At 38.3% G+C, this 215486-nt stretch carries 176 protein-coding genes and 1 tRNA gene; 129 read left to right on the top strand and 48 right to left on the bottom strand.

The annotated features are described in order from the left end of the window. Window positions 1-312 precede the first annotated feature (312 nt). On the top strand, window positions 313-1722 hold the full coding sequence (locus I6F66_RS06560; RefSeq protein ID WP_197175830.1) for an ATP-binding cassette domain-containing protein: 1410 nt from the start codon (window positions 313-315) through the stop codon (window positions 1720-1722). Between the two features lie 47 nt (window positions 1723-1769). Here the strand turns inward: I6F66_RS06560 and I6F66_RS06555 are convergent, their stop codons facing one another. The 6 genes from I6F66_RS06555 to I6F66_RS06530 all read right to left on the bottom strand — a co-directional run bounded on the left by I6F66_RS06555 (window position 1770) and on the right by I6F66_RS06530 (window position 8829). Beyond that, entirely contained in the window at window positions 1770-2648 is an 879-nt protein-coding gene (locus I6F66_RS06555; protein ID WP_197175826.1) for a TraB/GumN family protein, read from the bottom strand. A gap of 50 nt (window positions 2649-2698) precedes the next feature. After that, entirely contained in the window at window positions 2699-4135 is a 1437-nt protein-coding gene (locus I6F66_RS06550; protein ID WP_165741078.1) for a HAMP domain-containing sensor histidine kinase, read from the bottom strand. Then, on the bottom strand, window positions 4116-4790 hold the full coding sequence (locus I6F66_RS06545) for a response regulator transcription factor (protein ID WP_007377292.1): 675 nt from the start codon (window positions 4788-4790) through the stop codon (window positions 4116-4118). The genes I6F66_RS06550 and I6F66_RS06545 overlap by 20 nt, the downstream gene beginning before the upstream one ends. Window positions 4791-4853: 63 nt before the next feature. Further along, window positions 4854-6800, bottom strand: coding sequence for an LTA synthase family protein (locus tag I6F66_RS06540; protein ID WP_197140519.1), 1947 nt, complete (start codon window positions 6798-6800; stop codon window positions 4854-4856). Beyond that, complete coding sequence (locus tag I6F66_RS06535; protein ID WP_024605310.1) at window positions 6791-7162, bottom strand: diacylglycerol kinase; 372 nt, start codon at window positions 7160-7162, stop codon at window positions 6791-6793. The genes I6F66_RS06540 and I6F66_RS06535 overlap by 10 nt, the downstream gene beginning before the upstream one ends. Then, the gene (locus tag I6F66_RS06530; protein WP_197208946.1) at window positions 7159-8829 is read right to left on the bottom strand and encodes a phosphoethanolamine transferase; all 1671 of its coding nucleotides are present in this window, start codon (window positions 8827-8829) and stop codon (window positions 7159-7161) included. Before I6F66_RS06530 ends, I6F66_RS06535 begins: the two co-directional genes overlap by 4 nt. A 553-nt stretch (window positions 8830-9382) precedes the next feature. Here I6F66_RS06530 and ilvG point away from each other — a divergent pair. The 8 genes from ilvG to I6F66_RS06490 all read left to right on the top strand — a co-directional run bounded on the left by ilvG (window position 9383) and on the right by I6F66_RS06490 (window position 18501). Then, entirely contained in the window at window positions 9383-11032 is a 1650-nt protein-coding gene (gene ilvG, locus I6F66_RS06525) for an acetolactate synthase 2 catalytic subunit (protein ID WP_165728086.1), read from the top strand. Continuing rightward, complete coding sequence (ilvM, locus tag I6F66_RS06520; protein WP_165728087.1) at window positions 11029-11274, top strand: acetolactate synthase 2 small subunit; 246 nt, start codon at window positions 11029-11031, stop codon at window positions 11272-11274. Before ilvG ends, ilvM begins: the two co-directional genes overlap by 4 nt. Window positions 11275-11377: 103 nt before the next feature. Next, window positions 11378-13234 (top strand): dihydroxy-acid dehydratase, encoded by a 1857-nt coding sequence (gene ilvD, locus I6F66_RS06515; protein WP_010553830.1) that lies wholly within the window; start codon window positions 11378-11380, stop codon window positions 13232-13234. A 2-nt stretch (window positions 13235-13236) separates the two neighbouring features. Continuing rightward, a complete protein-coding gene (ilvA, locus tag I6F66_RS06510) occupies window positions 13237-14790 on the top strand; it encodes a threonine ammonia-lyase, biosynthetic (RefSeq protein ID WP_165740391.1) in 1554 nt (517 codons plus the stop codon). Between the two features lie 97 nt (window positions 14791-14887). Then, window positions 14888-15922, top strand: coding sequence for an ABC transporter substrate-binding protein (locus I6F66_RS06505; RefSeq protein ID WP_024594413.1), 1035 nt, complete (start codon window positions 14888-14890; stop codon window positions 15920-15922). Between the two features lie 61 nt (window positions 15923-15983). Beyond that, window positions 15984-17159, top strand: a complete 1176-nt coding sequence (locus I6F66_RS06500; RefSeq protein WP_197208945.1) for a methyltransferase — start codon at window positions 15984-15986, stop codon at window positions 17157-17159. A 30-nt stretch (window positions 17160-17189) separates the two neighbouring features. Beyond that, entirely contained in the window at window positions 17190-17852 is a 663-nt protein-coding gene (can, locus tag I6F66_RS06495; protein ID WP_007582103.1) for a carbonate dehydratase, read from the top strand. A 4-nt stretch (window positions 17853-17856) separates the two neighbouring features. Then, window positions 17857-18501: an NAD(P)H-binding protein gene (locus I6F66_RS06490; protein ID WP_121954626.1), complete on the top strand. Its 645-nt coding sequence runs from the start codon at window positions 17857-17859 to the stop codon at window positions 18499-18501. 217 nt (window positions 18502-18718) lie between these two features. Here the strand turns inward: I6F66_RS06490 and I6F66_RS06485 are convergent, their stop codons facing one another. Further along, a complete protein-coding gene (locus I6F66_RS06485; RefSeq protein ID WP_007582099.1) occupies window positions 18719-18982 on the bottom strand; it encodes an accessory factor UbiK family protein in 264 nt (87 codons plus the stop codon). A 162-nt stretch (window positions 18983-19144) separates the two neighbouring features. Here I6F66_RS06485 and rep point away from each other — a divergent pair, with 162 nt between their 5' ends. Continuing rightward, window positions 19145-21163: a DNA helicase Rep gene (gene rep, locus I6F66_RS06480; RefSeq protein ID WP_024589913.1), complete on the top strand. Its 2019-nt coding sequence runs from the start codon at window positions 19145-19147 to the stop codon at window positions 21161-21163. A gap of 15 nt (window positions 21164-21178) precedes the next feature. Here the strand turns inward: rep and I6F66_RS06475 are convergent, their stop codons facing one another. The 3 genes from I6F66_RS06475 to elbB form a co-directional block, all read right to left on the bottom strand. Beyond that, on the bottom strand, window positions 21179-23743 hold the full coding sequence (locus I6F66_RS06475; RefSeq protein WP_197208944.1) for a diguanylate cyclase: 2565 nt from the start codon (window positions 23741-23743) through the stop codon (window positions 21179-21181). Between the two features lie 164 nt (window positions 23744-23907). Next, the gene (locus I6F66_RS06470) at window positions 23908-24303 is read right to left on the bottom strand and encodes a cytochrome c5 family protein (protein ID WP_007582093.1); all 396 of its coding nucleotides are present in this window, start codon (window positions 24301-24303) and stop codon (window positions 23908-23910) included. Between the two features lie 226 nt (window positions 24304-24529). Continuing rightward, window positions 24530-25177 (bottom strand): isoprenoid biosynthesis glyoxalase ElbB, encoded by a 648-nt coding sequence (gene elbB, locus I6F66_RS06465; RefSeq protein ID WP_007582090.1) that lies wholly within the window; start codon window positions 25175-25177, stop codon window positions 24530-24532. A gap of 524 nt (window positions 25178-25701) precedes the next feature. Here elbB and polA point away from each other — a divergent pair. The 3 genes from polA to I6F66_RS06450 all read left to right on the top strand — a co-directional run bounded on the left by polA (window position 25702) and on the right by I6F66_RS06450 (window position 30030). Then, on the top strand, window positions 25702-28437 hold the full coding sequence (polA, locus tag I6F66_RS06460) for a DNA polymerase I (RefSeq protein WP_165728094.1): 2736 nt from the start codon (window positions 25702-25704) through the stop codon (window positions 28435-28437). Between the two features lie 490 nt (window positions 28438-28927). Beyond that, window positions 28928-29515, top strand: coding sequence for a YceI family protein (locus tag I6F66_RS06455; RefSeq protein WP_007582084.1), 588 nt, complete (start codon window positions 28928-28930; stop codon window positions 29513-29515). Then, the gene (locus I6F66_RS06450) at window positions 29512-30030 is read left to right on the top strand and encodes a DUF1285 domain-containing protein (protein WP_165728095.1); all 519 of its coding nucleotides are present in this window, start codon (window positions 29512-29514) and stop codon (window positions 30028-30030) included. Before I6F66_RS06455 ends, I6F66_RS06450 begins: the two co-directional genes overlap by 4 nt. A 9-nt stretch (window positions 30031-30039) precedes the next feature. Here I6F66_RS06450 and yihA read toward each other — a convergent pair whose 3' ends face one another. Beyond that, window positions 30040-30708 (bottom strand): ribosome biogenesis GTP-binding protein YihA/YsxC, encoded by a 669-nt coding sequence (gene yihA / locus I6F66_RS06445; RefSeq protein ID WP_007377272.1) that lies wholly within the window; start codon window positions 30706-30708, stop codon window positions 30040-30042. Between the two features lie 281 nt (window positions 30709-30989). Here yihA and I6F66_RS06440 point away from each other — a divergent pair, with 281 nt between their 5' ends. The 3 genes from I6F66_RS06440 to I6F66_RS06430 all read left to right on the top strand — a co-directional run bounded on the left by I6F66_RS06440 (window position 30990) and on the right by I6F66_RS06430 (window position 33499). After that, the gene (locus tag I6F66_RS06440; protein WP_007582080.1) at window positions 30990-31622 is read left to right on the top strand and encodes a cytochrome c; all 633 of its coding nucleotides are present in this window, start codon (window positions 30990-30992) and stop codon (window positions 31620-31622) included. A 752-nt stretch (window positions 31623-32374) separates the two neighbouring features. Then, complete coding sequence (gene yihI, locus I6F66_RS06435) at window positions 32375-32971, top strand: Der GTPase-activating protein YihI (protein WP_007582074.1); 597 nt, start codon at window positions 32375-32377, stop codon at window positions 32969-32971. Window positions 32972-32983: 12 nt separating this feature from the next. After that, complete coding sequence (locus I6F66_RS06430) at window positions 32984-33499, top strand: DUF2489 domain-containing protein (protein ID WP_197140513.1); 516 nt, start codon at window positions 32984-32986, stop codon at window positions 33497-33499. A gap of 94 nt (window positions 33500-33593) precedes the next feature. Here the strand turns inward: I6F66_RS06430 and hemN are convergent, their stop codons facing one another. Both hemN and yjgA read right to left on the bottom strand, forming a co-directional pair. Next, on the bottom strand, window positions 33594-34967 hold the full coding sequence (gene hemN, locus I6F66_RS06425) for an oxygen-independent coproporphyrinogen III oxidase (protein ID WP_165728096.1): 1374 nt from the start codon (window positions 34965-34967) through the stop codon (window positions 33594-33596). A gap of 124 nt (window positions 34968-35091) precedes the next feature. After that, the gene (gene yjgA / locus I6F66_RS06420; RefSeq protein WP_007582068.1) at window positions 35092-35625 is read right to left on the bottom strand and encodes a ribosome biogenesis factor YjgA; all 534 of its coding nucleotides are present in this window, start codon (window positions 35623-35625) and stop codon (window positions 35092-35094) included. Window positions 35626-35769: 144 nt separating this feature from the next. Between yjgA and pmbA the strand changes: the two genes are divergently transcribed. From pmbA to I6F66_RS06405, 3 genes are all read left to right on the top strand, one after another. Continuing rightward, the gene (gene pmbA / locus I6F66_RS06415) at window positions 35770-37119 is read left to right on the top strand and encodes a metalloprotease PmbA (RefSeq protein ID WP_007582066.1); all 1350 of its coding nucleotides are present in this window, start codon (window positions 35770-35772) and stop codon (window positions 37117-37119) included. A 72-nt stretch (window positions 37120-37191) separates the two neighbouring features. Continuing rightward, window positions 37192-37677: a DUF721 domain-containing protein gene (locus I6F66_RS06410; protein WP_024589904.1), complete on the top strand. Its 486-nt coding sequence runs from the start codon at window positions 37192-37194 to the stop codon at window positions 37675-37677. Window positions 37678-38092: 415 nt separating this feature from the next. After that, window positions 38093-40168, top strand: a complete 2076-nt coding sequence (locus I6F66_RS06405; protein WP_010553817.1) for a M13 family metallopeptidase — start codon at window positions 38093-38095, stop codon at window positions 40166-40168. Between the two features lie 288 nt (window positions 40169-40456). On the opposite strand, the gene I6F66_RS06400 is transcribed toward I6F66_RS06405, so the two are convergent. The 4 genes from I6F66_RS06400 to I6F66_RS06385 form a co-directional block, all read right to left on the bottom strand. Further along, window positions 40457-41524: a phosphotransferase enzyme family protein gene (locus tag I6F66_RS06400; RefSeq protein ID WP_165728098.1), complete on the bottom strand. Its 1068-nt coding sequence runs from the start codon at window positions 41522-41524 to the stop codon at window positions 40457-40459. 13 nt (window positions 41525-41537) lie between these two features. Continuing rightward, entirely contained in the window at window positions 41538-41936 is a 399-nt protein-coding gene (mutT, locus tag I6F66_RS06395) for an 8-oxo-dGTP diphosphatase MutT (RefSeq protein ID WP_007582062.1), read from the bottom strand. A 68-nt stretch (window positions 41937-42004) separates the two neighbouring features. Next, complete coding sequence (secA, locus tag I6F66_RS06390) at window positions 42005-44719, bottom strand: preprotein translocase subunit SecA (RefSeq protein ID WP_197208943.1); 2715 nt, start codon at window positions 44717-44719, stop codon at window positions 42005-42007. Window positions 44720-45091: 372 nt separating this feature from the next. After that, on the bottom strand, window positions 45092-47119 hold the full coding sequence (locus tag I6F66_RS06385; RefSeq protein WP_197208942.1) for a methyl-accepting chemotaxis protein: 2028 nt from the start codon (window positions 47117-47119) through the stop codon (window positions 45092-45094). Window positions 47120-47236: 117 nt separating this feature from the next. Between I6F66_RS06385 and I6F66_RS06380 the strand changes: the two genes are divergently transcribed. Next, window positions 47237-48007, top strand: a complete 771-nt coding sequence (locus tag I6F66_RS06380) for an NADP-binding protein (RefSeq protein WP_197208949.1) — start codon at window positions 47237-47239, stop codon at window positions 48005-48007. Here I6F66_RS06380 and hutH read toward each other — a convergent pair. The 3 genes from hutH to hutC all read right to left on the bottom strand — a co-directional run bounded on the left by hutH (window position 48004) and on the right by hutC (window position 51997). Next, entirely contained in the window at window positions 48004-49539 is a 1536-nt protein-coding gene (gene hutH, locus I6F66_RS06375; protein ID WP_197208941.1) for a histidine ammonia-lyase, read from the bottom strand. The two genes, I6F66_RS06380 and hutH, sit on opposite strands and share 4 nt — an antisense overlap. Window positions 49540-49541: 2 nt before the next feature. Further along, window positions 49542-51215, bottom strand: coding sequence for a urocanate hydratase (hutU, locus tag I6F66_RS06370; RefSeq protein WP_197208940.1), 1674 nt, complete (start codon window positions 51213-51215; stop codon window positions 49542-49544). 74 nt (window positions 51216-51289) lie between these two features. Then, the gene (gene hutC / locus I6F66_RS06365; RefSeq protein WP_007582045.1) at window positions 51290-51997 is read right to left on the bottom strand and encodes a histidine utilization repressor; all 708 of its coding nucleotides are present in this window, start codon (window positions 51995-51997) and stop codon (window positions 51290-51292) included. Window positions 51998-52116: 119 nt separating this feature from the next. Here hutC and hutI point away from each other — a divergent pair, with 119 nt between their 5' ends. Both hutI and I6F66_RS06355 read left to right on the top strand, forming a co-directional pair. Further along, window positions 52117-53364, top strand: coding sequence for an imidazolonepropionase (gene hutI, locus I6F66_RS06360; protein WP_197119287.1), 1248 nt, complete (start codon window positions 52117-52119; stop codon window positions 53362-53364). Between the two features lie 120 nt (window positions 53365-53484). Further along, window positions 53485-55149 carry a GGDEF domain-containing phosphodiesterase gene (locus I6F66_RS06355; protein ID WP_197161174.1) on the top strand — a complete coding sequence of 555 codons (1665 nt, stop codon included), beginning with the start codon at window positions 53485-53487 and terminating at the stop codon, window positions 55147-55149. Here the strand turns inward: I6F66_RS06355 and I6F66_RS06350 are convergent. Then, window positions 55146-56195 (bottom strand): formimidoylglutamase, encoded by a 1050-nt coding sequence (locus tag I6F66_RS06350; RefSeq protein WP_165728105.1) that lies wholly within the window; start codon window positions 56193-56195, stop codon window positions 55146-55148. The genes I6F66_RS06355 and I6F66_RS06350 overlap by 4 nt on opposite strands. A gap of 1 nt (window position 56196) precedes the next feature. Beyond that, the gene (rraA, locus tag I6F66_RS06345; RefSeq protein WP_002959955.1) at window positions 56197-56694 is read right to left on the bottom strand and encodes a ribonuclease E activity regulator RraA; all 498 of its coding nucleotides are present in this window, start codon (window positions 56692-56694) and stop codon (window positions 56197-56199) included. Between the two features lie 205 nt (window positions 56695-56899). Between rraA and I6F66_RS06340 the strand changes: the two genes are divergently transcribed. The 3 genes from I6F66_RS06340 to I6F66_RS06330 all read left to right on the top strand — a co-directional run bounded on the left by I6F66_RS06340 (window position 56900) and on the right by I6F66_RS06330 (window position 60457). After that, complete coding sequence (locus tag I6F66_RS06340) at window positions 56900-57439, top strand: phosphatase PAP2 family protein (protein ID WP_033026551.1); 540 nt, start codon at window positions 56900-56902, stop codon at window positions 57437-57439. Continuing rightward, complete coding sequence (locus I6F66_RS06335) at window positions 57436-58467, top strand: MJ1255/VC2487 family glycosyltransferase (protein ID WP_165739483.1); 1032 nt, start codon at window positions 57436-57438, stop codon at window positions 58465-58467. Before I6F66_RS06340 ends, I6F66_RS06335 begins: the two co-directional genes overlap by 4 nt. Before the next feature lie 109 nt (window positions 58468-58576). After that, a complete protein-coding gene (locus I6F66_RS06330) occupies window positions 58577-60457 on the top strand; it encodes a methyl-accepting chemotaxis protein (RefSeq protein WP_197208939.1) in 1881 nt (626 codons plus the stop codon). Between the two features lie 86 nt (window positions 60458-60543). On the opposite strand, the gene I6F66_RS06325 is transcribed toward I6F66_RS06330, so the two are convergent. From I6F66_RS06325 to priA, 5 genes are all read right to left on the bottom strand, one after another. Then, complete coding sequence (locus I6F66_RS06325) at window positions 60544-60918, bottom strand: gamma-butyrobetaine hydroxylase-like domain-containing protein (RefSeq protein ID WP_010553804.1); 375 nt, start codon at window positions 60916-60918, stop codon at window positions 60544-60546. Window positions 60919-60980: 62 nt separating this feature from the next. Then, window positions 60981-62309, bottom strand: coding sequence for an HslU--HslV peptidase ATPase subunit (gene hslU / locus I6F66_RS06320; RefSeq protein WP_024594430.1), 1329 nt, complete (start codon window positions 62307-62309; stop codon window positions 60981-60983). An 11-nt stretch (window positions 62310-62320) separates the two neighbouring features. After that, window positions 62321-62839 carry an ATP-dependent protease subunit HslV gene (gene hslV / locus I6F66_RS06315; protein ID WP_002958366.1) on the bottom strand — a complete coding sequence of 173 codons (519 nt, stop codon included), beginning with the start codon at window positions 62837-62839 and terminating at the stop codon, window positions 62321-62323. A gap of 79 nt (window positions 62840-62918) precedes the next feature. After that, the gene (locus I6F66_RS06310) at window positions 62919-63446 is read right to left on the bottom strand and encodes an SPOR domain-containing protein (RefSeq protein ID WP_007582031.1); all 528 of its coding nucleotides are present in this window, start codon (window positions 63444-63446) and stop codon (window positions 62919-62921) included. Between the two features lie 20 nt (window positions 63447-63466). After that, the gene (gene priA, locus I6F66_RS06305) at window positions 63467-65653 is read right to left on the bottom strand and encodes a primosomal protein N' (RefSeq protein WP_007582030.1); all 2187 of its coding nucleotides are present in this window, start codon (window positions 65651-65653) and stop codon (window positions 63467-63469) included. 230 nt (window positions 65654-65883) lie between these two features. On the opposite strand from priA, the gene rpmE reads away from it, so the two are divergent. Continuing rightward, on the top strand, window positions 65884-66099 hold the full coding sequence (gene rpmE, locus I6F66_RS06300; protein ID WP_007582029.1) for a 50S ribosomal protein L31: 216 nt from the start codon (window positions 65884-65886) through the stop codon (window positions 66097-66099). A gap of 688 nt (window positions 66100-66787) precedes the next feature. After that, the gene (locus I6F66_RS06295; protein ID WP_007582028.1) at window positions 66788-68029 is read left to right on the top strand and encodes a malic enzyme-like NAD(P)-binding protein; all 1242 of its coding nucleotides are present in this window, start codon (window positions 66788-66790) and stop codon (window positions 68027-68029) included. An 82-nt stretch (window positions 68030-68111) separates the two neighbouring features. Here the strand turns inward: I6F66_RS06295 and metJ are convergent, their stop codons facing one another. Next, complete coding sequence (metJ, locus tag I6F66_RS06290; RefSeq protein WP_007586263.1) at window positions 68112-68432, bottom strand: met regulon transcriptional regulator MetJ; 321 nt, start codon at window positions 68430-68432, stop codon at window positions 68112-68114. A 289-nt stretch (window positions 68433-68721) separates the two neighbouring features. Between metJ and metB the strand changes: the two genes are divergently transcribed. Continuing rightward, on the top strand, window positions 68722-69969 hold the full coding sequence (gene metB / locus I6F66_RS06285; RefSeq protein WP_121954134.1) for a cystathionine gamma-synthase: 1248 nt from the start codon (window positions 68722-68724) through the stop codon (window positions 69967-69969). 170 nt (window positions 69970-70139) lie between these two features. Further along, window positions 70140-72485 carry a bifunctional aspartate kinase/homoserine dehydrogenase II gene (gene metL / locus I6F66_RS06280; protein WP_197208938.1) on the top strand — a complete coding sequence of 782 codons (2346 nt, stop codon included), beginning with the start codon at window positions 70140-70142 and terminating at the stop codon, window positions 72483-72485. Window positions 72486-72549: 64 nt separating this feature from the next. On the opposite strand, the gene I6F66_RS06275 is transcribed toward metL, so the two are convergent. Beyond that, window positions 72550-75042: a penicillin-binding protein 1A gene (locus tag I6F66_RS06275; protein ID WP_197119283.1), complete on the bottom strand. Its 2493-nt coding sequence runs from the start codon at window positions 75040-75042 to the stop codon at window positions 72550-72552. Window positions 75043-75172: 130 nt separating this feature from the next. Here I6F66_RS06275 and I6F66_RS06270 point away from each other — a divergent pair, with 130 nt between their 5' ends. The 9 genes from I6F66_RS06270 to I6F66_RS06230 all read left to right on the top strand — a co-directional run bounded on the left by I6F66_RS06270 (window position 75173) and on the right by I6F66_RS06230 (window position 84091). Beyond that, the gene (locus I6F66_RS06270) at window positions 75173-76252 is read left to right on the top strand and encodes a pilus assembly protein PilM (RefSeq protein ID WP_024589891.1); all 1080 of its coding nucleotides are present in this window, start codon (window positions 75173-75175) and stop codon (window positions 76250-76252) included. Further along, window positions 76240-76812, top strand: a complete 573-nt coding sequence (locus I6F66_RS06265) for a PilN domain-containing protein (protein WP_007586268.1) — start codon at window positions 76240-76242, stop codon at window positions 76810-76812. The genes I6F66_RS06270 and I6F66_RS06265 overlap by 13 nt, the downstream gene beginning before the upstream one ends. After that, the gene (locus tag I6F66_RS06260; protein WP_007586270.1) at window positions 76802-77407 is read left to right on the top strand and encodes a type 4a pilus biogenesis protein PilO; all 606 of its coding nucleotides are present in this window, start codon (window positions 76802-76804) and stop codon (window positions 77405-77407) included. The genes I6F66_RS06265 and I6F66_RS06260 overlap by 11 nt, the downstream gene beginning before the upstream one ends. Then, window positions 77404-77943, top strand: a complete 540-nt coding sequence (locus I6F66_RS06255; protein ID WP_007586272.1) for a pilus assembly protein PilP — start codon at window positions 77404-77406, stop codon at window positions 77941-77943. The genes I6F66_RS06260 and I6F66_RS06255 overlap by 4 nt, the downstream gene beginning before the upstream one ends. Further along, complete coding sequence (locus tag I6F66_RS06250) at window positions 77930-80035, top strand: type IV pilus secretin PilQ (protein ID WP_165740601.1); 2106 nt, start codon at window positions 77930-77932, stop codon at window positions 80033-80035. The genes I6F66_RS06255 and I6F66_RS06250 overlap by 14 nt, the downstream gene beginning before the upstream one ends. A 184-nt stretch (window positions 80036-80219) precedes the next feature. Beyond that, window positions 80220-80738, top strand: coding sequence for a shikimate kinase AroK (gene aroK / locus I6F66_RS06245; RefSeq protein WP_004589350.1), 519 nt, complete (start codon window positions 80220-80222; stop codon window positions 80736-80738). A gap of 27 nt (window positions 80739-80765) precedes the next feature. After that, entirely contained in the window at window positions 80766-81836 is a 1071-nt protein-coding gene (gene aroB / locus I6F66_RS06240) for a 3-dehydroquinate synthase (RefSeq protein ID WP_010553793.1), read from the top strand. Continuing rightward, the gene (locus I6F66_RS06235; protein ID WP_169061033.1) at window positions 81837-83180 is read left to right on the top strand and encodes an AAA family ATPase; all 1344 of its coding nucleotides are present in this window, start codon (window positions 81837-81839) and stop codon (window positions 83178-83180) included. 53 nt (window positions 83181-83233) lie between these two features. After that, complete coding sequence (locus I6F66_RS06230; RefSeq protein WP_197181230.1) at window positions 83234-84091, top strand: Dam family site-specific DNA-(adenine-N6)-methyltransferase; 858 nt, start codon at window positions 83234-83236, stop codon at window positions 84089-84091. Here the strand turns inward: I6F66_RS06230 and I6F66_RS06225 are convergent. Both I6F66_RS06225 and I6F66_RS06220 read right to left on the bottom strand, forming a co-directional pair. After that, window positions 84048-84233 carry a DUF2970 domain-containing protein gene (locus tag I6F66_RS06225; protein ID WP_197175818.1) on the bottom strand — a complete coding sequence of 62 codons (186 nt, stop codon included), beginning with the start codon at window positions 84231-84233 and terminating at the stop codon, window positions 84048-84050. The two genes, I6F66_RS06230 and I6F66_RS06225, sit on opposite strands and share 44 nt — an antisense overlap. Before the next feature lie 3 nt (window positions 84234-84236). Next, a complete protein-coding gene (locus tag I6F66_RS06220; protein ID WP_197175817.1) occupies window positions 84237-84533 on the bottom strand; it encodes a hypothetical protein in 297 nt (98 codons plus the stop codon). Window positions 84534-84694: 161 nt separating this feature from the next. On the opposite strand from I6F66_RS06220, the gene rpe reads away from it, so the two are divergent. From rpe to trpS, 3 genes are read left to right on the top strand one after another with little or no spacing between them, the layout of a single operon-like run. Next, entirely contained in the window at window positions 84695-85378 is a 684-nt protein-coding gene (rpe, locus tag I6F66_RS06215; RefSeq protein ID WP_197175816.1) for a ribulose-phosphate 3-epimerase, read from the top strand. Next, the gene (locus I6F66_RS06210; RefSeq protein ID WP_197175815.1) at window positions 85378-86043 is read left to right on the top strand and encodes a phosphoglycolate phosphatase; all 666 of its coding nucleotides are present in this window, start codon (window positions 85378-85380) and stop codon (window positions 86041-86043) included. The genes rpe and I6F66_RS06210 overlap by 1 nt, the downstream gene beginning before the upstream one ends. Window positions 86044-86075: 32 nt before the next feature. Further along, the gene (gene trpS / locus I6F66_RS06205; protein WP_197175814.1) at window positions 86076-87080 is read left to right on the top strand and encodes a tryptophan--tRNA ligase; all 1005 of its coding nucleotides are present in this window, start codon (window positions 86076-86078) and stop codon (window positions 87078-87080) included. 128 nt (window positions 87081-87208) lie between these two features. On the opposite strand, the gene I6F66_RS06200 is transcribed toward trpS, so the two are convergent. Together I6F66_RS06200 and I6F66_RS06195 are read right to left on the bottom strand one after the other, a co-directional pair. After that, window positions 87209-88129, bottom strand: a complete 921-nt coding sequence (locus tag I6F66_RS06200; protein WP_197208937.1) for a TraB/GumN family protein — start codon at window positions 88127-88129, stop codon at window positions 87209-87211. A gap of 35 nt (window positions 88130-88164) precedes the next feature. After that, the gene (locus tag I6F66_RS06195; protein ID WP_197208936.1) at window positions 88165-88530 is read right to left on the bottom strand and encodes a hypothetical protein; all 366 of its coding nucleotides are present in this window, start codon (window positions 88528-88530) and stop codon (window positions 88165-88167) included. Window positions 88531-88818: 288 nt separating this feature from the next. Here I6F66_RS06195 and I6F66_RS06190 point away from each other — a divergent pair, with 288 nt between their 5' ends. Beyond that, window positions 88819-90960 carry a transcriptional regulator gene (locus I6F66_RS06190; RefSeq protein WP_197175803.1) on the top strand — a complete coding sequence of 714 codons (2142 nt, stop codon included), beginning with the start codon at window positions 88819-88821 and terminating at the stop codon, window positions 90958-90960. A 186-nt stretch (window positions 90961-91146) separates the two neighbouring features. Here the strand turns inward: I6F66_RS06190 and uvrA are convergent, their stop codons facing one another. Further along, window positions 91147-93972 (bottom strand): excinuclease ABC subunit UvrA, encoded by a 2826-nt coding sequence (uvrA, locus tag I6F66_RS06185; RefSeq protein WP_197175800.1) that lies wholly within the window; start codon window positions 93970-93972, stop codon window positions 91147-91149. Window positions 93973-94134: 162 nt separating this feature from the next. Here uvrA and I6F66_RS06180 point away from each other — a divergent pair, with 162 nt between their 5' ends. The 6 genes from I6F66_RS06180 to I6F66_RS06155 all read left to right on the top strand — a co-directional run bounded on the left by I6F66_RS06180 (window position 94135) and on the right by I6F66_RS06155 (window position 103035). Beyond that, entirely contained in the window at window positions 94135-95502 is a 1368-nt protein-coding gene (locus tag I6F66_RS06180) for an MFS transporter (RefSeq protein ID WP_010553785.1), read from the top strand. A 20-nt stretch (window positions 95503-95522) separates the two neighbouring features. Continuing rightward, window positions 95523-96245 (top strand): single-stranded DNA-binding protein, encoded by a 723-nt coding sequence (ssb, locus tag I6F66_RS06175; RefSeq protein ID WP_007586300.1) that lies wholly within the window; start codon window positions 95523-95525, stop codon window positions 96243-96245. 147 nt (window positions 96246-96392) lie between these two features. Then, entirely contained in the window at window positions 96393-99182 is a 2790-nt protein-coding gene (locus tag I6F66_RS22540) for a response regulator (protein ID WP_231611839.1), read from the top strand. A gap of 181 nt (window positions 99183-99363) precedes the next feature. Next, a complete protein-coding gene (gene arsH, locus I6F66_RS06165) occupies window positions 99364-100080 on the top strand; it encodes an arsenical resistance protein ArsH (RefSeq protein WP_165728120.1) in 717 nt (238 codons plus the stop codon). A 9-nt stretch (window positions 100081-100089) separates the two neighbouring features. Continuing rightward, window positions 100090-101106, top strand: a complete 1017-nt coding sequence (gene arsB, locus I6F66_RS06160) for an ACR3 family arsenite efflux transporter (protein ID WP_197208935.1) — start codon at window positions 100090-100092, stop codon at window positions 101104-101106. A gap of 246 nt (window positions 101107-101352) precedes the next feature. Then, on the top strand, window positions 101353-103035 hold the full coding sequence (locus tag I6F66_RS06155) for an EAL domain-containing protein (protein WP_231611838.1): 1683 nt from the start codon (window positions 101353-101355) through the stop codon (window positions 103033-103035). Here I6F66_RS06155 and I6F66_RS06150 read toward each other — a convergent pair. Then, window positions 103032-103940 (bottom strand): 1-aminocyclopropane-1-carboxylate deaminase/D-cysteine desulfhydrase, encoded by a 909-nt coding sequence (locus tag I6F66_RS06150; RefSeq protein ID WP_197119281.1) that lies wholly within the window; start codon window positions 103938-103940, stop codon window positions 103032-103034. The genes I6F66_RS06155 and I6F66_RS06150 overlap by 4 nt on opposite strands. 76 nt (window positions 103941-104016) lie before the next feature. Here I6F66_RS06150 and I6F66_RS06145 point away from each other — a divergent pair, with 76 nt between their 5' ends. The 25 genes from I6F66_RS06145 to tldD all read left to right on the top strand — a co-directional run bounded on the left by I6F66_RS06145 (window position 104017) and on the right by tldD (window position 133198). Further along, the gene (locus tag I6F66_RS06145; protein WP_007586312.1) at window positions 104017-104940 is read left to right on the top strand and encodes a hypothetical protein; all 924 of its coding nucleotides are present in this window, start codon (window positions 104017-104019) and stop codon (window positions 104938-104940) included. Continuing rightward, window positions 104937-105536 carry a PilN domain-containing protein gene (locus tag I6F66_RS06140; protein ID WP_225305713.1) on the top strand — a complete coding sequence of 200 codons (600 nt, stop codon included), beginning with the start codon at window positions 104937-104939 and terminating at the stop codon, window positions 105534-105536. Before I6F66_RS06145 ends, I6F66_RS06140 begins: the two co-directional genes overlap by 4 nt. Next, window positions 105533-106228: an agglutinin biogenesis protein MshJ gene (locus I6F66_RS06135; RefSeq protein ID WP_197208934.1), complete on the top strand. Its 696-nt coding sequence runs from the start codon at window positions 105533-105535 to the stop codon at window positions 106226-106228. The genes I6F66_RS06140 and I6F66_RS06135 overlap by 4 nt, the downstream gene beginning before the upstream one ends. After that, complete coding sequence (locus I6F66_RS06130) at window positions 106206-106529, top strand: hypothetical protein (protein ID WP_007586318.1); 324 nt, start codon at window positions 106206-106208, stop codon at window positions 106527-106529. Before I6F66_RS06135 ends, I6F66_RS06130 begins: the two co-directional genes overlap by 23 nt. Next, entirely contained in the window at window positions 106507-108171 is a 1665-nt protein-coding gene (gene mshL, locus I6F66_RS06125; protein WP_101217852.1) for a pilus (MSHA type) biogenesis protein MshL, read from the top strand. The genes I6F66_RS06130 and mshL overlap by 23 nt, the downstream gene beginning before the upstream one ends. Window positions 108172-108173: 2 nt before the next feature. Further along, window positions 108174-109076 (top strand): ExeA family protein, encoded by a 903-nt coding sequence (locus tag I6F66_RS06120; protein ID WP_007586321.1) that lies wholly within the window; start codon window positions 108174-108176, stop codon window positions 109074-109076. After that, window positions 109073-110215 carry a tetratricopeptide repeat protein gene (locus I6F66_RS06115; protein ID WP_197208933.1) on the top strand — a complete coding sequence of 381 codons (1143 nt, stop codon included), beginning with the start codon at window positions 109073-109075 and terminating at the stop codon, window positions 110213-110215. The genes I6F66_RS06120 and I6F66_RS06115 overlap by 4 nt, the downstream gene beginning before the upstream one ends. Beyond that, on the top strand, window positions 110212-111939 hold the full coding sequence (locus tag I6F66_RS06110; protein WP_024594461.1) for a GspE/PulE family protein: 1728 nt from the start codon (window positions 110212-110214) through the stop codon (window positions 111937-111939). The genes I6F66_RS06115 and I6F66_RS06110 overlap by 4 nt, the downstream gene beginning before the upstream one ends. Continuing rightward, window positions 111926-113146, top strand: a complete 1221-nt coding sequence (locus I6F66_RS06105; protein WP_010553774.1) for a type II secretion system F family protein — start codon at window positions 111926-111928, stop codon at window positions 113144-113146. Before I6F66_RS06110 ends, I6F66_RS06105 begins: the two co-directional genes overlap by 14 nt. Before the next feature lies 1 nt (window position 113147). Further along, the gene (locus tag I6F66_RS06100) at window positions 113148-113732 is read left to right on the top strand and encodes a Tfp pilus assembly protein FimT/FimU (protein ID WP_165728125.1); all 585 of its coding nucleotides are present in this window, start codon (window positions 113148-113150) and stop codon (window positions 113730-113732) included. Between the two features lie 22 nt (window positions 113733-113754). Next, window positions 113755-114282, top strand: coding sequence for a prepilin-type N-terminal cleavage/methylation domain-containing protein (locus I6F66_RS06095; protein WP_010553772.1), 528 nt, complete (start codon window positions 113755-113757; stop codon window positions 114280-114282). A gap of 10 nt (window positions 114283-114292) precedes the next feature. Continuing rightward, window positions 114293-114784 (top strand): type II secretion system protein, encoded by a 492-nt coding sequence (locus I6F66_RS06090; RefSeq protein ID WP_197119278.1) that lies wholly within the window; start codon window positions 114293-114295, stop codon window positions 114782-114784. After that, window positions 114771-115307: a type II secretion system protein gene (locus I6F66_RS06085; protein ID WP_165728127.1), complete on the top strand. Its 537-nt coding sequence runs from the start codon at window positions 114771-114773 to the stop codon at window positions 115305-115307. Before I6F66_RS06090 ends, I6F66_RS06085 begins: the two co-directional genes overlap by 14 nt. Next, the gene (locus tag I6F66_RS06080) at window positions 115307-116146 is read left to right on the top strand and encodes a type II secretion system protein J (protein ID WP_197208932.1); all 840 of its coding nucleotides are present in this window, start codon (window positions 115307-115309) and stop codon (window positions 116144-116146) included. The genes I6F66_RS06085 and I6F66_RS06080 overlap by 1 nt, the downstream gene beginning before the upstream one ends. Continuing rightward, entirely contained in the window at window positions 116136-116627 is a 492-nt protein-coding gene (locus I6F66_RS06075) for an agglutinin biogenesis protein MshP (protein ID WP_165728129.1), read from the top strand. The genes I6F66_RS06080 and I6F66_RS06075 overlap by 11 nt, the downstream gene beginning before the upstream one ends. Then, window positions 116624-120364, top strand: coding sequence for an H-type lectin domain-containing protein (locus tag I6F66_RS06070; protein WP_197208931.1), 3741 nt, complete (start codon window positions 116624-116626; stop codon window positions 120362-120364). Before I6F66_RS06075 ends, I6F66_RS06070 begins: the two co-directional genes overlap by 4 nt. Before the next feature lie 121 nt (window positions 120365-120485). Beyond that, window positions 120486-122534 (top strand): formylglycine-generating enzyme family protein, encoded by a 2049-nt coding sequence (locus I6F66_RS06065; protein WP_007586336.1) that lies wholly within the window; start codon window positions 120486-120488, stop codon window positions 122532-122534. A 134-nt stretch (window positions 122535-122668) separates the two neighbouring features. Further along, window positions 122669-123712, top strand: a complete 1044-nt coding sequence (locus I6F66_RS06060; RefSeq protein ID WP_007586338.1) for a rod shape-determining protein — start codon at window positions 122669-122671, stop codon at window positions 123710-123712. Further along, window positions 123712-124554, top strand: coding sequence for a rod shape-determining protein MreC (gene mreC / locus I6F66_RS06055; RefSeq protein ID WP_197175766.1), 843 nt, complete (start codon window positions 123712-123714; stop codon window positions 124552-124554). The genes I6F66_RS06060 and mreC overlap by 1 nt, the downstream gene beginning before the upstream one ends. Beyond that, the gene (gene mreD / locus I6F66_RS06050) at window positions 124547-125026 is read left to right on the top strand and encodes a rod shape-determining protein MreD (RefSeq protein ID WP_007586341.1); all 480 of its coding nucleotides are present in this window, start codon (window positions 124547-124549) and stop codon (window positions 125024-125026) included. The genes mreC and mreD overlap by 8 nt, the downstream gene beginning before the upstream one ends. After that, window positions 125026-125595, top strand: coding sequence for a nucleoside triphosphate pyrophosphatase (locus I6F66_RS06045; protein WP_197175764.1), 570 nt, complete (start codon window positions 125026-125028; stop codon window positions 125593-125595). Before mreD ends, I6F66_RS06045 begins: the two co-directional genes overlap by 1 nt. A 1-nt stretch (window position 125596) precedes the next feature. Further along, entirely contained in the window at window positions 125597-127069 is a 1473-nt protein-coding gene (gene rng, locus I6F66_RS06040; RefSeq protein ID WP_197208930.1) for a ribonuclease G, read from the top strand. Then, the gene (locus I6F66_RS06035; protein ID WP_197208929.1) at window positions 127069-130926 is read left to right on the top strand and encodes a YhdP family protein; all 3858 of its coding nucleotides are present in this window, start codon (window positions 127069-127071) and stop codon (window positions 130924-130926) included. Before rng ends, I6F66_RS06035 begins: the two co-directional genes overlap by 1 nt. Continuing rightward, window positions 130923-131762, top strand: a complete 840-nt coding sequence (locus I6F66_RS06030; protein WP_197208928.1) for a carbon-nitrogen hydrolase family protein — start codon at window positions 130923-130925, stop codon at window positions 131760-131762. The genes I6F66_RS06035 and I6F66_RS06030 overlap by 4 nt, the downstream gene beginning before the upstream one ends. Beyond that, window positions 131759-133198: a metalloprotease TldD gene (gene tldD, locus I6F66_RS06025; protein WP_197208927.1), complete on the top strand. Its 1440-nt coding sequence runs from the start codon at window positions 131759-131761 to the stop codon at window positions 133196-133198. Before I6F66_RS06030 ends, tldD begins: the two co-directional genes overlap by 4 nt. A 244-nt stretch (window positions 133199-133442) precedes the next feature. Here the strand turns inward: tldD and I6F66_RS06020 are convergent, their stop codons facing one another. The 3 genes from I6F66_RS06020 to gorA form a co-directional block, all read right to left on the bottom strand. Continuing rightward, window positions 133443-134279 (bottom strand): mechanosensitive ion channel family protein, encoded by an 837-nt coding sequence (locus I6F66_RS06020; RefSeq protein ID WP_197175756.1) that lies wholly within the window; start codon window positions 134277-134279, stop codon window positions 133443-133445. Between the two features lie 107 nt (window positions 134280-134386). Then, entirely contained in the window at window positions 134387-135019 is a 633-nt protein-coding gene (locus I6F66_RS06015) for a hypothetical protein (RefSeq protein WP_197175754.1), read from the bottom strand. 264 nt (window positions 135020-135283) lie between these two features. Further along, window positions 135284-136645, bottom strand: a complete 1362-nt coding sequence (gene gorA / locus I6F66_RS06010) for a glutathione-disulfide reductase (RefSeq protein ID WP_024589851.1) — start codon at window positions 136643-136645, stop codon at window positions 135284-135286. Between the two features lie 78 nt (window positions 136646-136723). On the opposite strand from gorA, the gene I6F66_RS06005 reads away from it, so the two are divergent. From I6F66_RS06005 to I6F66_RS05945, 13 genes are all read left to right on the top strand, one after another. Continuing rightward, on the top strand, window positions 136724-137398 hold the full coding sequence (locus I6F66_RS06005; protein ID WP_024607404.1) for a DUF2461 domain-containing protein: 675 nt from the start codon (window positions 136724-136726) through the stop codon (window positions 137396-137398). 86 nt (window positions 137399-137484) lie between these two features. Further along, the gene (prlC, locus tag I6F66_RS06000) at window positions 137485-139524 is read left to right on the top strand and encodes an oligopeptidase A (protein WP_197175752.1); all 2040 of its coding nucleotides are present in this window, start codon (window positions 137485-137487) and stop codon (window positions 139522-139524) included. Between the two features lie 139 nt (window positions 139525-139663). Continuing rightward, on the top strand, window positions 139664-140842 hold the full coding sequence (locus I6F66_RS05995; protein ID WP_197208926.1) for a response regulator transcription factor: 1179 nt from the start codon (window positions 139664-139666) through the stop codon (window positions 140840-140842). Between the two features lie 57 nt (window positions 140843-140899). Beyond that, complete coding sequence (locus I6F66_RS05990; protein WP_010554084.1) at window positions 140900-141655, top strand: class I SAM-dependent methyltransferase; 756 nt, start codon at window positions 140900-140902, stop codon at window positions 141653-141655. A gap of 157 nt (window positions 141656-141812) precedes the next feature. Continuing rightward, on the top strand, window positions 141813-142538 hold the full coding sequence (gene trmJ, locus I6F66_RS05985) for a tRNA (cytosine(32)/uridine(32)-2'-O)-methyltransferase TrmJ (protein WP_024589846.1): 726 nt from the start codon (window positions 141813-141815) through the stop codon (window positions 142536-142538). Between the two features lie 236 nt (window positions 142539-142774). Next, window positions 142775-143266 (top strand): Fe-S cluster assembly transcriptional regulator IscR, encoded by a 492-nt coding sequence (gene iscR / locus I6F66_RS05980; RefSeq protein ID WP_007586371.1) that lies wholly within the window; start codon window positions 142775-142777, stop codon window positions 143264-143266. 24 nt (window positions 143267-143290) lie between these two features. Beyond that, complete coding sequence (locus tag I6F66_RS05975; RefSeq protein ID WP_002958425.1) at window positions 143291-144508, top strand: IscS subfamily cysteine desulfurase; 1218 nt, start codon at window positions 143291-143293, stop codon at window positions 144506-144508. Between the two features lie 41 nt (window positions 144509-144549). Continuing rightward, window positions 144550-144933, top strand: coding sequence for a Fe-S cluster assembly scaffold IscU (gene iscU / locus I6F66_RS05970; protein ID WP_007377675.1), 384 nt, complete (start codon window positions 144550-144552; stop codon window positions 144931-144933). A gap of 12 nt (window positions 144934-144945) precedes the next feature. Continuing rightward, window positions 144946-145269: an iron-sulfur cluster assembly protein IscA gene (iscA, locus tag I6F66_RS05965; RefSeq protein WP_007377674.1), complete on the top strand. Its 324-nt coding sequence runs from the start codon at window positions 144946-144948 to the stop codon at window positions 145267-145269. A gap of 82 nt (window positions 145270-145351) precedes the next feature. Further along, complete coding sequence (gene hscB, locus I6F66_RS05960; protein ID WP_007586374.1) at window positions 145352-145879, top strand: co-chaperone HscB; 528 nt, start codon at window positions 145352-145354, stop codon at window positions 145877-145879. A 41-nt stretch (window positions 145880-145920) separates the two neighbouring features. Continuing rightward, on the top strand, window positions 145921-147783 hold the full coding sequence (gene hscA, locus I6F66_RS05955) for a Fe-S protein assembly chaperone HscA (RefSeq protein ID WP_165741392.1): 1863 nt from the start codon (window positions 145921-145923) through the stop codon (window positions 147781-147783). Between the two features lie 11 nt (window positions 147784-147794). Then, entirely contained in the window at window positions 147795-148133 is a 339-nt protein-coding gene (fdx, locus tag I6F66_RS05950; protein ID WP_165735300.1) for an ISC system 2Fe-2S type ferredoxin, read from the top strand. A gap of 247 nt (window positions 148134-148380) precedes the next feature. Further along, a complete protein-coding gene (locus tag I6F66_RS05945) occupies window positions 148381-149808 on the top strand; it encodes an NAD-dependent succinate-semialdehyde dehydrogenase (RefSeq protein ID WP_197140439.1) in 1428 nt (475 codons plus the stop codon). A 289-nt stretch (window positions 149809-150097) separates the two neighbouring features. Here the strand turns inward: I6F66_RS05945 and I6F66_RS05940 are convergent, their stop codons facing one another. The 7 genes from I6F66_RS05940 to I6F66_RS05910 form a co-directional block, all read right to left on the bottom strand. Further along, the gene (locus I6F66_RS05940) at window positions 150098-151759 is read right to left on the bottom strand and encodes an HD domain-containing phosphohydrolase (protein ID WP_007586383.1); all 1662 of its coding nucleotides are present in this window, start codon (window positions 151757-151759) and stop codon (window positions 150098-150100) included. Continuing rightward, window positions 151731-153842, bottom strand: coding sequence for an adenylate/guanylate cyclase domain-containing protein (locus tag I6F66_RS22800; RefSeq protein WP_331458714.1), 2112 nt, complete (start codon window positions 153840-153842; stop codon window positions 151731-151733). Before I6F66_RS22800 ends, I6F66_RS05940 begins: the two co-directional genes overlap by 29 nt. Window positions 153843-153970: 128 nt before the next feature. Continuing rightward, window positions 153971-154804, bottom strand: coding sequence for an MBL fold metallo-hydrolase (locus I6F66_RS05930; RefSeq protein ID WP_197208925.1), 834 nt, complete (start codon window positions 154802-154804; stop codon window positions 153971-153973). Between the two features lie 9 nt (window positions 154805-154813). Continuing rightward, complete coding sequence (locus tag I6F66_RS05925; RefSeq protein ID WP_197208924.1) at window positions 154814-161506, bottom strand: Ig-like domain-containing protein; 6693 nt, start codon at window positions 161504-161506, stop codon at window positions 154814-154816. 39 nt (window positions 161507-161545) lie between these two features. Then, window positions 161546-162667, bottom strand: a complete 1122-nt coding sequence (locus I6F66_RS05920) for a FecR domain-containing protein (RefSeq protein WP_165728148.1) — start codon at window positions 162665-162667, stop codon at window positions 161546-161548. A gap of 12 nt (window positions 162668-162679) precedes the next feature. Then, a complete protein-coding gene (locus I6F66_RS05915) occupies window positions 162680-164005 on the bottom strand; it encodes a surface lipoprotein assembly modifier (RefSeq protein ID WP_024593751.1) in 1326 nt (441 codons plus the stop codon). A 320-nt stretch (window positions 164006-164325) separates the two neighbouring features. Next, window positions 164326-164401 (bottom strand) — tRNA-His (locus I6F66_RS05910). Window positions 164402-164686: 285 nt separating this feature from the next. Here I6F66_RS05910 and I6F66_RS05905 point away from each other — a divergent pair. The 20 genes from I6F66_RS05905 to I6F66_RS05810 all read left to right on the top strand — a co-directional run bounded on the left by I6F66_RS05905 (window position 164687) and on the right by I6F66_RS05810 (window position 186694). Further along, window positions 164687-165505, top strand: a complete 819-nt coding sequence (locus I6F66_RS05905; RefSeq protein WP_007582322.1) for a mechanosensitive ion channel family protein — start codon at window positions 164687-164689, stop codon at window positions 165503-165505. 184 nt (window positions 165506-165689) lie between these two features. Further along, complete coding sequence (locus I6F66_RS05900; protein ID WP_197208923.1) at window positions 165690-166472, top strand: YdiY family protein; 783 nt, start codon at window positions 165690-165692, stop codon at window positions 166470-166472. A gap of 122 nt (window positions 166473-166594) precedes the next feature. Then, on the top strand, window positions 166595-169273 hold the full coding sequence (locus I6F66_RS05895) for an SLBB domain-containing protein (protein ID WP_197208922.1): 2679 nt from the start codon (window positions 166595-166597) through the stop codon (window positions 169271-169273). A 271-nt stretch (window positions 169274-169544) separates the two neighbouring features. Then, a complete protein-coding gene (locus tag I6F66_RS05890) occupies window positions 169545-170504 on the top strand; it encodes a Wzz/FepE/Etk N-terminal domain-containing protein (RefSeq protein WP_197175740.1) in 960 nt (319 codons plus the stop codon). A 41-nt stretch (window positions 170505-170545) separates the two neighbouring features. Further along, entirely contained in the window at window positions 170546-171649 is a 1104-nt protein-coding gene (gene rfbB, locus I6F66_RS05885; RefSeq protein WP_197208921.1) for a dTDP-glucose 4,6-dehydratase, read from the top strand. Between the two features lies 1 nt (window position 171650). Further along, on the top strand, window positions 171651-172532 hold the full coding sequence (gene rfbA, locus I6F66_RS05880) for a glucose-1-phosphate thymidylyltransferase RfbA (protein ID WP_197208920.1): 882 nt from the start codon (window positions 171651-171653) through the stop codon (window positions 172530-172532). Then, window positions 172529-172936 carry an FdtA/QdtA family cupin domain-containing protein gene (locus tag I6F66_RS05875; RefSeq protein ID WP_197208919.1) on the top strand — a complete coding sequence of 136 codons (408 nt, stop codon included), beginning with the start codon at window positions 172529-172531 and terminating at the stop codon, window positions 172934-172936. The genes rfbA (I6F66_RS05880) and I6F66_RS05875 overlap by 4 nt, the downstream gene beginning before the upstream one ends. Continuing rightward, complete coding sequence (locus tag I6F66_RS05870; protein ID WP_197208918.1) at window positions 172926-173375, top strand: acyltransferase; 450 nt, start codon at window positions 172926-172928, stop codon at window positions 173373-173375. The genes I6F66_RS05875 and I6F66_RS05870 overlap by 11 nt, the downstream gene beginning before the upstream one ends. Beyond that, entirely contained in the window at window positions 173372-174472 is a 1101-nt protein-coding gene (locus tag I6F66_RS05865) for a DegT/DnrJ/EryC1/StrS family aminotransferase (RefSeq protein ID WP_197208917.1), read from the top strand. Before I6F66_RS05870 ends, I6F66_RS05865 begins: the two co-directional genes overlap by 4 nt. Next, window positions 174469-175713, top strand: coding sequence for an O-antigen translocase (locus I6F66_RS05860; protein WP_197208916.1), 1245 nt, complete (start codon window positions 174469-174471; stop codon window positions 175711-175713). The genes I6F66_RS05865 and I6F66_RS05860 overlap by 4 nt, the downstream gene beginning before the upstream one ends. After that, window positions 175710-176786, top strand: coding sequence for a hypothetical protein (locus I6F66_RS05855; RefSeq protein WP_197208915.1), 1077 nt, complete (start codon window positions 175710-175712; stop codon window positions 176784-176786). Before I6F66_RS05860 ends, I6F66_RS05855 begins: the two co-directional genes overlap by 4 nt. A 70-nt stretch (window positions 176787-176856) precedes the next feature. Continuing rightward, window positions 176857-177753, top strand: coding sequence for an ATP-grasp fold amidoligase family protein (locus I6F66_RS05850; RefSeq protein ID WP_197208914.1), 897 nt, complete (start codon window positions 176857-176859; stop codon window positions 177751-177753). After that, window positions 177722-178870, top strand: coding sequence for a glycosyltransferase (locus I6F66_RS05845; RefSeq protein ID WP_305137815.1), 1149 nt, complete (start codon window positions 177722-177724; stop codon window positions 178868-178870). The genes I6F66_RS05850 and I6F66_RS05845 overlap by 32 nt, the downstream gene beginning before the upstream one ends. Continuing rightward, complete coding sequence (locus I6F66_RS05840; protein WP_197175717.1) at window positions 178860-179867, top strand: EpsG family protein; 1008 nt, start codon at window positions 178860-178862, stop codon at window positions 179865-179867. The genes I6F66_RS05845 and I6F66_RS05840 overlap by 11 nt, the downstream gene beginning before the upstream one ends. A 22-nt stretch (window positions 179868-179889) precedes the next feature. Beyond that, entirely contained in the window at window positions 179890-181011 is a 1122-nt protein-coding gene (locus I6F66_RS05835; RefSeq protein ID WP_197208913.1) for a glycosyltransferase, read from the top strand. Between the two features lie 5 nt (window positions 181012-181016). Further along, the gene (locus tag I6F66_RS05830) at window positions 181017-182156 is read left to right on the top strand and encodes a glycosyltransferase family 4 protein (protein ID WP_024593737.1); all 1140 of its coding nucleotides are present in this window, start codon (window positions 181017-181019) and stop codon (window positions 182154-182156) included. After that, the gene (locus I6F66_RS05825; protein ID WP_197208912.1) at window positions 182153-182749 is read left to right on the top strand and encodes a sugar transferase; all 597 of its coding nucleotides are present in this window, start codon (window positions 182153-182155) and stop codon (window positions 182747-182749) included. Before I6F66_RS05830 ends, I6F66_RS05825 begins: the two co-directional genes overlap by 4 nt. Next, window positions 182742-183383 carry an acetyltransferase gene (locus I6F66_RS05820; protein WP_197208911.1) on the top strand — a complete coding sequence of 214 codons (642 nt, stop codon included), beginning with the start codon at window positions 182742-182744 and terminating at the stop codon, window positions 183381-183383. The genes I6F66_RS05825 and I6F66_RS05820 overlap by 8 nt, the downstream gene beginning before the upstream one ends. A 27-nt stretch (window positions 183384-183410) precedes the next feature. Next, a complete protein-coding gene (locus tag I6F66_RS05815) occupies window positions 183411-184589 on the top strand; it encodes a DegT/DnrJ/EryC1/StrS aminotransferase family protein (RefSeq protein WP_197208910.1) in 1179 nt (392 codons plus the stop codon). Between the two features lie 170 nt (window positions 184590-184759). Continuing rightward, entirely contained in the window at window positions 184760-186694 is a 1935-nt protein-coding gene (locus I6F66_RS05810; RefSeq protein ID WP_197208909.1) for a nucleoside-diphosphate sugar epimerase/dehydratase, read from the top strand. A gap of 787 nt (window positions 186695-187481) precedes the next feature. Here the strand turns inward: I6F66_RS05810 and I6F66_RS05805 are convergent. Continuing rightward, window positions 187482-187934: a transposase gene (locus I6F66_RS05805; protein WP_024593732.1), complete on the bottom strand. Its 453-nt coding sequence runs from the start codon at window positions 187932-187934 to the stop codon at window positions 187482-187484. 625 nt (window positions 187935-188559) lie between these two features. Here I6F66_RS05805 and I6F66_RS05800 point away from each other — a divergent pair. Continuing rightward, window positions 188560-188736: a hypothetical protein gene (locus tag I6F66_RS05800; protein WP_197208908.1), complete on the top strand. Its 177-nt coding sequence runs from the start codon at window positions 188560-188562 to the stop codon at window positions 188734-188736. Window positions 188737-188758: 22 nt separating this feature from the next. Here the strand turns inward: I6F66_RS05800 and I6F66_RS05795 are convergent, their stop codons facing one another. After that, on the bottom strand, window positions 188759-190129 hold the full coding sequence (locus I6F66_RS05795; protein ID WP_197208907.1) for an MBL fold metallo-hydrolase RNA specificity domain-containing protein: 1371 nt from the start codon (window positions 190127-190129) through the stop codon (window positions 188759-188761). Between the two features lie 415 nt (window positions 190130-190544). Between I6F66_RS05795 and rfaH the strand changes: the two genes are divergently transcribed. The 22 genes from rfaH (at window position 190545) to I6F66_RS05685 (ending at window position 213469) form a co-directional block, all read left to right on the top strand. After that, complete coding sequence (gene rfaH / locus I6F66_RS05790) at window positions 190545-191030, top strand: transcription/translation regulatory transformer protein RfaH (RefSeq protein WP_197208948.1); 486 nt, start codon at window positions 190545-190547, stop codon at window positions 191028-191030. 1189 nt (window positions 191031-192219) lie between these two features. Next, window positions 192220-193332: a polysaccharide export protein gene (locus tag I6F66_RS05785; protein ID WP_197208906.1), complete on the top strand. Its 1113-nt coding sequence runs from the start codon at window positions 192220-192222 to the stop codon at window positions 193330-193332. 14 nt (window positions 193333-193346) lie between these two features. Beyond that, complete coding sequence (locus tag I6F66_RS05780) at window positions 193347-193781, top strand: low molecular weight protein-tyrosine-phosphatase (RefSeq protein ID WP_007582278.1); 435 nt, start codon at window positions 193347-193349, stop codon at window positions 193779-193781. A 15-nt stretch (window positions 193782-193796) separates the two neighbouring features. After that, entirely contained in the window at window positions 193797-196046 is a 2250-nt protein-coding gene (locus tag I6F66_RS05775; protein ID WP_197208905.1) for a polysaccharide biosynthesis tyrosine autokinase, read from the top strand. A gap of 20 nt (window positions 196047-196066) precedes the next feature. Further along, window positions 196067-197077, top strand: coding sequence for an exopolysaccharide biosynthesis polyprenyl glycosylphosphotransferase (locus I6F66_RS05770; RefSeq protein WP_197208947.1), 1011 nt, complete (start codon window positions 196067-196069; stop codon window positions 197075-197077). 28 nt (window positions 197078-197105) lie between these two features. After that, window positions 197106-198194, top strand: coding sequence for a dTDP-glucose 4,6-dehydratase (rfbB, locus tag I6F66_RS05765; protein WP_197208904.1), 1089 nt, complete (start codon window positions 197106-197108; stop codon window positions 198192-198194). A gap of 1 nt (window position 198195) precedes the next feature. Beyond that, complete coding sequence (gene rfbA / locus I6F66_RS05760) at window positions 198196-199071, top strand: glucose-1-phosphate thymidylyltransferase RfbA (RefSeq protein ID WP_197208903.1); 876 nt, start codon at window positions 198196-198198, stop codon at window positions 199069-199071. 2 nt (window positions 199072-199073) lie between these two features. Further along, window positions 199074-199469 (top strand): FdtA/QdtA family cupin domain-containing protein, encoded by a 396-nt coding sequence (locus I6F66_RS05755; RefSeq protein WP_197208902.1) that lies wholly within the window; start codon window positions 199074-199076, stop codon window positions 199467-199469. Between the two features lie 5 nt (window positions 199470-199474). Then, window positions 199475-199936 carry an acyltransferase gene (locus tag I6F66_RS05750; RefSeq protein ID WP_197208901.1) on the top strand — a complete coding sequence of 154 codons (462 nt, stop codon included), beginning with the start codon at window positions 199475-199477 and terminating at the stop codon, window positions 199934-199936. A 1-nt stretch (window position 199937) separates the two neighbouring features. Next, window positions 199938-201041 carry a DegT/DnrJ/EryC1/StrS aminotransferase family protein gene (locus tag I6F66_RS05745; protein WP_197208900.1) on the top strand — a complete coding sequence of 368 codons (1104 nt, stop codon included), beginning with the start codon at window positions 199938-199940 and terminating at the stop codon, window positions 201039-201041. Next, complete coding sequence (locus tag I6F66_RS05740; RefSeq protein WP_197208899.1) at window positions 201038-201607, top strand: DapH/DapD/GlmU-related protein; 570 nt, start codon at window positions 201038-201040, stop codon at window positions 201605-201607. The genes I6F66_RS05745 and I6F66_RS05740 overlap by 4 nt, the downstream gene beginning before the upstream one ends. Beyond that, the gene (locus I6F66_RS05735; protein WP_197208898.1) at window positions 201604-202848 is read left to right on the top strand and encodes an O-antigen translocase; all 1245 of its coding nucleotides are present in this window, start codon (window positions 201604-201606) and stop codon (window positions 202846-202848) included. The genes I6F66_RS05740 and I6F66_RS05735 overlap by 4 nt, the downstream gene beginning before the upstream one ends. Window positions 202849-202850: 2 nt before the next feature. Then, on the top strand, window positions 202851-203651 hold the full coding sequence (locus tag I6F66_RS05730; RefSeq protein ID WP_197208897.1) for a glycosyltransferase: 801 nt from the start codon (window positions 202851-202853) through the stop codon (window positions 203649-203651). A gap of 214 nt (window positions 203652-203865) precedes the next feature. Continuing rightward, complete coding sequence (locus I6F66_RS05725) at window positions 203866-204945, top strand: polysaccharide pyruvyl transferase family protein (RefSeq protein ID WP_197208896.1); 1080 nt, start codon at window positions 203866-203868, stop codon at window positions 204943-204945. After that, the gene (locus I6F66_RS05720) at window positions 204932-206029 is read left to right on the top strand and encodes a glycosyltransferase family 4 protein (protein WP_197208895.1); all 1098 of its coding nucleotides are present in this window, start codon (window positions 204932-204934) and stop codon (window positions 206027-206029) included. Before I6F66_RS05725 ends, I6F66_RS05720 begins: the two co-directional genes overlap by 14 nt. 433 nt (window positions 206030-206462) lie before the next feature. After that, entirely contained in the window at window positions 206463-207296 is an 834-nt protein-coding gene (locus I6F66_RS05715) for a hypothetical protein (RefSeq protein ID WP_197208894.1), read from the top strand. Next, window positions 207289-208380 carry a glycosyltransferase gene (locus I6F66_RS05710; RefSeq protein ID WP_197208893.1) on the top strand — a complete coding sequence of 364 codons (1092 nt, stop codon included), beginning with the start codon at window positions 207289-207291 and terminating at the stop codon, window positions 208378-208380. The genes I6F66_RS05715 and I6F66_RS05710 overlap by 8 nt, the downstream gene beginning before the upstream one ends. Before the next feature lie 86 nt (window positions 208381-208466). Then, window positions 208467-209729: a glycosyl transferase gene (locus tag I6F66_RS05705; RefSeq protein ID WP_197208892.1), complete on the top strand. Its 1263-nt coding sequence runs from the start codon at window positions 208467-208469 to the stop codon at window positions 209727-209729. Beyond that, entirely contained in the window at window positions 209726-210547 is an 822-nt protein-coding gene (locus I6F66_RS05700; RefSeq protein ID WP_197208891.1) for a glycosyltransferase, read from the top strand. The genes I6F66_RS05705 and I6F66_RS05700 overlap by 4 nt, the downstream gene beginning before the upstream one ends. A 142-nt stretch (window positions 210548-210689) precedes the next feature. After that, window positions 210690-211856 (top strand): nucleotide sugar dehydrogenase, encoded by a 1167-nt coding sequence (locus tag I6F66_RS05695; protein WP_197208890.1) that lies wholly within the window; start codon window positions 210690-210692, stop codon window positions 211854-211856. 204 nt (window positions 211857-212060) lie between these two features. Beyond that, window positions 212061-212408: a four helix bundle protein gene (locus tag I6F66_RS05690; RefSeq protein WP_197159570.1), complete on the top strand. Its 348-nt coding sequence runs from the start codon at window positions 212061-212063 to the stop codon at window positions 212406-212408. Between the two features lie 56 nt (window positions 212409-212464). Continuing rightward, the gene (locus tag I6F66_RS05685; protein ID WP_197208889.1) at window positions 212465-213469 is read left to right on the top strand and encodes an NAD-dependent epimerase; all 1005 of its coding nucleotides are present in this window, start codon (window positions 212465-212467) and stop codon (window positions 213467-213469) included. Between the two features lie 200 nt (window positions 213470-213669). Here the strand turns inward: I6F66_RS05685 and I6F66_RS05680 are convergent, their stop codons facing one another. Further along, window positions 213670-215112 (bottom strand): capsule assembly Wzi family protein, encoded by a 1443-nt coding sequence (locus tag I6F66_RS05680; RefSeq protein ID WP_197208888.1) that lies wholly within the window; start codon window positions 215110-215112, stop codon window positions 213670-213672. Window positions 215113-215486 lie beyond the last annotated feature (374 nt).

Below are 215486 nucleotides of genomic sequence, written 5' to 3'. Positions count from 1 at the left end.
TAGGCGATAACGCAGCATAAATACCAAACATGCGCTGCCCATTGGGTTCTTTCTAGGGACGATTAACTCTTTGTTGCCTACATGGATGTAGGTAAGGGGCGTGAGCAGGACGCGGAAGCTTTACTCGGTTTTTACTTAGCCCACTAGGTTACAAACCTCGCGCCGCGATTTAATCGCCCCTAGATTGAACAAATTTCAATCCACAAAGATCAACACGCCCTAGTGAAATAAATTAATTTTGCAGATAACAAGCTTGCTAAGCTCTTTTAATATGCGTTAACTTGCTGTTTTAAGGTTTATTAGGAAAAGTTAGTGCAGTCAATTACGCTTGAGCAATTTAATGGTTACTTACAAGGGCAAGGCAAAAGTCGTTACGACATATGCAACCTAGATTGGCAAGTGAATCTAGGAGAACATTGGCTGCTTCTAGGTGCTAATGGAGCCGGTAAATCTGCACTGACAGCTGCGTTAGTTGGTGAAGCTAAGTGCGAAAGTGGTAAGCGTATAAGTAGTATTAATAAGCTTATGCTCGTGTCTTCAGATTCGCATAAACAGTTACTAGCTCAAGAATTAGAGCATGAAAAGCACTCCCTCGTTAAAGACCTTATTTTTACAGGGCATAGTAATAATGATGAGTTATTAGCGCAGCTAATAGAATTATTTAAATTTAGCTCATTACTAAATAGGCATTTTAGAGACCTTTCAACGGGTGAAACTCGTAAACTCCTACTTATAAAAGCACTCAGCTCCCATAGTGAGTTAGTCGTACTTGACGAGCCATTTGATGGACTCGACGTACAATCTTGCCAGCAACTTAATAAAATACTCATAGAGCTTAGCCACACGATTACTTTTGTTTTTGTGCTAAACCGCTTAGACGAAATGCCTTCATTCATTACTCACTATGGTTATGTAAACCAAGGCTGCTTGTTACATACTTTAGCAAAGCCAAGTAGTGAGCAATTAAGTGACTTACTAAAACTACTTCATTTAGAGCATACTTCATTGGATGTGCCATCTCCTGATACCGAACAAGAGCAAAAGACATTCACTGGTAATACCTTAGTTAAATTGAGTAATGCTAAAGTTAGTTATAGTGACGTAAGCATATTCAAAAATCTCAATTGGACTATAAAAAAGCATCAGCATTGGCAGCTTACTGGAGCGAACGGTTCAGGTAAAACATGCCTATTAAATTTAATAACAGGTGATAACCCACAGTGTTATAACAATGACATTGAAGTGTTCGGTTTTAAACGTGGGACAGGGGAGAGTATTTGGGATATAAAACAGCATATTGGTTTTATATCTAACGCGCTACATATGGATTATCGCGTAAGTATATCGGCTTTAAATACTGTTATATCTGGTTTTTATGACAGCATAGGTTTATATCAAAAGCCGAGCGACGCACAAGTTAATATTGCTCAACAGTGGCTGGCATTTATTGGTTTAAGTGACAAGCAAAACACCTCATTCACCCAGCTTTCGTACGGCGATCAACGTATGCTTTTAATTGTACGAGCTATGGTAAAGCATCCAACGTTACTTATTTTAGATGAACCTTGCTTAGGATTAGATGAAGCAAACAGGCAACGTGTACTGCTACTAATAGAGAAAATTTGTGCTGCTAATACAAGTACTGTGATTTATGTAAATCATCATGCGGCAGACAAAATTAAAGGAATAGAGAATTACTTAAAAATGGAAGACTTTAATTAAAAGCTCAGAGAAAGGTTGAGCGAAAATTCACTCAACCCATTTTTATTTTAAAGACGAGTAACGCTAAAGCCTTTATCTCGTAGCTGTTTAAGTAACCCGTGTTTTTCAGGTAAATGCAGAGCGCCTACGGCAATAAATAGTTGCTCGTTTGCTAAACGCGGTGTGAGTTGTTTAACCCAATTATTATTGCGGTTAGTTAGCATTACTTGCTCGCTAATTTCACCATAATTACTGTCATCAAAACTCATGTTGTAGTAATCGGTTAGTGTATCCATATCCCCGTTTTTCCAGGCATTAACTAATTTGATAAAGTAAGTATTAATATCGCTGAGTTGCTCAAAGGTTTCTTCAATCATTTCATTGCTTAATAGCGCCATGCCATCAAACATTTGCAGTTGTTGCTCTAGAGTTTCAAGCTCACCAATTTTTATTTTATGCTCTTTAGCATAACTAAGCACTTGCTTGTCTATGCCGGTTTTATCTGAATATCCTGCATTTTGAAATTCAATTTGCATCATAGTCACCATAACAGCCCAAGGCTTTAAGCCATTAAACATAGCAATATCAATCGACTTTTTAGCAAAGTAATTTTTTAGCTTGGTATAATTTTGCTTTGAAAGCTCAGTTTGTAATGTTTTACCGTCACTTAGCATCATAAATGGCATTGAGCGCTGTTGCATTTCAAGTGGTGTAAGTTTGCTTATATCAACTTCAACAATGACTTCTTTGCTTGCGCTAATTGCATCGGTTACATTTTTAGGTAAGCCTTTCATGCTGGCATCACCAACGTGTACAGTGCCAAATAAGTAAGAGCTGACGCCATTTTTTTCTATTTTATATAAGGCGGGAGCTGCATAGCTGTTAAGGCTAAATGTTATAAGCAATGCCACAATAAAAAAGTGGCTAATACGGGTAAGAGCATTCATGGTTTGTCCTTAAAATCTCGAAGGTTAGTAGTGTAAATACTAACCTAAATTTACTTCAGAGGTAACGTTAATATAAACGTTAACGTATTGCTTTCGGTATTACTGGCCGTGATAGTAAAGCCATTTAAGTTACATAAGCTCTGTACAATTGATAATCCTAAACCATGGCGCTGGTTATTAGTTCTAGATGAATCTAGCTGATAGAGCGGGTCAAAAATAGCAGTGAGCTGTTCACTACTTAGTGGTTTATTTACTTTGTTACTAACAGAGATGGTCATGTTTGTGCTGTTATTTACGGCAGTTAATTTAATTGGTGCCTCAGGGAGTCCATAAAATAGTGCGTTATCGATTAAGTTACATAAAATGGTATTTAAACTAAATTCGTCAGCATTAAGTGTAAACTCGTCAGTTATCTCATTATTTAAACGCGCTTTAATAGTTGGGTGCTTAAAGGTCAGCTCATCAACAATTTGATTTACTAGGTTATTTAGAATGATATTTTGTGCATTTAATTGCATTGCACTGCTACTTGAGCGCTGCAACAGTAATAGGTTGCTAACAATCGTTTTCATACGCTGTGAAATATTAAGCACATCACTGGTATAGGTGTCGCTAATGCGTCTATCGTCAGGGTAGCGAATAGCCACTTCTGAGAGGCTTATTAGTTCAGCTATTGGGGTTTTAAGCTCGTGTGCAATGTCGCTTGTTAGGCGTTTTTCATTACTATAGAGTTGCTGATTAACGGTAATAAACTTATTTAGCTCGTTACGTATAGGTTCTATTTCTTCTACTTTAAAGTCGCTTTCTATTGTTTGCGCAACACCGGTAATATCGAGTAACTTAATTTGGTCGTTTAAGTTGTGTAGCGGGTGCAGACCTTTATTTACAATACGTGTCACTAAATAGCGCACACCAAACACACCAAGTACACAGGTTAAAATAAAGACCACATCAATAATAATCAGTACTTTATTAAGTTCGGCTGTCGGCGCTGCAATCGCAAGAGTCATGGTATTAAAAACAGCAGAGTGAGTGGGGTTTCTATCGTCTTTTTGGGCTACAAAGTGACTTATAAGTGCGCGGCCATCACGCCCGTTAGGAAGCTCGTAATCTATAATTTTAGATTCGTTTATCGGCATTTCTAAAAAAGGTAGGTTAGCATTTTCATAAAGCTCTAATGAGTCCGAGCGCTCAAACACATCACGGCCATGCCATAATTGGTAAAACTCCGTGGCATCGGCTGCTTCATACTCCGACATAAACTCACCAGCAAAATCAAATTCAACTACGTTGTTGTCATCCTCAACTAAGGTTTTTAAGTAGTTAGCTTTGTTAGTTAGAGACTGATTGAACTGATCTTCCACCCAAGTATCAACACTTAGATCAACGGTTAAAAATATGGTGAATAAAATAACAGAGATCACAGCGCTAATATTATTAACGAGTTTACGTTTTATTGAGTGATTTTTATTTTGTTGTTGCGACATAACCAAATCCACGTTTATTTTTTATCGGGAGCTCGCCATCAAACTGTCTTACTTTTTTACGTATGGTTGAGATGTGTGCTTCAAGCGCATTTTTAGAGAGCATATCAAACTGCCCTACCACCGCTTCACTTATAAGCTCAAGCCCCAATACTCGCTCTGGGGCGTTAAATAAGCATTCTATTATTTTGTATTCATTACGCGTGAGCTCAATGGCATGTTGCTTGTAATGAAGCGTTTTAAGTGACAGATCTAATACGCAATCACCTACGGTAAGGGTATTTTGTTGGTTTTGCAGTGAACCACGACGAAGTAATGCAAGGACGCGAGCATGGAGTTCTTCAAACGAAAATGGCTTAGTTAAATAATCGTCAGCGCCTTTCATAAGGCCGTTAATTTTATCTTGAGGCTCACTTCGTGCCGATAAAATTAGCACACGGCTTTGGCTATTACTGCTGCGCAGTGCTTGTAAAATACTCATGCCATCAACGCTCGGTAGCATTAAATCAAGCACGAGGAGGTCGTAGTTTCCACTCAGTGCCATACTCAACCCTTCTGAGCCATCACCAGTTTCATCTACGGTAAAACCAAGGTTGCTAAGGCCAACTTGCAAGCTGCGTCTTAGTGCTTCAGAGTCTTCAATAACGAGGATTTTCATGTTTACTCGGTTTATAAAAATAGCCTTGTTACTTTAACAAGGCTTTATTATCAAGTCACTTGGTTAATGATACCAACCATTTGTGTAGGCTAAATTACCCAAGTTCGCGTGGGCTAGGGCTTTTTTAACTAGTTGCTCATCGTTTTCACATGGCACAAGCTGGTTATTGCTATACGTATAGGTGGTTGCTGATTTTTGTGGTTGTAACACCACCACTTTATTATCGTGCATGTAGGCAAAGTTTTTGTCGTATTGCATCATTGCGCGTTGTTTGTTGTCGCTAATTGGCTTTGATAAATCATGACCTATCATAGGGTGCTTACCACTTGCGCCAATTAAAGACAGTAGAGTCACAGGAATATCGAGCTGGCTGGCTAGTTGGCTATCTCGTTTATGGGTAATATTTTTACCAAAAATAACGGCCGGAATTTTAAAGTGATCAACCGGTACTAAACTCGCCCCAGATACACGCGAGTCGTGATCAGCAATAACTATAAATACAGTGTCGTCCCAGTAGCTCGATTTTTTAGCTTTTTCGATAAACGTGCCTAGTGCGTAATCGGCATACTTTGCTGCATTATTACGGGTTTGTTTTTGTTTATCGTACAGCGTTATTTTATCGTCAGGAAAGTCATACGGGCTATGATTAGAGCTTGAGAATATAAGGCTAAAAAAGGGTTTGTTTTGATTTTTAAGCTTAGTAAGTTCTATGTCGGCCTGGTCGTACAAGTCTTCGTCTGATGCGCCCCACGAGCCATTAAAATCTATTTTATTAAAGTTATTTGTATCTACGATACTTTTAAAACCGTTGCCTAAAAAGAAGCTGCGCATGTTATCAAAATGGCTTTCGCCACCATAAATAAACTGCGTGTTGTAATTTTGCTTCGCTAAAAAATCAGCAATGGTAAAAAAGTCACGTTGTGATTTATCAAGCTTAACAACCGCACGCGAAGGTGTGGGTGTAAACCCTGTAATTACCGCCTCAATCCCACGCACTGAACGTGTACCCGTGGCGTATAAATTATCAAACCCCCAGCCTTGTTTATAAAGGGCGTCTATATTAGGTGTAAGCGGTAAACCGCCAAGCGTGCCTACATAACGAGCACCTAAACTTTCTTGTAAAATAATGACTAAATTTTTGGGTTTACCTATATTACTTGCTTCATGAAACGTTTTTGTAGGGGCGGTTACATCATTAAATGCGGCTTGCGTGTTTTGCATGTTACTACGCACAATGCTAAGCAATTCATCGGTAGGCATTTTGCCATAATAGTCTTGGCTTGATTGCTCGTTAGAGAGTTGCTTAACTGCAAATGCGACGCTATAAAGTGAGTTAAGGGTTAAGTCGTTAAGTAAGTGATCAGTAGAGAACGAGACCATGGCGGGGTTAAGTGGTCTGTGCCCTAATGAGTTACGCGCGCCCAAAATAGTTAAGCATACTAAAACGAGCGCTAAAATTGATTGGTTTAAGCCTGTTAGTGATGACGTACTTTGCCATTGATTGCCAAATACTTTACCTGCAAATTTACAGCTTAAAATAAGTGCTATAACAGCAATAAATACTTCTAACTTATAGCCTGAAAAAATCATTTTTGAGACTTCTTTAGGGTAAATTAAATATTCTATAAATAAGCGGTTTGGGCGTAAATCGTATTCGTTTATAAATGTAGGCGTAATCACTTCAAAAAAAACGAGTAAAGCAGACATCCCCACTAAATAAATTTTAATGAGGCCGCGTACTTTAATTTGCCAACCTACGCTTTGCGTCAGTAAACTAAGTAGTAATGCGGGCATAATAATGTAGCTTAGAGTGGCTATATCTACTCTTAACCCACCTATAAATATAGATAACCACGCATGCGATCCAAATACACGCTCCCCTTGCCATACACTTAATCCAAAGCGAGCAAGTGTTAAAAAGCTAAGTGCCAAAACAGTAAATACAACAAAAATCCATACAGGGCCAAGTGCATTTTGTATTTTAGGTATAAAAGTTAGCTTTATGCCCATAACACAGCCCACCAAATAAGAGCGGCAATTAGCATAGCTATAAACACGCTTGCAGAGGCAATATCTTTAGCTAGCCCCGAAAGCTCATGGTATTCACTGCCAATTCTATCAACTACAACCTCAACTGCCGTATTTACCAGCTCAGCAAACAATACAAAAAGCAGGCTGGCTATCAGTAATAACTTGTCGCTTAGTGCAATTTCTTGTAGCCACACAAACACACCGAGTAACGAAAACAGTGCTAACTCTTGTTGAAACGCCGCTTCAAATCGACTCATCCATTTTAAGCCGTTAAAAGAATGGCTTAAGGTAAAAATAAGGCGCATTAAGCCTTGGCGTTTTATAACGGTTTTATTGCTCATAATTGTATTTCGCTTGGTGTTGTTTGGCAGCTAGCAAGTAAATCAAGCGATGCCTGATATGTTTTGCTCTTAATGCCAATTAAATTTAAAAGGGTGTGAAAAATATTGTTGTGTGAGCGCGCAGCGCGGGTGTCTAAATTAGCTAAACAGGTATTAGTAATGCGCTGGTTATGCTCATCAGCCCACATATAAAGGGGGACATGTGTTTGTGTACTTGGGGCAAAGCTATACGGAAAACCATGCAAATAAGCACCGGCTTCGCCAAGTGATTCACCATGGTCAGAGACATATAAAAACTGCTTATCTATGTTGTTTGGCAGTGCTTTTAATTGCTCAATTACTTGGGCGTTAACAAAGTCGCTGTACGCAATTGTGTTGTCGTAGGTATTAACTAATTCATCGAGTGAGCAGTTTTGAATGTCGCTTCTATCGCACGTAGGCGTAAATTGCTTAAACTTATCTGGGTAGCGTTTAAAGTAAGTTGGCCCGTGTGAGCCCATCATATGTAGGACAAGAACGGTGTTAGCTTGGCTTAAATTAGCGAGTTTGCGTTTAAGTGGAGCAAGGAGTGCTTCATCAAAACAATATTTCCCATCGCAAAGCGCTGATGGGGTGGTTGGGATATCAATGTTAACAACACGAGGGCATACGTTTTTACAGCCGCTGTTATTATCAACCCACAATACATCGCTGCCAGCTTGTTGTGCTAAGTCAATCAGGTTTTGTTGGTTGTCGGCTGCTAATCGATCAAAGTTATCTTGTGTTTGCAGTGAAAACATACACGGCACAGACACAGCAGTAGCGGTGCCACAAGACGCCACATTATTAAAATACGTCACATTGTACTTTTGTGTGTAAGAATTTGTGTTGCGCTTATAACCTTGATAAGCAAAGTTTTCTGCTCGTGCGGTTTCGCCAACAACCATAACGGTTACGCTGGTGGTGTTAGGCGCAATAAGAGTGGGTGTTGCATCTATATTTTTAAATTCTATATTGGTATACAGCAGCTGATCGCGCATATATTTATAACCGCTAGAGAGGTATTGAAACGGAATAATTTCTTTTTTCAAAATGCGGTTGTTACGACCAGTGGCTGCGTAATCGGCGTAAAAGTTAGCGACCACTAAAGCAATTAGCGTTAAGCAGGCAATAATAAGTTTTATGCGGCTAATCGCTTCTTGATGAGGGCGAGTAAAGTGTATTTTTACTTTGCTTAATATAAAAACAGGTAGCGCACAAAACAACAGTAAAAAGGCTATGAGTTGCGGATTTAAATAGCTCAGCGCTTCGCTTGAATCGGTTTCGAACGTGTTTTGAATCATTGAATAGTCAAACACGACACCGTAATTTAATGAGCCGTAAAGCACGGCGCTCGAAATTATCAGTAAAAGATAGTTAACTGGTTTTAATAACCATCTAACCGACACTATCGAAAAGAAAATAATTAAAAGGCATAACAAAAGTAGCGGGACTGAAAGTAAAAATAGCCATGAAAAAGATGCAAGAGAGGTTATGGCGCTAAACGAACCTTGAATAAAAGGAATGTTTATAACTAAACAGTAATAACAGGCAATCATCACTACAAAGGCATTTGCACTACAGTGAATGTAAAACCGTTTACTACGATTTGGCTTTTTTTGTGCTGGTGTTTGACTAATTACGTTCATATTTAGGCTCGTTTAAAATAACAACGCCATGCTATGCAACAACACTTAAGAGTCGCTTAAGAGAACCTACGCATTACCTGAAGGTGATAAATAATTTTATTTATAAAAATATTCTTAAAAATTAATCAAACCTTAAATAAGGGATATAAGAATAGTGAATTTCTGAGAATAAAATTAGAGCATAAAAAAACCACTACTAGCTTGTATAATGAATTTTAAAACCTGATAAATTGCCTTTTAGTCTTTTTGTTAGATTAACTTTGGTGTTGACTTAAAGGGCCTAGCGCGGTACTAATATAAAAAGAGAGCGAAGGAATAACCTTCGCGATAATTGAACAAAATTTGGTATTAATTACATGCTTACAAACGCACTTAACCTAGTCCTGATTATTATCGTGGTGATTATTCCCGCGAGGGCTTCGTAGTGCTTTAAAAACTTAAGCATTAAAAAAGCCCTCCGCACTTAACCGTTCGGAGGGCTTTTTAGTTTTAAGGGCAAAGTTTTTAGCGTAAAAATGTAATTGGGTTGTCACTGAGGAATGAGGGTTTATTAATGACAGGCGCAGAACTAACAATCGACTTATTGGCCAAACACGGCGTAAATGAAGTATTTGGCTACCCAGGCGGAGCTATTATGCCAATTTACGATGCGCTGTATGGCGCGCCAGTCAAACACTACCTTACTCGTCATGAGCAAGGTGCAGGGTTTGCAGCTGTTGGTTATGCTCGCAGCACGCGTAAATTAGGTGTGTGTTTTGCAACATCGGGCCCAGGTGCAACTAACTTAATAACTGCCCTTGCTGATGCGATGATGGACTCAGTACCATTATTGGCGATCACCGGCCAAGTGCCTACTGCAGCTATTGGTTCAGATGCGTTTCAAGAAATAGATGTACTAGGTATGTCGCTTTCGTGTACTAAGCACAGCTACATGGTAGAACGAGCGGAAGACTTAGCAGAGATATTACAAGAAGCTATTCATTTAGCGCAAAGCGGCCGACCAGGTCCTGTACTTGTCGATATCCCAAAAGATATTCAAATGGCGCAAGTACCTTTTAAGCCTTGGCTTGCAGCTGATGAATACTTACCACAATTAGATTTAAATCAAGTTGCTATTGCTAATCAATTACTTAGTGAAGCAAAGCAGCCTGTAGCGTACGTAGGCGGTGGTGTACAAGCCGCTGACGCGCAAGACGAGTTAATGCAGTTTTTAAATAAAACGCAAATGCCGGCTGTATCAACACTTAAAGCATTGGGCAGTGTACTACCTGATTACGAACACTACTTAGGTATGTTAGGTATGCATGGTACTCAAGCGGCTAATATTGCTGTGCAAGAATGTGATGTGCTTGTATGTATAGGGGCGCGCTTTGATGACCGCGTAACGGGTAACTTAGCTAAATTTGCAGCTAAAGCTAAAGTAATTCATTTAGATATAGATGCCGCTGAAGTAGGTAAGCGAAAACCTGCTAAAGCTTCATTAATTGCTGATTTAAAAACCTCTTTACCAGCACTTGAGTGTTTTGTAACACCTAAAGCTTGGTGTGACACAAATAAAGAAATGAATATTAAGCACGCGTGGCGTTACGACTACCCAGGTGAGAAGGTTTATGCACCTTATTTACTTAGTCAGCTTAGTGAGCGTATGCCAAAAACTGGCGTTGTGTGCTGTGATGTTGGCCAGCACCAAATGTGGGTCGCGCAGCATATGAAATTTAGCCACCCGAGTAATCATTTAAGTAGTGGTGGCGCAGGCACAATGGGCTTTGGTTTACCGGCCGCTATTGGCGCACAAGTAGCACGCCCTGATGACTTTGTAATTACCGTATCAGGCGACGGCTCAATCATGATGAATATTCAAGAGCTTGCCACGATTCGCCGTAACAATTTACCAGTAAAAATATTAATTTTAGATAACCAGCGCTTGGGTATGGTTCGCCAATGGCAGGAACTGTTTTTTGAAGGACGTTACTCTGAAACTAACCTTTCGGACAACCCAGACTTTGTGCAACTAGCTGCTGTATTTGGTATTCCAGGGCAAACAATTACCCACGCTAACCAAGTTGATGATGCTATTACAGCATTAGTTAACAGCAAAGGCCCGTACATAGTACATGCTTGTATTGATGATAAAGAAAATGTTTGGCCACTTGTACCACCTGGGGCTGCTAACGACGAAATGATGACGGAGAAAGCAAAATGAAACACAGCCTAACTATTGCATTAAAAAGCCAAAGTATAGCGGTAGAACGCTTTTTACGAGTGGTGCGTCATCGTGGTTTTAACCTAACGCATTTTCAGCTCAATATAGATGATGGCTTATACAACGTAGCCATGACGGTAGATAGTGATAAACCTATTCATCTATTAACCAGCCAGCTAAACAAGCTGGTGGATGTAAAAGAAGTCACTTTACAAAATTTACAGCACCAACAGGCTGTATAATTACGAATTACAAAATAATTTACGAGTAACTGAGTCACTCGGTTATTCACCAATTTTAGAATGAGGAATGCCCGCTTATATTGCGGCAAAAACTGAGGTAACTATGGCTAAATTAAGAAGTGCAACAACAACTGAAGGACGTAAACGTGCAGGCGCAAGAGCATTATGGCGCGCAACAGGTATGACAGACTCTGATTTTGGTAAACCGATTATTGCCGTAGTTAACTCGTTTACACAATTTGTACCAGGGCATGTACACCTTAATCAGCTTAGTGAGCTTATGGGTGAGACAATAACCCAAGCCGGTGGCGTTCCAAAAGAATTTAATACCATTGCTATTGATGATGGCATTGCGATGGGACACGGCGGTATGCTTTATTCATTGCCTTCACGCGATTTAATTGCTGACTCGGTTGAATACATGGTAAATGGACACTGCGCCGATGCGATGATCTGTATTTCAAACTGCGACAAAATCACCCCAGGGATGATGCTGGCAGCGCTACGTTTAAATATACCGGTGATATTTGTATCGGGCGGTCCAATGGAGGCGGGTAAAACTAAACTTGCTAACATCGACATTAAACTTGATTTAGTTGATGCCATGGTTAAAGGCGCAGATGAATCGGTAAGTGATGCAGATTCAGAGCAAGTAGAGCGCTCTGCGTGTCCTACATGTGGTTCGTGCTCAGGCATGTTTACTGCAAACTCAATGAACTGTTTGTTAGAGGCTATAGGTTTGGCACTGCCGGGTAACGGTACCACGCTTGCTACCCATAAAGACCGTAAACAACTGTATGTTGAAGCAGGGGCTCGTATTGTTGATTTATGTCGTGAGTATTATCAAAAAGATAATCAAGATGTATTGCCACGCGCAATTGCCAATAAAACAGCCTTTATGAATGCAATGGTTGTTGATATTGCAATGGGCGGCTCGTCAAATACCGTATTACATTTACTCGCAGCAGCGCAAGAGGCCGGCGTTGATTTTGATATGTCGCACATTGATGCGCTTTCTCGTAAAACACCGTTTTTATGTAAAGTTGCACCGGCAACACCAGAGTACCATATTGAAGATGTCCACCGTGCAGGTGGCATGATGGCTGTTGTACGCGAGCTTGGTAAAGCGGGCTTAGTTGACATGTCGGTTAATCATGTAGCTGGGTCAACAATGGCTGAGCTTGTTAAAAAATGGGATGCAACCGACCCAACTAACGAAGTTGCGCGCAAATTTTACCGTGCGGGTCCTGCGGGCATTCGTACTACTAAAGCAATGAGCCAAGAGTGTCGTTGGGATGAAGGCGATAATGACCGCGTGAATGGGTGTATTCGAAGCGTTGAACATGCTTTTCGCCAAGACGGTGGTTTAGCTGTGCTTTCGGGTAATCTAGCGGTTGATGGCTGTGTTGTAAAAAGTGCTGGCGTAGTTGATGAAATGCTACATTTTGAAGGCACCGCCATTGTATACGAATCACAAGATGATTCAGTAGAAGGGATTTTAAATAACGAAGTAAAAGCCGGCGATGTTGTTGTTATTCGTTACGAAGGCCCTAGAGGCGGCCCAGGTATGCAAGAAATGCTATACCCAACAAGCTACTTAAAATCGAAAGGCTTAGCTGAAAAATGCGCACTTATTACTGATGGTCGCTTTTCGGGTGGTACTTCGGGTTTATCAATTGGCCATGTATCGCCAGAAGCGGCGAGTGGTGGTGCAATCGCTTATGTTGAAAATGGCGACAAAATCATTATTGATATCGCAACACGTGAAATCACATTAGCGCTAAGCGATGAAGAACTTGAGGCACGTAAACAAAAGCAATTAGCACGCGGAAAAATGGCGTACAAGCCAGTTGATCGTGAGCGCTATGTCTCGTCTGCTTTAAAGGCTTATGCATTACTTGCAACAAGTGCTGATAAAGGCGCTGTGCGCGACTTAGCTAAATTGGAGGCGCTTAGTTAATTATGGTCTCTCAAGAGCTCGATTATTTTCGCGCTATTATTCAAGCAAACATGGAGCCTTTGGCTAAAGTTACTGAGGTTAGCGAAATGGCTGAACTCAGTAAAAAGCTAGGTAACCATGTTTGGTTAAAGCGTGAAGACCAACAGCCCGTGTATTCATTTAAGTTACGCGGTGCGTATAACAAATTAAATAAATTACCTAAAGGCTCAGTGGTTATTACTGCTTCTGCGGGTAATCATGCTCAAGGGGTTGCATTAAGTGCATCTCACCTTGGGCATCAAGCAACTATTGTAATGCCAGTAACAACGCCTGAAATAAAAGTCAGCGCAGTGCGCGCACTTGGCGGTGAAGTTGTATTACATGGCCATCATTTTGATGCAGCAAAAGCCTATGCGCTTGAGCTTACAGATCAGCGTAACGGTATATTTGTCCCGCCATTTGACGATCCGGATGTCATTGTTGGTCAAGGCACTGTAGCACGCGAGTTAATGCAGCAATTAAACGAGCTTGATGCTGTGTTTATTCCTGTTGGCGGCGGCGGTTTACTTGCTGGTATGGCGGTTTACATTAAATCGTTGCGTCCAGATATAAAAGTAATTGGCGTAGAAGCCGACGAAAGTGCGTGTTTACAAGCAGCACTTGAAGCTGGTAAGCCAGTAGAGCTTGATCGCGTTGGTAGTTTTGCCGATGGCGTAGCGGTTAAAATTATTGGCACTGAAACATTTCGTTTAGCGCAAAAGTTTTGCGATGAAGTCGTAACCGTTACTAGCGATGAAATATGTGCAGCCATGCAGGATATTTTTGTATCTACGCGTGCAATTGCAGAGCCATCAGGTGCACTTGCAACGGCTGGGCTTAAAAAGTGGAGTCAGCAGTCGGGGTTAAAAGGACTACATTTAGCGGCTGTGCTTTCGGGTGCTAATTTAAACTTTGATCGCCTGCGTTATGTTGCAGAGCGCACTGCGCTGGGTGAAAAAAACGAAGCGCTATTAGCCGTTACTATTAAAGAAGAAAAAGGCAGTTTTAAACAGTTTTGTGCTTCTTTAGGTGGCCGTGCTATTACTGAATTTAACTACCGTTATGCAGGGCCTGGTGAAGCACAAATATTTGTGGGCATTGCTCTGCGCCAAGGCGAGCAAGAGCTTAATGAGTTAAAGCAAGACTTAACAAATAACGATTATCAATTTTGCGATTTGTCGGATAACGAACTCGCTAAATTACATGTGCGTTATATGGTTGGCGGAAAAGCACCAGAGCAATTACATGAACGTTTATTGCGTTTTGAATTTCCTGAGTATCCGGGTGCGCTTGCACGCTTTTTAGATACTTTAGGCAGCAATTGGAACATTACCTTGTTTCATTATCGTAATCACGGTGGTTCGATGGGGAATGTACTGGCAGGTTTTGCAATTGAGCCGAGTCAGTATGAGATGTTTAACGAGCATTTGAATCGCTTAGGTTACAGTGTACAAGATGAAACACAAAACCCGTGTTTTACCCAATTTTTAACATCAAAACCGCAAGCAGAAAAAGCCGAAAAACTCGCCTCAGTATAATCCTTCTTTAAAGGCTGGCACCTAACTAGGGTGCTTGCTTTATTACACGTTTTACATATAGTTACAGGTAATCGTCATACTTTTTGAGGACACCTATTTGCTATTTAAAGGATTAATCATTGGATTGTGCTTTTTTTGCAGCCATATCGCGGCGCAAGAATCAGTCACATTACAGCTAAAATGGACACATCAGTTTCAGTTTGCTGGCTACTATATGGCTAAGCAAAAAGGCTTTTATAATGAAGCGGGCCTTGATGTAACTATTAAACAAGCTAATCCAATGAAACCTGATACCTTTGGTCCTGTGGCCAGTGGCGAAGCACAATTTGGTGTAGGGCATTCTGGTATTTTACAGCAACGTATTAATGGTCAGCCTTTTGTTGCAATGGCAGCCTTATTGCAGTTTTCACCTTATTGCTGGATGGTAAAAGACACGTCTGATATTTTTCACCCTCGTGACTTTGTTAATAAACGTATCACTGCTGTGAGCAAAAATGACGGCACCGAGCTACTTATTATGCTTAAACGCAGTGGCGTTGATGTAGATAAACTCAAAGTTTACAATGGCGAAAATTTTAACCAGGCTTGGATTGAAAACAAGCTAGATGCTATGCAAGTTTATGTTACTACAGAGCCTTATTATATGACTCAACAAGGCGTAGCTCATCGGCTTGTTTGCCCACAGCGTTATGGTATGGATGTATATAGCGACATTTTATTTACCAGCGAAAACATGCTTAAGCAAAATCCACAAACGGTCGAAAAATTCTACCAAGCGAGCCTAAAAGGTTGGCGCTATGCAATGATGAATATGGATGAAGCCATTGCAGTCACCCAGCAAAACTATGCACCGAGTAAGAGCTTTCATCAGCTCGCCTTTGAGGCTGAAGTACTAAAAAGTTATATAACCCCACCCACTACCAGTTTAGGGCATATGTCGATAGCAAAGTGGCGTTTAATTGCTGACTTATATGGCATACAGCAAAACGAATTTGACGAAGTGAAATCTCACTTTATTTATAAATACCAAGAGCCAGAAAAGATGCAATTATCATGGATGCTTATAGCAGCTATTTTGGTGAGTATTATTTCAATACCTTTGTATTTACGGCTGATTTTTAGCCAAAAATAACTGCTTAATGAGAGCTCACTGAGCTGATATAATTAATTGTCTTTTTATTTTTTAAGCTGTTATGACTTTAGCCGAGCAATTTTTTGCACTTGATTCACTTTTGATGCGCCATCGTCAGTATTGGCAGTGCACCGCATTTGATTTTGACACTATTCCTTGGCCAGAGCTGCAAGGCATACTTAACGAACTAACTGATGATCAGTTAACCGTTCTTGATAACGATCAAAATCAGCTATACCAATTTTTTAGCCAACACATAAACCAACTTGATGAACTTGCTAAGCTATGTGACTTACCTAGCTCTGCACACTCACGAGTTGATTATCCGTTTTGGATAAGTAACGGCATTAAAGGTCGTAAGTTTGATCAGTTACAAGATTTTGTATCTGCACTACCTACTACTAAGCAACCGGTTTTAGAGTGGTGTGCGGGTAAAGGACACTTAGGGCGAATGCTTGCTTTTAATGGCGCAAGTGATGTGCATAGTATTGAACTGCAACAAAGCTTATGCGAGCAAGGACAAAAAAGTGCACAGCAACAAGGCTTGGCAATGCACTTTAGCCAAGCTAATGTATTAAAAGAGGATATCACTCAATTTTTTAATGCTGATATGCATGCCGTAGCGCTACACGCATGTGGTGGTTTGCACCAAGCATTTATGCGCCAAGCAAGTTTAGCGAAAGTACAACAAATTAGCTTTTCACCTTGTTGCTATCATTTATTTACGGCTAATGAGTACCGTGCAATGAGTGAGGTTGCAAATAAAAGTGAGCTTAACCTAACGCATCGCGATTTAAAGCTCGCATTACAAGAAACCGTTACAGCGCCTTCTCGTCTGGAAAAAGTACGTAAAACAGAACTAGAATGGCGACTTGGTTTTGATGCACTTAGAAAATCGATTACTGGCGAGCAATATTATTTAAGCGTACCTTCGGTTAACAAAGCTATATTCTCAGATTCGTTTAAATCATTTTGCGCATGGGCTGCGGACAAAAAGGCAATAAACCTACCTCAAGATACTGATTATAATAAATATTTAGATGTTGGGGTTGCTCGAAAAAAAATAACTGACCGCGTTGAACTGGTTCGACATGTGTTCAGAAGGGCAATTGAAGTTTGGCTTGTGCTCGATCGTGCTTTATATTTGCAACAGCAAGGCTATCAAGTAAGCGTTAAAACGTTTTGTGAAAAGCAGTTAACGCCTCGTAATATTTTGATTCTTGCTAATATCCATTAAATTTCCGTCCTCGACTTAATAAGAGATGCAATGAGAAAGTTAAAAAATTTATTCGATAACAATAAACGTTGGGCTGCACGTACAAGCGAAGCTGATCCTGAGTTTTTTAAAATTTTATCTATGCAACAAAATCCAGAGTATTTATGGATTGGTTGTTCAGACTCTCGTGTACCTGCTAATCAAATAGTTGATTTATTACCAGGCGAATTATTTGTGCATCGTAACGTTGCAAACGTGGTTGTACACACTGACCATAACTGTTTGTCGGTTATGCAGTACGCTGTAGAGGTTTTAAAAGTAAAACATATCATGGTAGTAGGTCACTATGGCTGTGGTGGCGTACAAGCCGTTTTAAACAATGCAAAATTTGGCTTTATTGATAATTGGCTACGCCATGTAGGGGATGTAAAAGAAAAGCATCTTGAACAACTTGATGCAATGCCAGAAAGCGAACGTTTAAGCCGCCTTATTGAGCTAAATGTAATTGAGCAAGTGCGTAATGTATGTCGTACTAACATTGTGCAAGATGCGTGGGAGCGCGGCCAAGAGCTAAGCGTTCATGGTTGGGTTTATGGTTTAGAAAACGGTCATCTTCATGATTTAGAATCTGTAGTAACGTGCGCGAGTGAAGAAACGCAAAGCTACAAAAAAGCAGTGCAGCACGTACTTAATAAAGTGGGCGAAAATAAATAAATTTATGACTAAAACGGCGATATTAATAGGTGCTACAGGTTTGGTCGGTAATGAGTTGCTACATAAGCTACTTAAGAGCGATCGTTATACCAAAGTGGTTACGTTAAGTCGTCGGGCTTTGCCTATTACACACGCAAAGCTAGTTAATCACGTTATTGATTTTGAAAAATTAACTCAATACGTTGAGCTTTTTAAAGGTGACGTATTGTTTTCGTGTTTGGGCACAACCCGTAAACAGGCGGGCTCTACACAAGCTCAGCGTAAAGTAGATTTTGATTATCAGTTTATAGCGGCGCAGTTAGCGGCATGTAATGGTGTTACGCATTACTGCTTAGTGTCATCAAGCGGGGCGAACACGCACAGTAATAGTGCTTATTTGAAAATGAAGGGTGAGCTTGAGCAACATATTAAAGCACTCCCTTTTGATAAAATAAGTATTTTACAACCGTCTTTATTATTAGGTGATCGTGAGCAATTTAGAGTGGCAGAAAAGATAGGTAGTATTATTTTTCCTGTTATTACACGGCTCCCGTTTTTAAAGCGTTACAAACCAATAACAGGTGAGCAAGTTGCGCAAAAAATGCTGAGTGTGAGTTTAGCGCAGCAGGCTAAGTTATTTTATTATGTGCTAGATGAGCTATTTGAATAAACTTGGTAAAACGCAAAAGGCAGCCTAAGCTGCCTTTTTTGTACATTAAATTAATACCAATTTTATTAAAAAAATGCTCATTCTAGCGTATTAAATAACTCACTAACTACGTTAAAAATTATTTATATAGAACAACTATGTACCATAACTTTAGCCTTGTTATTGAGCTATTTTCTTATCGCTATAATAGAACACTAATTTAATGCAATTGGTATAATTATTCAGCGTCAGTTTTAGTGCTAAGTTGTTGCTCAAGCAATGCAACTTTAGCTTCAAGTTCGGTTAGTTTTTCGCGAGTACGAATAAGTACTTGGCTTTGCACATCAAATTCTTCACGGCTCACAAAATCCATCTCAGCAAGCTTGTTTTGTAAAACTTGCTTTGTTTTACCTTCGAGTGTCTCTGCTAGGTTTTTTACACCTTGTGGCATATTGCTAGTAATTTGCTTAGCAATTTCTTCAAGTTTTGCTGGGTTGATCATATTTGTCCCTTCGATGCGGCCTAAAATAATAATAACTAATATTACCTTATACCCACGGTATTTAACACATGATCATCTTTACCTTAATTAATTAAGGCAATTGCTATGCTCGCAGTAATGGTTACGTTAAAATTGCGCGTCTTTTAAATTTCTTTGGTCGTTATGAAACTCAATCCTAAACAAGATGAAGCCGTAAAATATATTAGTGGTCCATGCTTAGTACTCGCAGGCGCAGGCTCTGGTAAAACCCGTGTTATTACGAATAAAATCGCTTATTTAGTGAAAAAATGTGAGTACAAAGCGCGAAATATAGCCGCTGTTACTTTTACCAATAAAGCAGCCAAAGAAATGCGTGAACGAGTACTGCAAACGCTCGGAAAGCAAGACGCTAAAGGTTTATGGGTATCAACGTTTCATACACTCGGTTTAGAAATAATAAAAAAAGAGTTAAGCACATTAGGGTTTAAACCCGGCTTTTCGTTATTTGATGATCAAGATACCAATCAGCTTCTAAGTGAGCTCACCGAAGATGAGCTAAAAAAAGACAAGGACTTACTCAAACTACTTAAAATGGAAATTGGTAGTTGGAAAAACGAATTAGTACTGCCAGAGCAAGCAATACGCGAAGCGCGTGATGCGCAAAAGGCATTGTTTGCACAGCTGTATGCTCGTTATCAAAATCAACTGCGTGCTTATAACGCACTGGATTTTGATGATTTAATTATGATCCCTACTTTGTTACTTACTAATAACGCCACATCTCGTGAGCGCTGGCAGCAACGCTTTAAATACTTGCTGGTGGATGAGTATCAAGATACCAATACAAGCCAATATCAACTTGTTAAATTGCTAGTAGGCGAGCGTGCCCGTTTTACTGTGGTAGGTGATGACGATCAATCAATTTACTCATGGCGTGGTGCTCGCCCGCAAAACTTAGTGTTATTAGGTAAAGACTACCCAGGGCTTAGACTTATAAAGCTTGAACAAAACTATCGAAGTGCAGGGCGAATACTAAAAGCGGCTAACATTTTAATTGCGAATAACCCACATGACATAGAGAAAAAGTTATTTAGTGAACTAGGTTATGGTGAGCCGATTAAAGTAATAGGGTGCCGCGATGAAGAGCATGAATCTGAGCGTGTGGTTGCTGAAATAATTTCACATAAGTTTATGAAGCGTACCAGCTATAAAGATTACGCGATTTTATATCGTGGTAATCATCAAGCACGTGGCTTTGAAAAATCATTAATGAGTAACCGTATCCCTTATAAAATTAGTGGCGGGATGTCATTTTTTGCTCGTTCAGAAATTAAAGATATTATGGCGTATTTACGTTTGCTAGTTAATCAAGATGATGACAATGCATTTTTACGTATCGTAAATACACCACGACGCGAAATAGGCACGGTCACACTTGAAAAGCTTGGTACGCTTGCTAACGAAAAGCACATGAGCTTATTTGCTACCTGTTTTGATAACGATTTAGGCTACAGACTAAAAGGGCGTGGTTTTAATGCGCTTGCTGGGTTTGCACGCTGGGTTGTTGAGCTATCCGATAACGCAGTACGCGGTGATACGCTCGAAGCTGTTAAAGACTTAGTGCGTAATATTAATTACGAGGCATATTTGTACGAGTCGTCACCGAGTGCAAAAGCCGCTGAAATGCGTATGAAAAACGTATCTGAGCTGTATCGCTGGATCACCGATATGTTGACCGGTGATGCCGACAACGAGCCAATGACATTGGCTGAGGTTGTTAGCAAGCTAACCCTTCGCGACATGCTTGAGCGTAACGAAGAAGAAGATGAAACCGATGCAGTGCACTTATCAACACTTCATGCATCAAAGGGCTTAGAGTATCCATATGTATTTATGGTAGGCATGGAGGAGGGCTTACTTCCGCATCAGGTAAGTATTGATGAAGATAACGTAGATGAAGAACGCCGCTTAGCTTATGTCGGTATTACTCGTGCGCAGCAGGAGTTAACACTTACTTATGCAAAAATACGTCGTCAATTTGGTGAAACCTCACAAACTGAGTTAAGCCGATTTGTACAAGAGTTACCGCAGGACGATCTCGCGTTTGAAAATAAAAAGGCGCCAAACACGCAAGCAGAGCGAATGGAAAAAGGCCAAGCAAGAGTCGCTAACCTTCGTGCAATGTTTAAAAAGCCTGAGTAATACCTCAGGCTAATTTTATAAAGACTGGGTTGCTTGTATTTCAGGTAACTCAGAACACACTAGAGCGTGTTGTTTTCCCACAAAAAATGCCAAACCGTGCTTGTCTAGTAAAGCTCTAAAATTAAGTATTGATGGGCCTTTAGCAATTACTTTCATTGCTTTGAGCTTCGTAATTGCTAGCACCCCTTGTAGCTGAAAATCGTAACTTTCTTGTTGTAAAACACGTTTACTAAAGGTCGAGCTAAGTAGCAGATAGTCAAAATTAATATCGGTTAGTAAATTAAGTTCGCATCGATCTTTAGCAAAATTGTTTAAACCAATTGAATAACCAAGTTGTGATAGCTTTTTGAGGTTTTCTATTTGTGTTGCGCTTGCGTGACGAATTTCTTGCTCATCAAATAGCAAACAGAGCTGGCTATGTCCTTGTTGTTTATTTAGCGTATCTGTAAATAAAACAAATTCGTGCTCCTCGAGTAGTAAACCAGAGCAAGGAACCAGCGCCATAGTTACATCTGCGGTAATTGCTTGTGCATAAGCGCGTTGTAATAACTGTAACTCTATCTCAAGGTGCTGTTCTTTATCTGATGCAAACTTTTTCAAAATATCAAAGCTAGTAAAGCCAAGTATTGGGTGTTCACCAAATGCTTCAAATAAAGATTCAGACTGATGTTGTTCATCAAGCGTAATTATTTCTGAGCTTCTAAAGCTCATAGGTAATATATCAAGGTGATGTTGTGCTTTTAGTGCCTGCGCAGGTATTGATTGTGTTAGTAGCGGATGAAATAGCTCGTAGCGATTTTTTCCGGAGTTTTTAGCGTGGTACATTGCGGCATCGGCATCACGAATAATTTCATCCGTATGCGTATAGCTTTTCTTTGAGTAGGTTATTCCTATACTAGCACCACTTTGAAGTGATTCGCCTTTAAGGAAAAAAGGCTTTTTCATTAAATCGATAATACGATTAGCGACATCTTCTGCTTGTTGAGGCTCAGTTAAGTGCGTTAATAAAATAACAAACTCATCGCCACCTAAGCGTGCTAGTAAATCATGTTCGCGTATACACTGGGCAAATAACTCACTAACGTTAATTAAAAACTGATCGCCAGCATGGTGACCAAGTTGGTCGTTAATGTCTTTAAACTTATCTAAATCAATAAATAAAACAGCAAAATTATGTTCAGGAAAGCGCTGATAATGTTGTAGTGTTTTTTCAAGCTGAGTTAAAAAGAGGCTGCGATTAGGTAAGCTAGTAAGAGAGTCGTGATGTGCGTCGTGATAAAGCTGCTGCTCTATTTTTTTACGCTCATCTATTTGCATTTGTAAGTGCAGATTTGTTTGACGCAGTTCTTTGGTTTTTTCGTTTACTCTAAATTCGAGTTCTTGATGGCTTTTTGCAATCGCTTGATTGGTGAGCTTTGTTTGTAAAACCGCTGCAATTTGATGAGATACAAAGGTAATTAACTCGCAATCATCCCGGCTGAAAATATGTTTGTTATCGTAAGCTTGGCAAACAATAAGGCCGATAACACCTTGAGCTGTTTTAAGTGGAGCGCCTAACCAACTAGTGGCCATTTGCTCTTTTTGTACAGGCTTAGCTCTTTGTACTACACCGCTTTCTATTAATTCTTTTGCTCTACACGGGTGTATAAGTTGCGTTTCTTCAGTGCTTATTACCAGTTCACTATAACCTTTAGCAAAGCGTCTTGGTTGTGTGTTTTCTTTAAATTCATCTACACAATAAGGGAAGCTTATCCAGCCAGACTCTTTATCGTAAAGTGCAATATATAAGTTTTCTGCGTAGGTAATTGTTTTTATTATTTCATGTATCTTAAAGTAAGCATCATCAAGGTTTTTAGCTTGCGTTGCTATTTCAGATATTTTAAATAGAATTTGTTGGCGTTGAAGTGCGCGTTTGCGTTGTTCTATTTCAAGGTTTAACGCGTCGTTACTTTGAGTGAGTGCTCGGGTACGAATTTTAACTTCTGACTCAAGGAGCTCTCGTTTTTTTACACGCTCTATTGCAGTTGCTAAATAAAGCGACATAAACTCAAGTAATTGTATTTGTTGTGAGCTATAGCCTTGTTTTGTATCGTAACTTTGCGCTGCTAAAACACCGATAATATTATGTTCTTGGTAAACCGGTACACCTACCCAATGCTCTGCTGGAGTGCCTAATGCTTTAAATAAGCCTTCTGCTGCGGCATTTTGCATTTGCTGCTTGGTAAAACATGTGGTTTTACCCTGTTTAAATACATAACCAGTGGCACCTTCATCAAAGCTATTTGATTGGTTAAGGGCGACGGCAATACCATCTTTTTCATCTGAAAAGTAAGAAAGTTCTAGCGATTGACTGTATTGATTTAATAGCACCACATAAAAACTTTTACTCGGCACATATTTTTGTAAAATGTCGTGGATAGCGGGATAAAGTAGGGTTAGCTCGGCAACAGTACTTGCTTGCTCTGATAATTGTATAAGCGCATTTTGTAAGTGATGTGATTGTTTGTATTTATTGAGTAATGTTTTTAGACGTTTATTTTGATACGCCAATTTACTCGATACTGAGAGTTTATCTTCCAATGATCTAACCGGCTATTTTTATTGTATAGTTATTAGCCTTATACTTTCACTTTTAGCGCTTATCGTCAAGTTGATATTCGTACTATCATACTGGCTAGAAACACTATTTTAGGTATTAAAAAAGGCTTACCGAAGTAAACCTTTTTTGTGTATTTCAGCTGTATTTACTTAGATGTCATGAAGTCGATAGCAGCGCTTATCTCATCATCAGAACAATCCATACAGGTGCCTTTTGGAGGCATCGCATTAAAGCCATTTAGTGCATGCTCAAGTAAAGTGTCTTTACCTTTAGCTATACGTGGAGCCCAATCGTCAGGCGATTTAGGCGCGCCTAGTGCACCAGTACCGTGACATGCAAAACATGCACCTTGATACACTTGCTCACCAGAACGAGGGCCTGTAGGCGCCGCTGCTACAGCAGCTTTATCGCCTTCAAGGTATACAGCACCAACCGGCGCGAGACGTGCTTTAATTGCATCTTCAGTCATAGAGTTATCATATGGCTGTGCGTATGCAGTGGTTGCTAGCATTAATAATGCTGCAGCTGTTAATTTTTTCATTTTGCCTTGCTCACTTCGATTTGAACGTGATCAATCACGATTAAAGATGACGGAAATTAAACCGATTATAACTCTCTGAGCCAATTTATAAAATGCTAAGAGGCGTTTTTATTAATAAAACTGACTACTTTTTGCGTTAACGCAATAAAATTTAATTATTTACTGTTTTTTGTTAAGCAATTTAATAAGCGCAAACAGTCATACAATTAACTTTTAGATCCTAATATCAATTTATTGATAATACGCTACTAACTAGTTTTTCGATCCCTGCATCGGCTTCAATAATCGATTGCGCAAGCATATAAGCTGGGGTTGTAACTAGCTTATTTGGCTGATCAATAACAACATCATCTACTGCACAATTTATATGTTTAGCGCCTAATGTGCTTAGCGCTTGTGCTGTCTCTGCATCGTTACCAATCGTAAGTACAGCGTTATCGTAAATAAATGGGATCAAAGCGGGTGCAATACACATATAACCAGCAGGCTTATTTTCTTTTGCAAATGATTTACAAGCATTAAGTACGTCTTCATTAATATTTGCTTTTGCGCCTTTAATTGCAAAGTCACATAAGTTTTTTGCAGCGCCAAAACCGCCAGGTACAATTAATGCGTCAAACTGAGTTACGTCTAATTCAAGCAGCGATTTAATGTCACCCCGTGCAATACGAGCCGCTTCTGTTAATACATTACGTTTATCAGGCATTACTTCGCCCGTTAAATGGTTAATGGTATGAAGTTGTTCAATATCCGGTGCAAAACACTGATACGTTGCGCCATTTTTGGCTATATGTAATAAAGTTAAAATTGCTTCATTAATTTCACTACCATCGTACACACCAGACCCTGCTAATATTACCGCTACGTTTTTCATGCTTTTGTGCCCCTAAAGTCTTTTTTATAAGTCGATCGGATGAAGTCTAACATGCTCAAAATTTCTCGCGAAAATAAATTTTTAGTACAAAAATCATTCTCTATGCAAGTTGTATTGCGGTTTATGCCATTTGCGATCACTTTGCCTTTAAAAAAATTATAAAGGATCGCTATGATCTTCGATCCATTGTGCTAGAATACTCCTCCGGTTATTTAAATGGACGCGAATAATCAAAGTGAATAACAACACAAGCAGTCGTTAGAAAACCTTTTTCCACATTGGTTTAAAATAATAAAAAAAGAACCTCGTATTATCTTTTTTAAATTAAAACATACAGTTAAAGTATTTTCTAAGCATTTTATAATGCTTTGGAAGAATAGCTCGTGGCTGTTATCTACACACTTATCCACAGCTTGCTATAGTTTTAATAACACGATAAGCAGTAATTCACTGTCGTTTTATTTACTACCTTATGGCATGCTTATAATTACCTTAATTTTTTGCATTTAGGATCCAAATTCACCATGGCTCAGATCCCCGAAAACCCACTTATTTTAGTTGATGGCTCGTCATATTTATTTCGTGCTTATCATTCTCCGCCGCATTTAACTAATTCTAAAGGTGAAGCTACGGGCGCTATTTATGGCGTGATCAATATGCTTAAAAGCTTGATCAGACAATACGATCCATCACATATGGTGGTTATATTTGATGCTAAAGGTAAAACGTTCCGTAACGATATGTATAGCGAGTATAAGGCAAATCGTCCGCCTATGCCGGATGACTTACGCACTCAAATAGCACCGATACACAGTATTATTAAAGCGATGGGCTTTCCGCTAATTAGTATTGAAGGCGTTGAAGCTGATGATGTTATTGGTACATTTGCACGTATAGCATCAGAGCAAAAACGACATGTACTCGTCTCTACTGGCGATAAAGACATGGCACAGCTTGTTAATGAACACGTTACGCTAATAAACACGATGACTGACAGTATTTCAGATCCCGTTACCGTGGTTGAAAAGTTTGGTGTAGGCCCTGAACTTATTATTGATTACTTAGCATTAATGGGTGATAAGGTCGATAATATTCCGGGTGTTGAAGGCTGTGGTCCTAAAACGGCAGTTAAATGGTTAGAAAAATATGGTTCTCTTCAAGGTGTAATGGATCACGCCAGTGAGATTAAAGGTAAAATAGGCGAAAAGTTAGCAATTGCTCTTGATCATCTGCCTTTAAGCTACGAACTTGCGACAATTAAGTGTGATGTTGAAGTTGAATCTGATCTTGATACATTCAAACTTCAAGAGCCTAACAAAGACGAATTAATTGCATTATATGGTGAGTGCGAATTCCGTCGTTGGTTAGCTGAATTACTTGATAATCCTAAAGATGCTGAAACACATTTAGCTGTACCTACCGAAGCTACTGAATTACCAAAAGTAGAAGATGCTCATTACGAAACTATTTTAACGCAAGTGCAATTTGATACGCTAATAGAGCAATTAAATAGTGCTGAGTTATTTGCATTTGATACTGAAACAACCAGCCTTGATTACATGAAAGCGCAATTGGTGGGTATGAGCTTTGCCGTAAAAGCGGGTGAAGCTGTGTATTTACCGGTAGCGCATGACTACCCAGGTGCGCCTGAGCAATTAAGCCTTGAATTTGTAATGCAAAAGCTAGGTCCAATTTTGGCAGATGAAAACAAAGCTAAAGTAGGGCAAAACCTTAAATATGACAAAAGTGTATTAGCGAATGCAGGTTTTGCGCTAAATGGTATTAAGTTTGACACCATGCTTGAGTCGTATGTATTTAATAGTGTAGGCACGCGTCACGATATGGACTCGCTAGCACTTAAATACCTAGGTCATAAAAATATTAGCTTTGAAGATATTGCTGGCAAAGGTAAAAAGCAACTTACCTTTAACCAAATTGAACTTGAAAAAGCAGCGCCTTACGCCGCAGAAGATGCCGATATTACTTTGCGTTTACACGAAGTGCTTTGGCCAAAAATAGCAGCTGATGAAAAGCTAAAATCGGTATTTGAAGATATAGAAATGCCACTTATTAGTGTGATTTCTGATATTGAACGCACCGGTGTTGCGATAGATAGCAATATGCTTGGAGCGCATAGTCAACGTTTAGGTGAGCGTTTAATTGAGCTTGAAAAAGAAGCGTTTGAAATAGCAGGCGAACCATTTAACTTAAGTTCTCCAAAACAGCTACAAGTACTGTTGTTTGAAAAGCTTGGGCTGCCTATTATTAAAAAAACGCCTAAAGGTGCACCTTCTACCGCAGAAGAAGTACTGCAAGAACTTGCTCATGATTATCCGCTACCTAAAGTAATTATAGAGCATCGTGGTTTATCAAAGCTTAAATCAACGTATACCGATAAATTACCATTAATGGTGAATGAGAAAACCCAGCGTGTACATACGTCTTATCATCAGGCAATTACAGCTACGGGGCGCTTGAGTTCAACTGATCCTAATTTACAAAATATTCCTATTCGTTCAGAAGAAGGACGTCGTATTCGTGAAGCGTTTATAGCCGCAGATGGTTATAAAATTGTTGCTGCCGATTATAGTCAAATTGAGCTACGTATTATGGCGCATCTTTCACAAGACAAAGGTCTATTAAATGCATTTGCTAACGGCTTAGATGTACATAGTGCAACTGCCGCTGAAGTATTTGGTGTAGAGCTTGATGATGTAACTACCGATATGCGCCGTAAGGCGAAAGCAGTAAACTTTGGCTTAATTTACGGTATGTCGGCATTTGGTTTAGCACGTCAACTAGATGTGCCACGCCACGAAGCGCAGCATTACATAGATAAATACTTTGAGCGTTTTCCAGGTGTATTAGAGTACATGGAAACAACACGCGAAAAAGCAGCTGAAAATGGCTACGTTGAAACAATATTTGGTCGTCGCCTACATTTACCAGAAATAAACGCACGTAATGGGGCGCGTAGAAAAGGAGCCGAACGTGCTGCTATAAACGCACCAATGCAAGGTACTGCCGCCGATATTATTAAAAAGGCAATGCTGAGCGTTAACCGCTGGGTACACGAACAAGCGCCAAATACAATTAAGCTGCTTATGCAAGTGCACGATGAATTAGTATTTGAAATCAAAACAGACTGCGCACCACAGTACACAAAACACATCTGTGAACTGATGTCGCAAGCTGCTGCGCTAGATGTACCACTTATAGTTGAAGCTGATGAAGGTGACAACTGGGAACAAGCTCATTAATGCAATTTGAGCATTTTAATTAAAGCGCCTTTTGGCGCTTTTTTTATGTTTAATAAAAATGGCGAATAACAGCGATTCAATCAGGTATATGCAAGCTTTAGTTAAAATAAGGTTAATTTAAGCAACTATTTGTATTAAATAGTTATATGTTCGTCAATTCGAGCTGTTTTACAGGAATATGATTGTATTTTAATGCGTGCTTTTGTTAAAGTCCCGCCTGTCCTATCCTGTAGGACATCCTGTTGATGATGCATCTGAAAGGGTGCAACAAATTGATAGCTTCTCCCCAGTTTGCTATACCGGCCTACCAACTTGTTTGGTGGGCCGTTTTTTGTTTTACGCCTGAAAATCCTATCTAATTAATTCTTTATTGCGCTATACCAATTGTATTATTCATTCGTCATTTCGAGGTGGTTTGGGTACATCGCAGGTGATACCATCGAAGTGATATTATTTTTATTCTTTTCATTTTATTACTAAGGAGTGCGTTATGTTTAAAGCATTAGCTATTGCAGGTTTTTCTTTATCAAGTTTAGTTATTTCTAATGTTGCTCAGGCCAATTGGCAGCTAGTGAATGATAAAAGCCAACTAAGCTTTGTTTCAATTAAAAAAGATTCGATTGCTGAAGCTCACCATTTTACTAACCTTGAAGGTATGCTTTCTGATAAAGGCGAGTTTAGCGTTAATGTTGATTTAACATCAGCTGAAACTCTAATTCCTATTCGTAATGAGCGTTTAACGACATTTTTATTCGAAGCGGCTAAATTTCCAAATGCTGTTTTAACTGCAAATTTAACTAAAGAACTGAGCAATATTAAAAAGCCTGGTCAATATGTATTAAAGGGTATTAAAGCTGAGCTTGATTTTCACGGTAATAAAAAGCCATTGGCAATTGATGTACTCGTTAACAGCACGCAAAGTGGTGATTTAACGGTATCATCATTAACACCTATTATTATTAATAGTGATGATTTTGGTGTAACCGAAGGCGTTAAAAAGCTGCAAGAGCTAGCGGGCTTACCTTCAATTGCAACAGCAGTGCCTGTTACATTCGCAATTACACTTAAAAAACAGTGATTTCTTTAAGTGAGCTTAGCAAGCAATTAAGCGAGCCAAGCAAACCTTTTGATAGTTGGCAGCCTAATCATTGTGGTGAACTGCCAATTGTCATTAATCATAAGGGGAAATGGTTTTACGATGGCAGCGAAATAACACGCCCAGCCATGGTGAAGCTGTTTGCTTCTGTTCTATGTAAAGAAGGTGAGCAATTTTATTTAAAAACACCTGTCGAAAAAATAACAATAACGGTTGATGATGCGCCGTTTATTATTGTTGATTGGCGTTTTGAAAATACAGTGCAAGGGCAGGTGTTGTGTTGTATTGATAATTTAGCTAGGCACTGGTTGGTGAGCGCTCAGCAGCCTTTAGTTATAAAAGACTATAAAGGGTCAAAAGTACCTTATCTAAAGCTACCTTATGGCTGTAGTGCGCGTGTTGCGCGAAGCGTATATTATCAGTGGGCTGAAAAAGCCGAGTCTGATAAACTCGGCTATTTTATTAAATCTGCAGGAAAGCAGTTTTATTTATCGTAACGCCAGCGTTTAAGCCTCTGGGTTAGTTTCGTCTGTGATTGTTTCATCGGTAGGTGGTACAGCAATAACAGGACCTAAAAACCATTCATCTAGTTTTTTAGCTACTTCTGGTAAACCCGTGCCTTTTAATGATGAAAATGCATGAACTGTAATATCCCCATCAAGCGTGCTTAATTCACGACGAACTTGCAGTACTTGTGATTTACGAGGGCCTTGCTTTAATTTATCGGCTTTAGTTAATAGTGCCAATACTGGAATTTCACTACCAATAGCCCAATTAATTAAATCGCGGTCTAAATCTTTTAATGGATGACGAATATCCATTAAAATAACAATACCTTTTAGGCTTTGACGCTTTTGTAGGTATTCGCCTAGCGATTTTTGCCATTTCTTTTTCATTTCGATTGGTACTTTAGCAAAACCATAGCCTGGTAAATCGATAAGGCGCATATCGTCAACATCAGCTAAATCGAATGTATTGATTAGCTGAGTACGTCCAGGTGTTTTACTTGTACGTGCTAGCTTCTGATCGGTTAATGCATTTAATGCACTCGACTTACCTGCGTTGGAGCGACCGGCAAACGCAACTTCAATTCCCGTATCAGCAGGTAATTTAGTAATGTCGGGAGCGCTTGTTACGAAAGACGCAGTATTATATTTGATACGAGATTTGAGCACAGGCTCTCCTAAAACTTAAATAAATAACGTTGAGTAAACCAAATTCACTCAGGGCGCGTATTTTATACTATAAAGGATGTATTAAAAAGCGTATTTAACCACCTAAAAACAGCACCTATGGTACATTTAAAACATGTTAAAGCTTAATCTAAGTCAAAACCCTGTAAATTATAAGCTTAATATGTGTAGAAAACGTGCCAGAGAATTTATTATCGTGTAGAATATATGTATTACAACATCACGATTGTAGATGATACAGGGTCGGAAACAGAGAATTCACCATGAAAAAAATAGCACTATCTTTAACAATATTGCTTGGTGCGTTGTCAGCAAGCAACGCAACAGCATTTGATGGCGATGTAAACGCAGGTAAAGAAAAATCAGCAACGTGTGCGGCTTGTCACGGCCCAGACGGTAATGCGCCGGTTAATATTTACCCTAAAATTGCAGGTCAACATCCAGATTATATCCTTAAGCAACTTCAGGATTTAAAATTAGGTATGACGTCAGGCGGCAAAGAAGGGCGTATGGATCCAGTAATGAGCGCTATGGCTATGCCACTTAGCGAGCAAGACATGAAAGATCTAGCTGCTTATTTTTCTTCAATGAACATGACTGAAGGTGCTACACCTAAAGATGTTGTTGAAGTTGGCGAGATGCTTTTTAAAGCAGGCGATGCAGAACGTGGAATTCCATCATGTGCAGCATGTCATGGCCCACGTGGTAATGGCTCGTCACTTGCTAAGTTTCCAAAAATTTCTTTTCAGCATCCAGGATATATCAAGGCTCAACTTGAAAAATTCCGTGATGGTACTCGTCATAATGACTTAAATGGCATGATGGGCGATATTGCAAAAAAATTAACAGATAAAGACATCGAAGTACTTTCTCAGTATTTAGGTGGCTTACACTAAAGTCGTATTTATTTAGCAGTTAATAATAAATAAACTACAATGTGTTAAAAAAAGCAGCCTAGGCTGCTTTTTTTGTGTCAAAAATTAACGATATCGTCCGTTTTAATGTAAGACATTGACCATGTCTGGTTGTAAGAAAAGTCTTCTTTTTATTTTTGATTATTGATTAACTTATTGTAATTTATGTTTATTTTTATATCTCAATGTAATAAAGATAATAAAAGTTATATAAACCAGTTGTAACAAAATCATTAACGAGTAAATTAACCACTGTCGCAAAACAACAATAACAAAACGGAAATAACTATCAAGGAAAGTAACGCGGCATGACTACATAGCATAAGATTAGTGCTACTAAAGGAAATAATAAAAAAGTGTCAGGATGACCGAAAATAATAAAAAACTCATGGAAGTTTAATAATAAAAACAAAATGGAATGTAACAAGGAACGTAAAAATAATAACAATACGGACTGATAATAATAAAAATAATAAAGACTAAAAAAAGTCGAAGGGAGAAGTGTCCAGATAATGGCGCTCAGATTAGCAGGCGGTAGAGATGTTTTCTCTACCGCCTTTTTATTTGTCCTGTTACAATACCCACCGTTTAAAATTAGCGATTAATTAGCTAAGGCGCTTTTAAATGAGAGACCCAACCTCTAAGCGCAAACTGAATTCTTCTGGCTAGGCCAGCACTGCGATGCCCATTAATTTGCGCTTCGCTCAAAACCTCTTAAGTGAGATGATCAAGATATGAGTAGAACTAAAAAGTCACGCAAAAGCCCAGCAAACGGACCTGTTCGTTTAAGCCAAGATAAGCTTAAAGAAATGCGCGCATTAAAAGAGCAGCGAGTTAAAAAAACCAAAGGTGCTAAGCCAGGTTCTCGTAACGCGCCAGATTTACTAGATAGCGAAAGCCATAATGCTGGTCACGCGCCGAAAGATAAGCGTGTAGGCAGTAAAAAGCCGGTACCATTAATTGCAACTGCGCCTGAGCCTAAAGTTGAAATGAAACGCAACTTAAAGCCAACTATTGAGCTGAAAAAGGTAATCGAGCCTGAATTTACACCTGAACAAGAGCTAGAAGCACTTGAGAATGACGAGCGTTTACTTAAACTAGTAGAGCGTCATGAAGAAGGTGAAATGCTAACTGGTAAAGATGCTAAGTACTTTAATAGCCGTATTGCTCGCCATCAGGCGTTATGTGAAATTCTTGGTATTGAAGACGAGGATGAAGACGAATTTGAAGATGACCTTGAAGATGATATTGAAAGCAAAGGCAATTCTGATTTCGATCAATACTTATCTGACGATTTAGCCAACGAATGGTTAGATGAAGACGACAAATAGTAAGGATAAATAATGAGTACCGCGGTAATTTTAGCCTTACTTTTAGGCGCTGCTATAATAGTTGGTCTGGCATTTTATGCGGGTCAGTTGCTGTATAAGTTAAATGCGCAAAAAAAGTTAATTGCTAAAACGCAGGCTGAACAAAAGCAAAAGCTTGAGAAGTCGCGTTTAAAGCGAAATGCCAAACTAGCCGATAGTATTCATTTAATTGCGCGTGCAATGAATGAAGAGCAGTGTGAGTTTTCTGAAGGCTGTTTACGTATTTGGGTACTTATGTCTCAATATGGCTTTGAGAGCGAGCGTGATTTAACGACACAATATCCTGGCATTTATAAAATGTACCGGGTAGTTAAAGAAATGCCGACACACGATGCACGTAAAAAATATGCTAAAAAAGAAATTTTTAAGCTAGATAAAGCTCGCTGGCAAGCTGAAGAAACACTTAAAGATGAAGTTAAAGCCGATTGCGCTAAAATTATCATCGAGTTTAAAGCCGCTCCTGGCAGCGATAAAGTGGTTTTTAACTAGCTTTAGTTTTTCGAGTACTCAAAAAAAGCAGACCTTGGTCTGCTTTTTTTATGCGTAAAAATTTTCATACTAATTGCATTAAATTAGTGATCTGCTAAATCACTCGCGAAAAACGCGTCGCATTTATTTGTTTTTGTAAATGAGCGTCAAAGCACATGCAAATAATACGAATGAATAAGTTGCCGCGTGGCGTTACGCTAATTTTATTATCATTTATAGTGACTAGTTCATCTTTTATAAGTGGCGTAAGCGCAATTAACGCATCCTCAAAGTAGTCATTAAATATAAGCGCATGCTTTTCGCTAAAGTCTTGTATATCTAATTCAAACTGGCAAATGAGCTGCTTAATTGCATCAGCACGAATTACATCATCATGCGTTAAGTGCATACCTTTATTAAGAGCACAGCCGATTTGTGTTTCGATGCTGTGGTAATAATGTTTTAATTCTTTTTGATTTTGTAAAATGGCACTGTCAATTTGCGAAATTGATGACACGCCTAAGCCTAATAAATCACAATTTCCATGGGTTGTATAACCTTGAAAATTACGATGTAACTTGCCTTCATTTTGCGCAATAGCTAGTTCGTTATCGGTTTTTGCAAAGTGGTCCATACCAATAAATTGATAGCCTGCTTGCGTCATCTGCTCCAGCGTGTTTTTAAACATAGTGAGTTTATTATGTGCACTGGGTAAATCTGCATCTTTAATCTTACGCTGTGCGGCAAAGCGCTCTGGTAAATGCGCGTAGTTAAACACCGATACTCGGTCAGGGCTTAACTCAATAAGTTGCTCTATAGTTTGCTTAAAGCTCTCTGGCGTTTGCAGAGGAAGCCCGTAAATCATATCTGCATTAATAGATTGAAATCCCAGCTCGCGAGCTTGTGTAATTAATTGCTTGACCGTATCTGCATTTTGCGGGCGATTAACAGCAAGTTGCACGTCGTCGTTAAAGTCTTGAATCCCAAATGAGACACGGTTAAAGCCAAGCATCCTTAAATCAACGAGCATATTATCGGCAAGTGAGCGTGGGTCTATTTCAATGCCGCGCTCTGTTGTGCTTGTAAAATTAAAGTGCTGCTCTAAAAGCTTAATTAGACGAGTCATTTGTTTTGCGGTTAAAAAGGTGGGAGTACCGCCACCTAAATGTAATTGCTCAACCGTGTAGCTTTTAAATAAAGGCGCTTGGGCAGTAATTTCTTTTGCTAAAAAGTCGAGATACGTATCTGCCTTAGATTGATGGCGGGTAATTATTTTATTACAGCCACAGTAGTAGCAAAGCTGACTACAAAACGGGATATGAATATATAGAGAAAGTGAACGGCTCGTTGATGATTCTACAGCGCTAAGTAGGTCTTGTTGTTGATATCCATCACGCAGTGATAGAGCTGTGGGATACGAGGTATAACGCGGGCCAGACACATTATATTTGTTTATTAGGGTTTGATCCCATTGTGGAAGTTTAATCATCACGCGCACCTAAGTATTTATTTAGGGGGTGATTATAAAAAAGTACGCAGTGAGGCGGTTTGATCTATAACAAAAAAGGTGCCGAAGCACCTTTTTTAATAAAATATCAATTAATGCGGTCTAATTAATACGTAACAGTATGGGCATCTTTGAGATATTGAAATAACTCTTTATAACCTTTACCCGGCTTTTCAGCTTTCGCTTCTTTTGCCGCATTACGAACCAATTGACGCATTTGCTGACGATCAAGAGACGGAAACTGTTCAATAGTCTCATTGATAAGGTCATCACCTTGTTCAATTAGGTCTGAACGTAATTGCTCAATTTTTTTGACCAATACTTCAGCTTGGTTATTTTTATTAAGCATTACATCGATAATCGCTCTAATAGCGTCAATGTTTTCTACAGTACGCAACGTTTTAGCGATGTAGTTTAAGTGACGGCGGTACGCGTCACTTTTATTACTTATTTTATCAGCAACAACCATTGCCGCTTTTAAATCGTCATTTAATGGCAGGCGTTCGCGCTGTTTTTTACCCATTTTGGCAATTTCAGTACCTAACTGATGAAACTCTTGCGCTTCGCGCTTAAGCTCCGTTCTTGATACATATTCAATTTCTTCTTCAATTTCAGCAGGCTTGCCTTTTTTCTTTGCCATGGGGTGCTCTTAAATAAAAATAACTTTTGCCATTATACATGAATATGATACTTAGGAATATTAGCTGATGTGATGCATTGAGTGTGTTAGCATTTAAATATAAGAAATGCGTGCATTATGCCTCTAAGGCTCAGGACTTAATTTATGAAAAGCCAACAAAACGATCCAATTTATTCTCAAATATCGCAAGTTAAAGATGCGGTAGCAGAAGTACTCGAACATGCCAAAAAATTAGGCGCAACAGCTGCAGAAGCGGCTATGTCTAGCACGTCTGGTTTATCGGTTAGTACACGAATGGGTGAAGTAGAAACCATTGAGTTTAACCAAGACGGCGGCTTAGGCATTAGTGTATATGTTGGTAATAATAAAGGCTCAGCATCGACAGCTGATTTAAATCCAAAAACATTGCGCATGGTAGTCGAAAAAGCGATTGATATAGCCAAATTTACATCGGATGACCCATTTAACGGCGTTGCTGATAAAGAATTGCTTGAATTTAATCCTAAAGATTTAGATTTATACCATCCTTGGGATGTAAGCCCTGAAGAAGGTATTGAGCTTTGTCATGCTGCTGAGCAAGCTGCATTAAACGCAGATGAGCGCATTGTTAACTCTGATGGTGCGAGTTTTTCATCTCACCAAGGATTACGTGTTTATGGTAACAGCCATGGTTTGATAACTGGCTTTCCACGCACTCGTCATAGCATTAGTACTATGGTAATTGGTCAAGATGGCGAGCAGATGCAACGCGACTCTGCTTATACTGTTGCCCGCGACCAAGCGGGTTTAAATGACGCAGCGGCAGTTGGGCTTGAAGCAGCAGCTGAAACATTGGCTAAATTAAATAGCCAAAAGTTAGGCACAATGAAAGTGCCTGTTATTTTTAGAGCCGATATTGCAAATTCATTATTTGGTCACTTAGTGTCGGCAATTGGTGGTGGTGCGCTTTATCGTAAATCAAGTTTTTTACTTGATAGCTTAGGCACACAAGTATTTAGTAATTGTGTGAATATTGCCGAGCGCCCACATATTTTAAAAGGGTTGGCGTCGTCACCGTTTGATAGCGAAGGCGTTAAAACATTCGATAGGGAAATTATTCAAGGCGGCGAGCTACAAACTTATTTATTAGCAAGTTATGCCGCGCGTAAAATGAATATGACCCCAACAGGGCATGCTGGCGGTATACATAACTGGCTTGTTGAGCAAACTCATAACGATTTAACTGCACTATTAAAAACGATGGGCACCGGCTTATTAGTTACAGAGCTAATGGGGCAGGGCGTAAATACCGTAACGGGTGATTACTCTCGTGGTGCTGCTGGTTTTTGGGTTGAAAATGGTGAAATCCAATATCCTGTAAGCGAAATTACCATTGCTGGTAATTTAAAAGATATGTTTAAAGGCATATCTGCTATTGGTGGTGACATCGAACGCCGTGGTGGTATTCAAACTGGCTCAGTATTAATAGAGCAAATGCAAATAGCCGGCGCGTAGTATTAATACGCAGTGTATACTTAGACCTAGAGTATTATCTCTGGGTCTAAGTGAGCTTTTACGAGGTGTAAAATGGCTAAAGATAGATATGCACCAAAACCGCTAACCGATATTATGGCGGGGTTAAATAATCGTTTATCAGCTTATGCAGGCAAAAGCCAAGCACTTGATACACAGCAAACCCTATTAAAAGATTTTTTGGGTCCTAAGTTGGGTGATAAATGCCGAGTCAGTAATTACCGAGACGGCACGCTAATGATAGAGGCTGTATCTGCACCTATCGCGCTTAGACTTAATTATTTGAAAATGGATATGCTTTCACATTTTAGAGCTGCCGGAATGGCAGAGCTCGGGCAAATAAAAATAACTGCAAATCCTCAAGCAACTCAGAGATTAAGCACAGCGAATAAGTCGGGCAGTCCTGCAGTTACCAACTCACGTAAAATGAGTGAGCAAACAGCGGATTACTTAAACGCGATAGCATCTTCTGCACCCCCTTCTTTAAAAGAAAAACTAGAGCGTTTAGCGCTTCACGGAAAAAATAAAAGTAAGTCTTAACTACCCACCATCTTGTTATTGGTGGGGCTAATTTGGCAGCTCACCGCATTCAAAATACTTTGTTACATATTCCATTTTATTGTTGGCTTAATGAGGTTTATGATGCTGCGTGGGCTTTATATTGATCGAAAGCTCTTTGATACCCATTCCATTAAGTAAAAGCGTGTAGGCAGTGCTATTTTTACTCCTGCTATATTCAAGAATTTAATGGAGTTGGTATGTGATACCAACCTGCATAAGTCTTTGATCAATTTAACGAATTAAATTGCACTATAACGTCGTTAAAAATTTTTTATTTAGAGCAACTAGATACAAAAACTTTTGCCTGGTTCTAGCGTAATTTTCTTAACGTTAAATAGACCCCATATATAAGCAGATTGGTATGATTCAATTCTAACTAACAAACGGAATAATTATGAATAAAGTAACAATGGCTGCTGCAAGTATCGCACTTGCGCTTGGCTTGGTAGGTTGTGGTGAAAAACAACAAGAAACAAAAGTAACCGACACTCCAGTAGTAACAGCACCCGCTGAAAAACCACTAGAGCTTGGTATTGAATTAGCTAATATGGATAGTTCAGTACGCGCACAAGACGATTTTTACTACCATGTAAATGGTCAGTGGTTAGCTAAAACTGAAATACCAGGTGATAAATCTAACTACGGTTCTTTTTCGCAGTTATATGATGAGTCGCAAAAAGCGATGAAAATAGCCCTTGAAAGTGCAGCTGCAAACAAAGCCGCTAAAAAAGGCAGTGATGAGTATAAAATTGGTGCATTTTATAAAAGCTATATGAATAAAGATGCGCGTAATGAGCTAGGTATTACGCCATTACAACCGTCATTAGATACAATTGATAGCGTTAAATCTAAAGCTGATTTAGTGGGTTTAATGGCTAAAATTCAAAAACAAGGCGGTACTTTACCGTTTGGTTGGTTTGTAAATAACGATGCTAAAAACTCAAGTGAGTATGCATTGTATTTATCTCAGTCGGGTCTTGGTTTACCAGATCGTGACTATTACTTAAAAGATGACGAAAAATTCACTAAAATTCGCGCTTCTTACGAGCAATACATCACTGATGTTTTAGCTAAGTCAGGCGTTAAAAATGCAGCAGAAGCTGCTAAGAGCGTACTTGCATTTGAAAAAACACTAGCTGATGCTCAATGGAGCCGTGTGCAAAGCCGTGATGCAACTAAATCTTATAACAAGATGACAGTAGCAGATGCAAGCAAGTTGATGGGTGACCTTGATTTAGCTGCATTCTTTAAAGATGCAGGCGTGAGTGCAAGTGACATTATTGTACGTCAACCAAGCTACTTAGAAGCACTTGCTACTATTTACAAAGACACTGATTTAGCGACGTGGAAAAACTACTTAAAATTTCATTTTGTAAGTGGTTATGCAGAGCTACTTAGTGAAGATTTAGTTAACCTTAACTTTGACTTTTACAGCACAACACTTCGTGGCGTAGAAGAACAAGCACCTCTTTGGAAGCAAGCGGTTGATGCATCTAACAGTGTACTTGGTGAAATATTAGGTAAGGTATACGTTAAAGATAACTTCCCGCCAGAAGCAAAAGCACGCATGGAAGAATTAGTTGATAACGTAATTAAAGGTTACGGTGTTGCTATTGAAAATCTTGAGTGGATGAGCCCTGAAACAAAGCTTGCAGCGAAAGAAAAACTAGACAAATTTACACCTAAAATTGGTTACCCAGACACGTGGAAAGATTACTCAGAGCTGGATATTAACTCAGATGAGCTAGTAGGTAACTACATTCGTTATAGCGAATGGGCATACGCAGACATGATTGCTAAATTGGGTAAACCAGTTGATCGCTCTGAGTGGCACATGACTCCGCAAACAGTAAATGCGTATTACAATCCAGTAAACAACGAAATTGTATTTCCAGCAGCTATTTTACAACCGCCATTCTTTAATTTAGAAGCGGATGATGCTGTAAACTACGGCGCAATTGGTGCAGTAATTGGGCATGAGCTTGGTCATGGTTTTGACGACCAAGGTGCTAAATACGACGGTGATGGCAACTTACGTAACTGGTGGAGTGAGACTGACCTTAAGCAATTTGAAGAGCGTACAGCGGCTTTAGTTGCACAGTATAACGAATATAAACCGTTTGAAGATGCAAGTGTTAATGGCGAGCTAACGCTTGGCGAAAACATTGGTGACTTAGGTGGCTTAACGGTTGCGCATAAAGCGTATATGCTGTCTTTAGGTGATAAAAAATCACCAGTGATTGATGGTTACACAGGCGATCAACGCTTCTTTATGGGTTGGTCACAAATTTGGCGTCGTAACTATCGCGATGAAGAGTTACGTAATCGTTTATTAACAGACCCTCATTCACCAAGTCACTACCGTGTAATCGGTATCTTGTCGAATATGCCTGAGTTTTACGAAGCGTTTGACGTAAAAGAAGGTGATAAAATGTATATCAAACCAGAAGATCGCGTAAAAATTTGGTAATTTACTAAATAGACTGATTTAAAGTTAATAAAAAACCAGTAAGTTTTTAGCTTACTGGTTTTTTTGTATCTTGAATTTGTAAATAACCTGAACTATGGATAATAAATCTACCTCAAGCAGCTATTTTCAGCGCTAACTGCGTTGAATTTACTTGCAATAGGCCAGCTATTGACGCGTAAATTCGCCTTGTTTTCACTAAAAATCTCTGACTAGAGAAAATAAATTTAAATATCACCATGATTCAATACGTTAATAAATCTCTTAACCAGAGTTCAGGTTAAATAAGCTTTAGCTCATTAAGTATTGGTGCATCCATTTTTTGTTACTGAGTATGTTTTTATAAAGCGCGAGTTGGTTTTGTGCTCGCTCTAAATTATGCTCTGCATGAGCCACTTTAAAGTACACATCGTTATTTAGGTAATCAGTTAAAAAGCGCACACTTAACATGAGCGGCATTATTTTAGCGCCTAGCAGCAGGCTTTCTTGTTCTTTTGTACTCATGCTACTTTTTAATGGCGTTACATAGCCTTTAACAATGGCTGAAAATATATCTTTTCGAATAATAACGTTGTGTAAGTTTGTTGAATCCTCGGCTTCGGGGGAGCAGAAAGTGCGTACCATGTCGCCAAAATCATAAAGCCTAAATCCCGCCATGCAGGTATCTAAATCAATCACTGCTTTTGCTTTGTGAGTTGCACTACAAAACAGCATATTATTTATTTTTGTATCGTTATGACACACTCTAAGTGGTATCTGCTTAGCTATACTACTAAGCTCGGTAATTAAATGCTGCTGCGATAAGCAATATTCTATTTCGTCAGCGCAGTGCTTTACTCTATTTACAGAGTTATTTGTGATTGCGGTATTTAATTGCTCAAAGCGCATCGCTAAGTTATGAAAATCAGGGATTACAATATGTAGTTGTTGTGCATCAAAATCTTGTAATGCATGGGCGAATACGCCAAAGGCGTAAGCCGCTTGCTCGCTCTGTTGCGCATTTTTAACAACGTCTTCGCTGTAACTGTCACTAATATAGCTAAGGACGCGATAATGCGCGCTATCAATTTCTATTAAGTGTTCGTTGTTTTGTATGGCTATATGCTTAACTGTTTCAAGGGGGTAGTTGCTTTGTAGTTGTTTGGTATTTAAATGCTGCTCAATTAGTTTTGCATTACTTACTAACTGAGCAGGGTATTTAAATACCTCAGTATTAAGTTTTTGCACAATAAACTGTTTATCAATACACGTAAGTAGCCATGTACTATTTATATGGCCGCTACCAATCACACTAACTTGAGTTAACTCAGGATTTAATGCTAATTGTTCGCTTAGCTTATTTTGTATTGAGATGTTCATTGTGCTCACTTAATTATGCGTATCGGGCTACTATTTTCTCGATAATTTCAGCATTAGCTTCAGGAAAATCATAATTTTCTAATTCACTAATTGCTACCCATTCACTAGGTTGTCCTTCAGCGCCATGTGCTTCACCGCTAAAGTTACTCACTACGTGCACATCTAATTTAACGCACTTATCGCCGTAGTCATGTTCAATCACCATAAGTTGGCTAGAGCTGTGAATTGTTAATCCAACTTCTTCAATAAGCTCGCGTTTAAGTGCAACAAAAACACTTTCACCTGCTTCTACTTTGCCACCAGGAAATTCCCATAAACCGCCTTGATGTTGTTCATCTGCGCGTTTACAAATGAATATAGCGTTATTTTTCTTAATAACACCAACAGCTACATGTACAATTTCTATAGTCATTACTTTAAAACTCCATAAAAAAAAGCGACGCTAGCGCCGCTTTTTAATAAGCTAATAACAATACTGGGCTATTTTAATTTACCGCAACATTGTTTGAATTTTTGACCTGATTTACAAGGACAAGGGTCATTACGACCTACTTTTGGTTCTGTACGAGCCATTACAGTAGCTGTTTCTGGTGCTGGCGCTTCGCCACCTACTTGCTCAGCTTCTTCATGTTGGTATTCGCGAGGAGCATTTTCACTTTTACGGTGTTGCTCTTCTACTTTTTCAACATCTTCTTCTGCGCGTACTTGTACTTTACTTAGGATGCTTACAACATCTACTTTCAAGTTTTCAAGCATTTCAGAAAACAGCTCAAACGATTCACGCTTATACTCTTGCTTAGGATTCTTTTGCGCGTAACCACGTAAATGAATACCTTGACGTAAGTGATCCATAGCAGCAAGGTGATCTTTCCAATGCTGATCAAGACTTTGTAGCATAATCGCTTTTTCGAATTGACGTAAAACAGAATCGCCAACTTGCTCTTCTTTTTGCTTGTATGACTGCTCAACCGCATGCTCAATACGCTCACGAAGTTTTTCTTCGTATAGTTTATTGTCATCTGCTAACCACTGAGTGATTGGCAACTCAAGTAAGAAGTCTTGTTTTAAACGCTCTTCAAGGCCAGGAATATCCCACATTTCAGCAAGGCTTTGTGGTGCAATGTATTGATCAATTACACTAGCAAGAACATCACCACGAATTGCTGTGATAGTCTCTGAAATATCGCCTTCTTCAAGTAGCTCATTACGTTGAGAGTAAACAACGCGACGTTGATCGTTTGCTACATCATCGTACTCAAGCAATTGCTTACGAACATCAAAGTTACGTGCTTCTACTTTACGCTGTGCATTTTCAATCGCACGGTTTACCCATGGATGTTCAATTGCTTCACCGCGTTGCATACCTAGTTTACGCATCATATTAGTCATGCGTTCACCAGCGAAGATACGCATTAGTGCATCGTCCATCGATAGGTAGAAACGACTAGAACCGGCGTCACCTTGACGACCAGAACGACCACGTAATTGGTTATCTATACGACGAGATTCGTGACGTTCAGTACCAATGATATGTAAACCGCCAGCATCAATTACCGCATCATGGCGAATTTTCCAAGCAGCTTTAATTTCAGCAATTTGCTCAGCAGTTGGGTTTTCAAGTTTTTCAACTTCACTGTTCCAGTTACCACCTAACACGATATCGGTACCACGACCGGCCATGTTGGTTGCAATTGTTACCGTACCTGGTAGGCCAGCATCTGAAACGATATCAGCTTCTTGCGCATGAAATTTGGCATTAAGCACGTTGTGCTTAATTTTTTCTTTGCGTAAATACTGTGATAAATACTCAGAGCTTTCGATTGAAATAGTACCTACAAGCACGGGTTGTCCGCGGTCCTGACAGTCTTTAATATCAATTAAAATAGCTTCGTATTTTTCTTCTTGCGTTAGGTAAACTAAGTCGGCGCGATCATCACGAACCATCGGCTTATTAGTTGGCATAACAACCGTATCTAGGCCGTAGATAGATTGAAACTCAAAAGCTTCAGTATCGGCAGTACCTGTCATACCAGCTAGCGTTTCGTATAAACGGAAGTAGTTTTGGAATGTAATAGACGCTAATGTTTGGTTTTCGTTTTGAATATTTACACCTTCTTTAGCTTCAACAGCTTGGTGTAAACCTTCTGACCAACGACGACCTTCCATTGAACGACCAGTATGCTCATCGATAATGATTACTTCGTTTTCTTTTACAACGTAATCAACATCTTTTTGGTATAGCTTGTGAGCACGAAGAGCAGCATAAACATGGCTTAGTAGCGTAATGCTAGCTGCTGAATAAAGCGAATCGCCTTCTTCAATTAAGCCGCGCTCAGTAAGTAGCTCTTCTACTTTAATTTGACCACGTTCTGTTAAATGAACTTGCTTAGACTTTTCATCAATAGTGTAATCGCCGTCGCCTTCAATACCTTCTTCGTCTTCTTTTTCTTGAAGCTCAAGTAAAGGAACGATGGTGTTTATTTCAGTGTATAGCTCAGAGCTATCCTCAGCTGGGCCTGAAATAATAAGCGGAGTACGCGCTTCATCAATTAAGATTGAATCCACTTCATCGACTACAGCATAAAATAATGGACGTTGTACACGCTCATCAATGCTAAAGGCCATGTTGTCACGAAGGTAGTCAAAACCAAATTCGTTATTAGTACCGTATGTAATGTCAGCAGTATAAGCTAGCTTCTTCTGCTGTGGCATCATACCAGGTACGTTACAGCCTACAGTAAGGCCTAAAAATTCAAATAACGCACGGTTGGTTTCAGCATCACGCTTAGCAAGGTAGTCATTCACGGTAATTACGTGGACGCCTTTACCTGTTAAGCCGTTTAAGTAAGCGGGTAGGGTAGCTGTTAGTGTTTTACCTTCACCGGTACGCATTTCTGCAATGCGACCTTGATGTAAAACCATACCACCTAATAACTGCACGTCGAAATGACGCATGCCATTTACACGCTTTGACGCTTCACGTACCACAGCAAAAGCTTCAGGTAGAATGTCGTCAAGGCTTTGTCCGTTATCGTAACGTTCTCTAAACTCAGCTGTTTTAGCTCTTAAATCTTCATCAGAAAGCGCTTCAAGTTGCGCTTCTAGCGCGTTTACTAGCGCGACCGTCTTTCTTAAGTTTTTAATAGTGCGGTCATTGCGACTACCAAAAAGCTTGGTAAATAAATTAGATATCATGATAAAACCGTTACAATGTATTCTTTGTTAGCCGAGTATCGGCTAACCCATTTTTAACAATTGGTAATTAATATGTGCTTTTAAGTAACACTTAGAACATATTAATTAGCAATTTTGTATTAAACCGTTCAAAAAGAACTGTTTAATACGTGCGCTACTATACCAGACTCTGGCAAACAACAAACTATCTCAATAAAAAGATCTGTGTATAAAATCGAAAAATTTGATCTGGTTCGTAAAAATAACTTTGTATTACTCAATTACAGTAAAAATAGCAGCGAACTGTAAAGATATGGTGCTAAATAAATTAAAAACAAGGGTTATAGTTGTGCTTAAGTTTTGCACTTAAACACAGCTATAAAATGAGTATTTTTATAATTTAAATTGATTAACCGTTTTGTTAAGCGCCGCCGCTAAATCACTTAAATCACGAGCTTCGTCAGCGAGCGTATGCGCATGATCAGCGGTGCTGTTCACTAGGTTATTAATTGCCGAAAGGCTCGTATTAATATCTTCAGCAACAACTGTTTGCTCCTCAGTTGAGGTGGCTATTTGATGGCTTTGGTCTTGTACTTTAGTAACCGATTGCGCAATGTTGTGCAAAGAGCTAAGTACTTCTTTAGTTTGAAGCACTGAACCCTCGGTTTGGTCTTGCCCTTGTTGCATCATAACCGAGGCTTGCTGGGCTATTTGCTGCAAGCGCGAAATCATATTGCGAATATCGTCTGTTGATTCTTGTGTGCGACTTGCTAGTGAGCGTACTTCATCCGCAACAACGGCAAAGCCTCGACCGTGTTCGCCAGCTCGTGCTGCCTCTATAGCGGCATTAAGTGCAAGTAAATTGGTTTGATCGGCAATTGAGTTAATTACATCGACTAATGCACCAATGTTATTACTTTCCTGTTCAAGGCCTGCAACCACTTTAGATGCTTCACCAATATGTAGCGCAAGTTCAGTCATTACTTTTTGTGCTTGTGTAGAGCGGCTAGCACCTTCTGCAGTGATTGCTTGTACTTCTTCAGCTGCGTTATTTGTATGTTGTGCATTACGTGATATTTCAAGCACAGTAGTCGCCATTTCAGTTACCGCGGCGCTGACGCTATCAACTTGCTGCTTCTCTTGCTGAATTTCAGAATTAGTTTGCTCAGAAACATGTCTTAGCTGAGCTGCTGCATTACTTAGCTGTTCTGCTTGCGCTGCGGTTTCTAGCATCATGGCGCGTAATTTGTCAATAAAAGTGTTCATATGATTGGCCAGCTGTCCCACTTCATCTTGGCTATCAATATCAATTTTTTGAGTAAGATCGCCTTCGCCCGATGCTATATCACGCATAATGTGTGTAAGCGTTGTAATGGGTTTTGAAATCATATGGGTAGCCCATAAAATCATGGCTAATATAATAATTAAGATAATAATTACTGCAGTTGTTGTTGCGGTTACTGCGGCATTTACTGGCGCTTCAATCATACTAGTTGGAATAAGTAAGCCTACATACCAATCTATATAAGGCTGCTCTAACTGCAGACGATGGTAAACCACATAAAACTGCTCGCCTTTAAAAGTAACCATTTGGCTGCCTTTAAGGTTATTTCGCATTTGTGTGTTTAACTCTTTAAAGCCTGCGGTATCTGTAAATTGTTGTTCAAGCGCATCGAGTCCTTCTTTACCGTTTGCACCTTCATCTGTAATTGAAAGTTTGTGTCCAGTGGCTTTTGAAAAGTGAACTACTTTTTGATTTCCATCGAGTAAAAATCCATAACCTTGGCCGTTAAAGCGAATATTTTCGACCATGTCGTTAATTTTGTTTAGTTGTAAATCAACACCGCCCATACCAATGAGTTTACGCTGTGCGTTATAAACAGGTTGTTGTACTACTGCAGATGCTACGCCTGTGGTTAAATCAACAGAGATTGGACCTACATAAAGTTTGTTAACTTGCATGGCTTCTTGCCACCAACCACGCTTGTAGGCGTAATAAGGCTGGCCGTTGTAGTGACTTGTACGTTCATTTTCTTTAAAGTATTCACCGGTGGTTGCTGAGGCAAAAAAGGCCGATAAAATGTTTTCGTCGTTTGAGCTTAAACGCACAAAATCTTGGTTTACTTCGTTGTAACCAGGCGCACTTTCAAGTGCTTGATCGCGAGTATCCCAATTTTCAAAAAAGTTGATTAAATGCGGGTTATTAACAAAGGTTGATACCATTTTACCGTACATTGCAAAGTAGCTTTGCATTGAAAGTTGCTCGGTCTGTAGATAACTTTGCGCTTCGTTCTCTATATTTTCTCGGGAGAGATTGGCAATATGTTTAACAAAAAATGTTGATGCGATAATTAGTAAAACGGTAATTGTTCCACCAATCAATAATAATATTTTCTTCCGTAATGATAAATTATTTAGCATGAGTGCACGTATTTTTATTATTTATGAAATTATATCTAATCATATATTACTGAAAATCTCTATAAAGTTAGATAAAAAGCACTAATTATGCGTTTAAAATGAAGGGTTATGCAAAAAATGGAAATTAAAGCTAATAAATTAGTAGTATTAGGTGCAGGTTGGTTAGGGCATGCTTTATGCGTAAGTGCGCAAAAAGCTGATTGGCAAGTACAAGGAACGCATAGAACAGATATACACGAGTTTGATTTTGAGCGTCAGTTTACACTTGAAGATGGGCAATTAAGACATCAAGTTGATTTACAAAATGCTTATTGGGTATGTGCTATTCCACCACGTAGCAGGGACAGTGAAAGTAATTATCCTGAAACACTCACCGCAGCGCTTAAGCTCTCAAAGGAGTTAAACGCAAAGGGCTTTTTATTATGCTCATCAACCGGGGTATACGATCAAGAGCCTGGTGTATATAGCGAAAGTTGCGATATTTCATGCACAAACGAGCGCCAAATAAAGCTCTATGAGGCAGAAGAGCAAGTACTTGAGCAAGACGGGAAAGTGCTGCGTTTAGCTGGATTACTAGGGCCTAATAGAGAACCGGGTCGTTTTGTGGCAGGCAAAGAGCTTAATACATCAAGTGAGCAAGTAGTAAATATGGTGCATCAACAAGATGTAATTAATGCTGTTTTTGCGGTGATAGAGCACTGGCAAGTAGGGCAAAGTATTTATAATGTAGTTAACCCTGCGCATCCAACAAAAGCTGAATATTACGCATTAAAGTGTGCAGAACATGGTGGTGATTTACCACGCTTTACCAGTAATGATAAAGCTGAGCGCAAAGTTATTGGCTCAGCTATTGAGGCGTTAGGTTTTACTTACCAGTATGGTATTTAATATGCTGAAGGTAGGGGACTGCACTTAATAAAGTCGCATAACTTACCCTCACTTAGTAATGTATTGGCAGCTTCTATATCAGGTGCAAAGTAGCGGTCTTTATCGTAATAACTAACATGTTCGCGTAATAATGCTTTGGCGCTTTGCACTTTATTTGATGGTTCAAGCGGCTTTCTAAATTCTAGCCCTTGAACCGACGCTAACCATTCAATAGCTAAAACACCTTGGGTATTATTGGCCATTTCACCCAAACGCCTTGCTGCAAAGGTTGCCATAGAGACATGATCTTCTTGATTTGCCGATGTTGGCAAGCTATCGACTGACGCCGGGTGTGCTAATGATTTGTTTTCTGACGCAAGCGCAGCAGCGGTAACTTGAGCAATCATAAATCCTGAGTTTACGCCGCCATTTTCAACTAAAAATGGCGGTAGTTTAGACAGGTTTGAATCGATAAGTAATGCAATTCGCCTCTCTGCTAATGCACCAATTTCGGCAATAGCAATAGCGAGGTTGTCAGCTGCCATTGCCACTGGCTCTGCATGAAAATTTCCGCCCGATATTATGTCGCCTACATCAGCAAACACTAATGGATTATCGGTTACACCGTTTGACTCGCATAGCAATACTTCTGCGGCTTGGCGTATTTGCGTAAGGCAAGCACCTAATACTTGAGGTTGGCAGCGCAAGCAGTAAGGGTCTTGTACTTTTTCACAATTAACATGGGAGTCACTAATTTGGGAGTGCGTATCGAGCAGCTCTCTAAATACTTGCGCGGTGTCTATTTGTCCGCGCTGACCGCGAATTTCATGAATGCGCGCATCAAACGGAGCACGACTGCCCATTGCGGCTTCTATGCTTATAGAGCCAATAACACAGCTTTGTGCATATAAATCTTCCGCTCTAAATAGCCCTTGTAATGCAAACGCCGTAGACGCTTGTGTGCCGTTTAACAAAGCTAAGCCTTCTTTTGCTGCAAGGGTAAGGGGCTCAAGCCCTGCTATTTTTAGCCCTTGTGCTGCGCTAATTATTTTTCCTTTATGTCGCATTTGGCCTTCAGCTAATAAAGGTAGACACATATGTGCAAGGGGGGCTAAATCGCCCGATGCTCCCACAGAGCCTTTTTTAGGCACGCATGGATATACTTCGCTACTAAGTAGTTGCATAAAAAATTGGATTACCTGCAGGCGAATACCCGAGTAGCCACGCGAAAGCGAGTTAGCTTTTAAGGTGATCATTAACCTTACTGTGCTGTCATCCATGTATTCGCCAATGCCTGCAGCGTGCGAAAGAACAATGGAGCGCTGTAATAATTCAAGTTCGTCGTCGGCTATTTTGGTATTAGCTAATAACCCAAAGCCGGTGTTAATCCCGTATACGGTACGATGCTCATTAATAACGTTTTGAACGGTTTGTGCGCTTGCTGCTATTTGTGACTCGGCATGCTTTACAAGGCTTAACTTTACCGGTGAATTATTAATTTTTCTCAGTGTGTTTAAATCAAGTGAGCCTGGCGTGAGAGTAAGTTCGAACATAATCATTCCTTGTCTAACATTGGTAAGTCTAAATTTTGCTCTTTAGCGCAGTTTTTTGCTGTGTCGTATCCAGCATCAGCATGGCGCATTACGCCCGTTGCAGGGTCGTTCCACAGTACGCGAGCAATACGCTCTTTAGCTTCATCTGTTCCGTCTGCAACAATAACCACACCAGAGTGTTGGCTAAAGCCCATACCTACACCGCCGCCATGATGAAGTGACACCCAAGTAGCGCCACTTGCGGTATTAAGCAGTGCGTTGAGTAATGGCCAGTCCGATACCGCATCTGAGCCATCTTTCATGCTTTCGGTTTCACGGTTAGGGCTGGCAACGGAGCCAGAGTCGAGGTGGTCACGACCAATAACGATAGGGGCTTTAAGTTCGCCATTTTTAACCATTTCGTTAAAAGCCAGTGCAAGGCGTGCTCTATCCTTTAGTCCAACCCAGCAAATACGTGCTGGCAGGCCTTGAAATTGAATACGTTCACGCGCCATATCAAGCCAATTATGTAAATGTGCGTCATCAGGAATGAGCTCTTTTACTTTTGCATCGGTTTTATAAATATCTTCTGGATCGCCCGATAAAGCAACCCATCTAAATGGGCCAATACCTTCACAAAATAAAGGGCGAATATAGGCGGGTACAAACCCAGGAAAATCAAACGCGTTGGTAACGCCCTCGTCAAACGCCATTTGGCGAATATTATTGCCATAGTCTGTTGTTGCTGCCCCCGCTTTTTGCAGCGCCAACATCGCTTTAACTTGAACTGCCATTGATTGTTTAGCCGCTTTTACTACAGCTGTTGGATCTTGCTCACGCATTTCTGCTGCGTGCTCCATGGTCCAACCTTGTGGCAAGTATCCATTGAGAGGATCGTGAGCTGATGTTTGATCTGTAACTACATCTGGGGTAATACCTGTTTTAACGAGTGTGCTAAATACATCGGCAGCGTTACCAAGTAAACCCACTGAGAGGGCCTCACCTTTTATGCATGCATTGGTTATTAATTGCAATGCATGTTCAAGATCTGTTGCTTTTACATCAACGTAGCCTGTTTTTATACGAAAATCGATACGGCTTTCATCACATTCAACAACAAGTGCACTAAACCCTGCCATTGTAGCGGCAAGCGGTTGTGCGCCGCCCATACCACCAAGGCCACCTGTTAATACCCATTTGCCTTTAGCACTGCCCGAAAAGTGCTGTTTTGCCATAGCTATAAAGGTCTCGTAAGTGCCTTGTACAATGCCTTGCGAGCCAATATAAATCCAAGAGCCTGCCGTCATTTGGCCGTACATCATCAAGCCTTTTTTATCGAGCTCGTTAAAATGTTCCCAATTTGCCCAGTGTGGAACTAGGTTTGAGTTGGCAATAAGTACACGCGGTGCATTACTGTGAGTTTTAAATACACCTACTGGCTTTCCTGATTGTACAAGTAGGGTTTCGTCGCTTTCGAGTCTATCGAGGGTTTCTATAATTTTGTCATAACTTGGCCAATCGCGGGCTGCTCGGCCAATACCACCATATACAACAAGAGCATGAGGATGCTCTGCAACTTCAGGATCTAGATTATTCATTAGCATGCGCTTAGCGGCTTCAGTTTGCCAGCTTTTAGCGCTTATTTTATCGCCATGAGGTGCACGTATTACGCGACTTGTATCGAGTCGGTTGTTCATGTTTTACTCCTGTTGTATATACAAGATGATTTGTTATAAAAAAAACGCAGTAAGCGCATTTTCTTTGTTGTGTGTTATTTTTTAAATGTTAAGTGACCACCTAAGCGATATTTACTACCAGGTGATACAAGGCGCGCAAAGCTTACAATGCCGTTAATAGACCATGTGCGTCGAATAACTTGTAAGCATGGCTCTTCGTTATATAAGTTTAACCATTGGCACATTTCGCTGTTTGGCATAATAGCCTCTACGGTATGCCTCGCTTGGGTAAGTGGTGCAACACTAGATAGATACTCATGAGGTGTAAGCGTGCTAAAGTCTTGTTGTAAGTAACCAGCCGCAAGTGCAGGGTTTACAAAACGCTCTTCTAGCTGCAAGGGGCTGTCGTTTTCGTTATGCACGAGTACACTTCGATATACAACACTGTCAATCTCAACACCAAGTGCAATGGCAATAGGTGCGACTGCATTTATTGATTCAAGTATAAGTACACTACAGGTGTAGTTGCCGTTACGTTCCTTTACTTCATCAGCAATGTTTTTTATTTCGAGTAACGATGACTGCGATTTAAATGTGGCTACAAATGTACCTAACCCTTGGCTGCGGGTTAAAATACCTGCCTCGGTTAACTCGCTTAGTGCTCGGCGGGCTGTCATTCTGCTGACACTAAATTGACTACTTAGTTCGTTTTCAGAGGGAACACGTTGGTTTTCTTGCCACGTACCGCTGCGAATTTTATCAACAATGAATTGTTTTATTTGCGCAAATTTAGGTGTCGTCATTAAATTTATGGTTACATTAAAAATAAACTATATAAATAAGATGACACAATTACCTTGTATATACAAGATGGGTTGTTAGACTATATTTTCATCACTCTGGGCGTAAAAAGGGCTGTAAAATGCAAAGCACAACAAAAAATTATGAGTTAGAAGAAATTGACTTACTTTTAACTGATGCCAATATTGCCACTATGGATAGCAATATAAATGCCCCTTATGGCGCAATCGAAAATGCTGCTATAGCTATCAAAAATGGTAAAATTGCGTGGATTGGAGAGCAATCAACATTGCCCAGTTTTGATGTGTTTGCAACGCCGACATTGAGTATAAAAGGGCAGTGGTTAACGCCGGGCTTAATAGATTGTCATACACATTTAGTGTTTGCAGGTTCAAGGTCGCAAGAGTTTGAGCAGCGCTTGCAGGGTGTAAGTTATGAGCAAATTGCGGCACAAGGCGGTGGCATAGCAAGTACGGTTAAAGCGACGAGAGCAGCCGATCGAGAGCAATTATTTGTTGATGCAAAAGATCGCTTAAATACGTTGTTAAAAGAAGGTGTAACCACTGTTGAAATAAAGTCAGGCTATGGGCTAGATACTGAAAACGAGATAAAAATATTAGAAGTAGCTCGTTTATTAGGTGAGCATCATCCTATTGATATTAAAACTACTTTTTTAGGGGCGCATGCTCTACCGCCTGAATACAAAGGCCGTGCTGATGAATATATTGATTTGGTATGTACTGACATGCTTGATCAGGTAGTGGCTAATAATCTTGCTGATGCAGTCGATGTATTTTGTGAAAATGTAGGCTTTAGTTATTCGCAAACCAAACGTGTTTTCCAGGCGGCTAAAAAGCATAACCTCCCAGTAAAATGCCATGCTGAGCAGTTATCTAATCAACATGGTGCTGAGCTGGTGGCGCAGTTCAATGGCCTTTCGGCAGATCATATTGAGCATCTCGATGAAGAGGGTGTAAAAGCCATGGCAAACGCTGGGACGGTCGCGGTGTTATTGCCCGGTGCATTTTATTTTTTAAGAGAAACACAATTCCCACCTATTGAGTTACTTAATCAATATAAAGTACCTATAGCTATTGCGAGTGATTTTAATCCTGGCACTTCACCGCTGTGCTCAGTGCACTTGATGATGAACATGGCATGCACATTGTTTAGATTAACACCCGAGCAAGCATTGGCAGGTGTTACTCGCAATGCTGCTAAAGCACTAGGGTTAGACGACCGTGGTATTTTAAAGGTTGGTGCAAGAGCTGATATTGCGCATTGGCAAATAAGTCATCCATCACAATTAAGTTACCAATTTGGCGTAAATAAACTGTTAAATTTATGGATTTTGGGTAGAATTAACTAGTTTGTATTATTTTTGCCCACATATAATCTGGTTTAAACTTTTTTAGCGAATACGGATGCCGTTAATTTGAACATACTAACCGACAGTAACTTCCCAATATTTTTTAGTGGTGCACTATTGATGGCGATGATTGCCACTTTATTTTCCGTTAAAAATGCCAGTATTAAATTTAGCTATTTATGCACAGCAGCTGTTGGTTTGGCTATTTTGAGTACGGGCGCAGCTTGGCTTGCCATTTTACTTGCCTTTGGATTTTGCTTTCATTTATGGCAAGCCTTTGAGCGAAATAATTGGAGCATGATTATTACCAGCTCAATGGCTGGTCTTTTATTTGTTGTTCTATTTTCAGCTCATTTATTATTGGAAGTTCCGTTATTTTGGGTTGTGTTAGCAATATTATTATTAGCTATTGTTGGCTTTTTAAATGACGAAAGCGCTGAAATAGAAGTCGTGATAGAGCCAGAACCTACAGGTGATACATTTATAGAAGAGTCTCCGCTTTCGGTTTTTGCAGATAGAAAACAGTTACGCCAAGGTTACTATGCATGGTGCGACAACAAGCAAGTAAATGCAGCGTTAATCGTTATTCGTCTTGAAGGGTTTGAGCAAGTTAACCAGCATATAGGACGTGACTTTGGCGATATACTTTTAGCACAATCGGCTAATCGAATAAAAGAACTGCTTTCAAGTGACGAAATAGTGACTTTAGTTGGGCAAGAAAAGCTAGCCCACTTAGGGGGCCTTAACTTTGCATTTATTTGTAGTTTCGCGAATCAAAAACATTTACATGAGTTGGTTATTGAACAAATACTGGGTGCAACACTTAAGCCATTTAATGTTGCTAACTGCACTGTAGAGGTAAAAGCGAGGGCGAGTTATGTTGATTGTAATGAGCAAGACAATAACTTTGATAATTTAATATCGTACGCATACCTAGCACTCGATAGCCACCCAAATCGCAAGGTTGTGCCTTATCATCAACAAATGATGATTGAACTGCGAGAGCAACAAGCGCGACTAAAAGAATTAGCAAATATTGATTTTTCGAGCGAATTAGAACTCTATTTTCAACCTATAATTTGTAACGAAAACGGTCAAATTGAGTTTTTAGAATTACTACTGCGTTGGCAGCATCCTAAGCAAGGGATTTTATCTGCTAATCGTTTTATTGACGACATAAGAATAGCTGGGCTTGGTTATCCGCTTGCTAAATTTGTAATGGAGAGAGCCGCTGAGCTTGCAATGGCGCTTAGAGTAGAAGGTATTTCCATACCGCTTAGCATTAACGTATTTGGCCCTGAAATGCTAAATGAAGAGTTTGTTGAATTTGTTGATGTTGTTATAAATGAACATCACTTAGAGGCGGGAGACTTAATTGTTGAATGCCCTTTACATATTTTTGCTGGTTTAGATGACAAAGGCCGAGGCATGATCGCAAGGCTTAATAACATAGGCTTAAAAGTATGTGTGGATGGACTTGGTGATAACCCGGTACTACTTTCTAAGTTGCCAAGTTTAGCGGTTGAGTATATTAAGGTTTCACCTTCACTTACCGCTGACTTTAGTAATCAAAACAATATACGCAGTTTAGTTGGTGGAATGGTTGATATGCATAGCCAACAAAAAACAAAAGTGATTTTTGAAGGAGTAGAAACACTTGAGCAACTTAAGTTTGTAAAAAGCTTAAAAGGTTATGCTGCCCAAGGTTATTACTTTGGTCACCCGCTAAGTAGTATCGGTTTAATGAGCTGGCTAAAAGAGTGGCGATCGGTTCAACAACGTTAAGTGTTTTCTTTGGCTTGTAGGTAGCTATTTACAAGTGCACTAATCACTTGCCCTACATGGGCAGCACCGGCATCTAACCCGTTAGGATGCTGGTTAGGCGCTGCTTCACATAAGTGTAAGTACTTAGAGTGCCGGTGGCTTGCAGCTAAATGCACAAAGTGCTCAGTGTCACTCACACTAAATCCGCAATATGTATACGCACTAACTGGCATATAAGTAATACTATCTAAATCAACTTCAACACCCAGAGGTAAATCATTAAAATTACTTAGTGCATTTTCAATTGCCTGCGTTAGTGTAATTTTTCGCTTAACTTGTATAGATTGATAGCTATCAAATTTAAAGTTAGCTTCACTCATTGCATCTATAATTGCTTGATTATTTTTTAATTCATGTAAGCCAATAACATGGTAATTACTTAGATGTTGCTCGTTATACGCGTAGCGAAAACCATTACCACTATGGCGACCTTCACATTCTCTAAAATCGGCATGAGGGTCAAAATTGATAGCATTAACAGGCGTGTTTTTTGACTTACTTAGCGCGCGAATAATACCTAAGCAATTATTGTGACCTCCGCCAATGACGATTGGCTCAAGCCCTGCTTTAAAAATAAGGCTTAATACTGACTCTACGCGTTCATCAAGTTGTTGGCATAAATCTCGTAATTGAGTTAACTGCTGGGCTTGCTGATTATTAAGTTGGTTGCTTTGCGCCATTAAATCATCAGTATTTACTTCACCCAATAAAAGTACTTTTTGAGTGGCGATAAATTGATTATGGGGTTGGTTTAAAAAACGTTTTAAAAAAGCAGACCATGCTTCGTTTGCACCGCCATTTCCTAAATTTGCTTTTGGGCCAATATCTTCGCAAATACCAAGAAGTACGTAGCGAATGCCAAATTGAGCTGCGTCAATAAGTGCTTGTTGCAGGTTTACTTGAGTGTCTAGCAAGGCCATTGATTGCCATGCTTTTTTTTCATTTACGCGGTTAGAGCAAAGTGCTCTAACCGCGCTTTCATCATATACTTTTAAATGGGAGGTCACGTTATACTTCTACAACTTCCAATTCTAATTCTTCTGCAGATAAAACAATGCCAGTACTATCGGCATAAATAAAGTCATCATCAAAAAATGATACACCGGCAAAGTTAACGCCTATAGCATCCTCGCCAGCACCTTCACTGTCAGCTGCAACAGGGATAGAAGCAATTGCTTGAATGCCTAAATCAAGTTCTTCAAGCTCATCAACGTGGCGTACTGCGCCGTAAACAACAATACCATTCCAGTTATTTTCAAGTGCAAGTTCGGCCAATTCAATATCAATAAGTGCACGGCGAGTTGAGCCACCACCATCAATAAGAAGCACTAAGTCTGTACCGTCTTGAGAAAGTAATTCGCGGATCAGTTCATTATTTTCAAAACATTTAACCGTTTTAATGCGGCCACCAAAGCTGTGTCGACCACCAAAGTTGATGAACATTGGCTCTAGCACGTCAACCACATCAGCAAAGTGGTCACATAAATCAGAAGTGCTGTAATCCATTATTTTATCCTCAAAAGGTACATTAATTTATACCTCAGTATACCCTCCTTATAAGCAATAACAACGACTTAATCGCAGTAAATTTAGACAAAACAAGCGCTAAATCATTAATCGCAATAATAGTGTCTTAAAAGCGTCACTCAATTGTTATTTACAACACATAAGCTAAATCGGTGTTCATATATTATGCAATGAGGGGGAAGTGATGGATAACAATAATATGTTTAAAAGGGCAGCTCTGCTAGATGAGCAATTATTTTTAACTCTGTTTAATTGCAACTCACCGAAGTGGTTTAAAACAATGGCGTTTGGCTTATCTAAAAGCGGTGATGGAGGGCTTTACATACTTGTGTGTTTAGCGGTGTGGTGGCTTAGTAATAATGAGCAGCAACAATTATTACCTGTAACGATATTAGTTGGTTTTGCTATAGAAAGGCCCATTTATTTACTGGCCAAAAATAGATTTGCCCGCATCCGTCCATGCGACTGCTTAGTAACAAATGCTTACATAGTACCAAGTGATAAATTTAGTTTGCCCTCGGGCCACAGCGCTGCAGCGTTCTTAGTTGCGATTATACTAAGTCACTTTTTCCCTGAATATATATGGCTACTACTTAGTTGGGCTGCTGGTGTGGCTATTTCTCGTGTTGTATTAGGCGTACATTTTCCTGCTGATATTATTATAGGTGCGATTATTGGCAGTGTTTGTGGCTTATTCGCATTAGCGCTCGTGGTACCTGTATGAAAATATTGTATGGAGTGCAGGGTACCGGTAATGGTCATATAACGCGGGCTAGGGTTATGGCAAGCTGCTTTAATAAACTTGGTATTGATGTTGATTATGTGTTTTCAGGGCGAGCAAATAAAGATTACTTTGATATGCACGAATTTTCAGATTATAAAGCGTATCGGGGCTTATCGTTTAGTACTGAAAATGGGCAAGTCAAAAATTTAAAAACACTTAAAAACATGCGAGTTTGTAAGCTGGTGAGTGATATAAAATCGCTTGATATAAAACAGTACGATTTTGTACTTAATGACTTTGAGCCAGTCACAGCATGGGCTGCAAAACGGGCCGATATACCCGTTATCGGTATTAGTCACCAAGCCGCATTTTTGTCAGAAAACGTACCTATATTTGGTCGTGGTGTACTTAGAAAATCGCTCATCAAGCATTATGCACCAGCATCTACCTACTTAGGCGTACACTGGAAGCCATTTGCAAATAATATAATCCCGCCTTTTATTGCTCATCATAATCATGAGAATCCTGTCGCGGTACTAAATAAGGTATTGGTATATTTACCGTTTGAAAACTTAGATAGCATTGTTGATTACTTAAAAGACTTTCCCGAAAAAGAATTTTATTGTTATCACCCAAATGCCTGCAATCAGTCTTTTGGACATATACATTTGCGACCCCCCTCACGTTCTGGTTTTTTAAATGACTTAGCAAACACGAGTGGCGTTATTGGTAATGCGGGGTTTGAGCTTGCCAGTGAAGCGCTTAAGTTAGGTAAGAAGTTACTATTAAAGCCTTTAGATGGGCAGTTTGAGCAAACCGCAAATGCACAAACTTTGTTTGCCATGGGCATGGCGCATGTTATGAACTATTTAAACCCGCAAGCCCTTGATGACTGGAATAGCGCCCCGCAAAATAAGCAAATAAATTACCCTAGCGATCCCGAGCCTTTAATTGATTGGTTGGTTAAACAACAGTGGAATAACACACAATCGTTACACAAAGGTTTGTGGGATAGTGTCGCTTTATAGCCATCATAATTAAGTAGCTTAGAATAACCAATAATAAAAAGTTAAATTAATGAGTCGCTCCTGAGCTATCAGCTATAATACAAATGCATATTTAAAAAAGGCGTTAGCGATGAATTTTTTACAAAACTTAACAATCAAACGACGTTTACAGTTAAACGCAGTCGTTGTTGGTTTAGCAATGGTGGTCCTTTTATGCGTAATAATTTATGAAGCGAGAACAACGTTAAGCTTAAATAAAACAATTCAGCTTGCTGAAGAGCTTAATATCCATGAATTAGAACTGCGTAAACATGAAAAAAACTTTCTTTTTTATAAACAAGAAGAAGCATTAGACTTATTTGAACAAGATTATAACCAGCTTAAAAGTAAAATTGCTAAGTTGAATGTAATTATGCAAGAGCAGGGTATCGAAACCCAAAAAATAAGTAATCTCGATAATTTGGTAAGTGCTTATAGCAATGACTTTATGAGTGTTGTTGTGCTACAAAAACGCATAGGATTACACCCAAAAGATGGGCTGTATGGCGAACTAAGAAGTGCAGTACACGAGGTCGAAAGCTTGCTCAAAGAGCAAGATAATTACAAACTCTTATCTTCTATATTACAATTAAGACGGGCTGAAAAAGATTTTATGCTACGTTTTGATCTTAAGTATTTAACTCGATTTGATGAAGGGGTTGATACTTTAAAGCAGCAAATCGCTCAGGCTCAATTTGATACGGGGTATACAGCTCAATTAAATGGCTTTTTAAATTCCTACCAAACGCAATTTCAAGCATTGGTCCAGGCACAGGTTGAATTGGGCTTAGATTTAAATTCAGGAGCACTTGGAAAAATGCGTAAAAGTGTTGAACAAAGTGATGCAATCGTTGCGCAGATACTATTAAGCACTAAGCAGCAGGTAGATAAAAGCGTTGAACAGGCACAATTTTTAGCCATTCTTATTTTTGTGATTGCTGGCATTATTGTTTTAATGTTGGTTTATTTCACGAGCCGCTCGATTATTGTGCCTATAGAGCGGGTTTATCACACCATTAACGACATTCGTCGTAATAATGATTTAAGCGTGATGATAGAGCAAACAGGTAAAGACGAAATTACCACCATGACGGTCGACTTTAATAGTTTAATAGGCGATTTTAAAAACTTAATTAACGAAGTTAATGGTGCTTTAAATACGCTTAACATAGCAACAGAGCATTTATCAGAAAGTACCGCAGCAACAAGCTCCGGTATGCAAGAGCAATTACATGAAGCCGACATGGTTGCAACTGCAGCCACCGAAATGCAGGCGACGATTCAGGATATTTCACATAATACTGAAGCGGCTGCTAAAAAAGCAGAGTCAACAAACTTAAGTGCTCAACAAGGGCGCAGTGAAGTTGACTCTACCGTTAAGCACATTAGAGTCCTATCTGATTCGTTAGGGAATGCATCAAATGTAGTATCGCAACTTGAAAAAGATGGCGAAACAATTGGTTCAGTGCTTGATGTAATTCGGGGGATTGCAGATCAAACAAATTTACTCGCACTTAATGCGGCAATAGAAGCGGCACGTGCTGGTGAGTATGGTCGTGGTTTTGCTGTTGTTGCAGATGAGGTTCGTTCATTAGCGAAGCGTACTCAAGAGTCCACGAGTGAGATTGAAGGTATTATAAGTACCTTACAGCAGCGTACTCAAGAAGTGGTGAGTATTATGCACAAATGTCGTTCTCAAGGCGATGAAAGTGCCTCGCAAGCAATTAAAGCAGGTGAGTTATTAGGCGCAATTACTGAAGATGTACAAACAATAATGGAAATGAGCTCTCAAATAGCGGTTGCTATTGACGAGCAAAGCCAAGTGGCATCAGAGGTTAATAAAAATGTAGTAAGAATTCGCGACATTGCGCAAGATGCAACTGAACATGCTGCTAAAAACGCCCAAACTAGCGAAGAAGTATCTGAGCAAGCTAGAGTGTTATTTAGCGCTATTGATAAGTTTAAAGTGTAACTAACCTGAACTCTGGATAGTAAATATTTTAACCAGGGTTTAGGTTAACTAATCTAAAAATACCCACCTAAAGTTACCAATAAGGTTTAAGGAATAAACTTTATTGGTACACTGTTTTTGTTTTGTTCGTGCTCGGCTACGCGTGCCGAATATTCATCGCTCAACGTTTGTTGCTGCGCTTGTAGTTTTTCAAAGTAACTCCAACTGAACAGTCCGCTATTGTGACCATCATCGAAATCTAAACGCAGTGCATAATGCCCAACAGGTACTATGTTTTTTATACCTACAGATTGTTTATTTAAAACCAATTTCATAGGGCCAGAGCCATGGCCTTGCACTTCAGCAGAGGGAGAGTGAACGCGTAAAAATTCACAGCTAAAGACTGCTTGGCTATCGTCGTCAAAATAAACATCTAAATTTTTACTCACGCTGTGGTAATGCACTTTTGTAACGTGTTTCATTTTATATACCCCATTAAAAAGCCCCCAATCTGGAGGCTTTTAGTATAACGTTTATATTCGTTTTATAGAATGAAGCGGCTTAAGTCTTCATCTTCAACAAGTGCACCTAGATGTTTTTCAACGTAAGCGGCGTCAATAACAAGTGATGAACCTGCTTTTTCAGAAGCATCGTATGAAATTTCTTCCATCAATCTTTCCATCACAGTATGCAAGCGACGAGCACCGATGTTTTCGGTTTTTTCGTTAACTTGCCACGCAGCCTTAGCAATACGCTCAATAGCATCATCACTAAACTCAATCGTTACTTGCTCAGTTTTAAGGAGCTCTCGTTGTTGCTCAGTAAGCGATGCATGCGGCTCTGTCAGGATACGTTTAAAGTCATTTGCAGTTAGTGGCTCAAGTTCTACTCGAATCGGTAAGCGACCTTGTAGCTCAGGTATCATGTCTGATGGTTTAGACATTTGGAACGCACCTGAGGCAATAAACAACATATGGTCAGTTTTAACCATACCGTGTTTAGTGTTTACTGTTGAGCCTTCAATTAGCGGTAGTAAGTCGCGCTGAACACCTTCTCGGCTCACATCAGGGCCTGAAGAATCACCACGTTTACAAATTTTGTCTATTTCATCAATAAACACAATACCGTTTTGCTCTACTGCAAAAATAGCTTGTTCTTTTAGCTCTTCAGGGTTTACTAATTTAGCGGCTTCTTCTTCTGTTAATAGTTTGAAGGCTTCTTTAATTTTTAACTTACGTTTAGTGCGTTTATCGCCGCCCATGTTTTGAAACATGCTTTGTAACTGGTTGGTCATATCTTCCATACCAGGAGGCGCCATAATTTCTACGTTTGATTGAGCTTGCGCTAGTTCAATCTCGATTTCTTTATCATCTAATTGACCTTCACGTAATTTTTTACGAAATGTTTGGCGAGTAGATGAAGTATCGTCGCGTTGGCTTTCGCCATATTGATCTTTAACCGGTGGTAAAAGTGCATCTAAAATACGCTCTTCTGCTGCTTCTTCGGCGCGATGTTTAAACTTTTTAGTTTGCTGTTCGCGAGTCATTTTAATTGAAACATCAACGAGGTCACGTATGATCGTATCTACTTCTTTACCAACATAACCAACTTCAGTGAATTTAGTCGCTTCTACTTTAATGAATGGTGCGTTAGCAAGTTTTGCTAAACGGCGGGCAATTTCTGTTTTACCTACGCCTGTTGGACCAATCATTAATATATTTTTTGGTGTTACTTCACTGCGTAAATCTTCATTTAATTGCATGCGGCGCCAGCGATTACGAAGCGCAATAGCGACTGCTTTTTTAGCTTTAGCCTGACCTATAATGTGCTGATCTAGCTCGTGAACAATTTCTCTTGGGGTCATATCAGACATAATAGTTCCTATTATAATTCTTCGATTGTTTGGAAGTTATTAGTAAATACGCAGATGTTGCCTGCAATAGTTAAGCTTTTCTCTACTATTTCACGAGCGCTTAAATCTGTATTTTCTAAAAGGGCGGTTGCAGCTGATTGCGCAAAGTTACCACCACTACCAATTGCAATTAAATCGTTTTCTGGCTGAACTACATCGCCATTACCGGTAATAATTAAAGAGGCTGTTTCGTCTGCTACAGCGAGCAGCGCTTCGAGTTTTCGAAGTGCACGGTCACTTCGCCAATCTTTAGCCATTTCTACTGCGGCTTTAGTTAGGTTACCTTGGTGCATTTCTAATTTGCTTTCAAAACGTTCGAAAAGAGTGAAGGCATCAGCAGTACCGCCGGCAAAACCAGCGATTACTTTGCCATTATAAAGACGTCGAACTTTGCGGGCGTTGCCCTTCATTACGGTGTTACCAAGTGAAACTTGGCCATCGCCGCCAATTACAACTTTGTCGCCGCGGCGAACACTTACGATAGTAGTCATGTTATTCCTCATCATCGAGCTGCAGAGGCAACTCGTAAAAAACGATTATGATGAGGTTATATGGGTGAATGGTTTATTTTCAAGTCCAGCCCCAAATTCCGCAGCCGACTATTTTTACACGTTTAAGTTTGTTTTTATCGCTTTCGGCTTGGCGTTTGGTTTTATAAGGGCCTAAACGTACTTTATACCAAGTGCCATTGCTGCCTTCAGCCTGTTTGATCTCAGAAATGAGCCCTGCAAATGCGATTTTAGCTTTTAATGATTCAGCTTGTGCATGAGTTCTGAACGAACCGCATTGCATAACATAAGGACCTTTTTGCTCAAGTTCTTTTACTTCAACTTGAATCTCGTGGTTTCTAATTTCTTTAATAAATTCCGGTGTACGTGGAATAACAACTTCTACTTTTGCGGGTGCAGTTGGGTTAGCTTGTTTTTCGACAAGCTTTGGATCGGCATTACTTTTTATAAACCATAGTGTGTAGGCAAAACCACCTACAAGTAAGATGGCTATAACGGCTAAAAGAATAGGAAATGGTTTTTTAGCGGGTGCGTTTTTTTTACTGTTTCTGCCTGCAGGCTTTTTATTAATATAATCGTGCTGTGCCATGGTGTTATTTTGGCCTTAACCTAAATCATGTCTATAGGGTCTACGTCTAAGCTCCAGCGTACTTTTTGTGCAAGTTTACTGGTACTTAAATAATCAACCATTTGCGCAAGGTACTGATGTAATATGCGACGATCTTGCGCTTGAATATGCAATTGAAAACGATACATACCTGCGACTCTTTCAAGTGGGGCAGGGATCGGACCGAGCAATTGTATACCAGATACCCCATTCACAGGAACCAAATCCGTCAAAAAATCGACGACTAGTTTAATACTATGTCCTTGTGCACGCACAATGGCCATATTTGTAATGGGCGGTAAGTCAGCATCATCGCGCTCACTAAGAGCAAAGCGGGCAAAGTCTTGGTAACCATTATTAACTAAGTCTTGCAAAAGAGGGTGTTCTGGAAAGTGTGTTTGTAATAACACTTGACCAGGCTCACCTGAACGTCCAGCACGCCCCGCTACTTGGGTGACTAATTGCGCTAAATGCTCTGTCGCTCTAAAGTCGCATGAGTATAAGCCGCTATCTACATCTAAAATTATAACAAGGCTTACATCTGCAAAGTGATGGCCTTTGGCAAGCATTTGTGTGCCCACTAAAATGCGTGCGCCGCCTAGGTTTATTTCATCAAGTGCTTTTTCAAGGCTACCTTTACGGCGAGTTGAATCGCGGTCTATACGAGTAACAGGTGTATCAGGGAATTCGGTCGATAAAAACTCTTCAATTTGCTCTGTGCCTTTACCGTTAGGAAATATTTGCGTACTTCCACAGTCAGGGCATTGGTGAGGGACAGGGTACTGGTCGCCACAGTGATGACAGATCATTTGCCCAATCGCTTTATGAAATGTAGCGCTGGTACTGCATCGTTTACACTCGCTCAACCAACCGCACTCATGGCAAATAAGGGTGGGTGAGAAACCTCGGCGATTTAAAAATACCATAACCTGTTTACCGCGATTTAAGTGCTGACGCATAGTAGCAAGACTTGCATGTGCAATACCTGCTTGGTCGGGCTGACCTTTCATATCGAGTAACTTAAACTGATTGTCAGTCGCTGTTTGCGCACGCTCCGTTAAACTTAATAGCTGGTATTTGTTATTAATTGCTTTGTGAAGTGTTTCAAGCGCGGGTGTGGCGCTGCCTAATATAAGCGGGATTTTATGCTGAAAAGCTCTGTAAGCGGCTAAATCACGAGCATGGTAACGAAGGGTATCTTGTTGTTTAAATGACGAGTCGTGTTCTTCATCAACAACAATCATACCGAGTTTTAAAAATGGCAGAAAAATACTCGAACGTGTGCCAATAACTATCGCACAACTGCCTTTTTCGCAAAAACGCCATGTTTGTAAACGTTCGTTGTCGGTAAGTGCTGAGTGCCAAAGCATAATGGGTGTATCAGGAAAGCGGCGGCGAAAACGGTTTACGGTTTGTGGTGTTAGGCCGATTTCGGGCACGAGTACGAGGGCTTGCTCGCCACGTTTGAGTACTTCTTCTAGGCACTGTAAATACACTTCGGTTTTACCGCTGCCCGTTACGCCTTCTAATAAGAAGCTGCTAAAGCCAGTACTTTGATTTATAGCTGTGCAAGCAACCGCTTGTTCTTTATTAAGTACTGGTTTACTACCGACGGTTGGAGCAACACTTTGCCATTGGTTATCGTGCTCAATAGTTTGTGTTATGAGTTCTTTATCTATTAAGCTATCTATTGTTTTTTTACTAAAGCCCAGTGCTTTTAACTCAGTTAATGATGACTTACCTGATTGCGATAACTGCTTTAATAGGTTGAGCTGTGTTTTAGCTTTTAATGACGGTACTTTTGCACCTTTTTCTGTCAGGGCAACCATATTAATACTGGTTTTATCAGGCGATTCACCTTGGCGAAGTGCACCAGGTAGCGCTATATGAATAGTTTCGCCTAATGGATAGCAATAATAGCGGGCAGTAAAGCTAAGGAGTTCTAAATGCTGGGCACTTAAAATAGGGGCGTCGTCTATTACCTCTATAATATTTTTAATTTTATTTAAAGGGACGTCGGTACTGCTTTTAATACCCAAAACAACCGCTACTTTTTTTTGATTACCAAAAGGTACCAAAACTCGCATGCCAGGTAGTAAGGGAATTGATAAGCCACTGAGCTGTTCTTCTATTTTATAATCAAAGGTGCGTGGAAGCGGGACTTTAATAGCAACTTCAACAAAACTCATAACAACTCAACCCGTAAAATTAATGCTGTAATGTACTAAAAATAACGCTAAAAACCTACTAGCAATAGTGCTTGAGAAAGAGATTGTTCACTTTTTTGGCAAAAATATAAATAAATACTTGTGTGGGGGGAGGTTGTTGGATAAAATCCGCCACCAACAAATTTGTTTTAACGACGTATGGTGCCAAACTCCGGGTTTGGAGAGCGATGCGGCCTTAACTAGAGGTTCCTATGAAAGAAGGTATTCACCCTAAGTACGAAGTAATTTCTGCAACATGTTCATGTGGAAATAAATTCGAAACTAGCTCAACTCTTTGTAAAGACATTCACTTAGACGTATGTTCTGCGTGTCACCCGTTTTACACTGGTAAGCAAAAAGTTTTAGACACTGGCGGACGTGTTGATCGCTTCAACAAGCGCTTTGGTGCACTTGCCAGCAAGAAGTAATTATTGCTGTTTAGTTAAAAAAAGCACCTTAGGGTGCTTTTTTTGTGCCTAAAATTTGTTATTTATTATCTTAAACTAACCTACATAAATCTTTGAGCAATTTAACGAATTAAATTGCACTATAACGTCGTTAAAAAATTTTTATTTAGAACAACTAGATACAAAAATTTTTGCCTAGTTCTAGCGTAATTTTCTTAACGTTAAATAGACCCCATATATAAGCAGATTGGTATTATTTCGTTGATTTTAACTATCCCCTCCTTTTGCATAACTATTTCCTATTCTTATTCTGAGTATGCATAATCCTTTACAGACAAATCGATAGATATTCTCTATATTTTAAATAGTACAATTTTTAACTAGGTTGATAAAAGTATCTAACGTGGGCTTATCTGTTTTTAAAGTAGGGTAGTAGGCTGTTATTCTAAGTTTATGCTGATACTTTAAGTATACATTTTATAAGATTTTGATAGGCATAAAAGCACCTTAAAACTTACTTTTTAGGTGAATTTTTATTTATTAAATGTTGATATAATCCTGCAAAGTTACTGAAAAACCTCTTAAAATTATAGGATATAGCATATAACAGGATAGACCTGATATTGCTTGGAATTTAAAAATAATAAGGGTATCGTACCCCAAGACTCCATCTCTCACTTTAACTTAAATTGCAGGATACCATCGCGTTATGTCTGACTTTCGTGAACAAGCACTACATTACCACTCACATCCCGTACCAGGTAAAATTAGCATTGAGCTTACAAAACCAGCTGAAACGGCTCATGATCTTGCACTTGCGTATAGCCCAGGTGTTGCCGAACCTGTACGTGAAATAGCTGCAGATCCTGCAAATGCTTATAAATATACGGGTAAAGGTAACATGGTTGCGGTTATTACTAATGGTACTGCAATTCTAGGCCTTGGTAATTTAGGTCCTTTAGCGTCTAAGCCTGTAATGGAAGGTAAAGCGCTATTGTTTAAACGTTTTGCAGGGCTTGATTCTATCGATATTGAAGTTAAGCACAAAACAACAGAAGACTTTATTAATACGGTTGCCAATATTGCCGACACATTCGGTGGTATTAACCTTGAAGATATTAAAGCACCAGAGTGTTTTGAAATTGAAAAAGCATTAATAGAGCGTTGTAGCATTCCTGTTTTTCATGATGATCAACACGGTACTGCCATTGTAACGGCTGCTGGTATGTTAAATGCGCTAGAAGTACAAGGTAAGTCAATTGAAGATGCAATTATTGTATGTTTAGGTGCAGGCGCTGCCGCTGTTGCGTGTATGGAGCTGTTAATTAAGTGTGGTGCACTGCGTGAACACATTTATATGCTTGACCGCAAAGGTGTTATTCATACCCGCCGCGATGACTTAAATGAATATAAACAGCTTTTTGCTAACAATACCGATAAGCGTACATTGCAAGATGTAATTGCAGATGCTGATGTGTTTGTGGGTGTTTCTGGTCCTAACTTATTAGCGGCTGAAGATTTAAAGCTAATGGCTGCAAAACCAGTTGTGTTTGCATGTTCAAACCCAGATCCTGAGATTGATCCTGCACTTGCGCACGGCGCACGCAACGATTTAATCATGGCAACAGGGCGCTCTGATTACCCTAACCAAGTTAATAATGTTTTATGTTTCCCGTTTATTTTCCGTGGTGCACTTGATGTACGTGCAAGTGCTATTAACGATGAAATGAAAATTGCTGCAGTAGATGCTATTCGAAGTATTGCCAAAGAGCCAGTACCTGCAGAAGTTTTAAAAGCCGCTGGAGTAGATAAACTAGAATTTGGTGCGCAGTATATTATTCCAAAACCAATGGATCCACGTTTACTGCCGCGTATAGCAAGAGCTGTTGCACTTGCTGCTATTGAGTCAGGTGTTGCACAAATTGAGCTACCTGAAAACTATATGCAGTAAATCTATACAGTAGAGCTATGCAATAAAATTTAGACATAAAAAAACCTCAGTAATTACTGAGGTTTTTTTGTCTTTGTAATATTTATTCTTCGTTTAAAACGGGTACTTCTAGACCCATTTCTTGCATTATTTTTTTAACTTCTTCTGGTACTTTTTCGGCGTTATCTTTACGTAAGTCATCGTCATTTGGTAAAGGTTGGCCAGTAAAAGCATGCAAAAATGCCTCACATAGCAATTCACTATTTGTAGCATGGCGAAGGTTATTGATTTGACGACGTGTACGTTCGTCAGTTAATACCTTTAATACATTTAGCGGGATCGAAACGGTGATCTTTTTAACTTGCTCTGATTTTTTACCGTGTTCTGCGTATGGGTGAATATACTCACCATTCCATTTAGCCATAAGATGTATCGTTGCCTCAGATTATTAATTTCTCACACGGTATAAAAAGCGTGTAAATATGCGTGAAATTCTATCGATTTAAAAAAGATAGTCAAATAATAGATACCGATCTATCTTAATAAGCCTATTGTAGGTGTAAAGATAAGCACACTTTTGTGAGCTAAAATGTGTTATTCGCAGAAGCCCCTTCTACTTTTAGCCATCTAGAGCTTTAAAATACTTTGACTTATCAAAACGGATAACTTACTCTTTTAGACGTCTAAACATCCAAATTAATCAGGTGACGAATATGAGCGAAAAAAACAAAGCGACCATTGCTGTACGTAACGGCGTTGATGCTGATAAACATCATGGTGCGGTGGTACCGCCAATTTATTTATCGACTACTTATTCGTTTGCCGACTTTGATACTAAGCGTGAGTATGATTATGGTCGTAGCGGTAATCCTAATCGTGATATTTTAGCTGAGACGCTTGCTAAGCTTGAAGGTGGCGCTCGTGGCATAATTACAGCTACAGGCATGGCTGCCGTGCATTTAGCTACTCAGCTACTTAATAGTGACGATACGTTAGTAATTCCACATGATTGTTATGGTGGCAGCTATCGTTTATTTACATCTTTACAAAAACGCGGACTACTAAAGCTCGAAATATTAGATTTAACAAAAGAAGAAAGCCTTCAACAAATTTTAGTAATTAAACCTAAGCTTATTTGGATAGAAACCCCAAGTAACCCAGTACTTCGTTTAACAGATATTAAAGCGGTGACCGATGTTGCAAAGCAATGCGGTGCATTGGTGGCTGCAGATAACACGTTTTTGTCGCCTGCTTTACAAAATCCTCTTAAGTTTGGTGTAGATATTGTGGTGCATTCAACCACTAAATACATTAACGGACACTCAGATGTAGTAGGCGGCGCTGTTATTGCCGCAACACAAGAGTTAGGCGATGAGCTTGCTTGGTGGGCTAATAACATTGGTATTACGGGTGCGCCTTTTGATAGCTATTTAACGCTTCGTGGTTTACGTACTTTAAATGTGCGCCTAAGGCAGCATCAAGAAAATGCACTGGCAATAGCTAAGTATCTTGAAAGCTCTGAATATGTAAGCCAAGTTTACTACCCAGGTCTTGAGTCACATCCTCAACATGAGCTGGCTAAAGCACAGCAACTTGGTTTTGGTGGCATGGTGAGTTTTGATATTAAAGGCGATATAAACGACGCTGCGGCATTTTTAACTAGCCTTAAAACGTTTAGTTTAGCTGAGTCACTAGGTGGCGTAGAGAGCTTAATTTGTCACCCTGCAACTATGACGCACGCAGGTATGGAGGCAACAGCACGTTTAGAAGCGGGTGTGGGCGATACGCTTATTCGTATTTCGGTAGGTATTGAAGATATACACGATTTAGTCGCTGATTTTGAACGAGTGTTTGAACTTGTAAAACCAGGGCAAAATAAAAATGTTGGCCGTGTAGGCAAAGGAGCAGGCACTCCTGGTGGTAACGTTAAATTAAGTGCAGCCCGTCCGGCGCTTTGGTAAGTAATACCAATCCGCAATAATACCTAATCAATTTGAGGGATTAAACCGCACGCTAACTTCGTTAAAAATTTCTCATATAGAACAACTAAACAACGAAATTTTTGCCTTGTTATCGACACGGTTTTCTTATCCTCAAAATAGACAACTTAATTAAGCGAATTGGTATAAATATGGTCAATTGTGTACATAAATTTGGTGGTTCAAGCTTAAGCTCAAGTGAGCGCTATCAAAGCGTAGCTAAAATAATTATTGGGCATACTCAGACGGGCGACTGTGTTGTGGTATCGGCTGCGGGTAAGACAACCGATACGCTAGTATTACTTTGGCAAAGCTATCAAAAACAAGATACTCAAGCAGTCGCTGATATTTTACTGCAGTTAAATAACCATCAAAGTGATTTAATAGAGCAGCTATTAGAAGCCGATTTAAAACGAAGTGCACTTAAAACACTAAGTATCGAACTTAGCTATATTGCAGAACTTGCTCAAGCTGAGCAGCTAAAAGAGGCTGCATTGCTTGCACATGGCGAACTGTGGTCAGCACGTTTACTCGCTACTTATTTACAGCAGCTAAATATTGAGGCATGCGCTCAAGATGCACGTACTCTTTTTACCTTAAATGATGGCGAATTAATGCATGCGCAAAATGCGCAGCAATGTGGGCAGTTAATTTTGCCTAATAAAATAAATATTGTTACTGGGTTTATTGCCGCAGATATCAAAGGCGAGACAGTAACGCTTGGCCGAAATGGCAGTGACTACAGTGCAACACTACTTGCAAATTATTGCCATGCTAAGCAAGTATGTATTTGGACTGATACACAGGGGGTGTATAGCACTGATCCTCGCAAGGTACAAAAAGCGATTAAGTACGGCAAAATTTGCCGTGGACAGGCTAATTTATTAGCTCGTTTGGGTAACCCTGTATTACATGCAAAAACACTATCGCCACTTAAAAACACAGATATTAAGCTAGCTGTTCGCAGTAGTTTTGACGTACAAGCAAGTCCAACAGATATAGTAAAAGAAGGTTCAGCGAAGAAAAAGCGCTTTATAACCACGTTGCAAAATGTTGACCTATTAATGGTTGAAGGGTTAAGTGAAGGTGAGGTTGCAAGTGTTAGTCAGCTTATTCAGCATAGCCTTCATCACTTTAACCATAATGGTGAAGTGTATTTAGTAGTACCGGCTGCACAAACATATCAAGTTATTAATTACTTTGCGGGTAGGGCAAATATTAGCGAGTCAAATTTAAACGGTTGTGCAATTGTAGCGCTTGAGCAAGACGTTAATACATTAAGCTTACAAGCATTAGATTTATTAAAACTCCACAGCATAAAACCTCGTTTTGTCCATCAAGATACTGGCTATGCTTTATTGCTTACCGATCAATTTATAGATAGTGATATACAAAGTGACTTACACGATAAGCTAATTAATAAAGGCCAAGAAATCGCAATTATAGTTGCGGGGCTTGGTAACGTTGGCGACGTTTTCATTAAACAGTTATCGGCACAATTTGAGCGTTTATCGGATGACTTTAGTATTAAATTAGTCGGTCTAATTCGCTCTAAAAAAATGCTGTTTAATGCAAGTGGTATTAATACACAGCAATGGAAAACTCAATGGCAGCATGAGGCAAATAGCTATCAATCTGCAGATTTACTGAATGCTATAAATGAGCTCGATTACGAGCATAAAATTGTAATTGATATTACCGCAAGTGAACAATTTAGCTTGTTATATCCAGACTTTGTAGATAGAAACTGTCATTTAATTAGTGCTAATAAATACGCTGGAACAGCACCTACTACTTGGTATAAAGCACTTCGTAGTAATATTAAAGAACGTAATTTACATTGGCGATATAACACCAGTGTAGGCGCTGGCTTACCTATTAACTTTGCTTTGGCTGATTTGCAAAATAGTGGCGATAAAATAACACGTATAGAAGGTGTTTTCTCAGGCACGCTTTCGTGGTTATGCAGTAAATATGATGGAACAAGGCCATTTTCTGAGTTGCTACTGGAAGCTCAGAAAATGGGATTCACAGAGCCAGACCCTCGCGAAGATTTATCTGGGCGAGATATGCAGCGTAAGCTACTTATTTTAGCTCGAGAGCTAGGTGTTGAGCTTGAACTTGACGATATTAGCTTATCGGCATTGATGCCAGATGAACTTGCGCTGGGAAGTTGGGATGACTTTTTAAATAAAAAAGCACAGCTAGACGCGTTCATCGAAGAGCATGCAGTGACAGCAAAGTCTAAAAATTTAGTACTTAGATATACGGGCTTGTTAGAAATCACACAAGGTGAAGTAATTGCTAAAGTGGGAATAGCGTATGTGCCTAATGGCGATGCATTAGCAAACCTTACACCTGGCGATAATATTTTTGTAATTAATAGCAAATGGTATAGCGATAACGCATTAGTGATTCAGGGGCCAGGAGCGGGTAGAGAAGTGACCGCCGCGGGTGTGCACTCTGATTTATATTGGCTTGTTCAAAACTTAAAATAAACCTCTGGTTTAAACAAAAACGGCAGCTTAAATAAGCTGCCGTTTTTGTATTACATACATATTATTAAAATAGCTCTTCTTCTGTTTTAGTGTCTTCTTCAAATATATCGTTAGGCTGAGATAGCACATACTTTGTAGGTGCAGTACCTTTTTCAAAATATTCAAATCGACTCGTGTAATCATTTTTATGGCTAAGTAAGCCGGTAGCTAAATCAATACGAATAGAAACAAGTCCCTCAGGCGGCTCAATTGGGGCTTCAGGCTTGCCTTCAAGTGCCGCTTTCATAAATTCAACCCATGCTGGCTGCGCGGTTTTAGCGCCAGATTCCGCACCTGATATTTGGCTGCTATCTAGGTTGTTGTTATATGTAGAGCGACCAAGAGCGTTGCCCGGATTATCAAAGCCAACCCAAACTGAGGTCATCACATTACTATTAAAACCGCTAAACCAGGTATCTACTGAGTCATTAGTTGTGCCTGTTTTACCTGAAATATCGCGACGATCTAGCGCTTGTGCTCGCCAACCGGTTCCACTCCAACCTGTTTTATGAGCCCAGCTACCACCCCCCCAAATTGCACTATTCATAGCATCAGCAATTAAAAATGCATTTTGCTTAGAAATAATTCTCGGCGCACATTTTTTCGTTTGCTCCATTTCATCATCACTATTATGCATCGAGAGAGCATTGTGTGTTGGCAAAGGCTCTTCGTCACAGGCAAGAGCAGGGTTTGCTTTAAACAATATATTGCCGTAAGCGTCTTGAATTTCTGAGATAAAGTAAGGTTCAATTAAATGACCGCCATTGGCAAATGTGCTCATGCCTCTTGCAAGTTCAAGCGGGGTAATAGAAGCACTACCAAGTGCTAATGATTCACTACGATTAATGTCAGCGTCTTTAAAACCAAATTTTAGTAAGTGATCAGCTGTACGTTGCAATCCAACACCACGTAGTAAGCGCACCGAAATAACGTTTTTAGACTGTGCTAAAGCACGGCGAATTCGAATAGGACCGTTGTAAACAGCAGGGCTGTTTTTAGGGCGCCATGCTACGCCTTGGCTCTTATCCCATTGGTTTATAGGTGCATCATTTAATATAGACGCAAGCGTGTAACCTTTTTCAAGTGCTGCTGAATATATAAAGGGTTTTATATTAGAACCCACTTGACGCTTAGCTTGTATCGCTCGGTTGTATTGACTTTGCTCAAAGCTGTAACCCCCTACAATAGCTTTTATTCTACCGTCTTGTGGATCGAGGGATACAATAGCGCTTGATGCTTCTGGTATTTGGCTTAATAAGTAGCTGTTATCTTCGTTTTGACGTACCCATATTTGCATACCTGGCGTTAAAATATCAGTAGCTGCTTTTGGAGCAAAGCTTTGGCGGTAGCGAGTAATATACTTACGCGCCCATTTTAAACTATCCCAACTGAGAGTTGTTTGCTCACCGTTTTTAAGTAGTACTGTAGCTGTTTTATTATTAACACTGAGTACTGCTGCAACTTTTAAAGTGCCTAACTCATTTACGCTCTGTAATTTATTGAGTATTTGTTGCTCAGTTAAAGCTGGTTGTGTTTCAGGATTCCATAAAACATCAGTTGGACCTCTAAAACCATGACGCATATCGTAACTGTGTAAGTTATTTACAAGTGCGTTTTGCGCTGCTTTTTGAACCTTTGACTCTACTGAGGTAAAAATTTTAAAACCAGAGTTGTAAGCTTTATCTACCCCATAGCGCGAAACCATTTCAGCGCGCACCATTTCAGAGATATACGGTGCGTATAAGTTTATTTCTGCACCGTGAAAATAAGCTGTAATAGGTTGGCTAGTTGCTTCGTTATATTGCTCTTGTGTTATATAGTCTTCGGTCAGTAAACGGCCTAAAACTACATTTCGGCGCGCTTTTGCACGCGTTGGGTTACGAATTGGGTTTAAAGCTGAAGGTGCTTTAGGTAAACCTGCAATCATCGCCATTTGCGCAAGTGTTAAATCTTTTAGCTCTTTACCGTAATAAACTTGCGCTGCTGCACCAATACCGAAAGCACGATTACCTAATTCTATTTTATTAAGGTAAAGCTCTAAAATTTCGTCTTTTGTTAACACTCCTTCAATATGAAGCGCTATAAATATTTCTTTAACTTTACGGATATACGCTTTTTCGCGTGTTAAAAAGAAATTACGAGCAAGCTGCATAGTAATAGTACTTGCACCTTGTTTTTTCTCGCCAGTAGATATAAGAACAACAGCCGAACGTACTATACCAATAGGGTCTATGCCTATATGATCGTAAAATCGATTATCTTCTGTCGCTAAAAATGCATTAATGAGTGTTTGAGGAATTTCATCAATAGTCACTGGAATACGACGTTTTTCACCAAATTGATTGATTAAAAGCCCATCTTTAGTGAATACTTGCATAGGAGTTTGTAATTGCACGTCTTTTAAAACTTGCACACTGGGGATATCAGGTTTAACGTAGTAATAAAGACTGATCAAAGTAATCAGACCAATTAACACACAAATGATAAAAAATTGTAAAGTTCGTTTTAATAAAATCACTTATATTTCCCTAAATGGACTCCCAATTGCGAGTTTTGACTGCTAGTATATATTGATTAAAAAATGAATAATATTTTTTCATATAAAAATTATAACTTGTTTATTATTAAAACAAAGGCCAAGTTGAAACATGCTAAGTCAACTATTTCAAAAACCGTCCCAAATGATGGTAGGAATTGATATTGGATCACACTCTATTAAGGCTGTGCTTTTACGTGAAATTGAAACTGGATTTCGACTCGAAGCACTTGCAATTGAGCCGATGCCAAAAGGCGCTATGAGTGAGCGCACAATTCAAGATATTGAAGCGATTGGTAACGTAATTACAAAATTAAGAAAAAAATTACCAAAGTCGTTAAAATCTGCAGCAGTGGCTGTTTCTGGCCAAACAGTCATTACAAAAGTGATCTTCATGGATGTATCGTTAACTGATGCTGAACTTGAGTCGCAAATTGAAATTGAAGCCGATAGTTTAATTCCATATCCTCTTGATGAAGTGAGCCTCGACTTTGAGAAGCTTTCGACGAATGAGGCCGATCCTAGTAAAATGAATGTTTTGCTTTCAGCTGCTCGTACTGAGAGTGTAGAAGCGCGAGTTGGCGCTTTAGAAGCTGCAAATTTAGAAGCTAAAATAGTTGATGTAGAAAGCTATGCGTTAAGTCGTGCAATGGATGTGTATTACCAACAATTACCTAGCGACGCATTTAATAAATGTGTGGCTGTGGTTGATATTGGTGCGGTTTTAATGCTCGTGAGCGTTGTTCAAGCAGGGGAAACAATTTATACACGTGACCAAGTTTTTGGTGGCGACCAATATACAAATAGTATTGTTGCTTATTATAATAAAGGATTTGATGAAGCTGAAATTGGTAAAACATCAGGTGATTTACCGCCAAACTACACATTTGAAGTATTAGCCCCTTTTCAAACTTCGTTACTTCAACAAGTGCGACGCGCGGTGCAAATGTTTTTAACAACCAGTGGCAAAGAGCAAATCGACTATATTGTATTAACAGGTGGTACATCGATGATTAAAGGTATTGACCGATTACTCATTGAAGAACTAGGTATTCACTCTGTCGTTGCTGAGCCTTTTGAAAATATGGAAATTTCTCCAAAAGTAGATCGTAATGTAATGCAGCGTCACAAAACGCAGTTTGCAATTGCGACAGGGTTGGCATTAAGGAGCTTTTCAACATGCCACATATAAATCTACTTCCTTGGCGTGAATCGCAGCGCGAAGAATCGAAAAAGAAATTTGTAACTATACTTATTGGCGTCGTTATACTTTGTTTTGCGAGTATGTACTTATTAAGCTCTTTTTATAGTGCATTAAAAGACGGTCAAAACTTAAAGAATAACTATTTAAGTTCAGAAATTAGCATGCTAGATAAAAAAATAAGTGAAATTAGAAGTTTAGATAAAAGAAAAGAAAACTTACAGCAGCGTATGAGACTCATTGAAGAATTGCAAAGCAGCCGTAATTTGGGTACGCAAATAATGGATGAAGTTGCCAAAATAGTACCGGGTGGGGTTTATTTAACAAAACTCGAGCGCAGAGGCAGCCAAATACATGTATTGGGACGCAGTGAATCTAATAACCGTTTATCAACTATGCTGCGCCAAGTACAAAGCTCATATTTACTAGAGAATCCTTCAATGCAAGGTATTGTTGCAGGCGATCAATCTTCGCGTTTACTTAGTGATTTTAATATGGAATTTTATGTAAAACCATTTGATAAAATTGGTGAGGTTAGCGATGAGCCTTGATTTTAAAGCACTGAGTGAAATTGATTGGAATGAAATAGAGCTTGATAACATTGGCGATTGGCCTATTGCAGTTAAAGCAATTTGCTGTACGTTTGTTGCCGGACTTGTATTGTTTTTTAGTTATAGCCTATTAGTTTCTGATGAAATTGATAGTTACCACAGTGCAGTTGCGAAAGAGGTCGAGTTACGCACAACTTATCGCACTAAATACGCAGTCGCGAGTAAGCTTGAGATCTACCGTCAACAAATGATTGAAATGGAAGATAAGTTTTCACAATTATTAAAACGTTTACCTACCTCTAACGAAACCCCTGGTTTACTTGATGATTTGTCGTATGTTGGCACAACAAGTGGTCTGACTTTTTTAAAAATAGGTTGGTTACCAGAAGTCGAGAAAGAATTTTATACTGAATTACCGATTAAAATAGAAGTGATAGGGACCTACCATGAATTTGGTGAGTTTGTGGGTAAAGTAGCTCAGTTACCACGAATTGTAAGCTTACATGACTTTTCTATTTTATCATCGGGCGATAAACAGTTAACATTTAGTGTTGTTGCAAAAACATATCGCTATGAAGAAGGGGTTAAAAAATGAAGCTCCTTCGCGTAGTACCTGTAGTAATGGTGTTTGTTTTGAGTGGTTGTAATGATGATACGTCTGAGCAAAAAGAATTTATTGATCAAGTAAAAGCAAGCACAACACCAAAGGTTGAATCAATTCCTGAGCTGACAAAGTTTGAAATATTTGAGTACAGTGCTGGTCAGCTACGTAGCCCGTTTGTAGCGCCTCAGCCTGAGATAATCCAAAATAAATTAACGCAAGTAAAAAACTGTTTGCACCCAGATCAAGAGCGTCGCCGCGAACCGTTAGAAAAATACCCGCTAGATAACTTAGCAATGAAAGGCACAATTGGTTCTAGTGGACAAATATGGGCATTAATAACAGCAGCTGACGCTACTTTGCATCGTGTAACGGTAGGGAATTACCTTGGTAGTTATGATGGCAAAGTAAAAACAGTAAGTAACGACTATATAGAGTTAGTGGAATTAATCCCTGATGGGTCTGGCTGTTGGAAAGAGCGCTTGACTAAATTAGAAATGTTAGAGGCGGCAACAGATGGCGCAAATTAATAATAAAAAAGGTAAAAATAGCATGCATAAGGATGTACTTTGGCTTCATCGTATTTCACAAACATTACTGGCTGCTGTTGCTTTAGTCACTGTAAATTCAGCCGTTGCAGGGCCGTTACTTTATGATGTTCGTTATAATCCATTACTTAAAGGCGAAACTGAGTTACAGCTTGTTTTTGATGAAGAGTTAACGCTTGAGCCAAAAGTTCAGGTGTTTAATAGCCCAGCCCGAATCGAAATGTTTTTTGATACCGCAGAGTTAGAGGTTGGTTTAAATGATGTTGAAGTTAATCAAGCTGGAATTAGCAGTGTTACTAATGTTTTAACTAACAGTGGTTTAAAGGTAACGGTAAACTTAGATAGATTAAAAATTTATGAAACTGAAGTTCATAACAACTTAGTATCAATACGCGTGTCTGATAATCCTCTTACAGAATCTGAAAATGAAGATGTAGCGATGGACTCAGGTGATGTAAGTGGAAATTACATCAACCGTATCCAATCAATTGATTTTAGACGTGGTGAAAAGGGCGAAGCGAAAGTACTCGTATTTTTACAAGACACTCAAGCTGCAATTGAAGTCCATGAAAGTGGCGGTAAAATTTACGCTGACTTTCATCACACCGATATTTTAGATGACCTACTTTATGAATTAGATGTATTAGATTTTGGTACTGTTGTAAGTAATATCGAGACTTTTAAAGAAGACGGATTAAGTCGTGTCGTTATTGAGCCAAACGCTCAGTTTACATTTACGTACCAGCAAATAGATAATATTTTAACGCTGACGGTAGAAAAAGATGAAACGCAAAACGCCTATTTAGATGGTGGCGTTGAGTATCAAGGTCGCCCTATGACCTTAAATTTTCAAGATATCTCTGTGCGAGCAGCACTACAAATTATTGCGGGCTACAATGACTTTAACTTAGTAACCAGCGATTCAGTAACGGGTAACATAACGCTGCGCTTAGATGGCGTACCGTGGGATCAAGCGCTTGATGTAGTACTGCGTATTAAAGGGCTAGATAAGCGCATGGATGGCTCTATTTTAATGGTAGCACCTGCAGAAGAACTAGCTGCACGTGAAGCTAAAGATTTAAAAGCTAAACAGCAAGTTGAAGACTTAGAGCCTCTGTACAGTGAATACATTCGATTAAACTATGCTAAGGCCGAAGATTTTGCTGATTTATTAAAAACAGATAGAAACAGCATTATAACAGCCCGTGGTAGTGTATCGGTTGATCAGCGTACAAATACCTTATTAGTAAAAGATACGGTAAAGAGTATAGAAAATATCCGCCGCATGATTGAAACACTCGATATTCCAGTACAGCAGGTTGTAATAGAATCTCGTATGGTAACTGTGCGTGATAATGTTACTGAGGACTTAGGCGTACGCTGGGGCTTTAGTGACCAAGGTAGTAGTGTTGGTATTTCAGGCTCACTTGAAGGCGCAGAAGGCATTTATAACGCGACATCAACTTCAAATGCGCCAAGTATTTCAGATCGATTAAATGTAAATTTACCTACATCAAACCCAGCAGCGAGTATTGGCTTACACATAGCAAAACTGGCTAACGGAACGTTAATTGATTTAGAGCTAAGTGCGCTTGAAAAAGAGAACAAAGGTGAGATTATTGCAAGCCCGCGCATTATTGCAGCAAACCAGCAAAAAGCGCGAATAGAGCAAGGTACTGAAATTCCTTACACTGAGTCAGCTTCAAGTGGTGCTACTACCGTAAGCTTTAAAAAAGCGGTACTGAGTTTAGAAGTAACGCCTCATATAACCCCGGATAATAAAGTAATACTAGACTTAGTGATTACTCAAGATACACGTGGTGATACCGTACAAACGGGTACAGGTGAAGCTGTGTCTATTGATACCCAAGAGATCCAAACACAAGTATTAGTTGAGAATGGACAAACCGTAGTACTCGGTGGTATTTTCCAGCAGCAAATCATTAATACTACAAGTAAAGTACCAATTTTAGGTGATATTCCTTATGTAGGAAGACTATTTAAAAGCACAAGTGAGTTTAATGAAAAGCGTGAATTACTTATTTTTGTGACACCAAAAATACAAATTGATTAAAATACAGTGGTTTTATGTTAACCAACGGGTGATTATTTAGATTAATTGCTCGTTATATGGCTTTTTATCCTAATTGACTTGAAATACCCCTGCAATTACTGAGATAATCCCCTCCTTAATTTTGGGGCCAGGTCGTTAGGCGGGGTTTTATTTCAAATTTTAGAGTTTGTTTGTACTAAAAGATATGGCTGAGAAACGTAATATATTTCTAGTTGGCCCCATGGGGGCTGGCAAAAGCACGATTGGTCGTCACATCGCTGACCAATTACACCTTGAATTTGTTGATTCTGATCAAGAAATCGAACGCCGCACAGGTGCAGATATTGCATGGGTATTCGATCTTGAAGGTGAAGAAGGCTTTAGACTTCGAGAAGAGTCTGTTATTGGCGATTTAACCGAGATGCAAGGTATTGTACTTGCTACCGGTGGTGGTTCAGTAATGAGCAAAGAAGTTCGAAACAAGCTTTCGGCTCGAGGTATCGTTGTATACCTAGAGACACCTATAGAGAAGCAAGTTGCACGCACGCAACGCGACAAGCGTCGTCCATTACTGCAAACTGAAGAAGCACCTCGTAACGTACTAGAGCGCTTAGCAGAAGAACGCGAGCCACTATACAAAGAAGTTGCTGATTTTGTTGTACGTACCGATGAGCAAAGCGCTAAAGTTGTTGCTAACCAAATCATCGAGAAATTAGATTTTTAAAAACCAATAATAAAGGAATAGCCAAGCATGCTTAAATTAACTGTTAATTTGGACGAGCGAAGTTATCCTATTTATATTGGGCAATCTGCACTTCAAGATAATGGCCGCCTGGTTCACCACATTGGTGATTGTCGGCCTATCATCATTACTAATGACACAATAGCGCCTTTATATTTGCAAAGGTTACTTGATTCATTAGCTGATCTAAATCCGCTATCTTTTATTATTCCTGACGGTGAGCAATATAAATCACTTGAATGGTTTGAAAAAATATCAGCATTTTTACTACAAAATAACTGTGGCCGAGATACGTGTTTAATTGCGTTAGGTGGCGGTGTTGTAGGTGACCTAACTGGTTTTGTAGCGGCTTGTTATCAGCGCGGCGTACCGTTTATTCAAATACCAACGACAGTGCTTTCACAGGTTGATTCATCGGTAGGTGGAAAAACGGCAGTAAATCATCCGTTAGGTAAAAATATGATAGGGGCATTTTATCAGCCTCAAGCGGTTTTTATTGATACGCAAACATTACACACTCTACCTGCACGAGAGTTTGCAGCAGGTATGGCTGAGGTAATTAAGTATGGTCTGATTTACGATACCGAATTATTTGCCTATTTAGAGCGAAATGTGACTAATTTACAGCAATTAGATGAAGCATGCTTACAGCATATCATTTTTAGATGTTGTGAAATAAAAGCGCTTATAGTTGCTCAAGATGAAAAAGAACACGGCTTACGGGCTTTGTTAAACTTAGGCCATACATTTGCCCATGCAATTGAGGCACAGATGGGTTATGGCGTTTGGTTACACGGCGAAGCTGTTGCAACAGGAATGGTATTAGCAGCTAAACTTGCCAAGACACGCCAAGATTTAAGCGCAGATGAAGTTGATCGAATTATTAAGCTGCTTGAGCTATATAATTTACCAACAGAAATTCCAAAGCAAATGACTAGCGAGCAGTTTTTAACGCATATGCGTAAAGACAAAAAGAATAAAAAAGGCACTATCCGCTTTATTCTACCTACCCAATTTGGCCAGTGTGCATTAGTTGATAATGTATCTGATGATCAAGTTAGAGACTTAATCGAGCAGTAAATGCAGTCACAAATTTTACCAAGCCGTGCGGCTTTGGTGGATAGAATCGCACTGCAATTTGAGTACGGGCAAAATTTAATTGTTTTACTTGGCACTTCTGGGCTAGGTAAAAGTTACATGCTCGAAACCTTCATTACAGATAAATACAACGACTTTAATAAAGCCTTCGTGCAAGTAAGTGCGCAAATGACTGATGCTCAGCTAATGAGTGAGTTATTAGAGCAAAGCTTTAACTCTCCCCTGATTGATCATAACTTAAGTTTACCTGAAAACTATTACCAATTACTGCAGCAGCAACCATGCGGGCCATGTTTATGGGTACTTGATGGCGGTAGGCAATTATCTGATGAGATGTTAATTGAGCTTGAGTTACTTTCTAAAAACAGCCCAAATACGCTATATATTATAATAGCTTCACAGTCCAAACTGGCTTTAAATAACGCTGTTGAAATTTATCTGGAGCCGCTAACGCTTCGAGAAAGCAAGATGTTATTGCAGTGGTACTTTACAGACTTACCCTATGATGAAGACCCTGTATTTAGTACTTTTTTAGCTGAGGCTCATGGTAATCCAAGCTTATTGCTTGCTTGGCAACCTAGTGAGCACATAGCCGATATTATTGTTAAAGACAAAGTGTCTTGGCGATTACACTTATTGATTTTGATGTTGCTGATTATGCTTTTAATTATTGGTCTGCTTTATAAGTCGGATATGACGCAGTGGTGGCAACAGTATTATCAGCAAGAAGAAACACAAGTAGTAAATACAGCAATATCTATAGAGCAAGTAAGTGAGCCGGCTATAAAGAAAAATGACTCAATAATTAACTTAAATGAACTTGAAGTAGTTGAGCCAGATATTAAGCCAGAGCGTGTACACATTAATGATGTGCCTGCCATAATGCAAAGCCTTACCGAACCTGGCAACACAGTTAACGTATTAGACAATGATGTTGATGATAGTACTAATAATAAAAGCAGTGTATCAAGTGACGTTAAATCTGAAGCTCTAAAAGTAAATACAGCAGAGCAAACCCAGATCAGCCAAGATAATATATGGTACATGCAGCAAATAGATACAAATAGTGTTATTCAATTATTAGCCGTAACTCAGCAGGAAGTTAGCGATAATTTTATTGCTCAATTCAATCTACAGCAGCAAACTCATACTTACCAAACAAAGCGAAATAATAAAATATGGTGGGTTGTTACATTTGGCAGTTTTGAAAGTATAAACGAAGCAAAATCAGCAATGGATACTTTATCTGCTGAGGTTAGAAAAAATAAACCTTTCTATAAAAAAATTAGTAAAATAAAGCAAGAAATAGCACTCGTTGATCAGTAAAACACACTGCTTTAGTGTAAAATCGCGCAACACCAGATTGAAGTAAAGAGCCAATGCAGCAAAAGAGTAGAGCCTTCCTTAAATGGGCCGGCGGAAAATACAGCCTAGTTGAAAATATTAATGCGCGATTAAACCAAGCTAGCAAGCATGCAGATACGTTGGTTGAACCTTTTGTTGGTGCAGGTTCTGTGTTTTTAAATAGTGACTTTAAACACTATATTCTTAACGATATAAATGCAGACTTAATTAACTTATACAAAGAGCTTAAAAGCTCTCCAGATGAGCTGATTAGTGATGCTAAAAAACTATTTGTTGATCTGAACAATCATGCAGATGCTTATTACGAATATCGTGTGCAGTTTAATCAAAGTCGTGATGTATATGAACGTTCAATATTGTTTTTATACATGAACCGTCATGGTTACAATGGACTCTGTAGGTATAATTTAAAAGGCATTTTTAACGTGCCTTTTGGTAAGTATAAAAAGCCTTACTTTCCTGAAAAAGAAATGTATTTTTTTGCTGAAAAAGCACAAAAAGCGACCTTCACCTGTTTAGACTACGATGACGTTTTTAAGTTAGTACCTAACAATGCTGTTATTTATTGCGACCCACCTTATGTACCATTAAGTAAAACGGCTTCGTTTACTTCTTACGCTAAGGGCGGGTTTAATTTAGATGATCAGGCTAATCTGGCTAATCTGGCTGAGAAGGCGGCGTTTGAAAAAAACACGCCAGTGCTTATATCTAATCACGATACTGTATGGACTAGAAAAATTTATAGCCAAGCATCACTCGATCAAATACAAGTAAAGCGCACTATTAGCCCCAAAGGTGGCTCTCGTAATAAAGTAGACGAGTTAATGGCTATGTATTTAGCACCCAAGCAACCACTGCATAAATTGCGATAACAAAAGCAATAAATAGTGTAATCGCAATTAAAATAATAGACGTAGGAGAGTGTTGTTTAAAATCAGCTTGGCGTTTATTTTCAGACTGAACACCAAAAAATGCTGCTAGTACACTTTGCAACGCACTAAAAAATTGCAGCATTATTTAAAATAAGGGTTTTAAAGAAGGGGGGTTTTTAGAATCATCAGAACTAGTAAGTAGTTCTAGCAAATCGAGGTAATGAAACTGAGCACTACGGCTATCGCCAGTTAACCACGAAAACCACGATGACTCTTCTTCAATTTTAATACACGTAGATAATGTGCTGTTAGCACTTACAGTTTGTGTATTATGGCAATTATTAACCGAGCTTAATTCTTGCTCAGAGCTTGAACCAAAGCTAAACGCCCCGATAAGCAGTAATGCCGACGCAATTAATATCCCAGTTTTAAATGCACGCATGGTAAAATCCAATAATTTGTTACTTTTTTAATCATAGCAAATATTGATTAAATATCAAACTTAAAGTTACCTGAAATAGGGGCTATTACGCCATATTACTTGGGTAACATCTTCAATTAAGTTACATTAACGCATTATACTATTTATTGATGGAGTTAATCATGTTTAACCCAGAGCAAAAATATTTAATTGCCCCTTCTATTTTGTCTGCTGACTTTGCAAAGCTAGGCGAAGATGTTGATAAAGTACTCGCTGCGGGTGCAGATGTGGTTCATTTTGATGTAATGGATAATCACTATGTACCTAACCTTACAATTGGCCCAATGGTGTGTAAAGCACTAAGAGATTACGGCATTACAGCACCTATCGACGTACATTTAATGGTTAAGCCTGTTGATAGCCTTATTCCACTGTTTGCAGAGGCAGGGGCATCAATTATTACTTTTCATCCAGAAGCTAGCGAGCACGTTGATCGTACAATACAGCTGATTAAAGATCACGGCTGTAAAGCAGGCTTAGTGTTTAACCCTGCAACAAGTCTAAGTTATTTAGATCATGTTATTGATAAGCTCGATACCATCTTACTTATGTCGGTAAACCCAGGTTTTGGCGGGCAAAGTTTTATCCCTCATACGCTTGAAAAATTACGCCAAACAAAACAGCGTATTATTGAATCAGGTCGAGATATTCGCTTAGAGGTTGATGGGGGTATTAAAGTCGATAACATTGCAGCAGCGGCTCAAGCGGGTGCAGATATGTTTGTTGCAGGTTCTGCTATTTTTAACCAACCAGATTATAAAGTGGTGATTGATCAAATGCGTGAACAGCTTGGAAGTGTAAAATAATGAAGTACGATATCGCCTTATTTGATTTAGATGGTACCTTGGTTGATAGCGTTTACGATTTATATATAGCAATAAACCTCACATTAACTGACCTAGCATTCCCGATAGTAAGTCAACGCTTGGTTGAAAGCTGGGTAGGTAATGGTGTTGAAGTGCTAGTTAAACGTGCCTTGAGTGGCGATATGCAAGTGAGTGAACATTTAGATGAATCACTCAGCAGCAAAGCTATTACGCAGTTTTATAAACATTATGAGCAACATGTGGGTGAATATAGTGTGTTGTACCAACATGTAGAAACTGGGCTTGCAGCACTTCGCGGTATGCCCAAAGCATTAATCACTAATAAGTCTCGTGTGTTTACAGAGAAGTTGCTTGATAAACTAGCACTAGCGAGCCATTTTGATGTGATTATATGTGGTGACGACATGGCAAAAAAACCATCTCCAGAGCCTTTACTATTCGCCTGTAAAACGCTAAATGTTGAACCTAATAAAGCAATAATGATAGGTGATTCTAAAAGCGATATACTTGCAGCTAAAGCCGCTAACATAGACGTAATTGCACTTAATTACGGCTATAACCAAGGTGAAAACCTTGCAGATTATAATCCGCAGTACCTATGCGATAACTTCTTAGATATAATACCTGTTCTAACGCAGCGTTAAATATTATTAATTAAGCTAAATAAAGGAAAATCATGAGTAAACCAGTAGTATTAAGTGGCATGCAGCCAACCGGTGGTATGACAATAGGCAACTATGTTGGCGCTATTAACCAGTGGGTTAAGCTACAGGAAGAATATGATAGCTACTTTATGCTTGCAGATTTGCATGCGATTACGGTACGCCAAGACCCAGAATTACTTCGCGCTCGCGTATTGGACGGAGTTGCACTATATACAGCATGTGGTATCAATCCAGAAAAAGCAGCGCTATTTGTACAATCTCAAGTGCCTGAACATGCTCAACTAGGTTGGGTTTTAAACTGTTATGCGCAAATGGGTGAATTAAATCGTATGACGCAGTTTAAAGATAAGTCAGCAACGCACGCTAATAATATTAACGTGGGTTTATTTGCTTATCCAGCTTTGCAAGCGGCGGATATTTTATTGTATCAAGCAGATAAAGTACCTGTAGGAGATGATCAAAAGCAGCATTTAGAGCTGACTCGCGATATTGCTACGCGCTTTAATAATGTATATGGTGATATTTTTACGCTACCAGAACCGTATATTCCTGAATTTGGTGCTCGCGTAATGAGCCTACAAGATCCACTTAAAAAGATGTCAAAGTCAGATGAAAACCCAAATGGTTTTATCATGATGCTAGACGAGCCTAAAAAGATTGAGAAAAAACTTAAAAAAGCAGTAACAGACTCAGACGAACAAGCGCGTATCTACTTTGATCGCAAAGAAAAGCCAGGCGTATCAAACTTGCTTACTTTATTAAGCGTTGCAACTAAGCGCTCAATTGAAGACTTAGTGCCAGAATACGAAGATAAAATGTATGGCCATTTGAAGAAAGATACCGCTGATGCTGTTGTAAGTATGATTGAACCTATTCAGGCTCGCTTTAAAGAGATTAGAGAAGATCAAACGCTTCTTAACAACATTATGAAAAAGGGCGCTGAAAAAGCGAGTGCTCGAGCTGAGGTTACATTAAAAGCGGCTTATGATGCGGTTGGATTTATTCCACGTCCATAAGGTAGCTTTACCACTTATGTAAAAATGCCGCTTACTTCAAATAAGCGGCATTTTTTATATAATACTAATTAACATTAAAAAACCAAATATAAATAATAACGACATTGCTTGTTTGTCTGTCTTGTCCATTATTCAGCGTCTTTAGTTGTTATTTTAACGCTCTCTTCAACATCAACTAGAGAAACTTTATAGCCCTTGTTTTCAAGTAAGGTAAGTAAACTATCTTGTCCTGCAAGGTGGCCAACTCCAACAAGTACAAACTCATTTTTGTCGTTGTTAAACATGGCTTCTACTTTTGGTAACCAATCATTATTTCTATCTGTAATGAGTTGTTTATAGCTATTCGGATCATTTTTCTGCATACCTTCAAGTGCCACTTTATTCAGTGTGCCTGTATCACCTTTGCGCCAGGCAGCTAAAAGTCCTTTAAACATATCGCCATAGTTGTGAAGCTCAGCTAAGTTACGTTTAATGAAATCGTTTTCGTTGCCTTGACCCATTGTTTTATAAAGCTCTAACTGAAATTCCATTGTTTCTAAGTAATTTTTTGTTTTGTTATCTTCAGTCGCTTTTTTAGTAAAGTAAGCATCAACCCCTTCACCCATTAAGTTTTGCTTTTGAAGTTCCATCGACATTAAGACAATACTAACCATAGCAGGGCGAAAACCATCTAACTTAGCTAGGTTAGCGCCAAACTCGCTAAGCTTATTTTCAAGTAAAGCCTTAATCTCGGGTTCTAGCTTTTGACTCAACGTTTCGTTATTTGTATACGATAGCGCACCTAACATGTGCATTTGTGCATTGGTGTCGGCTGGGTCAGGTAACGGTGCTTCTAAAATAATTGTATCTGCTTGTTCATAAGCATGGTTAAACTCGGCGGGTAGTGGCATTTCAGCTTTAGGTAGTATGTGAACTGTACCGCCAATAAATAGTGAGTCATTGCCATTACTTACTTGCCATACAGAGCTTTGAGCCTGTGCTGTATTTGCTAAAAGGCTACAACTAAGTAATACGCTAGCAGACACTAATTTTTTTGTGAATTTTTTCATGATCATTCCTTAATATAGCTTTTAATTTGATTTTTTTAGTTCGATAACACATTGCTGAAATATGCAGTTATTGACGATGTTACCTTTGAAAGATTTTTATCAATTTGCGAGTTTATTTTGCTCATTGAAGAGTCAAGCTTAGCTGATATTTTTTCATCTATTGAAGAAAGTAATGTTTGCTTATCAACATTACTTTTTAAAGGCTTAGAAGCGTCTATTTTGATTGTGTTTTGTAGCTCTTGATTAACAGGGTTAATTGCCTCTATGCTTTCACCAATCATGCATTTCTCAAAATTATTTTGAACGGTATCTTGTTTAGCGTCAGCTGCAATAACTGAAGTAGTATTAAAAGCCGTTGCTAGTAGTAAAGCTGGTAGTACTTTTTTCATTGTGTTGTTCATAATTAAACCTTTTATATTTTTTAAATGCAGCCAATTTAGAATGACAAATGATTTTTACTAAGCTGCTTGTTGATGACGGTTTAAAGAATATCGCTGAATTTATTAAGAGTCGCTTATCTAGTTATGAGCAATTAATAGATAAGGTTTTAAATATAAAAAATTGTTAAAATTTAGTGTGTTAGCTTTAAACCTTATAATGCTAATATAAGGTTTAAAATGCTTTTTCTATAAAATAAAGTGTAGATGTGATACGGTTTATAAAAATAAAAATAAAAATACGTAAAGACTATGAATTATCAAATCGGACCTTGGCAATTTATTAGTAATCGCTGTGTGATTACTTCAAACCATTTAGAAAGGGAATTAGATCCACTTTTAGTAAAGTTATTACTCCACTTTATAGGTAAGCCTCAACAAATCGTTTCCCGGCAAGAGCTTATTGAGAGTGTGTGGCAACAGAGCTTTGTTGATGATAATGCGATTAACCGTGCAATCTCAGAGTTAAGAAAGCAGCTTGCCCACCCAATTGAAAAAGCACCGCTTTTAAAAACGCATTACCGTAAAGGATATAGCCTAACAGTAATACCTGAGCGTTTAACGCAAGCAAACGTTTCGAAAGAGCCTGCAAATATTTTGCCTGACTCACCGGGTATTTCTGCCAAAAATGAAGAAATAGCTAGTGCAACTATTTTGCAACCAGTTCAAAAAAAGAATAGTAAAAAGTTTTTGATTTATTCTTTACTCGTCATTATCTGCCTCTGCTTTTTAGTATGGTTTGGGTTGTTTTTTATTAATACACCTTCTAGTGAAAAGATTAAACAGATCACGGTTAATAAGGTAGCAAGCACGTGGAATATAGGCAGTGAGGTTCACCCTGAGATGTCCTCAGATAAACAATATTTAGCTTATACAAATGTTGAACCTGAAAATGACGTAATGCATGCATTTGTAAAGCGACTATCTGATCAAAGGGAAGTTGAAATTATCTATCCTGGCTTTCAAGTATCCATTTTATCGTGGCAGTTAAATCAGCGCTCTGTGTTGTTACAAGCTACCAACTTAAAGCAGCAAAAGTGTGAAATGGTACTCGTTGATTTAAGCCAGTTTCCTGTTATAGGAGAGGCTACTTTAATTAAAAAGTGCGACCTTAGATACACAGGTTATGCGCAAGTAGACGAAAGTGGTGGGCATATTTATTACACCGAATATAAAAATGAGCATGAGGGTTCAGGTTTATATAAATATGATTTAGAACTTAAAAAAGAATTCATAGTGATTCCACCACCAGGCGTCATGTATGGCGTAATCATGCCTCGTTTATCTCATTCTGGTAGTAAAATAGCATATGTACTTAGTCAAAAGGGTAAGCCTTTTTCTGTATTTAGCTACAATTTTGAGACCCATGAAACCAAGCGGTTATTTAAAGCAAAGAAAAGCATAATTAGCTTCGCGTTTGACTGGCTTGCAGACGATAAAGGCGTGATTGTTTTTGAAGACTCTGAGCTTTCAACCATTGTGTTTGATGAAAATAATATCATTAAACGCACACTAACGGTTACCCCAGCAATTTCACCTTATTATATTGCAGTTCAATCTGCTAATAGCCTTTTTTACTCAGCAAATAAAACACAAGCATTTTCGTTAATTAAAGCGACTAATCTTTTTAGCGATGTTCCTGAGTATGAAGCACTCTACAAAAGTGATGAAGACGACTACAACATTGTAGAAGTCATTAATGAGAAAGGGCCAGCGCATATTTTTGTATCCGAGCGCTCTGGCAGCAGTCAGTTGTGGTTATCTCAAAACGGGCTTACAAAGCAACTTAGTAACTTTACTTATGAAGGGAAATCTAACTTTGCTATTGGCGGGCTAAGAGTATCGAGTAAGCAAGATCGTGTTTTATTAAGAGTTAATAGTGATATTGCATTTTTTGACGTTCTGTCGAGCAAGCTCTATACCATAGCTGAGTTTAAAGGGCGAAAAATACTAAACTATGTATGGTCTAAAAATAATGAAAGTATAATTTATTTAGAGCGAAGTGGTTCAGAAAATCTATTTGCTCAGTTTAATTTATTAACGCGAGACACAACTATATTAGAGGATATTAAAGCCAACAAATTAATTTCAGGCGCTGACGGTACTAATTATGCAATTACTAATAATCAGTTAATTAAATTATCAAATAAACAGAATTGGGAATTGCCTAAAGACGCGCGACAAGCGCAACTTTTTGCCATTAATGGTAATTACCTTTATTACTCAGATGCTATTTCAAGAGTTGCTCGGCTTAATTTAGAAGATAAAACAGTACAAGATGTACATGTAGATTTTAAACCCATCGCATTTTTTATTAGTGATAACAATCAGATTTTCTTTACAGAATCAAAATATAAAGACATGCAAATAATACAGATAAGTTGGAACGACTAGGGCGTGTCTATCTTTTTAGATTAAGTTTACGTTGTTTTTCTCTAATAGCATTTTCGATTGTTATGTTGATAAAAGAAAAGTTAGAACAAAAAATAGCGAGAAGTGATTCTTCTCGCTATTTTTAGTTAAATGTAATCTCGGCAGTTAAATAACTTTAATGCCGATTGATTTTCTATAGCTAGACCTCTATTTACTTAATAGAGCTTTTAGGTAATGCCCAGTATGTGAACGCTCACATTCAGCAACTTCTTCTGGTGTGCCTGCAATGAGTATTTCACCACCGCCAGCACCGCCTTCAGGACCTAAATCGATAACCCAGTCTGCTGTTTTAATCACATCGAGGTTATGCTCAATAACAACAATAGTATTGCCGTGATCGCGCAAACGATGAAGCACTACAAGCAGCTGTTCAATATCAGCAAAGTGTAAGCCTGTTGTTGGCTCATCTAATATGTAAAGTGTTTTACCTGTATCGCGCTTTGACAGCTCGCGCGCTAGTTTTACACGTTGCGCCTCACCACCAGAGAGAGTAGTAGCCGCTTGACCTAAACGCACATACGATAAACCAACATCCATCAATGTTTTAAGCTTACGGGCAATAGCTGGTATTTTATCAAAGTAATCATGAGCGTCTTCAACGGTCATTTCGAGCACTTGGTGTATGTTTTTACCTTTGTATTGCACTTCGAGCGTTTCGCGGTTATAGCGTTTGCTCTTACATACATCACACGGTACATAAACGTCTGGTAAAAAGTGCATTTCAACTTTAATTAAGCCGTCACCTTGGCACGCCTCACAGCGTCCGCCTTTAACGTTAAAGCTAAAGCGACCCACTTTGTAGCCACGAGAGCGCGCTTCTTGGGTGCCTGCAAATAACTCACGAATACCGGTAAATATTCCTGTGTAGGTTGCCGGATTTGAACGCGGAGTACGACCAATCGGGCTTTGATCAATATCGATTACTTTATCGAAATGATCTAAACCGCTAATTGATTTATACGGTGCTGCTTCGGCAGTTGTTGCGCCATTTAGCTCTGTATGAGCAAGTTTAAATAATGTGTCGTTTATTAACGTTGATTTACCTGAGCCCGATACACCTGTCACACAGGTCATTAAGCCAAATGGAATTTTTAAATCCACATTTTTAAGGTTATTACCCGTTGCGCCAAATAGCTCTAGCCATTTGTCGTTAGTTGGGTGACGTTCTTTTGGTATTTCTATTCTACGCACACCTGATAAAAACTGGCCTGTAACCGACTCTTTGCTTGCTAAAATATCGTCGCGCGTACCTTGAGCAATAATATGCCCACCATGAACACCTGCACCAGGGCCAATATCAATAATATGGTCAGCGGCACGAATAGCATCTTCATCGTGCTCTACTACAATAACGGTGTTACCTAAGTCGCGTAAATGGACCAGTGTTTGTAGTAAGCGGTCGTTATCGCGTTGATGCAATCCAATTGATGGCTCATCTAGTACGTACATTACACCTACAAGGCCAGCACCAATTTGGCTCGCTAAGCGAATTCGCTGAGCCTCACCACCCGATAGTGTGTCTGCACTACGTTCAAGTGATAAGTAATTTAGGCCAACGTTAATTAAAAACGATAAACGGTCGCGAATTTCTTTTAGTATTTTTTCAGCTATTTGGCCTTTTTGTCCGGTTAGCGTTAACCCTTCAAAAAACTCCATAGCTTCACCAATACTCATGCACGTGATTGCAGGTAAGTTGGTTTTTCCAATAAATACATTTCGAGATTCTTCGCGTAAACGCGAGCCATTACAGCTAGGACATGCTTGGCTTGTTTGGTATTTAGCAAGCTCTTCGCGTACTGAGTTTGACTCGGTCTCGCGGTAGCGGCGATTCATGTTATTTAAAACGCCTTCAAACTCATGATTACGCGTAATTAAATCGCCACGGTCGTTACGATAATTAAACGCAATTTTAGTGCTACCAGAGCCATCTAAAATAATTTTTTTCGAGTCGCTGTCTAAATCTTGATAAGGCACATCTAAATCAAAACTATAATGCTCAGCAACGGCTTGTAGCATTTGATAGTAATAAAAGCTGCGTTTATCCCAGCCTTTAATTGCACCGCCAGCAAGGCTTAACTCTGGGTTATGCACTACGCGATTAGGATCAAAATATTGACGTATACCTAAACCATCACAGGTTTGGCACGCACCAGCAGGGTTATTAAACGAAAACAAACGCGGTTCTAGCTCAGTCATTGCATAGCCACAAGTAGGGCAGGCAAAGTTTGCTGAGAAGAGAATTTCTTCAGCGCTGCTATCATCCATGTATGCTACATGTGCAACGCCATTAGACATTTCAAGTGCAGTTTCGAACGATTCCGCTAAGCGTTGCTGTAAGCCATCTTTTACTTTAAATCTGTCTACAACAACTTCTATTGTATGTTTTTTATGGAGCTCAAGTGTTGGTGGATCAGACAAGTCACATACTTCACCGTCTATACGGGCGCGAATATAACCTTGGCTTGATAGCTGCTCTAATAACTTAACATGCTCACCTTTACGCTCTTTTACTATTGGCGCAAGCAGCATTAATTTACTGCCTTCAGGTAGAGCCAAAACAGTATCTACCATTTGACTAACTGTTTGCGCAGCAAGTGGTAAATCATGTGTAGGGCATCGTGGTTCGCCAACGCGGGCAAACATAAGTCGTAAATAATCGTAAATTTCGGTAATAGTACCCACAGTTGATCGTGGGTTATGAGACGTTGATTTTTGCTCAATAGAAATTGCAGGAGAGAGGCCTTCGATGTGATCTACATCAGGCTTTTCCATAAGCGATAAAAATTGTCTTGCATACGCAGAGAGTGATTCAACATACCGGCGTTGTCCTTCTGCATAAAGTGTATCAAATGCAAGTGATGACTTCCCCGAACCAGATAGACCAGTAATAACTATTAATTTATCACGTGGGATGGTTAGGCTGATGTCTTTTAAATTATGCGTACGGGCGCCTCGGACTTCAATGTTTTCCATGCTATCTCGTTTATTACCAAAATTATTTACTCAGTATCGCATAATACGAAGCAATATTAATCCTTGATCAATGAAAAATCCTTACTTATAGGCGATTAATTATTGCCAAGCTTATGGTAGAATCCCAACCTCAATTTTTCATAGAGTAAGATCACGCAGATAATGACCGCATCTTCACTTAATTCACGAGAAAAACGCGCCGCAGTATCGCTGGCGAGTGTGTTTGCATTTAGAATGCTCGGCTTGTTTATGCTGATGCCTGTATTGGCTATTTATGGACAATCGCTTGAAGGTTTTTCGCCTATTTGGATTGGCTTTGCCATTGGTGCGTATGGTTTAACGCAAGCCGTATTGCAAATACCTATGGGTCGATTATCCGATAAAATTGGTCGTAAAAAGGTTATTGTTGGTGGCTTAGTCGTATTTGCTATTGGCTCTGTAGTTGCTGCATTAGCTGACTCTATTCAAATGGTTACCGTAGGCCGCGCTCTACAAGGTATGGGCGCAATAGCCAGTGCACTACTCGCGTTTGCTTCAGATTTAAGCCGCGATGAGCAACGACCAAAGGTAATGGCCGTTATTGGTATGAGCATAGGAATGAGCTTTGCCTTTGCTATGCTACTTGGGCCAATTGTTGCAGCTTCGTGGGGTATTGCGGGTGTATTTTGGTTGACTGCTATTTTAGCTGTTTTTGGTATATTTATAGTGACTATGCTAGTGCCAAATGCGGTAAATAAAGCGCCCAAAGGCGATACATTAGCAAGCTTTAGCGACATTAAAAAACTAATTAAGCACCCTCAGTTAGCACGATTAAATGCAGGTGTATTGCTATTACACTTAACGCTAACCACAATATTTGTCGTACTGCCGAGTCAATTAATTAAAGATGGCTTAGTTGCCGACCATCACTGGTATTTATATATTCCAGTGCTATTTTTAGCATTTTTATTAATGGTACCAATAATGATTGTGGCCATTAAAAAAGAGAAAGAAAAACAAGCATTTATTGGCTCGGTAGCCTTGTTAACTATTAGTATGCTAGCAATGTCGGTATGGGTTAATAGTGTAGTAGGCATTGCTGTGTGTATGCTGCTTTATTTTGTGGCGTTTAACTTTTTAGAAGCCACTATGCCTGCGCTTGTATCGCGAATAGCACCTGCAAGCCAAAAAGGTTCAGCAATGGGTGGCTACTCATCTAGCCAGTTTTTAGGCGCCTTTTTAGGCGGTATGTTAGGTGGCTATGTAGCACAAACAACAACGACACAAGCTGTGTTTGCGGCAGCAGCACTTGTTGGGTTAATATGGCTTATTATTGCGTGGAAAATGCAAGTCCCACCCAAAAGTAAAGTTATTAGTTTAATGACCAAATTAGATTCTGAAGAGCATGCTCAAACACTTGCTTCTCAGTTAGTTGCTTTACCAGGCGTAATAGAAGCAACTGTGGTTCGCGATGAAAGTCGCAGCTATTTAAAGATTAATGATAAAGAATTTGACCTAGACCAAGCACGTAAAGTAGCTGGTTTAATCTAACATTTATAGGAGATGGTTCCATGGCACGCGGTGTGAACAAAGTAATTTTGGTTGGTAATTTAGGGCAAGATCCTGAAGTTCGTTATATGCCTAACGGCAATGGTGTAGCAAATATTACCTTAGCAACTTCGGATAGCTATAAAGATAAAAACACTGGCCAAATGGTTGATAAAACTGAGTGGCATCGTGTTGTGTTCTTTGGCAAATTAGCTGAAATTGTTGGTGAATATTGTCGTAAAGGTTCACAAATTTATGTTGAAGGTAAACTTCAAACACGTAAGTGGACCGATCAACAAGGCCAAGAAAAATACACTACAGAAATAGTTGTAGATGGCTTTACTGGTCAAATGCAAATGTTAGGCGCACGTGGTGGCGATCAGCAAAGTGGTGGTTACCAAGGTAATCAGCCGCAAGGTGGACAACAAGGTGGTGGTTACCAAGGTAATCAGCCGCAAGGTGGTCAACAAAGCGGTGGTTACGGTCAAAATAACCAAGGCCAAGCTGCACAGCAAAGTGGCTATAATCCGCAGCAACAAGCCGCACCAGCAGCACAACCAAAACCGGCTCCAGCACCACAGCAGCAAAGTAATCAATATCAGCCGCAAGGTGGTTATGCACCACAGCAAAAAAGTGCACCACAACAGCAAGGTGGTTTCGCTCCTAAACCACAAAGTGCTCCGCAAGGTGGCGCATCAAACCCAATGGAACCAACCATTGATTTTGACGACGATATCCCTTTTTAGTTTTCTAACTTTTACAGTGTAAAGATTTATTATAGGAAAGCCCCGTTCATACGGGGCTTTTTGTTTTTATGAGGCTTGTATTAGTTGATATATAAATGATTGCAATCTATCCTCTACAGACTTTTTTTGAACGAATCTATGAGAAATATGAAAACCTATTTAGCGACTGTATTTCTTTTTTTTCAGCTACTGAGCCTTAATGTACAAGCGCTTATATCGCAAACAAATATTTCAGATACAATTGCTTCAAAAAAAATAATTCAAAAAAAAATCTCTTCAAAAAATACAACCCAAGTTTTACTTATAAACTCTCTAAACCAAGATTCTCCATGGCAGCAAAGTGTCGAGAGGGGATTACGTTCTGAATTATTAGAGCGCAATGCCGGTTTTGATCTTTTTATTGAAAATATGGACGTTGGTCGATTCAATGAAATGCGACAAAAGCGATTGATGAAGGCTTATTTACAACAGAAATATTACGATAAAAGAATAGATATAATTATTAGTCGAGGCGTTCCTGCTGCCTCATTATTATCTGAATTTGACACCTTATTTACAGGGATTCCAATAATATACCTAACACCGGGTGGTAAGTTTAAAGTACCAAAAAATGAAAATGGAATTATTATTCGACCCAAACTAAATTATAAGCAAGGGGTGATAAACGCTGTTAACTTAACAAACCCTAAAAAGTTAATTGTTATCCTGGATAGAAAAAGTGGTATAGGGTCTAATTTTTACCAACATCTTATGCCGATTATTAATAGAGACTTTTCGCATTTAACGCTAGAAAAATGGTTTGATTTACCTGCCGATGAGTTAATAAATAAAGTAAATAATGCGCCTGCTGATTCAATAATACTATTTACGCCGATTTTTAGACGTTATAACGATACGGTACTTAGCCCATTTCAATTTGTGGAGCGACTAACAAGTAACAGCTCTGTTCCTATTTTTAGTTATTGGCATTCACTGTTAGGTTCGGGGATTGTTGGAGGATATTTGCTATCTGGTGAAAAAATAGGCGCTCGAGTTGCCGAATCAATAGTTTTTTTTGATAATAATAAATATTTAGAACCGGTAGATAGCGATCAGTTAAGTACTTACTATTATGATTTTAAACAATTAAAAAAGTTTGAGATAGCCCCCCAAAACCTTCCTGAACATTCCATTATTATTAATAATCAACCTTCATATTTCGAACAAAATAAAATGCTTATTTATAGCGCAATTGCAGTAATCACAATATTGAGTGGTTTTTTAGCTTTTGTACTACTTTTAAATAGTAAGCGGGTTCAATTATTAAAGGAACTTGATAGCGAAAAACTTAAATTAGAATATAGAGTTGAGCAGCGAACGGAAGAGTTGTTAATTGCAAAAAATGAAGCTGAACATTCAGCGTCAATAAAATCAGACTTTTTAGCTAATATGAGCCATGAAATTAGAACTCCAATGAATGGTGTTATTGGACTTACTAATATTTTATTAGACAGCAATTTACCACCAGAACAAAAACAGTATTTAGATAAAATAAAATATTCTTCTGACCAGCTGCTCATTGTAATTAACGATATTTTAGACTTTTCAAAAATTGAGTCTGGAAATATTAACCTTGAGGAATTTCCTTTTTCTGTAAATTCGGTTGTTGACTACATAAAAGCAACTTTTGATGAGCTAGCTCAAAGCAAAGGGATTACATTTGATATTGTCATTGGTAAAGAGGTTAAACTTGATTTAATAGGTGATGTAGTTCGAATAAACCAAGTACTGCTAAATTTATGCTCTAACGCAATTAAATTTACTACACACGGCTTTGTATCTGTATTAATAGAATCAAAAAGATCGTTAGCTGATCCTAAGAGCGTTTGTTTGTATTTCATTGTTAAGGATTCCGGTATTGGGATTGCTGAGCAAAGCCTTACCGATTTATTTGAATCTTTTACTCAAGCTGACAGCTCTACAACCAGGAAGTTTGGCGGCACAGGTTTAGGTTTAACTATAAGTAAGCGTTTATGCCAATCGATGGGTGGGGATATAACGGTAAAAAGTACTCAAGGTGTAGGTAGTGAATTTATAGCTTCGATTAAGGTGAAATTGAATAACCAAGCGTTGATTGATAACACTCCCGACCTAACTTTTACTGATCCGTTTGAGGTATTAATTGTAGATGATAATGAAGATGATCTTAAGGTAATTGAAAATCAGCTAACGGCTATGGGGCTGGTATGTACGGCCTGTCAATCTGCTAAACAAGCTATTGATATTATTGAGCAGAATAAAGAAAAATTTAAAGCCATTATTGTTGACTGGGCAATGCCAGCGATGAGTTGCGAAACCTTTTTAATACGTATTCATAGTATTAGCCCCCAGCTTTATAGCAAGATTATCGTACTTACAATGAGTGATGAAAGTTTAATTAATGATGCAGGCAAGAAAGTCAGTATACAAACTATTTTGCATAAACCTGTATATACGAGTGTTTTGTATGAGGCGATTGAACGTAAAGTGGTGGGCTCTATAAATAAAGCACCTGTAGCCAATATCGTCAGTGAAAAGTCACTGGCGGGTATCAAAATATTAGTTGTGGAAGATAACTCGATCAACAGAATAATCGTTACAAATATACTTGAAAATGCTGGTGCCCAAATTCATTTGGTCGACAATGGATTGGAATGTATTCAAATAGTAAAATCGGAAGCGTTTGATATTATTTTGATGGATATTCATATGCCTATAATGGATGGTGTTGAGGCGAGTCAAATTATTCGTAGTGATAATGACGAAACTATCGCAAACATCCCAATAATCGCCTTAACAGCTAACGTTATGAAAGATGATATTACACGATACTTATCCATTGGCATGAATGCCCATGTTGCAAAACCAATTAAAGCGCAAAAATTATGTGAAACTATAATCCTCTGCTTGAGTAAATAGTTGAGCCATTAAAATTAACTATATCAAATATCTACCATAATACCTCCCATTGTCTTGAGCTAATTTTAAATAACTTAAAAGTAAATTTTATAAAATAGAGTTTGACTCATAGGTCTTTATGTGTGAAATTTTATATATACGATTTTCCATATGCTTATTTTTACCAAAGGTTGAGTTATCAATGTCAGAAGTTAATGGGTTACTAAATACAAATAAAGCACACAGTGTTGTTCCACTCACATCAAATTTTAACGTTAGTTTTTCTGAGCATAAACCTAAAATTTTATTGTTATATGGCTCATTAAGAGCGCGTTCTTATAGCAAGTTAGTTATAGAGGAGAGCGCTCGTTTATTAACGCATTTTGGTGCTGAGGTTAAAATTTTTAACCCTGAAGGTTTACCTCAAACCGATAGTGAAGATGAATCACACCCTAAAGTACAAGAGTTGCGAGATTTAATGCTTTGGTCAGAAGGGCAGGTATGGTGCTCACCAGAACGTCATGGCTCAATGACGAGTATATTCAAAAATCAAATTGATTGGATCCCTCTTAACCTAGGAGGTGTAAGGCCAACGCAAGGTAAAACATTAGCTGTGTTGCAAGTTAGTGGCGGTTCGCAATCATTCAATGTGGTGAACCAACTACGAGTATTAGGGCGTTGGATGCGCATGGTAACAATACCTAATCAGTCGTCAGTGCCACAAGCGCACTTAGAGTTTGAAGAAAATGGACGGATGAAACCCTCTGCGCTCTACAATCGGATTGTTGATGTTATGGAAGAGCTGATTAAATTCACTTTATTATTGCGAGATCAAAAAGATTACTTTGTAGATCGCTATTCTGAACGAGTGGAATCTGCAGAAGATCTTAGCCAACGCGTTAATCAACGCTCTATTTAGGGGAGATAAATGGGATTATTTGAGCGGTATCTTTCTGTTTGGGTAGCCTTAGCAATCGCTGTTGGTATTTTTACAGGCTCAATAATACCAGAGCTATTTATACTCATAGCAGGCTTTGAATATGCGCATGTAAATATAGTAATAGCGGTACTTATTTGGCTAATGATTTACCCAATGATGGTTCAAATTGATTTTTCATCTATTAAAGACGTAGGTAAAAAACCAAAAGGACTATTACTAACCGTTGTACTTAATTGGCTTATTAAACCATTTACAATGGCGTTTTTAGGTTGGCTATTTTTTAAGGGTATATTTGCAGACTGGGTCGACCCAAAAACTGCAACTGAATATATTGCAGGCATGATTTTACTGGGTGTTGCGCCATGTACGGCTATGGTTTTTATTTGGAGCCAACTGACTAAAGGCGACGCTAACTATACGCTAGTGCAGGTATCTATTAACGATATTATTATGATATTTGCATTTGCACCCATAGCAGGTTTATTGCTGGGTGTAACCGATATAACAGTACCATGGGATACGTTATTTTTATCTGTGGTGTTATATGTACTTATACCGTTAATTTTAGGGGCGGTTACGCGTAAAAAGCTAGATAAAGCCGGGGGTCATTCTCGACTCAATCAGTTTTTGAGCATTATGAAGCCCTATTCTATTGTGGGTTTATTAGCGACAGTCGCTTTATTATTTGGTTTTCAGTCACAAACTATCTTAGCCAACCCCGAAGCGATTGTACTTATAGCTATTCCGCTACTGATTCAAACCTATGGTATTTTTGCTATTGCTTATTTTGCCGCAAAAAAAATGAAGCTAGAGCACAATATAGCTGCGCCAGCGTGCATGATCGCAACATCTAATTTTTTTGAGTTAGCAGTTGCAGTGGCTATTTCATTGTTTGGTTTACACTCTGGTGCTGCACTTGCAACCGTAGTAGGTGTGTTAGTTGAAGTCCCTGTAATGCTAAGCTTAGTGTATTTTGCTAACAAAACACGTCATTGGTTTAACTAGGGCTAGAGCATGATTGCTATGCTGGATGGTTTCAATTGCGAAACATCTAATATTAACTTAAGCCTGAGGAGTTAAATTTAATCTATTTATAAAAGAAAGGGCATAGTTGTTTGTTTTTGTAAGTTCTCGTTTATTTTGGGCTTTTTTGTTTAGTGCTATTAATAAACGTTTAAACTTAGTTTATAGCCTTGTACTTCTATAGATATTGAACAACACTTTAGTTAATAATTTAACGGGTGGCAGGCTATGCAAAAGAGTAAAATCTGGCTTTTCAAGTACTTCAAAGGTATCTCTTTTGTCTTATTTTTAATGATGCTTATTAGTTTTAATTTCGTTTTAAATGATGCATTACATCAAAAAGTTCATGCTTCTGGGCAGCAGTTCGTTAAACACGTTTACGAGCTGAATTTATCCCCTTCTATAAACAATGAAGTGTTGGCTGCATTAGCTAAAAGTGAAGGTTTTGTGTTGGAGGTGCCAAAGCCTGCAGAGCATGTTAGGCATTTAGTGAATATAGAGCGCGAAGTTTTTTCTTACAAAACATTAAGCTTGAGCCTCTATCACTATCCTGCTTGGGTAACACAAAGTTACTTATTTATATTGCTAAACTTGATCATATTAGGCGCCGCTGGCTGGTCTTATCGTTGGTGGGGCTTATTGAATGTAAGCCGTAGAATTACGCCCAAAAATACAATGATACAACCTACTAAAATTATTAAACAAAAACAAAATAAAATACGATTAATTAAACAAGTAAAAAAATGTGAATTAAGTTCTTTGTATGGGGTTAATAGAGCATCACATAGCTTATTTTTACTCATTGAATGTGACTTTGATAAGAAAACTGATCAAGAAGCTATTTTTAAAGTGTTAATCACTAGAAAATTGACTGAATTTAAAGATGTGTCGGTAAAAATACTAAATTCCAGTTACTTGGCCGTCACCTTGCCACATATTCCTACTCCCGAGTTAGACAGCTACGTTGAAAAGCTCCATCAGAGCGTGTTTTTACTATGCCAAAATTATCAAAAAAGTATGACTCATAAAAACATTAAAATAGGTGCGTGCGACTATCGATTAGGCGCAGATAAAATTGCGGTTTATCAGTTAGCAAAATCAGCACTTATGCTATCGCAAAACAGCTCAGTACAGCACTTTCACCGCTTAGCGTTAAATTACTGTCAAGAAAAACCACTTTCTAGTAAGCAAGTTATCGAAAATATTAAAAAGAATAAATTTATATTATTCTTCCAGCCTTTATTTGAGCTCTCTAGCGGGGAAATTTTAGAACATGAAGCTCTTATCAGGGTTAGGCATAGCCAACTTGGTTTACTAGCTGCTCGTTATTTTATTAATCAGGTTTATAGTAATCAAGACGCTTTAATATTAGATAAAGCAGTAATAACACAAGTTAAAAAGCTAATGCTGAGTGAACCTTCGGCCTTAACAGTTAGTGTAAATCTACACCCTAAAAATTGGTTTAATACTGTATTTTGGGAGTGGTTAGCCAATCAAATGGCAGAGCTTAAGTTAAATACTAAATTACAATTTGAAATAAGTGAGGCAGAATTTTTTACTCATAGAGAATCGATAACTAATGCACTTAATGTAATTAAAAAAAGCCGTTCACAAGTTGTGATTGATAATGTAAAAAGTAGTGAGAAAGTAGCTGTATTAGCTAATTATAATCAAGTATGCGGACTTAAATTATCATACGAACTAATTCATTTATTAAATGAAAAAACTCAAAATCAAAGGCGAATAAAAAAGATAGTTGAAGCCGCAAACCTTTTAAATTTACCTGTGTATGCAGTTGGCGTAGAGACTCAAAAAGAGTTGTTTACGCTTGCCAAATTGGGAGTGGTGGGAGCTCAAGGGTTTTACTTTTCAGAGCCACTTCAAGAGTTTACGCAAGCGGTATTTAATTAAATTAATCCTCTATATTTAAGTCCATTTAGCCCCTGAAGCCCGCCAGTATGAACCGCAATAATTTTACTCCCAGATGGGAAATAATCTTGCTCAATAAGCTGCCATAATGCATACATCATTTTCCCGCTATAAATAGGCTCAAGTGGTAGATTATGTGTGCGGCTCATATCTTGGCAAAACTGCCATAACTCAGGTGAAAACTTACCATAGCCGCCACCATGAAACTCTGTGAGTAACTGCCAGTTGTTTTGATTATTAGCTTTAGCGCTCAGCTTTTTTATTTCTTCTTTTAAATAATTAGCTTGTTTTAATACTGCTACACCAATCACTTGTGTTGTTGAAGCACTGCCTTCTATTAATCCAGCAAGCGTGCCACCACTACCGGTAGGGCACACTAAGTAGTTATGCTCAGGTAAGCTTTGTACTAACTCTTTACACCCTAATAAGGCGTGCTCGTTTGTACCACCTTCAGGAACAATATGAGCATTTGGAAAGTGCTCTTGCAGAGCATTAAGGTAATCGGTGTCGTGGCGTTTTCGATACTCTATACGATTAACTACATGTAGGTTCATACCACAATGTTTTGCAAATTGGATTGTTGGATTGTTGTTATCCAGTTCAGGTCCGCGAATAATCGCGCGAGTTTTTATATTAAATTCTTTTCCGGCAGCTGCACAGGCGTGAATATGGTTTGAAAACGCACCACCAAAAGTCAGAAGTTCTGTTTTATTTATCTTTTGCATGTACGCTAAATTATATTTCAATTTACGCCATTTATTGCCACTTATTAGCGGATGGAGCAAATCATCACGTTTTATACCTAAATAAAGATTTCTCTTTTTTAGAAACGAGCTATCTATTTGTTGAATATAGTTATTTTCATCTATTTTGAATATTTCATGCATTTTGTTGGTTTTCAATTTGGCAAAGTAGTTAAAATGTACGACACTTATTTCATACACAATTAACAATAGTAGCTATATGAAAGAAAAGCTGTTTTCATGGTTAAATCGTAGTTTAGATCCAAATACAGCTATTGGTGTTGCAACTTACGCAGATACTGTTAACGCAGTATGTTTAAAAAAACAACGCGACCAATGGATGGTTCACAGTTCTCACAGTGTAAATGTGTCTGAGCAAACCGATTATACCGCTGCAATTGTTGCTTGTACAAATGAGGTTTCTACTGATATTTGTGCAGTTAATTTAGTCATACCGCACTACTTTTATCAAATAGTGCAAATGGATAAACCAAACCTTAGTGATGAAGAAATTATTCAGTCACTCCCTTGGACTACAAAAGATTTAGTTGATATAGCTTCTGAAAATATTGTGGCTGATTTTATCGATTATCCAATAACGTTACCGATGCAAAGCAGTAAAATGAATGTGTTTATTACGAATAAGCTGCAACTACTTCCGTTTATAGACAGTTTTGAACAAACTAAACCTGTTTTGCGTGCAATGACCTCTGAAGAAATGGTTTTAGTTACCTTGTTTGGCTCATACAAAGAGGCGCATATGCTGATTGTGCAACATGCTAATCATGAACCTCGAATCTTAATTATTCGTGATGGGCAATTAGTATTAGCTAGGCGATTAAATGGTTTTTTGGGTATTTCAGATAAGGATCAAAATCAAGAATTGGTAGAAGCGTTAGGATTAGAAATTCAGCGTTCTATGGACTTTTTTGAAAGCCAGCTCAAGCAACCACCAATTCGCAGCATTCAGTTACAGTGCGATGATTTATCCTCATTAACTCTTAGAGCCGGGCTTGCAGAGTTTTTACAAGTAAAAGTTGTAGATTTTGAGCCTAACTTAGAATTAGCGCAGCAATTAGAGCCAAATTTTTATTATGCGCTTGGGGCAGCCTATCAATTAACAGATCCTGAGTCTGTGCTATGAAAACCCGGATTAACTTTTATCAAAAAACCTTACGCGTACGGCGAGACCCAGTCCCTTTGTCTGGAATGATTACGTTGTGGTTAGGTGCGCTATTAATTATTGCAATCACGTGGGCTTTTTACAGTTATAAAACATATTCTAGTGAGCTTGATTTAGAACAAAATAGGCAATACCTCAAACAAGGAAAAGCTCAGTTAGAAGTTGTAAAACAGCAGTTAGCAGAGAAACAAAATAAAACACTTTTTATTAATGAGCTAAAAACACTTCAGCAAGAGGTTTTGCACAAGCAGCAAATATTTAGCTATTTAGAGCAAAGTTCAGATCAGTCTGCAACCGACTACGCACAGGTAATGCACGATTTAGCTAAGTATCATGAACCTAATATTTGGCTGACCCACATTAAGTTTGTAGGGCAAAGTGTGACGCTTCAGGGTCAAACATCGCAATCAAAATTCTTACCAATTTGGTTTGATAATTTAAAGCAGTCGCCATTTTTTATTGATAAAGAGTTTTCAGTTTTAGAGTTATCTACGCAAGCAGGTGTGAGTGAATTTAATGTAGCGACAGACCTTAGTGATGAGGGCGATAAACCATGAGCCAAACAACAAGTAGCCAGAATAATAAAAATAAAGGTTGGCCATTATGGGTCAAATACCAAGCTCAGTTTGCATCGCTGCAAAAACGTGAGAAGTATTCCACCTTATTTGTTGGTTTGTTTATAGTGATTTACCTCGGTCTCTGGTTCGTTACTTTTCCACAGCAAGATGAAGTTGCCAACATACGTTCAAAGCACAATACAACGCTGCAAGAGTTACAGCAGATAAATGCGCAACTCTCCATGTTAAACCAAGCACTAAACTACGACTACACTAAGGTTTTACGCGGTCAAATTGCACAAACCAGAGATGAATTAGCCGAAATAAATAATCAACTTAATAGTTTTAGCCAAGGCTTTGTAGCTGCTAAAAATGTACCTGCCGTTTTAAAAGATTTGCTCGTAGATAGTAGCGACGTAAAAGTGAGTAGCTTTAATGTAAAACCAGCACGGGCTATCGATGTAGAAAAACTAGGTGAACATGATACGCAAACATTATTTTTTGAGCATCAGATGGTAGTTACTTTGCAAGGTAGCTACTTTAGCTTACAAAAATATTTAGCCGCATTAAAAAATAATCAAGATAAGTTATTAATACAAGAGTTTAGTTATCAGGTACTAGAGTACCCTCAGGCTGAATTAACTTTACAAATTGCTACAGTGAGCGCTAATGAAAAATTTATCGCGTTATAGTATTTGTACTTTGGCTTTTTACATTATTGCGCCGAGTGCGCTTGCGCAACTTCGCGATCCGACTCAGCCAAATATGTTTGTGAGTAACAATAGTCCAGTTAAGCAAAGTACAGAACTTAAATTGCAATCTATTATTAAAAACAGTACAGCATTTAAGGCCATTATTTCAGGCCATATTTATCGAGTTGGTGATGCTGTAGATGATTTTCGGGTGCTAAGCATTAACTCAAAACAGGTTGTGTTAGCAAATGATGATAAACAAATAAAATTAGAATTATATGACTATGAAATTAAAAAATAATTTATCTCATCCGTGGCTTGTTCTTCTATTGTTACCTACATTTTTAACTGCGTGCCATAGCTTTAAACCAGGTAAAGAGGTTAAAAATCATATAGAGCAAGAGTTATCTGAAAGACCTACAGAGCCTAAAGTAATTGTGCCTTTACAAATGCCAAGCGAACTTACACAAAGCTTATTGTCATCTATAAATAATGAGCAAACTATAAGTGATGATTTATCTATAAAGCGTTTTGATGTCGCAGCAAATGATGTTGAAATAGGCGCTTTTTTTGCAGGCTTAACAGACGATACCCCTTTTAGTGTTGCTGTGCATCCTGAGGTAAATGGCACAATTAATTTAAATCTTAAAAGCGTTACGTTTAATGAAGTCATTAATGTTATTAAGCGTATGTATCCTTTAGATATTGTTAATGAAGGACGAATTGTACAAGTACTACCAGCCAAAATGCGCACAGAAACAATACCTGTAAATTATTTAATGATGCAACGCCATGGTCAGTCTACAGTGAGTGTTGTTGCTGGTGGGGTGAGTCAATTTGCACAAAGTGGCAGTGGTTCGAGTGGTTCAAGTTCAGGTAATAGTAACCAGCAAAATAGTGAATTTGGCGGCGATAATCAAAGCTTAGATTTGAATGGTTCTCGAATCCAAACAATTAATAAAAACGATTTTTGGAAGGAATTAGAAGTTGCCCTTAAGTCTTTAATTGGCGCAAGCGATGGGCGCTATGTTGTTGCAAGCCCACAAGCTAGTTTGGTAACCGTAAATGCATTACCAAGCGAAATTAGTCAGCTAAAAGAGTTTTTACGTCAAAGCCAAGAAAACCTGCAACGCCAAGTTATTCTAGAAGCAAAAATAATAGAAGTAACCTTAAAAGATGAGTACCAACAAGGGGTCAACTGGGAGCGCATAGCCAGTGGTTTAGAAGGCGGTATTTCGTTTGCTACAACAGCGGGTTCTACAATTAGTAATAGTATTTCGGCTGCCATTGGCGGAGCGTCATCGCTGACAATTCAAAAGGGTGACTTTAACGGGGTTATTAATTTGCTAGAAACCCAAGGTGATGTGCAAATGTTATCTAACCCTCGCGTTACGGCTACAAACAACCAAAAAGCAGTTATAAAAGTAGGGCAAGACGAATACTTTGTTACTAATGTATCAAGTACGACGGTAACAGGTACTGCTACAACTACCTCGCCTGAGATTGATTTAACGCCGTTCTTTTCTGGTATTGCGCTTGATGTAACGCCGCAAATTGACAAGTACGGCTCAGTCATCTTGCATGTTCACCCTTCAGTAACTGAAACAGAAGAGCAGCTAAAGGTAATTACTTTAGACGATCAACGTTTTGAATTACCTCTAGCGCAGAGCAACATTCGAGAATCAGATACCGTTATTCGCGCTCAAAGTGGCGAAATAGTGGTTATTGGTGGTTTGATGCAAACGTCAACACAGGATGAAGAATCAAAAACACCCGTGCTGGGTGATATCCCCATATTTGGCAACTTATTCAAAAGTATTCGTAAACGCCAAGAGAAAAAAGAACTAATTATTTTAATCAAACCAACCGTTGTTATGCCCGATACTTGGAAAAAACAACAAGGTGAAAGCCGTCAGCTTTTAAAAACATGGTATGAAAACTAACTATGTATTTAAGCTTTTTTAATTTAAGTGAAATGCCTTTCACGCTAACCCCTAACACACAATTTTTTTGTGCACTTGAACCGCACCACGAAGCGATGCAAGTGCTAACAACAGCCATTGAAATGGGTGAAGGGTTTATTAAAGTCACCGGTGAAGTTGGGACAGGTAAAACGTTGCTTTGTAGAAAGCTATTAAACCAACTTGAGCCAGATTACATTGTGGCTTATTTACCTAACTCTTATTTAAGTCCTGAAGAGCTTAGATGGGCGATTGCAATTGAACTGGGTATGGATGTAGATAAAGCATTGGACCAACAAGCACTAGGGCAGCTTATAAATCATCACTTACTCGACTTACAAGAAGATAATGAACGCGTAGTGCTTTTGATAGATGAGGCGCAATGCTTGAGTTGGGAGACTCTAGAGGCGCTGAGATTATTTACAAACTTAGAAACAGAAAGCGAAAAACTAATTCAAGTGGTGTTATTTGGGCAACCTGAACTTGATGAAAAACTGGCAAATAATAAAGTAAGGCAGTTACGCCAACGTATTAGTTTTTCGTATAAATTACGGGCGATGACTGGCGCTGAGGTTGTTTATTATATTAATCATCGCTTACAAGTTGCAGGGTTTAATAGGCCTCCTTTATTTAATAATAGTATGGGGCTTAAGATTGCCAGAGCAAGTCGTGGAATTCCTAGGTTAGTTAATATTTTATGCCACAAAGCACTATTACAAGCTTATGGGGAAGGGTTAAATACAATAACAAATCGCCATATTCAGCTTGCCATAAAAGATACCGAAGACTGCGCAAAATATCGAACCGGTCAATATTGGAGCTACAGCGCGTTAATGTTTAGTGTTTTAGCTATTGCTGCCATATGGGTATGGAGGCAGTGGTTATGAGCGTTATAAATAATATGCTTAAAAATATTGAGCAACGTGAAGCTAAACAAGTGAATATTCAAGAAGGTATAAGCGTAAAGCCAATATATGATGTAAAAAACATTGTATTTAAAGCCGCAATTTTACTTATTATGCTAAGTGTCATTTTTTTAGCATACCTGTATTTACCGACCGCCGACAAAAAAGAAACTCAACGTGAATCTGTGCTACCACAGCAAAAAATGGTTGCGGTTTTGAGCTCTAATTTATCTGATTTTCAAGATGAAAAAAGCACTGTAGAGCCTTTAGTTGAGCAAGAAGTTGTGAAGAAGGCTGTGCAAGTTAAGCAAATAAAACCAGAAGTGAATGATTTAGCTGAATCCAAGTTGAGTGAAGCAACATCACTGGTTTCTCAACCAACGGCTGAGCCGGTTGTAATTGCCGAGGTTAAACAAAGCCCTGCACTAGCTAAAGATAATATGTTAGTGGCTAGCAAAGTTATTGTCAGCAAGCCAAAAACTACTTCAGTGACTAAAACTGAGCCACAAAATACTATGATCAAAAGCGCAGCAGAAACTAAGTCACCACAGGCTTTATTGGTCGAGCAATTAGCAGCAGCTAAACAGGCAATACAGTTTGGCTTATACAACGAAGCTATTAGTGATTTAAACATTATTTTAGCGCAATCGCCTTTACATGTTGAGGCTCGAAATTTACTGGCTGCAACTTACTTTAAACAACAAGATATAAATTCTGCACAGCAGGTTTTGCAATCAGGTATTCGCCAAAACCCTAACGTACTTGAATGGCGTGTAATGCTAAGCAAAATACTCATTATGCAACAACAGTATGAAGGAGTATTACTGCTTTTAAGTGATGAATTTGAATCCCAGGCGAATCTTGATTTTTGGGTGCTGCAAGGTACTGCTGCGCAAAGTGCGAGTAAGCACCACAAAGCACTTGAAAGCTTTAAACATCTTACACAGCTCCAGCCTAGTCAAGCCAAGTGGTGGCTTGCACTTGCAACCTCAAAAGATGCACTAGGAGAGTACCTCGATGCTAAACAGCTTTATAAAGTAGCTCTAGATTTAGGTGGGTTAAATACCGCTATGACCCAGCATGCATTACAGCGTTTAGTTGCACTAAAGGAGGCCGTATGAGACCTAGTTTAAAAATGCGCTTAGGCGATTTACTTGTCCACGAACACATGATCACCGAAGCGCAACTAAGTGAAGCATTAAATGTTCAAGCTGCAACGGGCCGTAAATTAGGTTCGACACTTATTACACTTGAGTTTATTAGTGAGCCACAATTATTACGCTTTTTAGCGCAGCAATTACAGGTACCTTTTTTAGATATATCACAGCGAAAAATATCACACGATGTATCTAAGCTTTTATCTGAGGTATATGCGCGTCGTTACAGAGCACTAGTAATCGAAGACAATGGTGACTCTGTTTTGGTCGGGATGAGCGATCCTGCTGATTTAAGGGGCCTTGATCAACTTGCGACTATGCTTGCTCCTAAACGAATAGATTTAGCTGTTGTACAAGAAAGCCAAATCATGGCTGCGTTTGACAACGTATATCGCCGCACAGATGAAATTACCAACTTTGCAGCACAACTCCATGAAGAATATCAAGACGTAGAAGAATTTGATTTAAACTCTTTAGGTGATGAGACATCCGATGCAACCGTTGTAAAGTTACTGCAATCAATATTTGAGGACGCTGTGCAAGTTCGCGCATCTGATATTCACATTGAGCCAGATGAAGGTTTGCTTCGCATTCGTCAACGTGTAGATGGAATATTACAAGAGCACACTCTTAACCAAGTAAAAATAGCATCGGCACTAGTGCTACGTTTAAAGCTTATGTCGGGATTAGATATATCTGAAAAACGCCTCCCTCAAGATGGCCGGTTTAATATAAAAGTGCGCAGCCATAGTATTGATGTGCGCCTATCTACCATGCCGGTTCAGCATGGTGAATCAGTTGTAATGCGTTTGCTTGATCAATCTGCAGGATTATTATCGTTAGATGAAACAGGCATGCCGGCACACATATTAAAACGTGTGCGCAGTATTATAAAACGCCCACATGGCATGGTTTTAGTTACTGGGCCAACAGGCTCGGGTAAAACAACCACACTTTATGGTGCATTAAGTGAGTTAAACCAACAAGAAAGTAAAATTATTACCGTAGAGGATCCCGTTGAGTATCGTATTGGACGTATTAACCAGGTACAAATAAATAATAAAATAGGGCTAAGTTTTGCCAGTATTTTACGGACCGCTCTAAGGCAAGATCCTGACATCATAATGGTTGGCGAAATGCGTGACCAAGAAACCGTAGATATTGGATTAAGGGCCGCTTTAACAGGCCACCTAGTACTATCAACGTTACATACCAATGATGCAATTACCAGCGCTATGCGCTTAATCGACATGGGTGCACCGGCTTACTTAGTCGCAAGTTCACTGCGAGCGATTATTGCTCAGCGATTAGTAAGGCGAGTATGTAATGACTGTAGAGTACCGTACTTGCCAGATCGCCAAGAAATAAGTTGGTTAAAATATTTAGGCGAAGAGATTACAGATGCTCAATTTTCTAAAGGGCAAGGTTGCACAGCATGTAATCACACTGGTTATAAAGGACGTGTAGGTATTTTTGAGTTGCTCGAAATGGATGATGCAATGATGGATGCATTGCGCGCTAACGATACACAAGGCTTTGCAAAGGCTGCTAAAAATAGTGCTAACTTTTCACCACTCTCGGCTATGGCATTAAATTACGCTAAGAAAGGTATTACCTCTTTAGATGAAGTATTTAAAGTGGCTGAATATATCCCAGAAATAGTAGGGGATATTGATGCAACTATATAGCTATAAAGCGAAAGACAGCAAAGGTGTATTGGTAAAAGGCCAATTAGAAGCGAGTAACCAAGCTGGCGTAGCTGATAGTTTAATGAAGCGTCAATTTATACCCATATCAATTTCTTTAGTTGAAACAAAAAATAATATTAAAATTTTTGATAATTTATTTGTCGAAAAAATAACGCTAGACGACATGATTATGTTTTCTAGACAAATGTATTCGCTACTAAAAGCGGGTATTCCAATTATACGAGCAATGATTGGATTGGCAGATACAACACAAAATAAAGAATTTAAAAATGTATTGATGGAAGTTACCAGGCAACTTGAGCAAGGCCGCGACTTATCCAGTGCAATGGCAATTCATAACGAGGTATTTAGCCGCTTAACCGTGTCAATGGTAATGGTTGGTGAAGGTTCTGGCCGATTAGAAGATGCATTTTATCAACTCGCTATTTACTTTGAAAAAGAACAGGAAACTCGCAAACGAATAAAAGCAGCTATGCGCTACCCTACTTTTGTTATTTTGGCTCTTGTAGCAGCGATGGTTATTTTAAATATTTTTGTAATTCCTACCTTTGCTAGCATGTTTGCCAAATTCGATGCCGAATTGCCGTTAATGACTCAAATATTAATTGGTACTAGCAGCTTTTTTGTTAATTACTGGTGGTTATTGTTGGTAATGGGTATTGGAGCGGTATTTGCGTGGAAGCGTTATTTAAATACAGATGCCGGGCGCTTCAAGTGGGATCAATATAAATTAAAAATTCCATTTATTGGAGATATTTTAAAACGCACATTGCTTGCGCGCTACAGCCAAAGTCTAGCTATGGTATTGCGCTCTGGCGTACCTATGACCACGGGGTTATCGCTAACAGCGCATGCCGTAGATAATAGCTATATGGAAAAAGCGATTATAACTATGCGCCAAGATATAGAAAAAGGCGATAGCTTACTTAGAGCCTCAAAAAGTTCTGAGCTGTTTTCTCAGCTTGTATTACAGATGGTCGCCGTAGGTGAAGAAACAGGCCGGGTTGATGAGTTACTTCAAGAAGCAGCTGATTATTATGAGCGTGAAGTTGATTACGACCTACGTAGTTTAACCGCCAAAATAGAACCTATTTTAACTGTGTTTGTTGCCATTATGGTGCTGATTTTAGCATTGGGTATTTTTATGCCGATGTGGAACATGATGTCGGCAATTAAAGGGAATTAAGGTGAACACAACCACAGCTTACTCAAAAGGTTTCTCATTATTTGAGTTAGTTATTGTTGTTATTTTACTGGCAGTAATTTTGAGCTTTGCTATACCTCAATATATAGGTATTAAAAATCAAGCGCATAATGCAAGCGTAGATGCTATTGCGGGTAGTTTTTCATCGGCTGTTGGGATGGTTAGAGGTCAATGGGAGTTAGAAGGGAGGCCAAATAGTAAGTCAAATAAAACATTTGTTAATTATGGAGGAGTAATAGTTGGTGTTGATGGATCGTTAGGTACACCAACGAGTGACGAAACAGAAAAAAAAGATACTCGTGCAGAGTCTATAAATGCTCATAAATGCCGCCAAGTATTAAATGTAATTTTACAAGATGCACCAAGTAGTACCTCAAGTAGTGAAATATCGATAATAAAAAGTGTAAGTTTTTTAGTTAGGTACAATGCAGAAAGTACGCAATGCGTCTATTATTTAACTCATACCATTGATATTAAAAGTATACCTACCAATACGGGTGAAATATCAGGTTTAACAGGTTTTTCATACTTTGCTAAAACAGGCAAAGTAAAAATATTTAAAAACTAAGTAATTAAAAAGAGGCTTATTTATGAAAACGCAATCGTTAAAAAGTTTACCAATGAATAAACAAGCAGGTTTTACACTTGTTGAATTGATCATCGTAATTGTTATTTTGGGCATTTTAGCTGTTACTGCAGCACCTCGTTTTTTAAACTTGCAAGGTGATGCAAATGCTTCAACACTCGAAGGCTTACAAGGGTCGATTCGCAGTGGTATGAATATTGTAAATGGTAAGTCTATTATTGCTAGTGATCACAAAAAGGCAACGGCTACAGTTACTGTAGATACTGGTGTACCAGTACCTACTGTTTATGGTTACCCAGCAGCAACACTTGCTGCATTTGAAGCATTTTTAGATGTTAGCTTTGCTCCATCTACAGCACCAGACACAGATGACTTTAATATTGATGCGACAACAACAGGAACAGTTATTATATACCCTAATAGTTACATTGCTGATGATGAGTGCAGAATTGAATACATACAAGCAACTGCAACTACAGGGCCTGTTGTAGTAACGGCTCCTACAATTAATATTTTTACTGATGAATGTTAATTAATATTAAATGATAAGCAGTAGTAAGCAACGATTGCGTGGCTTCACACTCATTGAGTTAATTATTACTCTAGTGATATTGGGAATACTGTCGGTAACGGCAGTTCCCAAATTTCTGGGCAGCTCAACAGAAGATGCATACTCATATCGAGACCGTACTTTAAATGCACTGAGAACAGTGCAGTTACGTGCAATGCAAAATACAGCGACAACAAGTTGCCATACGCTTTATATAACCTCCACACTTATTGCTCCCCCCACACCTGATACATGTATCGGTGGCGCAGATACCAACAACACCGTTCATTTAGTGGTACAAATAAACACGCAAAGAAGTGACATAACATTTAGCGCTTTAGATAGTAACGCGAATATTTTTACCCAAATTAGTTTTGATCCTTTAGGTAAATCAAATCAAACTTGTACTACGCAGTGTCGAATAGACGTTGGATTAGCTGGCGTATGCATAAGTGGTGAAGGGCTTATATATGCGTGCCCTTAAAGTAAAAGGTTTCACTTTAATTGAGCTTATTATTGGCATAGTCATGTTTGCTATTGCATTAAGCATTATTACCGCGCTCATTGCCCCGCAAGCAAAAAAAAGTGCAGAGCCAATTATTGCTTTAAGAGCCTCTGAATTTGGTCAATCACTAATGAACGAAATTCAAAGTAAATCGTTTGATGAGCACAGTGATAGAAGCGCTCCTTTTAGGCGTTGCGGCGAAACAACTTTGGGTGCAGAGCCCTGTACAGCAGCAGGCGATTTAGGCACCGACTCAGAATCTCGAACTAGTTATAACGATGTAGATGACTATATTGTACTTTCTAACCAACCTATTACTAATAGCTTAGGTGAGGTGTTAAGCGAATACAGTGACTTTAACTTAGTTATTACAGTCCAGTACGATAGCGACTTTAACGAATTGACCATCAACGATGGCACAACCTTTAAGCGTATTACTATTGAAGTAACATCACCCTTAGGCGAAGTTTACGGATTTAGTGCATATAAAGGGAATTACTAATGCAAAGAGCTAAATACCAAAATGCATTTACCCTTATAGAGCTATTACTTGTCATGGTTATTATTGGTGTTTTAGCCGTAAGTGCATTTTCGTTTATTGGTGCTGGGGTCAGCATTTACTCACAAGGTATTGAACGCCAAGAAGCAGTAGCTCAGGCCCGCTTTTTAATAACGCGACTTAGTAAAGAGCTTCGCCACGCTACGCCAAACTCATTAAGGCTCTCTTGCAATAACAGCACTAGCGGAGCATGTAGTGCTCAGCAGTGCTTAGAATTTACGCCGTTTTTATCAGCGACTCACTATACAAATTACCTACCTACCGTAGCGCCTTTTAATGTTAGCGCTGTTGATTTTGAACTTAATAATTTAACGCAGCCGCAAGCTGGAGATTGGGCAACTATTTACCCATTAAGCAGTGCTGATATATATGATGAAAATAATAGTAAGCGCTTGCAAGTATCAGCATTTAATAGTTCAGCGAGCGAAATTGATGAGTGGCAATTTAGTAAAGCATTTGCCCAAGAGTCGCCGAGTAAACGCCTTTATTTACTTTCAGAACCGGTAAGTTTTTGCGTTGAAGGGCAGTATTTATATAGATATACCAATTACGGTTTTACTATTAATCAATTAGATGCCGTGAGCTTACAAATAAGCAGTGGTGTTAAACGTGATTTATTAGGTATTTACATTGCCAATAATTTAGCGAGCGATTTATTTTTTACTCTTGATGCGCTCTCCTTACAAAGAAACGCTGTGCTTAATGTGAATGCGCAAATGCAATTTAACGATACTGAAGTAATGAACTTTAATCATGAGGTACATATTCCTAATGTACCTTAAAAAAAATCCTCACGGAAAAGCCTTAGCCAGTAAACAAAAAGGGAACTTAATAATTGTTTCTTTGGTAATTATTGTTGCTTTATTAGCACTAGGATTAGCATTAGTTAAAGTGCTTTCTGGTGCATCTCAACAAAATACAATTGAGTACTATGGGGCTCGCGCTTTTATGGCAGCACAAAGCGGCCTAGAAAGTGGTTTAACGCAACTATTTCCAATAAATAGCTCAGTTCAAAGCTGTACATCAGTTACTACTGATTTAACCTTCCAAGCTGCATATTTAGCTAACTGTAAGGTCGAAGTGAATTGTAGCGAATATATAGGCTTACCCGATAGCAGTACGGCGAATGGACTTGTGAATATATATTATCTACAAAGCAGTGCAACGTGCGCCGCAATTGATTGCCCTGCAGGGAGTAGCTGCAGAAAAGATTATTGGCAAACACAAAGAACGCTCAGTGTGGAGGCTAAAACTTTACCATGATGAAAAATGCATTAGTCATTATATTTTTTAGCTGCGTGTTGCTTTGTAATTACGCAAACGCGGTACCGCCTAAAATTGAAGGGCGCTATATTGAGCTGCAAGACACATACACATCACCTATTTGGACAAAAATAAATTTTCAACAGCAATACATAACACCTCCTGCTGTTTTTATGCTCTCAACAAACCAAGGCGGAAACCCCGCAATAATAAGAATACGTAATATAACCACAACCAGCTTTGAGGCACTACCTCTTGAGCCTTCGGGTGAGGATGGTGAGCACGTTACGATGGGAGCTCATTATTTGGCTGTTGAATATGGCGTACATGAGTTTCCTGATGGAACAATCATGGAAGTAGGAAGTACCGATTTATTATTAGAGCTACAGTATGGTCCTAAGTCAGGCTTCTCCCCATTTACGCCAAAAGGTTATAAACAGTTAATCTTTGCTGAGCCATTTTCACAAAGGCCGAACTTTTTCCATTCATTACAAACGCTCAACAGCATAGATAGTAATCCACCTACTCAAGCATTAGTGCCTTTTTTGACCGTTGCAGTAGAAAGTAATTCTTTATCTGCTAGCGGCGTTAATATTGCTTTAGAAGCATCTGAAACAGCACTTGGGCTTATAAAAACCGAAACTGTTGCCTATATGGCCGTAGAGCCTGGAAGTAACCGCGTATTTACAGACGATAATGGACTTGAAGTGTCCTGGGAAACTTTTTTCACAGGCTTTGAAGTTGACGGTTGGAGCAATGGCTGTAATTACTTTAGTTTTACTAATAATTTTAGTGTGGCTCCGTTAGTTGTAGCAAGTAAAAACTCACGCCAAGAAGATGATGGCGGGTGGCTACGCAGCTGTAACCTAAGGACCGACAGGTTAGGGCTAGTTGTTGACGAAGATCGTGATGGCGATAACGAGCGCCGTCACGTAAACGAGGAAGCATCAATACTCGCCATGACCAGTACCTTTGTATTTAATGGTGATATTTTAGATTGTGATACGCTATTCCCAGGCGCTATTTCTACTTATAACAATGGTGAAGTGCAGCTGGTGCAGGGAGTAGAAATAACCGATGGTAATGCGCAGTTTGTCACTACCACAAGTTTAATTTCTACAGCGCTGACAAGCCCTCCTTTGTGTAATGGTCAGGCGTGTGTTGCTGGTGGTTATAACTCTTTAGAACCGAATCAAGCGGCGCAGGTGCCAACGGTTACAAATGATGGTAGCTCAACAGGGCCCGTACCTACTTCTTTAGCTGGCGACTATTATTACAATGAGTTGCAGTTAAGTATGCTGGAAACACAATACAGAGTAACAGCGCCTACACGTATTTTTTTAAAAGACACAACCTCACTTCTATCAACTTCATTTTTGAATATAGGTAAAACAAATATAGTAGTAGAAACTGGCGCGTACTTGGCTATTTATGTGGATGGTGCGGTTGCTATTGCAGCCGATGCAAATATTGCGGGCTATATTGTTGCAACTGGTGAGGTAAGAATCGCTCAAAATGTAACGTATCAGGGATCAATTACATCGGCTACTCAAATTATTACCGAAGGGAGTTCAACGTTTGACGCTCTACCAGTACCCGAAAGTATCCCTGGTTTTTGTGGTATTTATACACCAGAAACACTGGATCATTATCGTTTAACAATAAGCGATAACAAAGGTCTAACGTGTGAAGCTAAAGAAATGACACTAACAGCCTGCGCTAATGATGCCTGCGATTTATTATTTGCGGAACCCTCTAGTTTAAACCTTTCTCCAGATAATAGTGGTCAGCAAAGTTGGGTTACGGGGGAGAATATTAATTTTACAGGATCAGCGGTTGTCGAATTTGCTAAACGCACCACAGGCAGTGTTACATTTGGATATAACACTGCTGATCCTTCTGCACCTCTTCGTTGTTATATCGGTGGTAATAATGTTGGTTTGAGTGGCTGTAAAGTTACGTTTTCTGATGCTGGATTTATTTTTAATAATGATACAGATGGAAATACTACAATTCCTACTCAGTTATCAGCAAAGCCTTCAAATACTGGATTTAATGCAAAAGCGCTATCTATTCAAGCGGTAAAAACAAATACCACTACGGGCGTATGCGAAGCTGCATTTCCCGCTGGTGGCGATGTAAGCTTAGATTTATCGTATACATGCAGTACTGGTGCAAGTTGCTCCGATACGGTTTCACTTAGTAATAACAATAATACCTTTGCGGTAGAGCAAGCCTCTAAATCATTCATACTTAACTTTGATAGTGAGTCTAAAGCCCCGATTGTTATAAATTACCCCGATGCAGGAAAGTTGAGTTTAAATGTAAATACCAATTTAATTTTAGACCCACTAACTAATTTATCAGTAAATTTAACGGGTAGTTCAAATGAATATGTCGTAAAACCATTTGGATTAGCCATGGAGGTAGCAAGTGATGGTTATGCAGCAGACGCTGATGGAAGCTTATTTAGATTAACGGGCGAAGCATTCGATTTAAAAATGAATGCGGTGCAGTGGCAAACAGGGCAAGACACTAACAACGATGGTTTCCCAGACAACTACAGCAATATTACAAATAACATCATTGCCAAGCATTTTATGACAGAGCAACCACTTGTAGAGGCATTACTTAAAGCGCCTACGCCAGGCATTCAAGGTACGCTTGAAGCGATGAGCACTGTTGCCTTTAATGACACAGGTAGTTTGAGTGAATCCGTATCGCAATATAATTACGACCAAGTTGGCATCATTGATTTAACAGCAAGCCTTCAAGATGCCGATTATTTTGGTGTGGGAGACGTAAAAGGTGAGCTATACAACGTTGGCCGCTTTGCACCTTCACAGTTTCAAATATTAGGTGTGCAAGCCGCAGCGCAATGTACACGTTATGGCAGTAATTTAACTTACCTTGATCAACCTTTTGAACTTGGCTTTACAGTACAAGCACAAAATCAAAATGGTGAGCTAATGGCCAATTATAAAGAGGGCTTTGATAAGTCCAGTGTAGCCATCAATGCCGAAAATAATGAAATAGCTAACTATGTACCCGCAACTAATTTTGCTAGCCGCTTAGTAAACCTAGGAAATAATAACTGGGGAGAGATAAGTGACGGCCAATGGCAAATGAGCCAAATAAATACCACACTTAAAAGATTAGGTGTAGGGCAACCAGATGGGCCATTTGCTATGGTGAGCTTAATGGTAACGCTTTCTGACATAGAAGGGGCAACACTAATTGATGCAAATGATAAACCTAATACACAAACAGCATGCTCGGGTGGTTGTAATAGCGTACGACTAAATGCATTACCAATAGAGTTTAGGTTTGGACGCTTAGTCCTTGGCAATAACGCAGGCTCCGATCTCGACCCTTTACTTATTCCTATGCAGGCTCAGTATTACAACGGCAGTGGATTTGTAAATAACGCTGAAGATAATTGTAGTGTATTTGATCATACCCAAATCACTCAAATATCACCTAGCAGCCCACAATTAACCTATAAATATGGGACTGGTGTATCTGGCCAGCTAGAAGCGGGAGTGTATCCGGCAGATAACGGTATTTATGCACAGCCAAATGGTTTGGGTGAATTTACCTTAGAATATAATACTTATGATTGGTTAAAGTGGGATTGGCAGGGCGATGGAACACAGCTCTATCCTCGTACTATTTTACAATTTGGACGCTTTAGAGGAAATGATCGGGTTATTTACTGGCGTGAAACACGCGAATAGTTGTAAACTAATATAATAATTGAACAAAGCTTGTGTTTTGTGCTGCAAGTACATAGCATAAGGCTTTAATTATAAAAAATAATAACGACCAAATAATTGCCGCTTTTTGGGACTGGAATATATGCGAATTACTCCTTTATCTCTGTTAATTTCAGCTAGTTTGTTAGCTAGTAGTGCATTTGCACAAGACACAGCTACAGTGACTGGAATTGACTCAGAGATTAGTGTTAAACAGACAGAATACGATAACTCGACAAGAATACTTGAAAAACATCTTAAAGAAGAAAGTCAGTTACAAAATCAATTAGAGCTACTTCGTTCTCGTTCTACAGAGCTAGATAAAGAAAAAAACCAAGCGCTCGATGCGATGAACGAAATGTACCGTCGTTTAATTGACGATCCCACTATTAATATTAGTGCGGCTCAATCACGCTATCAAAAAGCGGTGATTGATCATAAGCAAAATAAAGATGACATTTCTATGCAGTTGGCGGCAATTGCATCCCACCGTAAAGATATAGAACAAATTCGTGTTGCTAAGCATACGCTTTTAAATACATTAGAAAGTTTAAAAGAGCAGTTAACTACGGCCCGCGTAGAGCGTTTACGTAACGAGTTTACACGTGAAGGTACGCTTGAGGTTAACCACACTATTAACTGTAAGCGAACAGAAACGCTAGCAGCATGTGAGCAACGCGGTCAGCAAATGGGTCTACAAAAAGCAACTAAACGCTTTGTTGATCAAATTTTTGCAAATCTAACAGAAGAGCGCATTGTTGAGCCAAAACGCAATTTGGCGGGCGCTCAAGTACAAATATTAAGTAGCCATGTAGTTAACAGTGCATTTAGCGGTCAAGGTAATTACAACGTTAACTTAAGTGTAACTATGCGCGGCGAAGTTAATAGCAGCCGTTTATGTAGCTTATTAAGCATAGATAACCGCTATTGTTCTGAGTACGGCACGCCACTTACGGCTGCTTATCAACCAGCGTATAACAATACATTTACTGATAGTCAGTTAACATTCAGTAATAGCGCGGATAATAGCAACACTGTGTCGGTTTCTCGTTTAAATGAGCAGCCAGTACGTGATTATTCAGTTAAACCTGCATCGGTGAAAAAAGATTACCCTTCTATCCTTAATAAGAAGAAGGATCAATCAGTAGAGCTAACATTACGATCAAACGTATACGACGATGAAGTGTTTATCGATGGTGTAAGCTTTGGCTCAACACGCTTGATTACACGTTTACCGCCGGGCATTCATAACATTGAAATACGTAAACTTGGTTATAAACCTTATCAAGCACGTGTTGATTTGAATAAAGCGCAAACAATTAATGCAAATTTAGTAAAAAAGCCTAAGTCGATTGCTGCACCGACCTATACTCGAGAGCAACCAGAAGTAACAACACGCCAGGTTAGTGAAAACGTTAATGTATTAAATGCAAACGTTGAAACGCCGGTTGTCGTTATTCCTGCAGGCAAATTTAAAATGGGCGATATTAACGGCAATGGTTTAGCTAATGAACGTCCAGTAATTGAAAAAGTAATAGCAAATTCTTTCGCTATGCAAAGTAAAGAAGTAACCGTGGGTGCCTACGAAAAGTTTGTAGCAAATACAGGTTATAAAACTCAAGCGGAAAAAAATAAAGGGTGTGCGTATTATTTAAATGGCGAACCAGTATGGGAAGCAAATTTAAATTGGCGTAATCCTGGTTTTGAGCAAGGCAGTGACTTTCCTGCTGTATGTTTAACTTATAACGATGCAAAAGCTTATGCTGAGTGGTTATCTGGTCAAACAGGACAGCAATTTCGTTTACCTAACGAAGTTGAGTGGGAATACGCAGCACGCGCAGGAACTGAAACAGAATACCCTTGGGGTAACGAAATTGGTAAAAACCTAGCTAACTGTGGTTGGTGTGGTAGTGAATGGTCAAACAGACGTGCATCACCAGTAGGTTCTTTTTCTCCAAATGCATTTGGATTATACGATACCGTAGGCAATGTATGGGAATGGACCGATAAAGAATCAGGTGAGTCTGATGTAGCAGTAAGAGGCGGAGCGTGGAACTTTGCACCAAGCCTTGCTCGTGCATCTACGCGTTTAATTTTAGCGCCTGATTTTAGATCTAACTACATTGGTTTTCGCTTAGTTCGCGAACGATAAAACTCAATTAAGGAAGCTTTGCTTCCTTTTTTCACAAATTCACAAAGGCGCTGCGCTTTATATTGCTCATATAGTTGAGCATGTTAAAGTGAGGCAGCTAATATAAGAACGTATTTCAAAGGTCATCCAGCCTCATGTTTAAAAAACTCCGTGGTATTTTTTCTAACGATCTATCGATCGACTTGGGTACAGCCAATACCCTAATTTATGTAAAAGACGAAGGCATTGTATTAAATGAACCTTCTGTTGTTGCTATCCGCCAAGAGCGTGCTGGTGGACCTAAAAGTGTTGCATCTGTAGGTACAGAAGCAAAGCTTATGTTAGGTCGTACACCGGGTAATATAAAAGCGATTCGTCCAATGAAAGACGGTGTTATTGCTGACTTTTTTGTAACAGAAAAAATGTTACAACACTTCATTAAACAAGTGCATAACAATAACTTTATGCGTCCAAGTCCGCGTGTACTAATTTGTGTACCGTGTGGTGCTACTCAAGTAGAAAAACGTGCAATACGTGAATCTGCAATGGGTGCAGGTGCTCGTGAAGTTTACTTAATTGAAGAACCAATGGCAGCAGCTATTGGCGCAGGCTTACCAGTATCAGAAGCAACAGGTTCTATGGTTGTTGATATTGGTGGTGGTACAACTGAAGTTGCTATTATTTCACTTAACGGCGTTGTTTACTCATCATCTGTTCGTATTGGTGGTGATAAGTTTGACGAAGCTATCATTAATTATGTACGCCGTAACTTTGGTAGCTTAATTGGTGAAGCAACAGCCGAAAACATCAAGCATCAAATTGGTTCTGCGTTTAAAACTGATGAACCAATCGAAATTGAAGTGCGCGGTCGTAACCTTGCTGAAGGTGTTCCGCGTTCATTCACACTTAACTCACATGAAATCCTAGAAGCTCTACAAGAGCCATTAATGGGTATTGTGAGTGCAGTAATGGTTGCGCTTGAGCAATCACCACCAGAGCTGGCATCAGATATTTCTGCGCATGGTATGGTACTTACTGGCGGTGGCGCATTGTTAAAAGATTTAGACCGTTTATTAATGGAAGAAACGGGTATTCCGGTTGTTGTTGCTGATGATCCACTTACATGTGTTGCACGTGGTGGTGGTAAAGCACTTGAAATGATCGATGTTCATGGTGGTGACGTTTTTAGTTACGACTAATGAAATTAATGTTTGGACGCACAGTCTCTTTGCAACTGCGACTTTTTGTCGCAGTGCTTTTGAGTATCGTACTCATTGTTGGAGACAGATATACGCAAGGTGGTACCGTTGTTCGTACCAGCCTCAATACCTTAGTTAGCCCACTAATTTATGTTGCTAATTTACCCTACGAATTATTTAGCTTGAGTGCTAAAAGCCTGCATACGCGGGATCAACTTCTTACCGAAAACGAAGCGCTGAAAAAAAAGCAAATGCTACAAAGCGAGCAACTTCAGCAGTATCAATTTCTAGCCAGAGAAAATCAAAAACTACGCGCCTTATTAGGCTCATCTGCAAAGCAATCAAATCGTAAAATTATTGCTCAAGTACTTTCTGTGCATTCAAATCCGTATAGCCATCAAGTTGTTATAAATCGTGGTACCACTGACGGGCTTAGTGAAAGCCAAGCCGTCATTGATGAGATGGGTGTAGTAGGGCAATTAACTAAAGTAGGCTCAACAACATCACGCGTATTACTCATGACCGACACCACGCACGCTACACCTGTGCGTATACTTCGTAACGATGTACGAACCGTTGTTGAAGGCATAGGTAAAATTAACGTAGTTAAGCTCTCTCACGTTCCGCACAGCTTAGATGTTCGCATTGGTGATGTACTTGTTACATCAGGATTAGGTGGCACATTCCCTGAGGGATATCCGGTAGCTGTAGTAACCGAAATAAACCGCGATGAAGGCCGTCCATTTGCACAAGTTTTTGCAGAGCCTATTGCGCAATTAGATCGCATTCGTTTGCTAGTTATTTTATGGCGTAATAAACAGGAGCAAATCAGCGATGATTAATCGTTATTCATTGTTAATTGCGCTAAGCATCTTTTTTGCGTTAATAATGGCTTTAATGCCACTCCCATTTTCGTTTGAACCATTTAGGCCTGACTGGGTTTTACTTGTACTTATGTATTGGTCGTTGGCAGTACCGCATCGTTTAAATATTGGTACTGCTTGGGTTGTTGGCTTATTAATAGATTTAGCATCTGGCTCACCGCTAGGTGTGAACTCGCTTACATTTTCAATATGTATATTCGTAACTGCGAGTAATTTTCAAAAAATTCGTAACTTTTCGCTTTGGCAGCAAAGCTTATTAATTGGTTTGTTTTTAACGCTTTATCATTTAATGCAGTTTTGGCTAAATCACTTTTTGCTAGGTGTTTACTTTAATCCACAGTACTTATGGCCAGTAGCAACCGGAATGGTTAGTTGGTTTTGGGTCTTTTTATTACTTCGTAAATATCGCAGACATTTTAGGATCAGGTAATGACTACCGCAGTATATTTGGCATCAGCCTCTCCCCGTCGTAAAGAGTTATTAAGCCAATTAGGTGTCGAATTTACACAATTTAGTGTTGATGCAGATGAAAGTGCACTTCCAAATGAACAACCTAGAGCACTTGTTGAGCGTTTAGCGCGCTTAAAAGCTCAAAGTGGTGTAGAGCTTGGGTATACAGATCGCCCTGTACTTGGTAGTGATACAGTGGTTGTTATCGATAACGAATCACTGGGTAAACCACGCGATAAAAACGATTTTACAAATACATTAAAACGCCTGTCAGGTAACACACATCAAGTACTTACCGCTGTAGCATTTGCGACGCAAAATGATGTAATTAGCTGCGTTGTAAGCACTGACGTTACTTTTAAAACCTTAACAGATGAAGAAATTAATGCCTACTGGGAGACGGGTGAGCCACAAGATAAAGCCGGCGGATATGGTATCCAAGGTTTAGGTGGTCGCTTTGTAACTCATATTGCGGGTAGCTATTTCTCCGTTGTAGGCTTACCTTTATATGAAACCGAACAATTATTAAAAACATTCTTAAGAAGGTAACATGAGTACAGAATTACTGATCAATGTCACACCGAGCGAAAGCCGTGTTGCCCTAATAGAAAACGGTGTACTACAAGAAATACAGCTAGAGCGAATTGGTAATCTAGGTATTGTAGGCAATATTTATCTAGGAAAAATAAGCCGTGTACTTCCGGGTATGCAGGCTGCTTTTGTTGATATCGGCCTAGAAAAAGCCGCATTTTTGCATGCATCCGATATTGTAAATAGTGCCTCTATTGTTGAAGGCGTAGACGACGTACCAATAAAAAAAGTACAAGATATTAGAGAGTTAGTTCGTCAAGGCCAATACATTATGGTGCAAGTGGTAAAAGATCCGCTAGGCACTAAAGGCGCAAGACTCACCACTGATATAACGATACCTTCTCGCTATTTAGTATTTATGCCAGATGCGACCCATGTCGGGGTTAGTCAGCGTATTGAAACTGAAGAAGAACGCTCACGCCTTAAAAAAATAGTCGCAGAGTATGGTGACGAAAATGGCAGCTTTATTGTACGTACTGCTGCAGAAGGCGCTAGCGAAGCTGAATTACGACACGATGCCGGTTTCTTAAGAAAATTATGGGAAAAAATTACAGCTCGCCGTAGAAAAACCAGTAAAGCGAGTATTCTCCACGAAGATTTAACGCTTGCCTTTAGAACCCTACGTGACTACGTAGGCGAAGATATGGAGAGAATTCGCGTTGACTCTAAGCTTAGCTATGAAGAACTAAAATTATTTACAGAAGAGTTTGTTCCGCAGCTTTCTCAAGTACTTGAGTATTATCCTGGTGAGCGACCTATATTTGATTTGTTTGACGTTGAAAACGAAATTCAAAAAGCACTACATCGTAAAGTTACGCTAAAATCCGGTGGTTATATAATTATTGATCAAACAGAAGCGATGACGACTGTTGATGTAAATACTGGTGCATTTGTAGGGCATCGTAATTTAGAAGAAACGATTTTTAATACCAACGTAGAAGCAACCTCTGCAATTGCTCGCCAGCTTAGGCTGCGTAATTTAGGCGGTATTATCATTATCGACTTTATCGATATGGTAAGTGAGGATCATAAGCGCCGAGTATTACATTCACTTGAATCAGCACTTGCTAAAGATCGCACTAAAACGAATATCAATGGGCTTTCAGCACTTGGGCTTGTTGAAATGACGCGTAAACGTACACGCGAAAGCTTAGAGCATATTTTATGTGATGTATGTCCAGCGTGTTCTGGTCGTGGTTCGCAAAAAACAGTTGAAACAGTGTGCTACGAAATACTACGTGAAATAGTGCGTGTTAACCGAGCATACGCTGCCGATAAGTTTATGGTATATGCAGCGCCTGCTGTGAGCGAAGCCCTACTAAACGACGAGTACCATAACCTTGCCGAGCTTGAACTATTTATTGGTAAGCAAGTCAATATTCAAACAGAGAGCTTATACAGCCAAGAACAGTTTGATGTGGTAATGATGTAATGAAAGCAAAAGCGGTCTGTTTTTTTTGTTTTAGAAAGTTATGGCAGACCTGCGCCATAATTTTGGTATTACTGGCCGTTATTGTTTCAATTTTAAAATATACCCTCCCGTATGCAAACGAATACAAAGGTAATATAGAAAGCTATTTACACGAAAAGTTTGAAATAAGCTTATCTATAGGTGAAATATCAGCAAGTTGGCAGGGCAGTGGTCCTGCATTAGTACTAGAGAATTTATCGTTTAAAGATAACGAAACCGCGCCAATATCACTCACCATTGCCAAAACCAGCTTAGAGCTAAACTTATGGGAAAGCTTAAAAGCACTGCAATTTAAATCCAATTATTTTGTTATTAATGGTTTTCATACCAGTGTAAATATTACCAACTTGTTTAAAACCGGTGATAACGACGAAGTCTCTTTTGAACAAAAAGAGTTAATAGAAGAGTTGTTTTTAGGTAAAACAGGTCACTTTGCAATAGAAAACTCTAGTATTAACTTTATTTTAGAAGACGGTAAAGAACGTAAGTTACTCCTTAAAAATATTGTTTGGCAAAATGACGATGAGCAGCATCTTGGCAGTGGTAGCTTAGCATTGCCGGGTATTTCGGTCGGTGATTTTGACGCGCGCATAGCACTCACTGGCGATACCTTAGAGCAAGTTGCGGGCGACATTTATGTGCAAGCAAATAAGGTCGATGTATCTAACTGGTTTGCACAATATATTAATACCGAAAAACAACAACTGCATAGCGACATTAATTTACAAGCATGGTTAAAGCTAGATAAAGGTTTTGTAAGCGATATAAAAATGCAGTGGCTACCAAGCTTTGTGCGTTGGCAGCGAGAAGAGCAAAGCCAACAAGTTAGCTTGAGTGAAGGTGGATTCCATCTATATCCCGAGCAAAATAGCTGGCACTTAAAAAGCACAGGTTTAACATTTAATAGTAACGATAAAGCATGGCCAAGTTTAGAGTTTGAAGCTCAACTAGGGGCGAAAAATGAAGTGTGGCTCCATCAAGTTGATTTTGAATTACTGAGTAACCTAGCAGGGCTAAGTAACTTTAATGCACTTGAGCCATTTTTAGAGCGCCAACCTAGTGGGCAAATAGATCACGCTTATTTAAATTTCTCTAATGCACAGCAATGGCAATTATGGTTTGAGGCTGACAATATTGGTTGGCAAGAATTAAGATCGGTACCTGCAGCACAAGGACTTAGAGTAAATGGTTTACTTAATCAAAGTAGTGGTCGAATAAATTTATTTGGCGAAAATGGCACATTAGTTACAGGCGAAAGCTTTAGCAACGACATAAATTATAATCAGCTAAATGTAGAGCTAGATTTAGCTAAGCGAGATGATGGCTGGCATATAAGTAGTGACAATATATGGTTTGATAATAATGAAGTTACTGTTGCTGCAGAATTACAAATTAGTCTAACAGATGATCCTCGATTAGATCTTTACGCTGAAGCCTTCGCCCCAGATGCCAAAATTGCAGGTCATTACTTCCCATTAAAAGCTATGAGCCCTGAGCTCGTTAGCTATTTAAATGGTGCAATTAAAGGCGGAGAAGTATCTAAAGCACAAGTCTTATTTGCAGGACCTTTATCTGGTTTTCCATTCACCGATGGTAGTGGCCAGTTTGGTGTATTAGCGCAAATAGATAACGCAACCTATGAGTTTGATCCTGATTGGCCTTTGGTCACCAATGCTGACGTACAGCTACATTTTGATAATGAGCGTATGGACATATATAGCCAGCAAGGTAAGTTGGTTAATTTAGATATTGGTAATAGTGTACAGGTAAGCATTGCAGATTTAATGCATGCTGATGAACTTATTGTGCAAATTGATAAAAAAGCACAAATGGAAAAGTTACATGACTTTTTTGCAGCGACACCTATTGCCAAACCTCTTGCTGAAATTTTTAAAGTTGTGCAGGGCAAAGGCGAAGCCGATGCCAGTATTGAGCTTTTAGTAGGCTCAAAGTTTAAAGGCGGGGCCAGTGTTAGCGGCAAGGTTAATTTAAATGACTTGCCAGTATTTATAGCAACGCCAGGGATTGAGCTTAAAAACTTAACTGGCGAGCTTAATTTTAAAAACGACAATATCACACTTAAAAATGCGACTGCGAAATGGTTGGGCATGCCGCTAACTATTAATTACAGCAGTAAAAGTGATGAAAAAAATTACCAAGCAAACATAGATATAAACGCCAAAATTGACGCCGATACACTAATAGATAGTGGGCAAGGTATATTAAAAAATTATTTAAGCGGGCAAAGTGATGTTGATATTGGCTTAGTACTTAATTTTACCGAGCAAGGCTTTAATTACCGTGCACAGGTAAACTCAGAACTACTTGGCTTAACGAGTAACTTACCTGCACCTTATAATAAAAATAGTGAACAAGTGTGGGCGCTTGATGCAATAGTACAAGGTGATGACATTTCTAATCTCATTACAGCAAACGCTAATCAACAGTTTTACTTTAATGCTATTTTAGAAAATGGTAAATCACAGTTTAGCAATGTCCATTTTGTGCTTGGAAAACAAGATTTAGGATTAAACCAAAAAGATTTAAGCGTAAATATAAATCTTGAACAGAGTGAACTAGTGCCTTGGTTTGATCTGATTGATCAAATAATTAAAGCTGGTAAAGCAAACTCAGATCAAGAATCAAAAGGGATTATGCCACCGCTTAATGAGGTGGTCGCAAATATAGGTTTACTTGATGCGAGTAACATCATTTTTAATGATTTTGAAATGCGTTTAGCACCATCAAAAGACGATTTATACCTAAAGCTAAATGCTAAAGAACTTAGAGCTGGGGTTTTTATTCCTACATCACAGCCTAGCCAGCCCATACGAATTAATGCCGATTACTTAAGGCTTAATTTTGCACCGCACAATGAGCAAGCACTTGAAATAACAGATGTACTTCCTGAGAAAGACTTGAGCTGGCTTACTAAAATACCTGCCATTGAGTTTGAATGTAGTGATTGCAAAATAGATCGCTACCAACTTGATAAAGTGAGTGCGTCGCTATTGGGTGATGGCGAGCGTTTATCAATATCACAACTTGTGGTCGATAAAGGCGATCATGTACTGCGCACTAAAGGGCAGTGGCAAAATGGCTTAACAGCGCTAAGTGGCGAGCTTAAAAGTGATGACATAGGCGCTCTTTTTGGCGAGTTTGATATAACCTCTGCGATTAAAGATTCAAAAGCCGATCTAAATTATGATCTTACTTGGCAAGCAGCCCCTTACAATTTTGATGTGAAAACTTTAAGTGGCGAGATAGCTTGGGATTTAGGAGAAGGTCACTTAACTGAAGTTAGCGATGGCGGGGCACGCGTATTTTCGTTACTGAGCCTTGATTCATTAGTACGCAAGCTGAAACTTGATTTTAGAGATGTGTTTTCAAAGGGCTTTTTTTATAACAGCATGCAAGGCACTATGCAGTTAGAAAACGGTATTGCTTACACTAAAGATACTAAAATGGACGGCGTACCCGCCGATTTAACCATTAAAGGTTATGCAAATTTAAACACGCTTGATATAGATTATGATCTTGCTGTAGCGCCGCAGGTAACCTCGAGTATTCCTGTAATAGTTGCATGGATGGTAAACCCAGTAACAGGGCTTGCTGCCTTAGCAATTGATAAAGTTATTCATTCTGCGCGCGTGATCTCAGAGATCAACTTTAAAGTGACGGGTAAAATGAACGATCCTATTGTTCAAGAACTCGACAGAAAAAGTCGTGAAGTTACGCTACCTCAAGCTGCGCAAAATCAGCCACAAGTATCAGTCGATTTAAAACTTAAAGATGCACAAGTAACAGTAACGCAATGAACAAAACTGAAATACTAAGCAAACCCACAATAATTGCCCTGCAAATGTGTTCAGGAGTAAACCCTGATGACAACATAGCAAGCTTAAAGCGTGCCCTTAAAACACTTCCAGCAACAAGACCATTACTTGTTTGTTTGCCTGAGGCTTTTTTAGTGTTTAGTAAAAGTGGCAACGACACGCTAGCCATTGCTAAGCAGGTTGAGCGATACAAACTACAACTTAGTGAATTGTGCCAACACCATAATATTTGGTTAAATGCAGGGACAATGCCTGAGCCATTTAACGAACATAAATATTATGCAGCATCGCACTTATATAATAATCAAGGCGAGCTGGTTGCAACGTATAACAAAATACATTTATTTGATGTAAACGTAGATGATCAAACAGGTAGCTATCGAGAGTCAGATTTTACCCAAGCAGGTAGCGATGTGGTGGTGGTTGATTCTCCCTTTGGTAAAATAGGCTTAACAGTATGTTATGATCTGCGCTTTAGTGGCTTATTCAATGAACTAGTACGCCAAGGCGCCGATATTATTTTAGTACCAAGTGCATTTACAGTCGTCACAGGACAAGCGCATTGGCAGCCATTATTAGCAGCTCGCGCAATAGAAACACAATGTTATGTAGTTGCAGCAGCTCAGTACGGTACACATCAAAATGGCCGACAAACATATGGCCACAGTATTATTATTTCACCTTGGGGAAGTATCCTGAGTGAATTGCCAACAGGCACCGGTTTTATAAGCTGCAACGCAGATTTAGACCAGTTACAAAAAATTAGACGAGATATGCCCGTGCAGTCTCATCAACGATTTAGAGAGCATTTATTATGAATTCGGTTGAACAGCATTTACTACACGACAGCCAGCTAAATAGAGAAGAGCTCGAAAAAACGCTCGCTTACATACATCAGCATAAAGTGGATTACGCCGATTTATATTTTCAATCAAGCCACCACGAATCATGGGTGCTTGAAGACGGCTTAGTTAAAGAAGGCTCTTATAACGTTGAACGTGGCGTTGGTGTACGTGCTGTAAGCGGCGAAAAAACAGGTTTTTCTTACTCTGATGCAATAAACCTCGAAGCGCTAAATAAAGCGGCAACAGCAGCACGTAGTATTGCAGATGCCGGCGAAGATAGAGCGATTAAAGTATTTAGTGATGTTAAAGCTAAAGAGCAGTTTGCACCGCACCAGCCAATTTCGAGTATGAGCGATACCGACAAGGTGAGCTTATTACGCGAACTTGAAAACTATATTCGTGAGCTAGCACCCGATGCAGAGCAAGTAATTAGTTCAATGTCAGCGGTTTACGAAGAAGTATTAATCGCAGCAAGTGATGGTACGTTTGCCACCGATATTCGCCCGCTTATTCGTTTAAACTGCTCAGTACTGCTTGAAAAAAATGGTCGCCGTGAACGCGGTGGAGCAGGCGGTGGTGCACGTTTAGATTATGGTTACTTTAAAGAACTTGTTGACGGTAAACCGCGTTGGATGGAATTTGCCGAAGAAGCAGTACGCCAAGCTAAAGTGAACCTTGAGGCTATTGATGCCCCTGCAGGCACGATGGAAGTTGTACTTGGTAATGGTTGGCCTGGCGTGCTTTTACACGAAGCGGTAGGGCACGGACTTGAAGGCGACTTTAACCGCAAAGGCACGTCTGCGTTTAGTGGTAAAGTGGGCCAAAAAGTAGCATCTGAGCTGTGTACAGTTGTCGATGATGGCACAATGGCCGATCGCCGTGGCTCACTTAATGTAGATGACGAAGGCACACCAGCCGCTTACAACGTACTCATCGAAAACGGTATTTTAAAAGGCTATATGCAAGATAAGCTAAACGCGCGTTTAATGGGTGTAAGCCCTACCGGTAACGCACGCCGTGAGTCGTATGCACATTTACCAATGCCTCGCATGACTAACACCTACATGTTAGGTGGAGAGCACAGCCAAGCCGATATTATCAGCTCAGTTAAAAAAGGGGTATTCGCGCCTAACTTTGGCGGCGGACAAGTTGATATAACCTCAGGTAAGTTTGTATTTAGCGCATCAGAAGCGTATTTAATCGAAAATGGTAAAATTACCCAACCAATTAAAGGCGCAACGCTTATTGGTAACGGCCCAGAAGTAATGCAGCAAATATCTATGGTTGGTAACGACTTAGCGCTTGATAAAGGTGTTGGTGTTTGTGGTAAAGATGGTCAAAGCGTACCCGTAGGCGTAGGCCAACCAAGCCTTAAAATTGATCGGTTAACAGTCGGTGGTACAGCTTAAGTATTACTCAAGCGCGAAGTGAATTCGCACCTACGTGCTTGATGTTTATTGTAGGTGAGGTTTTACACCTCGCTTTTTACTTTTAAGCAGGGCTCTATGCGCGAAGTAAATTCGCACCTACGATTTGCATTCTTACTTTGGGTAGGTGAGGTTTTACACCTCGCTTTTTAAATACAGACTTAGAAATAGAGCGCGAAATAAATTCGCACCTACGATTTGTATTTTTACTTTGTGTAGGCAAGGTTTAGGCTTCTCCTTCGTCCTCTTTATTTTTTTCAGCCTCTTTATACCATAACGCAAAAAAGCACTCTGTTAATTTGTGCTCTATCTCAAGCGCTTTTTCTGTTGGGCAAAACAAGGTAAAGCTTGCTTTAAATTCACCTAAATCGGTTGTACCAAAGTGAATTACCGGCTCTGGGCCAGATATTTTTGCATCAAGTTTACGCTCAATCATCGAATTATAACGGCTTGCTACTTCTTGAAACTCTTCGCAGTACAGTTTAGCTTGCTCATTCAATGTGTCGTGAATAGGATACGGGTTAAAGCTCTCTCTGCGCACAATAATAAAATGATGTGTAACAAAGCGTTTTACAAAGTTTAAGTTTTTAATAGAGCTGGTAATTAGCTTATTATTAGGAATATATATGGTTTTTCTTGAAAATTGATAAGTATGTATATCAATTTCATGCATGGTTGTTTTTATCCAATCCGTTTCAGCTACTTCACCAAAGTAATCACCTACTTGTATCCAATCACCCACTCTAAACGGGCGAGTTGTTACGAGGTAAAAAAAGCCTATTACACACTGAATAAACTCACGCGTTGCAAGTACAATCGCCACGGCAAAAGCAGCAATAGAAAGTGCAAAGTTTTGAATTTCAGTAGACCATACAAATAGCAGCGATATCATCATTACAAAATTAATAAAGTGCTTAATATTGTGTGCGATGTAACGAATATCTTTTTCTTTTTTTTCTGCGCGATTTTTAGCCAGCTTATCAACAAGTACTTTTAGTACAAATGCAATTGTGATCATTACAATTGAAAGAAGAAACGGATGCAGCAATATATCTTTAGTCATAATATCCAATTAAACGCGAGTTGATAAAAACAGGCTCAGTATATTGATTTATTAAACCAATTAGCAAATTTAGTGCAAAAAAAGTAACCAATAAAAATGGAGAAACGCTATTGAGTTACTTCATCAGTGCAATGTTTGTGATTTTTAGCCATTCTTTTTCGGCATATGAGTACAAGCTCAATGGCTGAAATAAAAATCAAAGTATAGCCAAGCGTTTCTATACCTTCTTCAACAATGTTTTTTACCGCACGTACATAGTCATCACCCATTACTGAATGCCAAAATGCGCCTTTGCCCATCATTCGCGAAAATGCGAGTAAAGTAACCATGCCTGATAAGCAAATTCCATAACTAGGAGTGAAACTATAGGCTTTTAAAGCGTTAAAAATACTTCCTTTGTTTGTTATTAAATAAACAAACACGCCAGCTAAAATTGAATAGACGATACTTTGCCAAGCGCCATCAAAAAAGTATAAGTCGAGGTAGGTATCAAACTCTCTCACAAACATCATTGCCGATAACGCAGCTAGTAATACAGCTGGTATTTTGAGTTGAAAGTTAATTCGCGAAGCATAAAAAAATAAAATACAACTTAAAGAAGTTAAAACATCTTGCATATGTTCGGTAAGAGTTTCTTCACTGTAAAGTGCATACTGTTTTAATTCAAACCCTTCAAGTTGAATTAAATGAGCAACACCCGCTAGGCATAATAAATAAATAAAAGATCGCAGTAAAAACATAAATAACCAAGAGAAACTATAAATGCGCGAGATTCTAATTGTAAAAATGCCTTAAAGCCAAAACAAAATTTAAACTTTTAATATTTTTATCGGTCTAAAATTTTTGCTGTTAAAATAATGGCTTAGATATTTATTTAATGTTGAATGGATGTTTTTAATGTGACGTTTTAAGTGGTTTGTTGTGCAAAATATAACAAGCATTAAAAAGCCCTTACTAATTACTTAGTAAGGGCTTTTTATAATTGAGCGCTTAGAGCTTAGAGCTTAGCGCATCGTTACAAATTCTTCCGAGCCAGTCGGGTGAATCGCAACAACGGCATCAAAATCAGCTTTAGTTGCGCCCATTTTCATGGCAACGGCAAAACCTTGAATCATTTCATCAACCGCAAAACCAATACCATGTAGGCCAACTACTTTTTCGTCTGGGCCGGCACATACAAGTTTCATTTTACAAGGCTGGCGATGTTTAGTTACCGCTGTGTACATAGCCGTAAAACCAGATTGGTAAATTTTAACGTTTTCTTCGCCGTACTGAGAAATAGCTTCTTGCTCAGTCAAACCAATAGTACCAATAGGTGGATGACTAAATACAACAGTAGGGACTAAGCTGTAATCCATTTTTAAATCATCTGGTAGTTCTTTATTAAATAAACGCTCAGATAAAGTACGGCCTGCTTTTACTGCTACCGGTGTAAGTTCAATACCATTTTCGATGATATCGCCAACCGCGTATACATTTTTAGCTGTGGTATTTTGATACTCATCAACTTTTACAAAACCACTGCTGTTTACTTCTACGCCGGCTGCTGCAACGTTAATAGCATTGGTTGTTGGCTCGCGGCCAATGGCCCAAATAACTTGATCAACGTTATGAGTTTTGCCGTTATCTAAATGCAGTGTTACAGAGCCATCATCTTCTTTTACCAATTTATTTGGTACAGAGTGAGTATGTAAAGTAGGACCTTCGGCAGCCATTACTTCAACAAGCGTATCTACAATATATGGGTCAAAACTACGAAGTGGGGCATGCTTACGTACAAATAAATGTGTCTCAGTACCTAAACCATGTAATACACCAGCAAGCTCAACGGCTATGTAGCCTGCGCCTATTACTGCAACGCGTTTAGGTTGCTCTTTTAGCTCAAAGAAACCATTTGAATCGATACCGTGTTCAGCACCTTCAATATGCGGAATGCTTGGGCGGCCGCCTACTGCAATTAATATATGATCGGCTGTGTAGTGCTCGCCGTTTACTTCAACTGTTTTATTATCTACAAATTTAGCAAAGCCTTTAATTACAGTAACGCCATTGCTAGCAAGGCCACTGTCGTAACCTTTATGAATTCGGCCAATGTAGGCTTCACGGCTTTCTACTAGTTTGCTCCAATCAAAGCCTTTTACTTCAACATTAAAGCCGTAATCTGGGGCATATAAATTAATTGCTTCAGCAACCTGAGCACCGTGCCACATTACTTTTTTAGGTACACAGCCCACGTTTACACACGTGCCGCCCATGTGTTTTGCTTCTATAAGTGCTACTTTAGCGCCACGCATTGCCGCTCTATTTGCAGAGGCAATACCACCACTGCCACCACCGATTGCAATATAATCAAAGTGTTGTGTCATTTTATGTCCTTAGGCGTTGAGTTTTATGCGCATTAGCATAACATTAAGTTTTAAAAATAAAGAGTGTTTAGGTGACCTATGTTTAGTAAAAAAACATTCGAATTTCTTGCTCAGCTTGATAAAAACAATAATAGAGACTGGTTTAACGACCATAAATCACAGTACGAGGAATACGTAAGAGAGCCCGCTTTAGATTTCATTAGGCAAATGCAAGCACCACTTGCTGAGGTTTCTAGCCATTTTGTCGCATCAGATAAAAAAGTGGGCGGTAGTTTAATGAGAATCCATAAAGACGCGCGTTTTAGTAAAGATAAAACCCCGTATAAAATTAATGTAGGGATTCAATTTCGCCATTTTATGGGAAAAGACGTACATGCCCCGGGTTTTTACTTTCACTTAGCAAATGACGAATGTTTTGTAGGAGCTGGTATTTGGCGACCAGAATCAAAGGCGCTTAACGCAATTAGAACCTGCATAGATGAAAACCCAAATAGCTATAAAAAAGCAATTTATGATGAGCAATTTAAATCTATATTTGAAATGTCAGGAGAATCGCTAAAACGCCCGCCAAGAGGTTTTGAAAAAGAGCACCCCTTAATAGATGAGCTCAAACGAAAAGACTTTATAGCCATTAGCCCACTTACTCAAAAGCAAATATGCAGTAATAACCTAGTTGATACGGTGTTAGAACGTTATAAAGTGGCCGACTCATTAATGGGTTATTTGTGTTTTGCTTTAGAGCAACCTTATTAAAATTAAACAACTTAAAAGCGGCTGAGTTGTTTTTTTACTTTTAGACCCAATTTAAAACGTAATGCATTAACGCAAAGAGAGTATTTATGAGCAACCCATTAATTGGCCTTGAAGGCTTACCACCATTTTCAAAAATAAAGCCGGAGTACGTAGTACCAGCACTAAAAGACGGTATCGAGCTTTGTCGTAAAGCCATTGATGACGTGTTAGCTAAAGGCTCGTATACGTGGGATGACTTAGTATTACCCCTTGAAGAAGCCGATGATAAATTATCGCGCATGTTCTCCCCTGTATCGCATTTAAATTCAGTAATGAATAACGACGAATTACGCGAAGCTTACGAGCAGTGCTTACCGTTAATATCTGAATATTCAACATTTGTAGGTCAGCACCAAGGTTTATACAACGCGTATAATACGCTTTATAACAGTGACGAATTTAAAACGCTGACTACAGCACAACAAAAAACAATTACTAATGCGCTACGCGATTTTAAATTATCGGGTATTGCTCTGGCGGCAGAGCAGCAAAAACGCTACGGCGAAATTAGCGCGCGTTTATCAGAACTTGCCTCAAAATTTGGTAACAACGTAATGGATGCCACACTTGCTTGGCACAAGCATATTACTGATGAGAGTGATTTAGCAGGCTTGCCAGAATCGGCTCTTGCACTTGCAGCTGATACAGCAAAAAGTAAAGAATTAGAGGGTTGGTTATTTACACTCGATTTTCCATCATATTTACCAATAATGGCTTACGCAGATAACCGCGAATTACGCAAAGAAACTTACACCGCGTTTTCTACGCGCGCATCAGATCAAGGCCCTAACGCCGGTGAGTTTGATAACTCTGACATTATGAGTGAGGAGCTTGCGCTTCGTCATGAACTTGCACAGTTACTAGGGTTTAACAGCTACGCTGAAAAGTCACTGGCAACTAAAATGGCCGAAACACCAGAACAAGTATTCTCATTTTTAGAAGACCTAGCAGCTAAATCAAAACCACAAGCAGAGCAAGAAGTGGCCGAGCTAAAAGCGTATGCTGAGCAAAAACACGGTATTTCTGAATTAGAAGCATGGGATTTTGGTTACTACAGCGAAAAGCTTAAGCAAGAAAAGTATGCAATTTCAGACGAAGTACTACGTCCTTACTTCCCAGCAAATAAAGTGCTTAGCGGCTTATTCGAAACCGTTAATCGCTTATTTGGTATTAGCGTAAAAGAAGTTACTGACTTTGATACTTATCACAAAGATGTACGCTTTTTTGAAATTGTAGATAGTAGCAATACTCTACGCGGACGTTTTTATCTCGATTTATATGCACGCGACCACAAACGTGGCGGCGCGTGGATGGACGACTGTATGGGTCGTAAAGTACGCGCTAACGGCGAACTACAAACTCCAGTGGCTTATTTAGTGTGTAACTTTAATAAGGCGGTTGGCGATAAACCGGCGCTGTTTACTCATGACGAAGTAACTACTTTATTTCATGAGTTTGGTCATGGTATTCACCACATGCTTACACAAGTTGATGCCGCGCCAGTGGCTGGCATTAATGGTGTAGCGTGGGATGCGGTAGAGCTTCCTAGTCAGTTTTTAGAAAATTGGTGTTATGACGAAGAAGCCCTGAGCTTTATTTCAGGTCATTATGAAACGGGTGAGCCGTTACCTAAAGAGCTACTTGATAAATTACTAGCGGCTAAAAACTATAACTCAGGCGTACAAATGCTACGTCAAATTGAGTTTTCGTTATTTGATTTTAAAATCCATAACGATTACAAAGTGGGTGAGCAATGCCAAATTCAAGCAGTACTAAACGATGTACGTAGCCGCACATCAATCGTTAAACCGCCTGAGTTTAACCGTTTTCAAAATGGTTTTAGCCATATTTTTGCCGGTGGTTATAGTGCAGGTTACTACTCGTATAAATGGGCTGAAGTACTTTCTGCTGATGCATTTTCTAAATTTGAAGAAGAAGGTATTTTTAACGCTGAAACAGGGCAAGCCTTCATGCAAAATATTTTAGAAAAAGGCGGTAGCGAAGAGCCAATGGAATTATTTAAAAAGTTCCGTGGTCGTGAGCCAAATGTCGACGCGTTACTACGCCATAGCGGTATTGCTGTTTAAAAATTAATATTTAGCACAAACCAAATTAAAGCGCCTATATGGCGCTTTTTTATTATTTTAAAATTATTATCTAATAATTTTTAGTAATTTCATCCTACCGTACTATGCTTTTAGCACACCTAATAAAATGGACTAAGGCATGGCAAAGTTGGTATTGGCAATTGATGACGACAAATATGTCCATCATATAATTGAAGAGTCTTTGGCAGGATTTTGTAAAATAATTCATGCAAAAGATGGCGATGAAGGATTAAGGCTAACCAATAAATACAACCCAGATATTATTTTACTCGATATTGAAATGCCAGGTATGTCAGGTTATGACGTATGTAAAACTATAAAGCAGAGTCAAAATACTCAAGATATTCCCGTTATGTTTCTCTCATCTAAAATAGAGCTAAGCGATCGGGTAAAAGGTTATAGCGTCGGCGCATCTGATTACATTACAAAACCTTTTAATGCAGAAGAGTTAATAGCGCGAATAAAGGTACTTTACGAATATAGGCAAAAATGCGCAAAACTAAAATTGGATATAGTAAAAGCGAATAAAACAGCTGAAATGGCAATGACAGAGTCAGGCGATATGGGGCGTATAATGCGCTACGTTGGACAAAGTTATCACGTTAATAATTTTCAATCGTTGAGTGAATACTTTTTTACCTTTTTTGCTCCTTTAAATTTAGATGTTGTGGTTGTGTTTTGGTATCAAGGAAAAGGTATTTTTTACAGCCAGCAAAGTGGTGTTTGCCCGTTAGAACAAGAGCTGCTTGAGCAACATCGAAATGCTCAGCGATTTGTTGATATTGGTAGCAGCACTATCATTAATTATCCCAAAGTGTCCCTTTTGATAAAAAATATGCCCGTTGATAACGATGCTTTGTATGGGCGCTACAAAGATCTGTTCCCGCATATATTAGAAGTAACCAACGAGAAGATTGTTACCATGGAAAGAAGCGAAAGCAGTTATGAGCAGGCAGCTCAAATAAGTACAGCCCTTCAAGATATTGTTAAGCAGTTAACTACTCAAAATGTAGAGCAAAACAAAAGTACTAAAGAGTTTATAGAGCAGCTACATGAACTTGACTGCGCTATTAAGCTACAACAAACACAAGCAAACCCTGCGGATCTCACTTTATATATATCTCAATTGGATCAAACAATGCAGTTATTTGTATCGGCTAATAGTGATTTAGCCTTTATCAAATATCAGCTTAAACAAGTTGCCGAAAGCCGCAATGAACTTATATCCAATTTACGTACTAAAGCGGAAGCCGCAAAGGTCAATACGAATCATCATAGTGATATAGAGCTATTTTAGTGCTTTAAAGTAAAGCGGTTGATATACTACAGGCGTATTTTATCGTCGGAGTTTATTGTGGTTATTCAGTGTGCTTTTAAAGAGTTACGCCCTTATTTAAATGAATTAGAAACACGCTTTGGTTTAGCCCAATGGGCGCAAAATTGTAGTGGCTTTAGCTTACATTACGATGATAAAGGGTTAAGTCTATTTAAAACCGACGAGCCTAAGCTAGGTGCAATTAACGTTGATTTTGTAACCGGTGCTGCCGCCCATAGGCGTAAGTTTGGCGGTGGTAAAGGGCAAGCAATTGCCAAAGCGGTGGGTTTAAATAAAGGTGCAACGCCTGTTGTACTTGATGCTACCGCTGGTTTAGGGCGAGATGGTTTTGTACTTGCCTCGCTAGGGTGCAAAGTTATATTACATGAACGTCACCCGGTTGTAGCTGCACTTTTATACGATGGTTTAAAGCGAGCCTATAGCGATATTGAAATTGGTTTGTGGATGAAAGAAAACATGAGCCTAATATTTGGCTCAAGTCATACTTTGCTCTCTCAATGCGAAAGCATGCCTGATGTTGTTTATTTAGATCCCATGTTCCCGCATCGCGAAAAATCAGCATTAGTTAAAAAAGAAATGCGCGTATTCCAAGAGCTTGTTGGTGCAGACAACGACGCTGACGACCTACTTGATTTTGCCTATCCACTTGCCAGTAAGCGCGTTGTTGTAAAACGCCCCGATTACGCCCCATTCTTAAACGAAAAAACCCCAAGTATGCAGATCAAAACCAAAAAGAACCGTTTTGATGTCTATGTAAAAGCGGCAATGGTTTAAGCATCAAAACAAATAGGCGTTATATCCCTAGAACTTATCCATGTAAGAATCGTTATATTGGGTTTGATCATAGGATCTAGCCTTTTGAATCTAGGATCTTATTACATTTTCATGTTAGAATTTGCGCAATTTTTTGGCATAGCAAAGTAGCACAGTAATGATCTTAGATGATATTCGCATTGTTTTAGTTAACACGTCACATTCCGGCAATATTGGTTCGGCGGCTCGCGCCATGAAAACCATGGGTTTATCAAAACTTTATTTAGTTGATCCTGCTTGCGAAATAGACAGCCAAGCAAGTGCATTAGCTGCAGGCGCAACTGATGTTTTAGGCAATGCAGTTATTGTAGGTACCGTTGAAGAAGCTATCGCTGACTGTACATTAACGATTGGCACAAGTGCGCGTTCTCGTACGCTTTCGTGGCCAATGGTTGAACCACGTGAATGTGGTGAAAAGCTCGTTGCTGAAGCCGTAAATGGTCCTGTAGCGCTAGTATTTGGTCGTGAAAACAGTGGTTTAACTAATGAAGAATTACAGCTTTGTAATTACCATGTATGTATTCCTGCTAATCCAGAGTACAGCTCGCTTAATTTAGCTATGGCCGTACAAACACTTAGTTACGAAACTCGCATGGCATTTTTAAATCAACAACCTAAAAAGGTTGAAGAAGACGATGCAGTTTACCCAAGCTCAAAGCAAACAGAGTTGTTTTATGATCACCTTGAAGACACGTTGTTTAAAACAGGTTTTATCATCAAGCAACACCCTGGTTTAGTTATGACTAAATTGCGCCGTTTGTTCAACCGAGCTCACCCTGAAGATGCTGAAATGAATATTTTACGCGGTATTCTCACCTCAATTAATAAGGCTATCCCTAAGTAACTTAGGTATAGCTATTAGTTATAAAAGACCTAGACTAATTAACGCGCTAATACTTGACTAAATTACTCAGGTAATTACAATGGCTGTAATACTTGACCAAAGAGGTCAAGTATTGAAAATTTGTTAACTCTACAATTTAAAAGTAAGAGTTTCTAAATCAAATTTTTATCAAGTGATAATACTTGACTAATTTACTCTGGTAATTAAAATTTGCACTCTTTTGTGCAGGGGGCGTTATGAAGTTAACATCAAAAGGCAGATATGCCGTTACAGCTATGCTGGATGTTGCACTACACACAGGTGTAGGTCCTGTAGCCCTTGCTGATATTTCACAAAGACAAGAAATTTCTTTGTCTTACCTTGAACAATTATTTGCTCGTTTACGTAAAAATGGCCTAGTAAGTTCTGTTCGTGGACCTGGTGGTGGTTATTTACTAGGGCGTGAAGCGAGCGTTATCTCTGTTGGCGATATTATTAGCGCCGTAGACGAATCGGTCGATGCAACACGTTGCCAAGGTGCCGATACCGGCTGTCAGAGTGGTATGCGTTGTTTAACACATAATTTGTGGTCAGACCTAAGCGCACGCATAGAAGAATTTTTGAATAATATTACCCTTGCTGAATTGGTGGAAAAATCAGATGTGAAAGAAATAGCATCGCGCCAAGATAACAGTATTAATAATGCAATTAAGCAGTTGGAAAACATTCAAGTAAGCTGTCAACTTTAAGGTTGACCTGCAGCGGAGAGAGAAATGAAGTTACCGATTTATTTAGATTACGCAGCGACCACGCCTGTTGACGAACGTGTTGCTAAAGAAATGATGCAATGCCTGACAATGGACGGTAAGTTTGGTAATCCTGCGTCACGCTCACACCGTTTTGGTTGGCAAGCAGAAGAAGCTGTTGACCAAGCACGTACAGATATTGCTGATTTAATTAATGCAGACCCACGTGAAATTGTTTTCACATCGGGTGCAACAGAATCAAATAACCTTGCTATCAAAGGTGCAGCACAGTTTTACAAGAAAAAAGGTAAGCACGTTATTACCGCTAAAACTGAGCACAAAGCTGTAATCGACACATGTCGTGAACTTGAGCGCCAAGGTTTTGAAGTAACTTACATGGACGTTGAAGAAAACGGCCTACTTGATTTACAAAAACTTGCCGACACAATGCGTGACGACACAGTACTTGTAAGCATTATGCACGTTAATAACGAGCTAGGTGTAATTCAAGATATCGCGACTATTGGCGAAATGTGTCGCGAACGTAAAATTATGTTCCACGTAGATGCAGCGCAAAGCGCGGGTAAAGTACTAATCGACGTGCAACAGCTTAAAGTTGATTTTATGTCGTTCTCTGCACATAAAGTGTATGGCCCTAAAGGTGTTGGTGCACTTTACGTTCGTCGTAAACCACGTGCTCGCCTTGAAGCGCAAATGCACGGTGGCGGACATGAACGCGGTATGCGCTCTGGTACGCTAGCTACTCACCAATTAGTGGGTATGGGTACAGCGTTTAAAATTGCTAAGCAAGATTTCGAAAAAGATCACGCACACATCAGCGCCTTACGTAATCGTTTAATCGACGGCATTATGGCTGATATGGACGAAGTATACTTTAACGGCACGCAAGACCAATCAGTACCTGGCATTGTAAACATCAGCTTTAACTTTGTTGAAGGTGAGTCGTTACTTATGGCAGTAAAAGACATTGCAGTATCGTCAGGTTCAGCCTGTACATCTGCAAGCTTAGAGCCTTCTTATGTATTACGTGCACTTGGCCGTAACGACGAATTAGCACATAGCTCAATTCGTTTTAGTATTGGTCGCTTTACTACCGAAGAAGAGATTGATTACACCGTCGAATTAATGAAAAACTCTATCGGTCGCCTACGTGAGATGTCTCCACTTTGGGAGATGCATCAAGAAGGTATTGATTTAGATTCAGTTGAATGGGCTCACCACTAATAGTGTGAGCACATACCCTAGCAGGTAATGAGGATAGAATAATGGCTTATAGTGATAAAGTAATCGACCACGTAGAAAACCCACGTAACGTAGGTACTCTAGATAAGAATGATCCGTCAGTGGCAACGGGTATGGTAGGCGCACCAGCATGTGGTGACGTAATGAAATTGCAAATTAAAGTATCTGCCGAAGGCGTTATTGAAGATGCAAAATTCAAAACCTACGGTTGTGGTAGCGCAATTGCTTCATCTTCACTTGTAACAGAGTGGGTTAAAGGCAAAACGCTAGACGAAGCAGCGACAATTAAAAACACTGATATCAGTGCAGAGCTTGAATTACCACCAGTGAAAATTCACTGTTCAATTTTAGCCGAAGACGCAATTCAAGCAGCAATTGCAGACTACAAAAGCAAACAAGCGAAGTAAGAAGAGAAACTCATGGCAGTGACATTGACAGATGCGGCAGCAAACCGCGTACAATCATTTTTAGCAAACCGCGGTAAAGGTTTAGGCCTGCGCGTTGGCATTAAAACGACGGGCTGTTCAGGTCTTGCTTATGTACTTGAGTTTGTTGACGATTTAAACGAAGACGATGAAACTTTTGCGGCTAAAGGTGTAACATTAATTGTTGACGCTAAAAGCTTAGTTTACATCGATGGCACAGAGCTCGACTACACTAAAGAAGGCTTAAATGAAGGGTTTAAATTTAGAAACCCTAATCAAGCTGATGAGTGTGGTTGTGGCGAAAGCTTTACCGTTTAAGCTTAAAATATCTTTGTAGTATAAATAAGCCCTGCCAGTTAATGTAGGGCTTTGTTATTTCTGAATATTATTGGTTGAAGTTATGCGTTACTTTGAATTATTTGCAGTTCCCGTTGATTACAATATTGATTTAGCAACGGTTAACAAGCACTACTTGGAATTACAGCGTACTGTACATCCAGATCGCCACGCGAATGCGAGCAGCCGCGATAAGTTAATGGCAGTGCAAAGCGCCGCCGAAATTAACGATGCGCTACAAACATTAAAGCACCCAGTAAAACGTGCTGAATATATGCTGAGCGAGCTAGGCGTTGATATTCGTGCAGAGCAGCAAACCTTGCAAGATCCAATGTTTTTAATGCAGCAAATGGAACTTCGCGAAGAGCTTGAAGAGCTAACATCGTCGCGCGATCCTGATACCGCCATTGCAAATTTTGAAAAACAAATTAAGCAACTAAACACGCAGTACAGTGCACAACTTGCCGAACAACTAGCAAGTAACGATGAGCAGCAATATCAACTTGCCGCAGATAATATTCGTAAACTGAAGTTTGTTTATAAGTTACGTGACGAACTAGAGCGTATTGAAGACAGTTTATTTGACGATTAATTACTTGCTGCAAAGCGAGCAACACGAGTTTAAAGAGCATTATGGCATTATTGCAAATTGCTGAGCCGGGGCAGAGCGCGGCACCACACGAACATAAACTAGCTATTGGTATTGATCTTGGTACAACTAACTCATTAGTTGCAACAGTACAAAGTGGCGAAGCCCGCACGTTAACTGATGATCTTGGCGCGGCTATGTTACCGTCGGTTGTTCGTTATCAAGCAGGCGGTATTACTGTTGGCGCAGAAGCTGCAAAAGCAGCAACGCAAGACCCTGCCAACACGCTTATTTCGGTTAAGCGTTTTTTAGGTAAAACTCAGGCTGAAATAGAGCAAAGTTATGGCCAGCTACCGTATGAATTTTGTGAGCACAATGGTGCACTAGCAATAGAAACTGCGGCAGGTAAAATCAGTCCAATTAAAGCATCAAGCCATATTTTAGCTGCATTAAAAGCACGAGCTGAGCAAAGTTTTGGTAATCAAGAGATTTTAGGTGCTGTAATCACAGTACCAGCGTACTTTGATGACGCACAGCGCCAAAGTACTAAAGATGCCGCAGAACTTGCTGGTATTAACGTACTACGTTTATTAAATGAGCCAACAGCAGCAGCCGTTGCTTATGGTTTAGATTCTGGCCAAGAAGGTATTATTGCTGTTTACGATTTAGGCGGTGGTACATTTGATATATCAGTACTTAGATTACACCAAGGTGTGTTTGAAGTAATGGCAACTGGCGGCGACTCAAGTCTCGGTGGTGATGACTTTGACTCACTACTTGTTGATTACTTTAAGCAGCAAACTGGTGTGTCAGCGTTGTCACCTTCAGTTTTACGTTTATTCATCAATAAAGCAAAAGCGTGTAAAGAAGCATTAAGCCAATACGCTAAAGTAAACGTGGGTCTTGAGTTTGACGATCAAAAATACACAGTAGAAGTAACACGCGAAACGTTTGATGAAATGGCTATGCCTCTCGTTAAAAAAACACTGCGTTCGTGTCGTCGTGCTGTAAAAGATGCTGGCATAGAAAACGACGAAGTACTGCAAGTTATTATGGTAGGCGGTTCAACCCGTATGCCACTGGTACGTAGCCAAGTACAAAGCTTTTTTGATAAAGAGCCGCTAACTTCAATCGACCCTGATCGTGTTGTAGCCCTAGGTGCTGCGCTTCAAGCCGACGTGTTAATTGGCAATAAGCCCGATTCTGACATGCTATTGCTTGATGTATTACCGTTATCGCTAGGCCTTGAAACTATGGGTGGTTTGGTTGAAAAAATCATTCCGCGTAATACAACAATTCCGGTAGCACGCGCGCAAGAATTTACGACGTTTAAAGACGGCCAAACAGCTATGTCATTACATGTGCTGCAAGGTGAGCGTGAGCTTGTTGATGATTGTCGATCGCTTGCTAAGTTTAGCTTAAAAGGTATTCCACCAATGGCGGCAGGTGCTGCGCATATTCGTGTAACCTTTAAAGTTGATGCTGATGGCCTATTAAGTGTTTCAGCTATGGAAAAATCAACAGGCGTACAAGCTGAAATTCAAGTTAAGCCTTCGTTTGGTTTATCTGACGACCAAGTAGCTAACATGCTAAAAGAGTCAATGAGCAACGCTAAAGGCGACATGCAAGCACGTATGCTTAAAGAGCAACAAGTAGAAGCGTTACGCGTAATAGAAGCGCTTAATGCATCACTTGCAGCCGATGCTGCATTACTTGACGATATGCAACTTGCTAACTTACGCGCTGAAATTGCAGAACTGGTAAAAGTGCGCGAAAATGCACAAGAGCCTGGCGAAATTAAAGCAGCTATCGAAAAAGTCGATAATGCGAGTAGCGACTTTGCATCGCGTAGAATGGATGCATCAATTAAAAAGGCCCTTACAGGGCAGTCAGTAGACAACATTTAAGAGAGATTAGAATGCCACAAATTGTTTTTCTTCCACATCCTGAATTATGTCCTGACGGCGCTGCAATTGAAGCCCCTGCAGGCCAAACAGTACTCGACGCTGCACTTAAAAATGGCATTAGTATTGCACATGCCTGCGAAAAGTCGTGTGCATGTACTACGTGTCATTTAGTGATTCGTGAAGGATTTGATTCACTACAAGAGAGTGATGAGCTAGAAGATGACATGCTAGATAAAGCATGGGGTTTAGAGCCTGAGTCACGCCTTGGTTGCCAAGCAATTATAAGAGATGAAGACTTAGTGGTTGAAATACCTAAGTACAATCTCAATATCGTTAATGAAGAGCACTAGTTTTTAACGATGTATATATTAAAAGCCGCTGTTTGATACAGCGGCTTTTTTGTTTCAAAAAAGCATTCATAAACACGTAGCAGCGACTTTATGTCGCGTTTTAAATCTCAAACGTTTTAAGTTAAATTTTTCTAATCTCAAACTTGAACATCAAAATGATCACGTGTTTTTCAGATTATATAAACGCGGGGTAAACCCGCTGCTAAGAGTTCAACCCAATCCCTAAAATCTATTTCGGAGGTTTATTTTGAGTAATCTTATTTTCTCAGACTCATTTATTAACGGCGAATTTTATAAGACTGATACGCACTTTAGCGTTAACGATCCCGCGACCGAAAAAAGTATTGTTGATGTAAGCGATATTGACGAGCAGGGTGTAAATAGCGCAATAGCTGCAGCTCAAGGGGCTTTTGTTAAATTAAAAGCGACGAATGCCACCGAGCGAAGCGAAACGTTGATGCGCTGGTATGAGCTAGTTATAAAACACAAACAAACACTTGCAGAGCTTATGACCAAAGAGCAAGGTAAGCCACTTAAAGAATCCCTTGGTGAAATTGATTACGGTGCAGGTTTTATCAAATGGTTTGCTGAGGAAGCCAAGCGTAGTTACGGTGACGTGATTCCGCCAACTGATGACTCACATCGTTTAACTAGCTTTAAGCAGCCTATCGGTGTTGTAGCTGGTATAACGCCTTGGAACTTCCCTGTTGCTATGGTTACTCGTAAAGTAGCTCCAGCTTACGCTGCGGGCTGTAGCTTTATACTTAAACCTTCTGAACATACGCCACTATGTGCTATCGCACTTGCTTATTTGGCCGATCAAGCTGGTTTTGTTAAAGGTGCATTTAATGTACTGGTTTCACAAGATGCCAAAACAGTAGGTAAAATGCTGACTGATTCAGAAGTCGTGCGTAAGTTTACATTTACCGGCTCTACCGGTGTAGGTAAGCAGTTGCTATCTCAATGTGCAGACACAATTAAACGCACCTCGATGGAGCTTGGCGGCAATGCGCCTTTTATCATTTTTGATAATGCAGATTTAGATGAAGCTGTAGAAGGGCTAATGGCGGCTAAATTTAGAAATAGTGGGCAGGCATGTGTTGCTGCAAACCGTATCTTTATACAGCGTAATATTCTCGACAAAGTACTGTCAAAAATCACGCCTAAGGTTGCAGCGTTAAAAGTGGCAAATGGTTTTGAAGACGATGTTGATATTGGCCCACTCATTTACCCTAAAGCCAAAGAGAAAGTACAACAGTTAGTACAAGACGCACTCGATAAAGGTGCTACGTTGATTGGCGATAATAGTGACTTAGGTGGCAGCTTTCAAAACCCATTAATAGTAAACAACGTAACTACTGACATGGATATTTACCACGAAGAAGTATTTGGTCCAGTATTAACGGTTATTCCTTTTGATGAAGAAAGTGAAGTGCTTGCACTTGCTAACGATGTACCATTTGGTCTAGCAGCCTATTTTTATAGCCAAAATATTAAGCAAATTTACCGAATTAGTGAAGGGCTTGAATTTGGTATGGTAGGTGTAAATGAAGGTGTTATATCAAACCCAGTAGCGCCTTTCGGTGGCGTTAAACAATCTGGTTTGGGCCGAGAAGGTGGGCATCAAGGGCTGGATGAGTACCTAGAAGAAAAATACGTGTGTATTAAAATATAACGGCAGTTAAGTATACGAGCGCGAATTTACTTCGCGCTTTTTTATGACGTTAATATGGCAGATATATGAACTTTACCTTTTACTGTTGCTACCCAAAGCGCTAAATGCTACCTTTGGGAACATATTTTTTGTTAATAAAACAACATAAAAAAACAAATAAAAAGTAAAAGGATTTCTATAAGTAGAAATAACCCCGTGTGTAAATGCCACCGTAAGGTGGCATTTTTTTGTTTGGATAGGTATAGGCTGTAATAAGCGTATTTTGAATAAAGGCATGGCTTTATAGGTGCTAACTTATAGGTGTGTAACCGGGTAAGTTATCAAAATCTACCTCATCTAGCTGCTCTGGGTTAGCATATTCATTGATATAATTTTTATAGACTTGCGACTCAATAAAAATAGCAAAAATGTCAGCATCAAGATGGTTTTTAGCAACCATTGACCCTAAAATAAATAAACACTCACTGACCGGTTTTGCTTTTTTGTAGGGCCTGTCTACTGCAGATAGCGCTTCAAAAATATCCGTAATAGCCATTAACCTTGCAGGCACCGACATTTGCTCTTTGGTTAAACCTCTTGGGTAACCAGTACCGTCAAGTTTTTCATGATGACCTAAAGCATATTCAGTCACATTGCTTAAGTGTTTAGGGAACGGCAGGGCATCTAAAATATTTTTAGTTACATCCATATGACGTTTCATTACTTCACGTTCGGCTTCGGTTAACGTGCCTCTTCGTATTGTTAAGTTTTCAACTTCATCAGCTGAGAGCAATGGTGTATTAATATCATTTATAACGAGTTGGTATTTGTTTGCAATGCGTTCAATGTGCTCAAGTTCTGCATCACCTAAAAACTCGCCCCCTACATTCACACGCTGTAATAATGCACGGTCTAATGCCAACTGTTTAAGCTCGGTATCAAGTAGGCGTTCAAATTGTTGAACCTCGATAGGTTTTTGCAGCTTCATCGCACAGATGATTTTTTGCTGATACGCTATTTTTAAATCTCGGCTAATTATTTCAAATTTAGCATCTACATATTTTATTCGATCAAAAATAGTTTCTAGTTTTGTCGACTTTTCCATAATGTGATCGGGAGTCGCGATTTTCCCACAGTCATGTAACCAGCCTGCTATATCAAGTTCATGCCGGTCGGCCTCACTCATCGAAAATGAAGCCAAAGGGCCTTTATTTATATCATGTACGGCATCAGCTAGCATTAACGTGAGTGCTGGCACTCGTTTACAATGGCCACCGGTATGAGGAGACTTTTCATCTATTGCCATCGCAATTGTTTCAGCAAAGGTTGAAAAAAGATCTTCCATTCCCTTAATTAGTGTTGAGTTAGTTAGTGAAATAGCGCCTAAAGAGGCAAAAGATCGAATTAGAGTGACAAGCTCTTCACTAAAAGGAATGTTTTTATTTTGCGCATCTTTTACATTTATAAGCTGGATTACACCAATAATGTCATCTTCATGATCTTTTAAAGGAATTGTTAGCATGGACTCAGAACGATAACCCGTGCGTGCGTCCATTTTGCGAGCTGCGCTCATATCAAAGGGCAGGGCATCATACACGTCAGGAATGTTAATCACTTCGCCAGAATTTGCAGAGTGGGCAACAATAGCTGTTTCGTTTGGTTTGCCATCAATAAAAAGATCTATATTAGGAAAATCTACAGGGCTCCCTAAAGTGCCACCTAAATAAAGATTTAATGACTTATTTATTACCGTTTCAAACTTGAGTTGTTTGTTTGGGGTAATAGAGTAAATGCTGCCAGCATCAGAATTTGCTATCGACATCACAACTTGCAGTATTTCATCAAGTAACTTAGACGAGTTTTTTTCTGTTGTTAGCCTAATACTAATATCGATAAAATGCTGAAGGTTTGTTTTGTCTTTAATGTGCTGTCGCATATGTTTACTACTTTTTAGTATGTTTGAAGGCACCATTCCAATCCTTAGCTAGTGTTTGCAAATCAGTGCCCTTAATACGTTCGATAAAAATGGTATAAACGTCAGAGCTAAATACGGTCGTGCTGTGTAGTTCTTTAAATAAGCTAAGCGCTTGTGGCCAGTTTTTATTATAAAAAAGCGTCATGGCCTGCTGTGATTTTTTAACTTCATTTAACTGTTCTTCATCGAGCTTATCTGTAAAATTTATAGGCTCAAACAACTGTATAGCCGTTGTTTTTCCGACAACTTGTACTTTATCTATTAAACGAAATGAAATATGAGGGCATTCGTTCATCGTTTCTTCTGTAACAAGAATAGCTACGCCATAAAATTTGGTCAAGCTTTCTACTCTAGCACCTAAATTAACAGTATCACCAAGAACTGTATAGGCTTTACGGTAAACCGAACCCATATCACCTACATTCATATCGCCAGTACTTAAACCGATACCAATTTTTATTGCAGGCTGATTGTTTTCTGCAAATAACTGATTTACTTGCGTTAACCCGTTAATCATACCCATAGCGGCTTCAACACCATGGCGAGCGTGGTTTTCATCTATTAGTGGAGCATTCCAAAATGCCATCACCATATCGCCTACGTACTTATCAATAGTTCCGTTATGATCAAATATGATTTTGGTAATAGCCGTAAGATATTCGTTTAAGTATTCACTTAACTGATGGGGCGACATACTTTCTGATACTGAAGTGAAACTACGAATGTCGGCAAACAACACCGTCATATTTTTTCGCTCACTTTTTTGAGATAAACTTTTGCCCTGTAGTATCATCTGATTTATACGCTCAGGAGGCATATATTGGTCAAACATAGATTTTATTTTTCGGCTATGTTTCATTTCAGCGATAGAACCAACAATGATGTAATAACCCGCTAATATAATGATGAGTAAAAGAGGCATTAATAAAGGTAAACTAATTTTTTGCACTGACCATAAATAAACGTTTAAAAATATAACGACACTTGTGACTGTAAGAGACAAAACAATAATAAAACGTGCGCTCTTACCGTGGCTAAAAAACGACAGTACGCTACCCGTTAATGTAATGATGAGTAAGCTTGCTCCCAGTGACCAATTAGGTTTAGATGGCAGTAGCTCTGGGTGCATTAATCCTTCAAATATATTGGCATGAACCTCCACACCAGGGTATTGCAAACCAACAGGTGTTGATCTTAAATCAGCGAGTCCAATTGCCGATGTGCCAATAAAGGCTACTGTGCCTTCTAATTCCTCTAAACCAATTTTTTTGGTCAAAATATCGGTAGCCGAATAATAAGGGAAGCTATGCGCACGCCCTTTGTAAGGAATTAATATTTGCCCATACTCATCAGTTTGAATCCACTTATCTTGAAATTTTATACCTTCGAATAAGGTTATACCATCTAACCTATTGGAACGGGTTTCTATGTTTTCAGCAAGGGTATAAAGTCGAGCAACTTCAAGTGCTAAAGAAGGATAAAGCTTATTGCCAACTCGATTTATAAGAGCTGCTTTACGTATAAAACCATCTTCATCGCTATGTGCATTGATAAAACCGGTACCCGTTGTAGCATTTTGTAACTGTGGAATATTTACAATAGCACCAGGAAACTGGTTTATTTGTGAATTAGTATGATCCGCATTTGCCCATATAACACTGCTTTTAGCTGGCAAGTTTTGATTAGTGAGTTGTTCATCAATTAATAAAAAACCAAGAACAGTATCATTTTTAGATAATGCGCTTGCTAGTTTTGTGTCTGCATCGACTTGTTTAGTAATTTCAGCAAAGGGGATGGTGTACTTTTTTGATAAATCAGGAATTTCAGACATAATTTTTGTAACAGGGTTTTCTTCCTGTTCAGAAAAAAATATATCGAATGCAATAACAATAACACCTGCATCAGTAAGCTTTGTAACAAGGTCGGCTACTTTTGATCGACTCCAAGGAAAGCGTCCTTGTTCTTGCATGCTCTTTTCATCGATATCAATTATTACAACGGTTTCATCAATACGCCTAGGCGTCTCTGAAAGCGTTAGTAATAAACGAGAGTCGTATATTATACCTTCTACGCGGTTCACTAACTTTGCAAGCGACCCAGTTGAAAATAGCTCTATTGATGCAATTAATAATGTAATAACAGCGCCAATGAAAAAGTGCTTTGAAGTAATTGGTTTTAAGGAGCTAATGAGTAACGCTCCTTGATAGACTAAAAATCAAAAACTCGTCCTTCTCGGCCGCATTCTATTTTTACCTGTTGAGCGTACTGCGTGTGTAAATATTTTTCTATAGCTAATAACTGTTCATCGGTTCTTGATGGATCGTGGCTAATAATAACCACATTTTTAATACTCGCTTTTATAGCAAGCTCAGCCACCTGATCTATGGTGCTATGCCCCCAACCATGTTTAAGAGGCAAGTCTGCATCTATAAATTGAGCATCATGAATTAGTAAATCAGCGCCTTCAATAAAGTTGACCCATTCGCTAATACTTGTGTTTGCTTTTTCTGGCGGATTTAGCTCATTGTCGGTAACGTAAGCCACCTTTTTTTCATCTGCTTTAATACAATAAGCAGTACCACCACCAGGGTGATTTAGTGGAGCAGTCGAAACCAAAAAACCATTAAGTGTAAATTGCTTTTGAGACGATAAATCAGTATTAAGCGTAATGCTGGCAGGTAAATCTTGATAACACACCGGAAAGTACGAACCACTCATTTGCTTTAATATGGCATCTTCACTTTTTTTATCATCAACGTTACCCACAGTAATAGTTATATCGCGGTTAGGTTGGTAAATAGGTTTAAAAAAAGGAAACCCTTGAATATGGTCCCAATGGTTATGCGTTAGCAAAATATTGATAGGACTTTGTGTTTCTAGTAAACGTGTACCGAGTTCTACAATACCGGTACCAGAGTCTAAAATAAGATCTTTACCGTTACTTTGTTCAATGTACACACATGAGGTATTTCCTCCAAAAATGTGCGTATTACTTCCTGCTGAAGCCATTGAGCCTCTAACACCAAAAAATTCAACTTTCATAATTTAAGGCTAAGCTCCATCTTCTACAAAATTGAATTTAGAAATACTAACATTGTTAGAGTTAGTGTCATTACAGGTGCTGCTTACAACAACTTGGGTGTCATTTTGTAAGATGATTGAAGTAAATACATGTGTACTGGTACATTGGCTTGCTTCATAAAATCCGGCACCACTGGCTCCAAACGTATTATCTAAAGTACCGTCAGTTAAAATACGCGCTAACATTCCTTTATTGTTAGCCATGCCGGCTAAAATAAGTTGATTGCTACTATCGAGCGCTGCACCACTTAGCTCAGTGTTACCGCTTGACGCCAAAGTATATTCACCGACACCATTTACGGCAAAGCTAGTATCAAGCGCACCCGTAACGAGCAACCTAATAACATTGGCTTTATTTGGCGAATCAATAAGGTTTGCTATTAAATATAACTTACCCGTTGTGTCAGTTAAAATCTGCGCTATTTTATTGTTGGTATCTGTGGTTTCTTCACCTACATATTTAAAGACTTCAGTACCATTTGAGCTTAACTTCAATGCGATTAGCTTTGAAGTGCCACTTAATACTGCCTTACCGCCAATGAAAATATCCGCATTGTCGGTATGTACACGGTTATAGTACTCAAAAGCTGAGCCTATGATACTTCCGCCAGTGCCAAAGTTAGGCTCAAGGGTACCTTCTGGCGTCAACATTATAACGATTGGGCTAGGAGTGCCACTTATTACGATTGACCCAACAGTAATAATGTTACCGCTGTTATCAAGTGCAATACCTGTCAGGTTTACCAATTCTGCGCCACTGACAGAGGTTGTGTATACACCGTCTGTTGCAAATGAAGTGTCTAAATTACCAGACTGATCAACTTTAGCTACAAAGCCCGCTTCACCATTTTCACTATTTTTAGAGCCTGTAATAACTAAATTGCCGTCGCTTTGCTCGGTTAAAGCGACGCGCGACTTACTCAAATCTATGGCAATTTCTTTATGGCCACTTTCGCTAAAGCTAGTATCGATATCACCCGCACTCGTAAAGCGTGTTAGTACTAACTTAGTAATTGAGTCCGATTTAGCCGTTGATGCAAGAATATACTTACCGGCATGAGGGTCATTGCTAAGTTGTAAAACGTGCATTGATTCGTCGTTTGTCGCATCTACTAAATTATTAAGGGTAAAGTAACCATTCGTTTCAAAGTTACTAAATAATGTGGCTTGACTGTCTATTGCTGCAATAAACGGTTTTGTATTTGAATCATCATTAACACCAGCTACCCAAAGAGTGTCATTAGAGTCGATAGCTAAAGTGTTGGCAAATTGCTTACCACTTATACCATCAATTATATTAATGCCGGAGGTGCCATAGGCACTATCTAAAGTACCTTCATTATTAATCCGTGCTGAAAATAATTTTTCTGAGGCTGATACGCCAGTCGTCCCCGACAAACTAATGCCATTGTTACTAGGCTCGTGTTTAATACCTGTAATTTTAGCGCCGCCATTACCATTTCCACCATTACCATCAATATCATAAATTGCTATACCAGCATCACCAAAACTCGTTATAAGAGTACCCGTTTTATCAATAGCCAAAACCACGGCTTCTTTTTCACCACTGTTACGAGTTATGTAACCACCTGCAAAAGCAGTAAATTCAGAATCACTAACTCCGCCTACAGCAAAAAGTTCGTCGTCTTTATCATTATCAGATATATCAATTGTTAGTGCTGCGCCACCATTGAAGCTATTGTCATTATCGCCATCAGATTTTAAATAACGAAGTAGAGAGTCTTTTGTTCCCTCTGCATTGGTAACACTCCCAACCACTAAGTAATCGGAATCATCAAAGTTCTTAACTGCAAAGCCTTCATCATCTCGATTAGCGCCGCTAACATCGACAATAGCTGGAGTAGAGTTCTCAAAATCTAGATCTGATTTTTTATAATGTATCCATAAACTATCGTTTTGAGTGCCATCAAAGCGTTTACCTACAGCCAGTATCTTATCGTCATCAATTTCAAGGTCATTAATAACAAGAGTACTCGCTTGTGAAGTACAGCGAACTCCTGAATCATTCTCACCAGAGTCAGTACTTACAACGCCAGCAGTATTCATTTCCAATAAGCAGGCTTCAGTATTTGTGCCGTCAAAACTAGAATAAGCAATAAAGAGATCTGTACCGTCAGAAATAATAGCTGTGGCTTCTTCATCATCATCTAAATCTAATATTTTTATTCCATTACTATTAAAAGCATTATTTGTTATGCCAGCGTTGGTGTAAGACACAACAATAATATCTTTATCGTCGCCATCAACAAAACCAACAAAATAAAGGTTGCCATTAAGCTCAATACTGTCTTTAAACTCACCTCCAGAAAAAATGTTTGAAAGATCAAGCTCACCTGTAATCGGGCGGCCAAATGTCACATCTTCAGTTGGAATAAGAAGCTCAATTTCATCAGTAATATTAACGGTTATGTTAACGTTTGAACTTTCATTAGGTGTGCCATCATCAGTTATAGTGACATTTAAGATATATTGATTAGTTGTTTCAAAATCAAATGGGCTTTCACCTGCGGTTGATAAAACACCAGAGCTACTATTAATTTTAAATAAAGCAGTGTTACCGCCAGTTAAACTATAAGTTAAAGTCTGGTTCTCAATATCTGACGCGCTAACAGTCCCTATGATGTCGCCATCGGTAGCATTTTCATTAATACTAAAACTTTGAACCGATGCTACAGGTGCATCGTTAACACCAGTTACGGTAATGGCCACTGTGGCTGTATTGGTTCCGCCATTATTATCACTAATCGTATAAGTTATCGTGGCAAGTCCATTGGTATTGGCTTCAGGCGTATATTGAATTTGATTGCCAACTACTGAGACCGAGCCAATATCAGCTGAGGCTGAAGAGATTACCAAGCTGTCTCCATCAGAGTCAGTATCATTTGCTAATACGTTTATCAGTATTGGTGCTGCATCTTCAGCCATGGTCGCGGTATCGTTATTGGCAACAGGCGCATCATTCACGGCAGTTATCGTAATAGCGAGCGTGGCAGTATTCGTTCCACCATTATTATCACTAACAGTATAGGTAACTGTTGCTAAGCCGTTGCTATCGGCTGCTGGTGTGTATTGAATTTGATTGCCAACTACTGAGACTGAGCCAATATCAGCTGATGCTGCACTGATCGCCAGGCTGTCGCCATCTACATCTGAGTCATTTTCTAATACGTTTATCAGTATTGGCGCTGCATTTTCAGCCATAGTAGCGGTATCGTTATTGGCAACAGGTACATCATTCACGGCAGTTATCGTAATAGCGACCGTGGCAGTATTTGTTCCACCATTATTATCACTAACGGTATAAGTAACTGTTGCTAAGCCATTGCTATCAGCTGCCGGTGTGTATTGAATTTGATTACCAACTACTGAGGCTGAGCCAATATCAGCTGAGACTGCACTGATCACCAGGCTGTCGCCGTCTTCATCTGAGTCATTTTCTAATACGTTTATCAGTATTGGCGCTGCATCTTCAGCCATAGTAGCAGTATCGTTATTGGCAACAGGTGTATCGTTCACTGCAGTTATAGTAATAGTGACCGTGGTATTACCTGTTCCGCCATTATTATCACTAACGGTATAAGTAACTATTGCTAAGCCATTGCTGTCGGCCTCCGGTGTATATTGAATTTGATTGCCAACTACTGAGACCGAGCCAATATCAGCTGAGGTTGCACTAATTGTGAGGCTGTCGCCATCTACATCTGAGTCATTGGCTAATACGTTTATTAGTATTGGCGCTGCATCTTCAGCCATGGTAGCTGAATCGGCGTTTGCTATTGGAGCATCGTTTACGGAGGTAATAGTGATAGTTAACGTTGTTGTACTGGCACCACCGCTGCTATCGCTTACAGTATAAGTAACTGTTGCTACGCCGTTGTCGTTGGCTGCCGGTGTATATTGAATTTGATTGCCAACCACTGCGACTGAACCAGTATTTGCCGAGGCAGCACTGATAGTGAGGCTATCACCATCCACGTCAGAGTCATTTGCCAATACGTTTATTAGTATTGGCGCTGCATCTTCATCTACTGTCGCTGAGTCTGCGTTTGCAATAGGAGTATCGTTTACGGGAGCAATAATTATTGATAAGTTTGTAGTTGCAGTACCGCCGTTCCCATCACTTATTGTGTAGTTAATAATTGCTGTTCCATTTGTATTAGCAGCAGGCGTGTATTGGATTTTATTATCAACAACAGATGCAGAACCTATATCTGCAGTAGCAGCTGTTATTGTAAGAGTATCGCCATCAATGTCGGAGTCGTTAGCTAGTACGTTAACTAATAACGCAGGAGCATCTTCGTTCATCGTTGCTGAATCAGTAGTTGCAGTAGGGGCATCATTAACGGGTGTCACGGTAATCGTCACACTTGCTGTTCTGTCGTTTATACCTTCATTACCAGTACTATAGCCATCCGTAATGGTGTAAGTTAGTACTATCTCACCTGAAAAGTTTGCTGGTGGAGTAAACTGTATTTTTCCGGCGACAATAGTCGCTTCTCCAGCAATATTTTCTATGTTCGAAATACTAATCGTATCGCCATCTGCATCAGTGTCGTTAGCTAGCACGTCTAATAAAGATGCAGAGCTGTCTTCGTCTAACGTAAATTGATCGTTATTGGCTTCTGGAAAAGTATTAACGCCGCTTTCACTTAATGTTACTTGAGCTGTTGCAGTTAAGCCTTGCTCATTTGAAATTGAATAAGTAAAGCTATCTACACCAATAAAACCTAAGTCTGGCTGGTAGGTAAATGAGCCATCAACTTTTAATGTAAGCTCGCCATTTTGAGTTGCATTGATTGCCGTGGTGTTAACTGATAAATCGCCAGCCTCAATATTAAAATCGTTAATTAATAAGCCATTTTGTACTGTTACTTCAAATAGTTTATTTTTGCTAAATTGATAGGCATCATTTTGTGCGACAGGGCTATCGGGTTCGCTGTTTATTACTAAAGTTACTGTGGCTGTAGAGGTTGCACCTAATGAGTCTATAGCTTGATATCGAAATTGATCAACACCATTAAAATTAGCATCCGGCACATAACTAAAGCTGCCATCAATTGCTAATAATAGTTGGCCATGTGTTGGTGCCACAATAAATGTTTCATCAACTGAAAAACTGTCATTATTTGGGTCAGTATCGTTACTAAGCACACCATTGGCTGCTGTAACCACAAGTGTTTCATCTTCGCTTAAACTATAGCTATCATTTTTTGTTACAGGGGCTACGTTAGTGTTTGAGCTTACAATAGTTACATTTGCAATAGCCTGAGCACCTTGTGCATCAACAACTCTATACTGAAAGCTGTCTTGGCCTTGCATGTTCTGCTCGCCTTGGTATTCAAAGCTACCATTATCAAAAAGGGTTAATTGTCCTCTTGTCGGTTCGCTAACAGGCGTTGTATCAACAGTTAAGTTATCTAAATCAATATCGCTATCGTTAATAAGTAAGCCAGGCGATAGGACAACTAAGGTTCCATTGTTTGTAATGTTATAAGTATTATCAAGCGCAATAGGGGCGTCGTTAACAGCTAAAATGGTTATCTCTACAACTGCGGTATCTGTCATACCTAGCTCGTTAGCAACTTGATAGCTAAAGGCATCTTCACCATTAAAGTTTGCAATAGGGATATAAGTAAAATCCCCATTTTCATTTATATCAATGGTGCCATGCTGCGGTAGAATTAATGCATCTGCATTTACACGCAAATCGCCACTGTATTGATTCGTATCATTTGTTAGAACGTTGCCTTGCAGAGTTTGATCTTCATTTATCTGAAACTGATCGGCATTAGCTTCTGGTGCAAATGCAAGCTCTCCACCCACTGGTGCTATGTTTATTATATTAGCAAAGCCACTTTCACCACTGCCATCAATACCGGTAATAAGTACTTGATAACTTTTATCTGTAAGTGACTCGGTAATGCTTAATGCAGTATCTTGAATACTTAAAAATTGTTGCCCGTTTTCTAATTCATTAATATTAGTAGATGAAACTCCAGCTTGAGTTGCAATATAAACGTTATAACGATTAAGTTCGGGGTTAGCTTGCCACGAAAGATTTATATTATCTTCGTCTCGCTGAGCTGTAACACCTTCAATTTGATATGGTTGCCAGTTAAAAGTAATTGCATCAGCAAGGACTTGATTATTTAAAGTGTCAGTTATCCATATTTCTAGGCGTATCTCTCCTGGAGTTACACCATAAAGTGCAGGGCTGAGGCCTATAATTGATTTTTCGTAGTCAAAACCACAATCAGAAGAACACAGTGATATGCTTTTATTGACACTAGGGAGCACTAAATTAACTTCAGCAATGCCATCAGTATCCGAAGCTTCAAGTAAAAAAGAAACGTTGCCTTGCACAGTTTCGTTTGTTTGTGAAAAAACAATATTAGCGCGTGTATTAGCTATGCTTGATCCAACTACTCCTCTACTTGAAGTGACAGCACCTAAAACTTTTGTATTCTTGGTTTGATTGCTCGCTATAACACCAGCCAAATTTATATAGCTAGTCACCGTTGGCGGTACTACTTCAGCCGTAGGTGATTGTATTGTCTCTTGAGCAGGGCTTTCTTCTGAGCCTCCACAGGCACTTAACAAAAACACCATAGAACCAAGCAAAAATATATTTTTTGCTGTCATTTTAAATACTCCATAATAAAAGCTTTGTATCCAATGTGTTTATGGTTCTAATTTAAAAGAACCGCTAGCATTTACATCAGGATTATTTATTTCGTTAAGATTAAAGTTGCCAGTAATATTGTCTAAGTCATTCAAAAATATTGCATCAACATCGCCCTCGGCTTTATTGTTGCCATGGGATGCAAATGTAACGGCTAAGTCAAGTTCGCTTAAATTTATTAAACCGCTGTAAGCCGCATACCAATTTCCGCCCGCGTCATTAAAACTAATTTCGCCATCAGGCACTGTGCCATTATCAAAATCAACAGCCATAGTCATAGCAAAGTCAGTAACAGCACCCACACTCGAATTTACATTAAAGCTTGATGCTTCATAGTTAAATACACCTTGGCGCTGAGCTATTTGATCGACTAAAGATGCGCTGCTAACTGTTTGAAATTGTTGTTCAGAATATATATCCATAGTATCTGTATCTGCTTCAAAAGCATTTACTTCAACTTCAGTTACAGATGCTTGTTCAGTCTCTTCTTCGTTGTCATCTTTAGGGTCGATCGTTACTATATTTTGATCAAACACACGTGCCGCACGCGTCGTTTTTAATACTTCACCAGAGGCTGTAATTTGTGCAAACGAAAATGCCTCGTTATCACCCAAAGAAACCACACTATTATTTTCGAGTGTTAGATCTATTGCGCCATCCCATACAGCTAAAAACACATTGCCTTCAACGAGCTGAACTTCAAAATGTGTTCCACGTATACCAATAGAGCCAACGGGGGTTTTTACACTATAAGAGCCGCCATTTTTTTTAATCACACCCGAAATAGAGCGCAAACCACCTTTAAGTAACTCAATAGAAGCAGAACCTTGTTGGGTATTATCATCAAATTCATAGTTAGCAATATTTAGTTCTGAATTTTCTTTTAAAGCGATTAAACCACCATCCGACATTGAAAATTGCGCTTTGCTTTTCTCTCCAGTCGTAATGCGATCTACACCAAAAACGGTATCTCTGCGCTGCAACTGCCGTTGTTGTTCAGAGCTTCCATCAACCGCTAGTACAGAGCCTCGCGCTAAAATAGTTTTACCAGCGGGATCATTTGCTTGTGTATAAAAACTTACACAAAGTAAAGTGGTAATTACAGGGAGTAAATGTTTCATAAATACCTTAAATTAAAATGAGTAAGAAGCGCTTAAATTGATATCTAAACGGTCATATTCGAATAAAGAAATATTACTGGATTTATCTTGATAGTTGGCAGCCAACTGTATTGCTAAATCACGATTAACTAAGTAGCGAACAGAAGTTGAGAACATAAAGAGGTTATCGGCACGTTCTTGTAAAAATAAAGGGTGATCATCTTTATAATTAATCCATTGGTATCCAGCAAGAGATAACAACTGCCAATGTTGAGCTAGTTGAGTGTTCACTTGGTAGTAAAAACTCGTAATATTACGGCTATTAAATTCACCTTCAGTAATATCGGCTTCTTCATTTTTAGCGTTAATGCTTAAGCTTTGAAACCAATTTCGAGTTGCGTAGCTAGCACCCGCATTTATCGCATAAAATGAGTTATCGAGCTTTTCATCAAATCTATTGTTTAAAACACCCGCAGTCGCAGAGCTAAATAAATTAACTTGTTTATTCAGCTTATAACTAGCTCCGGCCGTTAAAGCTGATTCAGTACGATAAAGATCGCCATCAAGCATTAATGGAGTCGTCGATACTTGTGCAAACCAACTTATGTCATTTTGTTTATATTGATAGGCAGCATTAATATGCGCATTTATACGATCGTATTGGCTGAGTTCTGCAAACTTGTACCACCCGGTATTAACACTCAAAGTTATTAAACTTTTTTGATCTATAGGGTGAGAGTACTTTCCTCTGTAATTTAGTCGCGCATAGTTGTCTTGCGTACTTTTACTTTCTGGCGATAACAAAAACTCACCAATATTAGGAATTATAATCGTATTTTCTGCCGTACCCGCATTTACGTTGCCATCAACGCCAAGGGCAAGCTCAATATTTTGCTTATAAGAACGCCCCGCTTCTTGCTTTTTAAGTGTGGTTGTATCAAGTAACGACTGTGCTGAAGACTTTATGTTATTAGGTGTGTTAGGTGAGTTAATCAGTATTAAAGCTTGAGTATCGGCAGCAGGTAAATTATTAACGGTTAAATAAGCACGAACTAAGTACAAGCGAGCTTCATACCATCTAGGGTTGTTTTCAACCACGCGTTCAAAGGCAAATACAGCTGGCGCCGCATTTCCTGTTTTAAGCGCAGAGACCCCTAGTAAAAAATCGTATACGGGTTCACCCAGGTACTGGTATTCACTATTACTTTTTTGATAAGCCTGAGTATATTTTTTTTCAGAAACTAATTTTTGAAGTTCAATCAGTAGCTTATTATATTCATCATTGCTTTGAGCCAATGAGTTAAAGCTCATTACAGCTAAACAACTACACAGTAAATTTCTTAAAACCTGTTTAATCATGCTTAATTTTATATCCCAGTAGAAGTTTGATGTTTTGTATAAAAAGAGATGTATGTACTAGAAATTTAGCACTTTTTGTACTTAAGTACAGCCAATGTAATCACATTGGTTAAATAAATGTTATTTAATTTAGGCTAAACAATTGTTTAATAAATCTTCAAATTAAACTTATTAAAACAGAAGAGGTTGCTGATAAACTGCTTTAGCTTAAAATAGTAATTAATTTGGATAACAAAGGTTAAATATGCTGTATAGGATATAAAAAGATAATTTAGGGAGATTATTAAAATATAAATAAAGGGTATTACTAGGAGAAAAAGTGGGGCGATTGACGGGGCTTGAACCCGCGACAACCGGAATCACAATCCGGGGCTCTACCAACTGAGCTACAACCGCCACTACACACACCTTGTTTGGTGTGGCGCGCATAATACATAAAATAATAAATGTTGTGAAGCCTAAAAGTGAAATAAATTAAAATAATTTATTTCAGGCAAATATAATTAGTATTTGGTCGTTAATAACTTTCCAAAGTAGGCTTCATTTTATCGCATAATTGCCTCTAAAAAATCGAATGTACTTACATTTAATAGTATTAATTCATTATTTCATGAGAATAAATTGTAAATTAATGTATAATAATGCTCGGAAAACGCTTAATAAAAAACATTTGGAGTAAATATGGATTCAGTACTTAATTGGCTTAACGATAACTCAGGCCTAATCTTACACTACGGTATACAAGCTGTTGTTGCGCTTGTTATCTTTTTACTTGGTAGTCGTATCGCTAAGTTTTGTTCTAACTTAACTGAAAAAGGTTTTGCTAAAAAGAAAGTAGATAAAGCTGTCGGGTCGTTTGTTTCAAGCATTGTGTACACACTTGTATTTGCTGTTACTATTTTAATGGCACTTTCGCAAATTGGTATTGAAACAACTTCGTTCATTGCTATTTTAGGTGCTGCAGGCTTAGCTGTTGGCTTAGCATTACAAGGTTCACTATCTAATTTTGCATCAGGCGTGCTAATTATTTTACTTCGTCCGTTTAAATCTGGTGACTTTGTTGAAGCAGGTAATAAAATGGGTACTGTTAAGAAAATCGAAATATTTTCAACTGAACTTCGTACACCAGATAATAAAGTAATCATCGTACCAAACTCTCAAATAATGTCAGGCGCTATTACTAACTTCTCGCGTGAGTCTACTCGCCGTATCGATTTAGTTATTGGTGTTAGTTACGATGCTGATTTACGTCAAGCAAAAGAAGTATTAAAATCTGTATTAGATGCAGAAACACGCATACTTAAAGACCCAGCTTATACAGTAGCTGTATCTGAGCTAGGTGATTCTAGCGTAAACTTTGTTGTTCGCCCTTGGGTTAACGCTGCTGATTACTGGCCTACTTACTGGTCATTAATGGAAAATATTAAAATTGCATTAGATGATGCAAATATTGCAATCCCATTTCCACAAATGGATGTTCATTTACACAAGCAAGACTAATTTTAAATAGTTATTTGATTAAAGTTATTTTTAATTGTTGTAGTGATAAAACGGCTATAGACATAAAATTTCATGCAGTATTTGCTGCATGAAATTTTTTACATTATTACTTAGCTGTTTTGCTTGCTCTAACAAGTAACGCTTTAATAAAATAGATATACATTTATACAAAGGTTATTTTTTAATGAAATTAAAGCTTTTATCAGTTTTAGTTGCAGCATCTGCTGCAACAAATGCATTCGCTGCAAACGCAGATCAAAAAACGTGGGAAGTTACCAGTGAACTTGGTGCTATTATCACAAGTGGTAATACAGAAACGACCACACTCAAAGGTGGTATTAAAGTACAGCACAACCTTGAAAACTGGAACAACGAATACAAACTAGACGGCATCTATAAAGAAGATGAAGTTGAAGATGCGAACGGTGACAAAAATAAGCAGCGCACTAATGAAAAGTACTCGATTTCAGCGCAAGGCAATTACAAATTAAATGAAGATCATTCTCATCTATTCATTTATGGTTCACACGTTTCAGATTATTTTGGAGCATATAGAAGTGAGTCAGTAATTTCTGCAGGTTACGGTCTACGTTTATTAAACGAAAAAACCATGTGGTTAAGTGCCGAAGTTGGTCCTGGTTATAAATATTTTGAATACCCAGATGACAGCTCTGAAATTGATGATAACGGTAACTCTCTTGCTGGTGAGTTTGAAGGCGAAGTAATTGCCTTAGGTAAATTAGATTACAACTGGCAAATTTCTGAGAGTGCACGTTTTACTCAATTAGTTGCTGTAGAGTACGGTGATACAAACACTAAAACTCGTTCAGAAACTGCATTGCTTGCAAAAATAAACGGCTCATTACAAATGAAAGTCGCTTTTAATGTCACTAACAACTCAGATGTTGCTGACGACAAAGAAAGCACTGACACAGAAACATCATTTACTCTTGTTTACAGTTTTTAACCAATGTAACTAAGTTAATGACACTAAAGTGACAAAAGGGACGAAAGTCCCTTTTTTATTTGCTCAAAATTAATGTATTATAGCCACCAATTTTGGTTGTAGACCTAGGGATATACCTACTCGTGAAAGTTTTTACACAATTTATTAGTGCTTTTATTCTACTTTGTAGTTTTAGTACTTTGGCTTTTACGCCAACAGCATCTCAAATTGAGCAATTTAAAAAGCTGCCAAAAGCTCAGCAAGAAGCCCTAGCAAAACAGTATGGTGTTGATGTTTCAACAATCACCGGTACAAACCAATCCAATAATCAAAATAATACAGAGCAACAAAACAGTATTGGCGAGCGCGCAGAGCCAGAAAAAGAAAAGCTAACAGATGAAGAGCGCTTCAAACCAAAAGCAGACGAATTAAAACCATATGGTTATGAGTTGTTTGCAGGTGAACCCACTACATTTATGCCAAGCGAAAATGCGGCAGTACCCGATACTTATATTGTAGGCCCTGGCGATCAATTAAAAATTAACTTTTATGGTAAAGAAAGTGACAGTTTTGAAGTAATAGTTGATCGTGAAGGACGTATTAGTATTCCAGATTTAAGCCCTGTAGAAGTTGCAGGTTTAACCTTTGCTGAAATTAAAGAACTAATAAAAGTAAAAGTAGAGCAGGAAGTTATTGGTGTAAAAGCATTTATATCGCTTGGTCAACTTCGTAGCATGCGTATTTTAGTGCTAGGAGAAGCGTATAAGCCGGGTAGCTACAGTGTTTCTTCATTAACAACAGTCTCGCATGCATTATTTGTAAGCGGTGGTGTATCTGATATTGCTTCTCTTCGTAACATTCAAGTTAAACGAGCTGGTAACGTAGTTGCAAATTTTGACCTTTACGACTTACTTATTAATGGCGATAGCAGTAATGATATTGTATTAAAATCGGGCGATGCTGTATTTATTCCATCGGTTGGTGCTCAAGTAAGAGTTGAAGGGGCAGTAAAACGCCCAGCTATATTTGAACTTAAAAAAGGTGAGTCTGCCAAGCAGTTATTAGCAATGGCCGGAGGTCTTAAGCCAAATGCCTATGCCAAAAGTGCAATTGTAGAGCGCTTTAACTTCGATCGTAAAGAAGTACTCTCGGTAGACTTTTCAAAACCACAAATTAACTATATTCCACAAGATGGCGACCGTATTCGCTTTAATTCAGTTAGCTCGCAATATCAAAATTCAGTTAGCTTAATTGGTGCAGTAGCGCGCCCAGGTAATTATCAGTGGCACCAAGGCAAGCGCATTTCAGATGTACTTAAATCAGTACGTGGTGACTTACTACCGCAAGCCGATTTAAGCTACGGACTCGTAATCCGCGAAATAAACATAAACGGCGATATAGAAGCACACCAATTCGACGTTGCCCAAGCGATTATTAAAAATCCTGAAAATAACTTACAACTTCAAGCTAATGACAAAATTGTTGTATTTAGCCGTTTTGAAGAAAAAGAAGCCGAGCTGTCTGCACTAGCAAATATGGCCCTTAGTCAAGAGCAACAAGAGCAGCAACTAAAAGCAGAGCAGTGGCATAAGTTTGAGCAAAAAGAATTCGAAAAATATATTGGGGTTAATCAAGAAGACGAAGAGCTTGTTCTTGAAGACAATAAAATACTAACAATTGCTGAAATTTCTAAACGTAAAGCAAAAGAAGAAGAAGACCAAGAACTCAAACCTGAAGATTACGCATTATTTAGCCGCCATAACTTACTAGCGCCAATTATTGCTAAATTTAAGCAGCAAGCATCAGTGCAGCAAGCTATGCAACTTGTGGAGATCAGTGGAAACGTTACTTTCCCAGGTATTTATCCACTAATGATTGGTGGTGAGGTAAGTGATTTAATAACAGCAGCAGGTGGCTTGCTGGAGTCTGCATACATAAAACAAGCTGAAATTACGCGAATAGTAGCGAGTGATGGTTCTAAAATAGAACACTTACGATTTGACCTTGAAAGCGCCATGAAGGGCGATCTTCAAAGTAACATTACGCTACAAAGTAAAGACAGCATAAACGTTTTTGCAATTCCAAATTGGCAAGAAAATGTAAAAGTAGAATTAAAAGGCGAGCTTAAATTTCCGGGCACTTACACCATACGCCGAGGAGAAACGCTTACTGAATTGCTAGAACGTGCGGGTGGCTTTTCAAAATTTGCAGAGCAAAAAGCAGCTGTATTTACCCGTACGTCGATTAAAGAGCAAGAGCAAAAGCAACTAGCACGTTTATCTACAGAGCTTCGCCGTGATATAGCTTCTAAGAGCTTCCAAAACTCTGTAAGCAGTAGCACACTTTCATATGAAGAAATGAACAAGCTGTTAAACGACCTCGCGAGTGTTGAAGCCGTAGGACGTTTAGTAATTGATTTACCTTTAATTGTAAATAACCAACAAAACTTAGTATTACAAGATGGTGATACACTTTATGTACCAAGCAAGCGTGATTCAATTAGCGTAATTGGTGAAGTTAATTACTCAACATCGCACCTATACAAAACTGGGGTGAGTGTTGATGATTATCTTGCTTTGAGCGGTGGCCTTAAAGAGCGTGCCGCTGAAGACAGAATTTACATTATTAAAGCCAATGGTTCAGTGAAAATACCAAACACAGGTGGCTGGTTTGCAGCAAATAATGCTGATCAGTTAGAACCAGGCGACACAATAGTAATACCAATGGACGCAGGACACATGGACAAGCTAACGCTTTGGAGCACTGCAACGCAGATTCTTTATCAGCTAGGCGTAGCAGTGGCAGCTATTGGTAGCTTATAAAAAGAAAATAAATAAACGCAATGAGTAAAACTATTGTTGCGTTTATTTTGACTAAAATATTGATAGAAATATAAATCGAAACTTGAGTTAACTGTGTTGTTTACTTCAGTTAAGTTATTTACTCCGTAAGAGTATTTATTTTTAATAAGTTAAGATTACTAAGTTTTGTAGTTTCATATCTTCCCAGTTATCTGTAGCTAAAAACTTAAATTCAATGTTTTGTTGAAAATTGAATCATATATCTCAGAAAACTGGCTGATAAGAGAATTACATGAGTAATAAAATTAAAGAATATCACAACGAGTTAAACTATTTAGAGCAAGACTTTGATGCAGAGATAAATTTAAAGGAGTTATTATCAGTACTATGGAAGCGTAAATTTATAATTATTTTCACATCGATATTATTTACTTTTATAGCTGTATTTTATGCATTGAGTTTACCCGATACTTATAAGTCTGAAGCATTATTAACTGCAGCAGAACAGAAAGAGTCTGGCGGCTTAGGTGGCTTATCAGGGCAGTTTGGTGGTTTGGCTAGCTTGGCTGGAATTAATTTGGGTGCAGGCTCAGATAATAAAACACAGCTAGCAATTGAAGTTTTGAAGTCACGTCAATTTACGAGCGAATTTATACAAAATCATAATATCCTACCCAATTTAATGGCAGTAAAGTCATGGAATAGTAGTACTAATGATATTTTATACAATGAAGATGTTTATCTCGCAGAACAAAAAAAGTGGGTTCGTGAAATATCTGCACCTTTCAAGCCAAAGCCTTCAATGCAAGAAGCATATAGAGCATTCAGCAAAGTCGTATCTATAAATACTCTAAAAGATACAGGGATGATTACAATTTCAATTGAACATGTTTCCCCTGTCGTTGCCAAGCAGTGGGTAGACTGGTTAATTGCCGACATCAATTCGGTTATGAAAAAACGAGATGTAGCAGAAGCCAATCGTAGTACAGATTTTCTAGTTAAACAGTTAGATAAAACAAAAATTGCAGATATACGTTCAATTTTATACAAGCTTATAGAAGAGCAAGCAAAAACGATTATGTTCGCTAATGTTCGTGATGAATACGTATTTAAAACAGTAGATCCAGCAATCGTCGCTGAAATTAAGTCAGGCCCCAAACGAGCTTTTATCTGTATATTTGCGGCAATTCTAGGGTTTATTTTGGCAACAATTAGCGTTTTAACTTTGTATTTTCTAAAAAAAGAAGACTGAAATAATCCGCTTTGAGCAGTAACGTTTTAAAGGTAATTAAATTGAAAATACTAATAACAGGTGGTGCAGGGTTTATTGGCTCTGCTGTTATCCGACATATAATAGATAATACTCAAGATTTGGTTATCAATCTCGATAAGCTGACTTATGCAGGTAATTTAGAGTCACTAAGATCAGTTGATAGTAATGAGCGTTATGCATTTGAGCAAGTTGATATTTGTGACCGTGTAGCCCTAGACCGTGTGTTTGCCGAGCACAAGCCTGATGCTGTAATGCATTTAGCTGCAGAGAGCCATGTTGATCGCTCAATTACAGGCCCCGCTGAATTCATCCAAACCAATATTGTAGGAACTTACACTTTATTAGAAGCTGCTCGCGAGTACTGGAATTCACTCGAAGATAGCGCAAAGCTCGCTTTTAGGTTTCATCATATATCTACTGATGAAGTGTATGGTGATTTACCTCACCCAGATGAGCAAGCGGGTAATGCGTTGAGTAAAGCGCTACCTCTGTTTACTGAACAAACATCTTATGCACCAAGCAGTCCTTATTCAGCAAGTAAGGCATCTAGTGATCACTTAGTTCGTGCATGGCTACGTACGTATGGCTTTCCTACAGTTGTAACCAATTGCTCAAATAACTATGGGCCATATCATTTCCCTGAAAAATTAATACCATTAGTAATACTTAATGCCCTTGAAGGTAAAAAACTACCGATTTATGGAAAAGGTGATCAGATTAGAGATTGGTTATTCGTTGAGGATCATGCTCGAGCTTTATATAGGGTAGTAACTGAAGGTAAAATTGGTGAAACATATAATATTGGTGGTCATAACGAAAAGCAAAACATTGAAGTTGTTAAAAGTATTTGCAGTATTCTAGATACTTTAGTGCCTAAGGACTCCCCGTACTCAGAACAGATAACGTACGTGGCAGATCGCCCTGGTCACGATAGACGTTATGCGATTGATTCATCAAAAATGAGTGCAGAGCTAAACTGGACACCGGTCGAAACCTTTGAAACAGGCCTACGTAAAACCGTTCAATGGTATTTAGATAATCAAACATGGTGTCAAAACGTACAAGATGGCTCATATCAGCGTGAACGCCTAGGCGAAATAAATATGACAGCTAAAGGAAATTAGCATGAAAGGAATTATCCTTGCCGGGGGCTCCGGTACGCGCCTTTATCCTATTACTATGGGTGTATCCAAGCAGTTACTCCCAATTTATGATAAGCCAATGATTTACTATCCGCTTTCTGTGTTGATGTTAGCGGGAATACGTGAAATCTTAATTATTACTACACCTGAAGATCAAGAATCATTTAAACGATTATTAGGTGATGGCTCACGCTTTGGCATTGAGCTTAGTTACACGATACAACCAAGCCCAGATGGCTTGGCTCAAGCGTTTATTTTAGGTGAAGAGTTTATTGGCTCTGACGACGTTTGTTTATTGCTAGGCGATAATATTTTTTATGGGCAAGGGTTTTCACCTAAGTTAAAGCATGCGGTTGAGAATGCTAAGAACGGACTAGGGGCGACTGTATTTGGCTATCAAGTAAAAGATCCGGAACGTTTTGGTGTTGTTGAATTTGATGAGAACCAAAAGGCTATTTCCATTGAAGAAAAGCCTGCTAAACCAAAGTCTGATTTAGCAGTAACCGGTTTATATTTTTACGATAATTCTGTTGTAGAAATAGCAAAACAAGTTAAGCCCTCGCATAGAGGTGAGCTAGAGATAACGTGCTTAAATGAAATTTATTTAAAGCAAAATAAGCTTAATGTTGAAATATTGGGTCGCGGTTTTGCTTGGCTTGATACTGGCACACATGAAAGCTTACTTGAAGCGGCTCAATTTGTAGAAACAATTGAAAAGCGCCAAGGCTACAAAATCGCGTGCCTTGAAGAAATTGCATTTAATAACGGCTGGTTGAGCAAAGAGAAAATTTTATCATTGGCAAAACCTCTTTCTAAAAATAGCTATGGTGAATACTTAAACGATTTAGTAGGAAATAAAAAGTGATTATCTCAGAGCTTATAGAATTAACAAATTTAGGCGATGATCGCGGTTCACTCGTTGTTTTAGAGCATAATAAACAAGTCCCCTTTAATATTGAGCGTGTTTATTATATTTATGCAACAGAGCAAGGCGTTTCTAGAGGATTTCATGCGCATAGAGAGTTAGAGCAAATAGCAATTTGTGTTAAAGGGCAATGCGAAATGCTACTAGACAACGGGCAGGAGAAACAGACTATTTTGCTTGATTCACCTACTAAAGCAGTGGCAATAAATAAAATGGTCTGGCATGAAATGCACAATTTTTCTGACGATTGTGTTTTACTCGTACTGGCGAGTGATATTTATGATGAAAGCGACTACATGCGTAATTATAAAGCGTTTATAGAGGCCGTTAATCATGATTCATAAAATGAGTGATGTACAGTCGACGCAGATTGGTGAAAATACAAATGTATGGCAATTCTGTGTTGTATTACCAAATGCAGTTATAGGCAGTAACTGTAACATTTGCTCACACTGTTTAATCGAGAATGATGTATTTATAGGTAACAATGTCACTTTAAAAAGTGGTGTACAAATATGGGATGGAATAGAAATCCAAGATAACGTTTTTATCGGCCCAAATGTTACATTTACAAACGATTTGAAGCCGCGCTCTAAGTGTTACCCTGAAGATTTTCTTAAAACTAAAGTTTGTAAAGGTGCTTCAATTGGTGCCAACGCTACTATTTTACCAGGTATTACCATTGGTGAAGGGGCTATGGTAGGCGCTGGTAGTGTAGTCGTTAAAGATGTCCCTGCTAATACAACGGTTGTTGGAAACCCCGCAAAAGAGATAAATAAGTGATCAAATTTTTAGATTTAGCCAAAATTAATGCTCAGTACGAGCAAGAGCTTAAAGCAGCCTGTTCAAGAGTAATAGACTCCGGCTGGTATATAATGGGCAATGAACTTGCTGCATTTGAAAATGAATTTGCCCAATATTGCGGTACTAATTACGCCGTGGGTATCGCAAATGGACTTGATGCACTAACACTAACATTTAGAGCATGGAAAGAGCTGGGTAAGTTAAGAGAGGGGGATGAAATAATAGTCCCCGCAAATACCTATATAGCTAGTATATTAGCAATCACAGAAAATGGTTTAATTCCTGTACTTGTTGAGCCTGATGAGGCCACTTATAATTTATGCCCATTCAAGACTAAAGCTGCTATTACTTCTAAAACTAAAGCTATTTTACCGGTGCATTTGTACGGTTTAATATCACCTATGCCAGCGTTAATGGAAATTGCTGAAGAATATGATTTATTAGTATTAGAAGATTGCGCACAATCTCACGGTGCACAAATTGCGGATAAAAAATGCGGTGCTTGGGGACATGCTGCAGGGTTTAGTTTTTATCCTGGGAAAAATCTTGGTGCTCTAGGTGATGCTGGTGCGGTAACAACAAATGACGAAGCGTTAGCAACAACACTGAGAGCGTTACGTAATTATGGCTCACATAAAAAATATGAAAACTTATACCAAGGCGTTAACAGTCGTTTAGATGAAATTCAAGCAGCAATGCTCAGGGTGAAGTTAAGCTACTTAGATATAGAAACAGCAAGTAGAAGAGCTGTTGCTCAGGCTTACTTAAGCCAAATCAACAATCCATTAATATCTCTTCCAACATGGGATGATATTAATAAACATGTTTTTCATTTATTTGTGGTCAGGATAAACTCACGTGAAAAACTACAAGAATACTTAACTGCTAATGGTATACAAAGCTTGGTTCACTATCCTCTCCCGCCACATAAGCAAGAGGCGTATAAGCATTACAATAAAATAGATCTTCCGCTGACTGAAGAGATACACCGGACTGTAATCAGCTTACCTCTTAGCCCCGTTATGCAAAAAGACGAAGTTGACTACGTTATTGAAGTTTTAAACCGTTTTAAATGAATTTACTTAAAACCTCCGGGTTAACATTTATTGCAACCGTTATTCAGCTCTTTGTCGGGTTAGTAATAAATAAGGCTATTTCATTATTTGTAGGTCCCAGTGGCTTGGCTGTTATAGGGCAGTTTCAAAATATTTCACAGCTCGCTATGGTCGCCTCACAAGGTGCTATAAACAAAGGGGTCGTAAAATACACTGCTGAATATTCAAAAAATGGAGAAGATTTAACTACCTTTCTAGCCACGGCAATAAAAATAACTATTGTTTGTTCAGTTATAGTCGGGGTAGCGTTAATATTATTGTCCGGTTATTTATCAAACGAGTTTTTAACTGACAAAAACTTTGCATTTATATTTATAATATTTGGTTTTACGATTTTTTTTTATAGTTTGAACTCTTTGTTTTTAGCTATTCTAAATGGATTAAAAGAAGTAAAACAATTAATATTAATTAATATAGTGCAAAGTTTATATAGTTTGGTTTTTACAACAGCCTTAATATACCTTTTTGGTTTAAAGGGAGCTTTAATAGCATTAGTAACTAACCAATCTATTATATTTTTATACATTTTTTGGAAATTACGAAACCACAGAGTAATTAATTTAGGGTTACTTAAAGGTGTTTACAGCTCAGTTATAGCAACTAAATTAAGCCGTTTTGCCTTAATGGCAATTACATCAGCAATTGCCATCCCTGTTAGTCATTTAGTGATACGTAATTATCTAGTAGATAATTTAGGTTGGGAGCAAGCAGGCTATTGGCAAGCTATTTGGTATATTTCAACAATGTATCTCACGGTTGTAACAACCACTTTAGGTGTTTATTTTCTACCTAAATTATCAGAAATTACCGATAAAAAAGCACTTAGAGGTGAGTTGTTAAGTGGTTACAAAGTTATATTACCTATTGTAATGCTTGTATCTGCGGTAATTTATGTTTTAAAAGACTTTATTGTCTATATATTATTTTCTGACGACTTTAAGCCGATGATAGAGCTATTTTTGTGGCAGTTAATCGGTGATGTTATAAAAATAGCTGCTTGGCTTTTATCATACTTAATGCTTGCTAAGGCAATGACTAAGCGTTACATGGCAGTAGAAGTGCTTTTTAATGTTATATTTGTAGGTATATCAATATATATGGTCAATTCGTATGGCTTAATTGGAATAACGTATGCATTTGCAGCAAGCTATTCGATTTATTTTGTAACAGTCTTTTTGTTAACCAAGAAGGAATTTATATGAAGATTTTACTGCTTGGTGAGTTTAGTGCATTCCATAGTAATCTAAAAGAAGGCTTATTATCTCAAGGGCATGAAGTAACAATTGCATCCTCAGGTGATGGTTGGAAAAAAATAAATAGCGACCTAAAAATAGGTACTAATCGGGAAGGGCTATTAGGAAAGCTCGAAAGCCTAATTAACATAATTAAGGTCTTACCTAGGCTAAAAGGTTATGATGTTGTTCAATTTATAGATCCTGTATTGTTCCCCAAGTTTTTGGGTATAAACAAAGCCATAGTTAAGTTTATTTTTCGCAATAATAAAAAAATATTTTTAGTTGCTGCTGGCGCCACTAGTAAAATATCAGTCATTGCTGATTTTTCACAAAATCGATTTAAGTACCCTCAATTATACCAACAGATAAAAAAAATTAACCCTGATATGTGGAGTCAAACTCAAAAAGGTAGACACTACAACACCTTTTTTTTAGAAAATATAAATGGTGTGATCCCTATAATGCATGAATATGCACAGGGCTTCAGGGATATTAACTACCCTAAGTTATGCCCCACAATACCGATACCAATGAACATAGAAACAATTAAATATAAAGAAAACATTATTAGGGATAAGATTGTTTTTTTTCATGGGCTGAACAGAGAGGGTATGAAAGGCACACCACTGATTAGTAAAGCAATGAAAAAATTAGAAGAAACCTACCCCAACGAGGTTAAGTGCATTATTGATGGTAGGATGCCTTTAGAAAAATACTTATCTTTTTTAGAAACAGTCAATGTTGTAATTGACCAAGCATACTCGGTTTCGGTTGGTGTCAATGGTGTTTATAACTTAGCAATGGGTAAAGTTGTTGTAGGTGGCGGCGAAGCAGAGTTTCTCAATGAATTTAATTTGAGTGAGTCACCTTTATTGCCTATTAAACCAGAGGTTGAAAATATATATCAACAACTAGAATGGCTGGTTAAAAATAAGAACGAAATCACTAATATGGGACTTGAGTCTAGAAAGTTTTCTGAGGCCTTTCATGATTATAAGAAGGTTGCATCCCAATATATAGAGGCTTGGAATAAATATTAGCTAACTTTCAGTGTAAATATTTGCATGCAATTAACACAAAAAAATAGAATTTGATTTAAGGCCTTTAAAAATGAATACGATTAGAAAAATCAGAAGTAATCTTTATAGTAATTCAAATTTATTACGTAGGTGTTGGTTTTACTTAAGTTTTTATAGAAGAAATGGGTATTTTTTAACAGCTTTAAACCCAACAACATTTAATGAGAAAGTTCATATCAGAAAGAGTAACCCTTCTAACCCGCTGTTTTCTATATGTTCAGATAAGCTTGCCGTTAAAACGTGGATTACTGAAAAAGGGCTAGCTGAAATTGTAATCGAAACTTACTATTCCGGTAAAATTATTACTTATGATACGTTAAAAAATATTATCCATGAAAATGGTGATGTATTACTCAAAGCAAATCATAACTCTGGACCCGTTTATTTATTAACAGAATCTTGTAGTGATGAAAAAATTAAATACGCTTGTGATGATGTAAATAAGCAGTTAAAAGTTGATTATGGAAAACTCAAGAATGAGCCATGGTATAGCGATATTCCTCCTTCAATATTAGTTGAAAAAAGGTTACTACCTCACCTTGGAGAGTCAAGTTTAAGAGACTACAAGTTTCATGTTTTTAAGCAGTCTAATGGTGATATGAAAACTATTTTACATATCGATTTTGACAGGGATGAAGCACATCATCGTTCTTTTTTTGATGAGAAACTAAACTGGATTCCTATAACGAGTATATACCCGTCAATTATTACCAAAATAGAAAGGCCAAAAAACTTTGATACTATGCTAGAGCTTGCTAAAAATTTAGCTAAAGATTTTAGCTATGCCCGTGTTGATTTTTATAATGTAGATGGAAAAATATATTTTGGTGAGCTTACTTTTGCTCATGAATCGGGCGATGCAGGCTTTAACTCATATGCTTACGATAAGTGGTTAGGTGATTTATGGCAGCAAGATCCAAGGATGTAATGCTTTGATAAAAAAATGCTTTGAAAAGAAAATAACGCTTTTTATCAGTTCACTCGCAGGCGGTGGTGCTGAGGGGGTGTGTGTTACTGTCGCAAGTGGTTTAGCTGAAGCAGGTTGGGATGTAACGCTTGTAATACTTACATTGAAAGATGCTGCTTATCGCACTCGATTAAGTAAAAAAGTAAATTTAGTTGTATTAGATTTACCAAATGCCCGTAGTTCTATTTTGCCTATATATAATTATTTAAAAACACATAAACCAACTAAAGTAGTTGTTTTTAATTATGAACTTAGCCTTATATTGTTACTTATTAAGCTTTTCATGAGAGTTAATGTGAAAATTATAAGTAGGAATATAAACTCACTTTCTGAAAATTCAAAAAGTGTTAAAAGGAGTTTTCGTACTTCTGTATTTTCTTTCTTACTCATGAAAATTTACAAAAGATCTGACCATATTGTTAATCAGTGTGAAGGCATGAGAACTGATTTATTATCAGTGTTCCCAAAATTAAAAAATAAAACAAGTGTTATATATAACCCTGTAAATACAACAGTCGAAAATGAAGCTGTTAATATAAAACCAAGCGAAGTGTTTAAAGGCGATTATATTTTATGTGTGGGCAGACTCGAAGATCAAAAAGCATTTCATTTTGCAATTCAGGCTTTTTCTGTCTTATCAAAAAATCATCCTAGTTTAAGGCTTAAAATAGTTGGTCAAGGAAGTTTGGAGCAGAAGTTAAAGCAACTTGTATCAGACTTTAATTTGAGTGAAAAAGTCGATTTTGAAGGCTTTCAGCAAAGCGTAATACCTTATTACTTGCATGCTAAGTTAACATTACTAACCTCTTTGTACGAAGGTTTCCCCAATACTTTAGTTGAATCTATTTCCCTAGGCACACCTGTCGTTGCATTTAATTGTAAAAGTGGTCCAAGCGAAATAATAGAACAAGGTAAGAACGGCTACCTGGTTGAGTATCAAAATATAAATAGCCTACAGGATTATTTAGACAAAGCTCTTAAGTCTCCTTTTAATGGCGATGATGTTTTAAAGTCATCAGAGATATATAAAATTAAAAATATAATCCAAAGTTGGGAAGCTTTGTTAAATGAGTACTAATATCAAAAAATACAATTTTTATGATCGCTCTTTTAGGATTAACCCTAAATCACATAAGCTACTAAGTTTTTTTATAGCATTATTTTTTTGTATATTTTTAACTGCATTACCTATAGATGGGTTGGTTGATAGAGAAAACTATTTATTATACCCAGAAAGCTCACCAATCTTATTAGTAAAAAACTTTTCATCTGGGGTGTTGCCGCTATTGGTTAACGAGCCTTTGTGGTTGGTTATTAACTCATTACTTTCGTTTTTTATTTCTCCTGAAAATATCGTGAGAATAATAATTGCTTTTTCTACATTCTCTACGTTTTACTTGGTATTAAAAAATACCAATAAAAAGTATTTTTATATGGTAATGCTATTTTTATTACTACCTTTGGTGCTAAAAAACAATTTAATTCATTTACGACAAGGTTTTGGGGTAGCAATCTTTTTAATTGGGTGGTTTAGCGCTTCAAATAAAGTAAAGTATTTTTTTTATATCTGTGCTGCACTCATACATTCATCATTCATTATAATTTTGCTAGGTATTTTGGGTGTTAATTTCTTAATGCACTTAAAACTTTCACACGGTATCAGAAGTATATTGTACGTATTTGTTGGAGTTGTTGTTGGAGCAATGGGACTTTACTTAGCGCAGTTTATTGGCGCAAGGCAGGGTGAAGAATATAGTAATGGGGCTTCGCAAAGCGCAAGTGGCCTAGGCTTTATTTATTGGAGCTTTGTTTTCATGTTATTTGTTATGCAAGGCAAAGTCTTTTTAAGATATAACACGCAAATTATATTCTTTCTAATTCTGTACCTTTCAACTTATTTTTTATTACCTGTTACAGCAAGGATATTTGAAAGTGTTGTATTGCTAGTGTTGTTAGCTTCACTTCGTTTTAAAGTAAAATATAAACGTATTTTTCAATTGGTTTTCTGTTTATATTTTTTTCTAGTTTGGAGTTTACACTTTAGGCTTGAAGGTTTCGGTTGGTTTGTTAGCTAATTATCGTTTAAAGGTATTTTAATTGAAAGTATTACACATTATTACAGGGTTAGCTGACGGTGGTGCTGAAGCTGTTTTATATCGCTTATGCACAACCGATTCAAAAAATAGCCATACAGTTATTTCATTAATGGGCTTATCTAAATATGGTCCGTTATTGCAGCAACAAGGTGTTACTGCGTATTCATTGGATATGCCATTAGGACGCTTTACATTCAGCGGCCTATTAAAGCTATATAAACTGATTAAAAGCATTAAGCCTGATGCAGTACAAACATGGATGTATCATGCAGACCTTCTTGGTGGCCTAGTGGCTCGTTGTGCGGGTATAAAAAATATAACATGGGGATTGCATCAGTCTAATTTAACACCAGGTGCTGCTAAAAAGTCCACCATACTGGTTGCGAAATTATGTGGCTATTTAAGTTACATCATTCCTAAAAAAATTATTTGTTGTGCTGATAAAGCTGCAGAAGCTAATAAAGGGATTGGCTATTGTGAAGCAAAACTTAACGTGGTTTACAATGGTTATGACCTTAACGATTTTAAAGCCGATAATAATGCTAAAGAACAAATTAAAAAAGAGTTTAGTATTTCAAGTAACACTGTTTTTATAGGCATGGTAAGTCGTTTCCATCCGTTTAAAGATCACGAAAATTTAATAAAAGCTTTAGGTTTAGTAAAGCAGCAGAAAATTAATTTTTCATGTTTATTAGTTGGTCTAGATATGTGTGACAGTAACCAGCAACTAATGGGGTGGTTACAACAAAATAACGTACTCGATAATGTTATTTTGGCAGGAAAAAGAAGTGATATACCAAAAGTAATGAATGGGCTTGATATACACCTTTTATCAAGTTCGAGTGAAGCGTTCCCGAATGTATTAAATGAGGCTATGGCGTGTGGTACTCCATGCGTTACCACAGATGTAGGTGATGCTGCACATATTGTTGGTGATACTGGATGGGTGGCTAAACCGCAAAATTCTCAAGATTTAGCAAGTAAAATAGTTGAAGCTATAAATATGAAAGCCCATTCAAAAGATGCATGGGAAGCAAGGCAGCTTAAAGCGCGAGAGCGAATAGAAAATAACTTCAAGATAGAAACCATGGTAAGTAAATATAATGAGATCTGGAACTCTTAAGCCTTATGAACAAAAAGACATTATTTATAGTCACGACTGTACCTGAAACTCTAGACACTATTTTAAAAAATCAGCCTAAATTTTTAAATAATACATTTGATGTATCTATTGTAAGCTCTCCTGCACCGGCTTTAGAGCGAGTAGCTAAAAATGAAGGTGTTTCAGTATATCCAGTGCTAATGAGCCGAGGTATAAATGTATTTAGAGATATTATTTCACTATTTTTTATGATCAAATTATTTCTAATTCACAAACCAGATATAGTACATTCGTATACCCCAAAAGCTGGATTGATCGCCATGCTAGCTGCAAGACTATGTTTTGTACCAATTAAAATACATACGTTTACGGGTCTTATTTTCCCTACTCAAACGGGTTTTAAAAAAAGCTTATTAATTTTTATAGATAGGCTTATTTGTAAATCAGCTACTCATATAGTACCAGAGGGAGAAGGTGTTAAACGCGATCTATTAAGTTATAAAATTACATCCAAACAGCTAAACTTAATTGGTAATGGCAACATAGCAGGCATTGATGTTGGGTATTTTAACAAAAATAACGATGGTATTAGTACTAACCTAAAAAGTGAATTATCTATTCCCACTGAGCATTTTATTTTTACATTTGTAGGGCGCTTAAATATAGATAAAGGAATAAAAGAGCTAGTTAATGCTTTTATATTGCAAACAGAAAAAAATCACTTACTACTGGTTGGTGATATTGATCATACAGCACCTATACAGCCTGATATTATGACTATAATTGAAAACCATCCTAGAATTCATATGTTAGGGTTTCATCCAGATATACGCCCAGCATTAATAGCCAGCGATGTAGTGGTTCTTTCGAGTTATCGAGAAGGGTTTCCTAATGTTGTTTTACAAGCCGGTGCTATGTCATTACCTGTTATAGCAACAGATATTAATGGTTGTAATGAGATAATAACTCCTAATTTTAATGGGTGGTTAGTGAAACCTAAAAATGAAGATAGTTTAGCTAAAGCAATGCAAAATGCTACTAATGCCACTGCATCTTCACTTAGTTTGATGTCTTGTAATGCAAGAACAAGAATTGTAGAAAGATTCGAAAGAAATACTTATCTAAAAAAGCTAGAAAACTTTTATTTACAGTTGGTTAAACCATGAAACGTTTATTTGATTTTATAGTGGCACTGAGTGCCTTTGCTATGTTGTTACCCATTATTGTTATTGTAGCGATATTAATCCGTACTAAATTAGGTTCACCTATTTTATTTACGCAAAACCGCCCTGGTTTACACGGTAAAGTATTTAAAATGATGAAGTTTAGAAGCATGCTCGATGCCAAAGGTAAGCACGGTAACTTGCTTCCAGATAACGAAAGAATGACTAAGTTTGGCGCTTTTTTACGCTCAACTAGTTTAGACGAGCTACCTGGTTTGTTTAATGTTCTTAAAGGCGATATGAGCTTAGTTGGGCCTCGGCCACTATTAGTACAATATTTACCGCTGTATAACTCAGAACAAGCTAAACGCCATAATGTAAGACCTGGTATAACAGGTTGGGCACAAGTTAACGGGCGTAATGCAATTGGCTGGGATGAAAAGTTTAAGCTTGATGTATGGTATGTAGAAAATCAAAGCTTCCTACTCGATATGAAAATATTACTGTTAACGGTAAAAAAAGTTTTTATAAGAGAGGGCATCAGTGCTGATGGGCACGTAACTATTGAGCCTTTTAAAGGCTCTAACAATGACTAAGCCAGCTGTAAAAACGTTGGCTATTTTAGGGGCTAGCGGCCACGGTAAAATAATAGCTGATATTGCGGAGCAACTAGGTTTTAGTGTTAGCTTTTATGACGATGCCTATCCTAATAAAAAAAATATAGAGCATTGGCCTGTTATAGGTACATTTTCAGATTTACTTAATGTACCTATCACCAACATAAATGTTGCTGTTGCTATAGGTCACAATAATACTCGAGAAGTAAAAATAAAAACGTTAGCCAAAAATGGCTATACACTTCCAATCCTAATACACCCAAGTGCGGTTATAAGTAAATATGCTCAAATAGATTTAGGGTCTGTCATAGCTGCTAATGCTGTTATTAACGCTTTTGCAGTAATAGGCCGTGGATGTATAATTAATACTTCAGCTATAATTGAGCATGATTGCAAAATAGATGACTTTACGCATATTTGCCCAGGCACAGCATTAGCTGGCGGAGTTTGCGTCGGGCGAAGTAGTTGGGTAGGTATTGGAAGTAAAGTAAAACAACTTATTAATATTGGCGACAATACATTAATTGGTGCAGGTAGTTTAGTTGTCAAAGATATACCATCTGGTGTAATTGCTTATGGCTCTCCTTGCACTAAAGTTTCAGATAATAGTTAAGCCTTTTTTAAATTTTATAGGAATTGCATGTTAAATACCCCATTTTCCCCATGGCCTAGCTTTACACAAGAAGAAGCAGATGCAGTTAGCCGCGTTATTTTATCCAACAAAGTAAATTATTGGACCGGCACTGAAGGCCGTGAATTTGAAAAAGAATTTGCAAGCTGGACTGATAGTGAATATGCCATAGCGCTAGGTAATGGCACATTAGCACTTGATCTTGCTTTAAAAGCATTAAATATAGGCGCTGGTGATGAAGTAATAACTACTCCGCGTACTTTTTTAGCATCTGCTTCAAGTATTGTTACATCTGGTGCGGCCCCTGTATTTGCGGATGTTGATCTAAATAGCCAAGCTATAACCGCCGAATCTATAAAAGCAGTATTAACGCCAAAAACTAAAGCAGTTATTGTTGTTCATTTAGCGGGTATGCCAGCTGAAATGGATGAAATAATGGCGCTCAGTAAAGAACATGGATTTTATGTAATTGAAGACTGTGCACAAGCCCATGGTGCTAAATATAAAGGTCGTTCTGTTGGAAGTATTGGTCACATAGGTGCATGGAGTTTTTGCCAAGACAAAATAATGACTACTGGTGGCGAAGGCGGAATGGTCACAACTAACTCAAAAGAGCTATGGTCAGCCATGTGGAGCTATAAAGATCATGGTAAAAGCTTTGATGCTATTTATAATAGAGAGCACCCACCAGGTTTTAGGTGGCTGCATGAAAGTTTTGGCACAAATTGGCGTATGACCGAAATGCAAGCTGCTATAGGGCGTATTCAGCTAAAGCGTATGGCTAAATGGACCGCAAAACGTCAAGCTTATGGTGCATTGCTCGATAATGCCGCAGATAGCTTTGATTGCGTAAGATTAGTTAACGTACCAAAACACATCGAACATGCTCAATATAAACATTACATGTTTATAAACCCCGAATATTTGGCTAATGATTGGAATCGAGATCGTATAGTAAACGAAATTGTGGAACGTGGTGTACCGTGTTTTCAAGGCAGTTGTTCAGAGGTTTATCTTGAAAAAGCATTTGACGATACCCCATGGAGACCTAAAAAACGCTTACCTAATGCCGTACAGTTAGGAGAAACGTCAATTATGTTTTTAGTGCATCCAACTTTGACTGAAAGCGAAATAGGTAAAACAGCTCAAATAATCAACGAAGTGCTTGTTTTAGCTTCTTTAAAATAAAAACATATACCTAACGATAACGTTTACTTACAAAAAACAACCAAATACATAAAGACTATATAAATATTTACATATAGTCTTTAACTATTAAGTGCAATGGTTGTTCATCTTGTAGTAAAATTGTAATCAATAGAATAGTAGTATCACTGCTAGCTTCAGGGAAATGTATTGTGCCTTTAAAATTTTTAGTTAATTTGCCTCGTCCTCAAAAAAGAATTATTTCTCTCCTCATCGATAGCGTATTTATAATAGTGGCTTTTTGGCTTGCTTTTTTACTAAGGCTAGACAGCACAGCAGTTTTAAAAAACACACATACTTGGATTTTATTATCAGCCGTATTGCCGCTAAGTTTATTTAGCTTTGTAAAACTTGGGCTTTATAGAGCTGTATTGCGTTATATGAACACACAAGCGATGTGGGCAATTATTGCCGGTGTTTTACTTTCAACTGTTTATTTAACTATTTTATCCTTCTTTCTAAGTGCGCCAGTACCAAGAACAGTGCCGTTTATTTATGCCAGCTTTTGTATTTTATTTGTTGGTGGTGCAAGGCTAACGGTACGAGCTGTAGTTGGTCAAATAACTATGCGCCGTAAAGAAGGTGTAATTATATATGGGGCTGGTTCTGCTGGTCGTCAATTAGCCACCGCCTTAGCAAACGGGCCAGAATATTCACCAGTCGCTTTTATAGACGACGACCCTAAAAAGCATTTATCGTTAATCCAAGGTATTTGTGTACATGCACCGTCGCAAATTGCTGAAATTGCAAAGCAAAAATGTGCAAATAAAATATTGTTGGCACTACCAAGTACATCTCGAAGTCGTCGAAAAGAAGTCCTTAACGCAATAGAAAAGTTTAAACTACAAGTTATGACAGTTCCTGGCATGGCCGATATTGTTGCAGGGACAACGAATCTTGATGAAATCAAAGATGTTGAAATAGAAGATCTGTTGGGCCGCGATTCAGTCCAACCACGACAAGATTTAATGTCGGCAAATATAGCCAATAAAGCGGTAATGGTAACCGGTGCTGGCGGCTCTATAGGTTCTGAGCTTTGTAGGCAAATAATTAAGAACAGCCCGACTAAAATAGTGTTATTTGAGCTGTCTGAGTTTGCTTTATATGCTATAGAAAAAGAGTTGTCGGAGTACTGTGATACCAATAATTTAAATATAGAAGTACTACCAATATTAGGTTCAATTCAAAATAAAAAACTTGTTGAATCTACATTTTCTACCTTCAATATTCAAACTGTCTATCATGCTGCCGCATATAAACATGTACCTTTAGTTGAGCATAATGTAGTTGAAGGCGTGCGTAACAATGTTTATGGCACCTACAATGTAGCAACCGCTGCAATTTATACAAATGTAGAAACGTTTGTATTGGTTTCCACTGACAAAGCAGTACGCCCAACAAATATAATGGGCACAACTAAGCGCATGGCTGAATTAGTACTGCAAGGGCTATCTGAAATCCAAGACACAACACGCTTTACTATGGTTCGATTTGGTAATGTTTTAGGATCGTCAGGTTCTGTAGTGCCGTTGTTTAGAAAGCAAATTAAAGCAGGCGGCCCAATAACACTTACTCATCAAGATATAACCCGTTACTTTATGACAATACCAGAAGCTGCCCAGTTGGTTATTCAAGCGGGTGCAATGGGAGTGGGTAGTGACGTGTTTGTACTTGATATGGGAGAGCCTGTTAAAATTAAAGATTTAGCTGTCAAAATGGTTCACCTATCAGGGCTTGAAGTTAAACATGCAAAACGCCCAAATGGCGATATAGAAATTAAGTGCACAGGATTACGCCCAGGTGAAAAACTCTTTGAAGAGCTACTCATCGGAGATAACGTTATTGGAACAGACCACCCAAGAATCCTAAGTGCACAAGAAGTTAAAATGCCTTGGTCTGAGCTCGATCCATTTTTAGATAAACTTAAAATTGCATGTGACGAGTCTGATCATCAAGAAATACGTAGGTTATTTTTAACAGCACCTACCGCTTTTTCACCCACTGATGGCATTTGTGATTTGAATTGGAAGCAAAAATTTAATAAGCAGACTAACGTTACAATTTTACCAAACGTAAGTGGCTCCTAAAGCGAATAGATTGCAATAGTTTGCTTTTTGTAGGGAATGACGTACCTACGTGTATTTTTACCCTTGGTGTATGGTGAGCATGTAGGCGCCTTGCTTGCTGGCGCTTTAAAAACGCAGCTTTTACGTATTTATTAAATTGCGATAACAAGCTTCACGCATACGTGGATTTTTACCCTCGGTGTATGTAACCATGTAGGCGCCTTGCTTGCTGGCGCACTAAAAGCACAGCTTTTACGTACTTATCAAATTGCGTGAGCAAGCTTCACGCCTACGTGGATTATTATCCTCGATGTATGTAACCATGTAGGCGCCTTGCTTGCTGGCGCACTAAAAGCGCAGCTTTTACGTATTTATTAAATTGCGCGAGGAAGCTTCACGCTTACGTGGATTTTTACCTTCGGTGTATGTGAACATGTAGGCGCCTTGCTTGCTGGCGCACTAAAAGCGCAGCTTTTACGTATTTATCAAACAGCGTGATCAAGCTTCACGCCTACGTGGATTTTTATCCTTGGTGTATGGTGACCATGTAGGCGCCTTGCTTGCTGGCGCACTAAAAGCGCAGCTTTTACGTATGTATTAAATTGCGTGAGCAAGCTTCACGCCTACGTAGGTTTTTACCCTCGGTGTATGTGATCATGTAGGCGCCTTGCTTGCTGGCGCACTAAAATCACCGCTTTTACGCATTTATTAATTTGCGTGAGCAAGCTTCACGCCTTCGTGAATTTTTATCCTCGGTGTATGTGACCATGTAGGCGCCTTGCTTGCTGGCGCTTTAAAGCCACCGTTTTTACAAGTAAACACAATCCCAATATGGGTATTTCCTTATGTTGTCCACTAAGCCCGCACGTAAAGGGTTTGCCACTATATACCTCGCTTGACCTATTAAATCTTCATCATTTCTTATTTTGTGGTCATAGTAATTTGATTGCCATATCTTTCCGTGTGTACCGCTATGTTTATTAAGTCTATAAGTTGTAATGTTTTTAAAATTCCTAACTAGGTTTGAAAGGTCAAGGCTACTATTTAACTGTAAAATCCAATGTATATGATCAGGCATGATTACGTAGCAGATAGTATTAAGTGAATTGTTTCTTGAAAATTTAATGAGTTCACTCGCAATTAACCGAGCACATAAAAAGTTAGCAAATAATGGCTTACGAAAATCACAACAAATTGTAATAGAGTAATAAGCGTTTACCGAAGTGCAGCGTCCTTTTAAACGTTTATGTGTGTTAGCCATATAATTAATGTCCATTTGAATAAATTAATTTGCGTGAGCAAGCTTCACGCCTACGCGGATTTTTACCCTCGGTGTATGTGATCATGTAGGCGCCTTGCTTGCTGGCGCACTAAAAGCGCAGCTTTTATGTATTTATTAATTTGCGTGAGCAAGCTTCACGCCTACGCGGATTTTTACCCTTGGTGTATGTGGTCATGTAGGCGCCTTGCTTGCTGGCGCACTAAAATCACCGCTTTTATGTATTTATTAATTTGCGTGAGCAAGCTTCACGCCTACGTGGGTTTTTACCCTCGGTGTATGTGACCATGTAGGAGCCTTGCTTGCTGGCGCACTAAACGCGCAGCTTTTACGTATGTATTAAATTGCGTGAGCAAGCTTCACGCCTTCGTGGATTTTTATCCTCGGTGTATGTGACGATGTAGGCGCCTTGCTTGCTGGCGCATTAAAAGCGCAGCTTTTACGCATTTATTAATTTGCGTGAGCAAGCTTCACGCCTACGAGGATTTTTACCCTCGGTGTATGTGACCTTGTAGGAGCCTTGCTTGCTGGCGCACTAAAAGCGCAGCTTTTACGTATTTATCAAATTGCGTGAGCAAGCTTCACGCCTACGAGGATTTTACCCTCGGTGTATGTAACCGTAGGCGCCTTGCTTGCTGGCGCACTAAAAGCGCAGCTTTTACGTATTCATCAAATTGCGATAACAAGCTTCACGCCTACGTGTATTTTTATCCTTTGTGTATGTGCCCATGTAGGCGTCTTGCTTGCTGGCGCACTAAAAGCGCAGCTTTTACGTATTTATTAAATTGCGATAATAAGCTTCACGCCTACGATCTACCTATCTCAACTTCAACATCATTACCTAAAACCTCTTTGTACTTTGCGGCTAACGCGTTTTTTGCATCATCATCGCCATGCACAATTTTTATATAGCTTGGCTTTTTATGCATACCCGTTACAAACTTAATTAATCCGTTTTGATCGGCATGGGCGCTGTACCCGCTAATTGTATGTACTTTTGCGTTTATAGTAATGCGAGCATCATTTATAAAAACATACCCATTACGTGGGCCATATTTTTGAATATCGCGCCCTAGTGTGCCTCGCCCTTGGTAGCCTACAAATAATACATCAGTGGTTTTATCATTTAAAAATCGCTCTAAATAATTAACTATTCGGCCACCTGTGCACATACCGCTTGCTGCTAATATTATGGCTGGTTTTTGCCGCGAACTTAAATAGTTAATAATAGCCATGTGCTCTTTGTGTGAATCAACCGTAGTTAGGTTTTTAAAATCGAGCGGGTGCCTACTGTTTGCAACTTTGCGTTTAGCTTCGCTGTCCCATAGGTGCTTAAACTTTTTGTATTGCTCAGTAAAATTGGCTGCCATGGGGGAGTCGAGTATTACGTGAATGTCTCGCCACTTAGACTTTTTAGATGAGCTATGTATGAGTTGCTCAAGCTCATATAGCAGCTCTTGTGTGCGGCCAATACTAAAAGCAGGTACTAAAACAACGCCATTGTCGGTTACGGCGCGTTCAATAATGTTTTTTAGTGTTTTTGTACGCTCTTTACGGCCTTGGTGATTTTTATCACCGTAGGTTGATTCAATAACTAGAGTATCGGCTTTATAGGGCGGCTTAGGCGAAGGGAGTAGTGGGGTATAGGGCGCGCCTAAGTCTCCCGAAAATACAACACGATGTTTGTTATCGTTATTTGTAATATCTATTTCTACGTAAGCAGAACCTAATATATGCCCAGCACGCTGAAATCTCGCCTTAGCCTTATCGGGCTCTTTGCAAGGTAGTTCAAACCACGTTTTATAATCAACAGCAACTATGCGCTTATTTAATAAGCTTAAGCAGGCAGCTATAATTTTAGAGTCGCGGGTTACACCCACTTTTAAAGCATCTTCTATTACTAAAGGTAATAAACTGGCCGATGCAATACTTGTAAAAATAGGGCCCTTAAAACCGGCTGCTAATAAGTAAGGAATTCGACCAACATGGTCAATATGGCAATGGGTAACAATAAGGGCAGTAACATGGGTAATATTAAACTCAATTGAAAGGTCGGCTTTAGAGTCTTCGCCTTGAAATAATCCGCAATCAATAAGCACACTTGTTTGCTCGTTAACTACTAGCTCGTGACACGAACCAGTAACGCCGTTTACCGCTCCGTGGTGAAGTATTTGCATTGTGCTTCCTTGTCATCAATTTGTTACATTGAATTTTAAGGTAGAAGTAAAGCCATAATTATTCAAGGTTCTAACGCTTGAGCTAAATTAATAACCTCACCTTCAACATATCACCTGTAGGTGCGAATTTACTTCGTGCTCTTACTTGTATATTTATTTAAAAAATATTAATTAAATTTCTTAATAAATTTTCGCAGCTAAACTCTTGTTTAGCCCAATCTAAACATGGCTTTATAGGTACTAAACTAGCGTTAAAGCCTTTACTCCCTTTAAACTCAATAACAATATTTATTAAAGTGAGTGGCTATTAACCACTAAGGCTTATTTACATAGGGGCTTTATGTTGGCTATAATGTCGCCGCTGTTTAGTTTGGAATTGTATTTTTTGCAATTTAGTTATGTATTAAGGGCTACTATGGAATGTTGGTATTTAGTCGTATGCAAACCTAAGCAAGAAGAACGAGCCAAAACTAACTTGCAAAATCAAGGGATTGAAGCGTTTTACCCCAAATTAACTACCGAGAGGTTGGTTAATGGTCGTCGGACCGTCAAACATACTGCTTTATTCCCTAATTATTTATTTGTATGCATTGAATCAAAAAATGGTAATTTTTCTGCAGTAAAAAACACCCGTGGAATAGGCGGTTTTGTTTCTTATGGAGCAAATTATCAGTTGGTTTCTAAGCACATAATTGACCAGCTAAAAAATGAACGTTCACACACCACTGAATCACAAATACCAAAAACAGGTGATGTAGTAAGTGTGAATAACAATTCATTCAGTAATATACAAGCAATATACAAAGAGCCTGATGGCGACTTGCGCAGCATTCTACTAATTAACTTACTTAATCAAAAAATTGAAGTAAGTGTAGATAATAAAGATATTAAACAACAATAACTAAAAACGTAGCAGCGGCTTTATGCCGCGTAAATAGCTTTATATCAGTAACTAGGAACTGTAACCTAAGGGCGGAAGCGTGCCTAGAGCACTTAAAGCTACATGGCTAAGTTCACTTGTAGACGCACAGGCAAGCTCACTGACTTCGATGTGATAAATGATAGCTAATCATTTATCAATGAGAGATACAAGACGCACAGCTTGCTGGCGTGACAAGCAAAGCTCGTAATAAGGGTTATTCACAAAGAGGTTAAGAGGGCGCTGCGCTTTAGAGAAGTAAGCAGCTATAAAGTACTTGTTTAAATGGCTTCTCATTTACTCCTCATTCGCTTCTCTTTGTGCAATAAGATCTTAAGTGATTTATTCACAAAGAGGTTAAGAGGGCGCTGCGCTTTAGAGAAGTAAGCAGCCTAAAGTACTTGTTTAAATGGCTTCTCATTTACTCCTCATTCGCTTCTCTTTGTGCAATAAGATCTTAAGTGATTTATTCACAAAGAGGTTAAGAGGGCGCTGCGCTTTAGAGAAGTAAGCAGCCTAAAGTACTTGTTTAAATGGCTTCTCATTTACTCCTCATTCGCTTCTCTTTGTGCAATAAGATCTTAAGTGATTTATTCACAAAGAGGTTAAGAGGGCGCTTCGCTTTAGAGAAGTAAAAATAAATAATTACTATGTTTTATGTTTTATGTTTTATGTTTTCTCATTTACTCCTCTTTTGCTTCTCTTTGTGCAATAAAGCTTTAAGTGGTTAATCTGAAGATGTCGAGCACACTGAGCTTTAGAGAAGTAAACAGCCTAAAGTACTTGTTTAAATGGCTTCTCATTCGCTCCTCTTTGTGCGATGAAGCTTTAAGTGGTTAATCTGAAGATGTCGAGCACACTGAGCTTTAGAGAAGTAAACAGCCATAAAGTACTTGTTTAAATGGCTTCTCATTCACTTCTCTTTGTACAATTGGTGATTAATGCGTTAAGTGTTTTACTGAAAACGGCTATCAATTAAATTTATTCATAAAGACCTTATGAAAATACTGATATAATTTCAGTGCTAATTAAAAACTTAGTAACAAAGCTTTTACAAAGCAAAGGCTATTGCTTCACAATAGTGCACATGCTTTAATTAGTCGGCTAAAATACAAGTGCTCACCAAGGTTGGTGAGTAAGTGCAATATTAAAATAATTTTGGGATTCTACAATGGCGTTAAGCTGTAAATCACTCGCATCAATACTCGCAATACTAAGCATGACAGGCTGTACAATAGTACCAGGCAGCCACTTTGAAGGTATAGACTCAGGCGAGCAAACACAAAACCTCGAACAAGATCTCGAAAAAGTAAACATTCAAATAATCGACTCGCTACTAATAAATAAACAAAATCAAGCGCGTATAGCAGCTAAACCAATTTCAAGCACCGATGGTTTAAACGTAAGTAATTACGAATACAAACTAGGTGTTGGCGACGTACTAACAATAGGCGTATGGGATCACCCAGAGCTAACAATACCTGCAGCAGTACAACGTACCGCAGAATTTGACGGCTTTAGAGTACAACGAGACGGCACCATTACTTACGCCTACGCACCAAATATACCCGCAGCAGGTAAAACAATAAGCCAAGTACGCAACGAGCTTGTTAAACGCCTAAGCCGAGTAATAGAAGACCCACAAGTAGACGTAAAAGTAGTTGGCTTTAGAAGCCAAAAAACCTACGTTACCGGTGAAGTTAACAAGCCAGGTGTATACCCAGTAACCGAAATTCCACTTACCTTAATTGATGCCCTAAACCAAGCGGGCGGCTTAACTGATGCAGCCGATTGGCGCACAGTAACATTTACTCGTGGCAACAAAACAGAAGTTATAAAACTTGATGACTTTTATGCCCATGGCGACATTTCGCAAAACCGCTTGTTACAACATGGCGACATAGTGCACGTAAATCGTAACGATGCACAAAAAATATTTGTATTAGGTGATGTTAAAAAAGCAGGCTCAGTAACGCTTAACCGTTATGGTTTAAACTTAGCCGAAGCGCTAAGCGACTCGGGCGGCTTAAACGAAGCAACAGCCGACGCTAATGGCGTATTTGTACTGCGTAAAAGTGACCTAGAGCAAACCGGTGTTATTGCAAACGTATACCAATTACACGCTAAAAATATAGCGGCAATGGTACTAGCTGAGCAGTTTGAACTACAACCGCGCGATATTGTATATGTAACATCGGCACCACTTGCCCGTTGGAACCGTGTAATTAGCTTATTATTACCGTCGGTTTCTACAGTTGATAACTTAAATGACATTAATAATTAAAGGTTACTAGCAGCATGTTTGATTCAGTTTTAGTAGTGTGTGCAGGTAATATTTGCCGTAGCCCAACAGGTGAGTATGTTTTAAAGCAAAAGCTTGAAGGCAAAAATATTAAAGTATCGTCTGCTGGGTTAACAGCACTTGAAGGCAAACCAGCAGATGCGAAAGCAAAACAAATAGCACTCGCACATGGCGTTAATATGGATGCTCACCAAGGCCAGCAGCTTACATCAAGCTTAGTAGCGCAAAACAGCGTAATACTCGTAATGGAAGAACGCCATTTAAACGACGTACATGCTCGCTACCCCGAGGCGCGCGGTAAAACCTTTTTACTCGGTAAATGGATTAATAACGCCGAAATACCAGACCCGTACCGCCAAAGCCAAGAGGCTTTTGAACACGTTTATACATTAATCGACAGCGCATGTAGCGCTTGGCAAAAGTATTTATAAGGAATGGCTAATTTAATGAATACCCAGCCGAATAACAGCTCAAATAGCGCTAATAATAAAAGCACTAATAACACACAACCAACGCAAGAAATTGATTTAATGGCGCTATTAGGCGCATTGCTTGATCGCAAATATTTTATAGTAGCCGTAACTGCGCTGTTTATGTTTGTAGGTGTTATTTATGCAGTATTAAGTCCCCCTGTTTACCAAGCAACAGCCATGATACAAGTTGAAGACGGTGGCGCATCAGTCCCTGGTTTTGACGATATGGCAGGGATGTTCGAAAGTACATCGGCTGCAGTAACCGAAATAGAGCTATTAAAGTCTCGTAGTATAATAGGTGAGGCAGTTGATTCGCTGAGTCTTGATATAGTAGCTGAACCTAAATTGTACCCCTACATTGGTAAACGTGCTTATCGTAAGTTTACCCCGATGGAAAATGGTGATTTAGCTGAGCCAAGCTTTGGTGCTAATAGCTACGCATGGGGCGGTGAGAGCATAAATGTATTTAGGTTTGACGTACCACACTTGGCAATTAATCAAAGTTTTACTCTGGTAGCGAAAGCTAATAATAGCCTGATACTTTTTAATGGTGACGGCGAGCAAATATTATCGGGTAAAGTGGGCGAGGAGCTCACTAACGGTAAGTTTAATTTGACAGTTCGCACTTTAAAGGCACGCCCTGGTACTGAGTTTACTATTAGCCGTAGAGATCGCCTTAATACTATTTTAGATCTTCAAACTGCAATTGGCGCAAGCGAAAAAGGTAAAGACACAGGTATAATAAATTTAAAGCTAGAAAGTACTAACCCAAGTTATGCAGAGCAAGTATTAAATAAAGTTGCAGCAATTTATGTACGCCGCAATGTTGAGCGTAATAGTGCTGAGGCGCAAAAGTCGCTTGAGTTTTTAAAAGTACAATTACCTGAGATTAAAAAACAACTTGAATACGCAGAGCAACGTTTTAACGATTATCAAATAAAACGCCAATCAATAAACATAACACTTGAGACCCAAGGCGTGCTTGAACAAGTTGTGAAGCTTGAAACCAAGTTACAAGAGCTAAACCTAAAACGCTTAGATATTGGCCGTAAGTTTAAAAAAGACCATCCAACATATCAAGGTATGCTTGAGCAAATAGAAGCGGTTGAAAGCCAAAAACAAGAGCTTGTTGGTGAGGTAGGTAACCTACCAGAAACTCAACAAGAGCTATTACGCTTAAAACGCGATGTTGAGGTAAGTAACCAAATTTACACGTTACTGCTTAGTAAAACACAAGAGCTTGATATAGTACGTGCTGGTACCGTAGGTAATGTACGTATTATTGACTACGCCGAGGTAAATACCAGCAAGCCAGTAAAGCCTAAAAAAGCATTAATAGTGGTAATGGCCACCATGCTAGGCGGCATGTTAGCGCTGACTGTTGTGATTATCCAAAAAGCAATGCATAAAGGCGTTGAAGACCCTGCAGAAATTGAAGCGCTAGGCTTACCTGTATACGCAAGTGTACCGCACTCAGATTATCAAGATAAGCTAAGTGGCTTTGCCGAGCGAGCTCGCAAAAATAAAACGAATAAGCCTAAAAGTATACTCGCGCTCGATAACCCAGCTGACCTAGCAATAGAGGCTCTACGTAGCTTACGTACTAGTTTACACTTTGCGATGATGGAGGCTAAAAATAACATTATTGCTATATCGGGCCCAAGCCCAAGCGTAGGTAAATCGTTTATATCGGTTAACTTAGCATCGGTACTTGCGCAAAGCGGTAAAAAAGTACTTATTATTGATGCCGATATGCGTAAAGGCTACTTACAAACACAGTTTGGTTTAAAGTGGGATGATGGCTTAAGTGATTACCTATCTGGCCGCTTAAACCTAGAACAAGTTATTAAACCAACCAAAGTTGAAGGCTTAAGTGTTATTACGCGCGGACAAATACCGCCAAACCCTTCAGAGTTATTAATGCATAGTAACTTTAGCAAATTAGTTGAAGAAGTAAGCGCTGCTTACGACATAATAATTATAGATACACCTCCAATACTTGCAGTAACTGACCCTGCAATTGTAAGTGCGCATACAGGCACTACATTACTTGTAACGCGCTTTGGGCAAAACCATGTGCGTGAAATAGAACTTACTCGTAATCGTTTTGAACAAAACGGGATAGACGTAAAAGGTGTTGTATTTAATGGCGTTATTAAAAAAGCCAGTAATGCGTATGGCTATTATGGATATTATAATTATGAATATAAATCAGATAAGTAATTCAGATGAAAGATAAAGTAATGAACTTTGAGGCTGGTTCTGAAAAGCGTATAGCTCAGTCACCTGCTAGTAATTTAGATGAATTAGAACCTATTTTTATTACGGATAGCTTTAAATCTAAATCAGAAGCTCTTAAAAAAAATACTATTTATGTGTTCTGCCCTATAGAATGTGCAGATGTAATAGGCACAATAACAGATGACTATTCTTTTAATATAGTCATAAATGATTATGAAATTACTGACTTTACAAAAAAGGTTATATGCCATTATCAAAGTGCTCACTTAACTAAAGTACAACGTAAGTTTTTAGTTAATGCTACAGAGTGCGGAGCATGGGTAGAGCCTTTGGTTAGTTACCTAGATAATAGATTAAAGTACACAGAAGTACGTTTACTACATAGTAGTTATTTTTTACACCAAAAGGCATTTTCAATATTATCGAATAAGCGTACACAAGTAACAAAACGTTTTATTGATATATTTAGTGCTATTTTACTTTTAATTATTACCCTTCCTTTTTCATCTTTTGCTGCTTTACTGATTAAATTCGAGAGCCCTGGTCCTATTTTGTTTAAACAAAAGCGTACCGGGCAATATAATAAAGAGTTTAAAGTTTATAAATTTAGATCAATGCGTAATGATGCAGAAAAAGATGGTGCGCAATGGGCTTCAAAAAATGACGCGCGTGTCACTAAGGTTGGTAAATTTATACGAAAAACTCGTATAGACGAAATTCCTCAACTTATTAATGTGTTACAGGGGACCATGTCGATAGTCGGCCCAAGACCTGAGCGTGAAGTATTTATTAAAGATTTAGAAAAAGAGATACCTTATTATCGTTTTAGGCACGCAGTTAAGCCTGGAGTAACCGGTTTAGCGCAAGTAAGATATCCTTATGGCGCATCAGTTGAAGACGCTGTTTGGAAACATAAATACGATATACATTACATAAAGCATCACTCATCAATGTTAGATGTCAAAATATTATTACTAACTGTAAAGACAGTCTTGTTTGGTATGGGTCGCTAATTTAGTTGATAGAAATATAGCAGGATATATGAAAATTTTAGTAACAGGCGGTGCTGGTTTTATTGGAACAGCTGTTGTGCGTCATATTATAAATACTACAAAAGACGAAGTTGTAAATATTGATAAACTTACCTATGCGGGTAATCTAGAGTCACTAAAATTAGTAGCGCAAAATGAACGTTATACATTTGAACAAGTCGATATTTGTGACCGCTTAGAGCTTGATCGTGTCTTCTCAATACACAAGCCTGATGCCGTAATGCACTTAGCAGCTGAGAGTCATGTTGATCGCTCAATTACTGGCCCCGCTGAATTTATTCAAACTAATATTGTAGGTACTTATAACTTATTAGAGGCTGCTCGCGAGTACTGGAATACACTCGAAGATAGCGCAAAGCTCGCTTTTAGGTTTCATCATATATCTACTGATGAAGTGTATGGTGATTTACCACATCCGGATGAGCAAGAAGGAAAGTTACCTCTGTTTACTGAGCAAACGTCATATGCACCAAGTAGCCCATATTCTGCAAGTAAAGCCAGTTCAGATCACTTGGTTAGAGCTTGGTTAAGAACTTATGGTTTTCCTACTATTATCACCAACTGCTCAAATAATTATGGGCCTTACCACTTTCCTGAAAAGCTTATCCCATTAGTTATTTTAAATGCCCTTGAAGGTAAAAAACTACCGATTTATGGAAAAGGTGATCAGATTAGAGATTGGTTATATGTAGAAGACCATGCTCGAGCTTTATATAAGGTAGTAACTGAAGGTAAAATTGGTGAAACCTATAATATTGGTGGCCATAACGAAAAACAAAACATTGAAGTTGTTAAAAGTATTTGCAGTATCCTAGATATATTAGTGCCTAAGGATTCCCCGTACTCAGAACAGATAACGTACGTTGCAGATCGCCCTGGTCACGATAGACGTTATGCTATTGATTCATCAAAAATGAGTGCAGAGCTAAACTGGACACCGGTTGAAACCTTTGAAACAGGTCTACGTAAAACCGTTCAATGGTATTTAGATAATCAAACGTGGTGTCAAAACGTACAAGATGGTTCATATCAGCGTGAGCGTCTGGGCGAAATAAATATGTCAGCTAAAGGAAAGTAACATGAAAGGAATTATCCTTGCCGGAGGCTCCGGTACACGCCTTTATCCCATTACTATGGGTGTATCTAAGCAGTTGCTCCCTATTTACGATAAGCCTATGATTTTTTATCCGCTCTCAGTTTTGATGCTAGCTGGTATTCGTGAAGTTCTTATTATTACTACAGCGGAAGATTCTGGTTCATTTAAACGATTATTAGGTGATGGGTCACAGTTTGGTATTGAGATTAGCTACACAATTCAGCCAAGCCCAGATGGACTGGCTCAAGCATTTATTTTAGGTGAAGAGTTTATTGGCTCTGACGACGTTTGTTTAGTACTTGGTGATAATGTTTTTTATGGCCAAGGATTTACGCCAAAACTAAAGCATGCAGTAGAAAATGCTAAAAATGGCCAAGGTGCTACTGTATTTGGTTATCAAGTAAAAGATCCTGAGAGATTTGGTGTTGTTGAATTTGATGAAAATCAAAAAGCAATTTCTATTGAAGAAAAACCAAACAAGCCTAAATCAAATTTTGCTGTGACAGGCTTATACTTTTATGACAACTCTGTTGTAAAAATGGCTAAACAGGTTGAACCTTCGCACCGTGGCGAGCTTGAAATAACATGCCTTAATGAGATGTATTTAAAAGAGCGTAAGTTAAATGTAGAAATGCTTGGTCGTGGTTTTGCGTGGTTAGATACTGGTACCCATGAAAGTTTACTTGAGGCGGCACAATTTGTTGAAACTATTGAAAAGCGACAAGGCTATAAGATTGCATGCTTAGAGGAAATAGCATTTAACAATGGTTGGTTAACAAAACAGCAGGTTATAAATTTAGCCCAGCCATTTATAAAAAATAGTTATGGTCAGTACTTAATAGCAATAGTTAAGGGTTAGGCATGAGCTTAGTAAGATTAATAAATCTACCTTCTTTAGGTGACGAGCGTGGCGGGTTAGTTGTGTTAGAAGGTAACGATACCGTCCCTTTTGACATTAAGCGGGTATATTACATTTTTAATACCCAAAAAGATGTGTCTCGAGGGTTTCATGCGCACAAGCAATTAAAGCAAGTTGCAGTATGTATAAAGGGTAAGTGTCGTATGCTTCTCGATAACGGCTTAACTCAAGAAAGTGTATTGTTAGACTCTGCGACAAAAGGTGTATTAATTGACGCTATGGTATGGCATGAAATGCATGACTTCAGCGATGATTGTGTTTTATTGGTCTTAGCAAGTGACCACTACGACGAGTCGGATTACATTCGTAAATATGATGAATTTTTAATAAAGGTTTAGCGCATATGTTTATTCATCCCTTGAGTGATGTACAAAGTAATGAGATTGGCCAAGGTACAAGGGTTTGGCAGTTTTCTGTTATTTTAGAAAAAGCAAAAATTGGAAGTAATTGTAATATTTGCGCTCATACCTTGATTGAAAATGACGTAGTTATTGGATCAAATGTAACTGTTAAATCTGGGGTTTATATCTGGGACGGCATTATAATCGAAGATAGCGTTTTTATAGGACCATGTGTAGCATTCACAAATGATAAAAATCCTCGCTCACAAAAATATCCAGATAGCTTTGCAAAAACATTAATAAAGAAAGGAGTTTCGATAGGTGCTAATGCGACGATCTTACCAGGAATCACATTAGGTGAAAATTGTATGATCGGTGCGGGTGCTGTTGTAACCAAAAATGTTCCTGATAATGCGGTTGTTGTCGGAAATCCTGCAAAAATTATAAAGTATATAGAGAATTAGAATGATCCCGTTTCTTGATTTAAAAAAAATTAATGCGCAATACCAACAAGAATTGAAAAATGCTTGCTCACGAGTGATAGACTCTGGTTGGTATATTATGGGTAATGAATTGGAAGCTTTTGAGGCAGAGTTTGCTAGCTATTGTGGTACAAAATATGCCATAGGTGTTGCCAATGGATTAGATGCGCTCACATTAACTTTGAGAGCATGGAAAGAGCTTGGGAAGCTAAAGGAAGGCGATGAGGTTATCGTACCTGCCAATACCTATATCGCTAGTATTTTGGCTATTACAGAAAATCGCTTAACACCTGTATTGGTTGAGCCTGACGTAGCTACTTATAATTTATGTCCGGTAAAAACTAAAGCAGCGATAACATCTAAAACCAAAGCAATTTTACCTGTGCATTTATATGGCTTGATATCACCAATGCCTGAACTAATGGCCATTTCAGAAGACTATAATTTACTTGTTTTGGAGGATTGTGCTCAGTCGCATGGTGCTAAAATTAATAATAAAAAATGTGGTTCTTGGGGACATGCAGCCGGATTTAGTTTTTATCCGGGTAAAAATTTAGGAGCCTTAGGAGATGCGGGAGCAATTACCACTAATGACGATGAATTAGCCAGTACCCTTAAAGCTTTGCGAAACTATGGCTCCCACAAAAAGTATGAAAACCTGTATCAAGGTGTGAATAGTCGATTAGATGAAATACAAGCAGCAATGTTACGGGTAAAATTAAATTATTTAGATATAGAAACTAAAAACCGCCAAAAAGTTGCTGCTTATTATTTGAGTAATATTAAAAATCCTTTAATAACCCTCCCAGAGGTTAATGCAATAGAGTCACATGTGTGGCATTTATTTGTAGTTAAAACATCGCATCGTTTACTATTTTCAGAATATTTATTGAAAAATGGTGTTCAAACTTTAATACATTACCCGTTACCACCTCATAAACAAAAAGCATATTCTGGCTATAATGAACTTTGTTTACCAGAAACAGAGTTAATCCATGAACAAGTTATTTCACTCCCTATTGGGCCTGTATTTTGTGAACGTGATATGGCTAAAGTTGTTAGTGTGATTAATGGTTTTATGCTTTGAAAAAGTTAATTGTTAAATTATTACTTCTTTTTTTTAAAAAATTAAGAATTGCTTTTTATAATTTTATTTCTGAACATAAAATTAAAGCAATAGTGATCCAACCGGTTTTAACAAAAGGAATTGGAAGTATTCACATATCCAAAAGTGTTCATTTTGGTGTTGAAAGGTCTCCCTGTTTTTTTACTCATTATATTTATCTTGATGTAAGAAAAGCATCAAGTGAAATAGTAATAGGTGATAATACATATATAAATAATGGAGCTTGTATTATTTCAGACGGTTGCAAAATAAAAATTGGAGAAAATTGTTTATTTGGTTCAAGTTTACAAATTCTAGATTCGGATTTTCACGATTTAAGTCCTGCCAATAGATTTGGAGGCGGTAATATTATAAGAGGTGATATAAATATCGAAGATAATGTATTTGTTGGTAACAATGTAACAATACTAAAAGGTATTACTATTGGTAAAAACTCTGTTATTGCTAATGGTTCAATAGTATCAAGCTCTATCCCTGCAAATGTTATAGCTGCAGGCATACCAGCTAAAGTTATAAAAAGTTTATGAATTTACTAAAAACTTCAATGCTTTCGGGCATATCTACAATTTTTAGAATTATCAGCGGTATTATTATAACAAAAATGGTGGCTATTTTTGCTGGCCCTGCTGGTTTGGCTGTAATAGGGCAACTGCAGAATATTATTAATATTACTATGTTGGTCACAGGCGACTTTTTAAAAACCGCTACAACCAAATATACAGCTGAATACCAAGATAATTATCAAGAAAAGTATAGATTATGGTCAAGCGCCTTAAAGGTTATTTTATGCCTGAATATTATTGTTTTTTCTATTTTCTTCTTTTTCTCAAATCAAATAGCTAGCTATTTTTTACATACTGAAGAATATTCCTATGTACTTAGAGTTTTCTCAGTCAGCTTACCTTTTTTCATTTTAAACTCTTTTTTGTTGGCTGTTTTAAATGGACAAAAAGAAATTAAATCTTACATACTTTTAAATATCACTTTGAGTATTGTATCTTTGATATTAGTTTGTTTGCTTAGTTATAATTTTGGCCTACAAGGAGCCTTAATTGCTTATGTAACAAACCAATCTATTGTTTTTTTTATTACTATTGCTGCAATTAAAAAAAAATCATGGTTTAAAGTTGATTATTTTTTTCATAAGTCCGAGCTTGTGCAATATAAAAAGTTATTCGGTTTTGCATTAATAACTTTTGCATCAATAATGGCATCTAATGGTTCTACTATTTACATTAGAAATTATTTAATTGAGAACCTCTCAGCTACTTTAGCAGGCAACTGGCAAGCAATGTGGGTACTATCTCAAATCTCAGTTTCTTTAATTACGACATCTCTAGCAACTTACTTACTTCCTACACTTTCTCAACTTCAAGATAAAAAATTAATCCATCAAGAGCTAATAGCTGCTTTAAAAATAATAGTACCAATTACAATTACAATTTCACTCATAATGTACCTACTTAGAGATCTTATTATTATGCTTTTGTATTCATCAGAATTTAGTGCTATGAGAGATTTGTTTTTTTGGCAATTGGTTGGAAATTCAATAAAAGTTTGTGGTTGGTTATTTGGTTATGTGTTGGTAGCAAAAGGTATGGTCAAATATACGGTTATGACCGAAGTGATATTTGCATTTAGTTGGTGTTTTTTATCATCATTTTTAATAAATAAATTTGGATTGGTTGGAGCTATTTATGCTTATAGTATCAATGTAACATTTCACTTTATTACTATGTTTTTATTGTATAAATTTAAGGTTAAATAAATATGCTGAACAGTGTGTGTATTGTAATTCCAGCCTACAATGGAAGAAAGTTTATTGCGGAAACAATAGACTCCTGCTTACAGCAGACCCATAAAGAAATAGAGATTATTGTTATTGATGATGGTTCTACGGATGGCACTAGAGAGCTTCTTCTTTCTTATACAGATAAAGTAAAACTTATATTTAATGAAAATAATTTAGGGATTGTTAAAAATATCAATAAAGGAGTTATTAGAGTAGATAGTGAGTTTTTTATAATACTTGGTCATGACGATGTGTTACCAAAAGAGCATATTGAATTAATGCTATCAGAGTTTAACGATAATGTTGTTGGTGTTCACTGTAATAGTATGTTGATTAATAGTTTAGGTGAGAGATTAGGCTACTCTCGAGATGATAATATTCAAAAACGAAAGACAGAAAATATCTTGTTTGAATTATCACTTGATAACTTTATTAGCAGCTGTGGAATGTTACAACGGACTAGTGTTTTTAGGGCTGTAAAAGGGTGGGATGAAACATTTTTGCATTATGGTGAGTGGTTGTACTATGTAAAAGCACTCACTTATGGTGAAATGATTTATACTACAAAAACTCATGCTTACTACCGTCGACATGATTCAAATATTACGAATACTTTTAAAGATAAAGATGTTATAAAAAAACTGGATAGCTATAAAAACAAGTGTCGCAATTTGGCTCACCAAAACAATAAAAACTCGTCCAAAGAAGCTTTTAGATATAAATTAAATATTATAAAGCTAGCTTTAAAAAGATACGTACTAAACGTAGTAAATAAATAGTCGTAGAATATTACAGTTTTTAGGTATAAAAAGGTGAGTGTTTATTTGAATAACAATCATTCGGTCTGTTCGTATAGATAAATAATTTCAAAATTAGCTACTGTTAAAAATGAAAACAAAAAAGCTATTTAATCGGATGAGCCGATGATATGTGGCAACTCTATTTGCATCTTCATTTTTATGATGTATAAAAAACGGAAAATTATGAGGGGTTATGAAACCTAAATCGTTATTAGTACTAAATGAAGGTTACTCTGATAATCTTGGAGATCAGGCAATTAATGAAAGTATTCACTATTTATTAAAAAAAAATGGCATTACTGATATTAAATTTCAAGATTATACTAAAAATTTGGATGGAATCATTGATATTTCAATCTCCCCTGATGTAACCAGTAAGGATTCATCTATATTAGTTAAGCTGGTAAGGCTGCTGCCGGTTAAATTGAGATGGTTAATAAGGAATTTAGGGCGAGTTATTAAAGTTTCAAGAGAAAAACATGATAAGGTTATTATTGGAGGGGGGCAATTAGTACTTTCTAATGATACATTTTCAATAGCAATGTTTTCTTGGGTTTTATTTTTACGTTTATTTGGAAATAAACGAATTTATATTTGCGGTGTTGGGGTCGGTACTGAATTTAGTTATCTAGATAAGTTGTTATTCAAATATTCATTAAAAAATATAACTAAAATCTATTTGAGGGATAAAAAATCTCAACTTACTCTAATGAATATATTTAGGGTTGAGAGTGAGCTTATTTACGATGTTGCCTTTATACATAATAAGTTGGATTGTAAGACTATAAACGATGTTGAAAGTAAATCGTTATTAGGCGTAATAACTTACGATGTTTACAGGAAGTATGTAAGCGGAACCCCACTTAATAAAGATGCATTTTTTGATACATGGATCACTCTACTATCTGAATCAAATGTTTTATTGAAAAATGTTAAGCTTTTTTATACCACTAAAGAAGATCGGGTTGCTTCAATCGAGTTTAAACAGTTTGTAGAAAAAAAATACCATATAGAACTTCCATTAATTGAAACTTCTCGCCTTGAACTTTTAATCTCAGAAATAAAATCAAGTAATATTGTTATTTCTGCGCGTATGCATGCATTGATATTAGGTTTTACTTATGACCGCAAAGTTGTTGTTTATCCGATATCAAGCAAGCTAGTTCAATTTAAAAAAATGATTGAGTCGGATATAGCTTTAAGTGATATGCAAGCTGTTATTGAATCTCAATTTTTAAATATACTGAATAGTAATTCAAATGATGAAAAATAAAGTTTTAATGTTTTCTCACGAGCTACCACCACAGGGTGGTGGTGCTGGTGTGGTTGGGTTGCAATACTGTTGTGAATTAGCTGAAGCTGGGTTTGAAGTAACATTACTAACTAAAAAGAAAGGTGCTTACCCTAAAACATTAAAAAATGTGGATATAATAGGGGTGACTTATATACCGAAGCTTTATTTAATTCCTTATTATTTTAAATTAAAAAAGATCAATTTAGCTGATTACAACCATATCATTTTAAATGATATGGTTTCAGTACATGTTGCTGGTTTTTGCTTCTCAGAAAGCGAACTGAATAAATCAATTTCATTTTTACATGGAAGTGAGCCTGAAACAGTTTATCGTTCACCAAATATTTATCAAAAATTGACCTGTTTAAATTACTTTTATAGTAGGGCAATTCAACATGTTGCGCGTATTATTTCGGTAAGCCATTACATGAAAAGTAAATTTTTAAAAGAAACTCCTTTCAAAAATGGCGAAAAGATAAAAGTTTATCACTCAAAGTTGGGTTCTGATTTTTTCCCAATGAAGCCTGCACCTTTAAAGCCTCGCGGTAAAGAAGAGATAGATATTATTTTAACAGTAAGCCGAATCGAGAGGGGTAAGGGCTTTATAGAAATGTATGAGGTTTTTAAAAAGCTTATTGAATTAGATGGTAAGTTTGAGTGGAAAATAGTTGGAGATGGTAGTTTTAAACATGAATTTGAATCTATTGTAAAAAAGGATAATCTTGAGAATTATATTCATTTCGAAGGGAAAGTAGAGAGAAGTAGCCTTAGGCGTTATTTTGAGAGTGCTAATGTATTTTGGTTGCTTTCTAATTATAAAGAATCTTTTGGCTTAGTTTATCTTGAGGCACAAGCCTGCTACTGTCCAGCAATAGGTTATCGACGATATGGTGTAATTGAAGCTATAAATGAAAATGAAACAGGCTTTTTAGTTTCAAATGCAGAGCAATCTATTAATATTTTTATTAATAGAGATTATGAAAAGTTATATGAAAATGATTATTCATATTTTCTCGAATCAATGCACTCTCACAAGATTGGCGGTCTATTTAATGATGCGTAATTTCGTTGTAGTAATATTTCTTTTCCTTTTTATATTCGGAGTTCCATTTAGTTTTCTACCTTTTAATAGCTCTAAACTTGTGTTTATTCTATTGTTAGGTTGGTGCTTTTCTATAAAGTTGCTCAGTAATAGAACGACTACTATTCTCACTGTTGAACGATGTTCTCTCAATGTATTCTATAGTTTAACTTTTCTTTGTTTACTTTCTTTTTTGTATCCAATTTTACATGGGACCGGAGATTACTCCTTATCCTATGCTTATTTTATTATGCTTTCTGAAGCTTGTTTAGGCGCATATTTAATGTGTATATTGTTGTTAAATAAATATAATTTCTATGAACTTTTGAAGTTGATTGTATTTGTTGCTTTTTTACAATCTTGCATAATTTTATTAATGTTTATTTCGGAGTCATTTAGAGAGCTTATATATTTAATGTCTGACGTTGATGCAAAGCAGTTGATGGAACGTTATGATGGTTTCCGTGGGTTCGGTTTAGCTGGAAGCGTAACATATGATTTGGCTGTTTTTTTAGCAATAAATTTAATGTTTATTACATACCTTGTTTCGGTAAAGCAGATTACTGGTCGTATTTACCTTGTTGTTTACTTAGTGATATTTACTGCTGCAATAATGACAGGTAGGTCAGCTTGGATTGGTATATTTTTATCTGTATTTATTATTTTTTGGAATTTTAGACGGCATACCTTACTAGTTAAGGTGTTAGAGGGTGGGGCATATATTTCCTTGTTTAGTTTGGTTATGTTTATTTTAATTCAAAATTTTTATCCTAATATTTCTAATGTTTTTATCGATAAAATAATCCCGTATGCTTTTGAAATGTTTATAAATTTATTCGATTCGGGGGAGCTGTCTACATCTTCTACAGATAAGTTGAGTTCTATGTATTTTTCTGTTTCAGAGAGTACGTTTTTGCTAGGTGACGGTTACTATAAAGACCCTAATAATGCAGCGTACTATTACATGGGAACTGACGCTGGTTACATGAGGCACATATTGTACTATGGTTTATTTCCTTCTATGTGTTTATATTTTTTTTATCTTTCTTGTTTTTACGTTATTTATAAAAAAATAAAAGGGTTAGAATCTAGATTTATATTGGTTTCTTCGTTGTCTCTATATTATTTTCTTGTGCATTATAAGGGGGCATTTTTAACTGGGTCTGCTATGAATATTAAACTTTTTTTTATCTTATTAATATTCGCAATGTTTATTCCAACAAATCAAAAAGTGAATGTTAATGATTAATGTATTATATGTAGTAAGTACCCTAAAAAAGTGCGGCCCTACAAATCAACTGTCTTATATTATTAAATATTTAGATAAGACTAAATTTTCTCCTATTGTATTAACCTTATCGCCAGAGCCTAATGTAGGAAGCATGAAAAGTTATTTTGAAGGTGACTTAGGTATTAAAGTTTGTACATTAGGCCTGCCAAGAGTTAAAGGGTTATTCTTTGCTAGTGCGGCTTTGAATAAATTTATAAAAGTTAACGCTATCGACTTAATTCACTCTCAAGGCATCAGGGCTGATTCATTGCTATCAAAACGAAGTTTAAGTATTCCATGGGTTATGACATCAAGAAATTACCCATATGATGATTATCCAATGAAGTTTGGCAAAGTGAAAGGTTCGATTATGGCCTTTAGTCATACTAGGGCTATGCGTAAATGTAATAATGTTGTAGCGTGTTCAAAAACAATAGCTTCTGAATTAAGTTTTCACAATATTAGTGCAACTCCAATTCAAAATGGTGTTGATTTAGGTGGGAAGTTAAACAAAGCCTCAATTAATTATGAATCTCTAGATAGACCTGTATTTATAACTGTTGGTAGTTTAATACCGCGCAAAAATATGGAGTTTATTGTTAATGCATTTAATGAGTTTGCTATTAATAACAAAGGCTCTTTGCTTGTACTTGGTGATGGTCCAAATATGGATAATCTAAAAAGCATTGGTAAAAAGTCTAGTATTTACTTTGAAGGTAATGTTGACAATGTAGCTGGGTATCTAGCGTTATCAGATTACTTTATATCAGCTTCACTTTCCGAAGGCTTACCTAATACTGTTCTAGAGGCTTTGGCATCTGGCTTACCTTCATTGTTATCCGACATACCATCACATGAAGAAATCGCGAGTGAATGCCCTCTGAGCTGCCATATTTTTAATTTGATGGATGGAAGTGGAAGTTTATCTAAAAAGCTAGAAAATATTTCAGATATATTCTCTAATGAAGCGGTTGATGAAGCAAAGGATATTGCAAAGTCTATTTTTTCAGCTAGTGCAATGTCTTTAAGTTATCAAAAATTATACAAAATACTATTACATTAATGAAATGTTTGATTTAAAGCTATTTAGCTGTTAATTAATTTTAATTTAAGCATTATTTATAATGTTGATCTTGTATCGGAGAGTTCATGAGTAACTATAACTTTTTTGAAAGAAAGTTAGCTGGAGTTTTATCTAAATTTCCAGCACTTAAAGGTGAAGTGAAAAAGCTTTATCAAAAGCTTAATTATTTGTTTTATAAGAAAAAGTATCTAAGTAAAACCGATTTTAAAATAACAAGGCTTGATAATAGCAGTGACTCTAGCTTTTTTGGTTACTATGATAAATCGCCCATAAACAGTTCAAATGAATATGTCATTTTTCAGTCTACTAATTTAGATACCAGTCATATGCCAAATGCATTATCGCCTATAGAGTTAATTTTATTTAATTTGGCGTCTGGAGAAAAAATAGTTATCGATCAAGTTTATTCTTATAACTGGCAGCAGGGTTGTAAGCTAATGTGGTTAAGTAAAGACCGCTTTATTTATAATAATTATGATAGTGAAAAAAGCTGCTATGTCTCTAAAGTTTATGATGTCTACAACGGTTTCGTAAAAACTATAGAACAACCGATTTATGATTGTTATAAAGAAGACTTTGCCTTGACCTTAAATTTTGAAAGGTTAAACATTGGTAGGGGAGATTATGCATACAATAATAATAATGTCGAAATTGATTGGATAGACAATACAAATGATGGTTTATTTTATGTTGATCTTTGTACTGGCAGTTCAAAACTATTAGTTACTATTAGTCAAGCCATTAGTTTAAATAGGCAACAGTCTATGGAAAATGCTAGGCATAAATTTAATCATATTATGATATCTCCAGATGGCTCAAAAGTAATGTTTATGCATCGATGGTTTACGGATGATAATAGACGCTTCGATGCTTTACTTATATGTAATGTTGATGGAAGCGATTTGAAGTTAGTAGCTAATGATGGCATGGTCAGTCATTGTTATTGGTTTGATAATGACTCAATATTTGCATATTTGAGAGATGCAACTTTAGGCGATAAATACTTTTTACTAAATATATATTCATTAGATAAGAGTGAAGTTGGTAGTGGCATTATTGATAAATTTGGTGATGGTCATCCCTCAGTCTTTGGCAGCAATATACTTTTTGATACTTATCCAAATAAGTCGAGAATGAAACAGTTACTTTTATTTGATGTGAGTTCGAATGAGTTGAGAGAGTTAGGTGAGTTCCACGAATCGTTTGATTTTTACGCTGAGACTCGTTGTGATTTACACCCTAGATTTAGCCTCGACGGGAAAAAGGTTTTTTTCGATAGTGTTCATGAAGGGAAGAGAGGCCTGTATATGTTGGAACTTAATTCATGAAACTCTCCGTTTTAATGTCTATCTATAAAAATGAGCAAGTTGATTTTTTTGTTCGGTGCATGCAAAGTATTTGGGATGAGCAGACGGTTAAGCCAGCTGAGATTATATTGGTAATAGACGGCCCGCTATATGATGAGCTATATCAAGCAATAGATGTTTGGCGTGATAAGCTAGGTGAGCTCTTTCATGTAATACCGCTTGAACACAATCTAGGCTTAGGAAATGCTTTAAACATAGGGTTATCTCATTGCTCAAATGAATTGGTTGCAAGAATGGATACTGATGATATTTCTTTACCAGATAGATTTGAAAAGCAATTAGCTATATTTCAAAAGACGAATACAGATATTTGTGGTTCTTGGGTAAGCGAATTTGATAAAAATGAGTTGCTAATAGAATCATATAGAAAACTGCCAGAAGATCATGAAGCAATAGTTAAATTTAGTAAGAAAAGAAATCCTCTTAATCATCCAACAGTTATGTATAAAAAGAGTATGGTTAAATTGGTTGGGAGTTACGGGAAATATCGATTTGCCCAAGATTATCACCTTTGGGCGTTATTAATATTAGATGGTGCCAAATTTTATAATATTCAAGAGCCGTTAGTTAACATGCGAGCTGGGTATGCCCTGCTAGAAAGGCGCGGGGGGATTAAATACGCTATTAATGAGTTCAATATTCAAAAAGAATTTTTACGAATTAACTTTATTAGTCGAACGCAGTTTTGCTCCAATGTACTTCTTAGGTTTTCTGTTAGGCTTTTACCTTCAGCGTTTCTTCGTTCGATTTATCAAAAAATTAGATCTTCATCAATCTAGCTTACACATTTTGAATACTTTTTTATTAGTTATTCAGTATAATAAAGTTATTTTAAGCGCGCTAAGCGTTCATTTTTAGGGTATTGCACGCATAAAAAGCGTAATAACGTTTAAGTGCATAGTTAAATTTAAAGGATATAATATGAAAGTCACTGTAGTAGGTACCGGTTATGTCGGTCTTTCTAATGCTATGTTGTTAGCGCAACACAATGAAGTGGTTGCATTAGATATAGACGAACAAAAAATAGCACTTTTGAACAACAAAAAATCACCAATAGTTGATACCGAAATTAGTGAGTTTTTAACGCGTAGTGACTTAAACTTTACAGCGACTACCGACAAAGTTACAGCATATAAAAATGCAGACTTTGTAATTATAGCAACACCAACAGATTACGATGTTGAAAACAATTACTTTAATACAAACTCTGTAGAGGCTGTAATTAAAGATGCCACAGCACATAACCCAAATGCGGTTATGGTCATTAAATCAACAGTGCCTGTTGGCTTTACGCAAAGTATTAAAGAAAAACTTGGCATTAATAATTTAATATTTTCGCCAGAATTCTTACGTGAAGGTAAAGCTCTACACGATAACCTATACCCATCGCGTATTGTTGTTGGCGAGCAAAGTGAGCGCGCAACTGTGTTTGCTAACTTACTCAAGCAAGGTGCTATAAAAGAAGATATTGAAATTCTTTTTACCGACTCAACTGAAGCTGAAGCGATTAAGCTGTTCTCAAACACTTATTTAGCAATGCGTGTGGCTTATTTTAATGAGCTTGATAGCTACGCTGAAGCACATGGCTTAAACTCTAAGCAAATTATACAGGGCGTTAGTTTAGATCCTCGTATAGGTAGCCATTACAACAATCCATCGTTTGGTTACGGTGGTTACTGCTTACCAAAAGATACTAAGCAGCTACGTGCAAACTATGCAAATGTACCAAACAATATTATTGGTGCAATTGTTGATGCTAATACGACACGTAAAGACTTTATTGCCGACTCAATAATTAAGCGTAGCCCTAAAGTGGTTGGTGTGTATCGGTTAGTAATGAAAACAGGGTCTGATAACTTTAGAGCCTCTGCCATCCAAGGCATTATGAAGCGCATTAAAGCTAAAGGTATTGAGGTTGTTGTTTACGAACCAGTACTTGAAGAAAATGAGTTTTATCACTCTCGTGTAGTTAAAGACTTAAACGAGTTTAAGCAAATATCAGACGTTGTTGTGTCTAACCGTATGGTTGAAGAGCTCAGTGATATTGCTGACAAAGTTTATACTCGCGACTTGTTTGGTAGTGATTAATAAACAAAGTTTAAAGGTTAAAGGTTAAAGACTAAAGGTTAAAGGCTAAAGGCTAAAGACTAAAGGTTAAAGGCTAAAGACTAAAGACTAAAGACTAAAGACTAAAGACTAAAGACTAAAGACTAAAGACTAAAGACCAAAGGTTAAAGGCTAAAGGTTAAAGTATAAGTCAAAAACTAAGGTAAATTTATATTAGGGGGCGTTGTGCAATTTGAGGACTTAAATGTATGGCAACGCTCTGCCGATTTAGCTTGTGAAGTTTTTATTTATTTTAAGGCAAGTAAGCAATTTGGTTTAAAAGATCAAATTACACGCTCTGCATTATCAATTTCATCAAATATTGCTGAGGGTTATGAGAGAAAGACAGCTAAAGATTACTGCCGTTTTCTCTCTTACTCTAAAGGTAGCTGTGGTGAGCTTCGCTCACAAATATATATTGCCTTAAAAATTGGTGAGGTTGATGCAAAAACAGCAGAAATCTGGATAGAAGAGTCTAGGCAGTTATCAAAAATGATATCTGCCTTAATGAAAACTATTGAAACTTGGGATTAGGCTTTTAGTCTTCAACTTTCAACTTTCAACTTTATCAGCTTAAAGATTAGGAAATTATGAAATATTTAGTAACGGGTGCTGCTGGTTTTATTGGCGCGGCAACATGCCAAAAATTGTTAGCGGCTGGCCATGTTGTAGTTGGTATTGATAACCTTAATGACTATTACGATGTAAATTTAAAACTAGCTCGTTTAGCGCAGTTTGAAAGCCATGAAGCGTTTACATTTATTAAGCTTGATATAAGTGAACGCCCAGCAATGAGCGAGCTATTTAAAGCACAGCAGTTTGATAAAGTAATACATTTGGCAGCGCAAGCCGGTGTTAGGTATTCAATAGAAAACCCTGATGCTTATGCCGATTCTAATTTAGTAGGGCATTTAAACGTACTTGAAGGGTGTCGTAATAATAAAGTTAAGCACTTGGTTTATGCTTCATCTAGTTCTGTATATGGTTTAAACGAAAAAACACCGTTTGAAACAACAGACAGTGTTGATCACCCTGTGTCGTTTTATGCTGCAACTAAAAAAGCGAATGAGCTAATGGCGCATAGCTATTCTCATTTATATAGCTTACCTACAACAGGTTTACGCTTTTTTACCGTTTATGGCCCATGGGGTCGCCCAGATATGGCACCGTATATTTTTACTAAAAAAATACTTGCCGGCGACACTATTGATATAAACAACAACGGCGATATGTGGCGTGACTTTACTTACATAGATGACATAGTAGAAGGCGTTGTTCGTGCCGCTGATGTTATACCTGTTGCAAACCCAGACTGGAGAGTTGAAACTGGTTCGCCAGCTTCTAGCTCTGCGCCGTATGCGGTTTATAATATTGGTCACGGTAGCCCAATAAACCTAATGAAGTTTATTGAAGCCATTGAGGCTGAATTAGGCACTGAAGCTAAAAAGAACTTCCGTGAAATGCAAGCTGGCGATGTTTATAAAACTTATGCTGATACTACAGATTTATTTAATGCAACAGGCTATAAAGCGCAGGTTGGTGTTAAGCAAGGCGTAAGTGAGCTTATTAAGTGGTATAAAGATTTTTATAAATAAAATTTACAATTTGTAAGTCATTTAAAAACACTGTTTTCAATTTGAGGCAGTGTTTTTTATTGGCTTAAATAAAGTTAGGTTAGATGAGCGCGAAGTAAATTCGCGCCTATAGGGTGTGTGTATTGTAGGTGAGGTTTTATACCTCGCTTTTAGTAACGTTAAATTACATGAGCGCGAAGTAAATTAGCACCTACAAGGTGTTAAAAATTAGCAAATATACCTAATTTAGCAAATGTTTCCCCGTATACATCCTTTCCTTGATACAGCTCAGCGCCCCAACTTTTAGCGCCCATTATTGGTTTACTTAACTTACGTGTATATGCTGTTTGCAGTTCGTAACTTGTTTTATAGCCTTCGTTTTTATTTTCAAGCATACGAATAGTGGTATTTAAGCTTTCTATTTTACTTAATTGCCAATGCCAGTTTACGCTCATCGATTTAGCGGGAGTGTAGTCGGTGTAGTCGTGCTCGTCACCTGCCCAGTGGCCAATTACATTACCTGAATTACGGTTGCCATCTAAATAAATACCATTGGCATACCAAAGTTTTTGCCAATTACTGTGTTCAAACCGTAAGCTGTGGTTGTTAGCAATAAAAGGTAAGTAAACACCAAAGCTATATGCATTATTGCGAGAGCCGCCTAGGGTGTCTTCAAGTGCTACTTCACCATAAAACTCGAACGGTAGCGCATAAATACTATTGTTGTAGGCAAAAGTAATTGAGCCAAGTTGATCCCCAAGCTCAAAGTTTTCTCCAAGCTCATCAGCATCTTCTCTTCCTACGTTATCCTTACTGCCAGGGCTAAAAAAACCTTCTGTAAAATCTTTAATTGTAACGCTTCGCGGACCGCCACCAAACTGCATTAAGCGGCTTAAGCCTATTGTTAAATTATCGGTTGCTGCAAAACTAGTATGTAAGCCAAATAAATAGGGCTTACCTGGTTCATAAACTCTTGCCACACCTGTTTGCTTACCTTCTTTTAAAATTCCGCTTTGCTCTGTCATTTTACTTATAAACATATCGTAACGAATATTAAAGCTGGTTATTGGCTCTACATTACTAAGCGTTATAGAAGGCGTTGTTTTAGCTTGAGTGCTTAATAGCATGGCACTGTCGTTAAAAGGTGAGTACCAATGTTCGCGGTAACCTACATCTAACTGCGCGTATTTATTACCAAGGTAAAAAAAGCTTTGTGTAGGTAATATTTCGTCTTCGTTGGCTATGCCTGCAACACTTACACCAAAGTAACGCCCGAAGTTAGCATAAGCTCCGCCTTCAACTATTAAGTTGGTTTTAGTGGTTTGGCCGCGTTGGTTAGGCAGTGTTTTATCTTTTGTGCCAGCAGCAAGCGTTACTTTTGCAAATGTACCCGCATCACTTTGAATATAAGGGCTAAGTTGGTACGAAAGTGTTTGATATAGTTCTGGGTAAGTATGCCTTACTGTTTGCAGTACTCTATAAATATCGTGCGCTTTATAGGGCTTGCTCATAATATGTGTGTTTTTACTTACAGCTAAAAGTCGTTGTACTTGGTGCTCAAGTTCAGGGGCTTGATTTAAAGGTAAATAAGGTGACACGCCACCTTTAGCAACAGCATTTGCACTGATTGCCATCCCGATAAACAGTGATATTTTTTTGAGCATAATTATTCCGTTAGCAAAAATTTGTTTAAGTAAAAACGTTAACGCGAGGTTAGCAATAAACGCCTAAGTAAGGAAGAAAAAAGCGATATATTAGTGGGGATATATAGGAGTAAGCTATCATTCGCAGGTGATAGACTATCCGTTAAATTCGAGCGCATTTTTGTATGTAGTGTTTTGCTATAAAGCAGGCGGTGAACGCATTTAATAAGTTATACCTACAAAAAATAGATTTATAAGTAATTTATTCACAAAGAGGTTAAGAGGGCGCTGCGCTTTAGTGAAGGCAAAAGTAGGTAGCGGAGTTTTTCAAGTTAGTTGTCGCATCAAATTAAATTTTATGCCGCCCGCATTGCTTCTTTTTTCTCTGGATTTAA

It is taken from the genome of Pseudoalteromonas sp. NZS100_1, assembly GCF_015864285.1.
Lineage (GTDB): Bacteria > Pseudomonadota > Gammaproteobacteria > Enterobacterales > Alteromonadaceae > Pseudoalteromonas > Pseudoalteromonas arctica.
Note: the sequence above shows the minus strand (reverse complement) of the source record. Positions and strands in the feature narration are given on the sequence as shown.

What these genes read in the sequence shown, in the direction of transcription:
- I6F66_RS06140 (WP_225305713.1), top strand. Translation starts at nt 104,937, where the DNA reads ATGAAAACCCGGATTAACTTTTATCAAAAAACCTTACGCGTACGGCGA.
- I6F66_RS05900 (WP_197208923.1), top strand. Translation starts at nt 165,690, where the DNA reads ATGAAATTAAAGCTTTTATCAGTTTTAGTTGCAGCATCTGCTGCAACA.
- prlC (WP_197175752.1), top strand. Translation starts at nt 137,485, where the DNA reads ATGAGCAACCCATTAATTGGCCTTGAAGGCTTACCACCATTTTCAAAA.
- elbB (WP_007582090.1), bottom strand. Translation starts at nt 25,177, where the DNA reads ATGAAAAACGTAGCGGTAATATTAGCAGGGTCTGGTGTGTACGATGGT.
- I6F66_RS05680 (WP_197208888.1), bottom strand. Translation starts at nt 215,112, where the DNA reads ATGCTCAAAAAAATATCACTGTTTATCGGGATGGCAATCAGTGCAAAT.
- I6F66_RS06265 (WP_007586268.1), top strand. Translation starts at nt 76,240, where the DNA reads ATGCCACATATAAATCTACTTCCTTGGCGTGAATCGCAGCGCGAAGAA.
- tldD (WP_197208927.1), top strand. Translation starts at nt 131,759, where the DNA reads ATGAATTCGGTTGAACAGCATTTACTACACGACAGCCAGCTAAATAGA.
- I6F66_RS05710 (WP_197208893.1), top strand. Translation starts at nt 207,289, where the DNA reads ATGATTAATGTATTATATGTAGTAAGTACCCTAAAAAAGTGCGGCCCT.
- I6F66_RS06135 (WP_197208934.1), top strand. Translation starts at nt 105,533, where the DNA reads ATGAGCCAAACAACAAGTAGCCAGAATAATAAAAATAAAGGTTGGCCA.
- I6F66_RS06500 (WP_197208945.1), top strand. Translation starts at nt 15,984, where the DNA reads ATGACTTTAGCCGAGCAATTTTTTGCACTTGATTCACTTTTGATGCGC.
- I6F66_RS06550 (WP_165741078.1), bottom strand. Translation starts at nt 4,135, where the DNA reads ATGTCGCAACAACAAAATAAAAATCACTCAATAAAACGTAAACTCGTT.
- I6F66_RS06095 (WP_010553772.1), top strand. Translation starts at nt 113,755, where the DNA reads ATGAAAACGCAATCGTTAAAAAGTTTACCAATGAATAAACAAGCAGGT.
- I6F66_RS05975 (WP_002958425.1), top strand. Translation starts at nt 143,291, where the DNA reads ATGAAGTTACCGATTTATTTAGATTACGCAGCGACCACGCCTGTTGAC.
- I6F66_RS06180 (WP_010553785.1), top strand. Translation starts at nt 94,135, where the DNA reads ATGACCGCATCTTCACTTAATTCACGAGAAAAACGCGCCGCAGTATCG.
- hslV (WP_002958366.1), bottom strand. Translation starts at nt 62,839, where the DNA reads ATGACTACTATCGTAAGTGTTCGCCGCGGCGACAAAGTTGTAATTGGC.
- I6F66_RS05840 (WP_197175717.1), top strand. Translation starts at nt 178,860, where the DNA reads ATGAGTACTAATATCAAAAAATACAATTTTTATGATCGCTCTTTTAGG.
- I6F66_RS05820 (WP_197208911.1), top strand. Translation starts at nt 182,742, where the DNA reads ATGACTAAGCCAGCTGTAAAAACGTTGGCTATTTTAGGGGCTAGCGGC.
- priA (WP_007582030.1), bottom strand. Translation starts at nt 65,653, where the DNA reads ATGAGTTTTGTTGAAGTTGCTATTAAAGTCCCGCTTCCACGCACCTTT.
- I6F66_RS05745 (WP_197208900.1), top strand. Translation starts at nt 199,938, where the DNA reads ATGATCCCGTTTCTTGATTTAAAAAAAATTAATGCGCAATACCAACAA.
- I6F66_RS06065 (WP_007586336.1), top strand. Translation starts at nt 120,486, where the DNA reads ATGCGAATTACTCCTTTATCTCTGTTAATTTCAGCTAGTTTGTTAGCT.
- I6F66_RS06230 (WP_197181230.1), top strand. Translation starts at nt 83,234, where the DNA reads ATGCAGCAAAAGAGTAGAGCCTTCCTTAAATGGGCCGGCGGAAAATAC.
- I6F66_RS06060 (WP_007586338.1), top strand. Translation starts at nt 122,669, where the DNA reads ATGTTTAAAAAACTCCGTGGTATTTTTTCTAACGATCTATCGATCGAC.
- ssb (WP_007586300.1), top strand. Translation starts at nt 95,523, where the DNA reads ATGGCACGCGGTGTGAACAAAGTAATTTTGGTTGGTAATTTAGGGCAA.
- I6F66_RS06045 (WP_197175764.1), top strand. Translation starts at nt 125,026, where the DNA reads ATGACTACCGCAGTATATTTGGCATCAGCCTCTCCCCGTCGTAAAGAG.
- rng (WP_197208930.1), top strand. Translation starts at nt 125,597, where the DNA reads ATGAGTACAGAATTACTGATCAATGTCACACCGAGCGAAAGCCGTGTT.
- hscB (WP_007586374.1), top strand. Translation starts at nt 145,352, where the DNA reads ATGCGTTACTTTGAATTATTTGCAGTTCCCGTTGATTACAATATTGAT.
- I6F66_RS06005 (WP_024607404.1), top strand. Translation starts at nt 136,724, where the DNA reads ATGTTTAGTAAAAAAACATTCGAATTTCTTGCTCAGCTTGATAAAAAC.
- trmJ (WP_024589846.1), top strand. Translation starts at nt 141,813, where the DNA reads ATGATCTTAGATGATATTCGCATTGTTTTAGTTAACACGTCACATTCC.
- iscR (WP_007586371.1), top strand. Translation starts at nt 142,775, where the DNA reads ATGAAGTTAACATCAAAAGGCAGATATGCCGTTACAGCTATGCTGGAT.
- ilvM (WP_165728087.1), top strand. Translation starts at nt 11,029, where the DNA reads ATGAAACACAGCCTAACTATTGCATTAAAAAGCCAAAGTATAGCGGTA.
- I6F66_RS06385 (WP_197208942.1), bottom strand. Translation starts at nt 47,119, where the DNA reads ATGCTAAATAATTTATCATTACGGAAGAAAATATTATTATTGATTGGT.
- aroB (WP_010553793.1), top strand. Translation starts at nt 80,766, where the DNA reads ATGCTTAAATTAACTGTTAATTTGGACGAGCGAAGTTATCCTATTTAT.
- aroK (WP_004589350.1), top strand. Translation starts at nt 80,220, where the DNA reads ATGGCTGAGAAACGTAATATATTTCTAGTTGGCCCCATGGGGGCTGGC.
- ilvA (WP_165740391.1), top strand. Translation starts at nt 13,237, where the DNA reads ATGGTCTCTCAAGAGCTCGATTATTTTCGCGCTATTATTCAAGCAAAC.
- I6F66_RS06225 (WP_197175818.1), bottom strand. Translation starts at nt 84,233, where the DNA reads ATGCTGCAATTTTTTAGTGCGTTGCAAAGTGTACTAGCAGCATTTTTT.
- uvrA (WP_197175800.1), bottom strand. Translation starts at nt 93,972, where the DNA reads ATGGAAAACATTGAAGTCCGAGGCGCCCGTACGCATAATTTAAAAGAC.
- hutI (WP_197119287.1), top strand. Translation starts at nt 52,117, where the DNA reads ATGCAAAGCACAACAAAAAATTATGAGTTAGAAGAAATTGACTTACTT.
- rraA (WP_002959955.1), bottom strand. Translation starts at nt 56,694, where the DNA reads ATGGATTACAGCACTTCTGATTTATGTGACCACTTTGCTGATGTGGTT.
- I6F66_RS06355 (WP_197161174.1), top strand. Translation starts at nt 53,485, where the DNA reads ATGGCGATGATTGCCACTTTATTTTCCGTTAAAAATGCCAGTATTAAA.
- rfbB (WP_197208904.1), top strand. Translation starts at nt 197,106, where the DNA reads ATGAAAATTTTAGTAACAGGCGGTGCTGGTTTTATTGGAACAGCTGTT.
- I6F66_RS06455 (WP_007582084.1), top strand. Translation starts at nt 28,928, where the DNA reads ATGTTTAAAGCATTAGCTATTGCAGGTTTTTCTTTATCAAGTTTAGTT.
- rep (WP_024589913.1), top strand. Translation starts at nt 19,145, where the DNA reads ATGAAACTCAATCCTAAACAAGATGAAGCCGTAAAATATATTAGTGGT.
- gorA (WP_024589851.1), bottom strand. Translation starts at nt 136,645, where the DNA reads ATGACACAACACTTTGATTATATTGCAATCGGTGGTGGCAGTGGTGGT.
- trpS (WP_197175814.1), top strand. Translation starts at nt 86,076, where the DNA reads ATGAGTAAACCAGTAGTATTAAGTGGCATGCAGCCAACCGGTGGTATG.
- I6F66_RS05890 (WP_197175740.1), top strand. Translation starts at nt 169,545, where the DNA reads ATGAGTAATAAAATTAAAGAATATCACAACGAGTTAAACTATTTAGAG.
- mshL (WP_101217852.1), top strand. Translation starts at nt 106,507, where the DNA reads ATGACTATGAAATTAAAAAATAATTTATCTCATCCGTGGCTTGTTCTT.
- metJ (WP_007586263.1), bottom strand. Translation starts at nt 68,432, where the DNA reads ATGGCTAAATGGAATGGTGAGTATATTCACCCATACGCAGAACACGGT.
- I6F66_RS22540 (WP_231611839.1), top strand. Translation starts at nt 96,393, where the DNA reads ATGAAAACCTATTTAGCGACTGTATTTCTTTTTTTTCAGCTACTGAGC.
- secA (WP_197208943.1), bottom strand. Translation starts at nt 44,719, where the DNA reads ATGATATCTAATTTATTTACCAAGCTTTTTGGTAGTCGCAATGACCGC.
- rpmE (WP_007582029.1), top strand. Translation starts at nt 65,884, where the DNA reads ATGAAAGAAGGTATTCACCCTAAGTACGAAGTAATTTCTGCAACATGT.
- I6F66_RS06535 (WP_024605310.1), bottom strand. Translation starts at nt 7,162, where the DNA reads ATGAGCAATAAAACCGTTATAAAACGCCAAGGCTTAATGCGCCTTATT.
- I6F66_RS06545 (WP_007377292.1), bottom strand. Translation starts at nt 4,790, where the DNA reads ATGAAAATCCTCGTTATTGAAGACTCTGAAGCACTAAGACGCAGCTTG.
- I6F66_RS06555 (WP_197175826.1), bottom strand. Translation starts at nt 2,648, where the DNA reads ATGAATGCTCTTACCCGTATTAGCCACTTTTTTATTGTGGCATTGCTT.
- arsH (WP_165728120.1), top strand. Translation starts at nt 99,364, where the DNA reads ATGTCAGAAGTTAATGGGTTACTAAATACAAATAAAGCACACAGTGTT.
- I6F66_RS06145 (WP_007586312.1), top strand. Translation starts at nt 104,017, where the DNA reads ATGAAAGAAAAGCTGTTTTCATGGTTAAATCGTAGTTTAGATCCAAAT.
- I6F66_RS05700 (WP_197208891.1), top strand. Translation starts at nt 209,726, where the DNA reads ATGAAACTCTCCGTTTTAATGTCTATCTATAAAAATGAGCAAGTTGAT.
- I6F66_RS05925 (WP_197208924.1), bottom strand. Translation starts at nt 161,506, where the DNA reads ATGACAGCAAAAAATATATTTTTGCTTGGTTCTATGGTGTTTTTGTTA.
- I6F66_RS06130 (WP_007586318.1), top strand. Translation starts at nt 106,206, where the DNA reads ATGAAAAATTTATCGCGTTATAGTATTTGTACTTTGGCTTTTTACATT.
- I6F66_RS06075 (WP_165728129.1), top strand. Translation starts at nt 116,136, where the DNA reads ATGTACCTTAAAAAAAATCCTCACGGAAAAGCCTTAGCCAGTAAACAA.
- hslU (WP_024594430.1), bottom strand. Translation starts at nt 62,309, where the DNA reads ATGTCTGATATGACCCCAAGAGAAATTGTTCACGAGCTAGATCAGCAC.
- I6F66_RS05995 (WP_197208926.1), top strand. Translation starts at nt 139,664, where the DNA reads ATGGCAAAGTTGGTATTGGCAATTGATGACGACAAATATGTCCATCAT.
- ilvD (WP_010553830.1), top strand. Translation starts at nt 11,378, where the DNA reads ATGGCTAAATTAAGAAGTGCAACAACAACTGAAGGACGTAAACGTGCA.
- I6F66_RS06020 (WP_197175756.1), bottom strand. Translation starts at nt 134,279, where the DNA reads ATGACTAAAGATATATTGCTGCATCCGTTTCTTCTTTCAATTGTAATG.
- I6F66_RS05750 (WP_197208901.1), top strand. Translation starts at nt 199,475, where the DNA reads ATGTTTATTCATCCCTTGAGTGATGTACAAAGTAATGAGATTGGCCAA.
- I6F66_RS05930 (WP_197208925.1), bottom strand. Translation starts at nt 154,804, where the DNA reads ATGAAAGTTGAATTTTTTGGTGTTAGAGGCTCAATGGCTTCAGCAGGA.
- I6F66_RS06155 (WP_231611838.1), top strand. Translation starts at nt 101,353, where the DNA reads ATGCAAAAGAGTAAAATCTGGCTTTTCAAGTACTTCAAAGGTATCTCT.
- hscA (WP_165741392.1), top strand. Translation starts at nt 145,921, where the DNA reads ATGGCATTATTGCAAATTGCTGAGCCGGGGCAGAGCGCGGCACCACAC.
- I6F66_RS06295 (WP_007582028.1), top strand. Translation starts at nt 66,788, where the DNA reads ATGTCTGACTTTCGTGAACAAGCACTACATTACCACTCACATCCCGTA.
- I6F66_RS06090 (WP_197119278.1), top strand. Translation starts at nt 114,293, where the DNA reads ATGATAAGCAGTAGTAAGCAACGATTGCGTGGCTTCACACTCATTGAG.
- I6F66_RS06540 (WP_197140519.1), bottom strand. Translation starts at nt 6,800, where the DNA reads ATGGGCATAAAGCTAACTTTTATACCTAAAATACAAAATGCACTTGGC.
- I6F66_RS06085 (WP_165728127.1), top strand. Translation starts at nt 114,771, where the DNA reads ATGCGTGCCCTTAAAGTAAAAGGTTTCACTTTAATTGAGCTTATTATT.
- I6F66_RS06430 (WP_197140513.1), top strand. Translation starts at nt 32,984, where the DNA reads ATGAGTACCGCGGTAATTTTAGCCTTACTTTTAGGCGCTGCTATAATA.
- I6F66_RS06110 (WP_024594461.1), top strand. Translation starts at nt 110,212, where the DNA reads ATGAGACCTAGTTTAAAAATGCGCTTAGGCGATTTACTTGTCCACGAA.
- iscA (WP_007377674.1), top strand. Translation starts at nt 144,946, where the DNA reads ATGGCAGTGACATTGACAGATGCGGCAGCAAACCGCGTACAATCATTT.
- I6F66_RS05715 (WP_197208894.1), top strand. Translation starts at nt 206,463, where the DNA reads ATGTCTGACGTTGATGCAAAGCAGTTGATGGAACGTTATGATGGTTTC.
- I6F66_RS06015 (WP_197175754.1), bottom strand. Translation starts at nt 135,019, where the DNA reads ATGTTTTTACTGCGATCTTTTATTTATTTATTATGCCTAGCGGGTGTT.
- fdx (WP_165735300.1), top strand. Translation starts at nt 147,795, where the DNA reads ATGCCACAAATTGTTTTTCTTCCACATCCTGAATTATGTCCTGACGGC.
- yjgA (WP_007582068.1), bottom strand. Translation starts at nt 35,625, where the DNA reads ATGGCAAAGAAAAAAGGCAAGCCTGCTGAAATTGAAGAAGAAATTGAA.
- hutC (WP_007582045.1), bottom strand. Translation starts at nt 51,997, where the DNA reads ATGACGACACCTAAATTTGCGCAAATAAAACAATTCATTGTTGATAAA.
- I6F66_RS06200 (WP_197208937.1), bottom strand. Translation starts at nt 88,129, where the DNA reads ATGAAAAAATTCACAAAAAAATTAGTGTCTGCTAGCGTATTACTTAGT.
- I6F66_RS06220 (WP_197175817.1), bottom strand. Translation starts at nt 84,533, where the DNA reads ATGCGTGCATTTAAAACTGGGATATTAATTGCGTCGGCATTACTGCTT.
- I6F66_RS05940 (WP_007586383.1), bottom strand. Translation starts at nt 151,759, where the DNA reads ATGGTGCCTTCAAACATACTAAAAAGTAGTAAACATATGCGACAGCAC.
- I6F66_RS06470 (WP_007582093.1), bottom strand. Translation starts at nt 24,303, where the DNA reads ATGAAAAAATTAACAGCTGCAGCATTATTAATGCTAGCAACCACTGCA.
- I6F66_RS05905 (WP_007582322.1), top strand. Translation starts at nt 164,687, where the DNA reads ATGGATTCAGTACTTAATTGGCTTAACGATAACTCAGGCCTAATCTTA.
- rfbA (WP_197208920.1), top strand. Translation starts at nt 171,651, where the DNA reads ATGAAAGGAATTATCCTTGCCGGGGGCTCCGGTACGCGCCTTTATCCT.
- I6F66_RS06210 (WP_197175815.1), top strand. Translation starts at nt 85,378, where the DNA reads ATGAAGTACGATATCGCCTTATTTGATTTAGATGGTACCTTGGTTGAT.
- mutT (WP_007582062.1), bottom strand. Translation starts at nt 41,936, where the DNA reads ATGACTATAGAAATTGTACATGTAGCTGTTGGTGTTATTAAGAAAAAT.
- I6F66_RS06105 (WP_010553774.1), top strand. Translation starts at nt 111,926, where the DNA reads ATGCAACTATATAGCTATAAAGCGAAAGACAGCAAAGGTGTATTGGTA.
- I6F66_RS06260 (WP_007586270.1), top strand. Translation starts at nt 76,802, where the DNA reads ATGAGCCTTGATTTTAAAGCACTGAGTGAAATTGATTGGAATGAAATA.
- I6F66_RS05830 (WP_024593737.1), top strand. Translation starts at nt 181,017, where the DNA reads ATGAACAAAAAGACATTATTTATAGTCACGACTGTACCTGAAACTCTA.
- ilvG (WP_165728086.1), top strand. Translation starts at nt 9,383, where the DNA reads ATGACAGGCGCAGAACTAACAATCGACTTATTGGCCAAACACGGCGTA.
- I6F66_RS05780 (WP_007582278.1), top strand. Translation starts at nt 193,347, where the DNA reads ATGTTTGATTCAGTTTTAGTAGTGTGTGCAGGTAATATTTGCCGTAGC.
- I6F66_RS06310 (WP_007582031.1), bottom strand. Translation starts at nt 63,446, where the DNA reads ATGGCACAGCACGATTATATTAATAAAAAGCCTGCAGGCAGAAACAGT.
- I6F66_RS05795 (WP_197208907.1), bottom strand. Translation starts at nt 190,129, where the DNA reads ATGCAAATACTTCACCACGGAGCGGTAAACGGCGTTACTGGTTCGTGT.
- I6F66_RS06120 (WP_007586321.1), top strand. Translation starts at nt 108,174, where the DNA reads ATGTATTTAAGCTTTTTTAATTTAAGTGAAATGCCTTTCACGCTAACC.
- hemN (WP_165728096.1), bottom strand. Translation starts at nt 34,967, where the DNA reads ATGATTAAACTTCCACAATGGGATCAAACCCTAATAAACAAATATAAT.
- I6F66_RS06070 (WP_197208931.1), top strand. Translation starts at nt 116,624, where the DNA reads ATGATGAAAAATGCATTAGTCATTATATTTTTTAGCTGCGTGTTGCTT.
- I6F66_RS06325 (WP_010553804.1), bottom strand. Translation starts at nt 60,918, where the DNA reads ATGAAACACGTTACAAAAGTGCATTACCACAGCGTGAGTAAAAATTTA.
- I6F66_RS06235 (WP_169061033.1), top strand. Translation starts at nt 81,837, where the DNA reads ATGCAGTCACAAATTTTACCAAGCCGTGCGGCTTTGGTGGATAGAATC.
- I6F66_RS06340 (WP_033026551.1), top strand. Translation starts at nt 56,900, where the DNA reads ATGGATAACAATAATATGTTTAAAAGGGCAGCTCTGCTAGATGAGCAA.
- I6F66_RS05870 (WP_197208918.1), top strand. Translation starts at nt 172,926, where the DNA reads ATGATTCATAAAATGAGTGATGTACAGTCGACGCAGATTGGTGAAAAT.
- I6F66_RS05720 (WP_197208895.1), top strand. Translation starts at nt 204,932, where the DNA reads ATGATGAAAAATAAAGTTTTAATGTTTTCTCACGAGCTACCACCACAG.
- hutU (WP_197208940.1), bottom strand. Translation starts at nt 51,215, where the DNA reads ATGAACAACCGACTCGATACAAGTCGCGTAATACGTGCACCTCATGGC.
- I6F66_RS05825 (WP_197208912.1), top strand. Translation starts at nt 182,153, where the DNA reads ATGAAACGTTTATTTGATTTTATAGTGGCACTGAGTGCCTTTGCTATG.
- I6F66_RS06115 (WP_197208933.1), top strand. Translation starts at nt 109,073, where the DNA reads ATGAGCGTTATAAATAATATGCTTAAAAATATTGAGCAACGTGAAGCT.
- I6F66_RS05920 (WP_165728148.1), bottom strand. Translation starts at nt 162,667, where the DNA reads ATGAAACATTTACTCCCTGTAATTACCACTTTACTTTGTGTAAGTTTT.
- I6F66_RS05770 (WP_197208947.1), top strand. Translation starts at nt 196,067, where the DNA reads ATGAACTTTGAGGCTGGTTCTGAAAAGCGTATAGCTCAGTCACCTGCT.
- yihI (WP_007582074.1), top strand. Translation starts at nt 32,375, where the DNA reads ATGAGTAGAACTAAAAAGTCACGCAAAAGCCCAGCAAACGGACCTGTT.
- I6F66_RS06035 (WP_197208929.1), top strand. Translation starts at nt 127,069, where the DNA reads ATGAAAGCAAAAGCGGTCTGTTTTTTTTGTTTTAGAAAGTTATGGCAG.
- metB (WP_121954134.1), top strand. Translation starts at nt 68,722, where the DNA reads ATGAGCGAAAAAAACAAAGCGACCATTGCTGTACGTAACGGCGTTGAT.
- can (WP_007582103.1), top strand. Translation starts at nt 17,190, where the DNA reads ATGAGAAAGTTAAAAAATTTATTCGATAACAATAAACGTTGGGCTGCA.
- I6F66_RS05695 (WP_197208890.1), top strand. Translation starts at nt 210,690, where the DNA reads ATGAAAGTCACTGTAGTAGGTACCGGTTATGTCGGTCTTTCTAATGCT.
- I6F66_RS06255 (WP_007586272.1), top strand. Translation starts at nt 77,404, where the DNA reads ATGAAGCTCCTTCGCGTAGTACCTGTAGTAATGGTGTTTGTTTTGAGT.
- I6F66_RS06405 (WP_010553817.1), top strand. Translation starts at nt 38,093, where the DNA reads ATGAATAAAGTAACAATGGCTGCTGCAAGTATCGCACTTGCGCTTGGC.
- I6F66_RS06190 (WP_197175803.1), top strand. Translation starts at nt 88,819, where the DNA reads ATGAATTATCAAATCGGACCTTGGCAATTTATTAGTAATCGCTGTGTG.
- I6F66_RS06080 (WP_197208932.1), top strand. Translation starts at nt 115,307, where the DNA reads ATGCAAAGAGCTAAATACCAAAATGCATTTACCCTTATAGAGCTATTA.
- I6F66_RS05850 (WP_197208914.1), top strand. Translation starts at nt 176,857, where the DNA reads ATGAATACGATTAGAAAAATCAGAAGTAATCTTTATAGTAATTCAAAT.
- I6F66_RS05815 (WP_197208910.1), top strand. Translation starts at nt 183,411, where the DNA reads ATGTTAAATACCCCATTTTCCCCATGGCCTAGCTTTACACAAGAAGAA.
- I6F66_RS05755 (WP_197208902.1), top strand. Translation starts at nt 199,074, where the DNA reads ATGAGCTTAGTAAGATTAATAAATCTACCTTCTTTAGGTGACGAGCGT.
- I6F66_RS06380 (WP_197208949.1), top strand. Translation starts at nt 47,237, where the DNA reads ATGGAAATTAAAGCTAATAAATTAGTAGTATTAGGTGCAGGTTGGTTA.
- arsB (WP_197208935.1), top strand. Translation starts at nt 100,090, where the DNA reads ATGGGATTATTTGAGCGGTATCTTTCTGTTTGGGTAGCCTTAGCAATC.
- I6F66_RS06270 (WP_024589891.1), top strand. Translation starts at nt 75,173, where the DNA reads ATGCTAAGTCAACTATTTCAAAAACCGTCCCAAATGATGGTAGGAATT.
- I6F66_RS06250 (WP_165740601.1), top strand. Translation starts at nt 77,930, where the DNA reads ATGGCGCAAATTAATAATAAAAAAGGTAAAAATAGCATGCATAAGGAT.
- I6F66_RS05725 (WP_197208896.1), top strand. Translation starts at nt 203,866, where the DNA reads ATGAAACCTAAATCGTTATTAGTACTAAATGAAGGTTACTCTGATAAT.
- rfaH (WP_197208948.1), top strand. Translation starts at nt 190,545, where the DNA reads ATGGAATGTTGGTATTTAGTCGTATGCAAACCTAAGCAAGAAGAACGA.
- I6F66_RS06335 (WP_165739483.1), top strand. Translation starts at nt 57,436, where the DNA reads ATGAAAATATTGTATGGAGTGCAGGGTACCGGTAATGGTCATATAACG.
- I6F66_RS06150 (WP_197119281.1), bottom strand. Translation starts at nt 103,940, where the DNA reads ATGCATGAAATATTCAAAATAGATGAAAATAACTATATTCAACAAATA.
- I6F66_RS06195 (WP_197208936.1), bottom strand. Translation starts at nt 88,530, where the DNA reads ATGAACAACACAATGAAAAAAGTACTACCAGCTTTACTACTAGCAACG.
- rpe (WP_197175816.1), top strand. Translation starts at nt 84,695, where the DNA reads ATGTTTAACCCAGAGCAAAAATATTTAATTGCCCCTTCTATTTTGTCT.
- I6F66_RS05775 (WP_197208905.1), top strand. Translation starts at nt 193,797, where the DNA reads ATGAATACCCAGCCGAATAACAGCTCAAATAGCGCTAATAATAAAAGC.
- mreC (WP_197175766.1), top strand. Translation starts at nt 123,712, where the DNA reads ATGAAATTAATGTTTGGACGCACAGTCTCTTTGCAACTGCGACTTTTT.
- I6F66_RS05860 (WP_197208916.1), top strand. Translation starts at nt 174,469, where the DNA reads ATGAATTTACTTAAAACCTCCGGGTTAACATTTATTGCAACCGTTATT.
- I6F66_RS05685 (WP_197208889.1), top strand. Translation starts at nt 212,465, where the DNA reads ATGAAATATTTAGTAACGGGTGCTGCTGGTTTTATTGGCGCGGCAACA.
- I6F66_RS06490 (WP_121954626.1), top strand. Translation starts at nt 17,857, where the DNA reads ATGACTAAAACGGCGATATTAATAGGTGCTACAGGTTTGGTCGGTAAT.
- polA (WP_165728094.1), top strand. Translation starts at nt 25,702, where the DNA reads ATGGCTCAGATCCCCGAAAACCCACTTATTTTAGTTGATGGCTCGTCA.
- I6F66_RS06330 (WP_197208939.1), top strand. Translation starts at nt 58,577, where the DNA reads ATGAATTTTTTACAAAACTTAACAATCAAACGACGTTTACAGTTAAAC.
- I6F66_RS05855 (WP_197208915.1), top strand. Translation starts at nt 175,710, where the DNA reads ATGAAGATTTTACTGCTTGGTGAGTTTAGTGCATTCCATAGTAATCTA.
- I6F66_RS05805 (WP_024593732.1), bottom strand. Translation starts at nt 187,934, where the DNA reads ATGGCTAACACACATAAACGTTTAAAAGGACGCTGCACTTCGGTAAAC.
- hutH (WP_197208941.1), bottom strand. Translation starts at nt 49,539, where the DNA reads ATGTTCGAACTTACTCTCACGCCAGGCTCACTTGATTTAAACACACTG.
- I6F66_RS06400 (WP_165728098.1), bottom strand. Translation starts at nt 41,524, where the DNA reads ATGAACATCTCAATACAAAATAAGCTAAGCGAACAATTAGCATTAAAT.
- I6F66_RS05730 (WP_197208897.1), top strand. Translation starts at nt 202,851, where the DNA reads ATGCTGAACAGTGTGTGTATTGTAATTCCAGCCTACAATGGAAGAAAG.
- pmbA (WP_007582066.1), top strand. Translation starts at nt 35,770, where the DNA reads ATGAAAAGCCAACAAAACGATCCAATTTATTCTCAAATATCGCAAGTT.
- metL (WP_197208938.1), top strand. Translation starts at nt 70,140, where the DNA reads ATGGTCAATTGTGTACATAAATTTGGTGGTTCAAGCTTAAGCTCAAGT.
- rfbA (WP_197208903.1), top strand. Translation starts at nt 198,196, where the DNA reads ATGAAAGGAATTATCCTTGCCGGAGGCTCCGGTACACGCCTTTATCCC.
- I6F66_RS06030 (WP_197208928.1), top strand. Translation starts at nt 130,923, where the DNA reads ATGAACAAAACTGAAATACTAAGCAAACCCACAATAATTGCCCTGCAA.
- mreD (WP_007586341.1), top strand. Translation starts at nt 124,547, where the DNA reads ATGATTAATCGTTATTCATTGTTAATTGCGCTAAGCATCTTTTTTGCG.
- I6F66_RS06530 (WP_197208946.1), bottom strand. Translation starts at nt 8,829, where the DNA reads ATGAACGTAATTAGTCAAACACCAGCACAAAAAAAGCCAAATCGTAGT.
- I6F66_RS05915 (WP_024593751.1), bottom strand. Translation starts at nt 164,005, where the DNA reads ATGATTAAACAGGTTTTAAGAAATTTACTGTGTAGTTGTTTAGCTGTA.
- iscU (WP_007377675.1), top strand. Translation starts at nt 144,550, where the DNA reads ATGGCTTATAGTGATAAAGTAATCGACCACGTAGAAAACCCACGTAAC.
- I6F66_RS06440 (WP_007582080.1), top strand. Translation starts at nt 30,990, where the DNA reads ATGAAAAAAATAGCACTATCTTTAACAATATTGCTTGGTGCGTTGTCA.
- I6F66_RS05735 (WP_197208898.1), top strand. Translation starts at nt 201,604, where the DNA reads ATGAATTTACTAAAAACTTCAATGCTTTCGGGCATATCTACAATTTTT.
- I6F66_RS05705 (WP_197208892.1), top strand. Translation starts at nt 208,467, where the DNA reads ATGAGTAACTATAACTTTTTTGAAAGAAAGTTAGCTGGAGTTTTATCT.
- I6F66_RS05785 (WP_197208906.1), top strand. Translation starts at nt 192,220, where the DNA reads ATGGCGTTAAGCTGTAAATCACTCGCATCAATACTCGCAATACTAAGC.
- I6F66_RS06485 (WP_007582099.1), bottom strand. Translation starts at nt 18,982, where the DNA reads ATGATCAACCCAGCAAAACTTGAAGAAATTGCTAAGCAAATTACTAGC.
- I6F66_RS06410 (WP_024589904.1), top strand. Translation starts at nt 37,192, where the DNA reads ATGGCTAAAGATAGATATGCACCAAAACCGCTAACCGATATTATGGCG.